253 protein-coding genes, 8 tRNA genes, 3 pseudogenes, 2 riboswitches and 2 other annotated features (2 of these 268 cut by a window edge) are annotated in these 230,686 nt (G+C 44.2%); of the genes and pseudogenes, 238 read left to right on the top strand and 26 right to left on the bottom strand.

Annotated elements, in window-relative coordinates; all coding sequences use genetic code 11:
- From ACZ5Q0_RS05605 to ACZ5Q0_RS05585, 5 genes are all read left to right on the top strand, one after another.
- Nucleotides 1–116: the final stretch of a DUF2232 domain-containing protein gene (locus tag ACZ5Q0_RS05605; RefSeq protein ID WP_447182848.1), read on the top strand. The gene continues 844 nt to the left of window position 1, outside the view; 116 of the gene's 960 nt are visible here — the last part of the coding sequence; its start codon lies off the left edge, out of view; it ends in the stop codon at nt 114–116.
- Nucleotides 117–119: 3 nt separating this feature from the next.
- Complete coding sequence (gene rplI, locus ACZ5Q0_RS05600) at nt 120–566, top strand: 50S ribosomal protein L9 (protein ID WP_447182847.1); 447 nt, start codon at nt 120–122, stop codon at nt 564–566.
- A gap of 18 nt (nt 567–584) precedes the next feature.
- Nucleotides 585–2,507 (top strand): Lon family ATP-dependent protease, encoded by a 1,923-nt coding sequence (gene lonC, locus ACZ5Q0_RS05595; RefSeq protein ID WP_447182846.1) that lies wholly within the window; start codon nt 585–587, stop codon nt 2,505–2,507.
- Nucleotides 2,508–2,803: 296 nt separating this feature from the next.
- Complete coding sequence (locus ACZ5Q0_RS05590; protein ID WP_447182845.1) at nt 2,804–4,084, top strand: adenylosuccinate synthase; 1,281 nt, start codon at nt 2,804–2,806, stop codon at nt 4,082–4,084.
- Between the two features lie 149 nt (nt 4,085–4,233).
- Nucleotides 4,234–4,308: transfer RNA gene (locus ACZ5Q0_RS05585), tRNA-Val, on the top strand.
- A 127-nt stretch (nt 4,309–4,435) separates the two neighbouring features.
- Here ACZ5Q0_RS05585 and ACZ5Q0_RS05580 read toward each other — a convergent pair.
- A complete protein-coding gene (locus ACZ5Q0_RS05580) occupies nt 4,436–5,683 on the bottom strand; it encodes a site-specific integrase (protein WP_447182844.1) in 1,248 nt (415 codons plus the stop codon).
- A 13-nt stretch (nt 5,684–5,696) separates the two neighbouring features.
- On the bottom strand, nt 5,697–6,638 hold the full coding sequence (locus ACZ5Q0_RS05575; RefSeq protein ID WP_447182843.1) for a S24 family peptidase: 942 nt from the start codon (nt 6,636–6,638) through the stop codon (nt 5,697–5,699).
- Nucleotides 6,639–6,828: 190 nt separating this feature from the next.
- Between ACZ5Q0_RS05575 and ACZ5Q0_RS05570 the strand changes: the two genes are divergently transcribed.
- From ACZ5Q0_RS05570 to ACZ5Q0_RS05465, 22 genes and pseudogenes are all read left to right on the top strand, one after another.
- Complete coding sequence (locus ACZ5Q0_RS05570; RefSeq protein WP_447182842.1) at nt 6,829–7,029, top strand: helix-turn-helix domain-containing protein; 201 nt, start codon at nt 6,829–6,831, stop codon at nt 7,027–7,029.
- A gap of 31 nt (nt 7,030–7,060) precedes the next feature.
- Entirely contained in the window at nt 7,061–7,285 is a 225-nt protein-coding gene (locus ACZ5Q0_RS05565; protein ID WP_447182841.1) for a helix-turn-helix domain-containing protein, read from the top strand.
- 7 nt (nt 7,286–7,292) lie between these two features.
- Entirely contained in the window at nt 7,293–7,463 is a 171-nt protein-coding gene (locus ACZ5Q0_RS05560) for a hypothetical protein (RefSeq protein ID WP_447182840.1), read from the top strand.
- A gap of 206 nt (nt 7,464–7,669) precedes the next feature.
- Complete coding sequence (locus ACZ5Q0_RS05555; protein ID WP_447182839.1) at nt 7,670–7,849, top strand: hypothetical protein; 180 nt, start codon at nt 7,670–7,672, stop codon at nt 7,847–7,849.
- Nucleotides 7,836–8,033: a hypothetical protein gene (locus ACZ5Q0_RS05550; protein WP_447182838.1), complete on the top strand. Its 198-nt coding sequence runs from the start codon at nt 7,836–7,838 to the stop codon at nt 8,031–8,033. Before ACZ5Q0_RS05555 ends, ACZ5Q0_RS05550 begins: the two co-directional genes overlap by 14 nt.
- Before the next feature lie 259 nt (nt 8,034–8,292).
- On the top strand, nt 8,293–8,496 hold the full coding sequence (locus tag ACZ5Q0_RS05545; protein ID WP_447182837.1) for a hypothetical protein: 204 nt from the start codon (nt 8,293–8,295) through the stop codon (nt 8,494–8,496).
- Complete coding sequence (locus ACZ5Q0_RS05540) at nt 8,497–8,835, top strand: DUF551 domain-containing protein (protein WP_447182836.1); 339 nt, start codon at nt 8,497–8,499, stop codon at nt 8,833–8,835.
- 2 nt (nt 8,836–8,837) lie between these two features.
- On the top strand, nt 8,838–9,086 hold the full coding sequence (locus tag ACZ5Q0_RS05535) for a hypothetical protein (protein ID WP_447182835.1): 249 nt from the start codon (nt 8,838–8,840) through the stop codon (nt 9,084–9,086).
- Nucleotides 9,076–9,300: a hypothetical protein gene (locus tag ACZ5Q0_RS05530; RefSeq protein ID WP_447182834.1), complete on the top strand. Its 225-nt coding sequence runs from the start codon at nt 9,076–9,078 to the stop codon at nt 9,298–9,300. Before ACZ5Q0_RS05535 ends, ACZ5Q0_RS05530 begins: the two co-directional genes overlap by 11 nt.
- A 128-nt stretch (nt 9,301–9,428) precedes the next feature.
- Nucleotides 9,429–9,701, top strand: a pseudogene (locus ACZ5Q0_RS05525) (3D domain-containing protein); the annotation flags it as partial.
- The gene (locus tag ACZ5Q0_RS05520; RefSeq protein ID WP_447182833.1) at nt 9,702–10,298 is read left to right on the top strand and encodes a hypothetical protein; all 597 of its coding nucleotides are present in this window, start codon (nt 9,702–9,704) and stop codon (nt 10,296–10,298) included.
- 2 nt (nt 10,299–10,300) lie between these two features.
- Nucleotides 10,301–10,687, top strand: a complete 387-nt coding sequence (locus tag ACZ5Q0_RS05515) for a hypothetical protein (protein ID WP_447182832.1) — start codon at nt 10,301–10,303, stop codon at nt 10,685–10,687.
- Nucleotides 10,687–11,859 (top strand): DUF2800 domain-containing protein, encoded by a 1,173-nt coding sequence (locus ACZ5Q0_RS05510; protein WP_447182831.1) that lies wholly within the window; start codon nt 10,687–10,689, stop codon nt 11,857–11,859. Before ACZ5Q0_RS05515 ends, ACZ5Q0_RS05510 begins: the two co-directional genes overlap by 1 nt.
- A gap of 17 nt (nt 11,860–11,876) precedes the next feature.
- Nucleotides 11,877–12,446, top strand: a complete 570-nt coding sequence (locus tag ACZ5Q0_RS05505) for a DUF2815 family protein (protein ID WP_447182830.1) — start codon at nt 11,877–11,879, stop codon at nt 12,444–12,446.
- Between the two features lie 4 nt (nt 12,447–12,450).
- Nucleotides 12,451–14,430, top strand: coding sequence for a DNA polymerase (locus ACZ5Q0_RS05500; protein WP_447182829.1), 1,980 nt, complete (start codon nt 12,451–12,453; stop codon nt 14,428–14,430).
- Nucleotides 14,431–14,437: 7 nt separating this feature from the next.
- The gene (locus ACZ5Q0_RS05495; RefSeq protein WP_464827290.1) at nt 14,438–16,879 is read left to right on the top strand and encodes a virulence-associated E family protein; all 2,442 of its coding nucleotides are present in this window, start codon (nt 14,438–14,440) and stop codon (nt 16,877–16,879) included.
- 260 nt (nt 16,880–17,139) lie between these two features.
- On the top strand, nt 17,140–17,433 hold the full coding sequence (locus ACZ5Q0_RS05490) for a VRR-NUC domain-containing protein (RefSeq protein WP_464827268.1): 294 nt from the start codon (nt 17,140–17,142) through the stop codon (nt 17,431–17,433).
- Nucleotides 17,433–18,824: pseudogene (locus ACZ5Q0_RS05485) on the top strand (SNF2-related protein). Before ACZ5Q0_RS05490 ends, ACZ5Q0_RS05485 begins: the two are co-directional and overlap by 1 nt.
- A complete protein-coding gene (locus ACZ5Q0_RS05480) occupies nt 18,778–18,915 on the top strand; it encodes a winged helix-turn-helix transcriptional regulator (protein ID WP_447182828.1) in 138 nt (45 codons plus the stop codon). Before ACZ5Q0_RS05485 ends, ACZ5Q0_RS05480 begins: the two are co-directional and overlap by 47 nt.
- A pseudogene (locus tag ACZ5Q0_RS05475) lies at nt 18,916–18,990 on the top strand (ASCH domain-containing protein); the annotation flags it as partial.
- Between the two features lie 165 nt (nt 18,991–19,155).
- Nucleotides 19,156–19,485, top strand: a complete 330-nt coding sequence (locus tag ACZ5Q0_RS05470; protein ID WP_464827312.1) for a hypothetical protein — start codon at nt 19,156–19,158, stop codon at nt 19,483–19,485.
- Entirely contained in the window at nt 19,482–19,619 is a 138-nt protein-coding gene (locus ACZ5Q0_RS05465) for a DUF551 domain-containing protein (RefSeq protein WP_447182826.1), read from the top strand. The genes ACZ5Q0_RS05470 and ACZ5Q0_RS05465 overlap by 4 nt, the downstream gene beginning before the upstream one ends.
- Before the next feature lie 369 nt (nt 19,620–19,988).
- Here ACZ5Q0_RS05465 and ACZ5Q0_RS05460 read toward each other — a convergent pair whose 3' ends face one another.
- Both ACZ5Q0_RS05460 and ACZ5Q0_RS05455 read right to left on the bottom strand, forming a co-directional pair.
- A complete protein-coding gene (locus tag ACZ5Q0_RS05460) occupies nt 19,989–20,168 on the bottom strand; it encodes a plasmid mobilization protein (protein WP_447182825.1) in 180 nt (59 codons plus the stop codon).
- 41 nt (nt 20,169–20,209) lie between these two features.
- The gene (locus tag ACZ5Q0_RS05455) at nt 20,210–20,653 is read right to left on the bottom strand and encodes a hypothetical protein (RefSeq protein WP_447182824.1); all 444 of its coding nucleotides are present in this window, start codon (nt 20,651–20,653) and stop codon (nt 20,210–20,212) included.
- A gap of 177 nt (nt 20,654–20,830) precedes the next feature.
- Between ACZ5Q0_RS05455 and ACZ5Q0_RS05450 the strand changes: the two genes are divergently transcribed.
- The 22 genes from ACZ5Q0_RS05450 to ACZ5Q0_RS05345 all read left to right on the top strand — a co-directional run bounded on the left by ACZ5Q0_RS05450 (nt 20,831) and on the right by ACZ5Q0_RS05345 (nt 40,106).
- Entirely contained in the window at nt 20,831–21,247 is a 417-nt protein-coding gene (locus ACZ5Q0_RS05450; RefSeq protein ID WP_447182823.1) for a hypothetical protein, read from the top strand.
- 97 nt (nt 21,248–21,344) lie between these two features.
- A complete protein-coding gene (locus ACZ5Q0_RS05445; RefSeq protein ID WP_447182822.1) occupies nt 21,345–21,719 on the top strand; it encodes a hypothetical protein in 375 nt (124 codons plus the stop codon).
- Nucleotides 21,716–23,401, top strand: coding sequence for a terminase large subunit (locus tag ACZ5Q0_RS05440; protein WP_447182821.1), 1,686 nt, complete (start codon nt 21,716–21,718; stop codon nt 23,399–23,401). Before ACZ5Q0_RS05445 ends, ACZ5Q0_RS05440 begins: the two co-directional genes overlap by 4 nt.
- 5 nt (nt 23,402–23,406) lie before the next feature.
- Nucleotides 23,407–24,591, top strand: coding sequence for a phage portal protein (locus ACZ5Q0_RS05435; RefSeq protein WP_447182820.1), 1,185 nt, complete (start codon nt 23,407–23,409; stop codon nt 24,589–24,591).
- On the top strand, nt 24,588–25,271 hold the full coding sequence (locus ACZ5Q0_RS05430; RefSeq protein ID WP_447182819.1) for a head maturation protease, ClpP-related: 684 nt from the start codon (nt 24,588–24,590) through the stop codon (nt 25,269–25,271). The genes ACZ5Q0_RS05435 and ACZ5Q0_RS05430 overlap by 4 nt, the downstream gene beginning before the upstream one ends.
- Nucleotides 25,268–26,494 carry a phage major capsid protein gene (locus ACZ5Q0_RS05425; RefSeq protein ID WP_447182818.1) on the top strand — a complete coding sequence of 409 codons (1,227 nt, stop codon included), beginning with the start codon at nt 25,268–25,270 and terminating at the stop codon, nt 26,492–26,494. Before ACZ5Q0_RS05430 ends, ACZ5Q0_RS05425 begins: the two co-directional genes overlap by 4 nt.
- A gap of 13 nt (nt 26,495–26,507) precedes the next feature.
- Nucleotides 26,508–27,104 (top strand): hypothetical protein, encoded by a 597-nt coding sequence (locus tag ACZ5Q0_RS05420; protein ID WP_447182817.1) that lies wholly within the window; start codon nt 26,508–26,510, stop codon nt 27,102–27,104.
- Nucleotides 27,105–27,117: 13 nt separating this feature from the next.
- Nucleotides 27,118–27,384 carry a phage head-tail connector protein gene (locus ACZ5Q0_RS05415; protein WP_447182816.1) on the top strand — a complete coding sequence of 89 codons (267 nt, stop codon included), beginning with the start codon at nt 27,118–27,120 and terminating at the stop codon, nt 27,382–27,384.
- On the top strand, nt 27,371–27,679 hold the full coding sequence (locus ACZ5Q0_RS05410) for a phage head closure protein (protein WP_447182815.1): 309 nt from the start codon (nt 27,371–27,373) through the stop codon (nt 27,677–27,679). The genes ACZ5Q0_RS05415 and ACZ5Q0_RS05410 overlap by 14 nt, the downstream gene beginning before the upstream one ends.
- Nucleotides 27,672–28,055, top strand: coding sequence for an HK97 gp10 family phage protein (locus ACZ5Q0_RS05405; RefSeq protein WP_447182814.1), 384 nt, complete (start codon nt 27,672–27,674; stop codon nt 28,053–28,055). The genes ACZ5Q0_RS05410 and ACZ5Q0_RS05405 overlap by 8 nt, the downstream gene beginning before the upstream one ends.
- Nucleotides 28,048–28,353: a hypothetical protein gene (locus ACZ5Q0_RS05400; RefSeq protein ID WP_447182813.1), complete on the top strand. Its 306-nt coding sequence runs from the start codon at nt 28,048–28,050 to the stop codon at nt 28,351–28,353. The genes ACZ5Q0_RS05405 and ACZ5Q0_RS05400 overlap by 8 nt, the downstream gene beginning before the upstream one ends.
- A 15-nt stretch (nt 28,354–28,368) precedes the next feature.
- A complete protein-coding gene (locus tag ACZ5Q0_RS05395) occupies nt 28,369–28,932 on the top strand; it encodes a major tail protein (protein ID WP_447182812.1) in 564 nt (187 codons plus the stop codon).
- 10 nt (nt 28,933–28,942) lie between these two features.
- Complete coding sequence (locus ACZ5Q0_RS05390; RefSeq protein WP_447182811.1) at nt 28,943–29,383, top strand: hypothetical protein; 441 nt, start codon at nt 28,943–28,945, stop codon at nt 29,381–29,383.
- An 11-nt stretch (nt 29,384–29,394) separates the two neighbouring features.
- Nucleotides 29,395–29,574, top strand: coding sequence for a hypothetical protein (locus ACZ5Q0_RS05385; protein WP_447182810.1), 180 nt, complete (start codon nt 29,395–29,397; stop codon nt 29,572–29,574).
- A 299-nt stretch (nt 29,575–29,873) separates the two neighbouring features.
- Entirely contained in the window at nt 29,874–32,297 is a 2,424-nt protein-coding gene (locus tag ACZ5Q0_RS05380) for a phage tail tape measure protein (protein WP_447182809.1), read from the top strand.
- Nucleotides 32,298–32,347: 50 nt separating this feature from the next.
- Entirely contained in the window at nt 32,348–33,028 is a 681-nt protein-coding gene (locus tag ACZ5Q0_RS05375; protein ID WP_464827267.1) for a distal tail protein Dit, read from the top strand.
- Between the two features lie 148 nt (nt 33,029–33,176).
- Nucleotides 33,177–33,503 carry a BppU family phage baseplate upper protein gene (locus ACZ5Q0_RS05370; RefSeq protein ID WP_447182808.1) on the top strand — a complete coding sequence of 109 codons (327 nt, stop codon included), beginning with the start codon at nt 33,177–33,179 and terminating at the stop codon, nt 33,501–33,503.
- An 11-nt stretch (nt 33,504–33,514) separates the two neighbouring features.
- Complete coding sequence (locus ACZ5Q0_RS05365; RefSeq protein ID WP_447182807.1) at nt 33,515–34,156, top strand: hypothetical protein; 642 nt, start codon at nt 33,515–33,517, stop codon at nt 34,154–34,156.
- Nucleotides 34,156–36,099 (top strand): hypothetical protein, encoded by a 1,944-nt coding sequence (locus tag ACZ5Q0_RS05360; protein ID WP_447182806.1) that lies wholly within the window; start codon nt 34,156–34,158, stop codon nt 36,097–36,099. The genes ACZ5Q0_RS05365 and ACZ5Q0_RS05360 overlap by 1 nt, the downstream gene beginning before the upstream one ends.
- A gap of 5 nt (nt 36,100–36,104) precedes the next feature.
- Nucleotides 36,105–36,338, top strand: coding sequence for a hypothetical protein (locus tag ACZ5Q0_RS05355; RefSeq protein WP_447182805.1), 234 nt, complete (start codon nt 36,105–36,107; stop codon nt 36,336–36,338).
- Between the two features lie 42 nt (nt 36,339–36,380).
- Complete coding sequence (locus ACZ5Q0_RS05350) at nt 36,381–39,887, top strand: phage tail spike protein (RefSeq protein ID WP_447182804.1); 3,507 nt, start codon at nt 36,381–36,383, stop codon at nt 39,885–39,887.
- Nucleotides 39,888–40,106, top strand: coding sequence for a hypothetical protein (locus ACZ5Q0_RS05345; protein WP_447182803.1), 219 nt, complete (start codon nt 39,888–39,890; stop codon nt 40,104–40,106).
- Here ACZ5Q0_RS05345 and ACZ5Q0_RS05340 read toward each other — a convergent pair.
- Nucleotides 40,103–41,095, bottom strand: coding sequence for a copper amine oxidase N-terminal domain-containing protein (locus tag ACZ5Q0_RS05340; RefSeq protein ID WP_447182802.1), 993 nt, complete (start codon nt 41,093–41,095; stop codon nt 40,103–40,105). The genes ACZ5Q0_RS05345 and ACZ5Q0_RS05340 overlap by 4 nt on opposite strands.
- A gap of 102 nt (nt 41,096–41,197) precedes the next feature.
- On the opposite strand from ACZ5Q0_RS05340, the gene ACZ5Q0_RS05335 reads away from it, so the two are divergent.
- Both ACZ5Q0_RS05335 and ACZ5Q0_RS05330 read left to right on the top strand, forming a co-directional pair.
- On the top strand, nt 41,198–41,599 hold the full coding sequence (locus ACZ5Q0_RS05335; RefSeq protein ID WP_447182801.1) for a phage holin family protein: 402 nt from the start codon (nt 41,198–41,200) through the stop codon (nt 41,597–41,599).
- The gene (locus ACZ5Q0_RS05330; RefSeq protein ID WP_447182800.1) at nt 41,592–42,164 is read left to right on the top strand and encodes an N-acetylmuramoyl-L-alanine amidase; all 573 of its coding nucleotides are present in this window, start codon (nt 41,592–41,594) and stop codon (nt 42,162–42,164) included. The genes ACZ5Q0_RS05335 and ACZ5Q0_RS05330 overlap by 8 nt, the downstream gene beginning before the upstream one ends.
- Nucleotides 42,165–42,192: 28 nt before the next feature.
- Here the strand turns inward: ACZ5Q0_RS05330 and ACZ5Q0_RS05325 are convergent, their stop codons facing one another.
- Nucleotides 42,193–42,639 (bottom strand): hypothetical protein, encoded by a 447-nt coding sequence (locus ACZ5Q0_RS05325; protein ID WP_464827266.1) that lies wholly within the window; start codon nt 42,637–42,639, stop codon nt 42,193–42,195.
- Between the two features lie 56 nt (nt 42,640–42,695).
- On the opposite strand from ACZ5Q0_RS05325, the gene ACZ5Q0_RS05320 reads away from it, so the two are divergent.
- From ACZ5Q0_RS05320 to ACZ5Q0_RS05265, 12 genes are all read left to right on the top strand, one after another.
- Nucleotides 42,696–42,908, top strand: coding sequence for a helix-turn-helix domain-containing protein (locus tag ACZ5Q0_RS05320; RefSeq protein ID WP_447182798.1), 213 nt, complete (start codon nt 42,696–42,698; stop codon nt 42,906–42,908).
- A 273-nt stretch (nt 42,909–43,181) separates the two neighbouring features.
- Nucleotides 43,182–43,256: transfer RNA gene (locus tag ACZ5Q0_RS05315), tRNA-Gly, on the top strand.
- A gap of 71 nt (nt 43,257–43,327) precedes the next feature.
- The gene (gene scfA, locus ACZ5Q0_RS05310; protein ID WP_446818999.1) at nt 43,328–43,468 is read left to right on the top strand and encodes a six-cysteine ranthipeptide SCIFF; all 141 of its coding nucleotides are present in this window, start codon (nt 43,328–43,330) and stop codon (nt 43,466–43,468) included.
- An 81-nt stretch (nt 43,469–43,549) separates the two neighbouring features.
- Nucleotides 43,550–44,926: a thioether cross-link-forming SCIFF peptide maturase gene (gene scfB, locus ACZ5Q0_RS05305; RefSeq protein ID WP_447182797.1), complete on the top strand. Its 1,377-nt coding sequence runs from the start codon at nt 43,550–43,552 to the stop codon at nt 44,924–44,926.
- A 93-nt stretch (nt 44,927–45,019) separates the two neighbouring features.
- A complete protein-coding gene (locus tag ACZ5Q0_RS05300; RefSeq protein WP_447182796.1) occupies nt 45,020–46,363 on the top strand; it encodes a peptidoglycan DD-metalloendopeptidase family protein in 1,344 nt (447 codons plus the stop codon).
- Between the two features lie 81 nt (nt 46,364–46,444).
- Nucleotides 46,445–47,350, top strand: a complete 906-nt coding sequence (trxB, locus tag ACZ5Q0_RS05295) for a thioredoxin-disulfide reductase (protein WP_446819002.1) — start codon at nt 46,445–46,447, stop codon at nt 47,348–47,350.
- A 71-nt stretch (nt 47,351–47,421) separates the two neighbouring features.
- Nucleotides 47,422–48,261, top strand: coding sequence for a peptidase MA family metallohydrolase (locus ACZ5Q0_RS05290; protein WP_446819003.1), 840 nt, complete (start codon nt 47,422–47,424; stop codon nt 48,259–48,261).
- Between the two features lie 17 nt (nt 48,262–48,278).
- Entirely contained in the window at nt 48,279–49,532 is a 1,254-nt protein-coding gene (gene murA / locus ACZ5Q0_RS05285; protein ID WP_447182795.1) for a UDP-N-acetylglucosamine 1-carboxyvinyltransferase, read from the top strand.
- Nucleotides 49,533–49,778: 246 nt separating this feature from the next.
- The gene (locus ACZ5Q0_RS05280) at nt 49,779–50,849 is read left to right on the top strand and encodes a S1C family serine protease (protein ID WP_446819006.1); all 1,071 of its coding nucleotides are present in this window, start codon (nt 49,779–49,781) and stop codon (nt 50,847–50,849) included.
- 70 nt (nt 50,850–50,919) lie between these two features.
- Nucleotides 50,920–51,402 carry a 23S rRNA (pseudouridine(1915)-N(3))-methyltransferase RlmH gene (locus ACZ5Q0_RS05275; RefSeq protein ID WP_446819008.1) on the top strand — a complete coding sequence of 161 codons (483 nt, stop codon included), beginning with the start codon at nt 50,920–50,922 and terminating at the stop codon, nt 51,400–51,402.
- A 64-nt stretch (nt 51,403–51,466) separates the two neighbouring features.
- The gene (locus ACZ5Q0_RS05270) at nt 51,467–52,030 is read left to right on the top strand and encodes a nitroreductase family protein (protein ID WP_446819010.1); all 564 of its coding nucleotides are present in this window, start codon (nt 51,467–51,469) and stop codon (nt 52,028–52,030) included.
- Nucleotides 52,031–52,395: 365 nt separating this feature from the next.
- Nucleotides 52,396–52,872: a methylated-DNA--[protein]-cysteine S-methyltransferase gene (locus tag ACZ5Q0_RS05265; protein ID WP_446819011.1), complete on the top strand. Its 477-nt coding sequence runs from the start codon at nt 52,396–52,398 to the stop codon at nt 52,870–52,872.
- Between the two features lie 5 nt (nt 52,873–52,877).
- Here the strand turns inward: ACZ5Q0_RS05265 and ACZ5Q0_RS05260 are convergent, their stop codons facing one another.
- A complete protein-coding gene (locus tag ACZ5Q0_RS05260; protein ID WP_446819012.1) occupies nt 52,878–53,726 on the bottom strand; it encodes a YitT family protein in 849 nt (282 codons plus the stop codon).
- A 464-nt stretch (nt 53,727–54,190) separates the two neighbouring features.
- Between ACZ5Q0_RS05260 and ACZ5Q0_RS05255 the strand changes: the two genes are divergently transcribed.
- From ACZ5Q0_RS05255 to ACZ5Q0_RS05230, 6 genes are all read left to right on the top strand, one after another.
- A complete protein-coding gene (locus tag ACZ5Q0_RS05255) occupies nt 54,191–55,954 on the top strand; it encodes a glutamine--tRNA ligase/YqeY domain fusion protein (RefSeq protein ID WP_447182794.1) in 1,764 nt (587 codons plus the stop codon).
- A gap of 223 nt (nt 55,955–56,177) precedes the next feature.
- Nucleotides 56,178–56,420 carry a FeoA family protein gene (locus tag ACZ5Q0_RS05250; RefSeq protein WP_446819015.1) on the top strand — a complete coding sequence of 81 codons (243 nt, stop codon included), beginning with the start codon at nt 56,178–56,180 and terminating at the stop codon, nt 56,418–56,420.
- A gap of 260 nt (nt 56,421–56,680) precedes the next feature.
- The gene (locus tag ACZ5Q0_RS05245; protein WP_446819016.1) at nt 56,681–57,433 is read left to right on the top strand and encodes a FeoB small GTPase domain-containing protein; all 753 of its coding nucleotides are present in this window, start codon (nt 56,681–56,683) and stop codon (nt 57,431–57,433) included.
- Entirely contained in the window at nt 57,433–58,830 is a 1,398-nt protein-coding gene (locus ACZ5Q0_RS05240; protein WP_446819017.1) for a nucleoside recognition domain-containing protein, read from the top strand. Before ACZ5Q0_RS05245 ends, ACZ5Q0_RS05240 begins: the two co-directional genes overlap by 1 nt.
- 215 nt (nt 58,831–59,045) lie before the next feature.
- Nucleotides 59,046–60,260, top strand: coding sequence for a patatin-like phospholipase family protein (locus ACZ5Q0_RS05235; RefSeq protein ID WP_446819018.1), 1,215 nt, complete (start codon nt 59,046–59,048; stop codon nt 60,258–60,260).
- Nucleotides 60,261–60,529: 269 nt separating this feature from the next.
- Nucleotides 60,530–60,730 carry a cold-shock protein gene (locus tag ACZ5Q0_RS05230; RefSeq protein WP_446819019.1) on the top strand — a complete coding sequence of 67 codons (201 nt, stop codon included), beginning with the start codon at nt 60,530–60,532 and terminating at the stop codon, nt 60,728–60,730.
- 164 nt (nt 60,731–60,894) lie between these two features.
- Here the strand turns inward: ACZ5Q0_RS05230 and ACZ5Q0_RS05225 are convergent, their stop codons facing one another.
- The 7 genes from ACZ5Q0_RS05225 to ACZ5Q0_RS05195 all read right to left on the bottom strand — a co-directional run bounded on the left by ACZ5Q0_RS05225 (nt 60,895) and on the right by ACZ5Q0_RS05195 (nt 66,783).
- Entirely contained in the window at nt 60,895–61,725 is an 831-nt protein-coding gene (locus ACZ5Q0_RS05225; protein ID WP_446819020.1) for a YihY/virulence factor BrkB family protein, read from the bottom strand.
- Nucleotides 61,726–61,898: 173 nt separating this feature from the next.
- The gene (locus tag ACZ5Q0_RS05220) at nt 61,899–63,368 is read right to left on the bottom strand and encodes a TRAP transporter permease (protein ID WP_464827289.1); all 1,470 of its coding nucleotides are present in this window, start codon (nt 63,366–63,368) and stop codon (nt 61,899–61,901) included.
- A 145-nt stretch (nt 63,369–63,513) separates the two neighbouring features.
- Nucleotides 63,514–64,380, bottom strand: coding sequence for an IS3 family transposase (locus tag ACZ5Q0_RS05215; RefSeq protein WP_464827279.1), 867 nt, complete (start codon nt 64,378–64,380; stop codon nt 63,514–63,516).
- 53 nt (nt 64,381–64,433) lie between these two features.
- Nucleotides 64,434–64,751, bottom strand: a complete 318-nt coding sequence (locus tag ACZ5Q0_RS05210; protein ID WP_447182485.1) for a transposase — start codon at nt 64,749–64,751, stop codon at nt 64,434–64,436.
- Nucleotides 64,752–64,805: 54 nt separating this feature from the next.
- Nucleotides 64,806–65,276 (bottom strand): hypothetical protein, encoded by a 471-nt coding sequence (locus tag ACZ5Q0_RS05205; RefSeq protein WP_447182793.1) that lies wholly within the window; start codon nt 65,274–65,276, stop codon nt 64,806–64,808.
- Between the two features lie 3 nt (nt 65,277–65,279).
- On the bottom strand, nt 65,280–65,783 hold the full coding sequence (locus tag ACZ5Q0_RS05200) for a DUF1850 domain-containing protein (RefSeq protein ID WP_446819022.1): 504 nt from the start codon (nt 65,781–65,783) through the stop codon (nt 65,280–65,282).
- A 16-nt stretch (nt 65,784–65,799) separates the two neighbouring features.
- Complete coding sequence (locus tag ACZ5Q0_RS05195; RefSeq protein WP_446819023.1) at nt 65,800–66,783, bottom strand: TAXI family TRAP transporter solute-binding subunit; 984 nt, start codon at nt 66,781–66,783, stop codon at nt 65,800–65,802.
- Nucleotides 66,784–67,269: 486 nt separating this feature from the next.
- Here ACZ5Q0_RS05195 and cls point away from each other — a divergent pair, with 486 nt between their 5' ends.
- A complete protein-coding gene (gene cls / locus ACZ5Q0_RS05190; RefSeq protein WP_446819025.1) occupies nt 67,270–68,730 on the top strand; it encodes a cardiolipin synthase in 1,461 nt (486 codons plus the stop codon).
- 468 nt (nt 68,731–69,198) lie between these two features.
- On the top strand, nt 69,199–70,020 hold the full coding sequence (locus tag ACZ5Q0_RS05185) for an MBL fold metallo-hydrolase (RefSeq protein WP_464827265.1): 822 nt from the start codon (nt 69,199–69,201) through the stop codon (nt 70,018–70,020).
- A gap of 105 nt (nt 70,021–70,125) precedes the next feature.
- On the opposite strand, the gene ACZ5Q0_RS05180 is transcribed toward ACZ5Q0_RS05185, so the two are convergent.
- Nucleotides 70,126–71,187, bottom strand: coding sequence for an acyltransferase (locus tag ACZ5Q0_RS05180; protein WP_446819028.1), 1,062 nt, complete (start codon nt 71,185–71,187; stop codon nt 70,126–70,128).
- 239 nt (nt 71,188–71,426) lie between these two features.
- A riboswitch (SAM riboswitch) is annotated at nt 71,427–71,531 on the top strand.
- Between the two features lie 65 nt (nt 71,532–71,596).
- Here ACZ5Q0_RS05180 and ACZ5Q0_RS05175 point away from each other — a divergent pair.
- Entirely contained in the window at nt 71,597–72,883 is a 1,287-nt protein-coding gene (locus ACZ5Q0_RS05175) for an O-acetylhomoserine aminocarboxypropyltransferase/cysteine synthase family protein (RefSeq protein WP_446819029.1), read from the top strand.
- Nucleotides 72,884–72,900: 17 nt separating this feature from the next.
- Nucleotides 72,901–73,812: a homoserine O-acetyltransferase MetA gene (gene metA, locus ACZ5Q0_RS05170; protein ID WP_446819030.1), complete on the top strand. Its 912-nt coding sequence runs from the start codon at nt 72,901–72,903 to the stop codon at nt 73,810–73,812.
- Between the two features lie 63 nt (nt 73,813–73,875).
- Here metA and ACZ5Q0_RS05165 read toward each other — a convergent pair whose 3' ends face one another.
- Complete coding sequence (locus ACZ5Q0_RS05165) at nt 73,876–74,397, bottom strand: peptidylprolyl isomerase (RefSeq protein ID WP_446819031.1); 522 nt, start codon at nt 74,395–74,397, stop codon at nt 73,876–73,878.
- 497 nt (nt 74,398–74,894) lie between these two features.
- Here ACZ5Q0_RS05165 and ACZ5Q0_RS05160 point away from each other — a divergent pair, with 497 nt between their 5' ends.
- A complete protein-coding gene (locus tag ACZ5Q0_RS05160) occupies nt 74,895–75,062 on the top strand; it encodes a hypothetical protein (RefSeq protein WP_464827264.1) in 168 nt (55 codons plus the stop codon).
- Between the two features lie 19 nt (nt 75,063–75,081).
- On the opposite strand, the gene ACZ5Q0_RS05155 is transcribed toward ACZ5Q0_RS05160, so the two are convergent.
- From ACZ5Q0_RS05155 to ACZ5Q0_RS05140, 4 genes are all read right to left on the bottom strand, one after another.
- Nucleotides 75,082–76,425 carry a radical SAM/SPASM domain-containing protein gene (locus tag ACZ5Q0_RS05155; RefSeq protein ID WP_446819032.1) on the bottom strand — a complete coding sequence of 448 codons (1,344 nt, stop codon included), beginning with the start codon at nt 76,423–76,425 and terminating at the stop codon, nt 75,082–75,084.
- A gap of 97 nt (nt 76,426–76,522) precedes the next feature.
- Nucleotides 76,523–76,867 carry an ArsR/SmtB family transcription factor gene (locus ACZ5Q0_RS05150; protein WP_446819033.1) on the bottom strand — a complete coding sequence of 115 codons (345 nt, stop codon included), beginning with the start codon at nt 76,865–76,867 and terminating at the stop codon, nt 76,523–76,525.
- Between the two features lie 138 nt (nt 76,868–77,005).
- Nucleotides 77,006–78,379, bottom strand: a complete 1,374-nt coding sequence (locus tag ACZ5Q0_RS05145; RefSeq protein ID WP_446819034.1) for an aminotransferase class V-fold PLP-dependent enzyme — start codon at nt 78,377–78,379, stop codon at nt 77,006–77,008.
- Nucleotides 78,380–78,565: 186 nt separating this feature from the next.
- Nucleotides 78,566–79,048: a DsrE/DsrF/DrsH-like family protein gene (locus ACZ5Q0_RS05140; RefSeq protein WP_446819035.1), complete on the bottom strand. Its 483-nt coding sequence runs from the start codon at nt 79,046–79,048 to the stop codon at nt 78,566–78,568.
- Nucleotides 79,049–79,309: 261 nt separating this feature from the next.
- On the opposite strand from ACZ5Q0_RS05140, the gene ACZ5Q0_RS05135 reads away from it, so the two are divergent.
- From ACZ5Q0_RS05135 to ACZ5Q0_RS05110, 6 genes are all read left to right on the top strand, one after another.
- Nucleotides 79,310–80,476: an HD-GYP domain-containing protein gene (locus ACZ5Q0_RS05135; protein ID WP_446819036.1), complete on the top strand. Its 1,167-nt coding sequence runs from the start codon at nt 79,310–79,312 to the stop codon at nt 80,474–80,476.
- Nucleotides 80,477–80,717: 241 nt separating this feature from the next.
- Nucleotides 80,718–82,160 carry a hypothetical protein gene (locus ACZ5Q0_RS05130; protein ID WP_446819037.1) on the top strand — a complete coding sequence of 481 codons (1,443 nt, stop codon included), beginning with the start codon at nt 80,718–80,720 and terminating at the stop codon, nt 82,158–82,160.
- Between the two features lie 117 nt (nt 82,161–82,277).
- Complete coding sequence (locus ACZ5Q0_RS05125; protein WP_447182792.1) at nt 82,278–88,514, top strand: IPT/TIG domain-containing protein; 6,237 nt, start codon at nt 82,278–82,280, stop codon at nt 88,512–88,514.
- Nucleotides 88,508–90,196 (top strand): hypothetical protein, encoded by a 1,689-nt coding sequence (locus ACZ5Q0_RS05120; protein ID WP_447182791.1) that lies wholly within the window; start codon nt 88,508–88,510, stop codon nt 90,194–90,196. Before ACZ5Q0_RS05125 ends, ACZ5Q0_RS05120 begins: the two co-directional genes overlap by 7 nt.
- 173 nt (nt 90,197–90,369) lie before the next feature.
- The gene (locus ACZ5Q0_RS05115; protein WP_447182790.1) at nt 90,370–91,878 is read left to right on the top strand and encodes an S-layer homology domain-containing protein; all 1,509 of its coding nucleotides are present in this window, start codon (nt 90,370–90,372) and stop codon (nt 91,876–91,878) included.
- Nucleotides 91,879–91,954: 76 nt separating this feature from the next.
- The gene (locus ACZ5Q0_RS05110; protein ID WP_447182789.1) at nt 91,955–93,409 is read left to right on the top strand and encodes a M1 family metallopeptidase; all 1,455 of its coding nucleotides are present in this window, start codon (nt 91,955–91,957) and stop codon (nt 93,407–93,409) included.
- Nucleotides 93,410–93,431: 22 nt separating this feature from the next.
- Here the strand turns inward: ACZ5Q0_RS05110 and ACZ5Q0_RS05105 are convergent, their stop codons facing one another.
- Entirely contained in the window at nt 93,432–93,779 is a 348-nt protein-coding gene (locus ACZ5Q0_RS05105) for a hypothetical protein (protein ID WP_447182788.1), read from the bottom strand.
- Between the two features lie 108 nt (nt 93,780–93,887).
- Here ACZ5Q0_RS05105 and argS point away from each other — a divergent pair, with 108 nt between their 5' ends.
- The 16 genes from argS (at nt 93,888) to ACZ5Q0_RS05025 (ending at nt 110,128) form a co-directional block, all read left to right on the top strand.
- A complete protein-coding gene (argS, locus tag ACZ5Q0_RS05100) occupies nt 93,888–95,570 on the top strand; it encodes an arginine--tRNA ligase (protein WP_446819043.1) in 1,683 nt (560 codons plus the stop codon).
- Nucleotides 95,571–95,581: 11 nt separating this feature from the next.
- Complete coding sequence (gene rpoE / locus ACZ5Q0_RS05095) at nt 95,582–95,815, top strand: DNA-directed RNA polymerase subunit delta (RefSeq protein WP_446819044.1); 234 nt, start codon at nt 95,582–95,584, stop codon at nt 95,813–95,815.
- Between the two features lie 3 nt (nt 95,816–95,818).
- Nucleotides 95,819–96,457: an MBL fold metallo-hydrolase gene (locus ACZ5Q0_RS05090; RefSeq protein WP_446819045.1), complete on the top strand. Its 639-nt coding sequence runs from the start codon at nt 95,819–95,821 to the stop codon at nt 96,455–96,457.
- A 70-nt stretch (nt 96,458–96,527) separates the two neighbouring features.
- Entirely contained in the window at nt 96,528–98,135 is a 1,608-nt protein-coding gene (locus ACZ5Q0_RS05085; protein WP_446819046.1) for a CTP synthase, read from the top strand.
- Nucleotides 98,136–98,352: 217 nt separating this feature from the next.
- Nucleotides 98,353–99,408 carry a lipid II:glycine glycyltransferase FemX gene (locus ACZ5Q0_RS05080; protein WP_446819047.1) on the top strand — a complete coding sequence of 352 codons (1,056 nt, stop codon included), beginning with the start codon at nt 98,353–98,355 and terminating at the stop codon, nt 99,406–99,408.
- 4 nt (nt 99,409–99,412) lie between these two features.
- The gene (gene alr / locus ACZ5Q0_RS05075; protein ID WP_446819048.1) at nt 99,413–100,615 is read left to right on the top strand and encodes an alanine racemase; all 1,203 of its coding nucleotides are present in this window, start codon (nt 99,413–99,415) and stop codon (nt 100,613–100,615) included.
- A complete protein-coding gene (gene sppA / locus ACZ5Q0_RS05070) occupies nt 100,615–101,514 on the top strand; it encodes a signal peptide peptidase SppA (RefSeq protein ID WP_446819049.1) in 900 nt (299 codons plus the stop codon). Before alr ends, sppA begins: the two co-directional genes overlap by 1 nt.
- Nucleotides 101,515–101,529: 15 nt before the next feature.
- Entirely contained in the window at nt 101,530–102,093 is a 564-nt protein-coding gene (locus ACZ5Q0_RS05065; protein ID WP_446819050.1) for a YIP1 family protein, read from the top strand.
- A 151-nt stretch (nt 102,094–102,244) separates the two neighbouring features.
- Nucleotides 102,245–102,625, top strand: a complete 381-nt coding sequence (locus ACZ5Q0_RS05060; protein WP_446819051.1) for a response regulator — start codon at nt 102,245–102,247, stop codon at nt 102,623–102,625.
- A 16-nt stretch (nt 102,626–102,641) separates the two neighbouring features.
- Nucleotides 102,642–103,496, top strand: a complete 855-nt coding sequence (locus tag ACZ5Q0_RS05055; RefSeq protein ID WP_446819052.1) for a class II fructose-1,6-bisphosphate aldolase — start codon at nt 102,642–102,644, stop codon at nt 103,494–103,496.
- 86 nt (nt 103,497–103,582) lie between these two features.
- Nucleotides 103,583–104,224, top strand: a complete 642-nt coding sequence (fsa, locus tag ACZ5Q0_RS05050; RefSeq protein ID WP_446819053.1) for a fructose-6-phosphate aldolase — start codon at nt 103,583–103,585, stop codon at nt 104,222–104,224.
- Between the two features lie 24 nt (nt 104,225–104,248).
- Nucleotides 104,249–105,235 (top strand): class II fructose-bisphosphatase, encoded by a 987-nt coding sequence (glpX, locus tag ACZ5Q0_RS05045; RefSeq protein ID WP_446819054.1) that lies wholly within the window; start codon nt 104,249–104,251, stop codon nt 105,233–105,235.
- A gap of 282 nt (nt 105,236–105,517) precedes the next feature.
- Nucleotides 105,518–106,792 carry a transcription termination factor Rho gene (rho, locus tag ACZ5Q0_RS05040; RefSeq protein ID WP_447182787.1) on the top strand — a complete coding sequence of 425 codons (1,275 nt, stop codon included), beginning with the start codon at nt 105,518–105,520 and terminating at the stop codon, nt 106,790–106,792.
- Between the two features lie 98 nt (nt 106,793–106,890).
- The gene (locus ACZ5Q0_RS05035) at nt 106,891–107,745 is read left to right on the top strand and encodes a peptidoglycan DD-metalloendopeptidase family protein (protein WP_446819056.1); all 855 of its coding nucleotides are present in this window, start codon (nt 106,891–106,893) and stop codon (nt 107,743–107,745) included.
- Nucleotides 107,746–107,874: 129 nt separating this feature from the next.
- Nucleotides 107,875–109,134, top strand: a complete 1,260-nt coding sequence (locus tag ACZ5Q0_RS05030) for a radical SAM family protein (RefSeq protein WP_447182786.1) — start codon at nt 107,875–107,877, stop codon at nt 109,132–109,134.
- Between the two features lie 16 nt (nt 109,135–109,150).
- Complete coding sequence (locus ACZ5Q0_RS05025) at nt 109,151–110,128, top strand: 3'-5' exoribonuclease YhaM family protein (RefSeq protein WP_447182785.1); 978 nt, start codon at nt 109,151–109,153, stop codon at nt 110,126–110,128.
- Nucleotides 110,129–110,250: 122 nt separating this feature from the next.
- Here ACZ5Q0_RS05025 and ACZ5Q0_RS05020 read toward each other — a convergent pair whose 3' ends face one another.
- On the bottom strand, nt 110,251–110,574 hold the full coding sequence (locus tag ACZ5Q0_RS05020; protein WP_447182784.1) for a YbjQ family protein: 324 nt from the start codon (nt 110,572–110,574) through the stop codon (nt 110,251–110,253).
- Between the two features lie 130 nt (nt 110,575–110,704).
- Here ACZ5Q0_RS05020 and rpmE point away from each other — a divergent pair, with 130 nt between their 5' ends.
- The 37 genes from rpmE (at nt 110,705) to ACZ5Q0_RS04835 (ending at nt 143,113) form a co-directional block, all read left to right on the top strand.
- On the top strand, nt 110,705–110,908 hold the full coding sequence (rpmE, locus tag ACZ5Q0_RS05015) for a 50S ribosomal protein L31 (RefSeq protein ID WP_446819060.1): 204 nt from the start codon (nt 110,705–110,707) through the stop codon (nt 110,906–110,908).
- Nucleotides 110,909–111,120: 212 nt separating this feature from the next.
- Nucleotides 111,121–112,050, top strand: a complete 930-nt coding sequence (locus ACZ5Q0_RS05010) for a DUF1385 domain-containing protein (protein WP_447182783.1) — start codon at nt 111,121–111,123, stop codon at nt 112,048–112,050.
- A gap of 26 nt (nt 112,051–112,076) precedes the next feature.
- Nucleotides 112,077–113,144, top strand: a complete 1,068-nt coding sequence (gene prfA, locus ACZ5Q0_RS05005; RefSeq protein ID WP_446819062.1) for a peptide chain release factor 1 — start codon at nt 112,077–112,079, stop codon at nt 113,142–113,144.
- Nucleotides 113,145–113,993 carry a peptide chain release factor N(5)-glutamine methyltransferase gene (gene prmC, locus ACZ5Q0_RS05000; RefSeq protein ID WP_446819063.1) on the top strand — a complete coding sequence of 283 codons (849 nt, stop codon included), beginning with the start codon at nt 113,145–113,147 and terminating at the stop codon, nt 113,991–113,993.
- A 1-nt stretch (nt 113,994) separates the two neighbouring features.
- Nucleotides 113,995–114,981: an L-threonylcarbamoyladenylate synthase gene (locus ACZ5Q0_RS04995; protein ID WP_447182782.1), complete on the top strand. Its 987-nt coding sequence runs from the start codon at nt 113,995–113,997 to the stop codon at nt 114,979–114,981.
- Between the two features lie 23 nt (nt 114,982–115,004).
- Nucleotides 115,005–115,580 (top strand): manganese efflux pump MntP, encoded by a 576-nt coding sequence (locus ACZ5Q0_RS04990; RefSeq protein ID WP_447182781.1) that lies wholly within the window; start codon nt 115,005–115,007, stop codon nt 115,578–115,580.
- Nucleotides 115,581–115,593: 13 nt separating this feature from the next.
- A complete protein-coding gene (locus tag ACZ5Q0_RS04985; protein WP_446819066.1) occupies nt 115,594–116,061 on the top strand; it encodes a low molecular weight protein arginine phosphatase in 468 nt (155 codons plus the stop codon).
- A gap of 10 nt (nt 116,062–116,071) precedes the next feature.
- Nucleotides 116,072–116,524, top strand: a complete 453-nt coding sequence (rpiB, locus tag ACZ5Q0_RS04980; RefSeq protein ID WP_446819067.1) for a ribose 5-phosphate isomerase B — start codon at nt 116,072–116,074, stop codon at nt 116,522–116,524.
- Between the two features lie 4 nt (nt 116,525–116,528).
- Nucleotides 116,529–117,779 (top strand): serine hydroxymethyltransferase, encoded by a 1,251-nt coding sequence (locus ACZ5Q0_RS04975; protein ID WP_446819068.1) that lies wholly within the window; start codon nt 116,529–116,531, stop codon nt 117,777–117,779.
- Between the two features lie 18 nt (nt 117,780–117,797).
- Entirely contained in the window at nt 117,798–118,256 is a 459-nt protein-coding gene (locus ACZ5Q0_RS04970; RefSeq protein ID WP_446819069.1) for a deoxycytidylate deaminase, read from the top strand.
- A gap of 71 nt (nt 118,257–118,327) precedes the next feature.
- Nucleotides 118,328–118,642 carry a MazG-like family protein gene (locus ACZ5Q0_RS04965; protein WP_446819070.1) on the top strand — a complete coding sequence of 105 codons (315 nt, stop codon included), beginning with the start codon at nt 118,328–118,330 and terminating at the stop codon, nt 118,640–118,642.
- 253 nt (nt 118,643–118,895) lie between these two features.
- A complete protein-coding gene (locus ACZ5Q0_RS04960) occupies nt 118,896–119,150 on the top strand; it encodes an AtpZ/AtpI family protein (protein WP_446819071.1) in 255 nt (84 codons plus the stop codon).
- A gap of 112 nt (nt 119,151–119,262) precedes the next feature.
- Nucleotides 119,263–119,946, top strand: coding sequence for a F0F1 ATP synthase subunit A (gene atpB, locus ACZ5Q0_RS04955; RefSeq protein WP_446819072.1), 684 nt, complete (start codon nt 119,263–119,265; stop codon nt 119,944–119,946).
- Between the two features lie 70 nt (nt 119,947–120,016).
- A complete protein-coding gene (gene atpE / locus ACZ5Q0_RS04950; protein ID WP_446819073.1) occupies nt 120,017–120,235 on the top strand; it encodes an ATP synthase F0 subunit C in 219 nt (72 codons plus the stop codon).
- Nucleotides 120,236–120,455: 220 nt separating this feature from the next.
- Entirely contained in the window at nt 120,456–120,977 is a 522-nt protein-coding gene (atpF, locus tag ACZ5Q0_RS04945) for a F0F1 ATP synthase subunit B (RefSeq protein ID WP_446819074.1), read from the top strand.
- Nucleotides 120,971–121,519 (top strand): F0F1 ATP synthase subunit delta, encoded by a 549-nt coding sequence (locus ACZ5Q0_RS04940; protein WP_446819075.1) that lies wholly within the window; start codon nt 120,971–120,973, stop codon nt 121,517–121,519. Before atpF ends, ACZ5Q0_RS04940 begins: the two co-directional genes overlap by 7 nt.
- A 21-nt stretch (nt 121,520–121,540) precedes the next feature.
- Entirely contained in the window at nt 121,541–123,055 is a 1,515-nt protein-coding gene (gene atpA, locus ACZ5Q0_RS04935) for a F0F1 ATP synthase subunit alpha (RefSeq protein ID WP_446819076.1), read from the top strand.
- A 13-nt stretch (nt 123,056–123,068) separates the two neighbouring features.
- The gene (gene atpG / locus ACZ5Q0_RS04930; RefSeq protein ID WP_446819077.1) at nt 123,069–123,953 is read left to right on the top strand and encodes an ATP synthase F1 subunit gamma; all 885 of its coding nucleotides are present in this window, start codon (nt 123,069–123,071) and stop codon (nt 123,951–123,953) included.
- Nucleotides 123,954–123,956: 3 nt separating this feature from the next.
- Nucleotides 123,957–125,363 (top strand): F0F1 ATP synthase subunit beta, encoded by a 1,407-nt coding sequence (gene atpD / locus ACZ5Q0_RS04925; protein ID WP_446819078.1) that lies wholly within the window; start codon nt 123,957–123,959, stop codon nt 125,361–125,363.
- A gap of 3 nt (nt 125,364–125,366) precedes the next feature.
- Complete coding sequence (locus ACZ5Q0_RS04920) at nt 125,367–125,783, top strand: F0F1 ATP synthase subunit epsilon (RefSeq protein ID WP_446819079.1); 417 nt, start codon at nt 125,367–125,369, stop codon at nt 125,781–125,783.
- 94 nt (nt 125,784–125,877) lie between these two features.
- Nucleotides 125,878–126,072: a hypothetical protein gene (locus ACZ5Q0_RS04915; protein WP_446819080.1), complete on the top strand. Its 195-nt coding sequence runs from the start codon at nt 125,878–125,880 to the stop codon at nt 126,070–126,072.
- Nucleotides 126,073–126,092: 20 nt separating this feature from the next.
- Nucleotides 126,093–126,329 carry a hypothetical protein gene (locus ACZ5Q0_RS04910; protein WP_446819081.1) on the top strand — a complete coding sequence of 79 codons (237 nt, stop codon included), beginning with the start codon at nt 126,093–126,095 and terminating at the stop codon, nt 126,327–126,329.
- Nucleotides 126,330–126,504: 175 nt separating this feature from the next.
- Complete coding sequence (locus tag ACZ5Q0_RS04905) at nt 126,505–127,245, top strand: YwmB family TATA-box binding protein (protein WP_446819082.1); 741 nt, start codon at nt 126,505–126,507, stop codon at nt 127,243–127,245.
- Nucleotides 127,246–127,258: 13 nt separating this feature from the next.
- The gene (murA, locus tag ACZ5Q0_RS04900; RefSeq protein ID WP_446820806.1) at nt 127,259–128,506 is read left to right on the top strand and encodes a UDP-N-acetylglucosamine 1-carboxyvinyltransferase; all 1,248 of its coding nucleotides are present in this window, start codon (nt 127,259–127,261) and stop codon (nt 128,504–128,506) included.
- Between the two features lie 137 nt (nt 128,507–128,643).
- A complete protein-coding gene (gene spoIID, locus ACZ5Q0_RS04895) occupies nt 128,644–129,492 on the top strand; it encodes a stage II sporulation protein D (protein ID WP_464827263.1) in 849 nt (282 codons plus the stop codon).
- A 57-nt stretch (nt 129,493–129,549) separates the two neighbouring features.
- Nucleotides 129,550–129,813 carry a sporulation transcriptional regulator SpoIIID gene (gene spoIIID / locus ACZ5Q0_RS04890; RefSeq protein ID WP_446819084.1) on the top strand — a complete coding sequence of 88 codons (264 nt, stop codon included), beginning with the start codon at nt 129,550–129,552 and terminating at the stop codon, nt 129,811–129,813.
- Nucleotides 129,814–129,891: 78 nt separating this feature from the next.
- On the top strand, nt 129,892–130,920 hold the full coding sequence (gene mreB / locus ACZ5Q0_RS04885) for a rod shape-determining protein (RefSeq protein WP_447182779.1): 1,029 nt from the start codon (nt 129,892–129,894) through the stop codon (nt 130,918–130,920).
- 58 nt (nt 130,921–130,978) lie between these two features.
- Nucleotides 130,979–131,749, top strand: coding sequence for a flagellar hook-basal body protein (locus ACZ5Q0_RS04880; protein WP_447182778.1), 771 nt, complete (start codon nt 130,979–130,981; stop codon nt 131,747–131,749).
- A gap of 179 nt (nt 131,750–131,928) precedes the next feature.
- Nucleotides 131,929–132,681, top strand: coding sequence for a WecB/TagA/CpsF family glycosyltransferase (locus ACZ5Q0_RS04875; RefSeq protein WP_446819087.1), 753 nt, complete (start codon nt 131,929–131,931; stop codon nt 132,679–132,681).
- A 14-nt stretch (nt 132,682–132,695) separates the two neighbouring features.
- A complete protein-coding gene (locus tag ACZ5Q0_RS04870; protein WP_446819088.1) occupies nt 132,696–134,825 on the top strand; it encodes a cell division protein FtsA in 2,130 nt (709 codons plus the stop codon).
- 431 nt (nt 134,826–135,256) lie between these two features.
- Nucleotides 135,257–135,700: a CtsR family transcriptional regulator gene (locus ACZ5Q0_RS04865; RefSeq protein ID WP_446819089.1), complete on the top strand. Its 444-nt coding sequence runs from the start codon at nt 135,257–135,259 to the stop codon at nt 135,698–135,700.
- On the top strand, nt 135,697–136,209 hold the full coding sequence (locus ACZ5Q0_RS04860; RefSeq protein WP_447182777.1) for a UvrB/UvrC motif-containing protein: 513 nt from the start codon (nt 135,697–135,699) through the stop codon (nt 136,207–136,209). Before ACZ5Q0_RS04865 ends, ACZ5Q0_RS04860 begins: the two co-directional genes overlap by 4 nt.
- Before the next feature lie 11 nt (nt 136,210–136,220).
- Nucleotides 136,221–137,276 (top strand): protein arginine kinase, encoded by a 1,056-nt coding sequence (locus ACZ5Q0_RS04855; RefSeq protein WP_447182776.1) that lies wholly within the window; start codon nt 136,221–136,223, stop codon nt 137,274–137,276.
- A 14-nt stretch (nt 137,277–137,290) separates the two neighbouring features.
- Nucleotides 137,291–139,768, top strand: a complete 2,478-nt coding sequence (locus ACZ5Q0_RS04850) for an ATP-dependent Clp protease ATP-binding subunit (protein ID WP_447182775.1) — start codon at nt 137,291–137,293, stop codon at nt 139,766–139,768.
- A 166-nt stretch (nt 139,769–139,934) separates the two neighbouring features.
- Nucleotides 139,935–141,293, top strand: coding sequence for a DNA repair protein RadA (gene radA, locus ACZ5Q0_RS04845; protein WP_446819093.1), 1,359 nt, complete (start codon nt 139,935–139,937; stop codon nt 141,291–141,293).
- Entirely contained in the window at nt 141,293–142,369 is a 1,077-nt protein-coding gene (gene disA / locus ACZ5Q0_RS04840) for a DNA integrity scanning diadenylate cyclase DisA (RefSeq protein ID WP_446820807.1), read from the top strand. Before radA ends, disA begins: the two co-directional genes overlap by 1 nt.
- Before the next feature lie 588 nt (nt 142,370–142,957).
- On the top strand, nt 142,958–143,113 hold the full coding sequence (locus tag ACZ5Q0_RS04835) for a hypothetical protein (RefSeq protein WP_446819094.1): 156 nt from the start codon (nt 142,958–142,960) through the stop codon (nt 143,111–143,113).
- Nucleotides 143,114–143,211: 98 nt separating this feature from the next.
- Here the strand turns inward: ACZ5Q0_RS04835 and ACZ5Q0_RS04830 are convergent, their stop codons facing one another.
- Complete coding sequence (locus ACZ5Q0_RS04830) at nt 143,212–143,610, bottom strand: nucleoside triphosphate pyrophosphohydrolase family protein (protein ID WP_446819095.1); 399 nt, start codon at nt 143,608–143,610, stop codon at nt 143,212–143,214.
- A gap of 185 nt (nt 143,611–143,795) precedes the next feature.
- On the opposite strand from ACZ5Q0_RS04830, the gene ACZ5Q0_RS04825 reads away from it, so the two are divergent.
- The 93 genes from ACZ5Q0_RS04825 (at nt 143,796) to ACZ5Q0_RS04365 (ending at nt 215,789) form a co-directional block, all read left to right on the top strand.
- Nucleotides 143,796–144,914, top strand: a complete 1,119-nt coding sequence (locus ACZ5Q0_RS04825) for a PIN/TRAM domain-containing protein (protein WP_446819096.1) — start codon at nt 143,796–143,798, stop codon at nt 144,912–144,914.
- A complete protein-coding gene (ispD, locus tag ACZ5Q0_RS04820) occupies nt 144,907–145,608 on the top strand; it encodes a 2-C-methyl-D-erythritol 4-phosphate cytidylyltransferase (protein WP_447182774.1) in 702 nt (233 codons plus the stop codon). The genes ACZ5Q0_RS04825 and ispD overlap by 8 nt, the downstream gene beginning before the upstream one ends.
- A gap of 1 nt (nt 145,609) precedes the next feature.
- Complete coding sequence (ispF, locus tag ACZ5Q0_RS04815) at nt 145,610–146,077, top strand: 2-C-methyl-D-erythritol 2,4-cyclodiphosphate synthase (RefSeq protein ID WP_446819098.1); 468 nt, start codon at nt 145,610–145,612, stop codon at nt 146,075–146,077.
- A gap of 56 nt (nt 146,078–146,133) precedes the next feature.
- Nucleotides 146,134–147,582 (top strand): glutamate--tRNA ligase, encoded by a 1,449-nt coding sequence (gene gltX / locus ACZ5Q0_RS04810; RefSeq protein ID WP_446819099.1) that lies wholly within the window; start codon nt 146,134–146,136, stop codon nt 147,580–147,582.
- A gap of 83 nt (nt 147,583–147,665) precedes the next feature.
- Nucleotides 147,666–147,889, top strand: a binding site (T-box leader).
- A 63-nt stretch (nt 147,890–147,952) separates the two neighbouring features.
- Nucleotides 147,953–148,675 carry a serine O-acetyltransferase gene (gene cysE / locus ACZ5Q0_RS04805; protein ID WP_446819100.1) on the top strand — a complete coding sequence of 241 codons (723 nt, stop codon included), beginning with the start codon at nt 147,953–147,955 and terminating at the stop codon, nt 148,673–148,675.
- Entirely contained in the window at nt 148,614–150,206 is a 1,593-nt protein-coding gene (gene cysS, locus ACZ5Q0_RS04800; RefSeq protein WP_446819101.1) for a cysteine--tRNA ligase, read from the top strand. The genes cysE and cysS overlap by 62 nt, the downstream gene beginning before the upstream one ends.
- Complete coding sequence (locus tag ACZ5Q0_RS04795) at nt 150,196–150,588, top strand: Mini-ribonuclease 3 (protein ID WP_446819102.1); 393 nt, start codon at nt 150,196–150,198, stop codon at nt 150,586–150,588. Before cysS ends, ACZ5Q0_RS04795 begins: the two co-directional genes overlap by 11 nt.
- A gap of 109 nt (nt 150,589–150,697) precedes the next feature.
- A complete protein-coding gene (thyX, locus tag ACZ5Q0_RS04790; protein ID WP_446819103.1) occupies nt 150,698–151,384 on the top strand; it encodes an FAD-dependent thymidylate synthase in 687 nt (228 codons plus the stop codon).
- A 145-nt stretch (nt 151,385–151,529) separates the two neighbouring features.
- Nucleotides 151,530–152,264, top strand: coding sequence for a 23S rRNA (guanosine(2251)-2'-O)-methyltransferase RlmB (gene rlmB / locus ACZ5Q0_RS04785; protein WP_446819104.1), 735 nt, complete (start codon nt 151,530–151,532; stop codon nt 152,262–152,264).
- Between the two features lie 34 nt (nt 152,265–152,298).
- Entirely contained in the window at nt 152,299–152,562 is a 264-nt protein-coding gene (locus tag ACZ5Q0_RS04780) for an NYN domain-containing protein (protein ID WP_447182866.1), read from the top strand.
- The gene (locus tag ACZ5Q0_RS04775) at nt 152,547–152,738 is read left to right on the top strand and encodes an NYN domain-containing protein (RefSeq protein WP_447182773.1); all 192 of its coding nucleotides are present in this window, start codon (nt 152,547–152,549) and stop codon (nt 152,736–152,738) included. The genes ACZ5Q0_RS04780 and ACZ5Q0_RS04775 overlap by 16 nt, the downstream gene beginning before the upstream one ends.
- Nucleotides 152,739–152,937: 199 nt before the next feature.
- Complete coding sequence (gene sigH / locus ACZ5Q0_RS04770; RefSeq protein WP_446819105.1) at nt 152,938–153,585, top strand: RNA polymerase sporulation sigma factor SigH; 648 nt, start codon at nt 152,938–152,940, stop codon at nt 153,583–153,585.
- 162 nt (nt 153,586–153,747) lie between these two features.
- Nucleotides 153,748–153,822: transfer RNA gene (locus tag ACZ5Q0_RS04765), tRNA-Thr, on the top strand.
- 11 nt (nt 153,823–153,833) lie between these two features.
- Nucleotides 153,834–153,918: transfer RNA gene (locus tag ACZ5Q0_RS04760), tRNA-Tyr, on the top strand.
- A 6-nt stretch (nt 153,919–153,924) separates the two neighbouring features.
- Nucleotides 153,925–154,000: transfer RNA gene (locus tag ACZ5Q0_RS04755), tRNA-Met, on the top strand.
- An 11-nt stretch (nt 154,001–154,011) separates the two neighbouring features.
- Nucleotides 154,012–154,087: transfer RNA gene (locus ACZ5Q0_RS04750), tRNA-Thr, on the top strand.
- Between the two features lie 3 nt (nt 154,088–154,090).
- Nucleotides 154,091–154,167: transfer RNA gene (locus ACZ5Q0_RS04745), tRNA-Met, on the top strand.
- Nucleotides 154,168–154,295: 128 nt separating this feature from the next.
- A complete protein-coding gene (gene tuf, locus ACZ5Q0_RS04740) occupies nt 154,296–155,501 on the top strand; it encodes an elongation factor Tu (RefSeq protein ID WP_446819106.1) in 1,206 nt (401 codons plus the stop codon).
- Nucleotides 155,502–155,576: 75 nt separating this feature from the next.
- The gene (locus ACZ5Q0_RS04735; RefSeq protein WP_464827262.1) at nt 155,577–155,711 is read left to right on the top strand and encodes a hypothetical protein; all 135 of its coding nucleotides are present in this window, start codon (nt 155,577–155,579) and stop codon (nt 155,709–155,711) included.
- A gap of 67 nt (nt 155,712–155,778) precedes the next feature.
- A complete protein-coding gene (gene rpmG / locus ACZ5Q0_RS04730; RefSeq protein ID WP_446819107.1) occupies nt 155,779–155,928 on the top strand; it encodes a 50S ribosomal protein L33 in 150 nt (49 codons plus the stop codon).
- Between the two features lie 16 nt (nt 155,929–155,944).
- Nucleotides 155,945–156,193: a preprotein translocase subunit SecE gene (secE, locus tag ACZ5Q0_RS04725; protein ID WP_446819108.1), complete on the top strand. Its 249-nt coding sequence runs from the start codon at nt 155,945–155,947 to the stop codon at nt 156,191–156,193.
- Nucleotides 156,193–156,813: a transcription termination/antitermination protein NusG gene (gene nusG, locus ACZ5Q0_RS04720; protein WP_464827261.1), complete on the top strand. Its 621-nt coding sequence runs from the start codon at nt 156,193–156,195 to the stop codon at nt 156,811–156,813. Before secE ends, nusG begins: the two co-directional genes overlap by 1 nt.
- Before the next feature lie 12 nt (nt 156,814–156,825).
- Nucleotides 156,826–157,251, top strand: coding sequence for a 50S ribosomal protein L11 (gene rplK / locus ACZ5Q0_RS04715; RefSeq protein ID WP_446819109.1), 426 nt, complete (start codon nt 156,826–156,828; stop codon nt 157,249–157,251).
- Nucleotides 157,252–157,302: 51 nt separating this feature from the next.
- On the top strand, nt 157,303–158,004 hold the full coding sequence (gene rplA, locus ACZ5Q0_RS04710) for a 50S ribosomal protein L1 (protein WP_446819110.1): 702 nt from the start codon (nt 157,303–157,305) through the stop codon (nt 158,002–158,004).
- A gap of 14 nt (nt 158,005–158,018) precedes the next feature.
- Nucleotides 158,019–158,176 (top strand) — a sequence feature (ribosomal protein L10 leader region).
- 30 nt (nt 158,177–158,206) lie between these two features.
- Complete coding sequence (rplJ, locus tag ACZ5Q0_RS04705) at nt 158,207–158,731, top strand: 50S ribosomal protein L10 (protein ID WP_447182772.1); 525 nt, start codon at nt 158,207–158,209, stop codon at nt 158,729–158,731.
- 40 nt (nt 158,732–158,771) lie between these two features.
- A complete protein-coding gene (gene rplL / locus ACZ5Q0_RS04700) occupies nt 158,772–159,146 on the top strand; it encodes a 50S ribosomal protein L7/L12 (protein ID WP_446819112.1) in 375 nt (124 codons plus the stop codon).
- A gap of 603 nt (nt 159,147–159,749) precedes the next feature.
- Complete coding sequence (locus tag ACZ5Q0_RS04695; protein ID WP_447182771.1) at nt 159,750–160,460, top strand: hypothetical protein; 711 nt, start codon at nt 159,750–159,752, stop codon at nt 160,458–160,460.
- A 178-nt stretch (nt 160,461–160,638) separates the two neighbouring features.
- Nucleotides 160,639–164,016 carry a DNA-directed RNA polymerase subunit beta gene (rpoB, locus tag ACZ5Q0_RS04690; RefSeq protein WP_447182770.1) on the top strand — a complete coding sequence of 1,126 codons (3,378 nt, stop codon included), beginning with the start codon at nt 160,639–160,641 and terminating at the stop codon, nt 164,014–164,016.
- 74 nt (nt 164,017–164,090) lie between these two features.
- Nucleotides 164,091–167,597, top strand: a complete 3,507-nt coding sequence (gene rpoC, locus ACZ5Q0_RS04685; protein WP_447182769.1) for a DNA-directed RNA polymerase subunit beta' — start codon at nt 164,091–164,093, stop codon at nt 167,595–167,597.
- A gap of 110 nt (nt 167,598–167,707) precedes the next feature.
- Nucleotides 167,708–167,956, top strand: a complete 249-nt coding sequence (locus ACZ5Q0_RS04680; RefSeq protein WP_446819116.1) for a ribosomal L7Ae/L30e/S12e/Gadd45 family protein — start codon at nt 167,708–167,710, stop codon at nt 167,954–167,956.
- A gap of 20 nt (nt 167,957–167,976) precedes the next feature.
- On the top strand, nt 167,977–168,354 hold the full coding sequence (gene rpsL / locus ACZ5Q0_RS04675; protein WP_446819117.1) for a 30S ribosomal protein S12: 378 nt from the start codon (nt 167,977–167,979) through the stop codon (nt 168,352–168,354).
- A 14-nt stretch (nt 168,355–168,368) separates the two neighbouring features.
- On the top strand, nt 168,369–168,839 hold the full coding sequence (rpsG, locus tag ACZ5Q0_RS04670; protein WP_446819118.1) for a 30S ribosomal protein S7: 471 nt from the start codon (nt 168,369–168,371) through the stop codon (nt 168,837–168,839).
- Nucleotides 168,840–168,860: 21 nt separating this feature from the next.
- The gene (gene fusA, locus ACZ5Q0_RS04665; protein ID WP_446819119.1) at nt 168,861–170,951 is read left to right on the top strand and encodes an elongation factor G; all 2,091 of its coding nucleotides are present in this window, start codon (nt 168,861–168,863) and stop codon (nt 170,949–170,951) included.
- Between the two features lie 33 nt (nt 170,952–170,984).
- Nucleotides 170,985–172,190: an elongation factor Tu gene (gene tuf, locus ACZ5Q0_RS04660; protein WP_446819120.1), complete on the top strand. Its 1,206-nt coding sequence runs from the start codon at nt 170,985–170,987 to the stop codon at nt 172,188–172,190.
- On the top strand, nt 172,177–172,320 hold the full coding sequence (locus ACZ5Q0_RS04655) for a hypothetical protein (RefSeq protein WP_446819121.1): 144 nt from the start codon (nt 172,177–172,179) through the stop codon (nt 172,318–172,320). The genes tuf (ACZ5Q0_RS04660) and ACZ5Q0_RS04655 overlap by 14 nt, the downstream gene beginning before the upstream one ends.
- Nucleotides 172,317–172,628, top strand: coding sequence for a 30S ribosomal protein S10 (gene rpsJ, locus ACZ5Q0_RS04650; protein ID WP_446819122.1), 312 nt, complete (start codon nt 172,317–172,319; stop codon nt 172,626–172,628). Before ACZ5Q0_RS04655 ends, rpsJ begins: the two co-directional genes overlap by 4 nt.
- A gap of 138 nt (nt 172,629–172,766) precedes the next feature.
- Entirely contained in the window at nt 172,767–173,402 is a 636-nt protein-coding gene (gene rplC / locus ACZ5Q0_RS04645) for a 50S ribosomal protein L3 (protein WP_447182768.1), read from the top strand.
- 24 nt (nt 173,403–173,426) lie between these two features.
- Entirely contained in the window at nt 173,427–174,050 is a 624-nt protein-coding gene (gene rplD, locus ACZ5Q0_RS04640) for a 50S ribosomal protein L4 (protein WP_447182767.1), read from the top strand.
- Nucleotides 174,051–174,338, top strand: coding sequence for a 50S ribosomal protein L23 (gene rplW / locus ACZ5Q0_RS04635; RefSeq protein ID WP_446819125.1), 288 nt, complete (start codon nt 174,051–174,053; stop codon nt 174,336–174,338). It begins immediately after the preceding gene.
- Nucleotides 174,339–174,376: 38 nt separating this feature from the next.
- A complete protein-coding gene (gene rplB / locus ACZ5Q0_RS04630) occupies nt 174,377–175,201 on the top strand; it encodes a 50S ribosomal protein L2 (protein WP_446819126.1) in 825 nt (274 codons plus the stop codon).
- 13 nt (nt 175,202–175,214) lie between these two features.
- Nucleotides 175,215–175,499, top strand: a complete 285-nt coding sequence (gene rpsS / locus ACZ5Q0_RS04625; RefSeq protein WP_447182766.1) for a 30S ribosomal protein S19 — start codon at nt 175,215–175,217, stop codon at nt 175,497–175,499.
- 15 nt (nt 175,500–175,514) lie between these two features.
- On the top strand, nt 175,515–175,856 hold the full coding sequence (rplV, locus tag ACZ5Q0_RS04620; protein WP_446819128.1) for a 50S ribosomal protein L22: 342 nt from the start codon (nt 175,515–175,517) through the stop codon (nt 175,854–175,856).
- Entirely contained in the window at nt 175,856–176,530 is a 675-nt protein-coding gene (gene rpsC / locus ACZ5Q0_RS04615) for a 30S ribosomal protein S3 (protein ID WP_447182765.1), read from the top strand. The genes rplV and rpsC overlap by 1 nt, the downstream gene beginning before the upstream one ends.
- Complete coding sequence (rplP, locus tag ACZ5Q0_RS04610) at nt 176,530–176,964, top strand: 50S ribosomal protein L16 (RefSeq protein ID WP_446819130.1); 435 nt, start codon at nt 176,530–176,532, stop codon at nt 176,962–176,964. The genes rpsC and rplP overlap by 1 nt, the downstream gene beginning before the upstream one ends.
- On the top strand, nt 176,954–177,154 hold the full coding sequence (rpmC, locus tag ACZ5Q0_RS04605) for a 50S ribosomal protein L29 (RefSeq protein WP_446819131.1): 201 nt from the start codon (nt 176,954–176,956) through the stop codon (nt 177,152–177,154). Before rplP ends, rpmC begins: the two co-directional genes overlap by 11 nt.
- Before the next feature lie 74 nt (nt 177,155–177,228).
- Nucleotides 177,229–177,441 (top strand): 30S ribosomal protein S17, encoded by a 213-nt coding sequence (gene rpsQ, locus ACZ5Q0_RS04600; protein WP_464827288.1) that lies wholly within the window; start codon nt 177,229–177,231, stop codon nt 177,439–177,441.
- A 29-nt stretch (nt 177,442–177,470) separates the two neighbouring features.
- A complete protein-coding gene (gene rplN / locus ACZ5Q0_RS04595) occupies nt 177,471–177,839 on the top strand; it encodes a 50S ribosomal protein L14 (protein WP_446819133.1) in 369 nt (122 codons plus the stop codon).
- Between the two features lie 19 nt (nt 177,840–177,858).
- Nucleotides 177,859–178,170: a 50S ribosomal protein L24 gene (gene rplX / locus ACZ5Q0_RS04590; protein ID WP_446819134.1), complete on the top strand. Its 312-nt coding sequence runs from the start codon at nt 177,859–177,861 to the stop codon at nt 178,168–178,170.
- A 30-nt stretch (nt 178,171–178,200) separates the two neighbouring features.
- Nucleotides 178,201–178,737 carry a 50S ribosomal protein L5 gene (rplE, locus tag ACZ5Q0_RS04585; RefSeq protein WP_446819135.1) on the top strand — a complete coding sequence of 179 codons (537 nt, stop codon included), beginning with the start codon at nt 178,201–178,203 and terminating at the stop codon, nt 178,735–178,737.
- A gap of 14 nt (nt 178,738–178,751) precedes the next feature.
- Nucleotides 178,752–178,937 (top strand): type Z 30S ribosomal protein S14, encoded by a 186-nt coding sequence (locus tag ACZ5Q0_RS04580; RefSeq protein ID WP_447182764.1) that lies wholly within the window; start codon nt 178,752–178,754, stop codon nt 178,935–178,937.
- Nucleotides 178,938–178,961: 24 nt separating this feature from the next.
- Nucleotides 178,962–179,360, top strand: a complete 399-nt coding sequence (gene rpsH, locus ACZ5Q0_RS04575) for a 30S ribosomal protein S8 (protein WP_446819137.1) — start codon at nt 178,962–178,964, stop codon at nt 179,358–179,360.
- Nucleotides 179,361–179,380: 20 nt separating this feature from the next.
- Complete coding sequence (gene rplF, locus ACZ5Q0_RS04570; RefSeq protein WP_447182763.1) at nt 179,381–179,920, top strand: 50S ribosomal protein L6; 540 nt, start codon at nt 179,381–179,383, stop codon at nt 179,918–179,920.
- Between the two features lie 20 nt (nt 179,921–179,940).
- Nucleotides 179,941–180,306, top strand: coding sequence for a 50S ribosomal protein L18 (gene rplR / locus ACZ5Q0_RS04565; protein ID WP_447182762.1), 366 nt, complete (start codon nt 179,941–179,943; stop codon nt 180,304–180,306).
- A gap of 29 nt (nt 180,307–180,335) precedes the next feature.
- Entirely contained in the window at nt 180,336–180,839 is a 504-nt protein-coding gene (gene rpsE / locus ACZ5Q0_RS04560) for a 30S ribosomal protein S5 (protein ID WP_447182761.1), read from the top strand.
- Between the two features lie 9 nt (nt 180,840–180,848).
- Nucleotides 180,849–181,037 carry a 50S ribosomal protein L30 gene (gene rpmD, locus ACZ5Q0_RS04555; protein ID WP_447182760.1) on the top strand — a complete coding sequence of 63 codons (189 nt, stop codon included), beginning with the start codon at nt 180,849–180,851 and terminating at the stop codon, nt 181,035–181,037.
- A gap of 19 nt (nt 181,038–181,056) precedes the next feature.
- Nucleotides 181,057–181,497 (top strand): 50S ribosomal protein L15, encoded by a 441-nt coding sequence (gene rplO, locus ACZ5Q0_RS04550; protein ID WP_447182759.1) that lies wholly within the window; start codon nt 181,057–181,059, stop codon nt 181,495–181,497.
- Nucleotides 181,497–182,762 (top strand): preprotein translocase subunit SecY, encoded by a 1,266-nt coding sequence (gene secY, locus ACZ5Q0_RS04545; protein ID WP_447182758.1) that lies wholly within the window; start codon nt 181,497–181,499, stop codon nt 182,760–182,762. The genes rplO and secY overlap by 1 nt, the downstream gene beginning before the upstream one ends.
- A gap of 12 nt (nt 182,763–182,774) precedes the next feature.
- Entirely contained in the window at nt 182,775–183,422 is a 648-nt protein-coding gene (locus ACZ5Q0_RS04540) for an adenylate kinase (protein WP_446819144.1), read from the top strand.
- Nucleotide 183,423: 1 nt separating this feature from the next.
- Nucleotides 183,424–184,188, top strand: coding sequence for a type I methionyl aminopeptidase (map, locus tag ACZ5Q0_RS04535; RefSeq protein WP_446819145.1), 765 nt, complete (start codon nt 183,424–183,426; stop codon nt 184,186–184,188).
- A gap of 5 nt (nt 184,189–184,193) precedes the next feature.
- Nucleotides 184,194–184,481 carry an RNA-binding protein gene (locus ACZ5Q0_RS04530; RefSeq protein ID WP_464827260.1) on the top strand — a complete coding sequence of 96 codons (288 nt, stop codon included), beginning with the start codon at nt 184,194–184,196 and terminating at the stop codon, nt 184,479–184,481.
- Nucleotides 184,482–184,500: 19 nt separating this feature from the next.
- Nucleotides 184,501–184,719, top strand: a complete 219-nt coding sequence (infA, locus tag ACZ5Q0_RS04525; RefSeq protein ID WP_446819147.1) for a translation initiation factor IF-1 — start codon at nt 184,501–184,503, stop codon at nt 184,717–184,719.
- A 34-nt stretch (nt 184,720–184,753) separates the two neighbouring features.
- The gene (gene rpmJ / locus ACZ5Q0_RS04520; RefSeq protein ID WP_011641683.1) at nt 184,754–184,867 is read left to right on the top strand and encodes a 50S ribosomal protein L36; all 114 of its coding nucleotides are present in this window, start codon (nt 184,754–184,756) and stop codon (nt 184,865–184,867) included.
- Nucleotides 184,868–184,883: 16 nt separating this feature from the next.
- Complete coding sequence (gene rpsM / locus ACZ5Q0_RS04515; RefSeq protein ID WP_446819148.1) at nt 184,884–185,252, top strand: 30S ribosomal protein S13; 369 nt, start codon at nt 184,884–184,886, stop codon at nt 185,250–185,252.
- Nucleotides 185,253–185,273: 21 nt separating this feature from the next.
- Nucleotides 185,274–185,666, top strand: coding sequence for a 30S ribosomal protein S11 (rpsK, locus tag ACZ5Q0_RS04510; RefSeq protein WP_446819149.1), 393 nt, complete (start codon nt 185,274–185,276; stop codon nt 185,664–185,666).
- Between the two features lie 16 nt (nt 185,667–185,682).
- The gene (gene rpsD, locus ACZ5Q0_RS04505) at nt 185,683–186,312 is read left to right on the top strand and encodes a 30S ribosomal protein S4 (RefSeq protein WP_446819150.1); all 630 of its coding nucleotides are present in this window, start codon (nt 185,683–185,685) and stop codon (nt 186,310–186,312) included.
- A gap of 33 nt (nt 186,313–186,345) precedes the next feature.
- Nucleotides 186,346–187,296 carry a DNA-directed RNA polymerase subunit alpha gene (locus tag ACZ5Q0_RS04500; protein ID WP_446819151.1) on the top strand — a complete coding sequence of 317 codons (951 nt, stop codon included), beginning with the start codon at nt 186,346–186,348 and terminating at the stop codon, nt 187,294–187,296.
- Between the two features lie 15 nt (nt 187,297–187,311).
- Nucleotides 187,312–187,653, top strand: coding sequence for a 50S ribosomal protein L17 (gene rplQ, locus ACZ5Q0_RS04495; protein ID WP_446819152.1), 342 nt, complete (start codon nt 187,312–187,314; stop codon nt 187,651–187,653).
- Nucleotides 187,654–187,657: 4 nt separating this feature from the next.
- Complete coding sequence (locus tag ACZ5Q0_RS04490) at nt 187,658–188,479, top strand: ATP-binding cassette domain-containing protein (protein ID WP_446819153.1); 822 nt, start codon at nt 187,658–187,660, stop codon at nt 188,477–188,479.
- On the top strand, nt 188,464–189,339 hold the full coding sequence (locus tag ACZ5Q0_RS04485) for an ATP-binding cassette domain-containing protein (RefSeq protein WP_446819154.1): 876 nt from the start codon (nt 188,464–188,466) through the stop codon (nt 189,337–189,339). The genes ACZ5Q0_RS04490 and ACZ5Q0_RS04485 overlap by 16 nt, the downstream gene beginning before the upstream one ends.
- A 1-nt stretch (nt 189,340) precedes the next feature.
- Nucleotides 189,341–190,135, top strand: a complete 795-nt coding sequence (locus ACZ5Q0_RS04480; protein WP_446819155.1) for an energy-coupling factor transporter transmembrane component T family protein — start codon at nt 189,341–189,343, stop codon at nt 190,133–190,135.
- Nucleotides 190,136–190,253: 118 nt separating this feature from the next.
- On the top strand, nt 190,254–191,006 hold the full coding sequence (truA, locus tag ACZ5Q0_RS04475) for a tRNA pseudouridine(38-40) synthase TruA (protein ID WP_446819156.1): 753 nt from the start codon (nt 190,254–190,256) through the stop codon (nt 191,004–191,006).
- Between the two features lie 265 nt (nt 191,007–191,271).
- Nucleotides 191,272–191,694: a 50S ribosomal protein L13 gene (gene rplM / locus ACZ5Q0_RS04470; protein ID WP_464827287.1), complete on the top strand. Its 423-nt coding sequence runs from the start codon at nt 191,272–191,274 to the stop codon at nt 191,692–191,694.
- Nucleotides 191,695–191,705: 11 nt separating this feature from the next.
- On the top strand, nt 191,706–192,098 hold the full coding sequence (rpsI, locus tag ACZ5Q0_RS04465; RefSeq protein WP_446819158.1) for a 30S ribosomal protein S9: 393 nt from the start codon (nt 191,706–191,708) through the stop codon (nt 192,096–192,098).
- Nucleotides 192,099–192,252: 154 nt separating this feature from the next.
- The gene (locus ACZ5Q0_RS04460; protein ID WP_446819159.1) at nt 192,253–192,996 is read left to right on the top strand and encodes an N-acetylmuramoyl-L-alanine amidase; all 744 of its coding nucleotides are present in this window, start codon (nt 192,253–192,255) and stop codon (nt 192,994–192,996) included.
- 44 nt (nt 192,997–193,040) lie between these two features.
- Entirely contained in the window at nt 193,041–194,435 is a 1,395-nt protein-coding gene (gene amrA, locus ACZ5Q0_RS04455; RefSeq protein WP_446819160.1) for an AmmeMemoRadiSam system protein A, read from the top strand.
- Nucleotides 194,436–194,675: 240 nt separating this feature from the next.
- Nucleotides 194,676–195,677 carry an AmmeMemoRadiSam system radical SAM enzyme gene (gene amrS / locus ACZ5Q0_RS04450; RefSeq protein WP_446819161.1) on the top strand — a complete coding sequence of 334 codons (1,002 nt, stop codon included), beginning with the start codon at nt 194,676–194,678 and terminating at the stop codon, nt 195,675–195,677.
- A 224-nt stretch (nt 195,678–195,901) separates the two neighbouring features.
- Nucleotides 195,902–196,684: a short-chain-enoyl-CoA hydratase gene (locus ACZ5Q0_RS04445; protein ID WP_446819162.1), complete on the top strand. Its 783-nt coding sequence runs from the start codon at nt 195,902–195,904 to the stop codon at nt 196,682–196,684.
- 672 nt (nt 196,685–197,356) lie between these two features.
- Nucleotides 197,357–197,665, top strand: coding sequence for an arsenate reductase family protein (locus ACZ5Q0_RS04440; protein WP_464827259.1), 309 nt, complete (start codon nt 197,357–197,359; stop codon nt 197,663–197,665).
- A 5-nt stretch (nt 197,666–197,670) separates the two neighbouring features.
- Nucleotides 197,671–198,330 carry an MBL fold metallo-hydrolase gene (locus tag ACZ5Q0_RS04435; RefSeq protein WP_446819163.1) on the top strand — a complete coding sequence of 220 codons (660 nt, stop codon included), beginning with the start codon at nt 197,671–197,673 and terminating at the stop codon, nt 198,328–198,330.
- 162 nt (nt 198,331–198,492) lie between these two features.
- Nucleotides 198,493–199,530 (top strand): N-acetyl-gamma-glutamyl-phosphate reductase, encoded by a 1,038-nt coding sequence (gene argC, locus ACZ5Q0_RS04430; RefSeq protein ID WP_446819164.1) that lies wholly within the window; start codon nt 198,493–198,495, stop codon nt 199,528–199,530.
- 29 nt (nt 199,531–199,559) lie between these two features.
- Nucleotides 199,560–200,765, top strand: coding sequence for a bifunctional glutamate N-acetyltransferase/amino-acid acetyltransferase ArgJ (gene argJ, locus ACZ5Q0_RS04425; RefSeq protein ID WP_446819165.1), 1,206 nt, complete (start codon nt 199,560–199,562; stop codon nt 200,763–200,765).
- Nucleotides 200,766–200,852: 87 nt separating this feature from the next.
- A complete protein-coding gene (gene argB / locus ACZ5Q0_RS04420; RefSeq protein ID WP_446820810.1) occupies nt 200,853–201,701 on the top strand; it encodes an acetylglutamate kinase in 849 nt (282 codons plus the stop codon).
- 13 nt (nt 201,702–201,714) lie between these two features.
- Nucleotides 201,715–202,905, top strand: a complete 1,191-nt coding sequence (locus ACZ5Q0_RS04415; protein ID WP_446819166.1) for an aspartate aminotransferase family protein — start codon at nt 201,715–201,717, stop codon at nt 202,903–202,905.
- Between the two features lie 24 nt (nt 202,906–202,929).
- Nucleotides 202,930–203,871: an ornithine carbamoyltransferase gene (gene argF, locus ACZ5Q0_RS04410; RefSeq protein ID WP_446819167.1), complete on the top strand. Its 942-nt coding sequence runs from the start codon at nt 202,930–202,932 to the stop codon at nt 203,869–203,871.
- A gap of 204 nt (nt 203,872–204,075) precedes the next feature.
- Nucleotides 204,076–205,281: an argininosuccinate synthase gene (locus tag ACZ5Q0_RS04405; RefSeq protein ID WP_446819168.1), complete on the top strand. Its 1,206-nt coding sequence runs from the start codon at nt 204,076–204,078 to the stop codon at nt 205,279–205,281.
- A gap of 317 nt (nt 205,282–205,598) precedes the next feature.
- Nucleotides 205,599–207,716, top strand: a complete 2,118-nt coding sequence (locus ACZ5Q0_RS04400) for a ribonucleoside triphosphate reductase (RefSeq protein ID WP_446819169.1) — start codon at nt 205,599–205,601, stop codon at nt 207,714–207,716.
- Nucleotides 207,713–208,429 carry an anaerobic ribonucleoside-triphosphate reductase activating protein gene (locus tag ACZ5Q0_RS04395; protein WP_446819170.1) on the top strand — a complete coding sequence of 239 codons (717 nt, stop codon included), beginning with the start codon at nt 207,713–207,715 and terminating at the stop codon, nt 208,427–208,429. Before ACZ5Q0_RS04400 ends, ACZ5Q0_RS04395 begins: the two co-directional genes overlap by 4 nt.
- 595 nt (nt 208,430–209,024) lie before the next feature.
- Complete coding sequence (gene argH / locus ACZ5Q0_RS04390) at nt 209,025–210,419, top strand: argininosuccinate lyase (RefSeq protein WP_446819171.1); 1,395 nt, start codon at nt 209,025–209,027, stop codon at nt 210,417–210,419.
- Nucleotides 210,403–210,696, top strand: coding sequence for a hypothetical protein (locus ACZ5Q0_RS04385; protein WP_446819172.1), 294 nt, complete (start codon nt 210,403–210,405; stop codon nt 210,694–210,696). The genes argH and ACZ5Q0_RS04385 overlap by 17 nt, the downstream gene beginning before the upstream one ends.
- Nucleotides 210,697–210,842: 146 nt before the next feature.
- A complete protein-coding gene (locus ACZ5Q0_RS04380; protein ID WP_446819173.1) occupies nt 210,843–211,013 on the top strand; it encodes a hypothetical protein in 171 nt (56 codons plus the stop codon).
- Between the two features lie 97 nt (nt 211,014–211,110).
- Nucleotides 211,111–211,185, top strand: a tRNA-Thr gene (locus tag ACZ5Q0_RS04375).
- A gap of 327 nt (nt 211,186–211,512) precedes the next feature.
- A complete protein-coding gene (locus ACZ5Q0_RS04370; protein WP_447182757.1) occupies nt 211,513–213,501 on the top strand; it encodes an MrcB family domain-containing protein in 1,989 nt (662 codons plus the stop codon).
- Between the two features lie 5 nt (nt 213,502–213,506).
- Nucleotides 213,507–215,789, top strand: coding sequence for a DUF2357 domain-containing protein (locus ACZ5Q0_RS04365; RefSeq protein ID WP_446819175.1), 2,283 nt, complete (start codon nt 213,507–213,509; stop codon nt 215,787–215,789).
- 325 nt (nt 215,790–216,114) lie between these two features.
- Here ACZ5Q0_RS04365 and ACZ5Q0_RS04360 read toward each other — a convergent pair whose 3' ends face one another.
- From ACZ5Q0_RS04360 to ACZ5Q0_RS04350, 3 genes are all read right to left on the bottom strand, one after another.
- Nucleotides 216,115–216,537 carry a YmaF family protein gene (locus ACZ5Q0_RS04360; protein WP_446819176.1) on the bottom strand — a complete coding sequence of 141 codons (423 nt, stop codon included), beginning with the start codon at nt 216,535–216,537 and terminating at the stop codon, nt 216,115–216,117.
- Nucleotides 216,538–216,843: 306 nt separating this feature from the next.
- Nucleotides 216,844–217,818, bottom strand: coding sequence for an ABC transporter ATP-binding protein (locus ACZ5Q0_RS04355; protein WP_446819177.1), 975 nt, complete (start codon nt 217,816–217,818; stop codon nt 216,844–216,846).
- Nucleotides 217,819–217,829: 11 nt separating this feature from the next.
- Nucleotides 217,830–218,618: an ABC transporter permease gene (locus tag ACZ5Q0_RS04350; RefSeq protein ID WP_446819178.1), complete on the bottom strand. Its 789-nt coding sequence runs from the start codon at nt 218,616–218,618 to the stop codon at nt 217,830–217,832.
- An 835-nt stretch (nt 218,619–219,453) separates the two neighbouring features.
- Nucleotides 219,454–219,588: riboswitch (cyclic di-AMP (ydaO/yuaA leader) on the top strand.
- A gap of 289 nt (nt 219,589–219,877) precedes the next feature.
- Between ACZ5Q0_RS04350 and kamA the strand changes: the two genes are divergently transcribed.
- From kamA to ACZ5Q0_RS04290, 12 genes are all read left to right on the top strand, one after another.
- Nucleotides 219,878–221,062: a lysine 2,3-aminomutase gene (kamA, locus tag ACZ5Q0_RS04345; protein ID WP_464827286.1), complete on the top strand. Its 1,185-nt coding sequence runs from the start codon at nt 219,878–219,880 to the stop codon at nt 221,060–221,062.
- Entirely contained in the window at nt 221,063–221,914 is an 852-nt protein-coding gene (gene ablB, locus ACZ5Q0_RS04340) for a putative beta-lysine N-acetyltransferase (protein WP_446819180.1), read from the top strand. It abuts the gene before it with no gap.
- A 447-nt stretch (nt 221,915–222,361) separates the two neighbouring features.
- Nucleotides 222,362–222,793 carry a GNAT family N-acetyltransferase gene (locus tag ACZ5Q0_RS04335; protein WP_446819181.1) on the top strand — a complete coding sequence of 144 codons (432 nt, stop codon included), beginning with the start codon at nt 222,362–222,364 and terminating at the stop codon, nt 222,791–222,793.
- A gap of 101 nt (nt 222,794–222,894) precedes the next feature.
- On the top strand, nt 222,895–224,208 hold the full coding sequence (locus ACZ5Q0_RS04330; RefSeq protein ID WP_446819182.1) for a cyclic 2,3-diphosphoglycerate synthase: 1,314 nt from the start codon (nt 222,895–222,897) through the stop codon (nt 224,206–224,208).
- A gap of 261 nt (nt 224,209–224,469) precedes the next feature.
- Nucleotides 224,470–224,997 (top strand): YeeE/YedE thiosulfate transporter family protein, encoded by a 528-nt coding sequence (locus tag ACZ5Q0_RS04325; protein WP_446819183.1) that lies wholly within the window; start codon nt 224,470–224,472, stop codon nt 224,995–224,997.
- Nucleotides 224,987–225,517, top strand: a complete 531-nt coding sequence (locus tag ACZ5Q0_RS04320; protein ID WP_446819184.1) for a YeeE/YedE thiosulfate transporter family protein — start codon at nt 224,987–224,989, stop codon at nt 225,515–225,517. Before ACZ5Q0_RS04325 ends, ACZ5Q0_RS04320 begins: the two co-directional genes overlap by 11 nt.
- A 483-nt stretch (nt 225,518–226,000) precedes the next feature.
- On the top strand, nt 226,001–227,179 hold the full coding sequence (locus tag ACZ5Q0_RS04315) for a class I SAM-dependent methyltransferase (RefSeq protein ID WP_446819185.1): 1,179 nt from the start codon (nt 226,001–226,003) through the stop codon (nt 227,177–227,179).
- A gap of 180 nt (nt 227,180–227,359) precedes the next feature.
- The gene (locus tag ACZ5Q0_RS04310; protein ID WP_446819186.1) at nt 227,360–228,043 is read left to right on the top strand and encodes a transposase; all 684 of its coding nucleotides are present in this window, start codon (nt 227,360–227,362) and stop codon (nt 228,041–228,043) included.
- On the top strand, nt 228,040–228,930 hold the full coding sequence (locus tag ACZ5Q0_RS04305) for an IS3 family transposase (RefSeq protein WP_446820730.1): 891 nt from the start codon (nt 228,040–228,042) through the stop codon (nt 228,928–228,930). The genes ACZ5Q0_RS04310 and ACZ5Q0_RS04305 overlap by 4 nt, the downstream gene beginning before the upstream one ends.
- A gap of 276 nt (nt 228,931–229,206) precedes the next feature.
- On the top strand, nt 229,207–229,596 hold the full coding sequence (locus ACZ5Q0_RS04300) for a GntR family transcriptional regulator (RefSeq protein WP_446819187.1): 390 nt from the start codon (nt 229,207–229,209) through the stop codon (nt 229,594–229,596).
- A complete protein-coding gene (locus tag ACZ5Q0_RS04295; protein ID WP_446819188.1) occupies nt 229,589–230,488 on the top strand; it encodes an ABC transporter ATP-binding protein in 900 nt (299 codons plus the stop codon). The genes ACZ5Q0_RS04300 and ACZ5Q0_RS04295 overlap by 8 nt, the downstream gene beginning before the upstream one ends.
- Nucleotides 230,463–230,686 carry the start of a DUF6449 domain-containing protein gene (locus tag ACZ5Q0_RS04290; RefSeq protein WP_446819189.1) on the top strand. 1,816 nt of this gene lie beyond the right edge of the window, so only the first 224 of its 2,040 coding nucleotides appear in the window; it begins with the start codon at nt 230,463–230,465; its stop codon lies beyond the right edge, outside the window. The genes ACZ5Q0_RS04295 and ACZ5Q0_RS04290 overlap by 26 nt, the downstream gene beginning before the upstream one ends.

The raw sequence follows: 230,686 nt of genomic DNA, 5'->3' as shown, positions 1-230,686 counted from the left end.
TGCTTATTATCCTGACCCTGGTGTTTCCTGTATCAGCAATTATCTTTTTTGCGGTCATAGGTATGTTTGACTCTTTGCTCGATTTCAGGAAAAAACGGACACCAAAGGAGGAATAAATAATGAAAGTTATTTTCCTAAAGGATGTAAAAGGTAAAGGAAAACAAGGGGAGATTAAGGAGGTTGCCGATGGTTATGCCAGAAACTATTTGTTACCTAAAGGCCTGGCAGTTGAGGCTACCCAAACTCGTGTAAAGGAGAACCAGGAAAAAAAACGTCGTAAACAAAAACAACAGGAAAAGGAAAAAACCGAAGCTCTGGAACTTAAGAAAAAACTGGAAGGTAAGAGCATAAGAATAAAGGCACGTACAGGCGGAGGAGATAAATTATTTGGTGCGGTAACGGCCAAAGAGATAGCTGATACCATTAATGAGCAATTAGGTATTCAAATTGATAAGAAAAAAGTAGATTTTAAAGATCCTATCAAACATTTAGGACAATACAAAATTAAGCTAAAAATATATCCTGCTATTCAAACTGATATTACGGTAATAGTGGAAGCAGAATAAACTCTAGGAGGATACGGTGTGTTGTATGAGGTGAGGAGAAGGGAAAAAAAAGATGGCAAACAGGAGGATAATTCTCAACTTTATTGGCGAATAGAATCTCTTTATAAGAGTTTGGACAACTTATTCGGAACTCAGGGGCTTATCCTGAGAGCGAGTAAACTAGATGCCCTTGATTTGATGAGCTCATTAAAAATAGAAGATCGCCTGTTGGCCCTGAAGAAAATCTTGTATGAGGATCCAACCATTAGTATGGTTGAGGGTCAGGATATAGCAGAATTTCTGGATACCATGGAAGACAAGATGGCGGAGATTTTTGCCCGCCGGGCAGTGGAAGAAGAACTGCAGCATCGTGTTCAGGAAAAAATGAATGAAAAGTATGATGAGTACCTGCGTGATATTCAAATACAGGTTCTAAAAGAGCAGAATACCAGCTCAGAGAATGCACAAACTCTAAAAAAATATGGGCGTCTGGAGAAAATGGAACAGACTACTCTAAACCGTACTGCACTGGAAGTTTTACGCCCATCTTCACTGGGTGAGATTATAGGCCAGGAAAAAGCTATTAAAGCACTTATCTCTAAGCTTAATACCCCGTATCCACAGCATATTATTCTTTATGGCCCCCCGGGAGTAGGAAAAACTACTTGTGCCCGGCTGGCTCTAGAAATGGTAAAAAAACATAAGGAGAATCTTTTTTCACCCAAGGCTCCCTTTATTGAAGTAGATGGAAGCACGTTAAGATGGGATCCACGGGAATCTACCAACCCGTTATTAGGTTCTGTGCATGACCCTATTTACCAGGGTGCAAAAAAAGAATTAGCAGATGAAGGTATTCCTGAACCAAAGCTGGGGCTGGTATCCGAAGCCCATGGGGGCATTCTTTTTATTGACGAAATAGGAGAGATGGATCCGCTTTTGCAAAATAAGCTTTTAAAAGTGCTGGAAGATAAGCGGGTATTCTATGAATCTTCTTACTATGATCCTCATGATGAGCGTATACCTCGTTATATTAAAAAGATATTCGAGGAAGGTGTTCCGGCTGATTTTGTTCTTATCGGGGCGACTACCAGGGGCCGGGAGGAAATAAGTCCGGCTTTTCGTTCCCGCTGTGCGGAAATATTTTTTGAACCTTTAACCGTACAGCAGATTATCAATATTGTGCAAATGTCAGCCCGGAAACTGGATATAGCCATTGAGCCCGGGGTGGACACCTTGATAGGTAACTATACTACCGACGGGAGGAGTGCCAACAAGCTGTTGGTAGATGCTTATGCACTGGCATTAAACGAATCCCGGGGAAAAGCTATCATTACGGTTACCTGTGACCACGTTTATGAGGCGGTTCATTATGCCCGCATTACCCCTCCTGTGTTTACCCGGGCCTCTGATGATACGGAGGTAGGTAAGATATTTGGTATTGGTGCATATGGCTTTCAAGGGGCTTTAATTGAATTGGAAGCCATTGCTTTTGATGCAGCTAAGCCAGGGGAGGGAAGTATCCGCTTCAATGATACTGCCGGTTCCATGGCTCGTGATTCGGTTTTTAATGCGGCCTCGGTCCTGCGTAAAGAAACTGGGGAAAATATAAAAAATTATGACTTACACATAAATGTGGTTGGGGGAGGACGAGTAGATGGACCTTCAGCAGGAGCGGCTATCTACCTGGCCATATGGAGTGCTATTAAGGGATTTCCTATCCGGCAGGATGTAGCTGTGACTGGAGAATTATCAATCCAGGGCAAGGTAAAACCAGTCGGAGCATTACATGAGAAAATACTGGGGGCCCGGCAGGCTGGAATTCGTAAGATGCTTATTCCGGCTGATAACCAGAAAGATCTTCCCCGGGCAACAGATGACATCGAGATAATTCCTATCCGCTTGATTCATGAAGCATTCCCCCATATAGTAGGTGATGGTAATATAGCCATTAGCCTGCAATAATTCGTGCATGGTGAGATTACTCACAGGAAGCACCTATTTAACCGGGCATATCCACCAGCAGGCGATAATCTCCATAATATTAAACCTAGAGAAATAAGTGGCCAGATCTATTAAGATCTGGCTTTTTAATTGGGCATTTAAGGAAGGAATGATTCATCAGTTGGTAGTAGACACTATATTCAGGTATAAAAAAATAATGAAATAGTGTTCAGAGGGATTGACTTGTTTTGGAACTTCTTGCTAATATTATTTTGCTAAAAATTAATTGTATTTTAAAGAAAACAGGGGGTGGACAGATGGCTGCCGTGGTACTAATAGGCGCTCAATGGGGAGATGAAGGAAAAGGGAAAATAACCGATTTCCTGGCTGAGAAAGCCGATTGTGTGGTTAGGTATCAGGGAGGAAGCAATGCCGGGCATACAGTAGAAGTAAAAAATGAGAAGTTTATGCTTCATTTAATTCCTTCCGGAATTCTTAATCCAGACACCCTTTGTATTATTGGCAATGGTGTAGTTGTGGACATGCAGGAAGTTATTGAAGAGATTAAAGGATTACAAAAACGGGGAATAGATACTGCTAATTTAAGGATTAGCCTGCGTGCCCCGTTGGTTATCCCTTATCACAAAAAAATTGATGCGGTAGAGGATCGCAGCAGCCGGATAGGTACTACTCAAAGAGGAATTGGACCGGCCTATGCTGATAAAATTAACCGCACCGGATTTAGGATCTGCGATTTACTGGCTGACCGGAACTTTTTTAAAGAGCAATTTAAAAGGCAGGTAGAAAATAAAAACTGGATACTGGAAGAATTATACGGGGAAACCGGTTTTAATCCTCAGGAACTGCTGGCACAACTTATGAATCAGGTGGAGGTTTTGCGGCCTTACCTGGCAGATACCTCTTATCTGGTTTATAGGGCTATTCAGGAAGGCCATAAAGTTCTTTTTGAAGGCGCCCAGGGGACTTTATTAGATATCGATCATGGCACTTACCCTTATGTCACCTCTTCTTCTGCTACTGCCGGAGGAGCCTGTACCGGGGTAGGAATTGGCCCGACCAGCATTAACCGGGTGCTGGGGGTGGTTAAAGCTTATACTACCCGGGTGGGGGAAGGGCCTTTCCCTACCGAGCTCCATGACAATGTAGGGATACTTTTACGAGAACGGGGAGCTGAATTCGGAACTACCACCGGTCGTACCAGAAGGTGTGGATGGCTAGATGCCGTTATTTTGCGTTATGCTGCCCGGATTAATGGTTTGACTGATTTAGCCATTACCAAACTGGATGTATTAGATTCCTTGCCAACCGTAAAGATCTGCGTAGCCTATCGTTATAAAGGGACGCTTATTTATGAGTTTCCGGAAAGCGGTAGCATTCTTAAACAGTGTGAGCCGGAATATTTGGAACTAGCAGGTTGGCAGCAGGATCTGAGTAAGATCACAGCTTATGAGAAGTTACCAGCCCAAGCCCGGGCTTATGTTGAAAAAATAGAGGAGTTAACCGGGATAAAACAGGCTTTGATTGCAGTAGGGCCCCAGCGGAAGCAGACTATTATCACTCGAACCGTATTTGATTAAAAGTGAGAAATATTCATAATTACGTTCGGTTTTCCAGGACATGTTTTCCGGGTTTAAAGGCTTTATATGGATAAATTCAATTCTGGTTATCCTAACGGATGATCTTGAATCTGAGTGACAAAGTGGTATAATGTTCAATGTTAGAATAAGGGCGCATAACTCAGCGGGAGAGTGCTACCTTCACACGGTAGAAGTCGCAGGTTCGAAACCTGCTGCGCCCACCATAAGAAGTAAGTAATAGCGAGGCTTTGAAGGCCTCGCTATTTTTATGGGTAAGGGCAAAAAACACGCTTGCCCATAAAATTGCCCACAAAGAGGGCAAAAATAAAAGCTACTAAAGCCTATTTAGGGTCATTCAGAAGCAGTTTTTTCTTTTTTGCGGTAAATGTTCACAGGTTGGCCTAACAGATCAGGAACAATGTTTTCTAAATCGAATATGTTATTAGCTTTGTTTGCTACTTCCCGTAATGCTTCTGCATCCAGATCATCATAATCTAAAGTCATGGTTTTTGTAGAGTGTCCGGCATTATTTGATACAGTTCCTAAATCCACACCGGCCTTTAGTAGTTGTGTAATATTAGTGTGCCGTAACCCGTGAAAAGTAAGGTTTTTAGGAAGATTGTTATCCTCTTTAAACTTCGCAAACCATCCTGTAACACTATTGGGGTGCATCGGTTTGCCATTCCACTGGGTGAACAGAAGATCATTATCGACCACTTCTCCATGCACTTCTATTTTATCCATCCATTTGTCACCGCACTTTTCGCGCTGTTTGTTCCTAGCGGCTATCATCTCTTTAAGTAAGGGAACCAGGGGTGTGGGGAAAGGAATTACTCTTTTACTTGTCTCTGTTTTAGGAGCATTTAAAGATATTCTGCCGCCCGGCATATGCCCGGACGCTTTATCGATTGTTATCGTGCAATTTTCTAGGTCTAGGGTGCTGTCACCAATGCCCAATATTTCCCCTCGCCTCTCTCCGGTTGTAGCACCGAGCAAAGTAATACATTTCCATTTCAAAGATTCTTTTGCTAACGCCCGCAGCATTTCACGAGCCGGGTCTTTGTCGATACTCGCTTTTTTCCTTTTTGGTATTTTGGGAGGCTTAACTTTAGAGCAGGGGTTATCTTCTATCTCTTCTAATTCAACCGCAAAAGTAAACATAGAGGAAAGAATATGAAAATATTTTTGGATTGTGGCGGGGGCTAGCCCTCCTGGTTTACCGTCTTTTCTTATTCCATCCTCTTTTAGGTTATCTAAAAAATCGTAAATATTAACCGGCTTTACCTTATTTATTTTCATATCTCCGAAAACAGGGAGAATGCGATCATTGATATATATCTTATATATCTCCTTAGTTTTTTCGGACAAATCAGAATTATCCCGCAGGAATCGTACTGAAAGCTGCTTGACCGTCATTTTAGTGGGCTTTTTAAACTTGCCTTTATCCATCTCAGCTATGAAAGCAGCTAAGGCTCTTTCGGCCTTAGTATCGTTCGGCGCTTGAATTGTTTTGTAATTTCCTCTATATCGAAGCTCATAGGAGTCTTTGCCGCGCTTGCGATAGGATCCAGCCGCTCGTCTGGGCTTCTGTTCTGTCATATACCATCCCTCCTTACTTCTTTTTTCTTCTTAGCTCTACAACCACACCGAGTATAATTACAGGTAAACTCTCTACTTCCTTGTTAGAAAATCTCTTTTTGCCGTACATTGGGTTAATAGCTTCCAGCTCAATCCCATCCTTAAGCCGGTGTACTCTTTTTAGTGTTGCATCGGTACCGTTAATTATCACCGCACAATCGTCCCCTGAGTCACAAGTTTGTTGTTTACGAATTATTACAGTATCTCCCTCCAGGTATTCCGGATACATGCTATCACCTTTAACTTTAAGACCGAAGTGCTCCCTATCGCCGTTCAGCCAATCCACAGGGATCTCCTCCCAGCCGATAATATCTTCAATTGCTTCTATAGATACTCCCGCAGGAATAGAGCCAAGTACCGGGATAAGGCACTCATTTTGCTTTTTCTTGCCATAATCATTCAAGACTTCTCTAATTACAAAAGAGGCTTCATAAACAGATCCTGACTCTTCTATTTTATTAAAATCTATTAAAGCGCTAGTTTTAGAACCACCATAAACTGGAGGTTCCTGGCGTGCGAGTGCAGCTCGAAGTTTGCTACCCGGCAATTCAAGTACTTTAGCTATTTTAGATATCCAGATATATCCTATTTCATCTTCCTCATCCCAGGGTACAAAAGTATCTAAATTTTGAAGCCAATACGGAGATACGCCTGATTTTTCCCCTAACTCTTCTAGGGTCATTCCGATCTCTTCAAGTCTTTCCTCAATAATACTGCTAGCAGATTCGCCAGTTAGACGATCTACTGATATACCTAATGCATGAGCTATTTTTTCAAGAATTTCCAAATCAGCTTTTCTTTTTCCGTTTTCAAGTTTGCTTATTGTCGATTGCGAAATACCCGTTAACTTACTTAGTTCAGTAGTTGATAACCCCTTTTTTTCGCGGAATTTTCTAACTCTATCCTGTACTTCCATGTTCGTCCCCCCTCCTATGCTATTTCAAAAGAGAATAGCTTTTTCTTAGCTTAATTCCAAAATAGAATATAGTCAAGCTTTTGCGAGGTAATCGAAAAAATGTGCGTATATTTTACAAAACCTATTCCAAAACAGAATAGACATAATACTAGGGCCAGTCTATTATGGAATAACCGAGGAGGTGAGAACGGTGTCAATCGCGCTAGGGAGGAAGATTAAGAGCATTAGGCAGAGTCAAGATATGAGTCAGCAAGAACTAGCTGATCGACTCGAATACCTAAATCAGTCTCAAGTATCAAAGATCGAAAACGGAGATCGAAAAGCTACCGCTCAGGATTTGATCGGGATTGCTAAAGCCTTAGGGGTATCAGTAAATGAACTAATAAATTAATACAATACATACAAAAAGGAGGGGACAAGCTATGCCGCGTCACATGCTAGACGCCCAGGAGGCCGCAGACTATCTAAAAATCTCTTACTGGACCCTGCTTAACCAAGCTAAAAAAGGCCTTATACCCTGTGTCCGTGTGGGCCGTCGGGTACTATTCAGCCAGGAAGGACTGGATGCCTGGATTGCCGACCAAGAGGCTAAGAGCGTTCAGCCGGAGCCAGAACAGCAGTATGGAGTACTCAGAAAGATTAAGTAGAGAGGAGGTGACCAACATCGGCAAAGGCGCAAGAATCCGAAATCAGCGAGAGGAGGGAACCGATCGGCGGAATACCTTGGTTACCAAGGAGACAGGCCCAGCCAGGATGGCTAACCCGGCCAATGCGGGGAAGGCCAGACGATCACAAAAAGAAAAAGCCCGCATTAAAGCGGACTAAGAAATTTTACACCCTCATTATAACATAAGCTGCCCTGACCGCAAGTCCCCCGATATGCGCGGCAGGGCGGCACTCTCCCCTTAATACAGGGGACAAACCATCAAGGCCGCAAGCTCAGAGGCGAGCAATTCCGGGAGCATACCGGAGGAGGGCCAGGTTCAAGTCCGGCAGCGGCCTCCATTTATACCTGAGAGGAGAAATGTAAATTGAAAACGTGGGAAGTCAAATACCGGCTTTGGAAACGTGCCCGTAGATCTGACCGGACAATAAAAGTACAAGCTAAAAACGCAATAGCTGCAGCTGAGATAGTAGCATTGCGAATCTGGAAATGCCCGTTTCACATCGTTTCGATTTTTGAGGAGGTGGCTAGTGATGGGCAGAACTAAGACCCGCCGCTACCGCAACTGGCGGAAACAAATGCGCAAGCGCGGCCAACGACCTCCCCGGAAAAGCTACACCTGGGGCTACATGAGCCCTGGACGATTAGTAGCTTATGCTGACCCGGAGCCGGAACCGCAAAAGAAGAAAACACCGGAAGAAAAATTATCACCGAGCCAAAAAAACTACTAAGTCGATAAGGAGGTAAAGCTGGATGCCCAATGAGATGAAACCTTGCCCATTTTGCGGCAGCGAAGCAGTAGAGATAACAGAGAACAAGGCGCAGGGCTACTTTCGAAGAAATAGCCTATGCGCTGATAGAGAACTCATACTGCGATATTTGCGCTTATGAGGACCGCGGGTTATGCACGTTTGATGCGAGCACAGAAGGGATTAGCTACTATGAGGCCTGCTATAACGCCGCAATCGCGTGGCTACAGGAGGAAGCGAAATGAAAGATTACACGTGCTTGTTCTGCGAGGACATATACACAGACCAAGACTTAGCCAGCCTAAAGGAAATAGGGGAGAAGTATCACCTTGAAGCAGAACTGTTTGTTTGCCCCGATTGCTACGACGATTTAAGGCGGCTCCCGCTAGAGGAGCAACTGAAAGCCCTACTGCTAGGTAGCGAATACGAGTGGGAGGAAGAATAAATGGGAAGATGGATAGAAGTTAAAAAAGAACTGCCCGTAAACGGGCAAGAAGTATTAATCTATTATTTTGATAGGGATTTTGGCATTCATCAAATGTCTATAGTTACTTATTTTAAAAGGGGCGCTGTTATGGATACGGCAATTCCTAATAAATATGATATGCCGGAAAAAAATTTATTAGACGCCTTGTTTAACCCAGAAAATGAAATAAAAGCACCGCAAGACGGATTTTACATCTACGATAGTGCGGGAAGTGAGGAATCCGGATTCAGGAAGCACGCCGATATAATTACACATTGGTTGCCATTACCGGAACCCCCGGAGAAGGCGAGGGGATAGGCGTGAGAATAACTCAACACTACTGGAATCAGCACAAAGTCCGGCCGGCCAGCAAGTCTAACCGGCCCCGGCGCATCGCGCGGGAAGAACCACACATAGGGGGGACCTCTCACACGGCGCGTGAGCGGGAGCAGTTACGCAAGATGGAAAAGACTATGGACGGTATTGGGTGGACAGCCCTTATCTTGGCAGAACTTGTTAGTTTACTAGTTATTTATGTTCAGTGCAGCAGGTATTTCTATGGCTGGTAAGGAGGGGAGAGCCTTGCGTATTAAATGTATTTCCTGCCGATTTGCCAAAGTAGATAAAGCCGCAAGCGAAAAAAATTGGACAGCGTATGAGTGCGGTAATTCTGAAAGCGAATACTATAGAGCTTTATTAAATGTAACACCCAATGGCGACAAGAATACCCGGATATCGTGGTCAGGGTGTGCTTATGGCGAAAGAAAGAACCGCAGCTTATGAGTAGATTAGTACCCTCTATCGCTATAGCCCTGGTACTAATCCTGACCTCCCCGGCCGCAGCAATAGCACCGGTCACATTCCCGGTCAAAGTGCAGGAGTACCAGAAACCAGAGCCAGAGCCAGAGCCAAAGATCGTCACCTTTGAGGCCACAGCCTACACCTGGACAGGCAACCGCACAGCGACAGGCACATGGCCCGAGGAAGGTATAGTGGCGGTTGACCCAGAGGTAATACCTTTAGGTACACAGCTTTATGTGGAGGGTTACGGGCCGGCCATAGCAGCTGATACAGGCAGTGCTATAAAAGGTAATCGGATCGACCTATATATGAGCACAGACGCAGAATGTTGGGAATTCGGAAGACGAGAAGTACGGGTGAGAGAAATTAAGGAGGATAAGTAAATGTTCTTAAACATAAACAGGTTTTCTAAGCTGACAAAAGAAGCCTATAAATTCAGGCTGATGATAGCTGAAATAGAGAATCATACTGTAATATCTTCAAGCACGTGGCTGGTAAGTATTGAGAATGAGTTTGTACCAAACAAAGTTAAAGCCTTAATAATGGAATTAGCAGGCTGTTTGCCTGAGCCTAATAAGGTTTATAAAATCGATAAAAGTCTCGATGCCCCTGAGGATGTTACAAATCAATATTTAATCCCAATGACACGGCTTATTGAAAATGCTGATAAAGCAGATATAAAATTCATACCCACCCCTATTATCAATGATAAATACTCACCTATTCGGTTACTGCAAAATGCAAAGACCGCCCAAATTATGGCTGTACCTGAAGATCATTATCAAATGGTAGATAAAAACTGTATTAATTATGAAATCGAGGGAGAGCCGACGGGACCTTGTTCTACCGCAGATAATAGGGCCCCGTTCTATTGGTATAACAGTATTGGACTTATAATGATCGTCCCCGCGAAATTTGCGGATACAGGTATATCAGAAGCCTTAGCAACCGTCGATTTCAACGAAAAGGAGGACTTATAAATATGGATATCACGATTAAGATAGAAGCCCCGGCACTGGTAGATGCCGTAAACGCGCTGGCTGTAGCACTAGCCGGGAACATAGAACTGTTGTTAGATGGGCCAGGTGCAAGGGCAAGTGTTACCGAAACAGCAAAAAACGTTACTAACAAGGCTGAAACTGTTACCAAAACCGCAAAAAATGTTACTGACGATGCTAAAACCGAAACTAAAACGGCCAAGGCCCCTACCTTTACACTTGGCCAGGTCCGGGCAAAACTCGCTGACCTGGCCAGATCGGGGAAACAAGCTGAGGTAAAAGCTCTGCTGGGTAAGTTTGGGGTTAAGAAGCTAACCGAAGTCCCCGCTGAAAAATACCCAGAACTGATGAAAGAAGCGGAGGCGATATAGTGAGCCACGCTTTACTATCAGCCTCCGGATCCGCACGCTGGATGGCCTGCCCACCCAGTGCAAGGTTGGAGGAACAATTCCCTGAACAAACAAGTGCATATGCAGAAGAAGGTACTTTTACCCACGCCCTGGCTGAGTTAAAGCTCAGCCGGGCTATAGCAAATACTATAAAACCTAGTACCTTCAAAAAACGCCTGGCTGAGATGAAAAAAAACCCATTGTATTCTCCAGCTATGGAGGAATATGTAGATCAATATGTTACCCAGGTGTCGGAAATTTTTATGTCCGCAAAAAAGAAGTGCAAGGATACCCTGGCGCTGTTAGAGCAGCGCTTAGATTTCTCCGAATGGGTACCCGGTGGTTTTGGTACCGGAGACGTTGTAATTATATCTGATGGGGTGCTAGAGGTCATAGATCTTAAATATGGAAAAGGTGTACCGGTATCAGCTGAAGGGAATAGCCAGACCCGGCTTTATGGTTTAGGAGCTATCTCTACCTTCGACATGCTTTATGAATTTGACACGGTTCGCATGACCATTATTCAGCCTAGACTTGACAGCACTTCCACAGAGGAAATGCCCGTCGAAAATCTACTATTATGGGCTGAAAATGAATTAGCACCTAAAGCTCAATTAGCCGATGCCGGAAAAGGTGATTTTGAGGCTGGCAGCCATTGCCGGTTCTGTAGAGCTAGAGCCACCTGCAAAGCAAGAGCTGATTATAATCTGGAGTTGGCCAAATATGACTTTCAGGAGTCTTTATTACTATCTGATGAAGAAATAGCTGAGGTACTAGCCAAAGCTGACCAGCTGAAGGCCTGGGCATCAGATGTTGAAACTTATGCCCTGGAACAGGCCAGGGATCATGGCATTAAGTACCCAGGCTGGAAACTAGTAGAGGGACGTAGTAATAGGAAGTATACGGATGAGAAAGCTGTAGCTGAGACTCTTACTAAAGCCGGTTACCAAAAAGTTAAAATTTATAAACCTCAAGAGTTGCTTGGCATCACAGCTATGGAAAAGGAAATAGGCAAAAAGAAATTCGGAGAACTGTTATCTGACCTGGTTATGAAACCAGCTGGTAAGCCTGTGCTGGTGCCCGAGGCAGATAAACGGCCGGAAATTAATTCCCTGCAGTCAGCAATAGATGATTTCAGCGAAGCCGCTATTTAAGAGAGGAGAATGTATAAATGAGTAAAACCACAACCAACCAGACCACAAAAGTTATCACCGGAAAGGTACGTCTTTCCTACGCCCACCTGTTTAAACCTGTTGCACTTTCAGAAGATCAGGACCCGAAGTATTCAGTTTGCCTACTTATCCCGAAGTCCGATAAAACCACCTTGAAGAAAATAAAGGCTGCAATTGACGCCGCAAAGCAATCTGGGTCCTCACTCTGGGGTGGCAAAGTGCCCAGTAATTTAAAATTACCTCTCAGAGATGGTGACGAAGAGCGTTCAGATCAGCCTGAATATGAAGGGATGTATTTTGTTAATGCCTCTAGTAAAACTGCACCTGGCGTAGTTGATAAAGACGTGCAGCCTATCCTGGACAGTACTGAAGTTTATTCCGGCTGCTGGGCCCGGGCATCTGTAAACTTCTATCCGTTTAACAAAGCCGGCAATAGAGGTATAGCCTGCGGCCTAAATAACATACAAAAAATAGCTGACGGTGATTATCTCGGCGGCCGTAGCCGGGCAGAAGATGATTTTGAGCCTATAGAAGATGATGCTGATGACTTCGATGACTTTTTAGGGTAGGGGTATGACTGCTTTAGGAATAGATATTGAGACATACAGCGATATAGACCTTAAAAAATCAGGCGTATACCGTTATGCCGAATCGGAGAACTTTCGGGTTCTCCTTTTCGGATACGCCTATGACGATGAGCCGGTTAAAGTGATTGACCTGGCCCAGGGGGAAGAAATTCCCCGCATGGTATGGGAAGATCTCTTTGACCCGGCTATTACTAAAACTGCTTTTAACGCTAATTTTGAGCGAGTATGCCTTGCTAAACATTTCGGCCAGGCTATGCCGCCTGAACAGTGGCAGTGCACTATGGTGCATGCTCTTACCTTGGGGCTGCCTATGTCTCTTGCTGATGTAGGCAAGGCCCTAAACTTAACCGTTGATAAACAAAAAATGAGTGAAGGTAAAGCTCTAATACGTTATTTTTGCACACCTCAGAAGCGTAGAAAATCACAGCAAACTACACTTTTCGGGGAAAAACCTGAAAACTACAATCGGAACCTACCTGAACATAACCCTGAAAAGTGGGAAATGTTCAAAACCTACTGCACTCAGGACGTTGAAACAGAGCGCACAATACGACAAACCTTAGAAAAATACCCGATAAGTAAAGCTGAACACCAGCTCTGGTGCCTGGACCAAATAATGAACGATTATGGGGTACTGGTAGATACCCAGATGGTTAAACATGCTATAAAGTGCTCATCTAACCACCAGCGGAAGCTGGAAGAAGAAGCTATCCAGTTAACCGGCTTAGATAATCCAAAAAGCGTATCACAAATTAAGAAGTGGCTTAAGGACGCTGAGGGACTGGAAGTGGAGAGCCTGAATAAAGCTGCCATACCTGGACTGCTTAAAAAGACTGAGAGTAATACTGTTAGGCGGGTGCTGGAGCTGAGACAAGAACTATCTAAAACCAGTATTAAAAAATATGAGGCTATGGAGCGCTCCAAATGTTCAGACAACCGGATCCGGGGACTGTTTCAATTTTACGGTGCAAACCGATCCGGGAGGTGGGCCGGCCGCCTGGTACAGGTGCAGAACCTGCCGCAAAATCACCTGAAGGACCTGGGCCTTGCCCGGCAGCTGCTGAGAAGTGGAGAGTACGAAACCATTGAAATGCTTTTCGGGAACGTGCCGGATACACTCTCTCAACTATTACGGACGGCGCTTATTGCCGGTGAAGGAAACAAATTCGTAGTATCAGACTTCTCAGCGATTGAAGCCCGGATCATAGCCTGGATGGCGGATGAGGAATGGAGAATGGAAGTGTTCCGGACGCACGGCAAGATCTATGAAGCATCAGCCTCCCAGATGTTTAAGGTACCGATTGAGGAAATCACTAAAGGCAGCCCACTCCGGCAAAAGGGGAAAATAGCTGAACTGGCTCTGGGTTATGGCGGCAGTGTTGGGGCACTAACAAATATGGGCGCCCTTAAAATGGGCCTGGAGGAATCTGAGTTAAAACCACTGGTAAATGTGTGGCGCGAAACCAACCAGAAAATTACTCAGCTCTGGTGGGATGTAGAGGAGGCGGCCATGACTGCAATAGTAGAAAAAACCTCAGTGCCGCTGCATCACAGATTAAAGTTTACCTACGAATCCGGAATCTTATTTATCACTCTGCCCTCTGGCCGCAATCTGGCCTATGTGAGGCCACGAATTGAGAATGATGTGCGATTCAATAAACCCACTATTACTTATGAAGGCTACGAACAAGGTAAGTGGACCAGGTTAAAAACATACGGACCTAAACTGGTAGAGAACATTGTCCAGGCTACTGCCCGGGATTGCCTGGCTGAAGCTATGCTGAGGCTGGATGAACAGGGTTTTAGAATAGTGATGCACGTACATGATGAGGTGGTTATAGAAGCTCCAGAGGGTGATGATTGCCTAGAAGAGGTTTGCAGAATTATGGGCCAGCCACTTGATTGGGCCCCAGGACTACCTCTACCAGCTGACGGATATGAGACTTATTACTATATGAAGGATTGATGAGGTGATGGGATTGAAACAAACAGATCCTTTACCTAAAAGTATTAAATATGACGGGCCCATCACGATTGCAACCGGGCGCAGCCGGAAAGAGACCAGCTGGAAGAACCGGGAAATGCTCTGGTCTGAGCTATTGCAAAAGCTCAGCCAGACTACCCGGACCCGGGAAACTTTAGCTGAGTATAAGAAAATGACTAAACCCCAGCAGGACAATATTAAAGATGTTGGTGGGTTTGTGGGTGGGACTTTAAAAAGCGGTCGGCGTAAAGCAGATGCAGTAGTCTGGCGGCAGGTACTTACTCTGGACGCTGACTTCGTACAGGGGGACCTGTGGGCATCTGTAGAACTGTTCTGTGACTTTGGTTGCGCTATTTATAGTACGCACAAGCACAGCCCGGAAAAGCCACGCCTGAGATTAGTAATTCCCCTGGCCAGACCGGTTACACCTGACGAATACCCGGCTATAGGAAGAAGGATAGCAGCTGACCTGGGTATTGATATGTTTGATGATACAACCTATGAGCCGCACCGATTAATGTACTGGGCCAGCACGGCCGCAGATGGTGAATTTATATTCCGATACCAGGATGAGCCCTGGCTGGATCCGGATGAGGTCCTGGCCAGGTACCCGGACTGGAGAGACCCATCATTCTGGCCAGAGTCATCCCGGGTACAGCAAAAAAGGCAAAAACTAGCCGATAAACAAGGGGATCCTCTGGAGAAACCCGGAGTAATTGGAGCTTTTTGCAGAACTTACTCTATAGAGGAAGTTATTGATACTTTCCTCAGTGATGTGTATGAGGAATGCGGGGAAGGTAGATATACTTACATTCCCGGCAGCACTGCCGGCGGCCTGGTGGTGTACGATAACGGGAAATTCGTTTATAGCCACCATGGTACCGACCCGATTGGCGGCCAGCTAGTAAATTCTTTTGATTTACTAAGAATACATAAATTCGGTGAGCTGGATGAGGATGCCGAACCCGGCACCCCTACTGTAAAGCTACCATCTTATCTATCCATGCAGGAGTTCTGCCTAGCAGATGAAGAGGTAAAAGTGACCCTGGGCACTGAAAAGCTAGCAAATGCTCAGGAAGATTTTGAAGTTGTGGAAGATACTGAGGCCTGGTTAAAGCAGCTGGAGTATAGCAAAAAAGGTGAGCTGGTGGCATCCCTAGCTAACCTTGTGCTGATACTACGCAACGACCCGAACTTGCAAGGAATAGCTTATAACGATTTTAAGGGATCCGCTATGCTACTAGAACCCATGCCTTGGCGTAAGCCTGAAGAATGGAGAGGGCCTAACTGGTCAGATGATGATGATGCCAGTTTAAGGGTATACATTGAAAAGGTTTATAATGTCTGGTCCCCGGCTAAGTTGAATGATGCCCTGGCAGCTATAAGCCATGCGCGAACATTTCATCCCGTGAAAGAATATCTGGAGGGATTACCTGAATGGGACGGCATCCCGAGGCTAGAGGAACTGCTTATTGACTGCCTGGGTGCAGAGGATAGCTCTTACACCCGAGCCGTTACTAAAAAGACGTTTACAGCAGCCGTAGCCAGGGTTATGAATCCTGGGTGTAAGTTTGACTGTATGCTAGTACTTGTCGGGCCACAGGGAATAGGTAAAAGCACCCTATTTCAAAAACTAGGCGGTAAATGGTTTACAGACTCGCTATCCATGAATGATATGAAGGATAAGACGGCCGCGGAAAAATTACAGGGCTCATGGATCCTCGAAGTGGGTGAGCTGGCCGGGATTAAAAAGGCTGAAGTAGAGGCTGTTAAATCGTTTCTAAGTAGACAGGTGGATAAATATAGGCCTGCATTCGGCCGCCGAACGGTAGAATACCCACGGCAGTGCATTATCGTAGGCAGCACTAATGCGGATATGGGATTCCTACGAGACAGTACCGGTAACCGGCGTTTTTGGCCCATACAGGTACGTGGGGTGGAACCTAATAGAGCGCCATGGGCGCTGAATGACTACACGGTTGGGCAGGTATGGGCTGAAGCACTGGAGGCGTGGAAAGCTGGAGAGGAATTATTCTTAACCGGAGACGTGGCCAGGGAAGCTTTGGAGCAACAGAAGCTGGCTATGGAAAATGATGAGCGCCTGGGGCTGATAAAGGAATACCTGGACCGGCTGCTGCCTGAGAACTGGGAAGATATGAGCTTGGGCGAACGCCGGCAGTTTATACACGGCACTGAGTTTGGTACTGCCGAAGGAACCGTAGAGCGTGAACGAGTGTGTGTAGCTGAAATCTGGAGTGAATTGTTTTGCAAGGATCTGGCTACGGCCAAACGGTTTGAAATTGATGAGATCCACAGCTTAATGCAACAGATTGGAGGCTGGGGACGGCACCAGGGGAACAAGGATGGCAAGTTAAGATTCCGCCTTTATGGTATGCAAAGAGCCTATATAAAAGTTGATGCCGACAGGTAAAAAAAGTCGGTATCAAAGTTAAAAAATGATGCCGATAGCTTAAACCTACAGCTAAAAAATTGATACCGATGATACCGACTTAAAAACTATCGGCAACAAGCTAAAAACCCCAATACTCTAGGGCTGAAAACTAATGATACCTATGATGCCTATACTTGTAGTCAGTATGTAGTATATAGAAATAATACCCCTGTACGCTATATGCGCGCACACGTAAGGAAAAATCGGCATATCGGTATCAACTAAAACGAGGGACGAATATGCAAGAAAGCAGTTTAGAAAAAAGACTCAGACTCGAAGTGAAAAAACATGGTGGGCGAGCGTTGAAGTTTGTTTCACCAGGTAAGCGTGGAGTGCCAGACCGATTAGTCTTAAAACCGGGAGGACGGGCGATATTTGTAGAGATGAAGGCTCCAGGTAAACCTTTAGAGCCATTGCAGCTAAAACGAGCTAAACAACTTAGAACACTAGGATTTCAAGTTTATAAGATTGATTCCATTGAGGACATAAAGAATTTTATCCAGGAGGAATTCAAACCGGGAGGTGATGCCTAATGAAGTTCAGTCCACACCCTTATCAGGAATACGCAACAAGCAGAATATTGGATCAGGAAGCTGTAGGGTTATTTTTGGATATGGGCTTAGGTTGAGGTAAGACCGTTTCAACACTGACTGCCGTAGACCAGTTGCTGTATAACTACTTTGACGTGCAAAAGGTTTTAGTAATAGCACCCTTGCGAGTAGCACAAAAAACCTGGCCGGATGAGATACGTAAATGGGACCATCTGAAGCATCTAAGAATCAGTAAGGTCCTAGGAACTGAGAAACAACGCCTGGCAGCCCTCCAGGTTAAAGCTGATATTTGGATTATTAATCGCGAAAACGTGGAGTGGTTGGTTGACCTCTATGGAAAGGACTGGCCTTTCGACATGGTGGTCATCGATGAGCTGTCCAGTTTCAAATCAAGCAAAGCAAAACGGTTTAGGGCCTTACGCAAGGTTAGGCCGTTAATAAAGCGGATTGTTGGACTAACCGGAACCCCAGCACCAAACGGATTGATTGACCTCTGGCCACAAGTTTATCTCCTGGACCAGGGTGAGCGCCTGGGTAAAACTGTAACCGGGTACCGGAGCCGGTACTTTGACCCGGGAAAGCGGAACCGGACTGTAATATTTAGCTGGGATCCGAAACCCGGAGCTGAAGAGGCAATATACAGTAAACTATCAGATATTTGTGTAAGTATGTCAGCTGAGGACTGGCTGCAGATGCCGGAGAGGATTGACCGTGAGGTTAAGGTCCAGATCCCGGAGGCAGCCAGGGCAAAATATGATCAGCTGGAGAGGGATTTACTTTTACCTTTTGCCGGTGGCGATATAACCGCAGATACCATGGCGATCCTATCTAATAAACTACTGCAGATGGCCAACGGTGCGGTATACGACGAAAACGGAGCCACTCGGGAAATACATCAGGGTAAAATCGAGGCCCTGGATGATATCCTGGAAGCCGCAAACGGTCAGCCGGTGTTGGTGTTTTACAACTACCAGCATGACCGAGATAGGTTACTGAAGCATATACCAGCAGCCAGGGTGCTGGACACAGAGGATGACATTGAGAAGTGGAATCAGGGTAAGATACCCGTTATGTTGGCACATCCGGCCAGCGCTGGCCACGGCCTAAACCTCCAGGCTGGAGGAAACATCATAGTTTGGTTCGGGCTTACCTGGAGTCTGGAATTATACCAACAAGCCAACGCAAGGCTGTACAGGCAAGGCCAGGATAAAAGCGTGATTATACACCACCTAGTAGCAGAAGAAACGATTGATGGGGATGTAATGGCCGCGCTTGCCGGCAAAGATGTGAGTCAAAAAGCTTTGCTGGAGGCGGTTAAGGCAAGGATTGAAAAGTACCAGGCTGCACTACTTACTCGTAAGCACAGACCTTAATTATCGGGAGATAGGGCAAAGGTTAGGTAGGTCTGGAAGAGCGGTCTCAAGAAGGATAAGGCGGCTTAATGAAAGAGAGCAGGTGGTTTAGATGAAGGCACTTACAGTTTATCAGCCCTGGGCGAGCCTGATTGCCCTGGGTGAGAAGCGCATAGAGACCCGAGGATGGTATACGAAGTACAGGGGGCCACTGGCAATACACGCGGCAGCAACCTGTAAAGCAAAGTATATGGATTTGGCCTGGCAGGAGCCGTTCTATTCGGCGTTGTTACCCTTACACAAACCAAACCCAACAAACCCGACATTAAAAGCCGTAATAAATTACCCATGGATGAGCATTATTGGCATCTGCAACCTGGTTGACTGTGTATCTATCACATCGGAGTTCGTAGCAGGATTGAGCGTTAAAGAGCGAGTGTTTGGTGATTATACTCTTGGCCGCTTTGCCTGGACACTCAAAGACGTATATCCCCTCAAAGAGCCTATTGCGGTCAGAGGCAGGCAGCGGCTATGGAACTGGGATGAAACCGAGCACCAGATATGTATCGACCCTTTTATAGTGGGGGGCACCAGGATCTGGACGCCACGGGGTGTGCGTTCCGGGAAAACAGTAGCAAAACCTGACGAGGATGCGGTGATGGGGCTGGAGGTAAGAGCATGAGCACTGCCACGGTAAAATACGTGCCCACAGAAGGGTTTTACATTTACGATAGCACAAATAAGAAAAATCCTTATCGAAAACACGCTAACATAATAACGCATTGGCAACCATTACCAGAGCCACCGTTTATGTAATTACTGCACAGTTCAAATAAACCACGACATGAGGGGAGGAATGACCTGGTGGCATTTTTCAGCGAGGCGAACCTGGAGCCGGTCGGCGACCGGGATAAAATGCGGCTCTGTCCCCGGTGCGGGCTGAGCCTGGAGTACATAGCCGGGCGGGGGTACTGCTGCCCACGCGGTCATGGGTGCTGGTGGCCGCAACCGGAACGGGAGCCTCCGGAGGGCAAGAAGGCCCGATGCTATCACCAGGGGCCGATCAAACCCGGCAGCCAGAGTAAGGGGCGGACGCGGAAAAAACCTAAGAAGAAGCAGGATTTCTCGTATTTGTATTCAGATTAAAAAAGGATCGGGAGTTGAACTCCCGGCCCTTTTTTTCGTTTAACTCTCTAGTGTCTTCCTTCTAATATATTCCGCAGCACTGATATCCTTTAGCGCTGCTTGGCGTTGTATCTCCTCCCACTCTTCATCAGTCATTTTTATACTGCGTGGCTTGCGCTTTTCCTCCTGAGGGAGGACAGGCCGTCCTGGACCTGTCCTTTCCCTGGATTTTGCTGTCACCTGGTATCAGACTCCTTCCTTGTAAAGGGGCAGAAAACTAATTAATTCCAACCGTCCGGGGCTATAACAATAATCCCATCCACCAACTCGTAAACTGTGCCCGGCGTTGGGGCAAGATTACCGTCATCATCACGATTGATTATTGCATTACATTGGAGACCAATGTCATATCCCCATAAGGCGGGGATGTCTCCGTTATGGTCAAATACTATATCCATTCCTTCGGCCTCAATAACAATGCTTTCCTCTTCTTCGTCTCGTTCAACTTCTACGATTTTCCCGGGCAGAGCGGTTCTGATGTCATCGACGTTGTACTTTTTTCCCACCATAATTTCATCCGGCCAGCCTATTATTCCAATGTTGCCCGGGGCCATCCTGGGCAATCCGTTAATACTGCTCCAGTTAGTCACAATAACTTCATCTCCGTACACTACAACCCCTGATTCTTGGCCGGTTAATTCCATCAATGTCAATTTGTTATCCATTTTACATTCCCCTTCCTTCCCCGCTCCCTAAGAGCTGCCGGGTTTCGTGTGTGTCTTACCTTAATAAAAGTATATACCTTTATATAATTAAGGTCAATACTTTTATTAAAAATAATTTAGATAAATTTCGACAAATATAAATAGACTTGACGTACCCCTTGACAAGGTGTAGTATAAATGCATAGCCGTATGCCTACCAGCATGCGGCTAGTTTTATTTGGATATATATGCCTGGCAGCAACGCCGGGCTATTTTATTGGAGTTGATACTGTGGCTCAGGAATGGGCAAAGGCATTCTATAAGTCTGGAGCTTGGTTAAAGTGCAGAGCCAGTTACATAGCTAAGCGCATAGCTATTGACGGCGGAATGTGTGAGGAGTGCCAGGAGGATGAGTTGGGCTATATCGTGCACCACAAAATATTACTTACCCCAGCGAATATTAACGACCCCGACATAGCACTAAACCATGAGCATCTTAAGTACGTCTGTAAGCGCTGCCATGACTACGAGGAGGCGCACTTTATTAACAAGGATGATTGCAGGTGTAGATTTGACGCAGCAGGGCAGCCGGTGGAGGTAGTCCCCCCCCTATAAATAAGTAGCTGTCAGCCTTACAGGGACCGGGTAGGGGACCTCCGCGTAACACGCAGGTAGCGCGCGTGACCCCCCTACCAGAAAAGAGGTGATATATGTGGCGATTAACGAAGACTTAACAAAAGTTGAACGGATAAAAAAAGAAGAACGGCGACTTAGAAGAATCTACAAAAAAATAGATAAAGATAATAAGGCAATCATTGACGGGCTGATCCAGCGCGCTGCATATATGCGCGTGACTCTTGAAGATTATGAAACAGATCTGGACGAAGGCGGATATACTGAAATGTTTACCCAATCAATCAATACGCCGCCTTATGAAAGAGAGCGACCAGTCGCTAGGCTCTATAACACCATGAATAAAAATTATCAGAGCATTATTAAGCAACTTAGTGACCTAGTGCCAAAGCGGGAAGTCAAACAAAAAGACGATGGCTTTGATGATTTTATAAACGGGCGTGAGGATACATGATAAAGTATCCACTGGCCTATAACCCAATTCTGGAATACTGGGAGCAGATAGAAAGCGGCGAAGAGATAGTCAGCGAGAAGGTTAGAAAGACTTATCAGAAGGTAGTTTATGACCTAACCGACAATAACAGCGAGTATTATTACAGTCCTAAACGCGCAAATCATGTAATAGAGTTTGTTGAGAACTACTGCAAACATTCCAAAGGAAAGATGGGCGGCAAGCCGGTCGTCCTAGAGCTCTGGGAAAAGGCTTTACTAGCAACAGTCTTCGGATTTGTAGATATAACTGGTTGTAGAAAGTACCGAGAAGCGATTCTAATTGTCGGAAAGAAAAACGGAAAATCTCTAATAGCCTCTGCAGTGGGACTTTATTTATTAGTGGGTGATAATGAACCTGGCCCAGAAGTTTATGCAGTAGCCACCAAGAGGGACCAGGCGAAAATTATTTGGAGTGAAGCAAAGCGCATGGTAAAGAAATCACCAGCGCTGCGAAAAAGAATCAAGCCCCTGGTGGCTGAGCTGGTCAGCGACTTCAACGATGGCACATATAAGCCACTGGCCAGTGATAGCGACACCCTGGACGGCCTGAATGTCCACGGTGTGCTGATGGATGAGATACACCAGTGGAGACAAGGCAAAGCACTGTATGATATCATGGCTGACGGTACCACTGCCCGGGAACAGCCCCTGGTGTTTATAACCTCCACAGCTGGTACCATCCGGGAAGATATATATGACCAGAAGTACGAGGAAGCCGAAAGAGTAATCAATGGCTACTTCGACGAGAACGGCTATAAAGACGAGCACTTTATAGCCTTTATTTATGAGCTCGATAATCGTAAAGAGTGGACCAATCCGGCCTGCTGGAAGAAAGCCAACCCTGGATTAGGTACCATTAAGAGTTTGGAACAGCTAACTTCCAAGGTTAAAAAAGCCCAGGCTAATCCAGCTTTGGTTAAGAACCTGGTTTGTAAGGAGTTTAATATCCGGGAGACCAGTTCCGAGGCCTGGCTCACTTTTGAGCAGTTAAACAATACAGCTACATTTGACCTGGCGGAACTGAAACCGCGATACGGTATAGGTGGCGCGGATTTATCAAGCACGACCGACTTGACGGCTGCAGCTGTTATATTCATGGTGCCGGGTGATAATCATATTTACGCCCTGGGCATGTACTGGCTGGCCGAGGAACTAGTAGAACAGCGGGTGCGGGAAGATAAAATTCCTTATGATATCTGGATTGAACAGGGCCTAGTTAGAACCTGTTCAGGTAACAAGGTCCATGCCAAGTATGTTACTGAATGGTTCCTGGAGGTACAAAATGAGCTTGACATATATCTGCCTTGGGTAGGCTATGATAATTGGTCAGCTACTTACTGGGTTGAAGAAATGAGGGGAACCTTTGGAAAAGAATCGATGATACCTGTTATCCAGGGCAAGAAGACCTTATCTAGCCCTATGCAGCAGTTGGGCGTTGACTTGGAAAGCAAACTTGTAAATTACAATAATAACCCAATTACCAAGTGGTGTTTGGCGAATACGTCTATTGAAGAGGACAAAAACGGCAATATACAGCCATGTAAGACCTCGAAAAGAACTAAGCGTATTGATGGTACCGCAGCCTTGTTAAATGCCTATGTGGTGTTACAGGATAGGCTGGACGAATACCAAAGCCTTATTTAAGGGGGGTGAATCCCATAGGATTATTTGACCGATTTAGGAACAAGGAACCCACACAACAGACTAAATTTCAGCTGATCACGGAGCGCGGCAACGGTTTCTATGCTTGGAACGGTAAGATTTATCAATCCGATATAGTCCGGGCCGCCATGCGCCCCAAAGTAAAGGCTATTGGTAAGTTGGTTGCTAAGCATATCCGGCAGACCGTTTTAAAAGACGGTACTCGGAAGCTGGAAGTCAATCCAGACGCATACATTCGGTTCCTATTGGAAGAACCGAATCCGTACATGACTGGGCAGAAGTTGCAGGAGAAATTAGCGTCACAGCTGATCCTTAATAATAATGCTTTTGCTCTTATCATCCGGGACGAATTCGGTTACCCTACAGAACTTTACCCGATCCCGGCGGTTTCAGCTGAGGCAATATATGATAAGCAGTATACGCTTTACTTAAAGTTTATGTTTCAGAATGGCAAAATCTATACCTTTCCGTATACTGACATAATCCACTTGCGGCAGGATTTTAATAATAACGACATTTTTGGAGATCCGATAGCCCCGGCCCTGGCGCCGCTAATGGAGATAGTTACAACGACCGACCAGGGTATAGTTAAGGCCATTAAAAATAGTAGCATAATTCGGTGGCTACTTAAATTTACAGCATCGATGCGGCCGGAGGACTTGAAAAAGCAAGCTGCTGACTTCGCGGCTAGCTTTTTGAGTATTGAAAATAGCGGCACAGGGGTGGCTGCTACAGATGCTAAAGCTGATGCTGAGCAGATTGAACCCAAAGACTATGTGCCTAATGCGGCCCAGATGGACCGTACTACCAGACGGATCTATTCATTGTTTAATACAAACCAGAAAATAGTGCAGTCTGAGTACGATGAGAACGGCTGGAATGCTTATTACGAGGCCGAGATTGAACCGATAGTAGTTGAACTGACCAATGAGTATACCCGGAAAATCTTCACACGGCGGGAAAGAGGTTTTGGAAACCGGATACTATTCGAGGCAGCCAACCTGGCCACTGCCAGTATGCAGACCAAACTGAACCTGGCCCAGATGGTTGATCGTGGAGCTCTGACGCCGAATGAATGGCGCGAAGTATTTAACCTGGTACCGGTTGACGGCGGCGATGAGCTCATCCGGCGGCTTGACACAGCCGTGGTCAAAGGAGGTGGTAAAGGTTGAGAATCGATGTAAAAGGCACGATTGTCAGTAATGACGATAAGTGGATCTACGACTGGCTTGAGTATGATAACACTTCCCCCAACGATGTAATTAACGCTATAGGTCAGGCTAATGGGGGGCCCCTAGATGTGTATATAAACTCCGGAGGGGGAGATATTTTTGCCGGGTCTGAAATATATTACGAATTGAGTGCTTATAAGGGCGAGGTCAACATTCATGTGGTGGGCTTTGCTGCATCAGCGGCCAGTGTGGTTGCTTGTGCTGGTAAGAGCGACATATCACCTACAGCTATGTTTATGGTGCATAACGTATCAGGCGGAGCCCGGGGTGATTACCACGTTATGGATAAAAGCAGCAGCATACTGCAGACAGCCAATAGGTCAATCGCTGCGGCGTACATGGTAAAAACTGGTATGAGTGAGCAGGAAGTCCTGGCCATGATGGATAAGGAGACCTGGCTCACAGCTCAGCAAGCTGTAGATAAGGGATTGATTGACAAGATAGCCGAAAACCAGAATCTAAAACTGGTGGCAGCTTACCAAACGCCCCTGATACCACAGTCAGTGATAGATAAAGTCAGAAACATTGTCAAGAACCCGCTTAAAAATGAGGCGGGTTTTTTAACGCCTGAAAAAGCTCAGGCACAACTAAAACTATTAAAATTAGGAGGTAAATCATGAACAAAGAAAAATATTTAGCGGACCGAAAAGTTCTGATGGATGCTGCCCAGGCCCTGATCGATGAAGGAAAACTAGAAGAGTTTGAAGCCAAAGTCAAAGATGTAGAAGCTCTGGATGCTCAATTCGAGGCTGCTTGCAAGGCCCAGGCAAACTTAAAGGCTCTGAATGACAAAACTACCATAACCCCGCTGGAGAATAAGTCTACTAACATTGAAGGGAAGGTGATCGAGAATATGACCACCGAAGTCGTTACCAAAGACAATTTATATGCAAGTGTAGAGTACCGTACTGCTTTTATGCGCAATGTTTTGGCCGGTGAGCCTATTCCGGCCAACTTGTTAAACACCGACGCTAACACAAAGACCACCGATGTGGGCCACGTGATCCCTGCGCCGGTAATGGAAAAAATCGTCGAAAAAATGGAAACCTCCGGCATGATCCTGCCGCTGGTCACCCGTACCAGCTATAAAGGCGGCCTAGCTATCCCGACTTCCAGTGTAAAACCGACTGCTACTTGGGTGGCAGAGGGTGCTAGCTCCGACAAACAAAAGAAAACAACTGGCTCTGTAACATTTAATTATTACAAGTTACGCTGTGCTGTATCAGTATCCTTAGAAGTTGATACCGTAACCCTGGCAATTTTTGAAACTACACTGATCAACAATGTCGTAGAAGCTATGACTAAAGCACTTGAGCAGGCTATCATCAGCGGTACCGGCGGGAACGCTTATCAGCCCCTGGGCATACTGGCAGAGACCCCGGCAACTGGTCAGAAGATTGAAATTACCAAGGCCAACAAGGTTACTTACGCCGATCTGGTGGCCGCTGAAGCTGCTCTGCCACTGGCCTATGAAAACGGCGCGGTTTGGTTCATGACTAAGTATACCTTCATGAACTGCTTCGTGGGGATGGTTGATGCAGAAGGACAGCCTATTGCCCGCATAACTTACGGTATTGCGGGTAAACCGGAAAGAACTTTGTTAGGCCGGACTGTAATCCTTAATGATTACATGGACAATTACGCCGCAGCGCCAACTGCTGCAACGACCTTCGCGTTCCTGTTCAATCCGAAGGATTATGTTCTCAACACCAACCTACAAATGACTATTAAGAAGTACGAGGACAATGACACTGACGACCAGGTCACTAAAGCTATCATGCTAGTCGATGGCAAAGTGGTAGACAAGAACTCTCTTGTTACCCTGGTTAAGAAAGCTAGCTAGGAGGTATGAATTAATGACATTACCTGCTTACAATCCTGAAATGGGCCAAACTATTGGCCTTGAGCTTGTCGATAGAGGCTTTATCGCTCATCTCGCATGGTCAGCTGCGCAAAACTGTGCGGCATCTACCAATGCGGTAATTAAAGATATTGCGTGCAGTGATGAGGCCACAGCCGTTGAAACTGGTTTTGCTGCACTGCCGTGTGCGCGGAACATATCTGCAACGGTAGCAGCCACAACTACAGCAGAAATACTTGCTGTAAAGGCAAAAGTAACCGGGTTAAATATACGCGGCGAGGAAATCGTTGAGGAATTAGGCGCGTTCACAGCCAGCACACCGGGAACTGTTACCGGCACCAAAGCTTTTGCCAGTATAAGTAAGGTCGAAATCCCCGCTATGGGTGGCGATACCGTAAAGGTCAGCATAGGATACGGCGTAAAGCTGGGCGTACCGTTTAAATTGGCCCATGATACAACTATTAAAGCATACAATAGCGGCGACACTGCTGAATCCGGAGGTACCTGGGCAGTATCCACTACTGCTTATGAGGACAATACCTACCAGGCGTCGGCAACCGCTAAGTCACTAGACCTGTATATCATTGTTTAAGGAGGTGGCGGCGATGTTAGCAGTAGTAAAAGAAAACCTTAGAATCACCACTACCGCACTTGATACCGACTTACAAGACGACATAGACGCCGCTTTAATGGATTTACAAAGGGTTGGGATTGACGTAACGGATCAGTCCCAACCTTTAATTATTAAGGCGGTAAAGCTTTATTGCCGCTGGCAGCAGGACTACATGGGTAAGGGTGAACAGTATTGCAAAGCCTACACTGGCCTGATGCAGGCTCTTTCTTTGGCGGGTGATTATATTGCAGAGTCTTAAAATCAAGTTAATAGCAATCACCATTAAAGAGGACGATATAGGCAACCAGGTCCCGGTAGAAATCGCAACCGAAGTATGGGCTGAGGAAACCGGCGTCCGGCAATCCGAGTTTTACAATGCGGCCGTAACCGGATTAAAGCCTGAAAAGACTTTTATCATTTGGGCGAATGAATATAGTGGTCAGACCAAGATTGAAGCTGACGGGGTTAAATATAAGCTGATACGGGCTTTTAACAACCCAGCAAAAAGCGAAATGATGGAGTTAGTCTGTGAAAGGGTGACAGCCGATGGCTAATATATCAATTGACCAGCTGGCCGCTGAGATAGCAAAAGGCCTAGCCGAATACTCTCAGGACGTAGTTGAAAAGATCGATATCAGTAGTGCGAGAGTCGGCAAGGCTGCGGTTAAGCAGCTTAAAAATACATCGCCTAAGGATGGCGGCGACTATGCGAAGGCGTGGACGATGAAAACCGAGAAGGCCATTGGTCAGCCGGATCGACGCATAATCCACGTCCGGGCTCCGCACTATCGCTTGACCCATCTGCTAGAAAAAGGCCACGCAAAGGTGGGCGGCGGCCGGGTAGAGGGTAAACCACACATTGGACCGGCTGAGGAGCAGGTCATTAAGGATTTTGTATCAGAGGTGGAGGAGGCGATAAGACGTGGATGAGGCAAAACTACTTGCATTACTTAAAACAACCGGGCTACCGGTGGCGTATCATCACTTCACATCGCCGCCCAGCCCGCCGTATATTGTGTATCTGTTCTCATATAATTCTAACTTTGGAGCTGACAATAAGGTTTATGATGCTAAGAAAAACTTTCAGGTGGAGCTTTACACAACCAAAAAGGATCTTGCATCGGAGAAGTTGATTGAGGACACATTTGATGCAAATGATATTTATTATGAAAAAACTGAAACTCATATAGAATCTGAGGGCTTATTTCAGGTTCTATATGAAATCTAAGAGGAGGATTGAGTTATGGGTAATAAAGTAAAATACGGACTTAAAAACGTTCACTATTCTGTTCTTACTGACGCCGATGGGGTCTTGACTTATGCCGCACCTGTGCCGATACCCGGGGCTGTTAATTTAGCATTATCATCAAAGGGAGATAAAGCTGAGTTTTACGCGGACGACACAGCTTATTTTGTATCGAGTGTTAATCAGGGTTACGAAGGATCTTTGGAAGTAGCATTGCTACCAGATGCGTTTAAAAAAGACGTGCTTGGCTATGTTGCAGATGCAAGCGGGGCGCTATTTGAAGATGCTAATGCGATAGTAAAGAACATTGCTCTCTTATTTGAGTTTTCCGGTGATGCTAACGCTACCCGCCATATATTGTACAACGTCGCTGTAGAAAGGCCGAACATAGAAAGCTCTACTAGGACCACAACTAAAGAAATTAAGACAGAAACCATGAACATAACCGCCAGTCCCGCGATTGATACAGGATATGTAAAAGCTAAAGCAGAGGCGGCTGACGCATCATACGAGACCTGGTTTACTACAGTTTATGAATATGTAGCACCAACAGCACCTTAGGAGGTAAACGATGCAAAAAATAATAAATATTGATGGTAAGGACGTCAAGTTTAAGGCTTCGGCGTCCTTTGTTTATCGCTATAAGCAGCAGTTTGGCAAGGATTTACTTACCCTTGTAATACCGCTACTAAAAAGAACTTTGGATACTATAAGTGTTTTTCTTGCACAAAAAAACGATGCAAAAGAAATAGCAGCAGAGAAGCTTATAACTGAGCTTAATATAGGCGGTGCTATTGAGGAATTAGAAATAGTAGATTTGTATAATATCATCTGGGTAATGGCTAAGACAGCTAACAAAGATATTGCGGATCCGGTTGAATGGTATGACGAATTTGATGTATTCCCTGTGTTCGATGTGGCCCGGGAACTGCTGGACATATTCCTTCCTTCCCTTTTTATTACCGAGGAATCAAAAAAAAAGTTACAAGCGATGATAACGAAGAAGAAATAGTAACAACAAACATGGTCATAGCTGCCGCTAAAATTAGAGGTATTAACTTAGACGAACTAGACTACATGACCTGGGGGCAGCTAATTGACTATATTATTGTGTACAATAACTTGCATTATACGGGAGAAGGTAGAAATGAAGAAGAGGAAACTATTCGCCAAGCAAACCAGGCTGACTTTGATAATTTTTAACTTGCTCGATGTGGATATTTCCAGGATTTTTTGCAATCCTGGCATTGGAGCATTTTTTTCATAAAAGGTGAAATAAGCATAAGTAATAGCCCGATAATAATACCTGCTATTCCGATAGGAGGGATAATTAGTAACCATATACTTATTCCCATAAGACAAAAACCTAAAACAAAAAAGAAACAGCCGCCCCGGGATTCGACTTTGTTAGACCCGCATCTGGGACAAGGTTCCCATATTTCTTTCTTTGACATCCTATGACCTCCCTTTTTTATACAGTATATCATAAAGGTGGTGAGACTATGGCAGGTAAAATAAAAGGAATAACAATCGAGATAGGCGGTAATACTCAGCCCCTAAACAAGGCGCTAGAAGAGGTCAATAGGAAAAGCCGTGATATCCAAAAAGAGTTAAAGCAAGTTGATAGGCTTTTAAAATTTAACCCCGGAAACACTGAGCTTTTAGCCCAGAAACAAAAACTCCTTGGCGACCAGGTTAAAGCTACTAAGGAAAAATTAGATACGCTAAGGGCTGCCCAAGCACAAGTTACTGAGCAGTTTAAAAAAGGCGAAATAGGCGAAGAACAGTATCGAGCATTTCAGCGTGAGCTAGTCAAAACAGAAAGCCAGTTAAAACATTTTGAGCAGCAACTAAAAAGTACTGGTATGACTGCTGAGCAGCTAGGGAAAAAATTACAGGGCGCCGGTCAGAAAATGACGGATGCCGGAAAAGACTTATCCATGAAGGTGACCGCTCCCATAGTAGGTCTGGGCGCGGTGATAACAAAAACCGGTATGGATTTTGAAGCAGCAATGTCGGAAGTAGGTGCTATCTCCGGAGCCACCGGTGAAGACCTGCAAGCGCTAGAAGACATCGCAAAGGAAATGGGTAGCACTACTAAATTTAGTGCCAGTGAAGCCGCTGACGGCCTAAAGTTTATGGCAATGGCAGGATGGGACACGCAAAAAATGTTAGATGGTCTGCCTGGTGTGTTGAACCTGGCTGCCGCAGCCGGTGAGGATCTTGGGTTAGTGTCCGATATCGTGACCGATGCCATGACTGCATTTGGCATGGAGGCAGCTAGAGCCGGAGAATTTGCGGACACTATAGCGGCTGCGTCTAGCAGTGCCAACACTAACGTCGCCATGCTGGGTGAGTCGTTTAAATACGTCGCACCGCTAGCTGGTGCCTTGGGGTATGAAGCTAAAGACACAGCCATTGCCCTGGCAGTAATGGCTAACGCTGGTATTAAGGGGAGCCAATCCGGTACTGCTTTACGGGCCATATTCACCAGACTTGCTAAACCTACAAAGGAATCTGGCACAGCCATGGACAAGTTGGGTTTATCGATTACTAACACCGACGGCAGCATGAAAACCCTGGCTGAAATGATGGATGACCTGCGAGAGGCATTTAAAGACTTGAATCCTGAACAGCAGGCGGTTTATGCAGCACAAATTGCTGGGCAGGAAGCAATGTCCGGCTTACTAGCAATCGTAAACACTGGCGATGATGATTTTAACAAACTGTCAGAATCCATTAATAACAGCACTGGTGCCGCTGACCGAATGGCGAAGGAAATGCAAGACAACCTCCTGGGGCGATTGACTGAGCTAAAAAGCGCTATTGAAGGTGTTGCCCTCCAGCTTTATGAGGCTATGCTCCCAGCATTAGAAAAGGTTGTTGCTGCGGTGCAAACATTTGTTGACTGGCTTGCTAAGTTAAGCCCGGGGATGAAAACTACTATAGTGGTTATTGCTGGCTTAGCCGCAGCTATCGGCCCGCTATTGATCGTATTAGGGTTAATGGCACAAGGTATAGGGGCAGTGATAGGAGTTGCGGGTGTTTTGTCGGGAGTTTTTAGTGCTCTGTCAGGAGCGGTACCTGTTCTGGGTGCAGCTCTGGGGGTAATTACGGCACCTGTGGCGCTTGTCATAGCTGCTATAGCTGCACTCGTAATGGCCGGAGTAGCGCTTTATAAAAACTGGGACGATATCGTAGCCTTTAGCGCTAAACTCTGGGAGGCCCTTAAAAAGGGCTGGACTGAAGGCATGGCGTCGATGAAGAAAGCTCTATCAGACTTCGGAAAGCAGATATCTGAAAGCTGGACTAAATTATGGGGCGGGATAAAAGACTTCTTCGACCAGTGGGGTAGAACCATCCTGCTGCTGGCAGTGGGGCCGGCAGGCTGGGCTGTACTACTGGCTCAAAAGCTAGGGGTAAACTGGGAGAGTATTAGGTCTACTACCAGCCGTGTATGGGAAGGAATAAAAAACGCTATAGTAAGCCCGATAGAATCTGCTAAACAAACACTATTTGGCATCATTGATACGATTAAAAACGCTTTCGCCAACATGCGTATCGAGATACCCAGGCCTAAGTTACCACATATAAATGTAGATTGGCGGTCTGTAGGTGTAGGTGATGCTAAAGTGAGGATCCCCAAATTTGCTGTAGACTGGTATGACAAAGGAGGCGTCTTTACTAACCCTGCCATAATCGGGGTTGCGGAGAAAAGGCCCGAATTCGTAGGAGCACTGGACGATCTGAGACAGATTATTAGGGATGAGCTCAGGGGTACCCAATTAGCTGCAGCTGGTGCGGGGAATGGTGGCGGCGTAATAGTCCAGCAGATGATAGTTAGGAATGACCACGATATAGAGCTTATAGCACGTAAGCTGCATGACTTACAACAAGATAAAGCACGGGGGAGGGGATTAAGATAATATATGGATTCAGCTTTAACGGCCGGCATTGCAGTGAGTTTGGCGTTATAATGCGATCAAAAAACCGACAGCTCCTCCCGGAACCGAATGACCGATACGTACAGGTACCCGGTAGACAAGGGAGTATCCTATTCCCCCGGGAACTAGCAGACCGAAAAATAGAAATCGATTGTGCCTTTGTAGAAAAAAGCTTGCCGGATCTGCGGACCCGGGCACGAGAGATAGCCGCTTGGTTACATACTACTGACCGGGCAATACTCAGTTTTGACGATGAGCCGGATAAATATTACAGAGGTAAATTGCTAACTGCAGTTGATTTTGAGCACTTAGCCGCCTTAGGCGAATTTAGCCTTGTATTTACCTGTGAGCCTTTGGCATACGGCGCGGAACAGACTGCTGACTTTATAAACGATGCCGTAACCGCAAACAATCAAAGCACGTTTGAGAGCCAACCGGTTTTTAAGGTTACGTTTACCGGAACGGCTGCTGAGTGGGGGGTGAACGGTCCGGGGGATGCTTATATTCGGGTGGTGCATGACTTTCAAATCGACGATACCCTAGAAGTAAATACTACCACTGGGGCAATATTGATAAACGGTAACCGAGCGATGGATAAATTAGACTGGCAGAATAGCCGGTTTTTTAATTTACGGGTAGGGGAAAATACCCTGACTATAACATCTGCTGGGGTATGTAGTACGCGCGTCTCCTGGGCGCCCAGGTATTTGTAGGGGGTGAAGGGGGTGATGGTTTGAATAGCGTTGAGATAAAACCTGCATCCAATAGCATAGTAGTGAGCCTTTTTGACGTTTATTCCACCACTTACTTTTTGAGCGAGTCGATGCTCTTAGAGGAGCACAAGGAAGCGGGTGATACTACATGAGTTATGACATAACAATTAAGCGCGGGGACACTCGGCACGCGATAAAAGCGGTACTCAAAGATGCAAGTGGGGCGCCGGTAGACCTGACCGGTTGCAGTGTGAATTTCCATATGGCCCCGCTTAACCGGCCAGCCGTAATCAGCAGGGCGGCTCACATACAGGATGCGGTCACCGGTGGGGTCTGGTTTGTATGGGCATCCGGTGAAACAGATACCGCCGGAATATACCGAGCAGAGTTTGAAGTAGTGTACCGGGATGGCCGGCGGGAGACGTTCCCCAACGATGGATATATAAGTATTCAAATACTTGATGATTTAGGATAGGAGGGGGTAAGATGCCTGCAAATACTAAACAGCTAAAATGCGATGTGGATAAAAAACCAAGCCCGCAGTATTTCGACCCCGTGCTGGATGAATACGGGTATTTGTATGGGTCTAACGGTGCAAGTCGGCATATCCTTTATGGTGCTGACGGTAATCCAATTAGTACGACCGGGGATAAGCTGGCCGTTAGAGCGACTGAAATCGAAACTCAGCTAACAACCATCCAGGATTATATCGACGGGATAGAGGCAACCCTGGCGACCCTGGCGACAATAGAAGGTCAAGCCGCCTTAATCGGGCATGTTGACCAACTGGAAGCACAGCTGACTATTATCCAGGGGTACATTGACGGTCTGGAGGGCGCAATCGGGCAAGCAGTAGCAAGCCCGGCGGCTAATAGTTTGCTGGCCAGGGTGAAGAATTTGGAGGACAAACTGGCTGTGATTATAGCTGACGGTCTTAAGCTATCGGGCAGTTATGTTGAGATAGGTGGAGTATCTTTTGCAGTATCTGGCGGCGATACGTTGCGTGGTAAATCTGCTGATAAACCAGATGCGGTTGCCGCACATGCGGTTATACCATACTGCTTTTATTTCTCGATTGATACAGGGGCAATTGAAGTAACAGACGGTACGAATTGGGGGGTGATTTAATGGATGCGGTCAGCTTAAAACTGGCAAGAAATTACACGAATGAAAAATTAAATAGTCTCCCTAGCAATGCACCTACTAAAACGGTTACATTTGACGGTGGGATTTATAGTGTTGGTAATGACGTGGTTAATGGGCAAGTTAGCGACATTGTGGTGAAGGGTTTAACTGCTACTAATATTATTAACAATGGTAACTTTGCAAATGGAACAAGCGGGTGGCTGGGGGTAAATGCAACGATTAGCATGTCTAATAATATAATGCAAGTTGTGCCAGATGGTTCTGCAAATATAGGATGGTTGGCACAAAATACAAGTTATTCCATCTTTCCAAGTAGGAAGTATTTTATAAAAGCAAAATTACGAGTAACAAATAATGATTGTGTTAGAATGCGTGCATTGATCAGAAGCACAGGAGGTTCAGGAGATAGTACCTATACGATAACGGCTCCTGTAGCCAATCAATGGTATTCACTGGCTATTATTTTAGATTCCCAAGCTACTCATGCAGGTAACTTCAGGTTGTTGTTTGCTCACGAATATACCGATGCATCAACAGCCAACGGCAAAGTCATGGAAGTACAAGAAGTATTAGCAATAGACATGACCGCCGCAGGGTTAGACACCCTAACCGCAGACGAAATGAACGCAAAATTTCCCCACTGGTTCGACGGCACTAAATCTACAAACAGCGTAAGAGTTAAGAGTGTTGGGAAGAATTTGTTTTCCCCCGATATGGCACTTAGTTATGATTGGCAAGACGGCAAAAAGATTTGGCAAGTTAAGGCTTCTAGTGATGTTTTGGAGTATAACATTAATAGATATGGTATTTGGGGGCGCGTAGGAAGCACAACAGCAATACCTAAACAAATTGGGACGTTACCAAAGTTTGTTAATGGGAAGACGTATACATTTACTTTTTCTTCATCTGTAGGCAAAAGATTGTATTATACAGACGGTTCATATACAATTTTTTCAGGCAATATTGTCACTAGCGACCCAGCTAAAACTATTCAATACATTGCTTTATGGGAGGGCAGCGATTATAAAATTGACGAAATTCAGATTGAACCCGGTGACACAGCAACCGAATACGAACCCTACAAAGAATCCTCTGCCACTATTAACCTATCGGAACCGCTAAGAAGTCTCCCCAACGGCGTTAAAGATGAAGTTAACGTAACGAGTGGGGTTAAGACGCAGAGGGTTAGTGGTGAATATGTATTACGAGAGGAAGATTTTCAGACGTTCTCATCTCCTGAAGATTGGAACATAGATATTGTTTATTTGAAGGAATTAAACAACCAACTTGTGAGCAGTGGTACAGCAACTAAATTAGGTCAAGTTTTATTTAAAACTAGTATACCCGAAATTGCACTTAGTGAAAGACAGACAGCATATGCACCTTGCTATTACCATAGTGCAACTGGGCTTGTAACTATAGGTGTACCAAAAGGCACTTACACAACGATTACACAAGCACAAGCAGACTTAGCAGGAACAACGTTAACTTATCAATTAGCCACGCCTATCGTGACTAAGTTGCCAGCCCAAGCACCATTGCAAGTATTTGAAAATGGTACAGTGTATGTTGAACCGATGGGTGACCCTGCTGAATCTACAGTGCCAAGCGTAGAAATGACTATCCCAACTGGAAATAGTAATAAGTTTGGTGTAGCAAGTCATGATTATGATGGAGCCGCCGCTGATTGGGCATTGACGAACAACGAAAGTAAGTGTTTTTTACTTGCTGTAAGTAATGCAGGGGGTGCGGCAAATATCATAGCTCCAAATAGGCCGGGAACTATGTATGCGATTAGTAATGCTTCTGGATACGCTATAACAATTAAAAAATCAGGTGGAACTGGCGTTGCGATTGCCACAGGAAAAACAGCGTTAGTGATTCATAGCGGGACTGACTATATCAAAATCACAGGGGAGGTTTAATTATTATGATATCTGAAAAAAAGATTAGCTTTACAGTATTGGAATTGACAGATAAAGGTGAAACAGTACTTATTAAGTTTGCACCTAGCGTTCCGGAAGGCACTACCTGGGATTCCCCAGGCGATCCTTTGTTTGTAACTGTGGCAAAGGATGAAAACTATTTGAGCGTTGGTGATACCTTTGATGGGCCGGTGATTGCGAAGTTTGATGATGGTGTTCCAGAGCCAGTTGAGGGGTAATCCTTACCACGCTATCGGAATGGCGATAAAGGTGGTGATAATTTGCTTTATGTATTTGACCCGAGTGAAAACTTAATAGCTTTACTCAAACCCGAATTCACCCGCTCTAGCGGCCCGGCATCAACAAGCCAGGCCTTTCTATCTGCTGAATACCCTGCTGAGCTTGACAGGGAACCTACCGAGGGTTGCCCGTACTGGGACGCAAGGCACAGGGAGGTGCTGAACGGGGAGAACACGTTTAGCTTTACGGTGCCCGGTGGTCAGGCAGATGCGGCTTATGTGACAGAAGGGAATTTAGTAGCTTTCAAGGACCTGGACAGTTACTGGCAGTTCTTCGAGATAAAGCGGCTGGTGGATCTGCACAGCGACGGCCTGACTAGAACGGCATTCTGCGAGCATATCTTTTATGAGCTTTTGGACGATATCGTTACCGACAAGCGGCCGTCTGCTGATGCGACATCTGCACTGGCTGGCATGCTTGAAAACACTCGCTGGCAGGTGGGTATCGTTGACGACCTGGGCGCATCCTCAACATCTGCTTACTATGAGTCTGCCCTCTCAGCTGTGCAGAAGGTAGCAAACGCCTGGAAGGGCGAACTCAACTGGCGATGCGTAATCTCAGGTGGAACCATTACCCGCTATGTTGACCTAAAGGCAATGCGAGGTACCGACACCGGCAAGCAGTTTGCCTACACAAAAGATATCATCAGTATTGAGCGAGAGGTAGACTCCTCAAATGTAGTAACAGCTCTTTATGGTCGTGGCAAGGGCATAGAGCTTGACTCTGGTAGTTACGGCCGCAGGCTTACATTTGCGGATATTGAAGCGCCAGACAAGCCGGCAGGCCAGGAGTGGCTCGGCGACGCTGACGCGCTTGCCCGGTGGGGTAGACCAGGCGGTCGGCACCGTTTTGGTGTTTTTATCGATGAGGAAGAAACGGATCCGGAAAAACTGCTGGAGAAGACCCGGGCTGAACTGGCTAGACGGAAGGTGCCCCGGGTGACCTACAGACTTGATGTCGTTAGCCTGGAGCAGCTGACCGGGTACGAACACGAACAAGTACGCCTGGGTGACCTGGTACGGGTAATTGACCGGGAGTTTAGGCCCGAGCTAGTGGTATCTGCGCGGGTAATTGAAATCGAAAGAGATTTATTAGCTCCGGAAAATACCAAGGTAGTGCTGGGTAGCTTTGCTCCGACCATCGTGGAAGCTACCATAAATACCGCCCGGCGGGTAGAGGAAATAGCGAATAAGCCTTACAACACGAAATGGCTTGACGGCGTAATAGACGTGTTGCAAAACGCAATCGAAAATAGCCAGGCATACATCTGGGAAACCCCCCAGGGGACGCTGCACATGGATGCCCCTACCTACGAACAGGCCACATCAGCTATGTTGCTTGGTGGTGGTAGATTTGCGATAGCTAACCAGAAAGATGGCAACGGCGGATGGAATTGGAGAACATTTGGAGATGGTTCTGGTTTTACGGCAGATTTATTAAATGCTGGTAAAATAAAATCTAGCTTAATTGAAGTTGGCCCAGAATCAACTTTTGCAGAAGGTTACGACCCATCACAAATACAAGGCGGAGCTGCTATGGGCGTGGATGACCGCTGCACGGCTCTATTCCATTTTGACGGTAGCCTTAATAGCCACAAAGGGTTAACTCCTACATTTACAAGGAATAGTGTAGCTTATACGATAGACGGAAAACAGGTTGCTAGTGGTGTACCGAGGTTTGAGCAAGGTAAATTTGGGCAAGGGGTATTTATCGAGGAAGGGACGACGAATTTAATATCCTCTTCGCAAGGTGGCATTGGTACAGATTTAACTAAGTGGGCACAAAGCTGGGGAGTTACCGCTACTAAAGAGGGAGAATGGTATAGACTTACAAATACTCAAGTTGCTACTGCTTTTATGCGTGGTACTGTAGATTTACCTAAATTAACTAATGGTGCAATCTATACTTGTTCCTTAGAACTTTATAATGATGGGGTTTCTAGCGTTACGGTGTTTTTAGATTGGTGTGATATAGCGGGTGCTAGCTTATCTGTTATGCCCGGAGAAAGAAAAATAATTAAAGTAACTGCCTCAAGAGCAGAATATACTAGTGTTTATCGTTTTATGGATATTAATGTTCAAGGTAGTCGCAATATATTGGCAAGGTTTCCCCAAGTAGAACGAAAAGATTATGTTACTAGTTTTATAGAGGGTATAAGAGTAAATGAGTCTTTAACTATCCCCAAAACGGCCACAGGTTTTGACCCGCAAAAAGGAACTTTTTCTTTTTGGTTTAATCCCTTAGCTAAAACCCCGCAGGCATACCCTAGTCTGTTTAGCATGGGTCATGTATCAGGGGAAGACTTCATAGGAGTGTATTGGGGTTCAGGTTGGGATAACGCCGATAGTATCCTATTTGGATTAAGAAACAAAGGCGTGGGGTGGTTAGATCAAGCAATTCCTTTCAGCGTTGAGCCTTATACTTGGTATTACATAGTATTCCGTTGGGACTTTGTTACAGATAAAAAATGTAAAATGATAGTTTATAAACCTGATGGGGGCAAAATGGAATTAGAACAGCCTTTGGTTTCTTTTTCCGCTCCGTCTTTTTCTAATTTTGATAAATTTCATGTTTTGGAAACATGGAGTAATGGTGCTAGCAAAGCTAATGCTTTAATGGACGAACTCGCCATTTTCAACTATGCCGCCACAGACGAAGAAATAGCTGGATGGTACAAAGCCCAAGCACCATTTTATTCATCGGAGGACATGAAGCAGTGGCCGGGGTATATCCGGGCGGAATCAGACGGCATTAAGGTTTACGGCTCGGAGAACGCCTTGCGGGTCCTGCTCGGCAGTTGGCTTAAAGATGCGGTGCGGAAGTATGGGCTGAAGATAATCGGTGGGGAGATATACTCGTCGTTGATTAGAACGGGATTGGAAGGGGATGCCCAGTATATAGCTTTTGAGCCACCAAATGTTTTAGCAATGTATGCACCTAAAACAATTGGAAGTAATATTCCGGCAAAAGTATTAGAAATGGCCTCCCCGAATTTTGCAGACAGTGCCGGTATAGATTGGTTCGATACCGAGGGGACATGGTATGCCCAAGTCTTAGCACAAACGGCAGATAGAAAATTACATTTATATGGTAAAAATGGCGTAAGTGCTAGAAATGGTTTTAGCGTAACGGGTGGGACAAAAAACTGTATAGAAGATACTATTTATGGGAGTTTAGCCATTTCCGCCCGCGAATCACCGGAAGTACGATACATAGATGAAGGTATGGGGCAACTAACAAACGGCGAATGTCGGGTGTTGGTTGACCCCATTTTTATGGAGTGTATAGAGCCACATACAGAATACAGTAGGTGGTACGTACATCTAACTCCCTATGCAGATGTTGACCTGTACGTATCAGAAATAGGCACAGATTACTTCGTTGTAAAAGAACGAAACAATGGCATAAGTACGGGGGCGGAATTCACCTGGTCGCTATCAGCAACCCGTAAAGACTATGCTCATATTAGATTTATGGAGGTATTATAAATGAACGAAAGAGAACTTTTGTTAAAAGATATTGATGATATTAGCAAGCAAATAGAAGTAGTTACTCGACAAATCGACAATAGCGACTACAACATTACCGGATTAATTGCACACAAAACTAGGCACATGGATAGACGGGATATGTTGGAGACAAGGAAAGCAGAATTAGAAGCAAAATTGGCATTGTTACCAGCAGAAGAACCGGAAGCCGGAGTTTAATCCCCCGGCTCTTTTATTGGCATCTTGATTATTGCTTGTTTGGTGACATCGTCCCAATCGACCTCTGCCCCTAGCGCTTCTGCCACCCAGCGAGCAGGTAGGAAAGTTCGGGCATTGGTAATTTCGGGGGCAACGTCCATTTCGACGGGTTCTTGGCTAACGTACATTACGTGGCTACCGATAAAAAGGGATATATCAACATCGTCTTTAGTAATGCCTACTTTACGGTCTTTGCCGTCCCACGTTACGTTATCTTCTCCGACGCCTAGCGAGTAGGCTAAGTAGCGGACAGGTACGTAAGTGCGGTCGCCTTTGATGTAGGGGGCAACATCCATAGTTTTTGTTCCCGATGTAACGGTTTTTTCTTCGTCCATATCGGTAGTAGCGATTGTGTAGGATTTATTGGCGATAGCAAATGTAGTTACTTGGAATGATGTTATTGGGTCAGTGCCTATGTTTTCAGGTGAATATGGCTCAATCCATGAGTTGTCTGAACTTTTGCTGCTACTTCCCCTGCCGGTTGGACGAGAATAAGGCTCATTGTTTAAACAGTCAGGGATGCCAGATAAAAAGGCGTACATAGCTTGATCTTTGTATTGCCCATAGACATATGTTTGTACTGTTAACCGGTCAGGAGATACGCCTATTGCCAAATCAGTATTTTGGGGACGATAACGATTGGTAAGCTCAAAAACAAAACGAGTTAATTTGTTGGTGCAAGAGGCAGGTGATTGTTTCGATAAGTTAGGGTAGGTATTTATGGTTTGATTCTCATAGACTGATTCGTAGACCGTGGCAGTCACAGAACCGTTACTTTCAATAAAGGATAAATCGACAACGGCTTGAGTTATTGAGTCATTGCTAAGTTTTCCGTTTGCTCTCATTAATTTAACTTCATCTAAAATAGCACTGGGTGTAAACGCCATCACCGGCGCAGTCATCGTCAACAACAGGGCTAGCGTCAACATCAAAGCTATAGGTTTACGCATAATACATACCTCCTTTGACAACATTTTACATTAGGAAGAGGAGGGTGACAAGGCCGCTCAAGTAGGGCGGCTATTTTATATTGGAAAGGAGAGGTAAACCACATGAGTAATATTTTGGTTTGGACTAAATACTCTGTTGCCCTAGTGGGGGGCTTTATAACTGCTCTACTGGGGGGATGGGACTTGGCTCTACAAGTGTTGGTACTTTTCGTTGTACTGGACTACATAACCGGCCTTGTGGCAGCTTATTGTTCACAGAGTCTTAATAGCAAGATAGGTTTTAAGGGTATTGCTAAAAAGATTTTGCTTTTTGTGCCTATCGCGGTTGCGTATTGGCTGGACATGCTGTTAGGACAAGAGATACTGCGTAACCTAGCAATATTTTTCTACATCGCGAATGAAGGATTAAGCCTAATAGAAAATTTAAGCAGGGCTGGGGTACCAGTCCCAGAGCAGATCCAAAAAGCTCTGGAACAACTCAAGGAGGCCAAAACGCATGCCTAAAAATTATATAGTAATCCACCATAGCGCTAGTCCGGACCATGGTACGCTTAAAGATTTTGATAGTATAAAACGTTGGCACGTCGAACACAACGGTTGGCGAAATATCGGGTACCACTGGGTAGTAGAAAAAGTAAACGGTATTTTGACTGCTATTCCCGGCCGTCCTGAGTGGGACACAGGAGCACATTGCCCGGGAAGGAACCAGGACGGCATTGGCATTTGCATAGTGGGAAACTATCAGGAGACGGTACCTGACCCAGAGCTATACAGCTTTGTAGCAAACCTGTGTAAACAAATCATGGCCAGGCATCCGATACAGGAGATAGGCGGGCATAGAGATTATACGGCTACCGCTTGCCCCGGGCAGCACTTTGACGTGAATCGTGTCCGGCAGCTAGTGAAGGGGGGCAGTGCTGTGCAGGATGTAAAGGTGGTTGTAAAGGGTAAAGAGCTGCCGGGAAAGCTCATAGACAATCAAACTTGGGTGCCGGTACGCGAATTAGTAGACGCACTGAACGAAACGGTAACCTGGCAGGAGGAAACTAAGGTGGTCGTGGTGGAATAGGGATAAGTGGTAATAAAAAAGCCGGGGTTTAGTCCCCGGCTTCGTCGTCGTCCTCTTCGCACCAGTCTTCTCCCAAATGCCGATCTAGGGCGCGTCCCCAGATATCGTATATAGTATCAATATCCTCTCGGCAATCTATAACAAATTGTGCTAGGGAATATTTAAACTCAAAGGCTTCCGGCAAATAGGGCCCGAAAAGCATTTTTTCCACTTCTCCTAACCGCTCCTCCAGGTCATCTATCACAATGGACTGCGCCCTTAGCCCCGCCAGCTCCACCATGCATTGGATATTCTCCCTGACCTCCCGCGCCGCCTCCGGGGTGGCCTGGCTGGCCAGCTCCCGGTTGAGGTCGGCCAGGAGATTGATTTGGCTCTGTATTACCTCTGTAGGGCTCATCCTATCCGCTCCTTTCAGTTGATTAATACTTAACATCTTAAGTACATTATATAGCATGTTACGTAGCTTGTCAAGCATTTTGATTTACATACTACGTAATTTAATGTATTATTTAAGCGGAAGGGGTGTAGGTTATGATTAAGTGTAACTTGTCAAAAATGATGGGAATACGTAAAATGAATATCCAGGATGTGCATAAAGAGACAGGACTTAATCGCAATACAATATCTAACTTGTATCACGAGAAAGCCACCAGAATTGATTTTGAAACCATTAACAGGCTGTGTCACTTATTTAGGTGCCAGCCTGGCGATCTGCTGGAGTGGGTTCCGGAGGAAGAGAGCTAGATATGTTTATGGACTTAAAAGTTGCCCACTAATTTGCCCACAAAGGTAACCAAAATCAGGCCAAAAACAAACAACTGCTTGCTAAAGCGGAAAACGGAAAACCCAATACAATGAGCTTTTGCAAACTCAGGTCAACTCAAAACCTATACATTATATAATTCACACGGTAGAAGTCGCAGGTTCGAAACCTGCTGCGCCCACCATAGAAACGCATATAGTTATGGCCAAGGCAGCTTGACTTGGCTATTTTTATGATGTAAAATATCGTTGCATGCGGGAGTAGCTCAGTGGTAGAGCACCGGCTTCCCAAGCCGGGTGTCGCGGGTTCGACCCCCGTTTCCCGCTCCATTTTATTTATGGATATTTAAAGACCCGAAAGGGGTTTATGCATATACAGGGTGAGGAAGGAGAGGTTTAGGGTGAAACATATTATTACCGTAATTAAACCGGGACTGAAGAGAGAGGCAGGTAAAATGAACTGCCGGGAATGTGCTACATCATGTCAGTCTGCTTGTAAAACCTCCTGCACGGTAGGTAACCAAACCTGTCGTAATCAGTAGGTCATTTCGGAATTAGTATATATAAAGGGGCAATAGCCCCTTTTTTTATGGCTACCTTTAAAAAATTAGGAGGGAGCATTTTTGTTAATTACACCTGATTATAATTTCAATGCTAATATACACATATATAATCACCAGGATTTAACCATTGTAGTGGATGTGAACAGCGGTGCCATTCATATTGTTGACCAGGTAGGGGCTGCGCTGATCCAACACATCATTAATAGCGGTGATTTTAAGCAGGCGATTGAGGCTACTGCAAAAAGGTTTCCCCTTAAGATAGTACAGGAAACCGCCCAGGAGATAATACGGGCCTGGGAAGCAGGGGCACTATTTAGCGAAGAAGAGCAAATCCAATTGAATCTTGAGCATATGCCTATCAAGGCCTTATGTTTAAATGTGGCTCATGCTTGTAATATGAGGTGTCGCTATTGCTTTGCCGGGCAGGGGACTTTTGGGCAGGAGAGCGGTCTTATGTCTTTGGAAATTGGGCAAAAGGCGATAGATTTTCTAATTAAGCATAGCCAGGGGGTTAAAAACCTGGAAATCGACTTTTTTGGGGGTGAACCCCTGCTGAATTTTTCTGTAGTTAAGGGGATCGTAGCCTATGCACGCCAGCAAGAACTAATATATGGGAAGAAGTTTCACTTTACATTGACTACCAACAGCCTGTTATTGGATCAAGAAGTTATTAATTATGTTGTAGAACAGGAATTATCAGTGATTTTAAGCCTGGACGGACGCCCGCAGGTTAATGATTATAACCGGCCTTTAGCCAGTGGACAGGGCAGCTATACGACTATACTTCCAAAAATTCGTACTATGGTCGATGCCCATCCGCCCAGCTATTATATCCGGGGAACATTTACACGTGATAATCTTGACTTTGCTAGTGATGTCAAGCATATTGTTGATCAGGGTTTTACCTCTCTATCATTAGAACCGGCTATCGGAGCTGATGATAGTTGGGCTATTCAGGAAGAGGATCTACCTGCCGTTCTGCAGGAATATGATCGGTTAGCAGATCTGCTGCTGGAGTATCACCAGCAGGGAGTAGATATTCATTTTTTCCATTTTGATCTGGATTTACAGCGGGGGCCTTGTCTGGCTAAACGACATTCCGGTTGTGGAGCAGGGGTGGAGTACCTGGTAGTTACTCCTTCAGGTGATATTTATGCTTGTCACCAGTTGGTGGGCATCGATGATTTTCTCATGGGTAATGTAAGCCAGGAAGATGTGGATAGACGGGTTCTTTCGACTTTTGCGGCTAATACCCTAACCAGTAAAGAGGAGTGCCGAAAGTGCTGGGCCAGGTATTATTGTGGGGGCGGATGCCATGCTAATAACTATTTTAATAGCGGAAGTATCGCAGTTCCCAGAACACTTACCTGTACTATGCACCGTAAACGTATTGAAGCGGCAATTTATCTGGATTTGAAAAAACGTATTAGTAATTAGAGAAAAAAATCGAAAAATTAGCAGGAGTTTCAAGGGAACAAATAGAATAGATTTGTGGTCTAAGAAAGTTTATAAACAAATGGAGAGTTAATTATGGGAGAATTTTTACGGCAGAAAAAGTTGTTACCGGTAGCGGGTGCGGTCATTGTTGTTTTGTTGATTTCTCTGGTGTGGACTAATGTCATCAGGACCCCGGCCTATATGGTTTGTGTAGATGGCAAGGAAAAGTTTGCGGTTAAGCATAAGCAGGAAGTAGAAAAAGTTTTGAACCGGCTGAAGCTAGAACAAGAAAAGCAATTTAATCAGCCTCTGGAATTGAATAACACGGTGGAATATAAGCGGGTCTTTGTTGGTCGGGAACAGTTAGTCGTTTCCAGTCGTATGGAGACCGAATTAAAGAAGGCATTGGATTTTAAAACTATGGCAGCGGCTATAGTTGTCAATGATAAAGATATAGCTTATCTGGGCAGCCGTAAGGATGCTCTGGAACTCTTGGAACAGTTAAAAAAGGAGAATTCTCAGTTAGATGAAGGAGAGAAATTAGTATCACTGGGATTTGAGGAAAAGGTGCAGGTTAAAGAACGTAAAGCACCAGCCAGTAAGGTTATATCTACTGACAAAGCTTATAGCCTGATCACGACAGGAACTAATAATCCTGAAACCTATGAGGTTCAGGAGGGAGATTCCCTGTGGATGATTGCCCGGAAAAATGACATGTACGTGGACGAGATTCTTAAGGCTAACCGCCTAAAGTCAGAGGATCTCAAGCCGGGAGAAAAACTGATTCTGGTAAAGAGTAAACCTTATGTCAATGTTATAGCTCGGGTAGAGGGAGAAAAAATAGAAACTATTCCTTTTGAAACTAAAGTTGTGGTTGACCGTAATGCTTATAGTAGTGTAAGAGTTACCCAATCAGGTCAAAACGGAGAAAAAAAGATAGTCTATGAAGCAATTAAACGTAATGGAGTTCTAGATAAAAGAGAGATAAAAGAAGAACAGATTATAAAGGAAGCGGTAAATAAAATTTTAGTAAAGGGAAGCCAGGTTAACATAGCCTCCCGTGGGGGCGGAGCCAGAGTGCTTGACTGGCCTGTTTATGGACCGATTAGCAGTTACTACGGCTCCCGGGGCGGTTCTCATACCGGAATTGACATAGCTGCCCGAAGTGGTACGGCTATTCGTGCTGCTGCCAGTGGTAATGTAACCTATGCCGGGTATCAAGGTGGCTATGGGAAGTTTATTATTGTTAACCATGGTAACGGAATTGTGAGCCGTTATGCCCACTGTTCTAGTATCAATGTTTCGGTTGGACAGAGGGTGGCAGCCGGACAGACCATTGGAACGGTTGGGTCAACAGGCAGAAGCACTGGACCTCACCTGCATTTTGAGGTTTTAGCAGGCGGTTCATTCCGTAATCCTTTAAGTTACCTTCGCTAAGATCTGGACAAGCCCTGACCTCCCGGTCAGGGCTTTTATATTGATCTGGCTTATAAATCAGTACTGAAAGGGGATTGTGCTGTGTATGATGTAATAATCATTGGTGCAGGACCGGCCGGGTTAACTGCAGCTATTTACACCGGAAGAGCCAAACTTAGCACCCTGATACTTGAGTCAAGTATGGTGGGGGGCAATACAGCTCTGACTGACTTAATCGATAATTATCCTGGTTTCCCTTTTGGGATTAATGGTCAGGATTTAATGGAAAACTTTAGCCGTCAAGCACAGCGGTTTGGGGCTGAACTGCGTATGGAGGAAGTTACAGCTATTGAGGATGGGCCGGATGGAAAGAAAGTAAGTACTACCCAGGGAGAGTATATGGCCCGGGCCATAATTATTGCTATGGGGGCCCGGCGGCGGGAATTAGATGTTGAGGGAGAAAACGAGTTTTTAGGTCGGGGGGTATCCTATTGTGCTACCTGTGATGGTGCCTTCTTTCAAGGGGTTCCGGTAGCAGTAGTAGGGGGTGGCGATTCGGCTGTTAAGGAGGCGCTTTATCTGGCCGACATGGCTTCTAAGGTATACCTTATTCATCGTCGTGAAGGATTTCGTGCTAATCAGACAGCAGTGGATAAAATGCTGGAAAATAGCCATATTGAGCTGAAACTGAACAAGGTGGTTCAACGGGTCCAAGGCGATGCCTTAATGAATCGTTTAGTACTTCGGGATGTGCTTACCGGTGAGGAGGAGGTCTTACCGGCGGAGGGGCTTTTTATCAGTATTGGGCTAGTAGCCGCAGCTGATTTTCTGGAAACATTAGTTGACACAGAAGATGGATATATCATAACCGATGAAAATATGCAGACCTCTGTAGCGGGTGTTTTTGCGGCGGGCGATATCCGCTCTAAAAAGGCGCGCCAGGTAGCTACCGCAGTAGGGGATGGAGCTTTAGCAGGAATAGCCGTAACTGAGTATTTAAAGGAATAGACACCATTATTTGCTTTCCCCTGGAGAATAGCAAGCATAGTATAATGTGGGCTAGAGGGGAGAGAATCAGTATGTTGGGGATAAAAACGCCTAATTCGGCAAAAAATATTAGTTTGCTAATAATCGTCGCCTTGATTATAGTAGTAACAGTGTCACGTAACAGTCAGACCCTGGTCAGGGCCGTGGTGGGACAGGAAATTAATCTGAAGACGGCGGGTTTTAGTGAGGCGGAAACGGAGCATTATAAAATACGTTATACTAGTGCTGATCAGGAGTATGTAGACATGATTGGTGTGGTAGCGGAAGATGCTTTTAGTTCTGTATGCCAGGAATTTGAGCGCCAACCAGTTAACAAGACCACTATAGTGGTGTATCCTAATAGTGAGAGTTTAGCCAGAAGTTTTGGCTGGGATAAGGACGAGAAGGCTATGGGGGTTTACTGGGGTGGTTCAATACGTATACTTTCCCCCCGTGCGTGGATTCCGGGAAGTGATTGGGCAGATCAATTTGAAAGTGAAGGTCCCATGGTCCACGAATTTGCCCATTTAATGGTTGACGAGATAACTCGGGGGAATTATAATCGCTGGTGGACCGAAGGAATAGCCCAGTATATAGAGAAAAAGATTACCGGATTTGAATTTGCGGATCCCTTTGCTGAGGGGCAAGAATTAGAATATTACCCCCTGTCGGTTTTGGAAAAAAATTTTGACCAGATAGATCAGCAGATAGCTTATTGGGAATCGCTTAAAGTTGTAGAATATATTGCTCAGCAATATGGAGAAGACAGCTTGTTTTCTATCCTGGAGGAGCTGGGCCGGGGAAAAACTATGTCTCGGGCTCTGACCGGGGCCCTGGGCGTGGATTATAAAACATTTGAGCATGATTTTTACCAGTCGATGGGAAAACAATAGGGCGAGAGGTGTACACATTGAAAGACACGCTCATTATTGAGGGGGGGTATCCCCTTTATGGACAGGTTAGAGTCAGCGGTGCCAAGAACGCTGGTTTAGTATTAATGGTAGCCAGTATAATGGCTGAAGGAGAAACGATTCTCGATAATGTACCCCGCATTCGTGATGTGGAGGTTCTCATAAAGATCTTAGAGGATTTAGGTGTTAGCATACGTTGGAATGAAGATGGGAGTTTATCTCTTTATTCACCATCCGGTGGATTAAGGTCCAAGACTTCCTATGAATTGGCTAAACAATTGCGGGCTTCTAACCTATTTTTAGGGGCACTGTTAGGGCGGCAGAAAGAAGCGGCCGTGTCTTTACCAGGCGGATGTGACATCGGTTCCCGGCCTATGGATTTGCATATTAAGGGGATTCAGGCCCTGGGGGCAGAAGTTAGCCTGGAACATGGATTTATTTATGCCCGGGCTAAATCACCGCGGGGTGGCCGGGTATATCTTGATTTTCCCAGTGTGGGGGCAACGGAAAATATTATGATGATGGCTGCGCTTACACCGGGACAAAGTATTATCGAAAATGTGGCCAAAGAACCAGAGATTGTTGATCTGGCTAACTTTTTAAATTCTATGGGAGCCCGTATTCGCGGTGCAGGAACCGATATAATTAAGGTCGAAGGGGTTGAGAGCCTGCGAGGAGGTCGCTATGCTATTATTCCTGACCGGATTGAGGCGGGAACCTTTATGATTGCAGCGGCCATTACTGGAGGAGAGGTGCTGGTGGAAAATGTAATACCCACTCACCTTCATCCTATCAGCGCAAAATTACAGGAAACTGGAGCCTTGGTAAGGGAGACCGATAAAGGCATACTGGTAAAAGGAATAGAAAATATTGCTCCGGTCGACATAAAAACCCTTCCTTATCCAGGTTTTCCGACTGATATGCAATCCCAGATGGTAGCCCTACTTTGCCTGGCCAGGGGCTCAAGTGTAGTGGTTGAGAATGTTTTCGAGAACCGGTTTCAGGTAGTTGATGAATTAAAAAGAATGGGTGCCCGTATAAAGGTAGAAGGGCATACAGCAGTGATAGAAGGAGTTAATGGCTTACTGGGGGCCCGGGTTAAAGCAACTGATCTTAGGGCCGGGGCAGCTTTAATTTTAGCCGCTTTGGCGGCCCATGGGTCTACTGTAATAGAGGAAGCAGTGCATATATTCCGGGGTTATGAAAACATTGAGGATAAGCTGCGCTCTATAGGCGCTCATGTTTTACGCTAATACCACGTTAGGTTAGCGCAATTAAATAATAGGTGTATAGACAGGGAGGTACAAGCCTCCCTGTTTCGCGTTTATATGACAAAAATTAAAACGCATAAGTAATAACTATTTAGTATAATCCTGGCGGGCAGGTAAACAATATCTTTACTGGTCGATAAGTAATGCTTGGGCTGGGGATAACTAACTAACCTGTAAAACACATATGTTCATTTGCTATACCACTTCCAAAATTTAAGGAGGAATCTTGTGCGTAGAGAAAGCGTAAAGGGAGTCGTATATTTTGTGGTATTTTTTCTCCTTGGCCTGGGAGGTTATACTTTACTTGAAGGGATAATTGCTCCCAGTAAGCCTATGGTTAGCGAAGAAAGTACTAACCGAACCAGGGGGGTTAGTCAGGTAGCTGCCAGCGTAAGTCCTGCCGTAGTAGGAATAACTAGCCTAAAGCGTGATGGCAACGTTTTTGATCAGCGTAGCACTGAAACTACTGGTTCCGGGGTTATCATAGATCAGGCCGGCTATATTGTTACTAATAATCACGTAGTAAGAGATGCCGATCGGCTAACGGTAACACTAGCCGATGGAACTGAAACCGGTGCGAGTATAGTAGGTACCGATGCCCGTACTGACCTGGCCCTAATCCAAGTAAAGGGAAAGCATAACTTAACAATCGCCAGGTTTGGCAACTCAGACAACTTGACAGTGGGAGAACAGGTGATAGCTATTGGTAATCCTCTGGGTTTACGCTTTGCCCGTTCGGTTACGGCTGGAGTAGTAAGTGGTCTTAACCGGATGTTAACTACTGAAGAGGGTTTCGTGTTCCGGCTGGTTCAGACTGATGCTGCTATTAATCCTGGTAATAGTGGGGGGGCCCTAGTCAACCTAAATGGGGAAGTTATCGGGATTAATACTGTAAAAATTGCGGTAGAGGGGTATGAAGGGTTAGGTTTTGCTATACCGTCTAACCAGGTAAAAATGGTAGTGGATGATATTAAACGCTATGGTAAAGTGCGGCGGGCTTTAATGGGGGTTCGAATAATAGGGGAAGTTAGCGCTGATCAGGCTCGGTATTATGACCTGCCCCTAACGCATGGGGTAGTTGTAGAACCTAACTCGGAGGGGCCGGCTAAAAAGGCAGGTATAAAACAATATGACATTATCACCCACGTCAATGGTAAGACCATATCAACTGTACAAGAATTGCAGGAGGCTACACTTAATAAAAAGATTGGACAAACCATTAAAATTAAGCTGCTGCGAATAAATGAAAAGCAAAACCGGATAGAAACTAAAACCTTAAAAATAAAGCTTACAGAATAATAATGGTTTAAAAAAACAAAGGAATAGGTTAGAATAAAAGACAAAAATCAAATAGATGAGGCTCTATAATATGAAATACCGCATCATTTCAGTAGGAAAAATACGGGAACCTTTTTATGTAAATGGTATAAATGAGTATCTTAAGCGATTAGTTGTTTATACGGGAATAGAGCTGGTAGAGGGGTTGGAAGAAAAAGTAGGATCTCGTGCCGGGGAAAAGGAAATTCTCAGGGTGTTGAAAAAAGAGGGGGAACGTATTTTAGCCCTGGGGGGCGGTAGTGACGAAATACTTGTGGTGCTGGACAGCCGGGGTAAGCAGATGACATCGGAAGATTTTGCCTACCAGATGGAGACCTGGCATCAATCCGGTCACTACCGTGTAAATCTAGTCGTGGGAGGACCTCATGGGGTGTCTGATGAAGTAAGGCGGCGAGCCGATTTGATTCTTTCATTTTCCCGCATGACCTTTTTGCACCAGATGGCAGTTCTGATTTTGATTGAACAGCTTTACCGGGGGGTTAAAATAATTAAAGGGGAACCATATCATAAGTAATAAAAATCTTACTCACAGCCAGCCAGATTCCTGTAGGGAGGAAATGAAAAAGGAGGTTGTGTGGATGAATACTATGGAAACTATTCAAACAAGAAGGTCGATCCGTAAGTTTCGTTCCGATCCTATTCCGGAAGATGTGTTGGATAATATTTTTAATGCAGCGGTATGGGCACCATCACATCGCAATTCTCAACCATGGGAATTTGTGATTATTGGTACAGAGACCCGGGCTCGACTCCTGGAACTTTACCAAACGGTTATGGAGCCTGTTCTCTCCAACCCTGATCTACCGGAACCAGCCCGTAAAGGGATTATGAATCTTAAAGAGGATTTTGGCGGGGCTCCTTTCATGACGGCTATAATGAGTCGGCCTCCGCAGGATCATCTGGAAAAGATGGAAAACCTGCCAACGGCGGCAGTGGCAGTTCAAAATATGTGCCTGGCGGCCTGGGAGCAGGGTATAGGTAGTGTATGGCTTTCTATCGGGGGCCATCCTGCTGCAGGTGAGATTTTACAGGTTAAAGAGGGCTATCAGGTTGTGGCTGTACTGGCCATGGGTTATCCTGAAGCAATACCACCTGCTCCGCCTCGTGAATCATATAAAAATAGATTGACCAGGCTTCCTTAAAGGTTTAACTGTATTTGCTTTACACTGTAATGATATTTAACCTATTTAATAAAGACCCGTAGATAATAACCTACGGGTCTTTTTAGTGGTACGCCCGGCATAGGCAGTCTAATGGGTGAAAGTCCCTAGTGCGGATTGATAGTGCCAAGCACATAGCCAAGGGCAAGGGTGTCCACCGTGAGGTGGAATCACCCTACGGGTACAGGCTGAAGGTTTTCACATAGGCTGACGAGGCATGTACGTACGGTTCTATAAGAGGGATAATGCTGCAGCATTACCCTACTCGATTAGTCTATTTTGCTTTTTAGCTGTAGAAAGAAAATTTAATGCCTAGTTTATGAAGAAAAGTAAAGAGGAAGCTTATTATGATGAAGGAAGTATTAATAGCTGATTATAAGTCACCACTAGGTTGGATACGTATTCAGGGTAACCAGGAGGGTATCTGCCGGCTTGATTTTATTGATGACGAAAACGGGTTTATTGACCAGGGTGTTAACCCTCAGCTTAAAGAATGGGTGGCTCAAATTGACCAATATTTTCAGAGAAGGCGTACCAGTTTTGAGCTGCCCCTGGTACCAAACGGTAGTGATTTTGACCAGCAGGTCTGGGCAGCTCTGCAAAAGATTCCCTTTGGACAGGCGGTATCTTATGGTGATATAGCCCGGCAAATCGGTCGACCGACGGCTGCCAGAGCGGTTGGGGGTGCTAATCATCGCAACCCTATCGCTATAGTGATACCTTGCCACCGGGTAATCGGTAGTCAAGGTAAATTAACTGGTTATGGCAGTGGGCTGTGGAGAAAAAAATGGTTATTAGAACATGAAGGTATAAATTTGGTCTAATAATTCTAATGAAAAGTAGAAAAGCCTTCTCCTAGTACTTCATGGGTGTTTTGAACGGTGATAAAGGCCCTGGGATCCAGGTCTTCGATGTAATTACGCAGGCGGATGAATTCACGCCGTTTTACTATGGTTACTACTACTTCCCATTCCTGTTCTGTATAAGCACCCCGGGCAGTGTAAATAGTAGCACCCCGTTCCAGATCATATACAATAAAGCGTTTTACCGCTTCGCTATTAGTAGTAATAATGGTAACTAGTTTACTAACACTAAAACCTTCAATTACGTAGTCTATGGAAAAACCATATAAGATTACTCCCAGCAGGGCATACATTCCTTTTTGGATGCCAAAAGCTGAGGTCGCTAATAACGTGATAAAGAAATCAATTATCAATAAGCCTTTGCCCATCTCCAGGTGGTGATAACGGTGGAGGATACGGGCTAAAATGTCTGTTCCGCCGGAGGAAGAGTTTTGATAGAAAAGGATAGCCAGGCCGGTACTTGAAATGAATACTCCAAAAATGAGCTGGATAAGCGTATCACTAGTAAGGGGAGCTGTAAGTGGATAAATTTTTTCCAGCCCCCAGATCATAAAGGGAATCATTATACTACAATAAACTGTTTTCACCCCGAACACAGGACCTATCATTATAAAACCAATAACTAACAGGATGACACTTAAAATCAGCACCAGTAACCCTAAAGAAAGAGTAGGGAAAAAGGTGTTTAGTACTAAGGATAGGCCGGTTATTCCCCCGGCAGCTATTTGGTTAGGGGCCAGGAAGAAATAAAACCCGGCTGCATCCATAAATGCACCTATATTTAGTAGTAGGAAGTTTTTAAATCTTTGTTGCATTGTTTTCCTTTCCAGACCTTTTATTTATTATATGCTTTTTTTCACCAGGAAAAACAGGGACCAGGTGCTTACCTCTCCTTGTTTCACACCAACCCTTCCCGTTTCCCGGACGGCTTTCAGACGACTATAGCCTATCATGACAGGTTTTTAAACGACAGGTCGGCAGGAAGTATAGAAAAAAGATCTCGTAGACTAAATAAGAAGATCCGGGAAATAATATAACCGTTTTTAAAGGGGCTGCCATCCGCATCAATTACATAATAGCAGGCCTAAGTGATAGATCTAGTAAGGAAAGGTATAATAATAAACAGCAGTCCGGGTAAATTTTTGCTACAGGTGGGTTGGTTTTTTGTTTAAGTGCTTGTTTACCAGACCAGGATTATTTATCATGTTAGACAGGTGTAATGGAATATAATCGGCATATAGAAGCCTGAATAGATAAATTTTTAAGGAGGAAATAGTGTATGACCAGGTCGGAAAAAGAGGAGCTAAACCGCGACCTAACCCAGGGGAACCATGATGGTAAGGGCGGTGAGGAAGGTGTTCTACCGGTTAATTTTATTCAAACTGTAATTACGGAGGATTTGCAAACCGGTAAGAACGGAGGGCGGGTGCATACGCGTTTTCCCCCGGAACCGAATGGCTATTTGCATATAGGACATGCTAAATCAATCTGCCTAAACTTTGGTCTGGCTGAAGCCAACAATGGTATATGCAACCTGCGCTTTGATGATACCAATCCTAGTAAGGAAGAAGTCGAATATGTAGATTCTATTAAGGCAGATGTGCAATGGCTGGGCTTTGACTGGGATGATCGTATGTTTTATGCTTCGGATTATTTCCACCAGTTGTATGAATTTGCTCTCCAGTTAATTAAGGCTGGCAAGGCATATGTATGCGACCTTAGCGCTCAGGAAATTAGGAATTTTCGGGGAACTCTAACCGAGCCCGGGCAGGAGAGCCCTTATCGTAACCGTACTATAGAAGAAAACTTGGATCTTTTTGAGCGTATGAAAAAAGGGGAGTTCCCGGATGGTTCCCGGGTGCTGCGGGCTAAAATAGATATGGCCTCTCCTAATCTAAATATGCGTGATCCGGTGTTATACCGGATCCTGCGGGCGGATCATCATCGAACTGGTAATAAGTGGTGTATATATCCCATGTATGATTTTGCCCATCCCCTTTCTGATGCGCTGGAATCCATTACTCATTCCATATGTACTTTAGAGTTTGCTGATCACCGGCCATTGTATGATTGGTTTTTAGATAATGTTGACTATGGAGCAGATAAATATGGACGACCGCAGCAGATTGAGTTTGCTCGTCTTAATCTAACCTACACCGTAATGAGCAAGCGGAAGCTGCGGGAACTGGTAGAAATGGGCTATGTGAACAATTGGGATGATCCTCGTATGCCAACTATTTCAGGATTAAGGCGGCGGGGATATACGCCTGAGGCGATACGTCTGTTTTGTGAACGTATTGGTGTAGCTAAGCGGAATAGTATGGTTGATATTGCTCTTCTGGAGTATTGTATCCGGGAAGATCTTAACATGCGGGCACAAAGAGTTATGGCGGTACTACGTCCTCTAAAGATCGTTATTGATAATTACCCGATTGGGCAGGTAGAATGGTTAGAAACGGAAAATAACCCGGAAAACCCCGCCATGGGATCCCGTCATATTCCCTTTTCCCGGGAGATTTACATTGAGCAGGACGATTTTATGGAAGATCCGCCTAAGAAGTTTTTCCGCTTACGTCCCGGTGGGGAGGTGCGCCTGAAAAGTGCTTATATAATTAAGTGTGAACAAGTGGTAAAAGATGCTGACGGAAATATTATAGAACTGCACTGCACCTATGATCCTGATTCTAAAAGCGGGGGGCCTACTGCTGGACGTAAAGTAAAGGGGACCTCCCATTGGGTATCGGCTTCTCATGCTATTAATGCAGAAGTTCGGCTGTATGATCATCTCTTTGTGAAAGAAAATCCCGATGATGAAGAGGGTGGCTCAGATTTTAAAGACTTTATAAACCCCAACTCTCTGGAGATATTAACTGGGTGTATGGTGGAACCTGGCCTAAAATTAGCCCAAACGGGTGATCGTTTTCAATTCCTCCGCCAGGGATACTTTTGTCTGGACCCAGATTCAACTAAAGATAAGATGGTATTTAACCGGGTAGTTTCCCTGCGTGATACATGGGCCAAGTTAAAAAAGAAACGAAGTTAGTGATAGAGAGGGGCTGCTTTCACGGAAGCGGTAGAGGGTTTATTTTTAAGGTATAGATAAAATAGGGTAGAATATTATATTTAATCGGATAGCCGACGTTTCTCGTCGGCTTTTAATTTTTCTGTCTACGAAGTATCACACTTTCGAGCTTTTTCCCATAGAATTTTAGAAATCGTATTTAGATACGGCTAAATGTTTAAATATTGTTTAAGGAGGGAGGAGTATGAATGGTACTCTTTCACTAGATCAGTTCAATCCGCCTGATGTAGTTTTAATTACTAATGTCATGGGTTCAGGGATAGTGCGCCGGCGTATGCTGGACCTGGGATTAGTTCCGGGAACCCGTGTAGAAATTATTCGCCGCAGTCCCTTAGGGGATCCCACTGCCTATAAGATCAGGGGGGCCATCATTGCCCTGCGCCGGGAGGAATCCAGCCAGATTTATGCCGCCCCTCTGAAAAACTAGTTGCGTAATACCTGGCTGGGGGTAGAAATAGCTAATTGGCAACAGGGTTAGCAAGGCTAACCGGGAAAATCCCTTTAGAGGTGATTTTAGCAGGCAAGCGGCCAGGGTAGGCAAGGCCAGGAAGGTAAAAGCGTTTTATAAACAGCTCTGTAGAACAGAAATAGTCTATAACCTTTTTATGTTTATCCTGCGGAAGCCTTGTGTAGAGCCATGGGGAATGCTTTTTTAAAATGCCTCTAAGGAGCTAGGAGGAAGATTAAATGCATAATGAGAATGCTGATCTGGATGGGAAAATTCCTTTTATTGGTAAAACCCAGAAAAAAACTATAGTACCGGTAATAGCCTTAGCAGGTAATCCTAATACCGGGAAAACAACTGTTTTTAATGCCCTGACCGGTCTGCGCCAACATACGGGTAACTGGCCGGGAAAAACAGTTTTAAAAGCGGAAGGCAGTTTTATATATAAGGGAACAACTTATCAGGTCATTGACCTGCCGGGAACTTATTCTCTTATGGCTAATTCGGTTGATGAAGAAGTTGCTCGTGATTTCCTGTGTTTTTTCCAACCGGATGCAACCGTAGTAGTTATCGATGCTACCTGCCTGGAAAGAAACTTAAACCTGGCTTTACAGGTTATGGAAATTACTAGTCAGGTGGTAGTATGTCTAAATTTAATGGATGAGGCATACCGCAAGGGAATAAAGGTGAATATTGATAAACTAGAGGAATTGCTGCAGGTACCGGTAGTACCAACAGCAGCTCGTAGTGGAGAGGGCTTAGATAAACTGGTTAAGGTAATCAGTCAGGTAGTATCTGGAGAAAGAAAGATTTCCCCCAGGTTAGTACGCTACAGTCCGCAGGTGGAACAGGCTATTACTGAAATAGAACCTCGAATAAAGAAGTTGACAGGTAATAAGATTAACTCTAGATGGCTTAGTCTAAGAATTTTAGAAGGAAATCAAGAGATACTAAACCGTTTAGTTAATACTGGCCAGGCAAGGGAGGCCATATAATGAGTTTGGTTACACCGAACCATAATATTAGAGGGAAAATTCCACAATCAGCGTTACTTGAAAAGGAAATGGTAGCCGATAGCATTGTAAAAAGTATTTACGAAACAGCCGAAGATATCAGTACCAAGGTGATTAGCTATCCCGGGAAAAGAAAAACAGACTGGGACCAAAAAATAGACGATATTTTAACCTCTCCTTTGTGGGGCTTTCCCATCATGTTGCTTTTGCTGGCGGTGGTATTCTGGATCACTATTTCTGGTGCTAATGTGCCTTCACAGGTACTGGCTACAGGTCTTTTTTGGATTCAGGACCGTTTAACCGACCTATTTATAGCCCTAGACGCTCCAGGATGGTTGCATGGTTTTTTAGTGCTGGGGGTTTACCGTTCTCTAGCCTGGGTTGTTTCAGTAATGTTACCGCCAATGGCTATCTTTTTTCCCCTTTTCACCCTATTAGAAGATGCCGGATATTTACCCCGGGTAGCTTTTAATCTAGATTCTTGCTTTAAAAGAGCGGGAGCTCATGGTAAGCAAGCCCTGACCATGTGTATGGGTTTCGGCTGTAATGCCGCCGGAATTATATCCTGCCGTATCATCGATTCCCCCCGGGAGCGCTTAATTGCTACCTTGACTAATATATTTGTACCCTGTAATGGCCGGTTTCCTACCCTAATTGCCCTGGCGGCTATTTTCATAGCTGGATCAGCGGCTATGTCCATGGCTAGTGTGATTGCTACTCTAACTGTTTCCAGCCTTATCGTGCTGGGAGTTATTATTACTTTAATTGTTTCCTGGCTATTATCCCGTACTTTATTAAAGGGTCAGCCTTCTTCTTTTGCCCTGGAACTGCCCCCTTACCGCAAGCCCAAAGTGGGAGAAGTCATAGTACGTTCCATTTTAGATCGTACCATTTTTGTCCTGGCCCGGGCCGTTATTATTGCGGCCCCTGCCGGGGGGTTGATCTGGATATTGGCCAATACTACCATAGGTGATGGGACTATATTAAATATAATAGCTGGTTGGCTTCATCCCCTGGCCGGTCATATGGGTATGGATGGATATATATTACTGGCGTTTATATTAGGGTTACCAGCCAACGAAATTGTTTTACCTATCTTAATCATGAGTTATGTGGCAGGACCAACCTTAGTTGACCTGAACAGCTTGGCCGCCCTAAGGTATTTATTAGTTGATCAGCATGGCTGGACTTGGCTGACTGCCCTTTGTGTAATGATTTTTTCGTTATGCCACTGGCCCTGCGGAACTACCCTTTTTACCATAAAAAAAGAAATCGGCAGCTGGAAATGGACCTTTATGGCTCTTTTAATTCCTACTGTGGTAGGCATAGTGTTATGTATTACTATTAACTATGTAGTAAGGGGATTGGGACTGGTGTAACAATCCTAATTTGAACTATAGGCAAAACCAAAGGGGCCGGTTAATCCTGCCCGGGTCTTACTCCGGAAACCTATTAAACCAAGAAGAAGCTTCCGGCAATCAGTTTATGAATATATAAAGCAAGTCCAGGAGTGTTATTGTGGGAGCTGAAATTGTAGGTTTTAATGTAAATAGCTACAATTAATAATAGAGTTTAGAATCCGGGAGGATAGCTTGTGAAAGGATTAGTTCTGGAAGGTGGCGGAGCCCGGGGAGCTTATCAGGTGGGGGCCTTAAAGGCCTTAAAGGAAATGGGAATCACAGTCCAGGGAATTGCCGGTACTTCGGTGGGCGCACTGAATGGGGCAATGATAGTTCAGGGTGATATTGACCAGGCTTATGAATTGTGGTCGGAAATTAGCCCTGCCCGGATAATGAATATTGATGAAGGGCGCTGGCAGCGTTTAATTAATCTGGGACTTCAGCCAGGAGATATTGCCCATATTCTTCGTAAGGTCAAGGAATTTATTCATGAAGGTGGAATCGATGTCTCACCCCTGCGGCAATTGCTGGAGGAAAATATCGATGAGGCTGCTATCCGGCGGGCCGGAAAAGATTTTGCTATGGTTACAGTTTCACTTAGTGATCTTAAACCGATGGAGTTTTACCTGGAAGATATTCCCCGGGGAAAGCTGGTGGATTATCTCCTGGCCAGTGCTAGTCTACCCATGTTTAGAATGGACCCGGTGGATGGCCGGCGGTTTCTAGATGGGGGTTTTTATGATAACCTACCTATTGGTCTACTGCTGGCACGTAACTATCAAGTAATCATTGTGATACGGACCTTTGCCCCCGGCCGCCAGCGCCGGATGGTGGCTGATAACGTGGAGTTCGAGTATATAATTCCTTCCAGTGATCTAGGTGGGATACTGGATTTTGACCAGCAAAAGGTTCGTAATAACCTGCAAACAGGCTATTATGATGCCCGTCGCTATTATCAGGGATTACAGGGATTTAATTATTATATATATCCGGATGCTGATGAGGAGTTCTTTTTTCATCAATTGCTTAGGCTAAATGAAAAACAGGTACTGGCCATAGGGGATTTATTCGGATTAAAAGGGATTCCATACCGGCGTATGCTTTTTGAATATATTATTCCCCGTTTGTGTGATTTGCTCAAAGTTGACGGTAATGCTGCCTATCAGGAGTTAGGGATAAAACTATTAGAGGAAGCGGCCGGGTGCTTACAGTTAGAACGGTTCAAGATTTACTATATTGAAGAATTGGCTGAGGAAATAAAATGGCGCTACCGTCCTCAGGCAGAATGGGGCACAAAGGATATACCTATACCGCCGGTACTAAAGCATAGCCGGGTAATGACCATGATGACCCGGGAAGATATTCTCCGGGAAGTTGCTTACTACTTATGGGGAAATCATACCACCTGAACTTAAGGGTTTAGATGTATAAGCCCGTCGAACAGTAATTGCCAGGTAAATAGCTCGGTATAGCTGAAAGGGTTCGTCCTTTGGTATGATTAGGGCTATAGTCGGCCAGGCAGGTTGAATATTGCCATGATGCAGCAGATGCCTTATAGGCTTGAATAGAACATTTACTGCCGCTTTCAGGAAAGGGCCGGGAGAATAGGATGCTAAAATAATGCCATACTAAAGGTATGATATACAGTTAACTTTTCTATGATAATGGGGGTTATAAGATGTCAACCGGAACCGTAAAATGGTTCAGCAATGAAAAAGGTTATGGGTTTATTGAAAAAGATGGCGGTGGCGATATTTTTGTCCATTATTCCTCCATCAGTGGTGATGGTTATCGCACCTTGATGGAAGGACAGCGAGTGGAGTTTGATATTGCCCAGGGTTCAAGGGGGGTTCAAGCAGAAAACGTTAATCTCTTATAACGGTTATTAAATTAGGGGCGGCGGTGCCGCCCTTTTGCGTATATTTTGATTTGGCGAGATTAGCCCACTGATCTTGCCGGTAGGGGGTCTGACTCAGGAAGTTTTTTTATATATTCTTATCCAGGTGTTTTTGTCATGAAAAATAAATTCTAAACTTCAGGCGGCTACTGCTGTTTAATGCGGTAGATACGCAGTACAGCATTTAACTCACCGCCTACCAGTATAATAATGCTGCTCAGATAAAGCCAGAGGAGAAGAATCATTATACCTCCCAGGCTGCCATAGATTCTGGTAAAATTGCTGAATTTATTTATATAAAAGGAAAAGGCCAAGGAACTAAGTATCCATCCGATAGTAGTAAATAAAGCTCCCGGCAGCACCTCTTTTAAACTAAGTTGGCGGTTAGCACTAAATTTATAAAAAAATATAAAAACAATTAACATCACGGCCAGGGGAAAAAGGTAACGTACAATTAGCCAAGCCCGGGTAAAAAGATGAGTAGCACCCAGTGATTTGAACAGGGCGTAAGCCATTATCCGCCCCAGTACCAGCATAACTAATGCAAAGAGTATAACTAGAGCCAGGGCTATAGTAAAAAAAAGTGCTATTCCCCGTACTTTCCAAAAAGGACGGGTTTCTTTTTCGCCGTAGGCTTTGTTGATACCCCGGATAATAGCATTTACTCCATTAGATGCGGCCCACAGTGTAAAAATCATTCCCAAAGATAGGAGGGTCTGGCTGCGAGCGTTAAGGGTCTCCAGAACTATGTTTTCCACCTCGGCATAGGCTTGAGTTGGTAAAAACCGGGCCAAGCTGTTTAATGATAAAGCTAAACTGTCTGGCATAGTTGTATAGCTTAAGAGGGTTATTATAAATACAAGAAAAGGGAAAAAAGCCAGTAACAGATAATAGGTGAGCTGAGCTCCTAAAGCAGTAACTTCGTCATCTTGAAAACGCCGATATAATTCATGGAGGATAATTACCAGGTCAGACATAAGCCGTCCTTTCCGAAATACGGGGTCTTAGTACAAGATTTGCAAATTCCCTATAAAAAACACTGGAAAAATTATCGAATCTAAGATAAAAAAATCAGGAGGATGTTTCATTTTATTAACACCAGCCAACAAAAAGACCCGCCTTAAGGGCGGGTCTCGTATTTGTATAATTATTACATGGCAGCAGATGAAGATTGACGGCTAGGTTTATGGTGGCGATCCCGTAATTTTTGTATAACGAAAGCAATGCTTAAAAGAGCCAGGCCAAGCAGATCCGTGGTAATATTAGGATCGATCATCAGCAAACCACCTACAAAAAACAACAGACGTTCCGGCCAATAAGCTCGGGTTACAAAATAGGCGGATACTGCTGCTGCTATGCCGATCATGCCGATAACCGAAGTGACTATGATCATAAGAACGTCTACCGGAGTAGTATTAATCATCAGCATAGCCGGGGAAAGAACAAATATATAGGGTACCAAAAAGGCAGCTATAGCAATTTTAGAGGCATTAACCCCGGTCATAAGAGGATCGCTACGGGCAATCCCTGATCCGGCAAATGCTGCCAGGGCTACCGGAGGAGTAATATCAGCAATAATACCGAAGTAAAAGACAAACATATGAGCAGCTAGTATGGGAACTCCTAACTGGATAATGGCTGGAGCTGCAATAGTGGAGGTAATAACATAGTTAGCTGTAGTAGGTACCCCCATACCTAAAAGAATTGAGGTAATCATAGTCAGAAACAGGGTAGGTAGTAACTGACCATGGGCCAGTACTATCAAGGCGGAAGCCAGTTTTAAACCTAGTCCGGTTTTAGTTACTACACCAATAATAATTCCAGCGGTAGCACAGGCAACTACAACACCTAACGCTGACCGGGCGCCATCTTCCAAACCTTTAATAATATCCCGTAAAGAAATGCGGGTAGAGGAACGCAACATAGAAGCAAGAATAGCCAGAGCTATACCCCATAAGGCGGCCCGCATGGGGGTCTTACCGGTTACCAGCAGGTAGACGATGGCAATAAGCGGTATAGCCAGGTGACCTCTTTCTAGCAAGAGCTTGCCCAATTTTGGTAGTTGTTTACGAGGAATCCCCTGCAGACCTTCCTTTTTTGCTTCCAGGTGTACACAGATCATAACTCCGGTATAGAAAAGCAGGGCTGGAATTACTGCTGCCTTAACAATATGAATATAAGGTACCCCAACGAAGTCAGCCATTAAAAAAGCAGCTGCACCCATAATAGGAGGCATTAATTGGCCACCGGTAGAGGCGGCTGCCTCAACTGCACCGGCAAATTCCGGACGATAGCCGAGTTTTTTCATCATGGGGATAGTCAGGCTACCGGTACCAGCTACGTTAGCAACTGAACTGCCGGAAACAGTACCCATAAGACCACTGGAAATAACCGCTACTTTAGCCGGACCGCCTCGGGCCCATCCGGCAATAGCATTGGCCAGGTCAATAAAAAACTTCCCCAGGCCAGTTTTCTCCAGGTAGGCGGCAAACAGGATAAATAGAAAGATAAAAGTGGAGGATACACCCAGGGGGATACCAAAAATACCCTCAGTAGTAAAATAAAGATGTTCTATTAATAACTCCAATTGTACTCCGCGATGAGCAAAGGTTCCCGGAATGTAAGGGCCGGCAAAGGCATAGGCAATAAAGCAGCAGGCGACAATGATAACGGACTGACCCCCTAATATTGTACAAAAACTCTTAATGTCTGGCTGATACTTAGAATTTGAAAATTTATATAAACTGGCTTTGCCAGGATCATTATTATACCCTTACAGACTGGATTTTTAAGGATTTCTGCTGTAACAGGTGGTACGCTTCATTTGGAGTATGATATTTCAAACTGGAATGAATCCGCACTGCGTTGTAGTCTTTTATGAATTGGCTTACCGTATCGTAAGCTTCGGCATAACTTTGGAATTCATGCTTGCTCAGACATTCTCCTTCTAGGATGGCATTGAAAGATTCAATGTGAGCATTTTTATTGGGTGTACGACAAGGAATACGCTCATGTTCAACGCCGAATTTAATACAGCTTTCATCAAAATGATGACTGATAAACTGTGGCCCATTGTCACTTCGGATGACTAAATCATCGGTTCCATATACCTGACGTTTAAACATGGCTGCCTGTACAGTACGTGCAGCATCCTGAGCATTACAGTTTAGGCCGATGTGGTAATCCACAATAACCCGATCAAACACGTCTATGATAGGCAGAATATAAAAGAAACGGTTTTCTCCAGTAATATAGCCGTATTTGAGATCGATTTCCCACAGACGATTTGAAGAAGTAATTTCATGGTTCCGTGCCAGTCGTCTGGGATGCTTTGCTTTAAGTTTACGCTGCGGTTTCAATATATCCAGTTCTTTACACAAACGATATACTTTCTTTTTATTGATGATAAGCTGGTATTTCCGTCTGAGCGCCCAGGTTAATTTGTGGTAACCATAGTATTCTCCTTCAGCGAAGATGAGTTCACAAAGCCATTCTTTAACCTGTTCATTGCTTACAAATCTGCCATCGTTAGTGCAGGTACTTGCAGTTGTCGGGTGGCCGCCTCTGTGATTAAGTGCAGAAACTGGATGCTTCAAATGGTAATAGTATGTTGAGCGGCTAAGCCCGACCAATCGCAATACAAGGGTTTTATGATATCCTCTTGATATCCATTTGCTGGATATATCTACTTTATCTTGAATTGTGGGTTCGTTTTTTTTACAAGATCCTTAAGAATGGCTATTTCAAGGTCTTTTTCGCCCAGCAACTTTTTAAGTTTCTCGTTTTCAGATTCCAATGCTTTAGCGCTTTGATTATATGGTCCGATTCTAACAGGGATTGGTCCTATTCCAATACTATTGTGATTCTTATGTTCTCTAACCCAACGACTGACCATGTTGGCAGATAAATCATTCTTCCGGGCCACAATAGCGGCATTGCCAACTTCCAGAGATTCTTTAACAATCTGATCTTTAAATTCTTGTGAGTACCTTTTACGTTGCATATTGCCCCCTCCTGTTTTAAAAGGTACCAGATTAAGATACTTTGTCCAAGTCGGTTAGGGGGCTAAAGAGATAATAGGCCAGCCAACTACCCGACGGGCTGCTTCCAAAACAAGTAAAACCCCCAGACCACCCAAGATCATATCGGGAAGGGTAGCCATTCCTGCCCGTAATACCAGGTCATTATAAAATACCACAATATAAAGAGGGGCTGCGGCGGCGACTATGGCTAGTAGACCATCCAGCCAGTGTAAATTTTCACGGGACCAGGATTTGCGGCTGGGATACAAAAGGAATACTAGTGCCATAGCAAAGCTTAAATGCACGGCCCGCTGGATATGAGCATCTAGTACACCAAACATAGCCGTCCAGATCTGAAACACTGAAAAACTAATGGCTATTAAAGCAACTACCCATTTGCCCCACCCACCAAAGCGGCGGTAGTCTGACTCCCGGTCATATTTGGCCAAAAGTTCATTAATATTAACTTCATCTTGTACTGCATTACAATTGGTTTGGTTGTTCAACGATTAACCTCCTCTTACATGGGAAACCTGCCAGATCGTTATAAAGAGGGGAAAAACTTTTGCCTCGATTTCCAACAGGCTCCCAGGGGCAAAGTAGTATTTAAATTGGTAGTGCTGGCCATGATAAAGTAAACCTTGGTGGGCCAGCGGCATGAATCCAATTCGGATTTTATTAAACTGGCGGTTCAGGCCACTGAGCACAAATGTCCCGTTATCATTAACAAGGTTTCCTTCTTCGGGAAGAAACGGGAGACCCACCCCCAGTGATCGATACGTAGTAGAATTAAGCACCAATTTATTCCCCGGTGCCAGAGAAAAATGCTCCTGCACCGGGGTTTTTTGTACGGAATGGACATATTCCAAAGAAAAGGTCTTTCCGTGGACCAAGGGGATAACCAGGGCTGGAGGGTGATCCGGTTCTGATACTAGCAGAACTGGTACCGGAAACATTACTAGTACCACCATAACCAGTACTACCAGCCCGCGCTTGATCCAAGGTATTTTCAAAAAGACCACCTTCTAATTATTTTTCATTAAAGAATTTTTCTGCTCCTGGATGCATAGGAATAGATACTCCATCACTGGCAGATTCAGTGGTAATATAAGCACCTACGGAATGAGCTGCCTTTAAGCGATCCAGGTTGTTATAAATAGCCTTGGTGATCTGGTAAGCAGTATCTTCGTCCATCTCATCAGTTACTACCAACATAGCCTTAACAGCTATAGAATGAACGTCTTCCTTCTGGTTAGGATAGCTTTCAGCAGGAATGGTTACTTTGGTATAGAACGGATAATCTTTTATAAGTTGTTCAGCAATTTCGTCATCAACAGAAATAAGAACTACATCATGCTGGGCAGCAATATCCTGGATAGCTGCCGTGGGGAATCCAGCTGTAATAAAAGCGGCATCTATATTACCGTCTTTCAGGCTGTTGGCAGCTTCCGCAAAAGACAGGTATTGAGCTTTTATGTCATCATAGGTAATACCATAAGCCTTCATAACCTGGCGTGCATTAGCTTCTACGCCGCTGCCAGCAGCACCAACCGCTATACGTTTACCTTTAAAATCAGCCACGCTGGTTATGCCGGTTCCTTTCAGGGTTACGATCTGAACAGTTTCGGGATAAATGGTAGCTAGAGCTTGTAATCCCTCTACTTTACCGTCTTTAAACATTTCTATGCCATTAGAGGCATAATAGGAGATATCGTTTTGGATGAAAGCCATCTGTACACTGCCACCTTTGAGCAGGTTTACATTGGCAACTGATGCTCCGGTAGATTCAGCAGTAGCATTAACACCTTCGATATTGTTGTTAAGTATTTCTGCTATAGCTCCACCCAATGGGAAATAAGTTCCGGCGGTACCGCCAGTTGCTATGTTAATAAACTGGGTATCGGCCTTTTTATCACTATCATTAGAAGTTGATGAACCACACCCGACTACAAAGGTGGCCAGTAGTGCTATAGCTACCAGCAAAACAATTCCGTGTTTCATAGGTCTTAACATCTGTTTGCCTCCTTAATTTTAGTTTGCTTAATGATGTGGAATTACCCCTTACTATCTCCCCCTTCGTGGGGAAGGAAAGCTTACGAAAGGGGTTAAATCATGCCCATAGAAAAGTATTCCAACCCTCCTTTGATTTTAATAAACGTAATTAGACCTGATCTTATTAAATTTAACAATAATGGTCGATTTCCCTTTTTTTGTGGGAATCAACCCGATAAATCTTATGGTAGGTATAGCCCGACATAATAATATTACATGATTTTAAGATACTGTGGTTGAGTTCTTCGACTTTTTCTAAGTATTTATTCTTACCAAATCTGGATGTTCCCACCGGTAGGAATAGGGGGATGTTTCCGTTGTTCCCTTTTGGCATGTTTTATTTAGCTATTGTGATAAAATTGGGCCAGGGAAAAATTTGCGCTACTATAAACGGTAGTCAAGATGGTGAACCGGTATTAAATCAAACCATATGAACCGGGAGGATATATGCTGGAGAATATTAGTGCGAGAGATATTCTGGATTTAATAATCCTGATAAACATAGTTTTTGTAGCGGTGGTGGTCCTTTTTGAGCGACGCAACCCAACTGCTACTCTGGTCTGGCTATTACTATTGGTTTTTGTGCCTTTACTAGGTTTTATTTTATATCTATTGTTAGGGCAGGATCTACGGAAAAAGAAGCTGTTTTATTTAAAAAAGGAAGAAGAAAAGCATATTGACCATTTAATCAGCCAGCAGGATCGGGAATTACATAGTAACCAACTAGTTTTTAAAGATCCACATATAGGCAGTTACCGGGATATAATCCACCTGCACTTAAAAAGTGATCAAGCTCTGTTTACTCAGGACAATCAGGTGGAGATTTTTACCGAAGGAGAACAGCTTTTCCAAGCGATGCTGGAAAGTATCAGCCAGGCGAGCCATTATATACACATGGAATACTACATCATACGTGATGATTCCCTGGGTCGAGCTATAGTTGATTTATTAAGTCACAAGGCTCGGGAAGGTGTTGAAGTAAAATTGCTTTATGATGGAATGGGGTGTATACGACTACCACAAGGCTTTTTCCGTCTGTTACAGGAGGCGGGTGGTGAAGTAGCCAGTTTTTTCCCTCCCTTTGTTCCTTATATTAATGTTCGTATTGATTATCGTAACCATCGTAAAATTTGCCTGGTTGATGGACAAGAGGGATATGTGGGAGGATTTAATGTTGGGAATGAATATAGAGGTTTATCAAAAAAATTTGGACGGTGGAGGGATACTCACCTGCGTATACGAGGAAGTGCCCTGGATGGTCTACAAAAGCGTTTTTTAATGGACTGGAGGTTTGCTAGTCACCAGAAAGATTTTAAGGTGATGGATAAAAAATACTTCCCCCCGCGACCAGCAATGGGTGAAAGCGGCCTGCAAATTGTATCCAGCGGGCCGGATGCTCCCTGGAGTTCTATACGCAACGGATATCTAAAAATGATCGGGCGGGCCCAAAAAAACATTTATATACAGACCCCCTATTTTGTCCCTGATGAAAGTGTACTGGAAGCACTAAAAGTGGCAGCACTATCTGGAGTAGATGTACGCATTATGATTCCCCGCAAAAAAGATCACCCCTTTGTACACTGGGCGGCCCTGTCGTATATAGGAGAACTTTTAGAAGCTGGGGCACGCTGCTACTACTATGAAGATGGATTTCTGCATAGCAAGGTAGTTACTACGGATGGCTTTTTTAGCAGTGTCGGTACCGCCAATCTAGATGTACGCAGTTTTCGGCTTAATTTTGAAATTAATGCTTTTATATATGATGCCCGGGTTACCCAATACCTGGAAAAGCACTTTAACAGGGATCTAAGTAATTGTACTGAAATTACCATGGAACAGTACTGCCAGCGCCCAACCAGGGTTAAAGCCAAAGAAGCTTTTTCCCGTTTACTTTCACCGCTACTATAAGATTGATTGCCCTAGCCAAAATTGTCAATTAACCGTTTGTAGTTTCCGGTGGAAGTTTATAGATTAGGAAGAGCAATATTTTATAAATAATGTATTATAGCTAATCAAACAGGCTTTCTTATGGCTAGTAATAATGATGTTATGATAATGTTAAGTAGAAGCAGCCCAAAGAGCAACCGGGATAGCATGTCAGCTGAGCAAACTACCAAGTACCAAGCTACCACTCCTCCATAGCTAAGGTCATCCTTTGATAGGGGTGGACTATGTTTCATAAAAGTATTTGGTACTCTTTATAAGTCTTGCCCTTCCCGAGAACTGGCAAGAAAAGTCAACGGGAACATTGGCACAAGTCCAATCACACCGTGTGCAGGACTGAAAGGGAAAGTGTAGTCGTACCCCTGGCTGCCCAAGGATGTTTGCTGGTGCAATTGCCTTCCCCCAATAAGGTCCGCTTATTATGAATGTAATGTGAATAATGAACTTATTAAGATTTATGCAGGGAGTTATGATATGCAGGTACATATTCTGGCCAGTGGTAGTACTGGCAATGCCGTTTACTTTCAATTCGGAAAGGCCCGTATCCTAGTTGATGCCGGCATCAGTGCCCGCCGGATTGAAAAAGGATTAGCGGAAATAGGAGTAAGAGGCAGGGATCTGGATGCCGTCTTGATCACCCACGAACACCAGGATCATATCCAGGGATTAGATGTATTTATACGGCGCTACCAGATTCCCGTTTACGCCCGGGAGCGAACCTGGGCAGGAATAAAGTGTAGTGAAAAATTTCCCCGGAAATGTTGCCAATATATAACGGCTGGTTTCGATCTGGGACCTATAAAGGTAGAGCCTTTTTCCATTTCTCATGATGCTGCTGATCCAGTAGGCTATGCTTTTTACTATGGGCAAAGAAAATGGGTTATGGCTACTGATCTGGGCATGATAACTCCAGGGGTAGAAAAGGCTATGGCCGGTGCTGATCTATTAGTGTTGGAATCTAATCATGATGTAGATATGCTGGTTAAAGGACCCTACCCCCTGTTTTTAAAACAGCGCATCCGCAGTAGCAAAGGGCATCTTTCCAACCTGGATGCAGGCCAGGTTTTAGCTCGATTACCGCGGCAGCGACCCATGCAGGTCTTTTTAGCCCACTTAAGCCAGAAAAACAATAATCCCCGCCTAGCCTACCAGACAGTCAGTGCGGTTTTGCAGCAATCCGGATGCCTGCTAGGAGATGAAATACAATTAAACTATACCCACCCGGATCATACCGCTAGTTACATCGCCCGCTAGATTGATCCATGCAAAATAGGGACAGGGGGACAGGTTTACTGTCCCCCTGTCCCCCCGGGCTTTTCCGGAACATTTAGGTTCGCCTTACCGTATACCCCCATCAGGCTAATTATGCCGCTGCCGAGGTACCCCTCCCAGATAACTTACCAGCGGAGTCAGGCTGACTATCCAGATCAGCAGCCAAGTGATCGCGGCGGTAGCTGCAAACAAAGCCAGCATACCAGGTACTCCCTGCCATATATTAGCCCATCCCGGCACCCAGGTCAGCTCCATCAGCACCGTCAGTACCAAGGGATGCAACAGGAATATAAAAAAAGACTGTTCAGCCAGCCAGGCAATCCAGTACCTGCTCTTCCGTAAAATCGGTTCCAGGTGGATAGCCAGCAGCAACAGAAAAGGGTAACTGCACAAGCTGTAAATAAATACTCCCGGGCGCAGGGAGGAAAAATATGCTTCACCCTGGTATCCTTCTACAAGAAGAATAATAAGGCTAGCTAGGTATATAAAGGTCACTGTTTTACTACGGGAGCTAAGCATTGAATTAAGTTTTTCCCGGTAACCTGCTAACCACATGCCAATGACAAAATAAAAGAGCCATTCCGGAAACAGAGCTGAATAATACCACTGGAGGGAAGGAAGAGTTATCCCCCCAGTGTCATTGGCATAGATTAGAATAATAGCTACACAGCTTACCATAAATGAACAGAGAAGCAGTTTTAACGGGTAGCGCTTTAACCAGTGGCTCAGCAAAGGGTATAATAAATAAAGCTGAAAAACAATGATGAGAAAATACAGGTGAAAAAAAGCAGTCCCATGCAGCAGATGGCTGCCTAGTCCGGATAGCCACAGGAGCAGATTACCCCCTGAATTATGCTGGTACAACTCTATCAGAAGGGCATAAATTACGGTCCATACAATATAGGGAATTAGCACCCTGCCAAAGCGGCGCCGGTAAAAATTCTTAACTGTTAGTGGATGCCTTTGTTCCCCATAAACCAGCAAGAAGCCGGACATAATCACAAAAAGGGGGACCGCATTTCGGGACGCCTGGTTAAGAATAAATGCTACCGGATTTAACAAGGCATAGCCGGCAGTGATATGGATAGCCATTACGGCTAGGGCAGCCAGGGCTCGCAGCATGTCATAGGCAAAAATACGTTTACTCATCACTTAATTTTCCTTTCCGCAAACAGTTTAATTGTAGCATAATAGTAATTACCTATGATTTTTTTGATAGGAAATTCTCGCTGTTATCAGTGACAGGATTAGATTTTTCCGTTATACTTGTCGCTAATGGGAACCACCCAGATGTGGCAATAAATTGAAACCGTCAGGTTAGAATTACGGAGAGATAAAGCAGGTAAGGCGGGTTCGGGTTTTATCCGGAAAAATTAATAATAAAACTGAACTTATCAAGAGAGGTTGAGGGACGGGCCCGATGACACCCGGCAACAGCTGGCTTTAAGCCAGAAATGTGCCAAATCCTGCAGGATAATCCTGAGAGATAAGAAGGGTTGATTTTTAGACCACTTCTTATTCGGAAGTGGTTTTTTAAACCGGGTAAGGAGGTTGAAGTATGAACAAGAAAATGGAATTAGAAACGATGGTCGTTCAGGAAGGATATAAACCAGAACCGGGACAGCCCCGGATACTACCGGTATATCAGAGTACCACTTATTTTTACGATCAAACTGATAAGGTAGCGGGACTGTTTGATCTGACTGAAACCGGTCATATGTATACCCGTATCAGTAATCCTACCCTAGAGCAAGTAGAAGCTAAAATTGCTGCTCTGGAGGGAGGAGTTGGGGCAGTAGCCACTTCTGCCGGGCAGGCAGCCGTTGCTCTGGCACTGCTTAATATTTGTCAGGCCGGGCAGCATATTGTGGCTGCTAGTACCCTTTATGGTGGTACCCATACCTTACTGGATTCTACATTTAGAAAAATGGGAATTGACACTACTTTTGTTAATCCTGACGCTGCAGAGGAGGAAATTGAGGCTGTTTTCCGGCCACAAACCCGGGTCCTCTATGCTGAAACTATTGGTAATCCAGGTATGAATGTTTTGGATTTCGAGAAATTCAGCCGGGTAGCCCGCCGCCAGGGGGTTCCTCTGATTGTAGATAATACTTTCCCTAGCCCCTACCTGTGCCGGCCATTTGAACATGGGGCCAATATTGTGGTTCATTCGGCTACTAAATATTTGGACGGTCATGCCACCAGTTTGGGAGGGTTTATTGTAGATGGAGGAAATTTCCCCTGGGACAACGGTAAATTTCCGGAATTGACCGAACCTGATCCTAGTTACCATGGAATTTGCTATGTAGACACTTTTGGGGGAAAAGCCTATATAACTAAAGCTCGAGTACAATTATTGCGTGATCTGGGGACCTGTATGAGTCCATTTAATGCCTTTTTGATAAACCTGGGTATGGAGACTTTGGCTCTGCGAATGGAACGGCACAGCTATAATGCTTTAAAACTGGCTAGTTACCTAAAAGACCATCCCCAGGTGGCATGGGTGAATTATCCTGGGCTAGAGAATCATCCTGATTACCATTTTAGTTGCCGGTACCTGCCCCGGGGGGCCAGTGGAATTCTTACCTTTGGTTTAAAAGGGGGATTAGAAGCGGGTAAACGCTTTATAGATAGTGTTAAGCTGGCTGCTTTGGTAGTTCATGTAGGGGATATTCGTACCTCGGTTTTACATCCTGCCAGCACTACCCATAGTCAACTTGACCCCCAGGCCCAAGCCGAGTCCGGGGTGACACCAGATATGATACGGGTTTCAATAGGAATAGAAAATATTAATGATATTATTGCTGATTTCGAGCAGGCTATTTTCCAAGCTACATCATACTAAAGAGGTGATATTGGTAAATGCCCATTATAATACCTGAGAACCTTCCTGCAACTGATACTCTTATTAAAGAAAATATTTTTGTTATGAATGAATGCCGGGCAGTACATCAGGATATCCGGCCTCTAAGGATTGGTATTGTTAACTTAATGCCTAATAAAAGTACTACTGAGACCCAGTTACTGCGCCAGCTTTCTAACTTTCCTATTCAGATGGAAATTGAACTCATTACTACGGCCAGTTACACTTCCCGTCATACCCCGGAGGATCACCTGAAGAACTTTTACCGGACCTTTGAGGAGGTGCGTCATACTAGGTTTGACGGTATGATCATTACCGGGGCACCGGTGGAAAAACTCCGCTTCGGTGATGTGGCCTACTGGGATGAATTAGAGGATATTATGAATTACACTGTAGATCATGTAACCTCGACCCTGCATATATGCTGGGCGGCTCAGGCAGCTCTTTATTACCATTATGGGATTCATAATTATTTATTAGATAAAAAACGATTTGGGGTGTATAAGCATCATGTTACTAACCCACGGTGTGAGTTAGTGCGCGGATTTGATGACGAATTCTGGGTACCCCATTCCCGGCATTCGGAAAACCGGCGTGAGGATATTGAGAAAGTTAAGGATTTGCAGATACTGGCTGAGTCAGATGAGGCCGGGGTATATCTGGTAGCTAGTCGTGATGGCCGCCATATATTTGTCAGCGGACATTCCGAATATGAATGTGATACCTTGTGGCAGGAGTATAAACGGGATCTAGAAAAAGGGGAGTCTATTCAGGTTCCCTGCAACTATTTCCCTGAGGATGATCCTGCCCGGCAACCGCTGGTTCGCTGGCGCAGCCATGCCAATTTATTATACTCTAACTGGTTGAATTATTATGTTTACCAGATGACTCCTTATAATCTTAATGATTAAACTAACTGCTAATAAAAGGGAAACCGGGGAACAGTTCTTCTGTTCTCCGGTTTCCCTTTAAGTTTAGACTTTGGCAACGGGGGAGTAGTCTACCCCAAAAGTATCTACGCTTACCTTTTTCATTTTTTGATCTTCCCGGGGCCGATCCCGAAAATCGGTGGGGGTTTTTACTATATCATCTACTATATCCATACCTTCAGTTACCTGGCCAAAAGCAGCGTAGTTGCCGTCCAGATGAGGGGCATAATCCAGCATTATAAAGAACTGGGAGCCGGCTGAATCTGGGTGAGCAGATCGGGCCATAGACAATACGCCGCGGGCATGTTGGAGTGAATTGGGAAATCCGTTACTGGTAAATTCACCTTTAATCTGGTAGCCAGGTCCACCGGTACCTATTCCTTTAGGGCATCCGCCCTGAATCACAAAGCCAGGAATGACCCGGTGAAATATTAAGCCATCGTAGAATCCTTGCCCTGCCAGGGCGATAAAATTGGCTACGGTATTAGGGGCAATATCCGGGTACAATTCTGCTTTGATCACCCCGCCATTTTCCATTTCAATAGTCACCAGGGGATTTTTATTCATACAACCATCCTTTCATCTATTTTATAGAAGCTGCTAACTGGTTATTTATAATCTTAGGGAGGATACTTTTAGCCGACCAGCCGATTAAAATACGGTAATAGATCTGCTCCGTCAGAGGCGAGTCCGAATTAGTACCTACCTTAATAAGGTGTTAATGGCTTTATTATACCAGTTTAGATAGTTTTTTATTTGAATAGGTTCTATTGTATGTGGATTAGGTATCTAAAAAAGCCATCCGTAGTAACTACCTTGCTATGCAGAAATCCATCTTCATAGTAGTAGCAGCGTGTGGGGGATAGGGGTTAATAAAACTGCCCGGGTATTTAGATTAGCTTGGTCTTGCCATAAGTGCTTGCTTATAAAAACCTAAGACTGGAAAGGGCTGGATTAAACTATACTTATAACCGGGTTATGAAACCATTAAGCTTGGCTAATTATATTAGGTGGGTATTCATGACGGAGAAAATAACGATTTGCCTATATGATGCGAAAAGCCCATGGCTACAGTCGGATGGTGCATTATTGAGACTGCAAGGCGGGTAATTCATCATGCAGAAAGTAATAAGATTCACCCTGGTAATAAAAAAGTAAACGGGATACCCCCCGGAAATGTACAGGTTAACTATCCGGATGGATATGTCAATAAAAAAGGAGCAGGAAAGTAATCCTGCTCCCGTTATAAGTTTAGCGGATCTGTTGAGACCAGAGTTGATCGGCGGTTTTGGACCAGTCAGAAGCTACCTCTTCGCATTTGGCGGTGAGGTTATCGACTGATTCCATATCACCTGGTTGCGTAGATCGCGCCCCGGAAATATGTACCATATCCCGTAACTTGTGGGGATTATCTAACAGGGGACAGGGACGCAGGTGGTTTTTGTTGAAGGGCTGGTTTTGGTGGTACTGTAAAAAAAGAGGTGATTGTAGGGCTTCTAAAAGGCTTACATCTTTTATGTTTACGTTGGAATAATGAATAAATGCACACGGTTCCACATCACCATTAGCATTGATATGCAGATATTTTCTACCTCCGGCAATACAACCCTGGGAGAATTCACCGTCATTCCAAAAATCTATAACGAAAATAGGCCTGGTGTTGCGAAGCTTGCGTACCCGCTGGTACATATAGGCTCTTTGCTCAGGTGTGGCAACTAGACTAAGGTCGGCATTTTTCCCTAGTGGCATATACGTAAAGTACCAGCCAAAGAGACAGCCCTTATCGACCATTAGATCGATATAAGCGTCAGATCCTACCACATCAGTATTTTTGCTGTGATAGCAGGTGGAAAAGCCAAAAGGTACCCCATGTTCCTTAAGTATATCCATAGCCTTCATCACCTGCTTAAAGGTGCCATTTCCCCTGCGCATGTCGGTTTCTTCTTCAAATCCTTCTACACTGATAGCCAAGGCAAAGTTAGCAGCTTTAACCATTTGACGGGCTATTTCATGATCTACTAAAGTGGCATTAGTAAAGGCTAAAAACATACAATCATCGTGTTCGGCAGCAAGCCTAAGCAGATCCTGGGCACGAATCAGAGGTTCCCCACCGGAGAATATATACATATAAGTACCTAATGCTTTACCTTCTTCAATAATCCGGTTCATGGTTTGGTAGTCTAATGAAGAGGATTTGGCATATTCTGCTGCCCAGCACCCCAGGCATTTGAGATTACAGGTAGCGGTGGGATCCATCAGGATGGCCCAGGGAATGTTACATGCATACTTTTTGGAGAGCTCTTCGTTGATAGGTACCCCCATAATAGTCGAATTAACCATAAAATTAATGATAAATTTTTTCAATACATTAGTATCATACTGGGAAAAAACCTTCCTAATAAATTGATTCCAGTGGTTATCCGGGTCGCTGAGGATTTTGTGAAAGGCTTGGGCATATTTTTTATGGTCTGCCTTAGTAACTAGCTTTTCTCCCCAGTTTAGCAGCTTGCCCAGATTTTCAATAGGGTCTTTTTCAATATAGCTGATGCCTTCCTTAAGAACAATCGAACTGATAAGCTGTGTGGTCGATTTCATATTATCTCCTCCCCGTAGTATAGCTAGATGACAGGCAATTGCTGTGCTGCTAGGGGAATCAAACCAGAAGGCCGATACTATGGTACCCTCAACTTGATTATGGATCAAAGACTTTTTTTTCAGTTAGACGGTATTTACTTAATCTCTCCAGATCTTTCCTGCACTGTTCCAACTTCCCCACTTCCCACTCTAGAAAGGCAGTCAGAATCGGGTGATTTTCCATCATTTGATGATTTAGCTGGTAGTACACCCATTGGGCTCTTTTTTCATAGGTGATAAGATGGGAATGTTTCAGGCGGCTTAGATGTCTGGAAACATTGGATTGCTTAACCCCGAGAATAGTTTCGATTTCTCCCACGGTCAGCTGTCCATGTTGGAGTAGATTAAATATTCGCAGTCTGGTTTCATCCCCAAGTGCGCGCATTACCTGGATTAATTTCATAGAGCACCTCCCTTTACGGCAATATTCATATATAATCATATACTAAAACTGAACCAAGAAAATGTCAAAAAAATCATAAAAATCTGTGCCGATAAAATAAAAAAGCAGCCTAAGTTGATGCTCGGTATAGGATTTAGATCAGACTACCAGGTTACGCAAAGAGCTGTTGCTGGGAAGCCACTGTGAGGCAGGAGGTAACTCAGCCTTTAATTTACGGTAATATTGCTTATGGGAGGATATTTTTTTAAGGAGGTTTACTAGGTGGTCAATCTCCCGGTGAGTATTATAAGCCGCCAGGCTAATTCTAACCATGCCGGGCAGTTCTTCCAGCCCTTTTTCCAAATAAGAAGCATATGACTGCTGATCTTCATCTAAACCCATAAGTTTGCGTACATAGCCCTGGGCACAAAAGCATCCGGTTCTAACTCCTATGCCTCCTTCCAGGCATAGTAGGTTTCCTAGTTGATTATGGGAGATTTCCTCCAGATTAAAGCTGATGACTCCTACCCGGGGCATGCTGCCATATACAGTTATACCGGGGAGGGAGGATATTTTTTCTAACGCATAACTAGTTAGCTGCTGTTCATAAGCACAAATCTCGGACATACCCACCTTTTGTAAGTATTTAAGGGTTTCTGCTAAAAGAAATGTTCCTACAACATTAGGAGAACCAGCTTCCTCTTTATCTGGCAGGTCAGTCCAGATTACATTATGGTTAGTTACCAGATCTACTGTACCTCCTCCCTGGTATTCCGGTTCTCCCCATGCGAAGGTACGACGAGGTCCGATTAAGACCCCGCTGCCAAAAGGAGAAAATATTTTATGTCCAGAGAAAGCTAGGTAATCAATATGCTGCGGGTGGTGATCTGGTTTCATATCTACTGGATGGTGAGGAACCAGCTGAGCTGCATCTACCAGCAGAGCCGCTCCATATTCATGGGCCATCTCTGCAATAAGGTGAATGTCATTGATATGGCCGGTTACGTTAGATGCCCCACATACGGTAACCAGTTTAACCCGGGGATAGTAGCGGCGTAGGATATTTTTAAGATCTGCCAGGTCTAAAAGGCCTTTCTCATCCACCCGGACGTATTTCACCTTACCTCCCCGGCGCCAGGGAAGATCATTAGAATGATGTTCCATTTCGGTGCTGACTACCAGAGCGCCATTATTTAAAGGTAGGCGATAGGATAGCTTGTTAATGGCTTCGGTAGTGTTTTTTAGCATAATAACGGTATTATGATTCAGGTCAGCGCCTACAAAATCAGCTATTATCTCATGACAGTGATCATAAATCTGTGAGCATATGATCGATTTATGGCCTGTACCCCGGTGAACACCAGAATACCAGATCAGAAATTCCTCCAATTTGGACATAACCGGTTGTAATGCAGGGGTACTGGCCGCATTATCAAAATGTACATAGGGCACACTTTTACCGATTCGGGTAGTTACCCGCTGATCAATTCCGATGACACTTTTGCGGAATTTTTTTACCGAAGGTCTGCGCATAATTTATTACCATCCTGATAGTGCGTTTTATCTATACTATGAACAGGATAAAGTTTTGACACAGCCCCTATAACCAATAGGTTACTTTTATGAAATCGGTGGGGATGACCAAATTTGTGCCTGACTTTAGGATGTAACATAAGCAAAAATGGCAAAAGGGAGTTTACTCCAGGAGTTTATCCTAATCTAAATAAATAATTGCATATCAGCATCCATAGCATCTTTAAGAAATTCTTTTACATCTACTACTTTTACTTCGGGAAGTAATTCCTCTGCTTTAAAACCCATAACCTCCATTGATAATTGGCAGGCATAAAAATTAACATTTTTTTTACGTGCCCCGGCCAAAAAATCGCGCAAACGAGGGGTCTGGTTTTCATCCATCATTTCCTGGAGCATAAACTTACCCAGACCGCTCATATTCATACGTGATAAGGGTAAATCTTCCGCACATTTGGGAGTCATAGTGGAAAACATTTTTTCATAAGCAGTTTTTTCTTCCTGGTTCATTTTATCGGGATCCCGTAGAAGCAGCAGCCCCCAGAAAGCAAAAAACATGGTAACTGATACCTTCATTTCCCGGGCTCCATTAGCCAGGATCAAAGCAGCCAGGGCTTTATCATACTCACCACTAAAAACGAGCAGGTTGATATGTTTTTGATCGTTCATAAGTGAAAACCTCCTTTCCAGATTACTTTTAGCATGGACGATAAAGGGACGGGTTATTAAAAAAATTATTTTAAGGGGTTAAAGATAGGGGCTTGTACATTAGACCGGAAAACATTCAGATAATATGATGATAAAAGGATGAAATCCTACGATTAGTTGCATAGCCGGCAGGGAAAATTGTGGTAAGAGTGGAACCCTAAAACTAAGGAGTGGCTTTGTAATATAGCATTAATGGGGTGGATGTTTATGGGAGGAAAGGATATGCAGCAGCGCATTATTTGGGCGGGGTTGATCGGTACTGCTTTGATCACCGCGATTTTTTTGAGTATAAAGCTACCAGTAATTTTGGCTGCCTTTATTGTAATGGGCCTGGGCTTAGTAGTTACCTATTACCTGGCGATGAGTAATAAGCGCCTGGTTTTAATAGAGGAAATGGAACGATTTGAACAGGGTGTAGTCAGGATGATCCTTCAAAAGGATATCCCTTCTGCTTTACAGCGACTTCAGGCGGTAAGCCGGACTATAGATAAGGAACTGGAAAGCCTGGTCTTTATAATAGATACCCAGGCTAATTTATCTTTACCGATTCCACCAGGTTGGGAGGATATCGCGGCAGCCCTTAAAGAGGGGAAACGGTTTTTTCAGGAGGAAAATGGTACCCGCAGGATAATGGGAAGTTCGGCGACAATAACCTCCTTATTAGCTGTACCGGTAGTAGTCCATGAGCAAGTTTTTGGGGCAGTAGCTGTTTACAGCTATCATAACCGATCCTTTACCGAAAATCACCGTAAGCGCCTTTATGGGTTATCCCTTCAGGCTGCTACCCTAATCGCTAATTTGCAGGAAAGAGAGCAGATTACTGATTATCATCGCCAATTACTAGTATCTTTGGTAGCTGGTATAGAGACCCATGATCCTGCTTTCCGGGGACATTCCCAGCGGGTTAATACTATAGCTGTATGGCTGGGGCGGCAACTGGGATTAGAAGCAGGGGAACTCAATGATTTGGGATATGCGGCCTGGTTGCATGATATTGGTAGAAGTGCTGGCGGAATAGATGAGGAGCATCCCCAGCAGGGAGTGGCTATGCTACCGGCTACCCTGAAATTTACTAGGGTACGGGAGGCGGTTCTTTATCACCATGAACGTTATGATGGTAGTGGCTATCCCAAAGGTTTGAGGCACACTGAAATACCGCTGGCCGCCCGAATTATAGCCGTGGCTGATATTTATGATGCCCTGACCCTGCTGGCCTCTTCCGAGGAAAGGCTAGAGCACCGATTGGCACTTGAGGTTATTAAAAAGGCTACCGGCAGCTTATTTGATCCGCTGGTGGTAGTAGCCTTGGAAGAGATAGAGGATAAACTGCAGGAGCTAACCCGTCAATGGATTGAATCGGAGCATGATGAGAACGGCAGGAAGGACTAGAAATGTTTTAAGGAAAAATATCCGGACACCAGGTAAGGCAATAGGTGACAATGAATTCTTAACCTTACTTCAACACCCCTACTCTTTCTAAAATAATTAGGGGTAATAGCTGACTATTAACCCTTAATTCCCTTCCGGAAAGAAAGTAAGATCAGGTTAATTAAACAGATTCTAAAGGAGATAAGGATTCCTACCGATAAATTATAGAGAATATGTATGTTATAGGTGGGAGAGTAGTTATATGAAATATTACCGCCAATTGATAATAAGTATTTTAGCCTGGGGGCTGGTTTTTCAACTGGGAGTAGTGGCCTGGGTACCAGTGGCCAGTGCTGATCAACTACCGGTGCAGGATTACCCGGAATGTATAGATTACAGCCCCCGAGGAGAAGCCGTAGATGAGAAAAATCTCTTAACAAGGCAAATTGAAGGTGCTACCCATTATTTTATCAGGTTAACCTTTCAGGGGCAGGGGAATTTAAGACTAAGCCAGGATGCGCTCCAGAGGATACGTAGCACCTGTCATTTCTATTCTGAGGGGGGCAGTCAGACCTCGATGATTGATGACGAGCTCCTGGTGAGAATGGAACAGAACCCGGATATACTTAGCTATCTTTTCAAACTGGATAGTTATGCCTATTTGTATATTCCGATTAAGCCTTTAAGGTCTCAGACCAGTTACCAGGTTTATATCGGACCAGGCATCATAGAAGATGAAAATGGCCATGGGAATCAGGCCCAGGTGTGGTCTTTTACTACCCTGGCCAATCCTATAGTCACAGGTCTATCCCCGGCTAGCCTAGGCGAGGACTACGAGTACTGGGAACCAGTACGCATTTATGGTGACTTTTTTGCGGATAGTGTAGAGGCAAGATTTTTTACCGATGGTAAAGACCGGGGTGAAGAGGCATATAAAGTGAAGGTAGCAGATGCAGACGGTAACCCTTTTGAAGATATAGACCAGCGCCGTTATTTGAAGGCATACCTGCCCAGGAAAGAACGGTTGGAACCAGGTTTATATCATGTCGAAGTAGCCAATAGTGATCACCATCGCCAGGTTTTGCACAATGCCTTGAGTATTGTGCAAACTTCTTCACTTCCTGTACCAGGGGATTTAGTAAGAGAACACAGGGCAGACCGCTATGGAGAAGTACAGGAGACCGTATTGTTAAGCCGGGATACCCTGAAGCTAAGTGATATTGGCCGAAATCGGGACTGGTTAAGACTAGATCTGGATAAATTGCTGGGCCGTGACACCTGGGAGAGCCATATCATACTAAAGCAGGATGCTTACCTGGGAGAGCTAGAGATTATTTCTAATTGGGCTGACCTTAATTTCTACGGAGTAAAGGCGTGGGCGGGGACAGGTGACCCGGTTTTAACCATAGGGCATGGTGCTCCTGGTGATATCCCTGCTCTGATCGGCAAGTTAGGGGTATTTAAGACCTGTTCTTCTTTCCTGGAAGTTAAAGGTGAAAATATCAATATAGATCTGGTAAAGGTGCGCCTGCCCTTCCTGGCACCGCCCGGGGCCGACCTACAAGTATTACGGTTTGATGATAAGCGGCGTATCTGGTTTGACCAGGCCTTCAGAATTGACTGGTTAAACAGCCAGGTCGTGTTTGACAGTCGTATCCCGGGGATTTTTATAGTTGTGGAACAGCCTCCCGGATGGGGGAAATAACCAGGTACGAGATACCTGTCATAAAGACCGATAAGATAGTCCGGGTTTTAATTAGATTCAGTTAAACTAGGAAATAGAGGAAAATGATGATCATAGTATTCGGGGGAGTTGATGAAGATGATGAAAAGATTTAGGGGGGCAGTAGTAGCAGTTATAGGCTTAGCTTTTATATTAGTAGCCGTAGCAGGCTTAAAACCGGTTATAGCTGCAGAAGAAGTTCAGATGGAATCGATAACCATCCTGAGAACCTATAATGAAGTTTTGGAAACCGTAGGAGGAGTTATTGAAATAGAGGGAGATTTTCTAAAAGATGCTATGGTACGGGTACAGACGGCCAAGGGATCACAGATACTGGGAGTAGATTTAGGTAAAAGAGTACATAATCTGGATGAGTTTCTAAAGTTTGAACTTAACAGTAATGAAATCGATGCTATTTATTTTAGTGATGGTTTAACGGTGGCCGGCAAAAAAGTTGCAACTGACAATAGCCTTATGCCTACTATCAACAGTGTAGAGCCAAAAGTCATCTATCTTAAAAAGGGTACTTTGCAGATTAATGGCAGTAATCTGCATAATGATGAATTGAGCTTTGGTGGTGGTACTTTCAATGGCACTATTAAACGAACCGAAAACACTATTACAGTGGAAAACCCTACCGGAGATCCCCAAATGCATGATATCGTATTTACCCGCCAATTGGAAGATGTTGCCAATGTAAGTCAAAAGGTAACTATCCGTAAATTGTATCAAAATCAATTCCGGGCTGTTTATCCCCTGGAGGTTAGCGATCTGGAAATGTACCCTAACAAAGGGGTTCCTGGGCGCACTACCGTATATTTTCAGGCTCCGCAACTAGACAAATATTCTGTCTTTTTCCTGCGCAATGTTACTGATCCTTACTATTCAGGGAATATGGGAACTGATCATGAATATATACCCCGGGTAGATGAGCGGGATACTATAAAAGTAAAGGTGCCTAATCTAATTCCCGGGACCTATAAGGTTGTGCTTACTAATTTTGTCAGCGGATCCCAGGCTAATCAGGACCTACGCAATCAGATTACCCGGGAAATGGTCGTGGGGGATTTTGTTATTATTAGTGCTGATAATGCACCGGAGATTGTTAACCTTAAACCGGCGGAAGGACCTAATGATGGTGAGACCCCGGTCACTATTGTGGGTAAGAATATAGAGGAACTATATATTGATAAACTGGAAATTGATGACGAAGTTAAAACCCGGGATCAAAAGTCTATACATGAAGCCGGAACGGTTTTAAAAATAAATTACGGGTCGGGTACTTACCGTCCAGGGGACAAACTTAAATCGGTACTGGTGGAAAAAGACCTTCGGGTTCATATTGGATCACCAGCAATTTTCCAGTCATTAGAGGAGCAGGATTTTATAAAAGGTAACAACCAGTATGACACTGTGAAGGTAGTTACCCAGGGTATATCTAGTCTGGATATGGCCAAAAACCCTAGCCAAGATGTAGTAATTGATATTATAACCACGATAACAGTAACTACAGCGGACGGTACTCCTACCGGTGAAATCTATGAATTTAAAGAACAGGTTAAAAGGGAAAAAGGATTTACTTATATACCCAGCTTTACTGAACCGGTGATAAATAAAGTTGTACCAGATAAAATTCAGGTGGTAGATGATGGGGGCTATCAAACCAGAGTAGATATGGTCTTAGGCATATACGGCCAAAATTTTAAGGTGACCCGTTATCTTGAACCGGCTACTGGGGAAGAAAAGATACTCTATCCCCGGGTAGATCTAGGGGGGGTAGTTTTTCTGGCCCGGGAGGGCAAAGACAAAAATCATGTAGTAGATCGTAATGGCAACCCCATGGCCGGGGCCAGTCTGGAAATCTTGGACGGTACTACTACGGTAGATGGATCTACCGGCTGGGATAGCGGTAACTGTATTTTAATAAGGATACCGGCCGGGCTTAAACTGGATCTGAAAAAAGATGGGCTGAACTTTCCCACTTATATTGAAATCACTAACCCTAAGACTGATTCCGGTGACTATGGTTATCCGTTAAGAAAAAGCGACATTATTCAATTTGTTACGGTAAGTGAGAATAAGACTCCAGTGATTACCGGGGTTACTCCTGAGGTAGTATCTGTAGAGGGAGAAAAGGGTATTCGTATTGAGGGGTACAATTTCCAGCCGGATGTAAAAGTGTTTTTAGGGGGAGCTGAGGTTAGTTTTAAGCGGGATCCTTCCTCACAATTAATTATATTTGATGCCCCTAAAGGACGGGAAGGTACTACCCGTTTAGTGGTAATGAATGGAGAAGGAGGACAGGATAGTACTAATTTTACCTATGTAAAGACTACTACTGATCCACGTATTTTTAAGGTTAGTCCTCCGGAAGGGACTATTAACAGCCTGGTAGTTATAAATGGGGATGTTTTTATGGCTCCCGATCCTACCGCTACCGAAACAGATATGGGAATATATCGTCTGATAGGCAGCCGGGTTTTATTTGACAATCAGGATGTAAACCAATACTATTACCAGCCTGATACTAACCGGATTGGATTACAAGGTTATACCGGCCCTGCTACTGATAAAATCTTACGGGCGGAGGGGGACCAGGTGGTACTGGCCGGATATTACTATAGTGTCCTATTAAAGGACCGGGATAGTAAGCAATTCCTGGTTTTTAAAGAGAACCATCAGGGACAAATTATTATTACTGATGGAGTAGGAGAATACATAGTTTCCGCTGACAGCGGAGTCCTGAAGGCTACTGACCGGACTGGCCAGGGATATAAATTAGCCCTTGCTTCTGGCGAAAAAGCTGATTGTATTACCTTAAAGGGTGCCGCTATTGAGAAAAAGCTGGATCTGGTTACACCATACCAGGTTGATCCTGCCAGCCAAATAATAACCGGCCATCGTGTCCAGGTTATTGATCAGGGTAGGCGTATCCTGGTTATGGTTCCTAATCTGGGGGCCCAAGGGCTGTATGATGTAACGGTGGTAAATCCTGATACTAAAAAGGTTACCCTGCCAGATGCCTTTAAGTTTTATAAGCGTCCTCAGGTTATCCCGGAAATTACCTCCATTGAGCCGGAGCGGGGTTCAACCCAAGGGGGATATTTTATTGAGATAAGAGGTGCTAACTTTGAAGATAATGGTGTAGTTAAGAGCCGGGTTTTTATCAATACTATAGAAGTGGCGGCGGCGGATACCTTTGTGAGAGCGGACGGAAAGAGTATAAGGGTAAAAGTGCCACCCTATCCTGGTGACCTGCGTAAAGAACTGGGAGTAGACCAAAAGAGCGTACCGGTAAATATTTTAAATCCTACTGATGGGGGCAGTACTGGTCTGGAAAAGGGATTTACCTATATAGTGCCTACCAGCCAGCCGGTAATCGATCGGCTTTCCCGGACTGAGGGCCAGGCGGCCGGTGGGGAGTATGTACAGATTATTGGCCGGGATTTTCGCTTTTTTGAACCCTTTGAGGATACGTTAGTGGTGGATTTCAAGTATACCCCCGGGGAACCTTTTACCGACTTAAATGGTGATGGTAGTTATACGGATCTTTCCGGTAGAGGTACTACCCAAGACCTGTCAGAAGATGATAAAAAAATACTACCCCGGGTATATTTTGGCAACCAGACTGCCGAGATGGTTGACTTTGGTAAAAACTTCATTGGGGTATTAACTCCGCTTTCCTCCTCTGGTAAGGTGGAAGTTTATGTCCTTAACAATGACTTTGGTATGTCTAATAGCAAACCGTTTACGTTTAAAGGATCCCAACCAGTGATTAACAGTATTATTCCAGCAGTAGGCAAAAAACAAGGTAATGAACCGGTGGAGATTCATGGACTTGATTTTAAGGCAGGTTCTATAAAACTGCTACAGCCGGGTGGAATCAAAACCAGGGAGCAGGTCATGGTACGCTTTGGGGAAATATCTAATGCCGATGACCCGGAAGCCGGGATAATAGTGGGAGGAGAAGTCCCGCGGCTGGAATTACCCGGTGGACTTACTGTGTCTTATCAAGCTAGTAAGCAAAGTATCAGGCTGGTTCTTACCCCTCATCAGGGTGAAAGTTATGCTATGGATTATTTAGGGTTTGATGGCTCCCCCACCTTTTTTGATCTGAGCAACCTGGTTAATGACCAGAATAAGCCTTACTATGGCTATGAAATGGTACGGGTGCAAGTTGTTCAGGATCCGGCTAACCGGCTGATTGTGGAGCGGGGCTTTGCTCCGGTAGTTGATGTAGTAGATTCCGGGCATTTGATAGTTCGTACTCCTTCTTACTATACGGTAGGCGAAGTGCCGGTTGCAGTTATTAATCCTGATCAGTCCCAGGCGTTTAGCAAGTTTACTTACATGAATCCAGATAGTAGTCCCCGTATTATTAATATAGTGCGAGATGGTCAAAACCCGGAAAAGATGAATATTAATGGCCGGACGATTAAAGTTTTACGTATGAACTACCAGGGTCATAGTGAGGTTAGCGTGTTGGGGGAAGACTTTCGGCAAAATGCAGCAATTCAGATAGGGGATATGAAGATTAATCCCGGGGACATTACCTATACTCTACCTGGTAAGCTTACTTTTACTATGCCAGATGTGAGTGAAAAAAACATAGGGGTATTGCATCGTCTGGTAGTAATCAACCAGGATGGAGGTATAGCTGCCTCTGATGAGCCTTCTTCAGCATTAGAGGAGGATAAAATTTATATCCAGTTTACTCGGGGAGAAAGTGGTCCCAAGGTAACTACTATAACCCCGGACACTGGACCGGTAGCAGGTGGAACTAGAGTGAAAATTGAGGGTGAGGATTTTCGTTCCCGGTTGGAGGGATATGAGAACCAGTCCATGACGGTGTATTTTGGTGGACAAAAGGCTACTGGGGTGGAGAGGGTCGATTACAAAACCATTTATGCTTTTACTCCGGTTAATATGCCCGGACAAGTGGAGGTAAGGGTAGAAAATCCCGATGGAGAAATCTCTTCCCCAGGAGGGATTTATACTTACATAAGTAACCCCCGGGTGACAGCGGTAGTTAGTCCCACCGATCCTACTGAAAATGAATATAAAAAAACTATATCAGTTAAGGGTGGGCAGGAAATCAAAATAAAAGGAACTGGGTTTATGGAAGGAGCCCGGGTAGTATTTGCGCCGGTAACTACCCGGATGGATTCACCCTCCTCCGCAAGTAATATTATTTATCGTATAACCAATAAAAAGGTAGATAATTTCTCCAGCAATGAGTTGGAGTTGTACCGCTTAGATGAGGGTATTGAAGGTAGTGAAGTTAAATTTATAGACACCCAGACTCTGGTAGTTAAAACCCCTGCCGGTAAGATGAATAGTCAGGGATTAATAGTAATCAACCCCGATCAGGGGGCTAGTGATTCTTATGATGATATAAGCTATGACCTTCCAGACTTAGAGGCTCCAGAAGGTAAAGTCTGGGCGGAAATAGTCCATGATCAATACCATAGCACCGACCGGGCTATTAAGGTTACCTGGAATCCGGTAACTGGTGCCACCAGTTACGACATCTATGTTATTGAAGACCAGCAGACGGAATTTGCCGGTTCCAGCAGTACTACTGCTTTTCTATACAAAAACCTGGAACCACGTACTACCTATAAATTCCTGGTTAAGGCAGTTGGAGATTTCGGGTCTTCCTCCCCTTCGGCGGAAAGTAATAAAGTGCGTACCGGTTATAAGGTAGGGGCTCCTGATGGAGATGGTGAGATTGGTGATCGGACCAATATCCAGCGCCGGGGGGATACTGCCTATGTAGTGGTAGGCCGGATTGATCACGGCTCGCAGCCGTTAAATATAGACCTGACCAGAGGGGAATTAGCTGGTGCCCGAGTTGCAGTAATAAGCATACCGGCAGAAATAGTAGTTGATTATCGGGCTGGTGACATACAGGTAACAGGAAAGGATTTTTCCCTCAAATTTAATCCGGGTGCTTTTAAAATTTCCAGGGTAATAGAAAACCGGAACCGTAGTACAGCCGGGGTAAGGTTTACAATAACTCCTTATTCCGGTACTACCAATAACTTTAACAACCTGTCCTCTATCTACCAATTACAAAGCGAGTTTTATCTTGATCAGGATAAGGTCCCTTTACATTACCTGGCCTCAAATATGAGCCTGGTGATGGATTATGATACTACTAAAGCTAGTTGGCGACGGTTAGAAAACCTGGGTTTATACCGCTATGATGAAAACAAACAGACCTGGCAAAGGGTAGGTAATACCCCGGCTCTGGTTAGTGCGGCGGCAGGTTCAATAAATCAAATGGGCCTCTACACCGTGGGAGGACAAAGGCAGGGTGAGAGAACATGGTGAGAAAATTAAAATTAACTGCGTTTATTTTGGCTGCTATTATGGTCTTATGGCTATGGCCGGGTGGAGAAGTAAGGGCGGAGGAAAATCCCTTTACCCAGGGATATATAGAAGGCTATTGGCTAGAAGTTCAATCTTCTCCGGAGGGTACTAATTTCTTGGCTTTAATCGAATCCTACCAGGGTCAGAACTACCTTATCGCCATAAGCCCTACGGTAAACTGTTCTATTGATAGACGGCCAGTTAGCTTAAAAGAAATACGACCTGGTATGGAGATTTATGCCCAGTTGCAAGGCCGGCAGATTAACGCTATCGAGGCATATTCTACCGTTAATATGGGCTATCTTAGCCCGGGGGCCAAGGTGCGTAAAGGGAATATCACCCATATTGATCGCGATCAAATTGAGATTATGCGGGGAGATGGCACCCGGGAGGTTTATTTTACCACTTCCGCCACTATTATTTTGCGCAAAGGGCAAATTGTACCGGCAGACAGCCTGTATAGGGGGGACCGGGTTAAACTGTTTTTTGATGAACTGCATACTAATCTAATCAGCCGGATGGAAATCGAAGGGGATTCAATACTGGTCAAGGGCCTTTACAAGGGAACCTTGGCTTATGCGGATGGAATAGGCAATAAGCTGATCATAGAAAACTTGCAGGTATTTCGCAATGGGTCCTGGCAAAAGGATCGACCTACCTGGCCGGTTCCTCATGATTCTGATATTCTTATGTATATTGGCGGGCAAAAAGTTATGCCCAAAAACCTAAAATATTATCAAGGTCAAACGGTTTTTCTGGTTAGCCGGGAAATCATGGGTCGGGAAAAAGCTGAGCGTATAGTAATAAAAAACCAGTACGAATCCCATTTTTCGGATAAGATTAAGACCCTTAACTGGTATACCGACATGTTTGAATTAGCTGACCACCAGAATATTAGTATTAATGAAGGTAGTATTATTATAAAAAATGGGCGTTTACAGGACCGTTATGCCCTGGATGTCAATGATGATGCTTTCATCTTAGTTGATGGGCGGGGTGATTCCCGCATGGCAGGTATTATCTATGTTTACAATGAAGATGTAAACCATTCTAACAGCGGACAGCACTATCTGTATGCAGGAAAATTAGATGAAGTTTTCCAAGATCAGATACGTATTAAAGATTTCTTCTTACTAAATGGACATGAATGGGATTCCTTTGACAAGGATAAACAATTTTTCTACGATCATGATACCTGTATAGTTGATCTAGAAACCGGCCGCCGGCTGGCTGCAGAAGAATTTTATGTCGGGGATTATGCCGTTGATGAAGATAGTGATCGCAGCCGGGAATATGATCTGAAGAACTGGTATGCTTATATATATTCAGATGGTGACCGTGTGGTGGCTATCGGTGTGGAAAAAGACCAGGATTCCCTGCTCCGTCAAAGGATAACAACGGGTCGGGTAGGGGTAGTTAATGATGACCCCTTGGTAGGCTGGACCATTGTTCTTAATGATGCCGCAGACTGGAGTGCCCGCAAAGATCAATGGATGCCCAGGAGCAGCACTATTAGAATTAATCAAGAACAAGCCCTGCTTATTAAAAACAACCAGATTATCGATTATGGAGAAATAAAACCGGGGGATCGGTTATATATAGTCCGGGATGATTTTAACGCCCGGGTCATAATCGTGAAATAAGCACCGCCTAAAAAGTCTATGTTTATGTCGGGGTAAGTAACCAGGGCCTCATATAAAAACTAACTATGCCTGTTCGGTCAAAAAACTAGACCGGGTTTTTGGGAACCTTAAGGTAGACCTGATTCATTTAGCATGTATAAAACTCTTTGACATAGAATAACGGGGAGGATACTATGAAAAAATTGGGCTTAATTATTCTTATAACAGCTCTCCTGGCATTTCCGAGCTATACTCAGGCATCTCCACCTGATTATACCGGAGGAATACATAATGAATATGAATACCAGGAATTGGTTTTCATTAATGGTACCCCGGTAAAATTCGCTGGCAGTGGCAAAGACTTTAGCATAAAACGCCGTGATAAAGATGATAGTAGTACCATTACTTACCGCATTAAACTAACACCGGTAGATCCAATGATAGATGGTGAATTAGATCGGTCCATAACCTACAAGACTACTTATGCGCTCTTTAGTGATAAAGGCCAGACTACTGCTCAGATGGAAGTAGATAAATATAAAGAGGAAATTGAATTGGAAGGGGACAAATACCGCCTGGAGGATTACCAGTTTTCAAAATCTGATGTTATCGACAATCGTCCTGCTTCAGATTACTACTCAGGCAGCCTCACCGCCCGCAAGGTTTATTCTATTAATAAATCGGAAGGGCAGGTGGTTGTAGAAATAACAGGCGGAACCGTCGGCTATGAGAACTTCTGGGGCAGTACCGAGACCCAGCAACTGGAATATATCATCCAGGTAGATCGACAACTGAAAGGGGAAGAAAAAGAGACTAAACCTGAACCGGTTTCCTGGGAGGGTACTGTAACTGTACAGGTAGCCGATAGTATGAGCAAAAGCCTGCAATATTCCGATAATGAAGCAACTTTATCCAGTTTTGCCGGGGGGCATTTGCGGGTCACCAACCAAGAAATGTACAGCAGTTATAAATATAACCTGCCGGTGGTGGATGAAGGAAAACCGGTGGGCAGTTCCCGTCAAACCGGGCAATTAAAGCTAAATAAGCAGATGGTACCCAGGGTGGAACGGCTTATTGTTCCGAAATTTCGGGATATTGGTGGACATTGGGCCGAAGAGGATATTCAAAAACTTTATTCCCTGGATGTATTCGAAGGAAATGCTCAGTTTTTTGCTCCTGAGGTACCTATGAGTCGAATTGATTTTACCCGGGCCATAGTTAAAGGAGCTAATATGCGTATAGACCAGCCGGATAAAAAAGTGCTGCGTTCCCGGCGCCGAGAGCCGGAAGTATCTCCCTTTATAGATCTACCGGCTACCGATACTAACTATTCCTATGTTAAAGAAGCCGTAAATAAGGGTATTATCAGTGGTATTACTCCGAATAGATTTGGACCGGAACAACCCCTTAACCGGGCACAGGCGATTACCATTATAATTCGCGCCTTAGGTTTCGAGTCCCAGGCGCCTACACCAGGTTATACTACCTCATTTGCAGACGATTATCAGATTCCGGAATGGTCCCGGGATGCCATATATATGGCCCGGGAAATAGGGTTAGTAAGTGGTGATGCATACAATAGAATAAATCCCCAACAAGTACTGACTAGAGCCGAAGCGTCAGCTATGCTGGTGAGCTTTCTAAACTTTTTGGAACGGGATCTGCAAAAGGATTACCGTGAAGATATTATTTTATACCGTTAATTAAACCCCTTTCCCTAAAAAGGGTAGCAGTGTAAAATGTATGAGGGAATTCATTTTTTGAATGGTGTGAAATGATTTGACCAGGCGCAGGCTTTATCTGGTGATAATAATAATAGGCGTCATTTGTGCCGCCTATTTTCTTTATGGACGTTACCAGCCTCATGGGGTTGTTTGTGCTCCGTTGTCCGGCCCCACTGATAAAGGGCTATTTCCTGCGCCGGATAAAACCTTTTATGAAATGACTTTATACCTAGATATTAACAGCAGTACCATTTATGGTGCTACCCGGTTAAATACCGAAAACACTTCGGATCAGGTATTACAAGATTTTTATTTTACTATTTATCCTGATGCTTTTCGAGATGCGGCTCAAACTCCTGCACCCCGGGAGGCTTACTATGCTGGATTTGATCCAGGATGGATTGAATTTGATGAAATTAATCTAAACGGTAAAAAAGTAAACTATTTTCGTGAGGGGGTATCTTTACAATTAAACCCGGAAAGCGATATTCTTCCCGGACAAAATATAGTCGTAGATCTAAAATGGAGGGTGCATATTCCTCGCCTGGCCTACCGCTTTGGCTATAAAAATGGGGTATATATGCTGGGAAATTTTTATCCGATCCTTAATGTAATGGAAAGGGATGGGTGGCATAATTCATATAACTCATTTTTCGGCGACCCATTTTGTTTTCATACGGCTAATTATCGCATCCAGGTAAGTATACCGGAAACTTATACCCTGGTATCAACTGGTACTAATCTGGAAAGAATAGCAGAAGACAACGGGCGGCAAAATTATCTTATAAAGGCAGACCAGGTACGTGATTTTTGTATGGTAATTATGCATGATTATAACGGAATGCAAAAAGATATAAATAATACTACCGTAACTGTGCATGTGCCTTGTGACAAAGCCGATCAAGCCGGTAAAATTCTTAACCAGACCGGGGAGATACTTAATTTTTATTCCTGTACCTGGGGATCTTATCCCTATCCGGAATTTAATGTGGTTTTTGTACCCATGAAAGGTTTTCACGGTATGGAGTATTCGGGTTTAATCTTTCTAAGAGAAGAATTTGCTGATCCTGATTTCCAACCGACCCGAGGTGAGTTTATTCTTGCCCATGAGATAGCTCATCAATGGTGGTATGGTTTAGTTGGCAATGATCAGATAAAGGAACCATGGCTAGATGAAGGTCTGGCCAATTGGAGTGCCTATAAGTATTTAGAGCATTGTCGCGATCAAATCCCCCCCCGCCAGGAAATGCCCCGTAAAGGGAACCTGGCCAGGGAGCTTAGTGATATATATTCTACCCAAGATTATTACCTAACTGCCTATAATGATGGTGAAGCCTTCTGGTTTGGTCTGGAGGAGCAGTTAGGAGAGGAAAAAATAAACCAAGTTCTCCGGCGTTACCTGGCCGAGTATCGTTTTGCTATAGCTTCAAGCCAAGACTTGCTGGCCGTTATAAAAAAAGAAGCTCACCAGGATATGAATGATTATTTTAAACTATGGTTTCCAGATTAGTAGCTTTTTTATGGCCTACTAATTATTTAACAGAACGCATAATACGGGCAGCTTCACCAGCCCGGTGAGTTTTAGTAATTACCGTTACCACAATATTGGCAGCTCCGGTAGGAATCCGTCCCATAGAAAGACCGCTTACGGCATGGTCTGCATTAAGCAGCGGAGCATATTGCCGTTTATCAGGATGAGTATCTAGCACCAGTGAGGATAAACTACTAGCAGTACTGGTGCGCCACCGGGGGAGGCGGCTAATATTATCAATGGTTATATCAATAAAACCATTTTCCACTAACACGGTCACTGCTTTGCTAGCTCCTGTTTCATCATGGAAATAGCCTAGAACAGCATGCTCACCTGGTTCTAACTTCATGATTTTAACCTCCTTAGTAATAGAGGAGCACGGTGGCTCTGTTTTTATATAGTTTTACCGTCGTTTAGCGTAAGTATTTAGGAAAAATTAGACTCAGGAGGTCGGGCGATGAATCCCATTGAAAAAGTACAGCTTTCCCTGCAGGAGATATTAACTGATGCGCTGGAGGAAGCCAGGGAAAAGGGGCATCTGAATTTTGCGTCCATTCCGGACTTTGTAATTGAGGTTCCCCGGGAAAAAGAACATGGGGATTTTGCTTGTAATGTAGCCATGCTTTTGGCCAGGCAAGCACGTATGGCACCACGTAAGATTGCTGAGATTATCGTGGAGCATCTGGAAATAGACAAACTTTCTCTACTGGAAAAAGTAGAAGTAGCTGGTGCCGGATTTATAAATTTATTTTTAAAAAATGATTGGCTTTTTAAAATACCGATACTAGTACACGAAATGGGAGAAAGGTATGGTTACAATGCTCCTCAAGGGAAAAAGGTGCAGGTAGAATTTGTGAGTGCTAATCCTACGGGTAATCTGCATATGGGTAATGCCCGGGGAGGTGCTATCGGTGATACCCTGGCCAATATATTGCAACGGGCTGGTTATGAGGTACAAAGGGAATTTTACATAAATGATGCTGGTAATCAGATAGAAATATTTACCGATTCTTTAGAAGTCAGGTATTTACAACTAACCGGGCATAGTGTGCCTTTCCCCGAGAATGGGTATGCGGGCCAGGATGTTATTGATACCGTCAAAAATATTATGGCCATCTATGGTAATAAACTTAATGATTTGCCAGCTGAAGAACGGCGTAAAATACTAGTAGAATTTGCCCTGAAAGAAAAAGTAGCTTATATAAAAAAGACCCTGATCAATTTTGGTATAGAATATGATGTGTGGTTTAGTGAACAGACCTTGCATGATGCAGGCAAGGTCGACCAGGTAATAGACCGGCTTCAGGAGCAGGGATATATATATGAAAATGAAGGAGCCTTGTGGTTTAAATCTTCCCTTTTTGGAGATGAAAAAGACGAAGTACTTAAACGGGCTAACGGTTTACCGACTTATTTTGCAGCTGATATCGCCTATCACTTAGATAAATTCGAACGCGGGTTTGATTGGGTTATCAATGTATGGGGAGCTGATCATCATGGTCATATAGCTCGCATGAAAGGAGCTATGCAGGCCCTGGGATATAACCCTGACCGTTTGGATATTGTACTTATGCAGCTGGTGCGCCTGTACCGTGGAGGTAATATTGTACGTATGTCTAAACGTACTGGGACAACCGTTTCCCTGGATGAGCTTATTGAAGAAGTAGGTAAGGATGCGGCCCGCTTTTTCTTTGTGATGCGCAGCCCGGATAGTCATCTGGATTTTGATCTGGAATTGGCCAAAAAGAAAAACCAGGATAATCCGGTCTATTATGCTCAATATGCCCATGCCCGCATTTGTAGCATTTTCCGGCAGGCGGCGGCGGCAGGAGTCAGCTTGGGGCCGATTGAGCAGATTAATACCTCCCTGTTAAATGAAGAAGAGGAACTGTTACTTTTACGAAAAATAGCTGATTTTCCCGATGAGATTCGTATTGCTGCCCGAACCCTGGCACCTCACCGTATAGCCAGATATGTACTTGATCTGGCTGGGTTGTTTCATAGTTTTTACAACCACCACCGGGTATTAACTGGTGACCATGCATTGCAGGAGGCACGCTTGCTTCTTATGGATATTACTCGCACCACGGTAAAAAATGCTCTGGGCATTTTAGGTGTAAATGCCCCTGAACAAATGTAGGAGGGATAGTAATGTTACCAAGGAAGAAGAGTGAAGCTGACTGGGCAGTGGAAATTTTGGCTGAGAAGCAGGAGCCGTTGCATTATAAGCCGCTGCTGCAGGAGATAGCTGAACGTATGGGTAGAAAAAAAGATGCTAATACCCTGACTTCCATGTATACTCGCCTTAACCTGGATAACCGCCTGGTGTACCAGGGAGAAGGCTATTGGTTTTACGATAGTAATAGAGTTAAGCCGGAGGGATAAGTTATGAAAATTAGCTGGCTAGGGCGGGCCTCGTTTTTAATAGAGACCGGGTCAACCAGTATTATCAATGATCCTATTGATGAAAGGTCAGGTTTGCCACCTTATCAGGGCAAAGTAGACCTGGCTTTGGTTAGCCATGAGCACTGGGATCATAATGCGGTGGAAGCATTGAAAGGAAATCCTCGTATTATTAGACAACAGGTCGGTTTTTTTGACCTGAGTGAGGTAAAGGTAACCGGGATTTCATCTTTTCATGATAAAGACGGTGGTAAAAAACGAGGTCCTAATGTTATTTACAAAATTGAGGCGGAAGGTATCAGCGTAGTACATTTAGGGGATTTAGGGACCCTGCTGGATGCAGATCAGATTGCTGCTATTGGCCAGGTAGATGTTTTACTTATACCGGTAGGGGGTGTCTATACTATAGATGCCAGGGAAGCGGTACAGGTAGTAAATCAACTAAAGCCTGCCACAGTAATCCCTATGCATTTTAGAATGGATGACATAGCTACCGAATTAAGTCCCGTGGAAGATTTCACCAAGAATTTTGATAAGGTAGTAAAGAAACCATATTTACAGGTAAACCAGGCTGGCAAAAACCAGGAAACTCAAGTCATAGTTCTCGATCTCTACTCCAGTTGACCATAAGCCGCTTAAGGGTTAAAATTGCAAAGGATTTTGTAGCTAAGATAGGGAAAGAGAGGGGCTAGCCTTGACAAAGTATATATTCATCACGGGCGGCGTGGTTTCATCGTTGGGAAAGGGAATAACTGCAGCATCACTGGGGCGTTTGTTAAAAAGCCGGGGATTAAAGGTTTCTTTGCAGAAGTTCGATCCTTATATAAATGTTGATCCTGGAACCATGAGTCCTTACCAGCATGGAGAGGTGTATGTCACTGATGATGGAGCAGAAACTGACCTGGATGTGGGACATTATGAGCGTTTTGTAGATGAAAACCTTACCCGCCTGGCCAATTGTACTACCGGAAGGATATACCAGGCAGTTCTGGATAAAGAAAGACGAGGGGATTACCTGGGGCAGACCGTACAGGTAATTCCCCATATTACTAATGAGATTAAAGACCGGGTTACCTTAATTGAGAAAGAAGCTCAGCCTGATGTAATTATTACCGAAATAGGTGGGACCGTAGGAGATATTGAATCCTTACCATTTCTGGAGGCTATCCGCCAGCTTAAATTTGATCTGGGAAAAGAGCGAGTTTTGTATATTCATGTGACCCTGGTTCCTTATATAAAGGCAGCTGGAGAGCTAAAAACTAAACCTACCCAGCATAGTGTCAAAGAACTCAGGAGTATAGGTATTCAGCCTGATATTTTGGTTTGTCGTACGGAAAAAGATTTGTCGGAAGATTTAAAAGCCAAATTAGCACTCTTCTGTGATGTGGACCGGGAGGCAGTTATCCAACTTAAGGATGCTTCCTCTATTTATGAAGTACCTCTGATGCTAGCCGGGGAAAGGTTGGACAAAGAGGTTATTAAAAGACTAGGTCTTAGGTGCCAGCAGGCAGAACTAGCCGAATGGGAAGAAATAGTTCGTAAGGTGCGCAGCCTGGACAAAAAAGTCACCATTGGTCTGGTAGGTAAATATGTAGAACTACCTGATGCCTACCTTAGCATAGTAGAAGCACTAAATCATGCCGGATTTCAGTTTGGTAGTGAGATAGATATTCGCTGGATATATGCCGAGAAGATAGAAAAAGAGGGGACAGAAGCCCTTTTACAGGATCTTGATGGCATCATTGTCCCAGGTGGGTTTGGAGAAAGAGGCATAGAGGGTAAGATTTCCACGGCTAGTTATGCCCGGGAAAATCGTATTCCCTATCTGGGAATCTGCCTGGGTATGCAGTGTGCAGTAATAGAGTTTGCCCGAAATGTTTGTCATTTTGCAGATGCTAATAGCACTGAATTTAATCCGAATTCATCCCATCAGGTGGTACACCTAATGCCTGATCAGGAACAAATAGAAAATAAAGGGGGGACCATGCGGCTGGGAGTATATCCCTGCCGGCTATTGGATGGAACCCGGTCCCAACAAATTTACGGTACGGATCTGATTCAGGAAAGGCACCGGCATCGTTATGAGATAAATAACGATTACCGGGAAAAATTTGAAGAGATGGGGATGAAAATCAGTGGGATTTCTCCTGATGGAAGATTAGTGGAAATGGTAGAATTGGTAGGTCATCCCTGGTTTGTAGCCTGCCAGTTTCATCCTGAATTAAAATCCCGTCCCAATCGTCCCCACCCATTATTTATGGGTTTAGTAGAAAGTGCCCTGGTATACCGGCAAAGCAAATAATATTGTTTAAAAGAATAATAAACAAAAGAGGCGGACAGGTGATCCGCCTCCCGTTTTATGATTATAATCATGGGGGCAGTTGTGAATATTTCCTATCTGTGTCTTACAAAAGTTTCTATAGCCGGGAGTTAACATAGCCCCGGAAGGTGCTAAAATGGATATCGGAAGGAGATAATTTTTTTAAACATCAGACAGAAAAATTTCTAAGGAGAGATTTATGTTTACCACTAGAATTATCAACCAGGATGAAAAAGACAGGTATAACCAGTTTATTACTAACCATCCTCAAGAGCATTTTCTGCAGCTATGGGAATGGGGACAGGTTAAAAAAGGAACCGGCTGGGAGCCTCTGCCTATGGTATTGGAGGAAGATGGTGCAATAAGAGGAGCCTTATTAATATTAAAAAGGACTTTACCCATTCCAGGTTTTAAAAAATGCATTTTTTATTCACCCCGGGGTCCAGTGGTTGATATAGATAGCCTAGAAGCAAGCCAGGTTCTTTTTCAAGGAGCAGTCCGGGTAGCTAAAGACCATGGGGCTATATTTCTTAAAATTGATCCAGATATAAAAGTGGACAACTATCATTTCCCGGAAATATTAAAAAAGTGCGGGTTTAGGCAAAATAAAACCGGATTAGATTTTGAAGGGGTACAACCTCGTTTTGTCTTCCGTTTAGATATTACCCCTTCTGAGAAAGACCTGTTAGCAGCTATGCATTCCAAATGGCGTTATAACATTCGCCTGGCCAAACGTAAAGGGGTAACAATCCGGCAGGCGGAAGGAAAACAAGACCTGAGGATATTTTACGATATACTGCAAGAAACTGCGGAAAGGGATCAATTTTTGGTCCGCAGTTATGAGTATTTTGAGTGGATATGGGACTACATGGTAAATGGCGGTTATGCCCAGGTATTCCTGGCTGAATATGAGGGACAGGTTATTGCTTCTACCCTGGCCCTTATTCTGAAAGATAAGGCCTGGTATCTCTATGGTGCCTCTAGCAACGAATACCGCAATGTAATGCCCAATTATCTTTTGCAGTGGGAAATGATTTGCTGGGCCCGTAACCATGGTGCTACTATGTATGATTTTCGGGGAGTTTCTGGAGATTTAGATGAAAATAATCCTCTCTATGGGTTATATCGTTTTAAAAAGGGTTTCAATGGGGAATTTACCGAATTTATAGGCGAATGGGATTTAGTTTATTCACCTTTCTTTTACTGGTTATGGAACCGGGTTATTCCATTATATATGAAGATAACAAGGGGATAATGTAATGGTTAATCCTGATGGTCTGTGTGACCGCTGGATAGAAATTGATGTAGATGCGGTGCAAAATAATTTACAGCAGGTTAAGTCTAAATTAGACGAAGAGGTAAGGCTGATAGCAGTACTTAAAGCGGATGCCTATGGGCATGGGGCTATAGAGGTAGCTCGTATCCTCTACCAAAATGGAGTAGATTTTTTCGCCGTCAGTTTTTTAGAAGAAGCTTTGTGCCTTCGCCGGGCTGGAATAAGAGCTAGTATAATGCTTTTTACTACTTTGGCTACTGCGAACCAGATGGAGGAAGCCCTGAAAAATTATCTGACTATAAGTGTTACTTCCCAATGGGATGCTGATCTATTAGAACAAGTAAGCAATAAATTAAATATTACGGCTACTATTCATCTGAAAATTGATACCGGGCTGGGAAGGTTTGGTTTGACCGGTCCTGAGGCCGTAGAAATATGCCGGCAATTTCAGAACAATTCTCGCATATACATTGAAGGAATATATACGCATATGGCTCAGGCAGCTTCTAACTCCCGCTATACTAAGCAACAATTTGATCGATTTATGAAAGTGGTAACTTTTTTAGAGGAGGCCGGGTACCGGATACCGGTTAAACATTGTGCCAATAGTGCAGTATTTTTAAAATACCCGCGGATGCATTTGAATGCAGTCCGGATCGGAACCTTGTTATCCGGACAGCATCCGGTGGGTGATTTTGCTAATCCTCTGCTTCTAAAAGATCCCTACTGTTTTAAGAGCCGGATCATTTCGGTCAGGACGCTCCCGGCGGGAAGTTATCTAGGCTATTACAGTACCTACCGGTTAAAAAAGAAGGCCCAGATCGCAGTTATCCCTGTAGGTTACCAACATGGATTAAATGTAGAGGTTATGAACCGTCCGGCCAGCTTTAAGGACTTTCTTAAGATAGTGGCCAGAACAATTTTAACTTATCTAAATATAAGCAGGTTTCAACCCGGGGTCTATCTACACGGGCATAAGTATCCTATTCGCGGCAAGGTTTTTATGCAACTGGTCTTGGTAGAAATACCATGGGGGGTACCGGTAGAGGTAGGCGAGGTAGTAGAAGTACCAGTCAGGAAAACTTTGGCGGGAGGGGATGTAGTCCGCTTGTATGTCCGGGAAGGCGAAGCCGGGAAGATAAGATCGGAATCTAGTACATCCTATATTATTGAGGAGGACAACTGATGCATAAACGGCTGGTAGTAGCCCTTTTTGTAGTATTCATCCTGATCATGACCGTAGTATCTGTACGAGAGACCATTGGGCCAGGCCCTAAAAATCCAATTGCCAATGGGCCTGGGGTAGGGGTTATTGAGATTAATGGTCCCATTGCTGGCGGTAGTGTAGGGAGTTGGACAGCCGGTTCCTCGGCCAGTGGTATGCAGGTAATGGAAACGATTCGCCAGGCGGGGGAAAGGGAAGATATTAAAGTGGTAGTATTAAGGTTAGATACCCCGGGGGGCACTTCGGTAGCTGCCCAGGAAATTGGTATAGAACTGGATAAATTGCGTAAAAAGGGGAAAAAAGTGGTTACCTCCATGGGTGATGTTTGCGCCTCGGCTGGTTACTGGATTGCTTGCAGTTCTGATTATGTGGTAGCTAATGAGGGGACCCTGACTGGCAGCATTGGGGTAATTATGGAAGTTGCTAATTTAGAGGGACTATATGACAAGTTGGGTATTCGTACTGAAAGGATTAAAAGTGGAGAGCATAAAGATATGGGCTCACCAGCTCGGCCATTGACTGATTCAGAAAGGGGGATTTTACAAAATATTGTAGGAGACTCCTATCAACAATTCCTGGATCAGGTGTTAAAAGGCCGCCAGGGAAAAATAGAGCCTGATGAATTGGTTAAAATCGCCGATGGGCGAGTGATATCGGGGCAACAAGCTCTGGAACTAGGGTTAGTAGATAGTCTGGGTAATTACTATGATGCTATTGACATGGCCCGCCAGCTGGCTAATCTTAATCAAGATGCCCCCGTGAAGGTTTTGAATACGGGCAACTTCTGGAACCGTCTGGTATTAAATATGAAAATTTTTGACTGGTCGGGTTGGAGTTCCAGTACTGAACTGCGCTATTAACTAAGAGGAGGTAGTATGATATCTTTAAGTGATACTGTTTATGGAGTATTGTTTGAACCGACCTCCACCTTTCGTCAGCTAAGTGCTGATCGTCCCTACGGGCAGGCTTTGCTGGTATACTTGCTGGTAATGGCTTTATCTTTATTTATTAATACTGGGATCACCCGGGAGATTTATTATACTGGATCCTGGGAGGCACAGCTGTTCAAACCGGTAGTGGGTACGCTTATAGCTTTAATTTTTTTACTTACGATCAGTGGGATATTATCCTTACTTAGCGAAATCCTGTATAAAAAGGGTAATGCCGGGGGACTAGTGGTATGTCTGGGGTATGCAACATTACCCGGGATTCTAGGTCCATCTGTCCAACTAGGTGCATATATAGCTGGAATTAGCTGGCTGGCAGTGGGAGCACCTATCTTAGCAGGGGGCTGGGTATTAATTTTACAGGTGGTAGCCTTGCGGGAAGCCCTGGATATTAAAAGCAGCCAGGCTATAATTTTATTCTTGCTGCCGGTGGTCTTGTTATTAATTCTAATTGTAAGTGCTTTTATGGGCATTATCTCTATGTTTATGTAAATAAGGCCGACTTTAAAGCGGTACACTTTGATTAGATACATATTATGGAAAAGCCACAGGACTTTATTCTTATTGGCAGGACATTCCATATCTAATGACGAACATAAATCAATAAATCATAAATATGGAAAAAGCTGTATAGGAGGTTCCTATGGCGAGACGGATATTAATCGTCGATGATCAAAAAGGTGTACGCCGTTTATTAGAAGAGTTGTTTAAGAAGGAAGGCTGGGAGGTATTTGTAGCAGCAGATGGCTCAGAGGCTATTCCTATGGTAGATAATATAATGCCGGATATCGTATTAATGGATATGAAAATGCCTAATATGAATGGATTAGAAGCATCGCAGGCTATACTGACCTGCCATCCGGGTACCTCGATTCTAATGATGACGGCTTATGGGGAGATGGATGTAGTTAATAAGGCTTTGGATGCCGGGGTTAAGCGTTGCATAACCAAGCCCTTTGATATAATAACATTGCGAAATATGGTAAATGAAATGATAATGGAAATAGCGTCCTCAAAAAAATAATAGAGGTGATTTATTAATGCCACTAGTATCTGTACATGAACTTTTGGAAAAAGCTAGTGAGGAAAGGTACGCGGTAGGTGCTTTTAACGCCAATAACATGGAAATTGTCCAGGCAATTTTAGAAGCAGCCGAATTGGAAAACTCTCCGGTTATAATGCAGGCTAGTCAGGGGGCTATAAAATATGCTGGCCTGGAATTTATCACCGGTATGGTCAAAATTGCGGCCGAATCCTCTCCGGTGCCAGTAGCCTTACACCTGGATCACGGTACTGACTTTGATCAAGTAGTACGTTGTATCCGCAGTGGTTTTACTGCTGTAATGTATGATGGCTCCAAGCTACCTTTGGAGGAGAATATCGCCTATACTAAAAAGGTTCTGGACATGGCCCGGCCTATAGGTGTATCGGTTGAGGCAGAATTGGGTAAAATAGGAGGAACCGAAGATAATGTCTCGGTTAGTGAACGGGATGCTTTATTTACTGATCCTGAAGAGGCGCGCTATTTTGTGGAACAAACTGGAGTAGACTGTTTAGCTATAGCTATTGGTACAGCCCATGGTCAGTACAAAGGTGAACCTAAACTGGATTTTGAACGATTGGCCCAAATAAAATCTTTGGTTGACATACCTTTGGTCTTACATGGTTCATCAGGAGTTCCGGATGAAGCTGTACAAAAAGCTATCCAAATGGGTATTTGTAAGGTGAATATTGATACGAATATTAGGGAAGCTTTTGTAGGTGAGATGAGAAAAGTTATTGCCAATAACCCTGACGAGATTGATCCCAGGAAGATTTTAGGCCCGGCTCGTAAGGCAGCTGTGGAGATTATCCGTAAAAAAATAAGGGTATTTGGTAGTGCCGGCAAAGCTTAAAAAAAGCTAAAATAAGCAGGTGGTTATCCGGGGTGCAGAGTAACGGAACAACCACCTGTAATTTATTTAGGAAAGGAGGATGAATTTTGCGGATTTTTATCGACTCTGCTAATATAAAAGAAATAAAGGAAATTAATAGTCTGGGAATATTGGCCGGGGTTACAACTAATCCTACGCTGGTAGCCCGGGAACGACGAGACTACCATCAGGTGGTAAGAGAGATTTGTACAACGGTTGATGGTCCCGTTAGTGCTGAGGTTATCGCTCAGGATTCTCCAGGAATGATTCAGGAAGGTAAAGAACTGGCTGGTATCCATCCTAATGTAGTTGTTAAAGTACCGGTGACTGAGGAAGGGCTAAAGGCTATTACTTCCCTAAGGCAACTGGACATTGCCACCAATGCTACCCTGGTATTTTCCGCGACCCAGGCTTTACTGGCTGCGCGAGCCGGGGCTGCTTATGTAAGTCCATTTTTGGGTCGGGTAGATGACTGTGGTAATGATGGGCTGATTTTATTGGATGATATAGTGACCATTTTCGATCAGTACCTGATTGAAACAGAGGTCATTGCTGCCAGTATAAGAAATCCTATGCATGTTGTTGAAGCCGCAAAACTGGGCTCCCATATTGCGACTGTTCCATACAAAATAATTAAACAATTGATTAAGCATCCCCTAACTGATGCAGGTATTGAAAAATTTATGGCTGACTGGAAACAGGCTTTTTAGGGTGAGAATGGGAGGATTTTAAAAATGGAAAGAGAATTAGCACTTGAATTTGCGAGGGTAACAGAAGCGGCTGCCCTCGCATCTGCACGTTGGGTAGGAAAAGGCGATAAAGAAGGAGCCGACGATGCCGCAGTAACTGCGATGCGGGTTATGTTTGATACTGTATCCGTAGATGGCACTGTAGTTATCGGAGAAGGGGAGATGGATGAGGCCCCTATGCTTTATATAGGTGAAAGAGTTGGTATAGGGGTGCCGCCGGAGGTGGATATTGCAGTTGATCCTTTGGAAGGGACTAATCTGGTTGCTAAAGGATTGAATGGAGCGATTGCTGTTCTAGCCGCATCTCCGAGGGGGTCTTTATTACATGCTCCTGATATGTACATGGATAAAATAGCAGTGGGGGCAGAATGTCGGGGTAGAGTACATCTAGAGGCGCCCGTTAAGGAAAATCTGCGACAGGTAGCTAAAGCTCTTGATAAATTAATCAGTGAAGTTACGGTAGTTATATTGGACCGTCCCCGCCACCAGCAGCTCATTGAGGAGGTTCGTCAGGCAGGAGCAAGAATAAAACTCATAACAGATGGTGATGTTTCTCCTGGAGTCGCTGCTGCCTACCAGGATTCTGGAGTGGATATACTTATGGGTATAGGTGGAGCACCGGAAGGTGTTATAACAGCTGCTGCCCTTAAATGCTTGGGGGGAGATTTTCAAGCCCGGTTATGGCCGGAAGATGATACTGAAATTGCCCGGTGTCATGAAATGGGTATCACCAATGTAAATAAGATTTTTACCATGGATGAATTAGCCAAGTCAGATGATGTTATTTTTGTAGCTACTGGAATTACTGATTCTTTCTTATTAAAGGGAGTTCGGTATTTTAAACGGCGTGCGGTTACTCAAACCTTGGTTATGCGTAGTACTTCCGGGACTATTCGCCATATAGAGGCTCATCATGACCTTGATAAAAAGCCTCTTTTTAAAGATCATCGTATTAAATTATTGGGGGAATAAAACAAATAAAGAAACAAAAATTTCTACCAATGGGATTAAGTTGTGCTTTATTCTGGTATAATAGAGTAAGAACCAGACTTGCTTACCCATTAACTACAACGTTCAATCCCTTCTGGGGAGCCTACCACAGGCAGTTTTCCTGCGATTGCAATCCACACTTAATCTTGCATCGAAGGTTTCCGGGAGTGCCAAAACAAAACATAAATATATAAGATAAATATTATTATGGTACCTGGAATCATACTGCATTGCGGATGATTTTGGAAGGAGGAAAAAGTCTATTTGAATATTTCTGAATTAGAGAATAAAACCATGATTGAATTATACCAGATAGCTCGAGATCTTAATCTTACCGGTTATTCTAAACTCCGTAAAAAGGAATTAGTTTTTGAGATAACTAAGGGACTTACCCAGGCTGATGAATTGTTACAAGCCCAGGGGGTTCTGGAAATAATGCCGGATGGTTATGGATTTTTAAGGCCTTTTGCCTACCTGCCCAGTCAGGAGGATATTTATGTATCCCCATCGCAGATACGAAAATTCGAATTGCGTACCGGAGATCGGGTGACCGGGCAGGTTCGTTCTCCTAAGGATAATGAACGCTTTTTTGCTCTGCTTAAGGTGGAAAATGTCAATGGTTTTCCACCGGATGATTCGGTTAAAAGAATCCATTTTGATGCATTAACACCCCTTTATCCTACCGAAAGATTAAATTTAGAGACTGATTCTCAGGAACTTTCCACTCGTATTATTGATCTGGTATCCCCTATTGGTAAAGGACAGCGTGGGCTAATCGTTGCTCCTCCTAAAGCTGGTAAAACTATTTTGCTTCAGAAAATTGCTCAGGGGATTACTGCCAACCATCCAGAAATGGAGGTTATCATTCTGCTGGTGGATGAAAGACCTGAAGAAGTTACTGATATGCAGCGTTCGGCCAAAGCGGAAGTAGTTGCCTCAACTTTTGATGAACCACCGGAAAATCATGTCAAGGTTACTGATATGGTTTTAGAGCGGGCCAAACGGCTGGTAGAACATAAGAAAGATGTCGTAATCCTGATGGATAGTGTTACGCGTCTGGCACGGGCTCATAACCTGGTAGTACCACCGAGTGGCCGTACCCTATCAGGGGGTATCGATCCGGCATCTCTCGACAAACCGAAACGTTTTTTTGGGGCAGCCCGCAACATAGAAGAAGGTGGAAGCCTGACCATCATAGCTACTGCTTTGGTGGAAACCGGATCAAGAGCGGATGAGGTCATCTTTGAGGAATTTAAAGGCCGCGGTAACATGGAACTGGTTCTGGACCGCAAGTTAGCGGAGAGGAGAATTTTCCCGGCTATTGATCTTAAACGTTCCGGGACCCGTAAGGAAGAATTGCTGTTAACCCGGGAAGAGCTGGATCTTAGTTGGAATCTACGTAATACCTTCAGCGATTATGCGCCGGTAGAGACTATGCAGATGATGATCGATACCATGAAAAAGACCAAGTCTAACAAGGATCTGGTTCGAGCGGCACCGCTGGTATACGGCAAATCTAACGGGTTGCGTACAGTTTAACCAACATTATGAATAAACTGAATAAATTATGTGAAAAATAAGGGTCAACAGGCCCTTGTTTTTTTTGGTGCCTGCCATAAAAGTGAGGTGGAATAAGAGTGCGTTATAAATGGATAGGCTCCCTAATGTTGTGCATTTTTTTTCTGGGAGCATCCATCCATCCGGCCCAGGCAGCTTTAAGCAAAGGTAAATTTGTACCCACCTGCCGGGTGCAAAGCATTGTCACCGATAGTAAGATCAAATACTACCAGGTAAGGCAAGGAGATACCCTATGGGATATATCCAGAACTTACAACATTGATATGGAAACAGTTTTAGCTGTAAATGATCTGGGGAAAAATTCAGTTTTAAGTGTTGGGCAAACTTTGAAAATTCCCTATAGTCGTTCGCGCATTCATATTATTCGCGGTGGAGAAACCATGTGGGAGATTGCGAACCGTTATGATGTGAGTGTGGAGCAATTGCAAAGAATGAACCAGGGAAAAAGCCCGCCTAATCTTACAATTGGGGATAAATTAATCATTCCAGATAGCACTTTGGCGATGGCTATTACTACCAGCTCCCGGGGAATATCTTTGGGAGGAGGTATGTTCACTTGGCCGGTGATAGGAGCAATTACCTCCTATTATGGCTGGCGTAAGTCGGGTTTTCATCATGGCTTAGATATAGCCGCTAAACTTGGTGACCCTATTAAGGCCTGTGCATCCGGTAAAGTTATTTTTGCAGGTGACAAACCAGTCTATGGTAAAATGGTAATCATTGAGCATCCGGATGGTAAACAAACTATATATGCCCATGCTCAAAAGATTCTGGTTAACCAGGGACAATCGGTAAAAAGGGGACAAGTTATTGCTACTGTAGGTACTACCGGTAGAACTACCGGACCTCACCTGCACCTGGAAGTTAAAATAGGTGATAAAAATTATAATCCACTCAATTTTTTAAGGAGCTAAGTTTACTCCTTTATCGTAATTCTGGGGTTAGATTTTAGCTGAATTATAAGTCCTCTTTATAAAGAGGACTTTTTTTATTGAGCGACATGAGCTAGTCTAATAAGTAGTAATTAAAAAAAGGATGAAGTTATGTTTCTTACGCTTTATGCTAATGAACAGGATCAGATGTTTGAGCATCCCGGGATATTTATGTTGGGGAGAACGGGCTCTGACTGGGTGGAACCGGAAGATAAGGAAATGGTTCCCCTGCCTAAAGGGGCTTCACTCGTTAAAGTACCTAACCATCTACCGGTAGGTATAGGAAATAATGGTCAGCCAGCCTATTTTAGCGAGGACCCTTTTAACCCGGGACAAAAAGCTTCTGCGGTAGCAGCCTTGTTACCACAAGGTTATACTCGTACGCTTTTGCCGGCCTGTGTTGGTAAGGATGGTAGTGAGCTTCCTTTGCTGGGATATGCTGCTGTAGGACTAAAAGGTGATCAGGTTTATGTTGCGGCCCTGCAAAGTGATGAGCACCGTAAATGGCATCCTGTATATTATAATACTAGTGGGTTGCCCTCCCGAATTACTCGGATGTTAAACAAATATCCGGACAACCGTATTTTACGGCAATTAGCCCAATGTTCATTGAAGTACAGTTGCTTTACGGCCCAGAATATTTTCTACCAGCGCTGGGAGGGAGGGATTCCTACCATGCCTGTTTGTAATGCTGGCTGTATTGGCTGTATTTCAGAAAATCATACCGGGGTAGATTCACCGCAACAGCGTCTCTCTTTTAAACCGGACATAGAGGAGATAGCAGAGTTAGGTCTGGAACACCTGGAGCATGCCCGGGAAGCCATAATCAGCTTTGGACAAGGTTGTGAAGGTGAACCTTCTCTTAATAGTGATAACCTATCCCAGGCGATAAAGATAATCCGCTCTAGGACCTCCCGTGGTACTATAAATATAAATACTAATGCGGGATTTACCCGGGGAATAGTTCAGCTGTGTGACAGTGGATTAGATTCTATGAGAGTTACCGTATTTTCTTTTCAGGAAGAAAACTATCTGAAATATCATCGTCCCCGGGGATATTCCTTTGCCAATGTAGAAGAATCAATTCGGTATGCCAGGGAAAAAGGGGTACAAATAGCCATAAATCTGTTGATCTTCCCGGGTTTTACCGACCGGGAAGATGAGGTGGAAGCCTTATTAAAATTTATAGATAAAAACCCGGTGCATATGATTCAAATGAGAAACCTTAACATTGACCCTGATACTATTAGCAGGATATTTGGTAACCATTCCAAAACCTTAGGTATAGTTGATTTTATCCATGTACTAAAACAAGAAATACCCGGGGTAAAGTTAGGATCATATACTCACCCGATAAGAACTGATGAATAAGGAGTGAGAGAGGAATTTGGAAAGAAAAGGGCCTTTTACAGTTAAAGAGTTAAAATCTCTTTCGCCGGGTACCCAGTTGTGGGGTAAATACCTGGTAGTAGATAAAGTGCAAAGAAAAACTAAAGATGGACGGGAGGTCATTCATCTTAAAGTCGGAGATCAGTCCGGGGATATCGACACTATTGTCTGGGATAATTGTGTTGTTAATGGAGTCATTGAAACAGGATTAGTAATTGGCTTACTAGGAGATATGGGGACTTATAATAACCGTTTGCAAATTACTGCTAAGCGGATAAAAATCCTCCAGGAAGATGTTACCGATTATCTGAAAAAACCTGATATAGGAATTGATAACCTGATAGAGCAGTTTGAAGTAACTCTAGAGGAAATTAAGGATCCTTATATGAAAAAACTACTTAATCGTATTTTTAATCCGGATATGCGGGCCCGGTTTTATAAGGCGACTGCTGCTAAAAAGATTCACCATAATTATGTGGGAGGTTTATTGGAACATACCATGTCCGTGGTGCGTTTATGCCGGCAGGCAGCCCTTAATTATCCTATAGTAAATAAAGATCTTTTACTGACCGGGGCTATTCTGCATGATTTAGGAAAAATAGAAGAATATAGTGTTAAAGTAGTACCGGAATATACGATGACTGGTAAGATGATGGGGCATATAGTCCTGGGAGTAGAGAAAGTAGGGAGCGAGATTAAAATAATCCGCTCTGAGGAAGGATATTTTCCAGAGGAATTGGAGCTAATGATCAAACATATGATTTTAAGCCATCACGGTAGCCTGGAGTTCGGATCTCCGGTAATACCTTTGTTCCCGGAGGCCTTTCTCTTACACATGATGGATAATCTGGACGCCAAAATGTTTATTTTCTGCAACAAAATAGAAGATGATGACAGCGGTGATCCCCTGTTTACTAATTATGATAGCTTCTTTGGCCAGCAGTTTTTTAAATATCGATATCCTGGGCAGGAATAGGATGCGCTCGGGAATGGATGCTGTAAGAATGGGGATTTAAAGCGGATCTGATTTTATTAGGATAAGCGGGCGGGCATAGCTTAATGTTTAAAGAAACCTCATAAGGTATGCCCGCCTAGTTATTAAGTTTCTTTTTCCAATTTGACAGCAGTACCATAGGCCATAAATTCTGATGCCCCAGTCATAATCTGGGAGCTTACGAAACGGGTGGCAACTACAGCATCAGCCTCCATCTTCTCTGCTTGCTCGATCAGGCGGCTTAAAGCATCCTCCCGAGACTCTTCTAAAAGCTGGCTATAACCTTGTAGTTCACCTCCTACTAGTGACTTTAAAGCCGCACCGATGTCTTTGCCCAGGTGTTTGGCCCTAATACAACTTCCCCGGGCCAAACCCAACACTTTAGTAATACGATAGCCGGTAACAGTTTCCGTAGTAACCACGATCATGTGTAGATACCTCCTTACTATTGCTTGTCATTTAAATGAATCCCTGATATAATATTTTTTGCAGTTTGTATAATAAGAAAAGTATATAGCCAGCCAGTACAGGTGTACAATTAAAGAGAGGTGAGATACTGTGAAGGCCAAAATTCATCCTTCCTACCACCGTACCGTAGCCAGATGTGCCTGCGGCAACGAGATTGAGGTAGGTTCAACTAAAGAGAACATAAAGGTGGAACTTTGTTCCAAGTGCCATCCCTTTTATACCGGTAATAAATCGCGGATTGTTGATACTACCGGTAGAGTTGATAGATTTAAGAAGAAGTACGGGTTGGATTAGTTTAGTAATAGCAGGGCATGGTCTCTGCTATTTTTCTTAGTATATAGGAATATGCACTGGGATATTCTTAAACTATAATCAGCAAAGCTATATAGGGAACCATTGAAATGAGTGTTTGTAATTGGGTATAAGCCAGGCAGCCCTACAGGTCCGGTTTGGCCGAAGTTCGCCTGGCTATTTTAATTTTACCCGGGCTAAAAGTAGGTGAAAATATGAGTAACCGACCTCAATATGGAGGAATGGCAGTTATCGAAGGGGTTATGATGCGTGGCCCTAAAGAGACAGCGGTTGCGGTTCGAAAAAGTGATGGGACTATCGCTTTGGAGAAGGAGCCGGTTAGTGATCTGCCCCAGCGTTATAGATTTCTAAAGTGGCCTTTTGCCAGGGGAACTTATATGTTAATAGAATCTCTAGTAGTCGGCATGCGTATGCTTAATAAATCTGCCAATATGTCTATGGACGAAGAAGATGAAGAGCTAAGTACTGGAGAAATAGTGTTTACGGGATTGCTGGCTTTTGCCTTGGCGATGCTTTTGTTTGTCGTTCTTCCTACGGCGGCTGTTCATTATACCCGGCAATGGTGGGGCAACGTATTGATGCAGAATCTGGTAGAGGGTATCTTAAGGATCTCCTTTTTTCTTCTTTATGTTTATGTTATTTCTCGCCTGGATGAAATAGATCGGGTATTTATGTACCATGGAGCCGAGCATAAGGCTATTTTTACCCAGGAAGCCGGGGAAGAACTGACGGTGGAGAATGCCCGTAAATATACTACTCTTCATCCTCGCTGTGGAACAAGTTTTCTTCTTATAGTCATGGTGGTTTCTATCCTGGTTTTTGCTTTATTAGGTGATGGAACTTTATTTTACCGGGTATGGTCCCGTTTAGCAGTATTTCCGGTGGTAGCGGGGCTAGGTTACGAATTTATAAAGTTTTCCGGTAAGTATTATCATAATCGCTGGGCTCGATTAGTTATAGCTCCTGGATTGGGATTGCAAAAACTTACTACCCGGGAACCAGATGATGAGCAGTTAGAGGTAGCCCTGGCAGCCCTCCGGGCAGTGCTGGAAGTGTCTGCCCCGGTTTCCGTTACAGGTGATGAAGAAGAGGATTCCCAGTTGGGATGGGCAGGGGCCCGGTAGGTTAGACTCGAGGAGGAAAAATAGTCGTGCTGGAAAAGCTAGAAAGTCTAGAAGAAAAATATAATGAATTAAATGTGTTATTAAGCCAACCTGAAGTTATAGCAGATCAGAGCAGGTTTCAAAAGTATGCTAAAACCCACGCGGATTTAACTGATGTTGTTACTGGTTATCGGGAGTACAAATCAGTGCTGGAACAGATAAAAGATTCCCAGGAGATGTTGCAAGAAGAAGAGGACACCGAGTTTTTACAGATGCTGGAAGAGGAGCTTGAGCAGTTACAAGGTAAGAAATCTGAACTGGAACAGAATTTGCAAATACTTTTACTGCCTAAAGACCCCAATGATGAAAAAAGCGTTATTATGGAAATACGTGCCGGCACCGGGGGAGATGAGGCCGCCCTGTTTGCAGGCGACTTGTTCCGTATGTATACACGTTATGCTGAGGAACAGGGGTGGAAAATAGATATTATGGATTCTCATTATACCGATATTGGTGGTATAAAGGAGATTATATTTGTGGTAGATGGGCAGGGAGCCTACAGCAAACTTAAATATGAATCAGGTGTTCATCGGGTGCAGCGTGTACCTACTACTGAGTCTGGAGGGAGAATACACACCTCGGCAGCTACGGTGGCAGTTTTGCCAGAGGCGGAAGAGGTAGAAGTAGCAATCGACCCTAATGATTTGCGTATAGATGTTTATTGTTCCAGTGGTCCGGGTGGACAGTCGGTAAATACCACTCAATCAGCGGTACGTGTTACCCATGTTCCTACCGGTTTGGTGGTTACCTGTCAGGATGAAAAGTCGCAGCACAAAAATAAGGCTAAGGCTTTAAGGGTGCTGAGAGCTCGTTTAAAGGAAATTATAGAAGAGGAAAAAAATGCCGAGATGGCTGGTACTCGCAAAAATCAAGTGGGTAGCGGTGACCGTAGCGAAAGAATTCGTACCTATAACTTTCCTCAGGGACGGGTCAGTGACCACCGGATTAATTTAACCCTTCATAAGTTGGATTATATTCTGGAAGGTCAACTGGGTGAACTGATTGATGCATTAATTGCTTACGATCAGGCAGAACGCTTGAAACAGGTGGATTAAGTGCAGGAATGGAGAATTAAAGATATTTTAGGGTGGACTACCCGGTTTTTTGCTGAAAAAGGTATTGATAGTGCTCGCCTGGAGGCCGAGGTATTACTAGCCCGTGTTCTGCATAAGAACCGGGTTTATTTATATGCTAATTATGATGCCCCAGTTAATCGAGATGAGCGTAAAAAATATCGTGAAGCTATAAAAAGAAGGATTAAGGGTGAGCCATTAGCTTATATTGTGGGCTGCCGTGAGTTCATGTCACTCGAGTTTGAAGTTACTCCAGCGGTACTTATTCCCCGGCCGGAAACTGAACTGCTGGTTGAAACAGCCCTGGAAATACTACAGGACCAAGAAAATACAGTAATCGGCGATGTGGGTACTGGTTCAGGAGCTATTGGAGTCAGCGTGGCCTGGTATAAACCGGATGCCAGGGTTTATGCGACTGATATTTCTAATCAGGCTCTGGCAGTAGCGCGGCGTAATGCAGACCGGCATGGAGTGAAGATCGAGTTTGCGGAGGGTTATCTTATGGATCCCTGGCCAAACCATGTAATGGCGGATATGATCATAGCCAACCTTCCCTATATTGGAAGTGATGAGTATAATAATTTAGCTCCAGGAGTCAAAGAATTTGAACCCCGGCAGGCACTTTTAGTACCTGGAGATGGATTAGACTTATATCGGCAGCTTATTCCCCAGGTCCGGCAGATTTTAAAGGGTGGGGGACATCTATTATTTGAGATAGGGTTTAACCAGGGACCTGCGGCAGCCGCTTTAATGGAAGGGTTTGATGAGGTAGAAACAGTAAAGGATCTGGCCGGGCATGACCGGGTAATTAAGGGAAGAAAGGTTGGATAGTTTGCAAACACGTTACTTTAAAGTTGATCCGGATAAGCCGCAGCCCGATATTATCGCCCAAGCTACCGAAATTATTCGGGCAGGGGAATTGGTGGCGTTTCCTACTGAGACAGTTTATGGACTAGGTGCTAACGCCTTTTCTTCCCCAGCAGTAGAAAAGATATACCTGGCTAAAAACCGTCCGCCTATTAACCCGCTTTTAATACATGTCAGCAATCTTAAACAGGTAGAAAGGCTGGTAGAAACTATACCGGATGTTGCCCGGGAACTTATGCAGCGCTTTTGGCCGGGGCCGCTTTCCCTTGTCCTGCCGGCTCTATCCGCAGTACCAGATATTGTTCGGGCCGGCAGCCCGGGAGTAGGGCTAAGGATGCCTTCCCATCCTGTAGCATTGGCTTTGATTGACCAGGCTGGTCCAATAGCTGCCCCTAGTGCTAATCTATCAGGACGGCCTAGCCCGGTAACTGGTGAGCATGTGCGTAATGATCTGGATGGTCGTATTGCTGCTGTACTTGATGCCGGGCCGACTGGCCTGGGAATCGAGTCTACGGTACTGGATTTGACTGGGTTTTCACCGGCAATCATCCGCCGGGGTAGTATTCCATTATCAGATCTGGAGTCAATATTAGGCCAGGAGATAGAGGAGAAATCCTCCTCTGGACAGGAAATTCCCCATTACCAGACTACTACCCAGGTAGTCATGGCCGACAATATGGATCAAATGCAAGCCTATGTTAGTAAGTACCGGGCGCTGGGTAAAAAGATCGGGGTAGTACATAATTCACTATGTCCTCAACATACAATAAACCATACTGATCAGGAATATTATTTAGATTTAGAAACAGGTGGGACTCTATTTTACTCCATCCTTAGGGATGCTGAAAAGCGTGGCATCAGTATATTGATATTTGCTCCTTTATCCTGCCAGGCAGGGGGAATAATAGATACTTTGCTAGACCGAATTAAAAAGGCGGGCCGTTTTAAATAAATAGAGAGGAATATATTGATTAAATGCTTGAACAGTATTTGACAATTGTTCTGGTAGCCATTGTCCTGGGGTTGGATGCATTTTCGTTGTCTATGGGAATGGGCCTTAGAGGGGTTACCAGCAGTTATGGAATAAAGTTTACAGGAATTGTGGGGCTATTGCATGTTCTTATGCCCCTTCTAGGTCTTAAGCTAGGCATGGCGGTAGGGAAAATCCTGGGAGTATGGGCCGGGCGAGTAGGTGCGGTGGTACTGGCTTATATTGCAGTAGATCTTCTGATTAAAGGGTACCGGGAAACAAGAACGACTACTTATCGATTAAGTGAAAAAAAAGCGATTATTTCCGTTCCGGCTGCTGATTGGTGGAGTATATTAGTATTAGCTGTTTCAGTAAGTATAGATGCCTTGACAGTCGGTTTCGGTTTAGGTACCTTAAGAGTGCCCATATTGATTACAGTTATACTTATGGGTACTACTGCTGGTACCATGACATGGTTAGGTTTTCTGGGAGGACGTATTTTTAGCCGCATGATAGGAAGCTATGCTCAGATGGCGGGCGGAATTGTCCTCCTGGCATTGGCAGTAAAACTAGTGGTTTAGGGAGGAATGCCACTTGGTAAAAAGGCTGCTTTTTATCTGTACCGGCAATACTTGCCGAAGTCCGATGGCACAGGCTATACTAGCCAGTATTCTAGGTCATAATAATTCCAATATAATAATCGAATCAGCCGGATTGTTTGCTACCAATGGAATGCCGGCTACGCCGGAAGCAATTGCAGTTATGGGAGACTTTGGAATTGATCTTTCCGGGCACCGATCCCGTCAGGTTACCGGCGAAATGGTCCAGCAAGCTGATCTGGTTTTGACTATGACCGGTACCCAATGTGATTGGCTGGTTGATATGTATCCTCAGGCAGAGGGAAAAACTTTTACCATTAGTGAGTATTTGGGAGAAGAAGGTGATTTAAACGATCCCTTTGGACAAGGGGGACAAGTTTACCGCGAAAGTGCTAATCAAATCAGGAAATTACTTAACCAACTGGCTGTTCTATTGAGGCATCCAGAGGGGAATAAACCATAGAGGTGAAATCATGAAAGTCGTTATTGGTTGTGATCATGCCGGTTTTGAACTAAAAAGAACCATAATAAATAGTTTAGCTGAAGATGGTTATGATGTAATCGATTGTGGGACCTATAGTAGTGATTCAGTTGATTATCCTGATATTGCTGAAAAAGTAGCGGCAGAAGTCCTTACTCATAAGATACCAGGTATTATAATATGTGGTACCGGTATAGGTATTTCTATAGCCGCCAATAAGATGCATGGAATAAGAGCAGCACTATGTGAAAACATATATACGGCCAGATTAGCTCGTGAACATAACGATGCGAATGTAGTAGCTTTAGGAGCCCGGGTAGTTGGCGCAGGGGTAGCAGTTGAAATAGTGAAAACATTTTTGAGCACTGATTTCCAGGCGGGTCGTCATCTCAGACGGGTAGATAAAATAACTAGTTTAGAAAAAAAGTATCTAGGGAGGAATTAAACAGGTGGATTATATTGAACAATATGTTAGGCCTATTGATCCTGAAGTAGCAGATGCCATAACTGCAGAAGAAAAACGCCAAAATGATAAGCTGGAATTGATTGCCTCCGAAAATTTTGTATCCCGGGCGGTTATGGCTGCCCAGGGTGGGGTGATGACTAATAAATATGCAGAAGGGTATCCCAACAAACGTTATTACGGTGGTTGTGAACATGTGGATGTGGTAGAGGAGTTAGCCCGGGAACGGGCCAGGAAAATATTCAAAGCTGAGCATGTAAATGTTCAGCCTCATTCCGGAGCCCAGGCTAATACTGCAGTTTACTTCGCCTCTGTAAATCCTGGAGATACTATTTTGGGGATGAACCTAAATCATGGAGGGCACCTGACTCACGGTAGCCGGGTCAACTTATCAGGAAAATATTTCAACTTTGCCGATTATGGTGTTGATCCTGAAACTGAACGTATTGATTATGATCAGGTAAGGGAAATTGCTCTTAAGGTGCGCCCTAAATTAATTGTGGCCGGGGCCAGTGCTTATCCCCGGGTAATAGACTACCAAAGGTTTAGGGAAATAGCTGATGAAGTAGGGGCCTACCTGTTTGTAGATATGGCTCATGTGGCGGGTCTGGTAGCCGCTGGTTTACATCCTAGCCCGATTCCTTATGCCCATTTTGTAACTACGACTACCCATAAGACATTACGGGGTCCCCGGGGAGGAATGATTCTTTGCAGCCGGGAATGGGCTACTAAGATTGATAAGGCAGTCTTTCCTGGTATTCAGGGTGGACCATTAATGCATGTAATTGCTGCTAAGGCAGTTTGTTTCAAAGAAGCCCTAACCGAAGAATTCGGTCAGTATCAAAAGGCTATAATCAATAATGCGGCTGCTTTGGCTAGTACCTTGGTGGACAATGGTTTACGTCTGGTATCAGGGGGAACGGACAACCATATGATGCTGGTTGATGTGCGTCCCAAGGGTTTAACCGGCCAGCAAGCAGAAGAAATCTTAGAATCGGTAAACATTACAGTAAACAAGAATGCCATTCCTTTTGATCCGGAAAAACCCACCATAACTAGTGGAATCAGATTAGGTACTCCGGCACTTACTACCCGGGGTATGGGAGTCCAGGACATGGTACAGGTTGGACAGGCTATCGCCCTAGCTCTTAGTAACCCTACTGATGAGACCAAACTAAGTCAAGCTCGTGAAATAGTAGCGGGATTATGTGCTAAACATCCGCTTTATGGCATATAGGTAAAAAGAGGAATCAATATGAAAGAGGTAAGACCCGAATGGGATGATTATTTTTTAGAGATAGCAGATCTGGTGGCTACCCGCTCTACCTGCATAAGGAGGCATGTGGGGGCCATTTTAGTGAAAGATCGTAGAATAATCGCCACCGGGTACAATGGTTCTCCCCGGGGGTTAAAACACTGTTATGAAACCGGGTGCCTGCGCGAAGAACAGGCTATTCCCTCGGGGCACCGTTATGAACTATGCCGGGGGGTACATGCGGAACAGAATGCGATTATAAACGCGGCCTATTATGGTGTATCAACGGAAGGAACCGAGATATATTGCACTAACCAGCCCTGCATAATTTGTGCCCGGATGATTATAAATGCGGGTATCATCAGGGTCATTCATCGGGGGAACTTCAGAGATGATATCGCTCTTAAGCTGTTGCAAGAGGCGGGCATCAAGATCGATTTGGTAAAAAAACTTAGCTAGGTATAGGCAGGGAATTCAAATTATCGTGTCGAATGAGAATCTAATATCAGACTAGATATGGAGAGAGTAGCATGCAAGCCAAAACCCTTTCACTGCCCAGGTTAAATCAGCTGAGTCCGACTATGGAATCAACCGCCTTAAAACTAATGGAGGAAGCTGGTGAACTTGCCCAGGCAATAGGAAAATACCGGGGGTTAAGTGGGGAACGTGTAAATATGGATGAAGATACTGTAATCCTGGAAATCGCCCGGGAATTATTAGATGTGGCTCAGACAGCAGTGACCATGATGTTTGTAATGCAAGAACAACATGGTATCAATATTGAAGATATGTTACATGATCATTGGACTAAATTGGAACGGAAAGGTTATATCTCAGCTGAGTAGTGGTTGCTTCGACAAAATTAATTAAAAATTAACAAAAAACTAAAAAGGATTTGTTTTCAAAAACGTCGAAATACATATACTTATATGAAAAAGACAAGTGATTAATTGTTTGATTTGGTTATCCCATTAAAGGGCCAGTGATGTCGATAAAAAAAATTTATACCCCATAGTTTTTTTAAAAGGATTTTGCCTATTTATGACGAATAGAGAATTAGGGGAGGGTAGCAATTAAAAGCTACAAAGGTGTGAGTGGATGGCCCGAAAGAACCAAAATTGGGTAAGAGCCCTTAGCGATGCCATAAATTTAGCCACGACCGTAGCCGCAGCAGTAGCGTTAGGGTATTTTGGAGGTCGGTGGTTGGATGGCAGGTTTGGCACGGAACCATGGCTAACCGTAGTCGGATTTCTGCTGGGTGTAGCTACTGGGATTAAATCAATGTGGGACAAAGCTATAGGACGTTCCAAACCGGTGGGTAAGGAGAGGGACTCTGCCGGAAAGGACCAGTAATCTTTTCGTTACTTAACCAGTTTTTTAAGCTGGTTAAAGGTTTGCACCGACTCTGGGATAGAGTCTTGGGATCGGTACCGACAATCAAATAGGAAGGGGGGGAGAAAGAGTTATGATCTTTGGAATGTGGGATAGTGTCTATTTTCATCTCGGGCCAATTCCCGTTGACCATCTAATCGTCACCGAATGGGTAATTATAGGGTTAATAGGGATCGTAGCATATTTTGCCACCCGGAACATGCAATTAGTTCCGCGGGGGCTTCAGAATGCTTTTGAAGCAATTATATTGTGGACCTACGATTTCTTTACACAGCTAATGGATAAAGAACACGTCGCTAAAAAGTGGGCACCTTTGCTTACTGCTTTCTTTTTATTTATCCTACTTAGCAATTACAGCGGTCTCATCCCCGGGTCTGCTAGAATTGCTGGCTTCCAACCGCCTACCAGTAACTGGAATATCACGATGACTTTAGCATTAATAACATTCTTTTCTGTACATGTTGCCGGCTTATCGGAACATGGTGGTCGTTATTTTAGGCATTTCGTGAGTCCCAGTCCTGCAATGTTACCATTAAATCTGGTCGAAGAGGTAGCCCATCCGTTGTCTCTTACCGTCCGTCTTTTCGGTAACATCTTTGGTGAGGAAATGGTTATTGCCTTCCTGTTGTTTATGGCACCGTTCCTGATTCCTTCAGCAATTATGGGTTTGAGTTTATTGCTGGGAGCGATTCAGGCGATAGTGTTTACTATTTTATCAGCTAGCTACATAGCAGCTGCTACTGGCGAGGGTCATTAAAATTAAAATATATTTTTTGGCTCTAAAAGATTTTTTAACATTCTAGAGCATGAAGAAAGGAGGGAAAAAGATGGGCGTAGCATTAGGTGCTGGTCTAGCTGTATCAATCGCCGGTATTGGCGGTGGTATAGGAATGGGTGTTGCTGGAGGTAAGGCTTTTGAAGCTATTGCCAGACAACCCGAAGTTGGAGGGGATGTTAGAACCCTTCTCTTCATAACTCTGGCTTTTATTGAAACCCTGACGATTTATGGTCTATTGATAGCCTTTATGTTGGTAGGTAAAATCTAATAAACCAGTTATACAGGAAAACAGATTTGTGGGCGGTAGGGCATAGGTCTATTCGGAACAAAGTATATAGCTCATGCCGCCCCCAATACTATCTGCTTGAGAGATTGGAGGTAGCACATCCGTGTTTAAAAGCAAACGGTTTTATTTATCGGTTTCTTTTTTGACCACGATTCTAGTTTTAGGATTTGCAACCTTCTGTATGGCGTCAGGCGGGGGCAATATGCCGATTGATCAACCGGCCGGGGCAACGCCCCGTTTTGGCAACCTGTATGCTATCGGTTGGACGGCGGTTAACTTTTTTGTCCTGCTGGCACTTCTCTACAAATTTGCCTTTAATCCCATAAACGCTATGTTGGAGCAACGTACTACTACTATTGAAAGCTCCTTAAAGCATGCTGAGGAAGTAAAGGTAGAAGTGGAGCAGATGCGGAAGGAAGCGCAGACCAATCTATTAGAATCACGTAAGGAAGCCCAGGAAATTGTTAGTCGCGCTACAAAAGCTGCCGAGGATGCAAAAACTGAAATTGTGGCCAAAGCTCAAGAGGAATCTAAGAACATAAAAGAAAAAGCCAATGCTGAAATAAAGGCGGCTACTGAACAAGCTAAGATGGAACTTAAAGATACTGCTGCTACTCTTGCTATTATGGCGGCTGAAAAGGTTCTGGGCAGAGCGATTAACGAAGATGACCATAAGAAAATGGTGAAAGACTTTGTTAACGAGGCGGGCGATCTATTATGTTAAACACAAGCGTCGCTAGGCGTTATGCGGAAGCATTTTTTAGTATTGCCCAGGAGCAGAAAAAAGTTGATGAGTTTCAGCAGGAGCTGGAGAAGATTGTCCAGATCATCAAGGAAACAGAAAATCTGGAAGCATATTTTGCTCATCTTCTGATTCCACCTAAAGAGAAGAAGGATATTGCCACCAAAATCTTCGCTAAGCACATTTCACAGCTTACTATGAATTTCCTTCTTATGATAATCGATAAGAGACGTGAAACGTATATTTCTATGATTGCTGATGAGTACAAAAACATGGCTGATGAGTCTAGAAACATTGCTAAAGCAGATTTAATATCAGCCCATGACGTACCAGAGGCGGAAGTAAAAGCCCTTGCTGAAAAACTTTCTGCATCTTCGGGCAAGACGGTACATTTAAAGGTTAAGGTAGACCCATCGCTTATTGGCGGGGTGAAGATAAGGTTGGGTGACCAGATCATAGATGGTACCGTTGCTAAAAAGCTGGAAATGCTAAGGGAAAACCTCATGCAAGCAAAGATAAGTTAATCGATAGGGGTGAGCACATAAATGAGTATTAGACCGGAAGAGATTAGCGCAATACTAAAGGAACAGATTGAGCGCTACCAATCCGAGGTCGAGGTCAGCAATGTGGGCTCTGTCATCTACGTTGGCGACGGTATTGCTCGTGTGTATGGATTACAGGGCGCCATGGCAGGCGAATTGCTGGAATTTACTGGAGGAACCTACGGAATGGTTCTCAACCTGGAAGAAGATAACGTAGGTGCGGTTCTGTTAGGTAGCTATGAACACATTAAAGAGGGCGATGTTGTAAAAGCTACCGGAAGAATCATGGAAGTCCCGGTGGGAAAAGCGATGCTGGGGCGGGTTGTTAATGCTCTGGGTCAACCGATCGATGGTAAAGGGCCCATTGCCACTGATAGCTATCGTCCAGTCGAACGTGTTGCACCAGGTGTTGTTACACGTTCTCCAGTTGACACGCCTATGCAGACTGGATTAAAAGCTATTGACTCCATGGTCCCCATAGGACGTGGACAGCGGGAACTGATCATCGGTGACCGTCAGACAGGTAAAACGGCGATCGCCATTGATGCTATCATAAACCAGCGGGAAAAGAAAGACATGATCTGTATTTATGTTGCAGTTGGGCAAAAGCAGTCTTCAATTGCTGCCATCGTGGCCAAACTAGAAGAAATGGGGGCCATGGATTATACCATTATTGTAGCAGCAACTGCTTCCGAACCAGCTCCATTACTTTACCTAGCACCCTATTCTGGTGTTGCTATGGCGGAAGAATTTATGGAAACCGATAAAGAAGATGTGCTGATAATTTATGATGACCTTTCTAAGCATGCGGTAGCTTATCGTGAGATGTCCCTGCTGCTGCGGCGTCCACCCGGACGTGAAGCCTATCCAGGCGATGTTTTCTATTTACATTCCCGTTTGCTGGAAAGAGCATGTAAACTTAGTGATGCCTATGGTGGAGGATCTATAACAGCTCTGCCTATAATTGAGACCCAGGCAGGTGACGTTTCTGCATATATCCCCACCAATGTTATATCGATCACGGATGGACAGATATACCTGGAAACTGACCTATTCTATGCTGGTCAGCGTCCTGCTATTAATGCCGGGCTTTCCGTAAGCCGAGTAGGGGGTGCTGCTCAGACGAAGGCCATGAAATCCGTTGCTGGGCAGTTGAGACTCGACCTGGCCCAGTATCGTGAACTAGCAGCCTTTGCCCAATTCGGATCTGATCTGGATAAGGCTACTCTGGCACGGTTAACTCGCGGTGAACGTGTTACCGAAATCCTAAAGCAGAACCAGTATCAGCCTATGTCTACGGAAGAACAGGTTGTATCCATTTATGCTGGAGTTAACGGCTATCTGGACGATCTACCCAAAGATAAGGTACTTGAATTTGAGATCGATTTCCTAAAGTTTATGCGGAGCAATTATGGGGACGTTTTAAGTGCTATTAAAGGAACTGGAAAAATTGAGGATGCTACCGAGGAAAAACTCCAGAAGGCAATTGCTGAGTTTAAATCCACTTTTTCGGTTTAGGTGGTGATTAAACATGGCAGGAGCAGGTGTAAGAGAATTTAAACGCAGGATACGAAGTGTAGCTAGTACTCAACAGATTACCAAAGCAATGAAGATGGTAGCAGCTGCTAAACTGAGACGTGCTCAGGAGAGTGCTGAAGCTTCACGACCCTATACCCAGACCCTGCAAGATACCTTGGCTCGTTTAGCAGCCGTATCGTTTGATGTAAAACATCCGCTGCTTGAGAAGCGAGAAGAAGTGCGCAAAGTGGGATATATTGTAGTTACCGCTGATCGAGGTCTATGTGGTGCTTTCAATACCAATATCATCCGTGCCACTTCGGAAGCCATTGAAGCAGATGAGCGTAATGTCGATCACGGCATTATAGCTGTAGGACGTAAGGGACGTGACTTCTTCCGCAAACGCGAGAAGATAGATGCGGAATTCATTAACCTGGGTGATAATATTAGTTATGCAGATGCCCGCGAAGTCGGTCAATATATAATGAATGCTTATGAAAACAAGGAAGTAGACGAAGTTTACCTGGTTTACGGGAAGTTTATCAACGTGTTAAGGCAAATTCCGACGATAACAAAGATCCTTCCGTTGGATCCTCCGAAAAAGGAAGAAGCGACCGAAGAACGCAATGTCGACTATATTTACGAACCGAGCGCTGATGATATTCTGTTAACCTTGCTACCTAAATATATTGGTAGCCAGGTATATAATGCTCTGTTAGAGAGTAAGGCCAGTGAGCACGGTGCTCGAATGACCGCCATGGGCAATGCCACTGAGAATGCATCTGAGATTATCAACAGCCTGACCCTGGAAATGAACAAAGTCAGGCAGGCAGCCATCACGGATGAGATTCTGGATATAGTTGGCGGTGCTGAAGCTCTTAATAAAGGAGGAAAGTAGACGATGGCGAATGTGACATATGGAGAGGTAACTCAGGTTATCGGAGCGGTCGTCGACATCCGCTTCAAACCCGGTGAGTTGCCGGATCTAATGAATGCTATTACTATAAAAGCAGAAGAGCAGGACCTTTTTGTTACTCTTGAAGCTATGCAGTTACTGGGAAACGATACGGTTCGTTGTGTTGCCCTGCAGCCTACCGACGGTATCATGAGAGGTATGAAAGCGACCAATACGGGTGATGCTATTAAAGTCCCGGTTGGTGAAGGCTGCCTGGGGCGTATCATCAATGTGTTGGGCCAGCCAGTTGACGAAGCCGGGCCTGTAGAAGCTTCCGATTATTGGCCCATCCACCGCGATCCGCCTGCCCTGGTAGACCAACTGCCGGCTACCCAGCAGTTGGAAACCGGAATAAAGGTTACCGACTTAATTTGCCCTTATGCTAAGGGGGGGAAAATCGGCCTGTTTGGCGGAGCGGGAGTCGGTAAGACAGTTATAATCCAGGAACTTATACGTAATATTGCTTATGAGCATGGTGGCTATTCGGTGTTTACCGGTGTTGGAGAAAGAACTCGTGAAGGTAACGACCTCTGGGGTGAAATGACTGAATCAGGTGTTATTGAAAAGTGTGCACTGATTTTCGGTCAGATGAATGAACCACCTGGAGCCCGGTTGCGGGTTGGTCTTACCGGACTAACCGTGGCTGAGTACTTCCGTGATTTCTCTGGACTAGATGTTCTTATCTTTATTGATAATATCTTTAGATTTGCCCAGGCCGGTAACGAAGTGTCGGCTCTGCTGGGTCGTATGCCTTCTGCGGTTGGTTACCAGCCCACCTTGGCCACTGACATGGGACTCTTGCAGGAGCGGATCACCACTACTAGAAAAGGATCAATTACTTCTGCCCAGGCAGTATATGTCCCGGCTGACGACTTGACTGACCCGGCACCGGCTACTACTTTTGCCCATTTGGATGCTACTACGGTATTAGCCCGTTCTATTGCTGAGCTGGGTATATACCCGGCTGTGGACCCGTTGGATTCTACTTCAAGAATCCTTGATCCACAAATCCTGGGCGATAAGCATTATTATACTGCCCGTGGGGTACAGCAGATTTTACAGAGGTACAAGGAACTGCAGGATATTATTGCTATACTGGGTATGGATGAGCTTTCCGATGAGGATAAGCTAATCGTTGCCCGGGCAAGAAAGATTCAGCGCTTCTTATCTCAGCCGTTCCACGTAGCCGAGCAGTTCACCGGACAGCCCGGAATGTACGTACCGATTGCGGAAACGGTTGACTCCTTTGCTCAAGTTCTGGAAGGTAAGCACGATAATATTACTGAGGCTGCCTTCTTAATGGTAGGTAATATTGATACCGCCATCGCCAAAGCAAAGAGACTGGAGGCGTAGTATATGGCAGAAAACACCTTCATGCTAGAGATAGTAACCCCTGAACAGATTTTATTTAAGAATGAAGTTCAGTTCCTGGTTGCTCCCGCTGTCGAAGGTGAATTGGGTGTTATGAGGAATCACGCACCAATAGTTGCAGCTTTGAAGATCGGAGTTTTGCGCTATAAAGATGCCACAGGCACCCAGCAAAAAATAGCTATAAGTGGCGGTTTTATGGAGGTAGTCGATAACAAAGCACGTGTTTTGGCGGAAACAGCCGAACATGGGCATGAGGTCGATGTCCTTCGGGCCAGAGCAGCTGCGGACCGGGCAAAACAAAGACTAAATATGCGTGATGAGAATATTAACTACGCCCGGGCTCAACTTTCTATGCAACGTGCCATGGCTAGGCTAAAGGCAGCGGAGGCCAAAGTAGACTAGGGATAAGCCGACAAAGCCGGGAGGGAAAACCTTCCGGCTTTGGAATCTTATAAGGGTATATTAGATAAAGCACGCGACTGATGAGGATTTGTAGATGGATAATATGTTAAAAACACTTATTATTATTACCTTGATCTATTATCTAATAAAAGGCCTTATATATCTGATGTTCTGGCAAACTACGGTTAGAATAGAGGAAAAGGCTAAAGAAAAGAAACGTAGGGAAAAAGAAAAAGAAAAGCTAGCTGATGAAATATGGGAAACTGAGCGTGATCGTGAAAAAGATTGAGTCTACTGGGAGGAAGTTAAGTGAAGAGTGCTTTTCTGATTCTAATCGGCGTTGTTTTAGTTATAACTATAGTGTTTGGAATTCTGATTTGGAGACAATCTATTCGTTTTGAAAAGAAGGCGCTAGAATTAAAGAAACGTAAAGAGGAGTATCTATCCAGATTGGAACAACAGGAAATGGCTGTAAATAGTCAAGAAAAAAAGGCCCTACCCATAACTAACTTACCGGATGATAATCAATCATCAACATCACAGTAATGAAAACCTGACAATGGTCGGGTTTTTTCGCTTGTAAGTTTTATATCTTTTATTTATCATTGTAAACTGGTTTTTTAAAATCATCGAGTTTAACTTTTAAATTAATCTTCCCGGCGAATAATTGCTTGCCGGTTGGGCAAGAATTTTGATACGCATACCGGGGAGGTTAATATTCATGAAAAAAGGACTAGTTTATTTATTAATGTTTGCTTTTTTATGCGGGTTATGTACGTACGGCATAGATTATACGGTGGGGAAACAGATTGAAAATCGTTCTCCATATTACCTATCTTTTGCATCTATCGGTGCAATTTCACTCGAATCACGAATGGATAGCTGGGCAAAGCTAAGAACAAGTTCCTCCCGAGAAGAACTGGTAGATTATATGTATAATGTTACTAGAACACTTGGTTTACCTAATGATGCACAAAATTATCAATACCAGACTGGTCCCCAAAGCCTGCAAATACAATATGAAGTAAGGCAAGATTTGTATAATTACTGTATAACTTTAATATCCAATTATGAAGAGAATCAAACCTATTTAGTAGTTGAAGTTATAACTAGCGAACCAAACGTCAATTTAGAAGCAATAGCAGCTAAGCTAGAACAAATTATAGGGTTAAAATGGACCAGTTATTATCTTTATACAGGAACCTTGGAACAGGTGGTTAATGAATCTAACCATTTAGAACTATTAGATGTGCTTATGAAAAACATGGATGCCAGGATGGTGGAAAATTTTCATGATAATAGGTCTAGTAGTGCCACTGGTTACAGTCGCAATCTTAAAGTACCGGCCATAGTAACTGGTACAGGAAAGAAATACAATATACAAGTTGCACTACGTAGTATTCCTGCTGAGAAAAAAACTTATGTTTATATCGGGACCCCCTTAATAATAGGGAATTATTAAAGGAGGTGATGGAATAGATTTGGAAGTAATCGTTGAGGGAAAAAACCGCCTTAAAGGTGAAGTTAAGGTTAGTTCTTCAAAAAATTCTATATTACCAATTCTGGCAGCATCTTTACTGGGGGAAGGGACTAGAGTTATTACGAATATCCCCTTGATAAAAGATGTGGAAGTAATTAGCAGGTTAATTAAGGCCTTGGGAATAAAAGTAACTTACGAGGATAATAGTCTAAAATTTGCAGGAGTAGTAAGTGAACAACACCCTCCCTATGAACTGGTACGACAGATACGGGCCTCATTTTTAGTTATGGGACCATTATTAGCCCGCCAAGGAATGGTCAGGTTAGCATTACCAGGTGGATGTGCGATTGGTACCCGGCCTATTGACCTTCATTTAAAGGGATTTCAGGCTCTAGGAGCCAGCATCAATTTATCCGGCGGTGATGTGATAGCCAGGGCCGACAAACTGACTGGTAACCATGTTTATCTAGATTATCCCAGTGTGGGGGCTACTGAAAATATAATTATGGCAGCAGCCTTGGCTGATGGAACTACTTATATTGAAAACGCTGCTTTAGAACCGGAAATAGTTGATTTGGCCTGCTTTATAAATAGTATGGGGGGTAAAATCAGTGGGGCAGGTAGTAATGTCATTAAGATTGAGGGAGTAAAAGAGCTGGGATCATGTCATTATTCGCCCATTCCTGATCGTATTGAAGCAGGTACCTATATGGTAGCGGCTGCAGCCACCGGGGGTGATGTACTCATAAAGAATGTTATTCCAGAACATCTAAAAGCTATCACTGCAAAATTAACCGAAAGCAATACCCAGGTTCTGGAAGAGGATAATCAAGTACGGGTTTCCAGAAAAGATGAAATACGTCCCGTTTATATAAAAACCTTACCATATCCCGGTTTTCCTACTGATATGCAAGCGCAGTTTATGGCATATTTGAGCCGGGCGGATGGGAGCAGCGTAATTACTGAATCAGTTTTTGAAAATCGATTTATGCATGTAGCTGAGCTTTTACGTATGGGTGCTAAAATAAAAACTGAGGGACGAACAGCAGTTATAAAGGGTAATAATGAATTAACCGGTACAACAGTTAAAGCAACTGATCTTAGAGCTGGAGCGGCCCTTTTAATAGCGGGGCTAACTGCCCGTGGTTCAACCAAAATATTGAATAGTGAGCATATTGATCGAGGCTATGAAAACATTGTTGATAAACTAAAAGGATTAGGAGCTACCATTACCCGCCATTAAAAAACATGGTATTTGACATGAATACCATGTTTTTTTCATATCTATTCATTATGAGATGGATAGGTAATCTTAACAGACCAGATAAAAGAGTTACAATTTTTTTGATAATTATCCTCATAATTCTACTTATTTTGATAATGCGTAACTATAGATCACCAGATAAACTAAATCAGGGACCTTTTATACAACTGTATTTAGGTGAAGAAAAACGAGTACAAAAAATGCCTCTGGAAGAGTATATAACTGGCACAGTAGCAGCAGAAATGCCTGCTTCTTTTGCAACAGAAGCTCTTAAAGCCCAGGCGGTATGTGCACGCTCTTATGCCCTGCGCAAATTATTACAAAAACATGAATACCCTATGAAAGCTGACCTTTCTGATGACATTAATACTTGCCAGGCTTTTATAAGCAAAGAAGAATTTATGCGTCGACATCCACGGGATTCTGAGGTTTATTGGGAAAAAATCGTCCAGGCAGTTCAATCTACCCGAGGGGAAATCATGGTTTATCAGAATGAACCTATTGATGCTCTTTACCATTCTACCTGTGGAGGGCAAACGGAAAGTGCCCTGGAGGTATGGGGTAATGAAGTTCCTTATTTACATTCGGTTAAATGTAATTATTGCCGGGAGTCAAATTATTTTCATAGTGTGCAGGTTTTTAACTGGCAGGAATTGCCGGGAGCTAGGGGAAAAAATCCGGATATAAAAATATTGGAAAAGAGTTCTACCGGGCGAATAAAAAAAATAGCGATTAACGATCAGATCATATCAGGCAGCTCATTACGAGCTCGTTTAGGACTGCCTTCCACCTGGTGGAGATTGAAAATTGGTCAGGGAAAAATTATCATAAATAGCCGCGGTTATGGACATGGAGTAGGCTTGTGTCAATATGGAGCCAATGGGATGGCTCAGAAAGGAGCAGATTATCATGTTATCCTTAACACCTATTACCAGGGTATAAAAACCTATAAATTAAAATACTGAGTTCTTCCTGCGCCTCCAATTGAATATAGTTTATTAGTCATACTAGGGAGGCGGGTTATGCAAAACTATATTCGTAAACGAGCAGTAAAGGTGGCTCAGCATATATTGAGGACTTCTGATACTGTTCGACAGACCGCCGAGGTTTTCGGCATAAGTAAAAGTACCGTACACAAAGATGTTTCTGAGCGCTTACCCCGCATTAATAAAGAAATGGCTGAAGATGTAAAAGCAATATTGGATAAAAATAAAGCGGAGAGACATATTAGGGGAGGAGAAGCAACCCGAAGAAAATATGCTAATCAACAAAAGGTTCAGGCTTAAAAAAAATAGCTAAATTAGCTGATTAACGGTAAAATACTGTTAGAGTATGCAAAATCTGTTGGGAGGGCCTGGGCTAGAATGTTTTTTGAAGATGATATAGGGATTGATTTAGGAACAGCCAGTGTACTGGTTTTTAAAAAAGGTAAGGGAATTGTATTACATGAACCTTCGGTGGTAGCCATAGATCGTAATACTGACCGAATTATTGCCGTGGGGGAAGAGGCTCGTCAGATGCTGGGCAGAACCCCGGGCTATATTACAGCAGTACGACCCTTAAAAGAAGGTGTTATTGCTGATTATGATACTACCGAAAAGATGCTTTCTTACTTTATCCGTAAAGTCATAGGCCGGCGCTTATTTTTTAAGCCCCGGGTTATAGTTTGTATTCCTACTGGTGCCACTGATGTTGAGGAACGAGCTGTTCGACAGGCTACCTTATCATCAGGAGGTAGACAGGCTTTTATTATTGAAGAACCTTTAGCCGCCGCTCTGGGGGCGGGAATTAATATTTCTGAAGCTACCGGTCATATGGTGGTTGATCTGGGAGGGGGAACTTCAGATATTGCTGTTCTGTCTCTGGGGGGTATTGTATGTGATACTTCTTTACGTATTGGTGGGGACAAGTTTGATGAGGCTATTATACGCTATGTAAGACGGGAATATAACCTGATGATTGGAGAAAGAACTGCTGAAGAGCTAAAAATGAATATAGGTACAGTTTGTGTAACTAATGAAAATCGTCATCGGTCCATGGAAGTAAGAGGACGTGATTTAGTCAGTGGACTACCTAAAACGGTTACCATAACTGCAGAAGAAAGTTGGGAAGCCCTACAGGAACCTATTGAAACAGTAATAGACGGAGTAAAAAAAGTACTGGAAATTACACCGCCTGAACTGGCTGCTGATATAGTCAATAATGGTATTGTTATGACCGGAGGTGGTTGCTTGCTGGATGGTCTCGATATACTTCTTTCCAGAGAAACTAACCTGCCGGTACATATTGCTGAAGATGCTGTTTCCTGTGTAGCGCGGGGGACTGGTAAAGCCCTGCATGAAATTTCTACCCTAAGCCGGGCTCATGGAAAAGGACCACGTAGAATAGTCTAAAGTTATTATCTTTTATAATCGATAAATAACATAATGGTCAATAGTAGGAGGTACTCCGGTGATAAAGGGATTATATAATGCGGGTTCTGGAATGATGCTGCAGATGGCCCGTCAGGATGTAGTAGCTAATAATATTGCCAATGTAAATACAGCCGGCTTTAAAAAGGCTACGGCAGTAACCCGGGCTTTTCCCAATATGCTTATTACTCGTATGGGTGAAACCCAGGTGGATAACCAGGGTAAGAATCGCTTCAGCCGTCCTCCGATAATCGGAGGACTGGGAACCGGGGCCTGTTTAGATGGGGTAGCCACAGATTATAGCCTAGGCAATTTAAAAAAAACGGATAATCCATTCGATTTGGCTTTAAGCAGTGACAGTTATTTCGTAATCGAAACCCCTGAGGGAGAGAGGTTTACTCGTAACGGTCAATTTAAGGTAAATGAAGCAGGCTTGCTGACTAATGGAGAGGGCTATCCAGTTCTTAATGACTATGATGATTTTATTTACCTGGAAGGCGAGTTTAGTGTTGACTCATCAGGTTACATAACTATAAATGGTGAAGAGGCTGCCCGTCTTAAAGTAGTAAGATTTCCTGATCAGGAAGTTTTACAGAGAGTGGGAGGTACCCTTTTGACAACTGATCAAGAATACCAATTAGTTGATCAACCCGGGGTTTTGCAGGGGTATACTGAAGAATCCAATGTTAATGCAGTGCAAGAAATGGTTACTCTTATTAGTACTGTCAGAGCTTATGAATCATTACAAAAGGTAATTCAAGCAGAGGATGAGACTATTCGTACTGCTATCGAAGATATAGCTCGAGTGTAATTTTTTGGGGTGGGATGAAAAAACTATTATGTAAGATAAATATTAAATAATTTGCTTTATAATTTTCTGAAAAATCCTGCCTTTAGAAGCGGGATTTTTTTATGGGCCCGTATAGAAAAAGGAAAAACCGGGTATGAAAGCAAATAAGAAACAGATGAGTAATTTTAGGGAGAGACATTATGCCAGCGCATTTAAACCGTGCTAATATTTTAGGTTGTTTTATTGATGTGGTTACTATGGAGGAGGCTCTCTATAAAGTGGAGCAACTCATAAACCGGAAAACCTCATCACAGGTGATTACCCTTAATGCAGAAATAGTATACCAGGCTTACCATAACCCCGACCTTAGACAAATAATAAACCAGGCTGATCTAGTTACACCAGATGGTATAGGTATAGTCTGGGGAGGGCAAAAATTAGGTTATCCGGTAAAAGAAAGGGTTACCGGAGTCGACCTATTAGAAAAAATATGTGCCTACGCAGTGGAACGGGGATGGAAAATATATCTGTTAGGTGCGGCTCCGGGTGTAGCCGAAAAAGCCGGGCAAAATTTGCGGGACAAATATCCGGGTCTTAAAATCTGCGGGGTTAGAAATGGTTATTTTAAGAAAGAAGAGGAACCAGGGCTGATTAATGATATAAAAGCACAGCAACCTGATGTATTATTGGTAGGATTAGGAGCACCCCGGCAGGAATTTTGGATTAATCAGTATAGGGAAAGCATGCAGGTACCAGTAAGTATAGGGGTGGGAGGAAGCTTTGATGTTATTGCCGGCATCAAGAAAAGAGCTCCCTGCTTATTTATAAAACTTAACCTGGAGTGGTTATATCGTCTTATTACAGAACCGAGCAGGTTTAAACGGCAGTTAGCCCTGCCCCGGTTTGCTGGACTTATAATCAGGCAAAGATGGCATAATTTGAGACGGCGTTAATGGGGGGAGTAGGCATGGATAAAAACATTATCTTTGCCCTGGATATCGGTACTCGCAAAATTGCCGGGCTGGTAATGAAAAAGGATGCCGGCGGCTGCCAACTCCTGGATTATGCAATACAGGAGCACCCTACCAGGGCTATGCTGGATGGGCAAATTCATGATGTAGAAGAGGTTGCCAAAACCATTAAATCTATAAAAAAAACCCTGGAGGATAGACTGAAAAAACCATTAAAAAGTGCAGCAGTAGCAGCAGCAGGACGTTCGCTAAAAACGGCCCGGGGGAGTAGCCGTAAACAACGTTTTTCTCATCATGAAATTACCCGGGAAGAAGTTATGGCTCTGGAAGTAGAAGCCATACAAGAGGCTCAATATGTGTTAGCCCGGGAGGAAGCTGCTATTGGTGATAAAAGCAACTACTTTTGTGTAGGATACAGTATAATCGCCTACCAACTAGAAAATCAGAAAATTGGCAACCTAGTAGGGCAGGTTGGAACGGAAATAGAAACAGAGGTTATTGCTACCTTTTTGCCTCGGGTAGTAATCGATAGTCTATTTTCTGTCCTTAAGAGAGCAGGATTAGAAATATATAGCTTAACACTGGAACCAATCGCAGCTCTGTCAGTGACCATTCCCGCCAGTATGAGGCTTTTAAATTTGGCTTTAGTCGATATTGGGGCAGGAACTTCAGATATTGCCCTCGTGAGAAGTGGGACTATTAGTGCTTATGCCATGGTGCCTTGCGGGGGTGACGAAATGACCGAATATCTGGCCTCCCATTATCTACTGGATTTTAATGTAGCCGAACAGTTAAAGCGGGCCCTGTTAGATCAGGAAACCATAATGGTGTGCGATATTTTAGGGAATAATTTAAAATTAATTTCTGCTGAAGTTAAGCAGGTTTTACAACCAGTTACCCAGCAGCTGGCGAGAAGCATTGGGGGAAATATCCTGGAATTAAACGGGGAGGCACCTGATGCAATCTTATGTGTAGGTGGGGGGAGTTTGACCCCGTCTTTAATAACTAATATAGCTGAGGCTATTAATATAGCTCCTAATCGGGTGGGGACTAGAACCCCGCCGGACTTTATCCAAATCCAGATGGGGACAAACTATCCGGAAGGGCCAGAAGGAGTTACCCCTCTGGGTATTGCCTACCATTCGTGCACTATTCCCCCAGTTCCTTTTATTAGGGTGATTGTCAATGGTCGGGAATTAGCTTTGTGGAATATGGGAGAGTTAACCGTAGCTGCAGCATTACTTAGTTCAGGCATTTCCCTGACTAATATTTACGGTAAACCAGGTCTGGGTAAAACAGTCGAAATAAATGGTTATGTTAAGGTTTTCCGGGGTGAAATGGGTACCCCACCAGTAATAAAAGTTAACGAGCAGGATGCTAGTTTAGAAACTGTTATTCATGATGGTGACCAAATTGAATTTCATCCGGGTAGTGATGGTCAGGAAGCCAGGATTTTAGTAAAGGAACTGGTGCCTGGGGCCCAGGGAAAGGTGTGGGTAAATGGCGAATCCTTAGACCTTTACCCGGTGGTTAAGGTAAATGGTGTAATAGCCCGTCCAGACGATGAGGTACCTGATCGGGCGCGGGTTGAATTTAGACGAGCTAATAGCTTGGAAAACATTCTGGCTCTAGCTGGTATACCAGCTAGTATGCTGCAGGCGCGATCATTTAATTATTACTTAAATGGTCAGGGGAATGTTTTACAGTGGTCACCCTTGAAAATCATGGTAAACGGGGAAAATGCGGCTAGCCCAGAGGTGGATTTTGGTGCCCGGGTGGAATACAGTATAGGTTCATTAAGGCCTAGGATTCGTGATGTATTAGCTGACCAGCAAATGGCTAACATTGTGGTAATGGTAAATGGAGAGGAAATTAAACTACCGGGGAGTAGTATAGGCATTATTGTGAATGGACAACCAGCAGGTCTTGACGAAGAATTAATGGAAGGTGCTAAATTAATTATTGATCAAAAATCTAATCAGGCTATACTTAGCGATATATTTAAGGTGGTTGATGTTAAACCAGGATCTACGGGTAAGTTAGTAATGCAGGTGGATGGGAAGGAGGCCGGATTTACTACCCCTATTAACAGCGGAAGTGAAATTACTTTAAAATGGGAGGAGTAACTCTTACCCGGGTGGATATAAAGTTTAGGAAAAAGAGGGGATCCCCTCTTTTTTCTTTCCCGAGAATTATTAATACCGCTTACCGAAATAACCAATAAACACCAACTGATTACGATTTACCCAATAGAAAAAAATATTAACCGGTAACATTAATAACAAGCTATTAAGAAGATGGTTTGAATATTACCGGGTGAAGCCAAGATTAGCGATATTTTTGTAATTTTATAGGTAACCAAAGTCAAATAAAAGAGTTGGATGAATTAAGTTTTATCCGGCAAAATTATGGTTAAACTAAGAATATTGATCTTTGGTTAATTAAAGTCAAAGAAACTTAACTTATTTAATCTCCATGGGGTTTAATAGGATTTTACCTAAAGCGAAATTGCCAGTACAATAAAACAAAGGTCAATAAAAGTCAAAGAGGGAGATCAATGAAAAAAAGTCTGGCAGATAAAATCGAGCAGTATATTAAAGTCCTTATTGAACGAAGCGAGGAGAAACAGATTGAAATTCAAAGGGCCGAGCTGGCGGAAACCTTTAGTTGCGTACCCTCTCAGGTTACCTATGTGTTGAGTACCCGTTTTACCGAAAGTGAAGGTTATTTTACGGAAAGCCGTCGTGGTGGTAAGGGGTTTGTACGCATAACCCGTTTCCATAGTGGTCAGGAAATGTTATTAAGTTTAACTGATTTACTGGCGTTTATTGAGAAACTATTCGCTCGGGACTTTATTAGTGCTGATGAAAAAGAGATGTTAAAACATGTTGCCCAGCATGCTTTTAATGATATGGACATAGAAGAACGTTGTAGAATCTACCAGGCAGTGAAAAATGCACTTAGCGACTATATTAAATTAACCCGAAGGGGGTTGAAATGATGTACTGTGAGGAATGTAAGCAGAAGCCGGCTAATGTACACTTGGCCCAGGTGTTTAATGGCAAAAAAGTGGAAACCCATCTTTGCGAGGAGTGTGCAGCTAAGAAGGGTATATTGATGTTTAATATGGGCAGTAATTTTTCTATCCCCAATCTTTTAGGAAGTTTTCTGGGGCATAATTTCAATTTACAGGGAGTAAAAGCCCCCGCTGAAACTACCCGGTGTCCCCATTGTGGTATGAACTTTATGGACATAACTCAAACTGGTAAGCTTGGTTGTGCTGAATGCTATACTGCGTTCGAACAGGAGTTGGAGCCAACTTTACGCCGGATTCATGGTAATAGTCGGCATGTTGGAAAAATTCCGGCCCGGGGAGGGGAAAAAGTACTGCTTAAAAAGCAGGTAGATAGTTTGAAAATCCAGTTACAACAGGCAGTTGCTTGTGAAGAATATGAAAGGGCTGCTGAAATCCGTGACTCCATTAAAGAACTTGAGAAAGAACTTGATTAGGGGGGGAAGGGATGAAAGGAAACGATCTTTTAAATAATACTTTCGTAAAATGGATGGAATCAGGCCCGGAATCTGATATAGTCGTCAGCAGCCGGGTACGATTAGCCCGTAACCTTAGAGGTGTACCATTCCCTCACCTGTTGAATGATGATAGTGGTCAAAAGTGTCTTGATCAGATTAAAGCGGCCTGGAGTAATAATGAAAATGCTCATCCGAAGGAACTTGAATACATGGCATTTAATCAGATAACTGATCAGGACCGGCAAATTTTAGTGGAAAAGCACCTTATAAGTCCTAATCATGCCAGGTCTGACCGGTTTTATCATGGGTTGTTGGTTAATGCAGAGGGGTCTATGGCTATTATGATTAATGAAGAGGATCATCTGCGTATCCAAGCGATATTACCAGGATTACAGGTGGAAGAATGCTATAAGCGGGCCCACAATATTGATGATGACCTGGAACAGAAACTTAATTTTGCCTTTGACGAGCGCAGGGGCTATCTTACTTCTTGTCCTACTAATGTAGGTACAGGTATGCGGGCTTCGGTCATGCTGCATTTGCCGGCTATGGTTATGACTGGGCAGATCAACCAGATAGTCCATAATATAAGCCAGTTAGGTATGGCTGTGCGTGGTATGTATGGTGAGGGCACTGAAGCCTTAGGAAACTTCTTCCAGATATCCAATCAGATTACTCTTGGTCAAACTGAGGAGGATATTGATAGTAACCTAACTACCATTACTCGTCAAATCCTCGAACAGGAACGTATTCTAAGGAATAACATGCAGAATCAGATAAAAATACAACTGGAAGACCGTATCGGAAGGGCTTATGGCATCCTGACTAATGCCCGGATGATAAATTCTAATGAAGCCCTATCTCATTTATCTGATGTGAGGTTAGGGGTCGAAATGGGAATGATAAAAGACATTAAATCCTTTGCCCTTAACGAATTGGTTGTTGCTATCCGTCCTGCGCACCTGCAAAAAAGAGCTGGGCAGGAAATGGATCCCCTCCACCGTGATAGTAAGAGGGCCGAAGTAATTAGAGAAAAACTGTTATAAGGAGGCGAGCGGATATGTTTCGTAGGTTTACCCAGAGAGCACGTAATGCGGTTATTCATGCCCAGGAGGAGGCCCGTCAATTAAATCACCCGGCTATCGGAACTGAGCATATTTTGCTGGGATTACTTCGTGAAGGTGAAGGGGTAGGGGCCAAAGCCCTTCTAAGTATGGGTATAGATCTGGAAAAGGTTCGTGAGGAAATTGTTAGAGTGATTGGTAGCAGTAGTAATGTTGGTGAACCGGCTGATGGGGATTTACCAGTTACCCCCCGGGCTAAAAAGGTGTTTAACCTGGCTTTTGATGAAGCCCGTCTTCAGGGGGTCAATTATGTAGGTACTGAGCACCTTCTGCTGGCACTGTTAAGAGAGGAAGAGGGCGTCGCTGGTCAGGTTTTGATGTATATGGGAATACGATTGGATGCTGTTCGGGAACAGGTGTTGAATTTACTGGGCGGAGAGATACAACCAGGTCACCATAATATGTTCTACCAGGAACCTTCCAACCAGTTTACTCCTCCTGCCAGTAAAAGAAAGGCAAAAAGCAAAACCCCAACTCTAGATTCGTTTAGTCTTGATTTAACCCAGGAGGCTATGGAAAGCCGTTTAGATCCAGTGATCGGACGTAATAGTGAAATTGAGAGACTAGTTCAGGTCCTTTCCCGTCGAACCAAGAATAATCCTGTACTAATAGGGGATCCGGGAGTTGGCAAGACTGCCATAGTAGAAGGTTTGGCCCAGCGGATTATCGAGAATCAGGTGCCGGAAATACTAAGCAATAAAAGAGTGGTCTCTCTAGACTTATCTTCTATGATTGCCGGTACTAAATATCGGGGTGAATTTGAGGATCGTCTTACTAAAATAGTTAATGAGATTAAAAGTGCTGGAGATGTAATCATTTTTATTGATGAATTACACACTATAGTAGGAGCTGGAGCCGCCGAGGGGGCTATAGATGCAGCTAATATACTAAAACCTTCTCTAGCCCGTGGAGAATTTCAATGTGTAGGGGCTACCACATTGGATGAATACCGGAAGCATATTGAAAAAGATGCCGCTTTAGAGAGACGCTTCCAGCCCATCGTAGTTGACGAACCTTCTTCGGAAGAAAGCATTGAAATTCTTAAAGGTTTACGGGATCGTTATGAGGCTCATCATGCCGTTAAAATAAGCGATGAGGCTATAGAGGCGGCGGTGCGATTATCTTCACGCTATATCAGTGATCGCTATCTGCCTGATAAAGCTATAGATCTTATTGATGAGGCATCTTCCCGGGTCAGATTAGCTAATTATGTCTTGCCTGATGATCTTAAAGAAAAGGAACGTAAACTAGAAGAACTTATTAAAGAAAAAGAAGAGGCCATTAATGCCCAGGAGTATGAAAGTGCTGCTCATTTGCGGGATGAGGAACAAAATCTGAAGGATGAGATCGAGAGCAGGCGTAAAGAATGGATAAATAAGCGCAGCATGGCTATGAGCACGGTAGGGGAAGAAGAGGTTGCTGATATTGTCTCCAGTTGGACTGGTATACCGGTAAATAAGATGGCCGAGGAGGAAACTGAACGCCTGGTACATCTGGAAGAAATCTTGCATGAAAGAGTGGTCGGCCAGGATGAAGCAGTTAAAGCAGTTTCCCGGGCAGTGCGCCGGGCCCGGGCCGGCTTAAAAAACCCCCGCCGTCCCATTGGTTCATTTATTTTTCTGGGGCCTACCGGGGTAGGAAAAACTGAATTAGCCAGAGCTCTGGCCGAGGCTATGTTTGGCAGTGAAGATGCCATAATTCGTCTGGATATGTCTGAATATATGGAAAAGCATGCTGTATCCAGAATGATCGGTTCACCTCCGGGTTATGTCGGTTATGATGAGGGTGGTCAGTTAACGGAAAAGGTACGTCGTAAGCCGTATTCAGTAATATTGCTGGATGAGATCGAAAAAGCTCACCCGGATGTTTTTAACATCTTACTACAGGTTTTAGAAGATGGGCGGTTAACTGATGGACAGGGTAGAACGGTTGATTTCCGTAATACGGTAGTTATCATGACCTCCAACGTGGGAGCTGAATCAATACGTAACGCGAAGAGAGTCGGATTTACTAGTGACCATAGCCAGGAAGCAGATTATAATAAAATGAAAGACCGGATGTTGGAACAGGTGAAGCACACTTTCCGCCCAGAGTTTCTTAACCGTATCGATGAAATCATTGTCTTCCAAAGTTTAAGTGAGGAAGAACTTAAAAACATTGTAGATCTGTTACTGGCTGATCTTAGAAAAAGGGTACAGGAGAATGAGTTTGAGATTAAGGTCACCGATTCAGCGCGTAAACTGATCTTAAAAGAAGGGTACGATCCTGGCTTCGGGGCCCGTCCTTTGAAGCGTGCTATCCAGCGATTAGTCGAAGATAATGTTTCCGAAGAGATTCTTAAAAAGACCATACAGCCGGGAGATACTATACTTGTAGATGCTAATGATAACGGCATCCAGATAAAAAAAGAATAGGTTGTTAGAAGATGGCAGGAAGACGATACAACCTCTTCCTGCCTTATCTTTACATAATGGAATGTCCAAGTTAAACAGCTATTTCCTCTAAAAGCTAGAGGGATATAGCGTTATTTTTTAGCCAAATAATCCTTGGATTGTTTATAATGATGCAAAGGTGGGTTTTATGGCGAAATCTATAAGCAGATTTGTCTGCACGGAATGTGGGTATGAAGCTTCCAAATGGTTGGGGAAATGTCCGGGATGTGCTTCCTGGAATACCCTGGTGGAAGAATCAGTCCCGAAGAAAAAAGCTGGCCAACCAGAAGTGCGAATTCCAGCTGTTCCCCTGGACTCGGTTAGCGGTGATGCTGTCTATCGCTACAGCAGTGGGATAGGAGAGCTGGACCGGGTTTTGGGAGGCGGAATAGTACCGGGATCGTTGGTACTTATCGGCGGTGATCCGGGTATAGGTAAATCTACTTTACTGTTACAGGTAGCTGACCATGTAGCTAACACTGATAAGCGGGTTATATATCTGTCTGGGGAAGAATCTCTTCGTCAGATACGGCTGCGGTCCCTGCGTCTGGGAATAAATAATGCCAACATTTATTTAGTCAGTGAACAAAATATTGAATTATTGGCAGACTATTTGCGTGATATTAACCCTGCTTTGGTAATCATAGATTCGATTCAGACCGTTTATACCTCCGGGGTATCATCTATACCGGGTAGTATAGCCCAGCTTAGGGAATGTACCGCACGTATTACTGATCTAGCTAAAAAAACCGATATCCCTGTTTTTCTGGTGGGTCATGTAACTAAAGAAGGTTCCCTGGCCGGTCCCCGGGTATTAGAACACATGGTAGATGTAGTTATTTATTTTGAAGGAGAAAAAAATTTTACCCTGCGTATGTTGCGAGGGGTAAAAAATCGGTTCGGTTCTACAGATGAAATTGGTCTTATGGAGATGAGCGGACAGGGATTAGTGGAAGTATTAGATCCAGCTTATGTTTTTTTAGGCCATTCATCCAGTGCTAGCAGTGGGGTTGCTATTGCGGCCAGCTATGAGGGGAGCCGGCCGGTGCTGGTGGAGATCCAGTCATTGGTAGTATCCTCCGGGCCAGGCTATGCCCGGCGGATGGCTTCGGGAATAGATCAAAACCGTTTGGCTTTGATCATAGCTGTTTTGGAGAAAAGGAGGGGGTATCCCCTGGCCTCCCATGATGTTTACCTGAAAGTAACTGGAGGTCTCTTTACTAGGGATCCATCAGTAGATTTGGGAATCGCAGCTGCTATAATCTCCAGCTATCGCGAGAAGACACTTCCCCGGGATACTATATTTATAGGTGAATTAAGCTTGTCTGGTCAGGTGCGTTCTGTGCCATTTTTAGAACAACGTCTTAAAGAGGCTGATCGGATGGGATTTAAAAGAGTAGTTCTTCCCCGCAGTGCATCTGCTCGGGAAGGACTTCCTGGTTCTGATTTTGAAATTATAGAAGTGGAAACCATTGATGATTTTGTAGAAACTATTGCGGAGGGATGATGTTGGTGGAAGAAATCTACCAGAGTAGTTTTCGAAAATATTTGCAGATGCTGGCTCCGGGTACGCTTTTTAGAGTAGGTATTGAAAATATTTTGCAAGCGAATACCGGGGGATTGATAGTGGTAGGAGATTCTCCTGAAGTAATGAGAATAGTCAGCGGTGGTTTTAAAATTGACTGTGAATTTACTCCAGCTCGTCTGTATGAACTGGCTAAAATGGACGGCGCTATTATTATGAACAGTGATGTTTCGAGGATAGTGATAGCTAATGCCCAACTGGATCCAGAGTCTAGTATAATCTCTAATGAGACAGGAATTAGGCACCGTACGGCTGAACGTACTGCCCGCCAGACAGGACAGTTGGTGGTAGCTGTATCACAGCGACGCCGGGTGGTAACCTTATATCAGGGAAATATTACCTTCCGCCTGCGCGACTTAGCTTCGATATTAGTTAAGGCTAATCAAGCCCTGCAAACTTTGGAAAAATATAAAAATGTAATGCTAAAAGAACTGCAGCGTCTGGGAGGACTGGAGTTTGAAGATATGGTTACCGTCTCAGAGGTTTGTGAGGTATTGCGCCGTAGTGTAAAAGTGTTAAACATAGCTCAGGAAATTGAAAACTACATAGCCGAGCTGGGCACTGAGGGACGTCTGGTAAAAATGCAGCTGGATGAAATGATTGCCAATGTTGAAGAAGAGGCTCTTTATATTATTCAGGATTATCTTAATACACCGGATAAGAAGCCCCAGGAGGTATTAAATAATATACTGAAGGCTTTTGAAGATGATGTATCAGATTCGGTATTTATTGCGCGCATGTTGTCTTTGGGAACGGCTAGCAGCCACTTGGATCAGCAGGTTTCTCCGCATGGTTATAGAATGCTGCAAAAGCTTCCCCGTATTCCCTTTTTGGTTATTGAAAACCTGGTAGAACGTTTTGGGCTGCTTAGTAATATATTGCAGGCTACTATTGAAGAACTTGATGAGGTGGAAGGTATTGGTGAAGTTAGGGCCCGTTCTATTAAGAATGGATTAAAACGTATGCAGGAGCAATTGCTGCTGGAGTATATGGTTTAATAGGGGGGATTTCTATTGAGGGGGTTGCGGGGTAAGTCTAACCTGAATGTTCCGGAAAAGCCCGGACTCTAGTTTTTGATCGGCAGTTGTTTTCGTTCTCATGGTATTGCCTGAGGTGAAGTGATAGATGGCGGTTCTGGATGCGCCTTTACCTCTTTTCCTGCACATTAAGGTTAGCCTTAGTATAGTTACAGGGTGATGTCGCTGTGCGGGGTTGCGTGGGTAAGTCTAACCTGAATGTTCCGGAAAAGCCCGGACTCCAGTTTTTGGTCGGCAGTTGTTTTTGTTCTCATGGTATTGCCTGAGGTGAAGTGATAGATTGCGGTTCTGGATGCGCCTTTACCTCTTTTTCTGCACATTAAGGTTAGCCTTAGTATAGTTACAGGGTGATGTCGCTGTGCGGGGCTGCGTGGGTAAGTCTAACCTGAATGTTCCGGAAAAGCCCGGACTCCAGTTTTTGATCGGCAGTTGTTTTCGTTCTCATGGTATTGCCTGAGGTGAAGTGATAGATGGCGGTTCTGGATGCGCCTTTACCTCTTTTCCTGCACATTAAGGTTAGCCTTAGTATAGTTACAGGATGATGTCGCTGTGCGGGGCTGCGTGGGTAAGTCTAACCTGAATGTTCCGGAAAAGCCCGGACTCCAGTTTTTGATCGGCAGTTGTTTTCGTTCTCATGGTATTGCCTTAGGTGAAGTGATAGATGGCGGTTCTGGATGCGCCTTTATCTCTTTTCCTGCACATTAAGGTTAGCCTTAGCTAGGTTGCGGGGTAAAGTAGCTGAAGAAAACAAAAACCACGTAGATTAGTAAATACGTGGTTTTTTTATATAGTTCTAGAAAGTATTACGTTAGATTAAATACACCCAGAGTAGAGGATTTTTTGTACTCTTTAATAAAAACATCATAAAGGTTAATATCCAGTGTGTTACAAAGGGCAGCCGTATAAAACAGCAGTTTGCCCATTTCGCCGATGATTACATCCTCACAGTTAGGGCACAGCTTTCCTTTGAGGTGGTTATCAAGATACTTACGTAGTTCCTCAAATGATTCAATGTCGTCGGGAATCTGTATCTTCTCAGCATTTATAGCCAGGCATCCACATTCGGTAACTGCTTTAGTTACCGCCCGGTTTACCCGGCAGGATGACTCGGCCAGCTTTGAGAGGATATCTAATATGCTGCGGTGTCTAATTAAAAGGTCACCGACCACATTTTGAAATTCATCACAAATCAAGTCTTTCATGCGAAGACTTGCCCTCCTTAGATGTGATTTCCCTAATTATAGCCCGGCACGGAAAGGTATGTCAAACCAGGAGAGTCTCCAGGGTCTTTGAGTATTGCCTTATTATGCATGAATTAACGATAAAGTCCTAATATTTGTATAATTTTACACTCCGAATAGAACAATATTAATTGGAGGTGTATATTATGCATAATCGGCTGATTATTTCCAGACCCCTGTTGATCTTTGCACTTATAGCCGGAATCTGGGTTGCTTATGTTTCCCATTTGCTGCTTGATTTAAACCTGGTCGGGATAGGTATACTTTTTGTGGGAACTTTTGTGGGAGTCTATATGGGTTTTGGTTGGGCACTATCCTGGTGGCACAGGGGAGTTAAAGCTTTTAATCAGCATTTGGACAGTACTCCGGTAGAGGTTCTACTGGGAGGGGTGGCTGGATTGGTGGTGGGAATTCTGGTGGGGGTGTTAAGTAGTTTTCCTCTTTCTATGATCAGGGGAGTAGGGGTATATTGCACTATAGGTGTGTTTCTGGTTAGTGGTTATCTGGGCCTGGTCATAGGTACTCGTAAAGCTGGGGAGTTGTTTCGTGTTTTACCATTTACGGCCGGTCAGGATGATGTGGCTATAGTGGATGATAATTCTTACCATGCCAAAGTGCTTGATACTAGTGCGATTATCGATGGACGTATTTATGATGTTTGTTTAAGTAATTTTTTAGAGGGCCCTTTGGTGGTACCCACTTTTGTGATTGAAGAGCTGCAGCATATTGCTGATTCATCTGATAACATAAGGCGTAACAAGGGACGCCGGGGGCTGGAGTTGTTAGCTAAAATGCAGAAGCACTCGGGTATAAAAATTGATATAATGGATGTGACTGATCCCCATGTCCTGGAAGAGCGGGAAGTGGATGCTAAGTTAATACGGCTCTGCAAGCATTTAAATGCCAGCATTATCACTAATGATTATAACCTTAATAAAGTGGCGGAGTTACAAGGTATTAAGGTGTTGAATATTAATGAGCTAACCAATGCGGTGAAGATCATTGTCTACCCAGGGGAAACCATGCATGTTAGTATTATTAAAGAGGGTAAAGAGCCTGGTCAGGGTGTGGGCTACCTGGAAGATGGTACTATGGTGGTGGTGGAGGATGCGCAGTATGAAATTGGTAAAGATCTGGAGGTAATTGTTACTAGCGTGTTTCAGACGGCTGCAGGTAGAATGATTTTTACCCGACGGGGCAAGGAAGAAAGCCAGCATTTAAATGGGAGTTTGCAGGAAGTTCAAGAGGTGAATGTATATGGATGACAACCTTCGGGTTGTTATTGCTGCAGCGGGAGCGGGTAGCAGGATGGGAAGCAAGATTAATAAACAATACCTGCCTTTAGGTTCACGCCCTATTCTGACTTATTCATTGGATGTATTTGAACATTTCGCAGCGGTTGATGAGATTATTATTGTGGCTCGTCCTGATGAGATTGAGTATTGCCGGCAGGAAATCGTAAATAAATTTAATTATGGTAAGGTTTCCCGGATAGTGCCTGGCGGCCGGGAACGTCAGGATTCGGTATGGGCGGGCCTGGAACAATTGGATAAAGATACTGCCTACGTGGCTGTGCATGATGGTGCACGGCCGCTTTTCACGACTGGACTCCTAAAAGAATTGCTCCAGGAGGCTAAGGAGTGGGGAGCCGCTATTCCGGGTATGTATTCCCGGGACACACTTAAAATGGTGGATAGGGACAATTTTGTAGGTAAAACACTAGATCGTTCCAGTATTATTATGGTTCAGACTCCCCAGGTGTTTAGATTTGCGGAATTATACCAGGCCTATGAAGAGGCTAATATCGAGAATTTTCGGGCGACTGATGATGCTAGCCTGTTTGAAAAATACATTGGTCGGGTAAAGGTAGTAGAAGGGGAATACGATAACTTGAAAATTACTACCCCAGAGGATATTGTTGTAGCCCAGAGCCTCTTGGATGGCAGGAGGATGGTTTGATATGCGAATTGGCAGCGGATATGATGTGCATTGTTTTCAGGAAGGCCGGCAATTGGTATTAGGAGGGGTAGCAATTCCCCATTCCTGTGGTCTTTTAGGACATTCAGATGCAGATGTGTTATTACATGCTATATGTGATGCTTTATTAGGTGCAGCTGCTCTGGGAGATATAGGACGTCATTTTCCAGATAGTGACCCTGCTTTTCGTGGTGTCAGTAGTCTGGATTTGTTGCGAAAGGTAGGACATATGATACGGGAGGCTGGTTATGCTATTGTCAATGTTGATAGTACGGTTGTGGCCCAGCGTCCCCGACTGGCACCTTATATTACTACCATGCGTGTTAACATTGCCGATACCCTGGAGATGGATATAGAGAGGGTAAGCGTAAAAGCCACCACCACTGAGGGGTTGGGTTTTACCGGCAGGGAAGAGGGTATCGCTGCTCAGGCGGTAGTTTTAATTGACTAATAAAAAACAATTTGATAATAACCTACATTAGAGGAATTAATCAGGGAGGGAAGCTAATGAGCAAACCCAGAGTAAGATTTGCACCCAGTCCAACCGGGCCATTACATATTGGGGGAGCAAGATCTGCATTATTTAATTATTTAATTGCTGCCCACCAGGGTGGAGAACTGGTCTTACGTATCGAAGATACTGATTTGGACCGTTCCCGGCGAGAATATGAAGATGAAATTATTAAATCCCTCAGGTGGTTAGGATTAACCTGGTCTGAGGGTGTGGATGTTGGTGGAGATAATGGGCCGTATCGCCAGACTGAGCGGTTGTCTATTTACCAGGAATATGTGGAAAAGTTATTGGAATCTGGGCAGGCCTATTATTGCTTCTGTACCGAAGCAGAGTTAGAGGCCCAGAGAAAATCTCTGATGGAACAAGGGGAAACCCCTCGCTATCTGGGTAAGTGTCGCTATCTTAGTGAGGAGGAGAAACAGGAAAAATTGGCCCAGGGTATTAAACCTACTATCCGCTTTAAAGTACCGGAAAACCAGGTTTATGTAGTTCATGACCTGGTAAGGGGTAAGGTGGCTTTCGAGAGTGAGAATATCGGTGATTTCATTATTGTTAAGTCCGATGGTATTCCCACATATAATTTTGCGGTGGTTATTGATGATAGTCTGATGGGTATTACCCATGTCGTAAGGGCGGAGGAACATCTTACTAATACTCCCCGCCAGTTAATGATATACGAAGCCTTAAATTTGAAACGTCCCGAGTTTGCTCATATTTCTCTTATTCTGGGTAATGACCGCCAAAAGATGAGTAAACGACATGGGGCTACTTCGTTAATACAATACCGGGAAATGGGTTATCTGCCGGAAGCATTGTTTAATTTTCTGGCTCTTATGGGGTGGTCTCCAGAAGGAGAAGAGGAAATTCTTTCCCCAGAGGAAATTATTAAGTCTTTTAGCCTGGAAAGGGTAGCTAAAAGTCCAGCTGTTTTTGATCTGGATAAATTAAACTGGATAAATCAGCAGTATATTAAGCGTCTGAATAATGAGGAGTTAAACCTCCGGTTGCAACCGTTTTTTAACCAGTCCGTTTACCGGCAGCAGTTGGAGAGCCTTAGCGGCGGGCAGATGGAGGTACTGTTAGGAGATTTACGGGATCGTTTGGTATGCCTGGGGGAAGTGGACCAGCAGTTACAAGTATTCTTTGGTGATATTGAGTATCAGGAGAAAGCTCTGGAGGTATTACGACAAGAGAATGTTATGCTGGTACTGGATAAGTTTGCCGGGGAATTACCTGACTTTACCAATCCTGCCGAGATTAAACGGTTTATTAAAACCATTGTCAAACAGACCAAACTAAAACCTAAAGATGTCTTTATGCCTTTACGTTGTGCTTTAACCGGGCAGGTACATGGACCTGATCTGCCGGATATTATCACTGTTTGGGGTAAACAAAAAACCTTGAGTAGGATTGAGCATACGGTAGCTATGTTGAAGAATTAACAGCAGGTTGAATTCCAGTTTTAGTCTGCTAGGATATGATTGACATTACCTGAACGTGTGCATATAATGCAACTAAGCTATAAATAAATGCGGAGAACGGGAGAAGTAGGTATCAATCGCCGCCAGAGAGGAAAAGTCACCGGCTGAGAGCTTTTCCAGGTATGAGGATGGTGAAATGCACCCGGGAGCAGATATACTGAATTTAAGTAGGTATATACGGTTTACCGCCGTTAAAGGTATCAAGAGGAGTGCCTGAAGGCCTCTAAAAGAGTGGAACCGCGGAAGAATAAAGCCTTTCGTCTCTTAAGAGACGAAAGGCTTTTATTTTACTGCTGGGAAGAAGCTTTAAAAATTATTGGAGGGGATTTAAATGTTGGCGGCTTTGAAGCGGGAAATCCAGGTAGTTTTCGAACGTGATCCAGCAGCACGTAGTGTGCTGGAGGTCCTTTTTTGTTATCCTGGGTTTCATGCGGTCATACATCACCGGGCAGCCCATTTTTTCTACCGTAAAAGGCTCTTTTTTCTAGCTCGCCTGATTTCTCATATTAGCCGTCATCTTACCGGCATCGAGATCCACCCGGGGGCGCAAATCGGGCAGGGTTTTTTTATTGATCATGGTCATGGGGTAGTTATAGGTGAAACTGCTGAAGTAGGGGATAATGTTACTATATACCAGGGGGTTACCCTGGGGGGTACAGGGAAACAAAAGGGTAAGCGTCATCCTACGGTAGGTAATAATGTGGTTATTAGTGCGGGAGCTAAGGTATTGGGATCATTTACCGTAGGGGATAATGTTAAAATAGGTGCCGGGTCGGTGGTGCTAAAGAGTGTTCCTCCTAATTGTACGGTAGTTGGTGTGCCGGGACGCATAGTGGTACGCGATGGAGCCAGAGTCGCGGACGGCAAGGTCACCGTGGATCTGGAGCACCATATGCTGCCTGACCCGATTGCTGATACACTAACGGCTATGCAGGCTAAGATTGATGAACTGGAAAAATGCCTGCAAAAAATTGAAAGGGAGGCTGTTGCCGATGCGGATATTCAATACATTAAGCGGCAAAAAAGAAAAACTGGAAACGTTGAAACCGCATGAAGTTAAAATGTATGTTTGCGGTCCTACTACCTATAACTATATTCACCTGGGTAATGCCCGGCCGATGGTAGTGTTCGATACGGTGCGCCGCTATATGGAATACCGGGGATACCAGGTTTCTTATGTACAAAACTTTACGGATGTAGACGATAAAATTATAAACCGGGGACGGGAAGAAGGAGAAGATCCGTTGGTCCTGTCACAATGCTATATAGATGAGTATTTTAAGGATGCGGATGCTTTAGGAATTCGCCGGGCCGATATTCATCCCCGGGTTAGTGAACATATGCCTCAGATTATTGAGGCGGTTCAGTCACTAATTGATAAAGGATATGCTTATCAGGTGGACGGGGATGTATTTTACCGAGTAAGGGCGTTTTCTTCTTATGGTAAGTTATCGGGTCGTACCCTGGAAGATATGTTGTCCGGAGCCCGGATCGAAGTTGACCAGCGTAAAGAAGATCCGGTCGACTTTGCTCTCTGGAAAACAGCTAAAGAAGGAGAACCTTCCTGGGATAGCCCCTGGGGAAAAGGTCGTCCCGGATGGCATATAGAATGTTCTGTAATGTCTACCCACTATTTAGGCGATACCATTGATATACACGGTGGGGGAAGTGACCTGATTTTTCCTCACCACGAAAATGAAATTGCTCAGGCAGAGGCTCTTACTGGACAACCTTTTGTCCGCTACTGGATGCATAATGGTTTTATAACGGTTAATAACGAAAAAATGTCCAAATCCTTAGGTAATTTTTTTGTTCTCCGGGATATATTAAATAATTATCCGGCTGATGTGGTACGCTTTTATCTGATTGCTACTCATTATCGTAGTCCGTTAGATTTTGATGATGGTAAACTGGAAGAGGCTCGCCGTGCCCTGGCTCGCTTAAAAAATACTTTAGTTTTACTAAAAGAGTTTGGTATGGATGAGGAAAAAGGTCCTGCATATACTGGAACTGGTGATCAGGTGTTAGAGTCCGTAAAAGAGCTGGAAGCCAAGTTTGTTGAGGCTATGGATGATGACTTTAATACAGCTAAAGCTATTGGCCATCTTTTCGAAATGGCTCACCAGATTAACAGTTTCCTGGCTAGTGCAGATAGGTCTAATCCTGATGATCAGTTAACTGCCGGGCAGTCCGGGGAAGTGTTTTACAAGTTAGGTGATCTGCTGGGAATATTTTTTATGGCTGATCAGGACGAGGAAGCCGCTTTAGAAAAAGTATTAGGCATTTTTGCCCGGATGCGCCAGGAAGCTCGCCGGGAGAAAGATTTTGTTCTGGCGGATATGCTGCGCGATTATCTTCGTACCCAGGGAGTTAGTGTGGAAGACATGGATACTGGTAGCCGGTTCCGTTATGATGCACCACCGGCGGTAGGTGATTTGATAGAAAAACTCATCGAATTACGGGCTACCTATAAATCCCGCCGGGAGTACAACCGGGCTGATGGAATACGTGACTATCTGCAGGAAGCCGGGATTGTAATTGAGGATACCCGGGAAGGAGTACGCTGGAAATTTGTTGAGGCATGAAATAATTGATGAAAATTCTTTAAAAGAATACTCAGCTGTGGTGCTAGCCTATATTGGCGATGCAGTTTTTGAGCTTATGGCCAGAACGCATATAGTGGTAGCCGGCAACAGAAAAGTTCGGGATATCCATCTAGATACAGTGGCATTAGTAAAGGCAGAAAGCCAGGCTCGGGTTCTCCGGCAGATATATGATGATCTTAGCCGGGAAGAGCAAGAGATAGTAAGAAGGGGCAGGAATGCTAAGAGCACTCCTCCCCGAAATGCTGATCGGGGAGATTATATGATGAGTACCGGGTTCGAAGCTTTGCTGGGCTATCTTTATCTAAAAGGGGAAGATGAACGGCTGATGTATCTCATTAACCTGGCCTTGGAGGTTTTATAAAAGTAAGGAAAAGCGTAATGCAACTGCCATCTGGTTAATAAAGCCAAAGTATTATAGTAGCTACATCAGGATCTCCTTTAACTATAATTGGGCGGAAGGGAGAAATAGGATGATTATCCGTAAACCACAGGTTTTGGTCTCGGAAAGTGACCTGGACTTGCGTATTATCAAACGCCTGGAGAGATATGCTAGGATATGTTATAAATCAGAACAGCGTATGGGGGAAGATTACAATCCCCGCTTTTTAAGGTCTATACTGGAACGAGGGCATGAATCAGTTATTGAGCATGAAAAAATAACTGCTTTATTTGTCGTAGATCGGGGTATATCCCATGAAATTGTACGACACCGGATTGCTTCCTATAGTCAGGAATCAACCCGTTACTGCAATTATGCCCAGGACAAATTCGGCAACGAAATTACGGTTATCGAGCCCTTCTTTTTGGAAAGGGAGGCTTATCGTCTCTGGGAGGAAGCCTGCTTAACCGCAGAAAAAAACTATATGCAGATGCTTAGTATGGGCTGTACACCCCAGGAGGCTCGCTCTATATTGCCAACCTGTCTAAAAACAGAATTAGCTGTAACTTATAATATTCGGGAATGGCGTCATTTTATGGCTTTGCGCTGTACACCGGCAGCTCATCCGCAAATGCGCCAGGTGGCCATCCCCTTATTGTTATTGTTCAAAAAGAAATTACCTATTCTTTTTGAAGATATAGAATTTGATCCAGATTTTGACCAACAACATTATGCCGAAGTTCTGGTTACAGATGACCTGTTTGTTCCTCTAGTTTAATATTGACAAAGGTATCCAGATATTGATTAATGGTACGGATTAGTATAGCCTTGGCCTTTTACCGGTAAAAGGATAAAACTACCCCCCAATAGCCAAGCTGCCAATAATATGAGGAAATAAATCTGACCGGTTATGGAGGAAATAAATGAAAGAAAGCATTACCGGAGTAAACAGCATCATTGAAGCTCTGACAGGTGAGAGACAGATTAATAAAATCATAGTTCAAAAGGGGCGCAGGAACGGGAGAATAGAGGCTATGCTGAATTTGGCTCGTGCCAAGAGGGTTCAGGTTCAGTTCGTTGAACGTAGTCGTATGGATCAGATGTTTAAGGGGGAACATCATCAGGGAGTAGCGGCTATGGTAGGGGAATATGAGTATGTATCCCTGGAGGATATTTTGGAACGAGCTGCCCGGCGGGGAGAGCCTCCTTTCGTAGTCATTCTGGATGGAATCGAAGATCCGCAAAATCTGGGTTCCATTATCCGTACAGCGGAATGTGCAGGTGCCCATGGGGTAATTATTCCCCGCCATCATGCTGCTGAGGTGACCTCTGTCGTAGTCAGAGCATCAGCCGGGGCAGTAGAACATATGGCAATTGCCCGGGAGACGAATCTAGTAAACACCATTAAGTTTCTGCAGGAAAAGGGTATGTGGATAATAGGGGCAGATATGCAAGGGGAAAATGAGTTTTACGCTACCGAGTTGCCTTTACCTGCTGCGGTGGTCATAGGTGGTGAGGGCAGGGGAATGCGCCGTCTGGTTCGGGAAAACTGCGATGTGCTAGTGAGGATACCTATGCGGGGAAAAATTAGTTCTTTAAATGCGTCGGTGGCGGCTGCTTTGCTAATTTATGAGGTAGTTCGCCGCCGGGAGGGTTAGTGGCGCAAGAGGTATTACTAGTTGAGGCTACAATATTATTTTCGTCTGGCCGGAATTAAACGAAATAGCTCGTGAACCACCGGAGGAGGCTTGCAACAGCTTACTGGATAGGTTGGTTAATTATGCAATCCTATCCGGTCAACAGGTGGTGGTTTTTGGCGGGCAGTTAGGTAAAAACAGTTATGAAGGCAAGGATTATTTCGGATTGAGCCTGGTATTTACTGGGGAGAAGCAAACTGCTGACGATTTTATCGTGACGGTATTCATCTCCCTGGGGTATAGATGCCCGGGTGGGTAGTCCCCGGAGATGCGGCCGAACAAAGCATAGGATTTTCCGGAGGAGCCTACTGGGTGACGGTTAGAGAATTGATGGAGGAGATAAGCCGGAGGCAAACTGTTATAAAGCAATTTGCCTGCCTGCCCAAGGGTGTATCCCGGGTTCACTCCCGTCTGGATAGCCAGGTGCGTGATTAATTTGAAAATATGCGTAGATAAACATAAATATACTATGCAGAGAGAGGCGTTTTTTGGAATAAAAACCATACCAATCTATGCCAGCAGGCAGTTGGCTTGACGACTGGTGGGCCAGTGGCTATAATTAATTATACGCCTACCTAGGGGGGTTCATATTATCTGAGCACGGGTAAATATTTATGCTATTGGAGGCGATTGAATGCCTAATTCTATCGCTGCACAAAGTTATATTACGTACACCGAGATGGCCGATGAAGAAATTGTAGAACTCGCCCAGCAGGGGGATCAATTTGCGGTAGAGTTTTTGGTTGATAAATATAAAAATTTTGTGCGCGCCAAAGCTAGATCGTATTTTTTGATCGGAGCTGACAAAGAAGATATCATCCAGGAAGGTATGATTGGTCTTTTTAAAGCCATTCGTGATTATAGGGTGGACAAGTTAACCTCTTTTCGTGCCTTCGCAGAGCTATGTATTACCAGGCAGATTATAACTGCCATTAAAACGGCTACCCGGCAAAAGCATATACCTCTTAATTCCTATGTTTCACTTAACAAACCTATTTATGATGAGGAATCCGACCGGACTTTGATGGACATTTTATCAACTAATAAGATATCTAATCCGGAAGAGATTATTATAAGCCGGGAAGAGTTTGTTTTTATTGAAAGGAAAATGGGGGAGATACTAAGCTCATTAGAGTGGAAGGTACTCATGGCCTATCTGGAAGGGAAATCTTACCAGGAGATTGCTGTCGAACTAAAGCGTCATGTTAAGTCTATTGATAATGCCTTACAAAGGGTTAAACGTAAGCTGGAAAAGTACCTGGAAGATAGAAATGAATTCTAAATAATAAAAAAGAAGAAAAGGCTTTATCTTTTATTCACCATATAGTAATATATTTCTTGGCGCCAATTAGGCGCCAAAAAGTTTTGCCAGGATTTACTCTGACAACCAAAAAAAAGCTCTATTGACTTTGCCCAGTTCAGAGGTTAAAATATTATTTGCTGAGCCGAGCTAGCTCAATGGCAGAGCAGCTGATTTGTAATCAGCAGGTTGCGGGTTCAAGTCCTGTGCTCGGCTCCAAAAGTTAATATGGAGGGATACCCAAGCGGCCAAAGGGGGCAGACTGTAAATCTGTTGGCGACGCCTTCGAAGGTTCGAATCCTTCTCCCTCCACCATAATATCGCGGGATGGAGCAGTTGGTAGCTCGTCGGGCTCATAACCCGAAGGTTGCCGGTTCAAGTCCGGCTCCCGCAACCAAATAAAAATTAGCCCATATAGCTCAGTTGGCAGAGCGCATCCTTGGTAAGGATGAGGTCACCGGTTCAAGTCCGGTTATGGGCTCCATATGGCGGCGTAGCTCAGTTGGCTAGAGCATACGGTTCATACCCGTAGTGTCAGGGGTTCAAATCCCTTCGCCGCTACCATTTGAAAATGAAGAAGTGGGATATTTTCCTACTTCTTTTATTTTACTTTTTTATTGGTTAAAATATAGGTTGATGGTCAAGAATCAAACTAAAACCCAAATTCAGAAAGGGGAAAGGTGAGAGGCAAAATGGCAAAGGCAAAATATGAGAGGACCAAACCTCATCTAAACATCGGGACGATCGGGCACGTGGACCATGGTAAGACAACCCTGACGGCAGCCATCACCCAGGTGTTGTCGAAAGCAGGCGGAGCGGTGGCCACATCCTATGATTCTATAGATAAGGCACCGGAAGAGAGAGAAAGAGGAATAACCATCAACACGTCTCACGTAGAATACGAAACTGAGACCAGACACTATGCCCACGTAGACTGCCCGGGTCATGCTGACTACATAAAGAACATGATCACTGGAGCAGCCCAGATGGATGGATCAATTCTGGTAGTGTCGGCAGCGGATGGTCCAATGCCTCAGACCAGAGAGCATATATTATTATCCCGTCAGGTAGGAGTACCGTATATTGTAGTATTTATGAACAAAGTAGACATGGTAGACGATGACGAGCTGTTAGAACTGGTAGAAATGGAGATCCGGGAACTGTTAAGCGAATATGAATTTCCTGGAGATGACATTCCGATAATTCAGGGATCAGCCTTAAAGGCCCTGGAATGTGGGTGTGGAAGTAATGAATGTCAGTGGTGTGGAAAAATCCAGGAGCTGATGGCAGCAGTAGATAGTTATGTACCACTACCGGAAAGAGCCACCGACAAGCCATTTTTAATGCCGGTTGAAGACGTATTCACCATAACCGGAAGAGGCACGGTAACTACGGGAAGAGTGGAAAGAGGAACCGTAAAAGTCGGTGATGAAGTAGAAATCATTGGACTGCGGGACGAGACCAGAAAGACAGTGTGCACCGGTGTAGAAATGTTCAGAAAGCTTTTAGACTATGCTGAAGCCGGTGACAACATTGGAACCCTGCTGCGTGGAGTAGACCGGAAAGAAGTAGAAAGAGGAATGGTTCTGGCCAAACCCGGCAGCATTAAACCGCATACTAATTTCTCGGCAGAAGTATATGTACTGACTAAGGAAGAAGGAGGCAGACATACCCCGTTCTTCCCAGGGTATCGTCCCCAGTTCTACTTCCGCACAACTGATGTTACTGGAGTTATCACCCTTCCTGAAGGAGTAGAAATGGTGATGCCCGGTGATAACATTCAGATGAAAATTGAACTGATTACCCCCATCGCAATCGAAGAAGGACTTCGATTTGCTATCCGTGAAGGAGGAAGAACTGTAGGAGCTGGTGTAGTTACTGCAATTGTTAATGGGTAATATATATTAACCTTTACTACCAAAAAGAGATACGCAGGGGATGGCATATTCCCTGCTATCAGTTTAAAACCTCTCATGCAGCATCATAAAAGCCTAAATCAAGGGTTTAACCTAAAAAGTTTGGCAGCCAGGTTAATTAAAACCTGCTCAGGTCAGGTAACAAAGGGTAACTTAGCCCGCCAGGAAGAAATATTAGTCAGTGTTCAGTGATTGACAGCAGGGATGCCCTTGTGATAGAGTATTGTAGGATTTTTGCGCATGGGATGGAGGTGTTATCATGAGAGTAGGTATCACCCTGGCATGTACAGAGTGTAAACAGCGCAACTATACAACGACCAAAGACAAAAAGAAACATACCGATAAGTTTGAGGTTAAAAAGTATTGCAAGTTTTGTAATACACACACTGTTCACCGAGAGATCAAGTAAGCAGGGAAGTGAATTTATGTCCAAAAACAGTGTTCCTGCCAAGAAAGATGACGGCATAACTTTAAAAGATCGTTGGGAAAACACTAAGGAATATTTCCGTGGTGTCTACAGTGAATTAAAGAAAGTTCACTGGCCGGATCGCAGACAATTAATTGGTTATACCGGCGTAGTGCTTTTTTCTGTTGCCCTGATGGCCCTTATTATTTGGCTTTTTGACTCTGGGCTTTCGTTCTTGCTTAACCAAATATTTAAAGCCTTTGCTTAATGGAGGAGGTGGTTCCCATTAGCACAGAACAGCAGTGGGACCAGAACATAAAAGAGGAAACTGACCAGGAATTAAAAACAGAAAATAACCATCGTGGCGAATGGTATGTAGTTCATACCTATTCTGGCTATGAGAATAAAATCAAGGTTGACCTGTCTAAGCGCGTAGAGTCCATGGGCATGCAGGATAAGATATTTGATGTTATTATTCCTGAAGAGCAAGAAGTGGAATACAAAGGCGGTAAGCGCAAGGTCACTACTAAAAGGGTTTTCCCGGGTTATGTTATTGTTAATATGATAATGGATGAAGATTCCTGGTATGTTGTTCGTCATACTCCTGGAGTTACTGGCTTTGTAGGTAGCGGAACCAAGCCGATTCCATTAATGCAGGAGGAAATAGACAAAATCCTCAGGCAGATGGGTCTTATTGAGAGCAATAAGCCCAAAATTATTGACATCGAAATAGGTGAAAGCATCCGGGTTAAGACTGGCCCCTTTGCCAACTTTGAAGGCGTGGTTAAGGAATTACTTCCCGACCGGGGTAAAGTAAGAGTGCATATTTCTATGTTCGGCAGGGAAACCCCTGTGGAACTTGATTATGAACAAATTGAAAAGATTTAGGGAGGTGAAATAATGGCCAAGAAAGTGATCGGCAAGGTATCATTGCAAATTCCTGCTGGAAAAGCTACTCCTGCACCACCAGTAGGACCGGCCCTGGGTCAATACGGGGTTAATATAATGGGCTTTTGCAAGGATTATAATGCCAAAACTGCCAATCAGGCTGGATTTATTGTACCGGTGGAGATTACTGTATTTGAGGATCGCTCATTTACCTTTACTCTCAAATCACCACCAGCATCTGACCTCTTAAAAAAAGCAGCCAGCATAACCAAAGGTTCCGGAGAACCTAACAAAAATAAAATCGGTAAGGTCAACCGGGCTAAACTGGTGGAAATTGCTGAAATGAAAAAAGCTGACCTTAATGCGACCGACTTAGATGCAGCCATTCGCATGATCGAAGGCACAGCCCGTAGTATGGGCCTGGAAGTAGTCGATTAGTATTATGTGGGAGGATTATTAAATCCGTAAGCACCACAAGGAGGATGTAAAATGAAAAAGGGAAAAGCCTATAAGGAAAGCCTGGCGAAGGTGGACCGTACTAAACTATATGAACCCCGCGAAGCTGTTGAACTGGTTAAACAAGTAGCTACCGCTAAATTTGATGAGACTATTGAAGTTCATATTAAATTAGGTGTAGATCCCCGCCATGCTGACCAGCAGGTTAGAGGAACTGTAAGCCTACCCCATGGAACCGGTAAAACCCGCCGGGTACTGGTATTTGCTAAAGGCGAGAAAGCTAAAGAAGCGGAAACAGCTGGTGCTGATTATGTAGGGGCAGAAGACCTGGCTGAAAAGATACAGGGTGGATGGTTTGACTTTGATGTAGCCGTAGCTACTCCTGATATGATGGGTGTAGTCGGAAGATTAGGTAAGATACTGGGTCCTCGTGGATTAATGCCAAACCCGAAGGCTGGAACAGTAACCTTTGAAGTTGAAAAAACTATTAAAGAGTTAAAAGCCGGACGTATTGAATATCGTATTGATAAAAGTGCCATTATACATGTCCCGATTGGGCGGGCTTCCTTTGAAGTGGACCAGCTTATGGACAACTTAAATGTCTTTGCTGAAACGCTGATTAAGGCTAAACCTGCTGCTGCTAAGGGTCAATATATGCGCTCGGTAACCTTATGTTCTACCATGAGCCCGGGAATAAAAATTAACCCGGTTGTATTGATGGCCGCAAATAAGTAAACTAGTTTTAGTTGATAAAATTGAAAATGTGACTGTAGACAGCCGGTGGCCATAAGGCCTTAATGAACACTGATTCGCCTGCCGAGGTTTTAACGGAATAGATGCTGCTGTATTAACAGGAGTAGTGTTCGTTACCTCTGCCATTGTCTGCAGGGGTTTTTCATTTTATAGTGCAGGATAGATCAGAAGGGGGTGACAATGGATGCCCAAAATGGAAGAAAAACAAAGGATTGTAGCTGAACTAGAGAACAAAATAAATGAAGCTTCCCTGGTTATATTTACTGATTATCGTGGTCTTAACGTTAAGGAAATGACTGAGTTAAGAAACCGGTTGCGTGCTCCGGGTGTTGAATACCAGGTAGTAAAAAACACCTTGACTGAGTTTGCCTTAAAGAATACAGGATATGAGGCGATGGCAGATCAAATAGCCGGACCTAATGCGGTTATTTTCAGTAAAGATGACCCGGTTGGACCAGCTAAAGAAGTTTTTAATTTCATTAAGGAATTCAAAAAATTGGATGTCAAGATCGGCATTTTGGAGGGACAGACAGTTACTCCGGATAAACTTAAAGCCCTGGCCGATCTGCCACCTAGAGAGGTGCTTATTGGGCAGGTGCTGGGGACTATGCAGGCCCCGATTACCAGTCTGGTTTATGTGCTTAATGCCAACATCACTGGTTTGGTAAGAACACTGGATCAGATACGGGAACAAAAACAAGCTGGTTAAATTGTTTAAATTAGACTAACATAACGGGAGGAATTCACCGATGAGTAAAGTACAGGAAGTTATTGATATTGTAAAAGAAATGACCGTTCTGGAACTGTCCGAACTGGTTAAAGCTATGGAAGAAGAATTTGGCGTAAGTGCTGCTGCCCCCATGGCAGTTGCTGCTCCGGCCGCTGCTGCTCCGGCAGAAGCTGCTGAGGAAAAGACTGAATTTGATGTTATCCTGACCTCTTGCGGCGAAAAGAAAATCAATGTCATTAAAGTGGTCCGCGAGATTACTGGTCTGGGACTTAAGGAAGCCAAAGCTCTAGTTGACGAAGCTCCCAACCCCATTAAAGAAAAAATCTCCAAGGATGAAGCTAATGAGATCAAAGCTAAGATCGAAGAAGTTGGCGGTTCAGTAGAAGTAAAATAATTAATTGAGAAAACTGATAAATAGGAAAGGCGCCCGTCGGGCGCCTTTAATTTTTCGGAACTACCACTGCCAGCAGCATAACCATCATATTGTATGGTGTTAGTTTGCATACATAAATATTCCAGCTCCCCACTGGATCTGGGAAAAACCAACTGCTTGTCTTGCGGCTCCAGGGGCTACCGGGCCAATTCATATCCATGTTCAAGACCTTATTAGTGAGGGATAGTGAACATTGGTAGTACCCTGTGGGTACGGCCTGCTTACCACGTCCGTGCCACTGGCTCCCTTCCCCCCTCTGCCTTCCCATGTTGTTTTAACCGGGTTGCCTCTTAACATGGCGCTCCATATTTAGGTATTCAAACTAGCTGGTTTATTTTTATAGGCAGCAGCATCAGAACAAAACCCCTGGCCACTACCAGTTGGAGTTCCGGTTTTTTTCGGAATATTCAGGCAGTCTTACCCGCGTGACGACAATGAACAACATAAATAGACTTACTTCATAATAAAATCCCGGAATTATATATTTTCTTTTATTGATGAAGCGCCATTTATATTATAATCTAATGTTAGGTTTAATTTACTGATAGAAGGGAAATGATGTTAATGCATAAGTATCTGAACTTGACTATTGCGTTAATCATTTTCGTTATCGTCATATCCGTACCCAGATCGGCTATGGGTGCGGAGGCTGAGTGGAAAATCCAATGGGGGGACAACCAGCAACTGTTAGAAACCGTTACTATTAGCGGTACAGATATCCAGGTGGATGACCATACCTGGAAAACTACTCAAACTAATGGACGCCTTATTTTTTCCCGGGAGGTGCCGGGGTGGGATAGCTATACTAAACTTAACGACCGTCTTCCTCTGCAGGTTAATAGCCGTAATTTTCTAATATTAAAGATGTTTGACCTGAAAATTGTACCTTATGAGTCTAATCCAAAGAACTTGTATGCGAACCTATCAGGTCTTGATAATGTTAATATAATTATGGAAGTGTCGGGGATAATTCGTGAAAGCTCTGCCGATGAAGTAATTGATTCAAAAGCTACATGGAAATTCCGGCTTAGTGATGATCTATTGCCGGAAGGCCCCTTGTTAAAAACAATCACCTTTAATGGTTTTTTGATAGCTGTACTTCTGGTGCTGATAGCTTTAATGGTAATAGGTATGGTATATGTGCGCGGGGTTCGTAGGGTAAACGCCTTACTCGAAGAGGAATACTCGATAGAGAACTTAGCCCCCCTTAAAGGGAGAGAAAACCATGAGGATTCCGAACCAATAGGGGAGGAGACCCCCAAAAAAATAACTTAATCTAATCCTTGACGACCTATCGCACTTGTGCTAACATTAATAATTGCCATTCGTGTTGAATGGCGGATAATTTTTTTGGAATACGTGTAGTGCAAAAAGCTTTGGTTAAAAAGCGAGGTTAGTCATAAACCTTGCTTTTCACTCTTTTGGGAATAAATAAAAGGGGTGAACGTTTTTAATGGCTCACATCGAACAATATGGTCGAGTCAAAAGACTTAGTTATTCCAGGATTGAAGAACCTATCGACTTGCCCAATCTTATTCAAGTGCAGTTGAGTTCGTATCAATGGTTTTTAGAAGAAGGGCTCCGCGACGCGCTCCATGAAGTTTTCCCCATTAATGATTTTACCGGAAATTTGGAACTTGATTTTCTTAGCTACAGCCTGGGGGATCCTAAATACTCAGTATATGAATGTAAAGAACGGGATGTGAGTTACCAGGCTCCGCTTAAGCTGAAGGTTCGTCTAACCGACAAGGAGAGCGGTGAAATTAAGGAATCGGAAGTTTATATGGGGGATCTGCCCTTGATGACGGACAAGGGAACCTTCATTATAAACGGGGCTGAGCGTGTAGTAGTTAGCCAGTTGGTCAAATCTCCCGGCGTATATTTTAGCGAGCGGTTTGATGCTGCTGGTAAGACGCTCTATGGTGCTACTTTAATCCCCAATCGGGGTGCCTGGTTTGAACTGGAGATGGACAGTGCGGGGATTATCTACACCCGTATCGACAAAACCAGAAAGATACCCGTTACCGTATTACTGCGAGCAATTGGTTATGAGACGAATGATGATGTACTAGAATTGTATGGTAATGATGAAACTATAATAAAAACGCTGGAAAAAGATCCAACCACCAACAAAAAAGAAGCCCTAATTGAATTTTATCGTCGCTTACGGCCGGGTGAAATGGCGACTGAAGATGCGGCAGAACAGTTATTAAATAATCTGTTCTTTGATCCCCGGCGTTATGACATGGCTACTGTCGGGCGTTATAAGGTAAACAAAAAGCTGGGCCTAGACATACCGGTGGAGGTACGTCACTTAACCGTAGAAGATATAGTTCGTACAATTGGTTACATGCTTAAACTGATTAATGGCGAGGGTAGAACAGATGTAATCGACCACCTGGGGAACCGCCGGCTGCGTTCTATTGGTGAACTCCTACAAAATCAGTTCAGAACTGGCCTGGTGCGTATGGAAAGGGTAGTACGGGAACGTATGAGTATTCATGATGTCGAAACCCTGACCCCGCAGGTATTAATAAATATCCGGCCCATTACGGCAGCAGTTAAGGAGTTTTTCGGCAGTTCACAACTATCTCAGTTTATGGACCAGACTAATCCCCTGGCTGAGTTGACCCACAAACGGCGTCTATCAGCTCTTGGTCCCGGCGGATTGACCAGGGAAAGGGCTGGTTTCCAGGTGCGAGATGTGCACCATTCCCATTATGGCCGTATCTGCCCTATAGAGACACCGGAAGGTCCGAACATAGGTCTGATCGGATCCCTGGCTACTTTTGCCCGGGTCAACGATTTCGGTTTTATCGAGACCCCTTACAGGAAGGTTGACAAAGAAAAGGGTCGTGTTTTAGACGAGATCAATTATCTTTCAGCTGATGAAGAAGAAACCTTCACGGTAGCCCAGGCTAATGCTCCCCTGGACGAAAAAGGATATTTTGTAGGGGATCGAGTGGAGGCCCGCTATGCTGACGAGATTCTAGAAGTACCAGTAAGCCGAGCCGATTATATGGACGTATCTCCTAAGCAGGTATTTAGTGTGGCTACGTCATTAATCCCATTTTTGGAAAACGATGATGCTAACCGTGCTCTGATGGGAGCCAACATGCAGCGTCAGGCAGTCCCGCTTATTAAAACCGAGGCTCCAGTGGTAGGCACCGGACTAGAATATAAAGCTGCCAAGGATTCAGGTTCCACAGTAGTATGCAAAAAATCTGGAGTAGTAAAAAAGGTTAGTGCCGATCGTATTGTTATTGATAATGACGATGGGACAACTGAAACTTATATTCTGATGAAGTTTATGCGTTCTAACCAGGGTACTTGCTATAACCAGAGACCTATTGTCAAGGTCGGTGAACGGGTGGAAGCAGATACCATTATCGCTGATGGACCTAGTACTGACCAGGGTGAGTTGGCTTTAGGGCGTAATGTACTCGTAGCCTTTATGCCCTGGGAAGGTTACAACTATGAAGATGCCATACTAATATCAGAAAAACTAGTAAAAGAGGATGTTTTTACATCCATTCATATAGAAGAATATGAGTGTGAGGCTCGCGATACCAAACTAGGCCCGGAAGAGATTACCCGTGATATTCCTAATGTTTCTGAAGATATGCTTAAAAATCTGGATGAACAAGGGGTTATTCGGGTAGGGGCGGAGGTTCGACCGGATGACATCCTGGTAGGAAAAGTAACTCCTAAGGGCGAAACAGAACTTACTCCAGAAGAGCGCTTGTTGCGGGCAATTTTTGGTGAAAAGGCCCGGGAAGTGCGAGATTCTTCTCTACGAGTTCCTCATGGTGAGGCTGGCAAGGTAGTGGCTGTAAAACGTTTTTCACGGGAAAAGGGTGATGAATTACCTCCAGGGGTTAATCAGTTGGTTCGCGTATATATCGCCCAAAAGCGGAAAATATCCGAGGGGGATAAAATGGCGGGCCGACATGGTAATAAGGGAGTTATATCCCGTATCCTTCCCGAAGAGGATATGCCATTTCTAGAGGACGGTACACCTGTACAAATAGTGCTTAATCCGTTAGGGGTACCATCCCGTATGAACATCGGGCAGATTCTGGAATGCCACATGGGATGGGCTGCTAAAATTTTAGGTTACAACATTGCCACCCCGGTATTTGATGGCGCTAATGAGATGGATATATTCGAGAAACTGGAAGAAGCCGGATTACCTTCTAGTGGAAAAACCGTACTGTATGATGGTCGAACCGGCGAACCTTTTGATCATGAAGTTACCGTAGGTTATGTTTATATGCTTAAATTGGCGCACCTGGTTGATGATAAAATTCATGCCCGATCTATTGGACCTTATTCATTGGTTACCCAGCAACCGCTGGGAGGCAAGGCCCAATTTGGCGGGCAGCGTTTCGGGGAAATGGAGGTATGGGCACTGGAGGCTTACGGTGCTTCCTATACCTTACAGGAGATCCTCACTGTTAAATCTGATGATGTGGTGGGGCGCCTAAAAACATATGAAGCGATTGTTAAAGGAGATAATATACCTGAGCCCGGAGTTCCTGAGGGATTTAAGGTGCTAATTAAAGAACTACAGAGCCTGGCTCTGGATGTACGTATTCTTTCAGGAGATGATAAGGAAATTCAGATCAAGGATGCCGATTACGAAGTTAATGAAAAGGAAAAAGCCCGGGAACTAGGGTTAGAATTACCAGAAGCTGCAGTTAATCAAAACAACAAAGCCCAGGCTAAGAAGAATAAAGATAATGACGATGATGATGAAGACGAAAAAGGACCTGATGATCTGGAGATTATTAATGAATTGGGCGAGGAAGGCAATGATGATGAAGACTAGGATCTGGATTAAGGATCTGGATAGCCTTTTTAACAAATCGCAGGAAAGCAATCTTCTGGAAGGGAGAGAATGAGTTGCTGGATGTGAACAATTTTGAACGGATTAAAATATCCCTGGCTTCCCCCGAACAGATTCGCTCCTGGAGCAGCGGAGAAGTTAAGAAACCAGAAACTATTAATTACCGAACCTTACGACCTGAAAAAGAAGGATTATTCTGTGAAAAAATATTCGGACCAGTAAAAGACTGGGAGTGTCATTGTGGTAAATATAAACGAGTACGCCATCGGGGTATAGTCTGTGATCGCTGTGGTGTAGAAGTAACTACTTCAAAAGTGCGGCGTGAACGCATGGGACATATTGAACTGGCTGCACCGGTATGCCATATTTGGTACCTGAAGGGTATCCCTAGCCGAATGGGTTTGCTTCTTGATATGTCTCCTAAGGTATTGGAAAAGGTAATTTATTTTGTTAACTATATAGTCATTAATCCCGGAGATACGCCATTATTGAAAAAACAGCTCTTAAATGAGCGTGAATACAGGGAAAACCGGGAACGCTATGGTGACGACTTTAAGGCAGGTATTGGGGCAGAAGCTATTAAAGTTCTGCTGGAAGAGATCGAATTGGAAAAGATGTCCGAAGAACTTAAAGAGGAAATAGCCCATACTTCCGGACAGAGGAAAAGTCGGGCTATTAAACGCTTAGAGGTTACCGAGGCTTTTCGCTTATCTAAAAATAAACCGGAATGGATGATTCTTGAGGCTCTGCCGGTAATTCCACCAGAATTACGGCCTATGGTACAACTAGACGGGGGGCGTTTTGCTACCTCTGATCTAAATGATTTGTATCGCCGGGTGATCAACCGGAATAACCGTTTAAAGCGACTTTTGGACCTGGGGGCACCCGATATTATTGTGCGTAATGAAAAGCGTATGTTACAAGAAGCAGTGGATGCACTGGTTGATAACGGACGTCGTGGACGCCCCGTTACTGGTCCCGGCAATCGTCCCCTAAAATCATTGAGTGATATGCTCAAGGGTAAACAAGGACGTTTCCGCCAGAATCTACTAGGGAAAAGGGTTGACTACTCCGGCCGTTCGGTTATCGTGGTGGGGCCCAAATTAATGATGCACCAGTGTGGATTGCCTAAAGAAATGGCCCTGGAACTTTTTAAACCCTTTGTCATGAAGAAACTGGTAGATCGCCAGATTGCCTCTAATATTAAAAGTGCTAAAAAGATGGTGGAACGAGGCCGGGAAGAGGTATGGGATATTCTGGAGGACGTTATTAAAGAACATCCGGTTCTCTTAAACCGTGCTCCAACCTTACATCGTTTAGGGATTCAGGCTTTTGAACCGGTTCTGGTTGAAGGCCGAGCTCTACAGTTACATCCTCTGGTATGTACCGCCTACAATGCTGACTTTGATGGAGACCAGATGGCTGTGCACGTACCGCTATCCGCTGAGGCGCAAACGGAAGCACGGCTTTTAATGTTAGCCAGTAACAACATATTAAATCCTAAGGACGGGAAACCGGTGGTTACCCCCACTCAGGATATGGTTATCGGCATTTACTACCTTACTTTTATGGGTGAGGATGACTGGAATAAGGAAAATCCCCACTCTTATACTAGTCCTGAAGAGGCTCAGATGGCCTATGAATTAGGGGTTATCACCCTGCATGAGAAAATAAGGGTGCTCATGAAAATACCAGTAAACATAGATGTTGAAATACAAACCGAAGAAAAGATAGTAGAAACTTCGGTGGGAAGAATTATCTTCAATGAAGTTATTCCAGACAGTTTGGGTTTTTACAATGAAGTTATTGATAAAAAGAAAATGGGTAATATTGTTTATGAGTGCTACCGCAATGAGGGTAATGCCGTTACTGCTAAAATGTTAGACGGGATCAAAAGACTGGGATATAAATTTAGTACTAAAGCAGGGATTACGGTAGGGGTAACTGATTTTGAGACTCCGGCCGCTAAACAGGTTATTCTTTCAGATGCGGATAAGTCGGTAGATGAAATAGAAGAAGATTTCCTGATGGGGCTTATCACCGAGGAAGAACGTCATGCCCAGGTAGTGGAAATCTGGAATCAGGCTACCGATGATGTGACCGATGCCCTAAGGGAAAGCCTGGATGAAGAAAACCCGGTATATATGATGGCTACTTCCGGGGCTCGTGGTAATTTCCAACAGATTCGCCAGTTAGCCGGGATGCGCGGCCTGATGGCTGACCCATCTGGTAAGATTATCGACTTACCTATTAAAGCTAACTTCCGTGAGGGTTTAACGGTTTTGGAGTATTTTATATCTACTCATGGAGCTCGTAAGGGATTAGCTGATACTGCCTTGAGGACAGCTGATTCCGGGTATCTGACCCGGCGTCTGGTAGATGTTTCCCAAGATGTTATCGTACGGGAAGATGACTGTGAATCGGCAGAGGGCATCTGGGTGGAAAAGATTACCGAAGGGTCCCAGCTTATTGAACCCTTAAACCAAAGAATCATTGGGCGGGTTTCCCTGGATACCATTACTCATCCTGAGACTGGCGAGGTATTGGTTAAAGAAAATCAGATGATTAATGATAAAACCGGTTTAGCAATTGAAAGAGCTGGGATCGAGCGGGTCAAGATTCGTAGTGTTCTCACTTGCAAAACCAAACATGGGGTATGCCGGCAATGCTATGGGCGTAACCTAGCCACTGGATATGATGTAGAAATAGGGGAAGCAGTCGGTACCCTGGCGGCACAGTCCATAGGCGAACCTGGTACCCAGTTAACCATGCGTACGTTCCACACCGGTGGAGTAGCTGGTGATGATATAACCCGTGGTCTCCCCAGGGTGGAAGAGCTGTTTGAAGTTAGGAAGCCCAAAGGCCAGGCCGTAGTTTCCGAAGCCAATGGGAAGGTCAGATTCGGGGAAAACAAGGGTCGGCGGGAGATTGAAGTTCTAGGTGATGATAATGAGGTATTAGGTGCCTATCCGGTTCATTATGGATCACGGCTGAAGGTACAGGAAGGTGATTATGTAGAAATCGGTGATGCCCTTACCGAAGGACCGCTTAATCCTCATGATATATTAAAAACGAAAGGATTACGGGATGTACAGCGCTACCTGCTGCAAGAGGTACAAAAAGTTTACCGGTCACAGGGTGTTGACATTAGTGACAAGCATATTGAGATTATGATTCGACAGATGCTTAAGAAAGTTAAGATAGAAGACTCGGGTGATACCTCCATGTTGCCGGGATCATTTGTAGATGTATCCGGCTTTGAGGAGGAGAACGAGGAATTCATCAGGCGGGGCAAGTTACCAGCAGTATGCTCGCCTATGTTACTGGGGATTACCAAGGCATCCCTTAATACCGAGTCATTCCTGTCAGCGGCCTCTTTCCAGGAGACTACCAAAGTGTTAACTGAGGCAGCTATAAAAGGAAAGGTCGATAATCTGATCGGTTTGAAGGAGAATGTAATTATCGGTAAACTGATTCCCGCCGGTACCGGATATGGAACTTACCGTGACATAACTTATACACCGGTAGAAGATGGGCAAACGGAGGCTGAGGCAGTCGAATAATAAAACATTTGACTGCCTTGTTCCCAGGTGCTAAAATGTTTAAGTGCGTGGCAAATAAGCTCGAAGTATGCTCTTTGGGCCGATTATTTGCCAGGAGGAGGGTATCACGCTTGCCGCTTAGTGAGTTAAAGGACCGTCCCAAAGTTATTGGGACCAAGCAGGTCAGAAAGGTACTTGCTAGAGGCCAGGCCAAAAAAGTTTATATTGCCAGAGATGCTGAACCACATATTGTGAGCCCCATCAGGGAACTATGCCACCAGCATAACATAGAAGTGGAGAATGTTGACAGCATGGAGAGCCTGGGGGAAGCTTGCGGTATTGATGTGGGCTCGGCTACTGTGGCTTTACTAAATGATTAAGCGGGGAAGGAGGTGCATGTATGCCGACAATCAATCAACTAATTAGAAAAGGACGCGAGAAGGAAGAGAGAAAATCCACCGCACCAGCTTTAAAGAACTGTCCTCAAAAGCGAGGGGTATGTACCCGCGTTTACACCACAACCCCGAAAAAACCAAACTCTGCCTTGCGTAAAATTGCCAGGGTGAGGTTAACTAATGGTATTGAGGTGACTGCTTATATTCCAGGTATAGGCCATAACCTGCAGGAACACTCTGTAGTTCTGATCAGAGGGGGCAGGGTTAAGGACTTACCAGGGGTAAGATATCATATTGTCCGGGGAACTCTGGATGCGGCAGGTGTACAAAACCGGCAGCAGAGTAGATCCAAATACGGTACTAAGAAAGCCAAGAAGAAGTAGGAGGGAGGCGCGATATGCCTAGAAAAGGGCCGGTTCCCAAACGCGATGTTCTGCCGGACCCCATCTACAACAGTAAGGTTTTTACCAAGCTGGTAAACCAGGTTATGTGGGATGGCAAAAAGAGCCTGGCAGAACAGATCTGCTATGGGGCATTTGAGATAGTTGAAAAGAAAATGGGCAAAGATGCCATGGAAGTTTTTGAACAGGCCATGAAAAATATCACCCCGATTGTTGAAGTCAAAGCCCGGCGCGTTGGGGGAGCTAATTATCAGGTTCCGGTTGAAGTGCGCGCGGACAGAAGGCAGACATTGGTGGTTCGTTGGCTGGCAGGATACGCCAGAAAACGTGGGGAAAAAACTATGGCTGAACGCCTGGCGGGTGAGATTATGGATGCCTACAACAGTTCTGGCGGAGCCGTTAAGAAAAAAGAGGATACTCATAAGATGGCAGAAGCCAACAAAGCATTCGCTCACTATCGCTGGTAAACAACTCGAGGAGTGCTTATATTGAGTGAGATAACCGATTTATCCAGGATCAGGAATATCGGTATAATGGCTCATATCGATGCCGGGAAGACAACAACTACCGAGAGGATTCTCTACTATACCGGCAGGGTACATCGCATCGGTGAGGTGGATAAAGGCACCGCCACCATGGATTGGATGAGCCAGGAACAGGAGCGGGGGATAACCATCACCTCAGCAGCTACTACCTGCCGGTGGAAGGATATTGTTATAAACATTATCGACACACCCGGCCATGTGGACTTTACGGTTGAGGTAGAACGGTCCTTGCGTATACTGGATGGAGCGATCGGTATCTTTTGTGGGGTGGCCGGGGTACAACCCCAGTCAGAAACCGTTTGGAGACAGGCTGATCGTTATAATATTCCTCGTATCGCCTACATTAATAAAATGGATAGGGTGGGAGCTGATTTTTTCCGGGCGGTTAAAATGATCAATGATAATTTGGGCAGCCAGGTAGTTGTTGTCCAGTTGCCCATCGGCGCAGAGGAATTCTTTAAAGGCGTCATCGATGTTATTGATCTTAAGGCCTATGTATATGATGATGAACTGGGTGAGACATATACCATCAGAGAGCTTGATCCGGAAGAGAGTGTTGAGACACTTAAATACCGGGAGATTTTGTTGGAGAAATTGGCCGAACAGGATGACTGTATTCTGGAAAAATACTTGGAAGGTCATACAATAACCTCTCAGGAGATTAAAGACTCTCTTCGGAGGTTAACCTTACAAAATCGTGTAGTTCCGGTCTTGTGTGGTTCTTCTTTTAAAAACAAGGGCGTGCAAATGCTGCTAGAGGCTGTGGCTGATTATCTCCCGTCGCCGCTGGATGTTCCAGCAATTAAAGGTATTGACCCGGTGACAAACCAGGAAGTACAGTGTAGGGCGGATAAGCAGGAACGGTTCTGCGCATTAGCTTTTAAGGTAGCAGTTGATCCATATGTGGGGAAGCTTACCTATTTTCGGATTTATTCCGGGACTTTAAAAGCAGGCTCGCAGGTATATAATAGCTGCAAAGCACGTAAAGAACGTATAACCAAGATCTTGAAAATGCATGCTAATCACAGGGAAGAGGTTGAGGAAGCTTTTGCCGGGGATATAGTGGCCGGAGTGGGACTAAAAGAAACTGTAACTGGTAATACCTTATGCAATGAAAATGCTCCAGTTATACTAGGGGATATCAAGTTCCCGGATCCGGTGGTTGATATAGCTATTGAACCAAAGACTAAGGCGGATCAGGATAAAATCGGCGAAAGTTTACGTCGCCTGGCAGAAGAGGATCCTACCTTTAAAATGCGGACCGATGAAGAGACTGGTCAGACCATTGTGTCAGGCATGGGTGAACTGCACTTGGAAATTATTATTGACCGGCTAATGAAAGAATTTAAGGTCAATGCTAACATTGGTAAGCCTCAGGTGGCTTATAAAGAGACGATAAAGAAACAGGTCCGGGCCGAGACTCGATTTGATAAACAAGCGGCTGGCCGAGGACAATATGCACATGTTATTTTAGAAGCAACCCCCCTGCCGGAGGGGAGCGGAAAGCGGTTTCAGAACAAGACCAGTGCAGAAACTATTCCCCGTGAATTTGTCCCGGCGGTAGAAGTGGGGGTCAAAGAGGCCCTACAGGCGGGGATTCTGGCCGGGTATCCCGTCGATGACGTGGAGGTTGCCCTGGTGGGCGGTTCGTTTCATGAAGTGGATTCTACTGAACTGGCTTTCAAGGTTGCAGCCAGTATGGGGGTTAAGGAACTGCTTAACAAAGCGGAAGCAGTGTTGTTGGAACCCATTATGGATATTGAAATCGTCACCCCGGAGGAATACCTTGGTGATGTGATATCCGACCTGAATTCCCGCCGGGGAAGAGTGATCGGGTTGGAAGAGAACCGGGATAGTAAAATTATCAAGGGCACCGTACCCCTGGCAGAAACCTTTGGTTATGCAACTAGCCTGAGGTCAGCCAGTCAGGGAAGAGCAAGTTTCTCCATGCATATTTGCAATTATGCGGAGGTTCCGGAATCCAGGAGTAAGGACATCATTGCCAGACGATATGGGTTGCCGGTGTCCAATTAAAACCAATTATCGAAAGGAAAGGTGAGAGGCAAAATGGCAAAGGCGAAATATGAGAGGACCAAACCTCATCTAAACATCGGGACGATCGGGCACGTGGACCATGGTAAGACAACCCTGACGGCAGCGATCACCCAGGTGTTGTCGAAAGCAGGCGGAGCGGTGGCCACATCCTATGATTCTATAGATAAGGCACCGGAAGAGAGAGAAAGAGGAATAACCATCAACACGTCTCACGTGGAATACGAAACTGAGACCAGACACTATGCCCACGTAGACTGCCCGGGTCATGCTGACTACATAAAGAACATGATCACTGGAGCAGCGCAGATGGATGGATCAATTCTGGTAGTGTCGGCAGCGGATGGTCCAATGCCCCAGACCAGAGAGCATATACTATTATCCCGTCAGGTAGGAGTACCGTATATTGTAGTATTTATGAACAAAGTAGACATGGTAGACGATGACGAGCTGTTAGAACTGGTAGAAATGGAGATCCGGGAACTGTTAAGCGAATATGAATTTCCTGGAGATGACATTCCGATAATTCAGGGATCAGCCTTAAAAGCCCTGGAATGTGGCTGTGGAAGTAATGAATGTCAGTGGTGTGGGAAAATCCAGGAGCTGATGGCAGCAGTAGATAGCTATGTACCACTACCGGAAAGAGCCACGGACAAGCCATTTTTAATGCCGGTTGAAGACGTATTCACCATAACCGGAAGAGGTACGGTAACGACGGGAAGAGTGGAAAGAGGAACCGTAAAAGTCGGAGATGAAGTAGAAATTATTGGACTGCGGGACGAGACCAGAAAGACAGTGTGCACCGGTGTAGAAATGTTCAGAAAGCTTTTAGACTATGCTGAAGCTGGTGACAACATTGGAACCCTGCTGCGTGGAGTAGACCGAAAAGAAGTAGAAAGAGGAATGGTTCTGGCCAAACCCGGCAGCATTAAACCGCATACTAATTTCTCAGCAGAAGTATATGTACTGACTAAGGAAGAAGGAGGCAGACATACCCCGTTCTTCCCAGGGTATCGTCCCCAGTTCTACTTCCGCACAACTGATGTTACTGGAGTTATCACCCTTCCTGAAGGAGTAGAAATGGTGATGCCCGGGGATAACATTCAGATGAAAATTGAGCTGATTACCCCCATCGCAATCGAAGAAGGACTTCGGTTTGCTATCCGTGAAGGAGGAAGAACTGTAGGAGCTGGTGTAGTTACTGCAGTTGTTAACAGTTAATAAACCGTTAAATTTAGCGGAAATGCCGGCAGGCAGCGAAGAATTAACCAGGTTAGTAAGTTCTTCGCTGCAAAACGCCCGGCAGCGTGTACGTAAAAAAGCCAGTCTTAAGGAGGTTAAACGCCAGTGAAAGGCCAGCAAAAGGTAAGGATAAGGCTAAAGGCATTTGATCACAAATTGCTTGATCAGTCTTCGCAAAAAATTGTGGATACAGTTAAGAAGAACGGAGCCAGCGTTTCCGGCCCCATTCCTCTACCTACGGAAAAAAATATTTATACAATTTTGCGCTCTCCACATGTTAATAAAGATTCCCGGGAGCAGTTCGAGATGAGGACCCATAAACGCCTTATCGACATACTGGACCCGAATCCTAAGACCATCGATGCTTTAATGCACCTGGATCTACCTTCAGGAGTAGACATCGAGATCAAACTGTAGTTGAGGGCCCGGTGCTGCAAGACCAGTGGGTTGCAAGAGGTCTAGAAGGCGGCGAAAAATCCGGATGATTAAGAAGTGATGTTGGATAACCCACTTCCAACCAATCGCAAAGAAATTCTCAACTAGGAGGTAATTTTGGTGACCAATCTTACTAAGGCAATTTTGGGAATAAAAGTTGGCATGACCCAAATTTATAACGAAAATGGAGTTGCTATTCCAGTTACTGTTGTGGAAGCAGGTCCATGTACTGTGTTACAAAAGAAAAAATCAGATAACGATGGGTATGATGCCATTCAGGTAGGCTTTTACAACCTGAAAGAAAAACATGCTAATAAACCTAAAAAAGGGCATTTTAAAAAAGCAAATATAAGGCCACTCCGTTATTTACGCGAGTTTAGAGTGGGAAATGTTGATGATTACGAAGTCGGGCAGGAGATTAATGTTGATATTTTCCAACCCGGAGATGTCATAGATGTAGTAGGGACTTCCAAAGGAAAGGGATATGCCGGATCTGTAAAAAGACACAACTTTGCCCGCGGATCTATGGGTCACGGTTCTAAGTACCATCGCGGTCCCGGAGCCCTGGCGGCCAAAGGACCGGCCCGGGTTTTTAAAGGAAGAAAACTGCCTGGCAGACTGGGAGGAGAAAGGGTCACTATTCAGGGCTTGCAGGTAGTAAAAGTCTATCCGGAAAAGAATTTAATTCTTATTAAAGGTTCAATTCCAGGGCCCAAAAAAGGTCTTGTTACCATAAAAAATTCAGTAAAAGCGTAACCAGGAGCAAAGGAGGTTAGGAAGATGCCTAAAGTTCCACTGTACAACATGGGTGGGGCCCAAATCGGTGAAATCGAACTGAAAGACACAGTGTTTGGAATAGAGCCCAATGAAGCAGTTCTTCATGAATTCATAAAGATGCAGCTGGCCAATAAGCGGGTGGGCACCGCTTCAACCAAGACTCGCGCCGAAGTTCGAGGCGGAGGCAGGAAACCTTGGAGACAAAAAGGTACCGGCCGGGCCAGGGTTGGTAGTTCGCGTAATCCGGTTTGGACCGGTGGCGGTGTAGCCTTTGGCCCCAGAACTAGAGACTATTCTTATCGGCTGCCCCGTAAGGTTAGAAGGCTAGCCATGAGATCGGCATTATCCAGGAAGGTCCTGGACCAGAATATTATTGTAGTTGATCAATTAGATTTCGAAGTACCAAAAACTAAAACAATGGTGCAAACTTTGGAATCGTTGAATACCAATAAGAAAACTCTGGTGGTCACTGCTGAAGCAGATGTAAACTTGGTAAAGTCAGCCCGCAATATTCCTGGCGTAAAAGCACTAAGGGCCGATTTCATTAATGTGTATGACCTTTTAAACTACGACACCCTGCTGATTACCCAGGATGCCGTAGCCAGGGTAGAGGAGGTATTCGCCTAAATGAAAGATTATAGAGACATTATCATTAAGCCGGTTATCACCGAAAAATCTATGAATTTGTTGGCGGATAATAAATACACTTTTATTGTTGATAAACGGGCTAATAAAACCGAAGTTAAGAAAGCTATCGAGGATATTTTCGATGTAAAGGTGGAAAAAGTCCACACTATGGTTGTTAAAGGTAAACCAAAGCGGATGGGGCGTTTCGAAGGTAAAACCCCTAATAGAAAGAAGGCAATCGTCACCCTTAAACCCGGCCAGAAGATCCGTATATTTGAAGGCATGTAATCGGGTGCTTTGCCAGGTGTTTTAAGGAGGGAAATTAAATGGCTATAAAAAAATACAGGCCTACCACACCCAGCAGACGGCATATGACGGTCATGAACTTTAACGAAATTACCAAGACCGAACCGGAAAAAAGCCTGACTGCGCCGCTTAAGAAAACTGGGGGCAGAAATGCCAAGGGACGCCTTACTGTAAGACACCGCGGCGGTGGGCATAAAAGACTCTACCGTCTGGTGGACTTTAAACGGGTTAAAGACAATGTTCCGGCTAAAGTGGTGGCTATTGAGTATGATCCGAATCGTTCGGCGAATATCGCCTTATTACATTATGTAGATGGGCACAAAGCTTACATTATTGCCCCGGCCAACCTAAAAGTAGGTGACATCATTGAATCGGGTCCGGAGGCAGATATTAAAACGGGTAATACTCTAGTTTTAAGAGATATACCAGTAGGTTCTTTGATTCATAATATTGAACTCAGACCTGGCAAGGGTGGGCAGTTGGTTCGCTCGGCCGGTGCAGTAGCCCAGCTAATGGCTAAAGAGGGTAATTATGCTCATGTAAGACTTCCTTCTGGAGAGGTTCGCCTGATTCACCTGACTTGTCGTGCTACGATAGGCCAGGTAGGCAATCTGGATCATGAAAACACGACCCTCGGTAAGGCTGGTCGTTCTCGCTGGTTAGGTATCAGACCAACCGTCAGAGGATCAGTCATGAACCCGTCTGACCATCCGCACGGTGGTGGTGAAGGTCGTGCTCCTATTGGGCGAAAATATCCTGTTTCTCCATGGGGCAAGATCGCTATAGGAGGCAAAACCCGGAAAAGAAAGCCGTCCGATAACATGATCGTTAGGAAACGGAAATAAAGGAGGTCTTTAAATGGCTCGCTCTCTTAAAAAAGGACCTTATTGCGAAGAGAAGCTGTTAAAAAGAGTTGAAGATATGAATGAATCCGGCCAAAAGAGGGTCGTCAAGACCTGGTCCCGCCGTTCAACCGTTATGCCGCAAATGGTGGGGCACACCATTGCAGTCCACGATGGACGCCGTCATGTACCGGTTTATATCACTGAAGATATGGTGGGAATGAAATTAGGTGAATTTGCACCTACCAGAACTTATCGGGGTCATGGCGGCAAATCTGAAAAAACCAGCCGGTTGAAGTAGAAAGGAGGATGGGACATGGAAGCTAGAGCAGTTGGCCGATACTTGAGAGTATCCCCGTTAAAAGCTCGCCAGGTAGCTGATCTGGTGCGGGGAAAGAACGTGGATGAAGCCATAGGAATCTTGCGCTATACCAACAAGAAATCCGCTCCCATCATCAGCAAGATTTTACAATCTGCTATTGCCAATGCCGAGCACAATTATGACATGGATGCCGATGAATTATATATTTCCGAATTATATGTGGATGAAGGGCCCAGTTTAAAAAGAATGCGGCCCCGAGCCTATGGAAGAGCGGATATCAGAAAGCACAGGACCAGCCATATAACGTTAGTGCTCAGGGAAAGGGAGGTTAAATAGTGGGTCAGAAGGTTCATCCAAAAGGATTTCGTATTGGAGTAATTAAGAGCTGGGATTCGAACTGGTTCGCTGATCGGGACTATACGAATCTGCTGCATGAAGATTATAAGGTGCGCCAGCATATAAAGAACCGTTTTTATATAGCCGGGATTTCCCGGGTGGAGTTACAGCGTACCGGTAACCGAATTAGAGTCACTATTCATACCGCTAAGCCCGGCATAGTTATTGGACGTGGTGGTAGTGAGGTGGAAAGCCTTAAAGCGGATTTAATTAAAATGACCGGTAAAAATGTGAGTGTAAACATCCAGGAGGTCAAAAAGCCGGAATTGGATGCCCAGATTGTAGCGGAAAACATTGCTCAGCAACTAGAGAGACGTGTTTCTTTCCGCCGGGCTATGAAACAAGGTGTAGGCCGCACCATGCGTGCAGGCGCCTTAGGGATCAAGGTGTCTATTTCCGGTCGACTGGGTGGAGCAGAAATAGCTCGTAATGAGTGGTATGCAGAGGGTAAGGTACCACTTCATACCCTGAGGGCAGACATCGACTACGGTTTTGCTGAAGCTAATACCACCTATGGAAAGATCGGTGTCAAGGTATGGATTAACCGGGGAGAAGTTATGCCGGAAGCCAAGAAAAGACCGAAACAGAAAGTAGTGGAGGAGGCTAATGAATAATGCTCACCCCGAAAAGAGTTAAATATAGAAAGCAACACCGCCCTAGTTTAGCGGGTAAAGCCAACAAGGGTAATACAATTACCTACGGCGATTACGGTTTGCAGGCTCTGGAACCAGCTTGGATAACTAACCGGCAGATTGAAGCGGCCCGTATCGCCATCAACCGTTATGTCAAAAGGGGTGGTAAACTGTGGATTAAGATTTTTCCTGATCGCCCATTGACAGTTAAGCCGGCTGAAACCCGTATGGGAAAAGGTAAAGGATCACCGGAACATTGGGTAGCGGTAGTTAAACCCGGCCGCGTCATGTTTGAGCTGGCCGGAGTTGATGAGGAAACAGCCCGCGAAGCAATGCGGTTAGCTGCGCACAAACTGCCAATCAAGTGCAAGTTTGTAAAAAGAGAAGAGATGGGTGGTGAGGTTAGTGAAAGCTAACAAGCTGAGAGAACTAACCGATGAGGAAATAATGCAGAAAGTTTCCGATTACAAAGAGGAGTTATTTAATTTAAGATTTCAACTGGCTACCGGACAACTCGACAACCCAATGAGAATCCGCGACGTCCGTAAGAATATCGCCCGTTGTAAGACTGTTCTTCGGCAGCGGGAACTCGCCCAGAGTAGGTAGGTAAAGGAGGTTTAAGGGTGGCTGAAAATCGCGGAAATAGAAAAGTAAGGATTGGTACAGTTACCAGCGACAAAATGGAAAAAACTATTACTGTTAGTGTGGAAACTGTAAAACAACATCCTCTTTATAAAAAGACTATTCGGACCAGCAAAAAGTATAAAGTCCATGATGAGAACAATGAAGCGAAGATCGGCGATGTCGTAAGAATTATGGAAACCCGTCCCCTTAGTAAGGATAAAAACTGGAGACTGGTAGAGATCATACGCAAAGCCAAGACATTGCAGTAAAACTGCAATCGGGAAAGGAGGTTACCACGGTGATCCAGCAGGAAACGTATCTTCAGGTCGGCGATAATACTGGCGCCAAAAAACTTCTCTGCATCAAAGTTTTAGGGGGATCACGCCGTAAATACGCCACGGTTGGCGACATTATCACTGCCTCCGTAAAAGAAGCCCAGCCCGGTGGAGTAGTGAAAAAAGGCGATGTGGTTAAAGCGGTAGTGGTGCGGACTAAAAAGGAAATCCGCCGTCCTGATGGTTCATATATTTCATTTTCAGAGAATGCTGCCGTTATTATAGATGACAACAAGAATCCGAAAGGAACCCGTATTTTTGGGCCGGTTGCCCGGGAATTAAGGGAAAAGAATTTCATGAAAATTATATCCCTAGCTCCAGAAGTCCTTTAGTCGATGGAGGTGTAAGTTGATGCATATCAAAAAAGGCGACATTGTCCTGGTAACAACAGGCAAGGACGCCGGTAAGAAAGGTAAAGTTCTGCGGGTAGTTCCCAAGGATAAACGGGTAGTAGTAGAAGGTGTTAATCGGGTTAAAAGACATCAGAAACCCAGCCGTGCTATTCCCCAAGGTGGAATACTTAAGATGGAAGCACCCTTAAATGCTTCCAACGTAATGGTAGTATGTGGGAAATGCAATAAACCTACCCGAGTGGGACATAAATTACTCAACAATGATGAAAAAGTGAGAATATGTAAGAACTGCGGAGAGGTTCTTGACTAAACTCCAAGAAGGGAGGCAAGCTGGCATAAGATGGCAACATTACAAGAACACTATAAGAGTGAGATAGTGCCCAAATTAATGGACAAGTATAAATATAAAAATGTCATGGAAGTGCCCAAAGTTGAACGGGTCGTGCTTAACATCGGCGTCGGAGAGGCCGTTCAAAACCCCAAGGCGTTAGATGGTGCAGTTAATGATTTAACTATTATCTCTGGACAAAAGCCGGTTATAAATCGCGCTAAGAAATCCATAGCCGGATTTAAGCTCCGGGAAGGTATGGCTATCGGCTGCAAGGTTACCCTGCGTGGCCAGCGGATGTATGATTTTTTAGAACGTTTGATTAATCTGGCTCTTCCCCGTGTACGTGACTTCCGGGGTGTATCGCCGGATGCTTTTGACGGACGTGGTAATTACTCGCTGGGCATAAAGGAACAAACCATTTTCCCTGAAATTGAGTACGATAAAATTGATAAGATTCGGGGAATGGAAGTGGTTATAGTAACCACGGCTAAGACTGACGAGGAAGCTAGAGATCTATTGAAGAACATGGGTATGCCATTTAGATAAGGAGGTTGAATTTCGTGGCCAAAAAAGCGATGATCGCCAGGCAGCAGGGCACAGCTAAATATAAAGTACGTGAGTATAATCGTTGTAAAATATGTGGAAGACCCCGTGCATACATGCGTAAATTTGGTATGTGCCGTATCTGCTTCAGAGAATTGGCCCACAAGGGTGAGCTTCCGGGCGTCACAAAATCAAGCTGGTAGTTGTCAGGCAAAGGAGGTATAACTATGGTCATGACTGATCCCGTAGCCGATTTTTTGACCCGGATCAGAAACGGCAATATGGTCATGCACGAAACCGTTGAGGTACCCAGCTCCAAACTAAAAATGGGGATTGCGGAGATTATGAAAGAGGAAGGGTACATCAAGGATTATGAATATATAGAAGATGGTAAACAGGGGATTATTAGAATTTACCTTAAGTATGGCCCTAATAAAGAAAAGGTCATTACCGGTATTAAAAGGATCAGCAAACCAGGTTTAAGGGTATACGTTAAAAAGGACGAAGTCCCCAGAGTCCTTGGCGGCCTGGGAACTGCAGTTATCTCTACATCCAGGGGCTTGATGACTGATAAGGCAGCCAGAAAGAACGGCCTGGGTGGAGAAGTAGTTTGTTATATCTGGTAGCTGAAGGAGAGGTGTAGACAGTGTCTAGAATCGGGAAAAAACCCATCACGCTACCCAAAGGCGTTGAAGTTTCCATAGATGGCAATCTGGTAACTGTTAAAGGCCCTAAAGGGGTTTTAAGCCAGGAAATTCCTGCTTCCATCAGTATTGCTCAGGAGGGGGATAGCCTGAATTTGCAGAGGGCCTCGGATAGTAAACAGGACCGGTCTTACCACGGCTTATCTCGTGCCTTGGTGGCCAATATGGTACAAGGTGTAAGCCAGGGCTTTGAGCGGAAATTAGAATTGGTGGGTGTCGGATATCGTGCTCAGATGCAGGGCAAAAAGCTGGTAATCAGCATTGGGTTCTCTCATCCGGTCGAATTGGATCCACCGGAAGGCATTGAATTTGAGGTACCTGCGGCCACCAAAATTACCATCAAAGGTATTGATAAACAATTGGTCGGTAACACTGCCGCCCATATTCGTGCCATCCGCAAACCTGAACCTTATAAGGGTAAAGGTATTAAGTATGAGAACGAAGTTGTACGTCGCAAGGCTGGTAAAGCCGGCGCTAAATAATTAGGAAGGGAGTGACTGCGTTGATCAAGAAAAAGAGCAAGAAAGAACTGAGACAGGTAAAGCACAGAAGGGTGCGGCGCAAGATCTCGGGAACAGCTGAAAAACCCCGTTTATGCGTATATAAGAGCCTGAATCATATATATGTTCAGATAATTGATGATGAACAGGGCCAGACGCTGGTAGCGGCTTCAACCCTGGACAAGGATTTAAAAGAACTCCCTTCCAGGACAAATATCAATGCAGCCAGAGAGGTTGGAACCCTGGTGGCTGAAAAGGCCAAAGCTAAAGGTATCACATCAGTGGTTTTTGATCGTAATGGCTACAAATACCATGGTTGTGTAGCAGCACTGGCTGATGCTGTACGAGAGCAAGGGCTTGAATTCTAAGGGATATTCTGTAAGCTAGGAGGGAAACGATGTTTGAGAAGGAACAGGCCGGCCCGGAATTAATTGAAAAAGTTGTTAATATCCGCAGGGTTGCCAAAGTTGTTAAGGGTGGCCGTAGATTTAGCTTCAGCGCTCTGGTAGTGGTCGGAGACGGCCAGGGTAGAGTAGGCACCGGCAAGGGAAAAGCGGCTGAAGTTCCGGAAGCCATTCGTAAAGCTATAGAAAACGCTAAAAAGAACATGTTGCAGATTCCATTGATTGAGGAAAGGACTATACCCCATCCGATCATTGGACGGTTCGGAGCTGGTGAGGTGCTTTTAAAACCTGCTTCAGCTGGTACCGGGGTTATAGCAGGCGGTCCGGTGCGTGCAGTACTGGAAGCAGCAGGCATTAAAGATATTCTGACTAAATCACTGGGTTCTGCCAATTCTAACAATATGGTACATGCCACAATGGAAGGACTACGGAACCTTAAAAGGGCTGAAGATGTAGCCCGGCAACGCGGTAAAACCATTGATGAAATCATGGGCTAGGGAGGGATCATGGTGGCCAAACAGTTAAAGATAACCTGGAGTAAGAGTTTTATTGGCTGTCCCGAAACCCAGCGTAAGACTATACGCAGTCTGGGATTCCGGAAGATGCAACAAACATTACTCAAGGAAGATACTCCCCAGCTCCGGGGACAGCTTAATAAAGTTAGTCATCTAGTTACAGTGGAAGAAATAGACTGATCATTAGGGAGGTTATGCTGTGAAACTAGGAGAGTTAAAAGCTCCTGCCGGCGCCAATAAGCGTGCCAAGCGAGTCGGCCGGGGACCGGGTTCCGGACATGGAAAGACATCTACCCGGGGGCATAAGGGTCAGAAGGCTCGTTCAGGTGGCGGCGTTAGACCCGGATTTGAAGGCGGACAGATGCCGTTACAGCGCCGGCTTCCCAAACGGGGCTTTACGAACATATTCAAAAAGGAATATGCCATTGTAAATATCAAGGATTTAAACGGGTTCGATGATGGCAGTGAGGTTACCATCGAGATGCTCCAGAATGCCGGATTAGTAGACAAAGTCAAGGATGGAGTAAAGATTTTGGGCACTGGAGAATTGGAAAAACAGCTCACGGTTAAAGCCCACAAATTTAGTAAGCAGGCAGAAGAAAAGATTGCTGCCAGAGGTGGCAAAGCTGAGGTGATCTAATGCTCAACTCATTTCAACAGGCTCTTAAGGTGGGTGATCTAAGAACTAAGCTACTATTTACATTAGGTATGTTGCTGGTTTTTAGAGTGGGGGCGCATATTCCTGTGCCCGGGATTAATCCTGAGGCTATTCAGCAGATGCTGACTGGTCAATTGTTCGGTTTTTTTGATATCATATCCGGTGGTGCTTTTAAGCGCTTTAGTATATTCGCAATGAGCATAACACCGTATATCAATGCATCGATCATTATGCAGTTGCTTAAAGTAATAATTCCCCGACTAGATGAGTTATCCAAGGAAGGGGAAGAAGGCCGGAAAGTTTTGGCTCAGTATGTCCGGTATGGAACGGTATTTTTAGCTTTTATTCAGGCCATAGGCATGTCAGTAGCTCTAGGACGGAATGGCGCAGTGTCCAGTCCTGGATGGGGCACTTACCTGATTATTGCTATATCACTTACTGCTGGCACTGCTTTCTTGATGTGGATCGGGGAAGTTATTACCGAAAAAGGTATAGGCAATGGAATTTCGCTGATTATCTTTGGTGGTATCGTATCCCGGCTCCCCAGTCAGATTCATGGTGTTTCTCAGGAACTGGCCGGAGGAATTATTGGCTATTTCAATATATTCCTGTTTATTGTCCTGGCATTAGCTATTATTGCAGCTATTGTAGCCGTAAATGAAGGACAAAGGCGCTTACCGGTTCAATATGCCAAGCGAGTTGTAGGTCGTCGGCTTTATGGTGGTCAGAGTACTTTCTTACCCCTTAAAGTTAATGCTGCCGGAGTTATTCCTATCATTTTTGCCATGTCATTGATGATGTTTCCGGCTACCATTGGTTCTTGGATGAACCCGGCCTCGAAGTTTAATCAGTTTCTTAACACCTACTTTCACTTTGGAAGTATTGCCTATAACTTGATCTACGCTGTTTTAATTGTATTCTTTACCTATTTCTATGTGGCGATTATTTTTAATCCCATGGATGTAGCCGAGAATATAAAAAAATACGGTGGATTTGTACCGGGTATAAGACCGGGTAGACCTACCGCCGAGTACATTGACCGGGTGCTATCCAGGTTGACCCTGGCAGGAGGATTTTTTCTGGCTATGATTGCTATCCTGCCTAATATAATTATTGGGTTAACTGGTATCACTAGTTTATGGTTCGGAGGTACCGCTCTCCTGATCGTGGTCGGCGTAGCTCTGGATACGATGAAGCAGATTGAATCTCACTTGTTATTACGCAGTTACGAAGGTTTTGTAAAATAGGAGATGGTACTGGTGAATATTATTATCATGGGCCCTCCCGGGGCTGGTAAAGGTACGCAGGCTGATTTTATAAAAGCTGCTTTTCCTATCCCCCATATCTCTACTGGAGATATGTTTCGCGAGGCAGTGGCCAATGGTACTGAACTTGGAAAAGAAGCCAAGAAATATATGGATGGGGGACAACTGGTTCCCGATGAAGTTACTATTGGTATAGTCAAAGAGAGATTAGCCCAGCCAGACTGTAAGGAAGGCTTTTTACTAGATGGTTTTCCAAGAACTACAGTCCAGGCAGAAGCCCTCGCCCAGGTATTGGCGGATATGGGCCGTAAGGTAGAGGCTGCTATTAATGTGGCGGTACCTGATGAGGTCTTGATCGAACGTATTACCGGTCGGGTCAGTTGTTCCAATTGCAAGACCGTCTACCACACCAAGTTTAAGCCTCCTGCCCAGGCGGGGAAATGCGATAAATGCGGGGGAGAACTGGTGCAGCGTAGCGATGACACCGGTGAGACCGTTCGTAAAAGATTAGTAGTATATGCTGCTCAAACTAAACCGTTGCTGGAGTATTACGAGAAACAGGGTGTACTTCACGACATTAATGGCAACCGGGATACCAGGGAGGTATTTGCGGATATCAAGAGGTTACTGGAGAATCTATAAGATGATTATTATAAAAACCCCAGAAGAGATTGCCAAGATGAGGGTTTCCGGGCAGACAGTAGCCCAGGTCCTGACCATACTGGAAAATAACATTCGACCGGGAATTACTACTAGAGAGCTGAATGCCATTGCTGAAGAAGAATGCCGTAAGCGAAATGCGATACCGGTTTTTAAAAACTATCCTAATTCCTTTGGCGGCCGGCCTTTCCCTGGTGCTATTTGTGCATCGGTGAATGATGAAGTAGTTCATGGTATCCCTGGTAACCGGGTGTTAAAAGAAGGAGATATTATCAGCATCGATTTCGGGGTACTATTAGATGGATTTGCCGGGGATTCAGCCATTACCGTGCCGGTAGGAGAGGTTTCCCCACAGGTTGCTAATCTAATTAAAGTGACTGAAGAATCATTGATGAGGGGTATTGAACAAGCCAGACCTGGTAACCGTCTGGGAAAAGTATCTCATGCAGTACAGGTTTATGCGGAAAAGCATGGGCTGTCTGTAGTAAGAGAGTTTGTGGGGCATGGGATTGGTCGCAATATGCACGAGGATCCACCGGTGCCAAATTATGGCCGGGCTGATCGGGGGCCGGTGCTTAAACCAGGTATGGTATTAGCGATAGAACCGATGCTCAATATGGGTACACCTAAGGTCCTTACTAAAATGGACGATTGGACGGTAGTTACTCAGGATGGCCTTTATTCGGCGCATTTTGAACATACCGTGGCAATAACCGACAGGGGACCTGAGATCCTTACCTTGAGGTAGTGGGGGTGACCGGCAGATTGGACACATTATTAGGCAAAGTGGTCATCTCAAAATCCGGTCGTGATCGAGGCAGAATGTTTGTAGTGGTTAAGGTAGTAAATGATCGTTTTGTCATGATTGCCGACGGTGACCTGAGGAAGATCGAGAATCCCAAGTTAAAAAATATCAGGCACCTAGTGGTGACGCGAACAATGGCGGAAGATGTTTTCACATACCTGGCCAAAGGGGAAATACCTGGTGATCACGTTATTAAAAAGAGCCTAAAGAAAATTCGAGAGGCCAGAGAAATTTGATGGGAAGGGGGTCTGGTAAATGGCTAAGGATGATGTAATCGAGGTGGAAGGAACCGTTTTGGAACCACTACCGAATGCCATGTTCAATGTGGAGTTGGCGAATGGCCATAAGGTTCTCGCCCATATTTCTGGCAAAATGCGTATGAATTTTATCAGGATATTACCCGGCGACCGGGTTATGGTGGAATTATCACCCTACGATTTGAATCGTGGCAGGATCATATACCGTTTCAAATAGAGCACCCTCATGCAATCTTAAGGAGGTATATATTTTGAAGGTCAAACCATCAGTCAAACCGATTTGTGAAAAATGTAAGATTATTAAACGCAAAGGAAAAGTTATGGTTATTTGCGAGAATCCTAAGCATAAACAGGTACAGGGTTAACGGGAGGTGAGCAGATTTGGCGAGAATAGCTGGTGTTGATTTACCGCGGGAAAAGCGGGTAGAAATATCTTTAACCTATATATACGGTATCGGCCGACGTGCTGCCCAGAAAATATTGGCTGAAGCAGGTATAAATCCGGATACCAGGGTGAAAGATTTAACCGAAGAAGAAGTTGCCAAATTAAGGGATATTATTGAAAAGACATATACCGTAGAGGGCGATTTGCGCCGCCAGGTAAGTATGGACATCAAGAGATTGATGGATGTCGGATGTTACCGCGGACTTCGCCATCGCCGTGGTCTGCCGGTGCGTGGGCAAAAAACTAAGACTAATGCGCGTACCCGTAAAGGACCAAAGCGGACGGCTGGCGGGAAGAAAAAATAGCGGTAAAGGGGGTTTAACCAGGTGGCAAGAAGAACAACGACAAGGGTAAAAAAACGGGAAAGAAAAAATATTGATCAGGGAATTGCCCATATAAAATCAACCTTTAACAATACCATCATTGCCATTACCGATAGACATGGTAATGCCATTTCCTGGTCCAGTGCTGGTTCGATAGGATTTAAGGGATCCAGAAAAAGCACACCATTTGCAGCCCAGCAGGCAGCCGAAGCAGCTGCACGTGCTGCTATGGAACACGGACTAAAAGAAGTTGAATGTTATGTAAAAGGACCGGGTGCTGGTCGAGAAGCAGCAATTCGTTCACTACAGGCGGCGGGACTGGAAGTTAGTGTAATTAAAGACGTAACTCCGATACCGCATAATGGTTGCAGACCGCCGAAAAGAAGAAGGGTTTAAGGAGGTAGTGGTATAAGTGGGAAGATATACTGAATCGGTTTGCCGTCAGTGCCGCCGTGAAGGAGAAAAGCTTTTCCTAAAAGGGGACCGCTGTTATTCTGAGAAATGTGCAGTGGAAAAAAGACCGTATCCTCCAGGTGCTCATGGCCAGGGACGCCGGCAGAAACCCACCGAATACGGTATCCAATTAAGGGAGAAACAAAAGACTAAAAGAATATATGGATTAATGGAGAAACAGTTCCATAATTACTTTAAAAAAGCCGATCGTCAGCAAGGTATTACCGGTGAAAACCTGCTTATCCTTCTGGAAAGAAGGCTGGACAATGTGGTTTATCGGCTGGGCTTTGCTGCATCTCGCAAGGAAGCCCGTCAACTAGTAACCCACGGGCATTTTAGAGTCAATGGGAATAAAGCGACCATCCCTTCAATGTTGGTTAAAGTCGGGGATGAGATTGCAGTAGTTGAAAATAGTAGGGATTCGGTTAAGTTTCAGGAAATTAAGGATCAGGCCGCCTATAAGACTCCTCCAGAGTGGCTAAGTGTTGATGTAGAAAATTTAACCGGTTCTGTATTGGCCTATCCTACTAGAGAACAGATCGACACTGCTGTAAGTGAACAATTGATAGTCGAGCTGTACTCGAGATAAACGCACCTCTATAAAAAAGGAGGGGATAAGTGAATGCTTGAGATGGAAAAGCCGCGTATCGAATGTGTAGAAAAAGATGCCAGCGCAAACTACGGAAAATTTGTCATCGAGCCACTTGAAAGAGGTTATGGGACAACGCTAGGCAATTCCTTGCGCCGGGTCTTACTTTCTTCCTTGCCAGGTGCAGCGGTGACCTCCATAAAAATTGATGGAGTACTTCATGAGTTTTCTACCATTCCTAATGTGGTGGAAGATACCACGGAGATTATACTGAATATTAAACGCATGGTATTGCGTTACGACTCAAACGAGCGCAAAATCATTCGGCTGGAGCAGACTGGACCTAAGGAAGTTAAAGCGAGTGACATCGAGCCGGATGCAGAGGTAGAGATTCTTAACCCCGATCTGCATATTGCTAATTTAGATACAGATGGGAAATTGGTAATGGAACTAACAGTAGAGCGGGGCCGGGGTTATGTTAGTGCTGATCAGCAGCCCAGCAAGAGTGAGGAGATTGTCGGACTGATTCCTATAGACTCAATTTATACACCGGTTACTAGAGTTAACTATACGGTGGATAATGCCAGGGTTGGAAAAAGGACTGACTATGACAGCCTCACATTAGAAGTTTGGACTAACGGGAGTATCAGCCCTGAGGAAGCCATTAGCCTGTCGGCGCAAATCCTTATCGAATACCTCAAGCTATTCACCGAGATAGATGATACTTATGCTGAAGTAGAAATATTAGTGGAAAAGGAAGAGGAAAAGAAAGATAAGGTTCTGGAGATGTCCATTGAAGAACTGGAACTTTCAGTTCGAGCTTCCAACGGGTTAAAAAGAGCTAACATCAATACGGTTGGCGATCTAATTGAAAAAACCCGTGAGGAAATGAGTAAAATCAGGAATCTCGGACAAAAATCACTGGAAGAGATCGAACGCAAGCTGGGCGAATTGAGCCTGGGGTTCAAAAAACCAGAGGATTAGAAAGGAGGACTGGCATTGAGTTACCGCAGATTTGGGCTGAGAAGCGATCATCGAAGAGCCTTGCTCAGAAACTCAGTTACCTCTTTGCTGGATAGTGAAAAAATCACCACTACGGAAACACGGGCTAAAGATATAAAAAGACTGGCTGATAAAATGATCACCCTGGGCAAGCGGGGGGACCTGCATGCTCGCCGCCAGGCTCATGCCTACCTCATGAATGACGATGTAGTGCATAAACTGTTTACCGCCCTGGCGGGTCGTTATAATGAGCGCCAGGGAGGCTATACACGGGTCATTAAGGCCGGTTATCGTAAAGGTGACGGCGCTCCCATGGTAATTATAGAACTGGTTGATTAGTACCATGATCCAACTGGAAAATGTCAGCTATACCTATAATGGGAGTTCACAGCCGGTGATACCCGGACTAAATCTGGCTATCGGCAGGGGACAAATCACCGCTATAGCAGGTAGAAACGGTTCCGGTAAATCAACACTGGCCAGGCTCTTTAACTCCTTGCTTATTCCGACTTCAGGAGTAATTCGCATAGACGGAATGGATACCCGGGATGCTAAACATCAAAGGGAGATCCGGCAGCGAGTGGGCCTGGTGATGGCGGCCCCTGACAACCAGTTGGTTGCAAATATAACTGAAGATGAGGTGGCTTTCGGGCCGGAAAATCTGGGATTATCCCGGGATGAAATTCGGCAAAGGGTGGATGCCTCTTTATACATGGTGTCAATGGAGGATTATGCAAAAAATCCTCCTTATCTTTTATCAGGCGGACAAAAACAGCGGGTATGTATTGCGGCAATCCTGGCTATGCATCCCCGCTATCTGGTGCTGGATGAGCCTACCTCTATGTTAGATACCCAGGGCCGCCAGGAAGTCCTTAAGGTGCTGCTCAAAGTCAGGCAGCAGGGTACTGGTATCATACTGATCACCCAGCACATGGAGGAAACTCTGGTAGCAGACCGTATAATAGTTCTTAATAATGGCAGGATAGAACAGGATGCCCCCCCTGAAAAGGTCCTGACCCAGGTAGATAAACTGGAAGGGGCAGGGCTTGAACCGTTGGAGATTAGTAAAATTATTTTAACCATAAATCAATTATGTGGGGCAGACTTACCTAAAGATATTTTAAGGTTAGAGCAACTGGTGAAAAGGTTATGTCACTTAATGTAGAAAATATCACTCATATTTACCAGCCGGGTAGTTATTTTTCCCGCACGGCTATTAAAGATTTATCATTTTCCCTCCCACCTGGGGAGATAATCGGTATGATGGGTCGTGAAGGCTCCGGTAAATCAACTCTGCTTAAAATATTATCTGGTTTCCTAAAACCTACCCGGGGAAAAGTAACCCTGGATGGGCAGGATCTCCATAGGCTTAATAAAAAAGGCCTGCTAGCTGGTCAGGTAGGATTAGTTATGCAATTTCCCGAACAGCAGATTTTTGCCGGCCGGGTTTTTGATGAAATAGCCTTTGGACCCCGTAATGTATCTATTAGCAGTAAAGATATCGAGGGACAGGTAAGACAGTCTATGCAGGCTTTGGATATGGATTATGAGGCTTACGCGGATCGTAAACCTGAAACTTTAAGCAGCGGAGAAAAGCGCCGGGTGGCCGTGGCTTCCATTATGGCTATGGCCCCCCGTTATTTGCTTTTAGATGAACCACTGGCTGGTCTGGATCATCCCGGACGTCAGCACCTTCTTCATGCATTGCAACAAATAAACATTCGGCGGGGGACGGGTATACTCATAGTCAGCCACCAATTACGTTATTTGTTGCCCCTTTGTAACCGATTGATATTTCTAGATCAAGGTCAGATAGTACAAGAGTTAACCTGTGGTAAAGAATCTACAATAGATTTGGTTAGCGAGCAGTTTAATATAGAGCTACCTTTACATCTGCAGTTGGTCCAGGAATTAAAAGAGCAGGGGTGGGAACTTTCAAGTCATTTTACCAGCCTGGAAGCCACCTGTCAGGAGATAGCCATGCATATTAAAAGAGACGATGGTCAGCTGGTGGGGGAGAATTAATATGTTTGATCAGCTACTTTTAGGTCAGTATATTCCCATAGATTCATTCCTACATCGGCTGGATGCACGGGCTAAGGTTGTGGTTACCCTGTTACTAGGAATAGTTATATTTAAGGTTAAACAACCTGGATTTTTGCTGATTACTATTCTATTATTAACGGTTTTACTTATAAGCAGCCGGGTTGGAGTAAGGTATTACTGGCAGGGTATTAGGCCCTTTCGTTTTTTGATTATAATCACTTTAAGTTTACTGGCACTTCTAACCCCAGGTACAGTATGGTGGAGTTTTAAGCTTATCAACATTACATACCAGGGTTTACAGGCAGCTGCACTGCTGGGAGTGAAAATAATTCTTATCTTACTGCTTATGAACCTGTTGACTGCTACTACATCTCCGGTAGCACTAATGGATGGGCTAGAGAGAATAGGAAAACCACTGCTCAAGTTGGGTTTTCCCCTCCATGAACTTATTATGATTATGACCATTAGCCTGCGGTTTCTACCCTTACTTATGGGTGAAGCGGTACGCATATATCAGGCCCAACATGCCCGGGGAGCCAGCCTAAAAAGGGGAGGCTTCCAGGCCAGGCTCACAGCGCTAATGGCCATACTAATTCCACTTATCAGGCATTCCCTGCACCGGGCCGATTTATTAGTGGAGGCTATGGAAAGCCGTGGATACCAGGGGGGAAACAAGCGCACCTCCCTTCATGACAGTCCCCTGGTCGGGGCTGATTATTTTTATATGGCTGGAATCGGCAGTATTAGCTTGGTACTTCTATTTTGGGGAAAGTAGCATTCGAGCTACCTTTGAATAACAGGGGGGCCGACTGATAAGTACTAATCGGGGTTAGCCCGAGAGTTTAAACCGGGCAGTGTCATCATAATTATCGTATTTGGTAGGGTGATTGTTAATGGGTAAGATTGCAATGGTAATTGAATATGATGGTAGTCAATACCATGGGATACAGGTGCAAAATAATGCCCATACGGTGCAGGCAGAAGTGGAGCATTGTATTTATGGCTTAACTGGTGAAAAGGTGTCGATCCTATTTGCGGGTCGTACCGATGCCGGTGTTCATGCTTTGGGGCAGGTAATAGCCTTTAATACTAATGCAACTATTCCGGCGCCGCGCTGGAAACCGGCTTTAAATAGTTTTTTGCCTGCCGATATAAAGGTAGTCAAAAGTGCTAAATGTTTAGATGATTTTCATCCTCAATACATGGCGGTTGAAAAAGAGTACATTTATCGTATTTACCGCCGCACCGAAGGAAGTGTATTTTACCGGAATTATGCTTTATGCAATACGGAGCCATTAGATATAGAAGCAATGCAAAAAGCCTGTTTATTTATAGAAGGATGTCATAATTTCAAAGCCTTTTGCGCTAGCGGATCGACTGTAAAAAATCATGAGCGTATGGTCTACCGATGTCAAATAGTTGATAAAGAACCGTTTTTGAATCTTAAGATTGAGGCCAATGGATTTCTTTATAATATGGTGCGAATTATAATGGGTACAATATTGGCGGTAGGGCGGGGAAAATACCCACCCGAAAAAATTGTCTCCATTATTAAAAGCCAGGATAGAAGCCAGGCCGGGGCTACAGCTCCCCCCCAGGGACTCTACCTGAGCAAGGTTATATATCCTGAAAAATACGCTTTTTAAACATTGTATAATGGGAAATAGCTATGTATGCAAACTAACGAGCCTACACCTTTTGACGATAGAATTAGAAGTAAAATTAACTTTAAACCATAAAAACTAGAAAAAGTAAGGGAATATATTTGACAAGCCGCCTTAATTTTAGCTAATATAATAAGGTAATCTCAAGAGGTATGTCTGCCTCCCGCCCCGTTGGCAGGTTTACTTTTACGGATAATATACTGAGCTAGAGCATGGTTCTACAGGAGGGAAAAACGTGAAAACCTACATGGCAAAGCCGGCGGAAGTTGACCGCCAATGGTATGTTATAGATGCAAGCGGACAAACTCTGGGTCGACTCGCTTCTGAAGTTGCTGCCATTCTCAGAGGAAAACATAAACCCACCTTTACACCGCACGTCGATACCGGCGATTTCGTTATCGTGATTAATGCGGAACAGATTCGCCTGACCGGAAATAAGCTTTTACAAAAAAAATATCGCTACCATACCGGATATCCGGGTGGATTAAAAGAGATAGACTACAAAAGCTTACTGCAAAAGAAACCGGAAAAAGCTATCGAAATTGCAGTAAAAGGTATGTTGCCGCACAACCGTCTGGGTGACAAGATGTTCAAGAAGCTTAAGGTTTACCGGGGAAGTGAGCATCCCCATCAAGCCCAGAAACCGGAAGTTCGCGAGCTTAGAGGGTAAGGAGGATCGAAATGGCGAAGGTACAGTACTGGGGAACTGGAAGAAGAAAGGAAGCTATAGCCAGGGTCAGACTAGAACCTGGTGATGGCAAAATTATTATAAACGATCGCGCATTTGAAGATTATTTTCCCAATAAAACCAGCCGGCTGATTGTTCAGCAGCCCCTGGAGCTGACCGAAATGTCTGGACGCTTTGACGTTTTTTGCCGTATAAATGGCGGTGGGATCAGTGGACAGGCAGGCGCAGTTCGGTTAGGAATTGCCCGGGCATTAGTCAAGGCTAACCCTGATTTAAGGTCTACTCTAAGAAGAGCTGGATATCTTACCCGCGATCCGCGTATGAAGGAAAGAAAGAAATACGGATTACACAAGGCCAGAAAGGCTCCACAATATTCAAAACGCTAGAAACACAAAAAACCTCCCTTTCATTTTGGGGAGGTTTTTTTATACCGCAAAATCATTCGGTCCAGGTCAAGTTCATAAATCCTCCTTCCTCGAATTATAATTGTTACTTGGGCAGCATATATAATAAGTAGCAATTCGACAACGGGGGTAAAAAATGAAATTTGCCAAGGTTTTTTATATACCCAGGCGAGCAGGAGCGATTAGTATAGCCCTGGTACTACTAATCGGCTTATGCCTGGTGGCGGTATGGAGTAATGGATCCTACGAGATGGTAATGTCATATGGGGTAGCTAATAAAGTCATTACTATAGACCCAGGACATGGGGGATTTGATCCAGGGGCCCAGCGAGGGGATATTTGCGAAAAAGATATTACCCTGGCCATCAGCAAAGAACTAACTAAACAACTAAGCCAGGCGGGATCAGCTGTTATCCTATTACGTAATAGTGATCAGGATCTGGCTGATAAAAATTTCACTGGAGCATTACGCGACCGCAAGCGACAGGATTTAAGCCGGCGGGTAGATAAGGCTAACCAGTCTAAAGCTGATCTGTATGTGAGCATACACACTAATGCTGATCCCAGCCCGCGCTGGCGGGGCGCTCAGTGTTTTTATTGTGCCAGTAGTGAGGAAAGTCGCCGGGTAGCCGAATGTATTCAGGAGGAATTAACCCGTATTTTGGGGAATACTAAACGTAAGGCTTTATCAGGGAACTTTTTTATAACTGAAAGAACGCAAATGCCGGCCGTGATCGTGGAGGTGGGATTTATCTCCAACCCGGAAGAGGGCCGGCTACTAATGGATCCTGAATACCAGAAAAAGGTTGCTCAGGCGATTTTTTCGGGGATTGTTAAATCCCAATCCCGGGCCATTGACAATAGTAAAAGAAATCCCTAAAGTAAAGAACTTTAGGCGAGGTTTAATAAAAGGAGGTTGACATTATGTTAACCTATGCAGCTATTTCTCCTCATCCCCCCCTTATTATACCTGACATCGGTGAGGAACAACTGCAGGGAGTACAGGCCACTGTAGAAGGATTAAAAAAAGTGGCTAGGCAGTTAGTGGAAAGCTGTCCCGATACAGTAGTTTTTTTAACTCCCCATGGTAATGTATTTGCTGATGTCCTATCGAGTTTAAGTGCGCCCTATCTGGCCGGGGATTTGGCCAGCTTTGGCAGCCAACAACGCTGGACAGGCTTACCAAATGATGTGGAGTTCCTGCGGGAAGTATCACTGCAAGCCGTGGATCAGGGAATTAATTTTGTAGCTATAGATGAGGATACAGCCCTTAATCATCGCCTTAATCCTCATCTGGATCATGGAATCCTGGTTCCTTTGTATTATCTGAGGGAAGCCGGTTTACAAAATGTACGAGTGGTGCCCATTAGTATTGGCTTTATATCTCTCTTGGAATTGTATCGATTTGGATTAATCCTGCAGCAGACAGCCTCACAGTTAAAGCGTCGCCTGGCTGTGGTAGCTTCCGGGGATCTTTCTCATCGTCTGAAAAGTGAAGGACCTTATAACTATCATCCTGATGGTCCGGTTTTTGATCAAACTATTTACAATTTATTAAAAACCGGTGATTTTGAGGGGATTATGAAAATTCCTACCCCCCTAAGGGAAAATGCTGGGGAATGTGGGTACCGTTCTATTGTTATTATGCTAGGTGCTTTGGATGGCTTTAAGGTAGATAGCCAGGTATTCAGTTATGAAGGACCCTTTGGGGTGGGATATCTGACGGCTGGTTTTATTCCCCACCAGACTGCTCCTTCTTTATTGGATAAGCTTAGCCAGGAGAAAGCGCAGGAAATTAACTCCTGTAGGGAGCGAGAAAGCATACCTGTAAAATGGGCCCGCCTAACCCTGGAAAACTATATTAGTAAAGGGAAACCGGCGGATTTACCTCCGGTCATGCAGAAATTATTAGAGCAACGGGCGGGAGCCTTTGTATCTTTAAAAAGGGATGGGCAGTTACGAGGATGTATTGGGACTATCGAACCGGTTCACCAGAACCTGGCCGGAGAAATTCAGGCTAATGCTATAAGTGCTGGTACTGCAGACCCGCGCTTTATGCCGGTGGAGGAACATGAGCTGGATGAACTAGTTTATTCGGTGGATATTCTGAGCCGGCCGCAATCATGTACCCGGGAAGATCTTGACCCTAAGCGTTACGGGGTAATTGTCAGCGCTGGTGGGAGAAGAGGCTTATTATTGCCTGATCTGGAAGGGGTAGATACGGTAGATAAACAGCTGCAAATAGCTCTGCAAAAGGCAGGTATTAAACCGAATGAAGCCTATAAAATAGAGCGTTTTCAGGTGAGCAGGTATTATTAGCTTTCTAGTGATGCATATATACGATGTGATGGAAAGTTCCGTAGTATAATTGCCGCCGGCTTGGGGCCATAGGATTTTTAAACCGGGTCTGGTAGCTGAAAAGTTGCTATCCTGGTGGATAAATTGGCACCAGTGTGAGGCTATTTATCTTCAGTAAGCCCGGTCTTATTAACGATAGGTCCCGTATGTTTTAACTTTTGTCTTTTCTTAATTTTTTTAATTTAAAAATGGAGTTTTTTTATGCGACTGAGGAAAGCCAGGTACTATACGAAAAAAGATAATGACATGGTACATTGCCAGCTATGTCCACACCATTGTCATATTAAAGAAGGTGCTCATGGTATTTGCCGGGTACGGATTAATCGTGATGGAGAGCTTTACACCATAAATTATGGTGAGCTTACTTCTCTGGCCCTGGACCCGATTGAAAAAAAGCCGCTTTATCATTTCTATCCTGGGGCTTTAATTTTATCAGCAGGTACTATGGGGTGTAATTTATCCTGCTCTTTTTGCCAGAACCATACTATTGCCCATGGGATACCGGATACCCACAGGCTTGAACCGGAGAATATGGTGGAACTAGCCCGAAAATGTAAACCCGAAGGAGCCCTAGGAGTGGCATTTACCTATAATGAACCTTCGATCTGGTATGAATATGTGCGGGACACAGCGGAGCTGCTGGTGGGGGAAGGTATGCAGGTGGTATTGGTTACCAACGGATATATAGAAGAGTCACCTTTAGATGAACTGCTTCCCTGGATTGGGGCCATGAATATTGATGTTAAATCATTTAGTTCAGATTTTTACCGGCGCCATTGTAAAGCCCGTCTAGATGAGGTCAGAAAACGAGTTGAGCAATGTGTCGGCAAAACACATCTGGAGATTACTACCCTAATAATCCCGGGGGAAAATGATGCTGTAGAAGAGATAGAAAAACTGGCTAAATGGCTGGCTTCTTTAGATAGGAGCATACCACTACATTTATCCCGCTATTATCCTGCTTATCATTTTGAAAAGCCACCTACACCGTTAGATACCCTCAGCCTGGCCCATGATACGGCCCGGCAGTTTTTGGATTTTGTCTATGTAGGAAATATTCTTGGTGAGGTAAATAACACTTATTGCCGAAATTGTGGTGAGCTTTTAATATCTCGCCATGACTATAACAGTAAAATTGTCCATTTACAGGGAAATAGATGTAGCAATTGTGGCAGTAAAGCCGAATATGTAGTAGGATTATAGTAAGGCCGAGTAAAAAATTGTATATAAAAATGGGAAGAGCAGCGCTCTCCCCACCTTTTATATGAAAGCCAATCGGGAAATCCCAATTAGCTGTTCAATCATTAGCATACCCAGTAATTAGAATATGAATACCTGTAAGATTGTGTTACAGGTATAGAAAATTTCTAAGAGTTCAAATATAATGAAAATAGAGTAAATATAGCCTGGAGGGAGGAAATAACTTAATGTCGTACCAATTTCTAATTTTAGAGAAAGAGGAAGGTCTGGGCATACTGTATATTAATCGCCCGGAAGCACTGAACGCACTTAATGGGGACGTGTTGAAGGAACTGGGTCAAGCTGTGCAGGAGATTGCTACTGATGATGAAATCCAGGTACTGATTATTACCGGTGCAGGAAACAAATCATTTGTAGCCGGTGCTGACATCAAGGCCATGCAGCCGTTAAACGGTGTAGAGGGTCGTGAGTTTGGCATTTTAGGAAATGCGGTATTCCGCAGTCTCGAGGATCTTGAAAAACCGGTTATTGCTGCTGTAAACGGATTTGCCCTGGGTGGAGGCTGTGAACTGGCTATGGCAGCTGACATCCGCCTGGCTTCGGATAAGGCTAAATTTGGCCAGCCTGAGGTAGGCCTGGGAATCACGCCTGGTTTTGGAGGAACCCAAAGACTGGCTCGTCTGGTAGGAGAGGGAAGAGCTAAAGAACTGATCTTTACAGCTGATGTAATCGGGGCTGATGAGGCTTACCGCATCGGTTTAGTTAATCACGTCTATGTGGCTGATACCCTGTTGGACGAAGCTAAAAAACTGGGCCGCAAGATAGCTTCCAAGGCTCCGCTAGCTGTTAAATTTGCCAAGGCAGCCATTAATGATGGCCTGCAGACTGATATTGATACTGCTATATCAATTGAGGCTGATCTGTTTGGATTATGCTTCTCTACCGCTGACCAGAAGGCGGGCATGACTGCTTTCTTAAATAAAGAGAAAGCCAAATTCGAAGGTAAATAATTAAAGAAGATAAACATAGCTAAAAAGGAAGGGTATAATACCCTTCCTTTTTTTGTGGGTGCGCCCGGCATAGGCGCTGCAGGGTGAAAGTTTCGAACGGTAGAGGTAGCAATAATTGCTTAAGACCAGGGGGTCTTAAGCTAATACAGAATCTGCAGGAAGTAGGCGGCAGATCCCAATTTGGCGGGTACCGACAGGGCCCAGGCAGGAATTGTGTTAGGTCAGAGCGTTACTTAATTTTAATTCCTGTAAACCGCAGCATACATACGGTATGGGGATTATCTTTCTGGTTGATTTAGGGTTGCGCTGTGGCAGAACAATTATATGCACCTAATCGATAATGTAGTGTTCATTAGCGAAAGGCAGAATGAAACAAATAAATTACGGACAGGTTTCTAAAGAGGAAAAGATAAAGTTGGTAGCGAATTCTTAAAATGTAAAATGAGGAAAAAAGTTTAGCTTATCCAGCTAAACCAAAATAAAATAAGCAATTAGATTACAATAAGTCGTTGGGTGCAGGTTACCAAGGGTTAATAAGGGGATTTTCTTCAGAATGTTGGGCAGGGTTGTCATTTATATGTATTAAAACCAATGAGAGATGAGGTGTTCCAATTGGCGCAACCGGATATCATTTTTTACTGTGTGAGTTCATGAAAAACCTGCCAGAAAGCCTTGGCGTGGCTGAGGGACCAACAGATTGATTTTACCTATCGGGATCTATTAAAAAATCCTTTACAACCGCAAGAAATAAAGCACCTGGCTAGTTTATTGGAACGTGAAGTAAGGGGGTTAGTAAATCCCAAAAGCCAGGTATTTAAGAAGATGGGAGTTAATCTGGAAACCATGGGTGAAAAAGAAATTATTCAGTTAATAAATAGTAATCCTCGTATATTAACTCGCCCGGTATTGGAGGTTGGCTCCCGGGGTATAAGCGGTTTTAAAGCTGGGGAGTACGAGCAATTATTTAGCAAAAAGGGGTGATGGGCATGGGGGTAACCACCATCACTTTAGGAATGACTAATTCCTATCTGATTAAAGGGGAAAATGGATACTTACTAGTTGATGCGGGAGAACCTTGTAAATTTAAGCATTTTAAGAAGCATCTTGACCATCTGGGAATTGATCCTCATGAGATCGAACTAATAATTATAACCCATGCCCACTACGACCACGTAGGCTGCCTGGCTCAAATAAAGGCCATGTGTGATAGCCTGGTAATTATTCATCCTCATGAAGCCAGGTTTATTGAGAAAGGGCGGGTGATTATTCCACCGGGGACTAACTGGTTAGGTAAATTATTTAGTGTTGTGGGAAGATGGAGCAAATATTTGTTCAGTTTTGAGCCCGTGGAGGCTGAATTACTGGTAGACTATGAATTCGATCTTACCCCTTATGGAGTTTCCGGGAAGATTATACCTACTCCGGGACATACCCCCGGTTCAATATCGGTTATACTGGATGATGGACAAGGGATAGTGGGGGACCTGGCTATGAATTTCCGGGGACAGAATTATCCTATTTTTGCCGAGCATCCGGAGCAGATTTATTCCAGTTGGAAACTGATAATAGAAAAAGGAGCTAAGACCATTTACCCAGCCCATGGCCGTAGCTTTAAGGCCAGTAAATTGCTGGAGAAAATAAAATAGTCCGATTTTAAACTGCTGATTGCTATTCACCGGAACAGGACCGGTGTTTTTTTTTGCACTTAGGGGTTGGAGTATTGCAAAATTATTCACACGGCTGTATAATTATGAGAGTTATTTTGATGGATCTAAATACCATTACTCGACTACGGGAGGATTAAAACAATGTTTAAGATTGGTATTATCGGAGACGGATATACAGCAGCTGATTTGTTAAGGCTACTAGCCGGTCATGATCAGGTACAGGTGAACGCCATTTTTTCTACAGAAAATATTGGCAGGCGTATTGACCATGTCTATCCACACTTAGGTGGATTTACGGATCTGGTCTGCCGGGAAACCGATGTCGAGTGGATTAAAAATAATTGCGAAGCGGTTTTTCTGGCTTTGCCGCATGGGTTGTCAGTCCCTATGGTCATGGAATTAAAAAGTGCCGGCGTAAAAAGTGTTGATTTAGGGGCTGATTTTAGGCTCAAGGATGCCTGTATATATGAAAGATATTATGAAACTGTGCATCAGGCACCAGATCTTCTAAAGGAAGCTGTCTATGGACTGCCGGAGCTTTACCGCCAGGATATTCGCCAGGCAGATATCATAGCTAACCCGGGTTGTTTTCCGACCAGTGCTATTTTACCTCTGGCACCATTACTAGCTACCGGGGTAGTAAGCGGACAGGGGATTGTTATTGATTCAAAATCCGGGGTCTCTGGAGCGGGGAAAGGATTAAGAGCCAGCAGCATGTTCTGCGAAGTTAATGAAGGGGTAAAAGCTTATGGGGTAGGAACCCATCGCCATAGCCCGGAGATTGCCCAGGAACTGAGCCGGGCTGCCCAAAGTCCTGTGGATATCATGTTTACACCCCATCTCATTCCTATGAATCGGGGTATACTAACTACTACGTATACGCACTTAAGACCAGGGATGAAAGCCCTTGAGGTAAGAGAGGTGTTAGAGGATAAATATGCCCGGGAAACTTTTGTAAGGGTACTGCCCGAAGGGGTTATGCCCCATACTAAATGGGTTTATGGAAGTAATTCCCTGGATATAGGGATCTTTGCTGATGATGATAGTGGTCATGTAATCATTGTTTCAGCTTTGGATAACCTGACCAAGGGAGCTTCTGGACAGGCGATTCAAAACCTTAATTTATTACTGGGGATTGAAGAGACTAAAAGCCTGTATTTCCCCGGAGTACACCCATAACCGGCCAAAAATGAGCAGGAGGAAAAGAAATGAAGATCATACCAGGGTCAGTTACTGCTCCCCAGGGATTTTTAGCCCAGGGAGTTTATGCCGATATAAAAAAGAAAGATAAAAAAGATGTAGCCCTTATTTATTCTCCAGAAGAATGTACCGCGGCTGGTCTGTTCACTACGAACCAGGTGAGGGCTGCCTGTGTGGACTTTGACCGGACCCAGTTAGTTAATGGATCCGCCCGGGCTATTGTCGCCAATAGCGGTAATGCTAATGCCTGTACGGGAGAACGGGGCTTTAGTGACACAATACGTATGGCCGAATTAACCGCCCGTCACCTGGGGATTAGTTCTCAAGAGGTTCTAGTCGCGTCAACTGGGGTTATTGGCGTACCGTTATGTATGGAGAAAATCGAAAAGGGGATAGCTGAGGCGGCTACCAGTCTTAGCCGGGATGGTGATCACCATGCCGCTTTGGCTATTATGACAACTGATCTGATCAGTAAGGAACTAGCAGTTGAGGTGGAAATTGGGGGCAAGGTGGTCCGTATCGGGGCTATAGCTAAGGGTTCTGGGATGATTCATCCCAATATGGCTACCATGCTGGCCTTTATTACTACTGATGCAGCCATTACTAGTTCCTGTTTACACAGTCTGCTTAAATCCTCGGTAGATCGCTCTTTTAATATGATCAGTGTGGACCGGGATACCTCTACCAACGATATGGCTCTCATTCTGGCTAATGGTTTGGCGGGGAATAGTCTGATTGACCGGCTGGAATCTCCTGGATATAAGATCCTGCAGGAAGCCCTTGATTATATATGCTTATCCCTGGCAAAACTGATTGCCCGGGATGGAGAAGGGGCAACCCGCCTTATTGAAGTACAGGTGCTTAATGGGGCGGATTTAGCCACTGCTCGTACCATAGCCCGCTCAATAGTAGGTTCTAACCTGGTTAAGACCGCGGTATTTGGTCAGGATGCCAACTGGGGCAGAATACTGGCAGCGGCAGGTTATTCCGGGGCCCATTTTGATGCTAACCGGGTGGATATCTATCTGGGGGAGGAAAAGATGGCGGCAAATGGGATGGGGCTAGCTTTTGATGAGGATAAGGCATTAAAAGAGCTGGGCAAAGACACGGTAATTATTAAGGTGGATCTGAAAGCAGGTAGCAGTGATGCCACTGCTTGGGGATGTGACCTGTCCTATGATTATGTAAAGATTAATGCTGCTTACCGGACCTGATGAAACCGGTATGTTTGGGGATCTAAATTAATCAGGCGATGAGCCTTAAATTTGTAATTGGGGGAAGGTAAAGTGGTAACCTCAGCGATGGAGAAAGCAGAAATACTGGTGGAAGCTCTGCCTTACATAAAAGATTTCTATGGGAAAAAAGTCGTTATAAAATATGGTGGGGCGGCTATGATAGACTGCGAATTAAAACAAAAAGTGATGCAGGACATTGTATTAATGCGCTATGTGGGTATGAAGCCTATTGTAGTACATGGCGGGGGTCCAGCAATTAATGACATGCTTAAGCGTTTAGATATAAAAAGTAATTTTATAAATGGATTACGGGTAACTGATCGCAATATCATGGAAGTAGTGGAAATGGTACTAGGCGGCAAAGTGAATAAGGAGATCGTCGCCGGATTAAATGCCAGCGGGGGTAAAGCGGTGGGGATTTGCGGCAAAGATGGTAATTTGATTAATGCCCGACCGGTTGATCCTTCAGGAAAAATGGGCTTTGTAGGAGAAGTAGAGCAGATTGATCCGCAGATTATTGATACCGTAATCGATCATGGGTATATACCGGTTATTGCTCCCATTGGGATTGATGAAAAGGGGCAAACTTATAATATTAATGCTGATCTGGTGGCGGCCGCTATCGCGGTAGCCATCAAGGCGGATAAATTAGTATTGTTAACTGATGTACCAGGTCTGCTTAGAGATGCCCAGGACCCGGATAGTCTAATATCGGTTCTTCAGGTAAGCCAGGTGGCAGAACTCAAAAACCAGGGCATTATCGCCGGGGGGATGTTTCCTAAAATACAGTGCTGTGTGGAATCAGTCACGGGTGGGGTGGGGCGAACCCACATTATCGACGGACGGGTTCCTCATTCCATTCTATTAGAGGTATTTACCCGGGAAGGTATTGGGACGATGGTGGTAGATGGTTAACGGAGGGATTAATATGACTAATAATGAGCTTATAAATAAAGGGCAGCAGTATGTAATGAATACTTATAGCCGTTTTCCCATCGTTCTGGTAAAAGGCCAGGGGTCCTATGTATGGGATGCTAACGGCAAGCAGTATTTGGATTTTGTAGGTGGGATTGCGGTTTGTGCCCTGGGCCACTGTCCGGATGAGTTAAATAAAGTTCTACAGGATCAAGCGAATTCTCTATGGCATGTTTCTAACCTGTACTGGAATAAGCCCCAGGTGGAACTGGCTCAAAAATTAGTGGAGCTTTCTGGATTAGATAAGGTTTTTTTCTGCAATAGTGGGGCGGAGGCTAATGAGGCTGCCATAAAGCTGGCCCGCAAGTATTTCTTCCGCAAAAATCAAGCTAATAAAAATGAAATCATTGTCTTTCGTAACTCTTTTCATGGCCGGACCATGGGGGCCCTTACTGCTACGGCTCAGCCCAAATATCACCAGGGCTTTACTCCTTTGGTACCTGGTTTTAGATGGGCGGATTATAATAACTTATCCTCGGTAGAACAGGCCATTACGGAAAATACCTGTGCTATTATGGTGGAGCCTATTCAGGGGGAAGGAGGCATCAAGCCGGCTGATCCTACTTTTCTAAGAAGTTTAAAGCGTATTTGTGAGCAAAAGGATTTATTATTATTATTTGATGAAGTTCAGTGTGGTATGGGGAGGACCGGTAAAGCTTTTGCTTATCAGCACTATGGAGTGACTCCCCATATTTTAACCATGGCTAAAGCTCTAGGAGGAGGATTCCCCCTGGGAGCCATGCTGGCTAATGAGGAGGTATCTGGTGGCTTTGCCCCGGGCGACCATGCTTCTACCTTTGGAGGTAACCCATTGGCAACTGCAGTGGCCGGCCGGGTGGTTGACATTATTGGCCGGGAAAAATTTTTACAGGGTGTACAGGAAAAAGGCCAAATGCTAAAAGAAGCCCTGACCAGGCTTTCTGATCCCCGCATAGTGGCAGTAAGGGGCAAAGGTTTAATGCTGGGGATAGAATTTAATCAGGAGGTCAAGGAATTAGTAGGCTTGTGTCTTAAACAAGGGCTGCTGCTGGTAGGAGCCGGACCTAATGTAATTCGATTTGTTCCCCCGTTAACTATTAATGATATTGAAATTAATCAGGCCGTTAAAATATTCCAGGAAGCCCTCCAGGAGTGGGATAGCTAAGGAAAACATGAAGGAGTGGACAACATGCAGGAATTAAATAATACCCTGCGGGGAAGAGACTTTATCAGCATACATGATTTTACCATTGAGGAAATCGATTATATGCTGGAAACAGGGGCTATACTGAAAAAAGAATTGAAAAGTGGTATTCCCCATCCTCACCTGGCGGGGAAGACTTTAGGTATGATATTTCAAAAGTCTTCTACCCGTACCCGGGTAGCTTTTGAAGTGGGAATGTATCAACTGGGCGGACATGCACTTTTTTTAAGTCCCCGGGATATTCAAATCGGGCGGGGTGAAACTATAAAAGATACGGCCCAGGTACTATCCAGGATGGTCAATGGTATTATGATCCGTACTTTTGCCCATGAGGAAGTATTGGAATTGGCTCGCTGGTCAGATGTACCGGTGATTAATGGACTTACTGATTTGCTGCATCCTACCCAGGTAATTGGGGACATGATAACTATACGGGAACACCAGGGGGGGCTTAAAGGCATTAAGTTAGCCTTTGTTGGGGATGGAAATAATGTAGCTCATTCCCTGCTCTTTGGTGGTGCTAAAGTGGGCATGGATGTAGTAATCGCCTCACCTAAAGGTTTTGAACCAGACCCGGTTATCCTGGAAAAAGCCCGGCAGGATGCTAAACAGACCGGAGCTAAATTGTGGGTAGTAGAAGATCCAGCTGAAGCAATCGCAGGAGCGGACGTAGTATATACTGATGTATGGGCCAGTATGGGGGAAGAAGCCCAGGCAGATACTAAGGAAAAACAGTTTCTCAAGTACCAGGTCAATAGTAAGCTAATGTCCCTGGCCCACCGGAACGCCATCGTTCTGCACTGCCTGCCGGCTAAGCGGGGTAAAGAGATTACTGATGAGGTAATGGACGGTCCCCAGTCGGTAGTCTTTGATGAGGCAGAAAATCGTCTGCATGCCCATAAAGCCATTATGGCTCTGGTGATGTAGATTAGGAAATACAGATTAGGTCTACACTATAGGCTGCTGTGGTAAAAAGGCGTTTAAAACAAGTAATATGAAGTCGGGGAAAGAGGTGAAGAGGTTAAAAAGCGAGGCGAGGCACGTAATAAAATAGGGGTATTTTCGCAAATAGGATTAATATTAATAGCTGGTAATATAGTGCAATAAATGCACATTTCGGGAGGAATAATCATGGAAAAAGTCGTACTAGCATATTCAGGGGGGCTGGACACCTCCATTATAATCCCCTGGTTAAAAGAAAACTATGGTTATGATGTAATCGCCTACTGCGCTGATTTAGGACAGGGAGAAGAACTGGACCCCGTCCGGGAGAAAGCTATGAAATCCGGGGCCTCCAAGATTTATATAGATGATCTTAAGTATGAATTTGTTACGGATTATATTTTCCCGGTTTTAAAAGCGGGAGCCGTTTATGAAAAAAAATACCTGCTGGGAACCTCTTTTGCCCGGCCGTTAATCGCTAAAAAAATGGTGGAGGTAGCTGAAAAAGAAGGAGCCGTCGCCATTTGTCATGGTGCTACCGGTAAAGGTAATGATCAGGTAAGGTTTGAGCTAGGCATCAAAGCCTTAAATCCTGATCTGAAAATAATTGCGCCCTGGCGGCAATGGGATATTCGCTCCCGGGAAGATGCCATTGACTATGCTAATAGCCATGGTATAGAAGTACCAGTGAGCAAGGAGAAAATCTACAGCCGGGACCGCAACCTATGGCATATCTCCCATGAGGGTGGAGATCTGGAGGACCCGGCCAATGAACCGAAAAATGACCTGTACGTATTAACAGTTCCACCTGAAGAGGCTCCTAATACACCCACCTATGTAGAAATAAGCTTTAAAGCAGGAGTGCCGGTAGCTATTAATGGAGAGGAAATGAGGCCAGTCGAGCTTCTTACCGAACTAAACCGCCTGGGCGGGGCTAATGGGGTAGGTATTGTGAGTATGGTAGAAAATCGTCTGGTAGGTATGAAGTCCCGAGGTGTTTATGAAACTCCCGGGGGTACGATTCTTTATGCGGCTCATGAGGAGCTGGAACGCCTAACTCTGGATCGGCGTACCTTGCAGTTTAAAGAACAAATGGCTACTAAATATGCGGAGCTCATTTATGACGGCAACTGGTTTACTAAGCTAAAAAAGGCTATGGATGCCTTTGTTGATGAGACCCAGAAGACGGTGACCGGGAATGTAAAAGTAAAACTATATAAGGGTAGTTGTGTAGCAGTAGCCTCTACGTCACCCTATTCTTTATACATGGAAGACCTAGCTACCTTTAGTGCTGATCAGGTCTATAGTCATAAAGACGCGGAGGGTTTTATTAACCTGTTCGGACTACCTTTGCAGGTACAGGCTCGGTTGGAAAACAGGATAAAAGCCGAGTAAGGAACGGCCTAGGCAGTTATCTTACGAAATTTTAAGTTATTAAAACAACATAGGACTTTAATCGGAGCAGAATGGGAGTAGAGCCCCATTTTGCTCTTTTTTGTGATGATATTCTCTGTGTAAAATCTAGAATGGGCTCAAAAAAGCTCGTAATATGCCGGAATAAATTTCAAAAAACCATAATAAACTGATTAGTTGCATAATTATCAGTTTGCTGCCTATCTAATAATCTAATATAATTAGTATACTTAATATAGTAGTGGGCAACCTGTTCGACTACTATATATTGTGGTTTATACATATAAGGGGGATGCAATATGGATATAAATAATATCAAAAAAAGGGATGGCAGAATCGTACCCTTTGAAAAAGAGAAAATTACCAAGGCGATCTGGAAGGCAGCCCAGGCAGTAGGTGGTAAGGATTATGAAACCGCAGTTAACCTGACTGAAAAAGTAGTTGAGATTGCTCAATATGTGGGTGATGATGAAATTGCTACTGTGGAAGGTATACAGGATCTGGTAGAGCGGGTACTGGTTAAAAACGGCCATTATAAAACTGCTAAGGCTTACATTCTGTACCGTAAGCAGCATGATGACCTGCGGGAAACTAGTCAACTGTTATTTAACAATAAAATAATTGCTGATTACCTGGATAAGAACGATTGGCGGATTAAAGAAAACTCTAATATGACTTATTCCCTGCAGGGGATGAATTTCCACATATCTTCTTTAATAGTATCCCAATACTGGCTCAACCAGATCTATCCTCCAGAAATAAAAGAAGCTCATACCCAGGGGGATTTCCATATTCATGATCTGGGTATCCTGGGTGTTTATTGCGTGGGTTGGGACATCCGTGATTTACTCTTGGAAGGTTTCAAGGGAGTGCGGGGTAAGGTGGCCAGTGGACCGGCCAAGCATTTCCGCTCTATTCTGGGGCAGATTGTTAATTTTTTCTTTACATTGCAGGGAGAAGCCGCCGGAGCTCAGGCCTTTTCTAATTTTGATACCCTGCTGGCTCCTTTTATTCGCTATGATAACCTGGATTACCGTCAGGTAAAACAGTGTTTACAGGAATTTGTATTTAATATGAATGTACCTACTCGGGTAGGCTTTCAAACCCCCTTTACTAATGTTACTATGGATCTTAAAGTTCCGGGCTTCATGAAAAACGAGCCCGTCATTATCGGTGGTAAATATATGGACACCACTTATGGTGAATTCCAGAAGGAAATGGACATCTTTAACCAGGCTTTTGCCGAGGTAATGATGGAAGGGGACATCGAAGAGCGGGTATTTACTTTCCCCATTCCCACCTATAATATTACTGAAGATTTTGAATGGAATAATCCTAATTACGATAAGATATGGGAAATGACAGCCAAATATGGTATACCCTATTTCTCCAACTTTATCGGTTCGGATATGAATCCGGAAGATGCTCGTAGTATGTGCTGCCGCCTGCGGCTGGATAACCGTGAACTGCGTAAACGCGGGGGTGGGTTATTTGGAGCTAATCCCCTGACTGGATCAATTGGAGTAGTAACTATCAATATGAGCCGTCTAGGCTACCTATCCAAGACCAAAGAAGAATTTTATGAGCGGCTAGAGCGGATGATGGAAATGGCTAAAAACAGCCTGGAAATTAAACGCAAGATATTAGAAAATCTGACTGAATCAGGCTTGTATCCTTATTCACAGTTTTACCTACGCAGCATTAAAGAAGGATTTGGACAGTACTGGAAAAACCACTTTTCTACTATTGGCCTGATCGGCATGAATGAAGCCTGCTTAAACTTCATAGGCCGGGATATTGGCAGTGAAGAGGGGACGGCCTTTACCAAAGAGGTTATGGATTTTATGCGCGCTAAACTGGTGGAATTCCAGGAGCAAACCGGCAATATTTACAACCTGGAAGCTACTCCGGCCGAAGGAGTAAGCTATAGTATTGCGCGTAAGGATAAGGAACATTATCCGCATATTACGGTAGCTAATGAAGCTGAGTACCGCCGGGGAGCAGAGCCTTATTATACTAACTCTACGCAGCTACCTGTAAACTATACTGATGACCTGTTTAATGCTCTTAACCTGCAGGATGGATTACAGACCAGGTATACGGGTGGTACCGTATTCCATGTATTCCTGGGGGAATCGGTAAACTCCATTGAATCAGCTAAAAAATTGGTCAGCAAGGTCTGTGAACAGTTCCGACTACCTTATTTTACCCTGACACCGACCTTTAGTATTTGCTCCAGCCATGGCTACTTGAGCGGCAAGCACAACTATTGCCCCATCTGTGAAGCAGAGGGACGTACTACTGCTTGTGAGATTTACTCACGGGTGGTCGGTTATCTCCGTCCAGTCGATCAATGGAATGCCGGTAAACAGGCGGAGTTTGACAGCCGGAAAGTGTACGACAGGGCCTTACAGTGATAAAATTTGCGGGTCTGATAAAACAAAGTCTGGTAGACTATCCCGGGGAAATAGCGGCGGTGCTATTTACCCGGGGGTGCAATATACGCTGTCCCTTCTGCCATAATAGCCATCTGGTTATTCGTTCGGTCCGAATGCCAGGGGAAGAAATAGAACTGCCTGATGTAGTGGAATTTCTGGCAGAACGGCTGGGTTTTCTGGATGCGGTAGTTATCACCGGAGGAGAACCAACCCTTCATCCGGAGCTTCCGGAAGCCTTGCGCCGGTTTAAAGACCTGGGCTACCTGGTAAAACTGGACACTAATGGGACGAATTCAGTTATGCTGGATAAATTACTCCAATCAGGCCGATTAGATTATGTAGCCATGGACATAAAGGCTCCTTTTAATCAACAAAAATACCAGCAGGCCTGTGGTAAGCTAACTACCGAGGAGTTTTGCAGCATCCGCAATTCGGCACAACTGCTCATGGCAGCAGATGTGCAGGTAGAATTTCGTACCACGGTAGTCCCGGTTTTACACAGTGCCGAAGATATAGAGAATATAGCTCGTTCTATTCAAGGTGCTTCATTATATACTCTGCAGCAGTTTAACCCTACTGCGACTCTGGATACCGGCTACATGAATGTAGTTCCTTATAGCCGGGAAGAAATGCAGCATATGGCCGAGCTCTGTTCACCATATGTACAGGAAGTCCGGGTAGTAAATATATGAGTGAAGCCAAAAAAGTTTATGGGGACTATATAAGTTAGAATTTATAAGCCAGGTGTATCTGCTACAGGAGCACCTGGCTTTTGTATAGAGTAAATTTGGATGGTTGTACCAGGGAGAGCTGTTAGCCGGGCTGGGCAAAATTGCGCTTTATTACCGGGAGACAGAGAGAAAAGTAAGATAATTATTGTCTAAACATATGCTTATAAAAATAAACAAATGTTTAGAGCGGTGGTAAAAGCAGGTTAAGGACCAGGTAAGCGAACTGGCAGCCGGAATTTAAGCAAAAAGAATTACCGGTATTGTATAAGTTAGGATTGCTGGCCAGTGGTTACCCGTTACAGAAGTACCTGTTTTTATATAGAGAAAAACCGATAGTTGTACCGGAAAGATTTTTTAGCCAGTCTGGGCAAAATTGCGTTTTCTTAATGGGAGACGGAGAGGAAAGTAGATAATTATTGTTCTAAACATATGCTTACAGAAATAAACAAATGTTTAGATTATTCTACCGGTGGAGCCACTCCGGTCTCTTTTCTGTACAAGCAAGGGACTAAAAGGATATAATAAGGAATGAAATTCTGGAACTTGAGGTGTAATCATGAAACTGTGGAGTGGCCGGTTTACCAAAGCCAGTGACAAATTAACGGAAGACTTTAATGCCTCTATTGCGGTTGATCAGCGTATGTACCGGCAGGACATCGCTGGAAGCATTGCCCATGCCACCATGCTGGCTCGGCAAGGCATCCTGACTCCCGAAGAAGGGGATCTGATTGTAACCGGATTAAAAGAAATCCAGCAGGAACTCGAAGAAGGTAAGCTGGAATTTACCGTAGAAGCAGAAGATGTACACATGAACATAGAAACATTTCTGATCAGGAAAATCGGAGAGGTAGGTAAAAAACTACATACGGCTCGCAGCCGCAATGACCAGGTAGCCCTGGATGTACGTCTTTACCTGCGTGATGAGATCCAGGCGGTTCGGAATTTAATTATAGATCTGCAACAAGTTATATTAGACCTGGCCTCTAAGCACCGGCAAAGTATCATGCCAGGTTATACACACCTGCAAAAAGCCCAGCCGGTTACCCTGGCGCATCATCTCATGGCTTACTTTGAAATGCTGCGGCGAGACTTAGGTAGGTTGGACGACTGTTTTAAACGAACTAATTCTATGCCGCTAGGCTCAGGAGCCCTGGCTGGAACCGGATTTCCACTAGATCGGGAACTAGTTAAAGAAAAGTTAGGTTTTGAGGAAATTACCCGCAATAGCCTAGATGCAGTTAGCGACCGGGATTTTGCCGTTGAATTTGCCGGCCTGGCCAGTATTCTTATGATGCATCTATCTCGTTTTGCGGAAGAGATAATCCTCTGGTCCACCGAAGAATTTGGCTTTGTGGAACTAGATGATGCTTTTTCCACAGGTTCCAGCATCATGCCCCAGAAAAAGAATCCCGATCTGGCTGAATTGGTACGGGGGAAGACCGGGCGGGTATACGGGGATTTAATCACCCTGTTAACCCTCATGAAATCCTTACCCTTAGCTTATAACAAAGATATGCAAGAGGATAAGGAAGCCCTATTTGATGCCGTTGATACTGTTAAAAAATCCCTGATGGTATTGGCACCCATGTTGAGTAGTGCTAAATTCAGAACTGATCGCATGGCATCAGCAGCCCGAGGTGGGTTTACTAATGCCACTGACCTGGCAGACTATCTGGTAAACAAAGGACTGCCTTTTCGGGATGCCCATGCCGTAGTAGGCCGGGCAGTTTTGTACTGCATTCAGAAAGGTATCAGTTTGGAGGAAGTAGATCTGGCTACCTACCGTGATTTTACACCATTGATTGAAAAGGATGTGTACCCATATATTGATGTCCTGCAATGTGTAATCCGGCGTCAGCTCCCCGGAGGCCCGGCGCCAGATACGGTTGAACAGGCCATAAAAGAAGCCGGGGAATGGTTGAGGAGGGTGAAGAATGTATCAGCCGAGTAAATTCGAGTGGAAAGATGGTAAACCTGACCAGGAACAGGTGGAAGAATGGGCCGAGACTTTCTTTTATAGTATGATGAATTTACTTAATGCTTTTTTCTGTCATGTGGATATAAAAGAGGCCGCTGATCGTCTAGGAAGTATACCATTCGATGAATTAACGGTTCAGCAATTAGAGGGGGAAAAGCAGGTAGTTATTGACATGGCCGTGGCCCGGGTCCAAGAGCTAGCCGAAGCGGAGCTTTTGTATATGCAGGCCTACGGCGAACAAAATAGCTAACCATTATACCTGATTTATCGTGAGACCTACAGCCGGTATTAATCCCGGCTATTTTCATAGAAAGAATATGGGACTATTCCCGGTGCATATAGGGTGCTACAATTACTGTTAGTTTTTAGATATAGTAATTGGAGGAGAAATAGATCATGGAGAAATGTAGTATTTGTTCCAGACAGTACCCTGAATCTACTTTGAAAAAGATGATTCAGATAATAGATCGAAAAGCCTATATCAACCTAATCTGTCCGGCGTGCCAGGCGGTAGTTTCTAATAACCCTAATTATTACTATCTGGTAGACGATAAAAAGGCCAAATAGACATTTATCATGCTTTCTGGTTACCCAGCCCCAGAATCTTGACTGGGGTAAAATATCCTGCTATTATCAATATGTTCATATATAGTAATTATAATAGGCCGATGTGGCTCAGTGGCAGAGCAGCTGATTCGTAATCAGCAGGTCCGCGGTTCGAATCCGCGCATCGGCTCCAAATGGAAGTAAGAACCCGCAAGTGATTGCGGGTTTTTTGGTTTAGCGGGGACAAGGGGACAGGTTTGCTGTCCCACACCTTAAAAACCGTGGTCTTATTAAACTGTCGTATCGTGCACTCTTAGGTTCCTTGGTAACTATTGATCCCGGGCATTTTCTTAAGTTAAGGTCAATAATTAGGAACAAGTGATGTGGGCAAGTGAAGTGGGACAGTAACCCTGTGATATACTCCCCTCTTAGTAGAGGTCAAAATTTTTTGTTATTCTAACTGTCTATTTTGAGGGGAGCATATCCCCTTGTCCCTTTATCCTCTTTAGGGTAGATCGGTATGAAAATGACCTTTTTTGAAGTACAATTCACATATAAGGGGAATTATGGTTGCAAATATCTAGCTGGGGAGATGGTTATGGTGAAACAGGTGCGCAGCTGGTCAAAACCAGACGGTATTCCCGGGTTGATTGGGCGCAAGATTCCTCCTTTCATTGATGGCTTTGGAAGTTATCTACAGGAGATCATGGATAGCTATGTTAATGTACGTACTAATCAAAGTTTTGGCCGGGATACTACTGTATGGACACTGTTTTCTAACGTTGAAGATAAGATTAAGCAAAATGATTGGTTACCACCGATAGTTAATCTGCGCTGGAGTGTTGGACAGGGAAACTGGGCACGGATACCCTGGATTGCATTTCTTGATTCCCGCATAACAAATACTGCCCAGAAGGGGATATATGTTGTTTACCTTTTTCGGGAGGATATGGAAGGGCTATACCTTACTCTTAATCAAGGGGTTACCGATGTTTTAGCCCAATCTGGAGTAACCCAAAGCGAAGGTAGGAGGTTACTTCGCCAACGTGCGGAGTTATTGAGGAATGATTTTGGGGAACTAATAAAATATGGGTTTAATCTGGATAATGACATTAATCTGCATACCGATTCTTCATTAGGGATCAACTACGAATATGGGACCATCGCCTATCGTTATTATTCTAGTGCGGAGCTTCCGGATGATGGGATACTCTCAACGGAACTTTATCATCTCATAGAGGTCTACCAAGCCTACGTGCTGAAATTGGAGGACGACATGCTGCAACCTACCAATATAGACGGAAGTTTCTCCCCAGCTGTAGGGGAAAATCATCATTCCCCCATTTCCCCATTCATTAACATGAATAAAAAAGTAGAAGCGCTCATCCGATGGATAGGGTCTCAGGGCTATGTCTACGAACCCTGGCAGATTGCAGCCTATATCGCAGCATTGAAAACTAAGCCTTTTGTCATTTTAGGCGGGGTATCGGGCACAGGAAAATCAAAGCTACCAGATCTAGTCAATAAAGCCACGGGAGGGGTTACTCACTTGTTGCCTGTACGGCCGGATTGGACCGATAGTTCCGATGTGTTAGGTTATTGTGATATTCAGGGGCAGTTTCGACCGGCTCCTGTTCTGAACTGGGCCAGGGAGGCGGAAGCACAGCCGACCCAGCATCACGTTTGCATTATGGATGAAATGAACCTGGCCCGAGTAGAACATTATTTTGCAGAAATTCTAAGTCAGATTGAGAACCGGCACAAGGGGGATAATGGCGGCTATATTAGCGGCAATTTATTAAGTCAAACGCTTTTACCAAAGGATGAAACCTGGAGTAAGCAGGTGCTGCCAGCCAACATGGCCATTGTGGGCACGGTTAATATGGATGAAAGTACTTATGGATTCAGTCGCAAGGTCCTTGATCGAGCCTTTACAATAGAATTGTCCGAAATTAATTTAGGAAGATGGGAACGTGAAATTTCAGATATCGTTAATATGGATACCTGGCCAGTAGAACTTTGGTACCCACGAGCAGTTAGGCTAAGTGAATTGGAATCACCAACGGACCAGGAGCGAAAAACCATTGAACAGGTTATTAAAGTATTAATAGAGATAAACAGCATCTTACAACAATCCCAGATGCAATTGGGATATCGTAGTAGAGATGAGATTGCCTTGTTTGTTTTACATGCACAAGAAATAGAAGCCTCTTTTACTACTCATAGTGGAGAGTTTGTAGATCCTTTGGATTTAGCTATGTTAATGAAAGTGCTGCCCCGGATTATAGGTGGGAGTTCAACCATTAGACAGGTTATTATGGAGTTATTGGCATGGGCCAATCAAGGTGAGTTACCGTCGGAGTCTAATGCAGATGAATGTGTAAGTCAATGGACTCGTAATAAAAGGCCTTCTTTTTTGGTTGATGCTAAATTTCCGCGTACCGTAGCTCGGCTATGTCTGATGTGGGAGAGGTTAACGAACGAGGGCTTCACTTCGTTTTGGATGTAATTATTATGAAACGATTATTTGAATTGGAAACTGATAGAGTCCTATTGATTTTTAGCCAGGGATCTAGTCAGCCTCCCCAGATATTAAGAAATGAACAAGATATTCAAGGAAGTTTAATCATTTGCAAAAGGCGGTCCGACTTAGAGTTGGTAAACGTATGGAGAAATGTGCCCGGGGTTCCTGACGATGATACGATTTCTATAGGACCTCGCCTTTTTGAGGAAACTGCTTACAAACTTTATGCAAAGGCTAAACAGGGTTCCAAGATAAGTATTTTTCATCGTGATCCACTAATAATATCTGACTTGGAAACCGTCGATAATGGGAAGAGTGTTTATGGTTCAATTAACTTTAAATCACAGGTGGGGCGAAGTAATTTTACGGTTATACTGGATGGAACACCGGAATTTGATTTTGAGGTAGAAGTGTTCCCTTCCAAACTTAGTTATCGTTCTGATTATGAACAAATGCTGGCAGATGTTCAAGATATAATGACGGCTTTGGCAATGGACTATCTTAAAGCGACTTATCAAATGGGAACATCATTAAGTAATCAACCCTCAGGGGATTTGGAGTGGATTACTCTTCTAGAAAATGTCTTGAGTGATTTGGAACAGGCATTGTTATATGTTGCCCGCCAGCCAATTCGTGGCTTACGTCGGGAAACTGTTTATCGTCGTACGGAGCAAGTCAAGAAGGTTGATGCGCAGGTACGAGCTGCTTTCCGATACGGAGCTGGAAAAGGGGATATTCTTGAACTTACCGGTGGCATCAGGGTTCGGCAGGTGATTCGGGGAACCCATGCCTGTCAAACCCTGGATACTTTAGAACACAGGTGGTTTGCGCGACAGCTTAAACAGATTCATCGACGTCTCCACAATATATATCGTAAAGAGCTGGCTATTTGGTATTCAGATCCTAAAAAGCAAAGCAAGCGACATAATCACATCCTGACACAAGTCAAAGCATTTCAGCAACGCATTTCTGTTTTGAGTAAGCTAGACCCATTTGCTAATGCTAAGGGAAATGTTCCTAGCGGATATGGATCTATGCAGCTTTTAGGTGCTCCTGGATATAAAGAGGCCTATAAGGCCTGTTTAGTTCTAAGCTTAGGTTTACGAATTGAGGGGGGACCATTTAAGCTATCTATTAAAGATTTAAATGTTTTGTATGAATACTGGTGTTACCTGGCTCTTTTACAGATAATGGCGGAAGAAACGGGAAAACCTATTCCGGTAGAAAAGCTAGTTAAGGTCAAAAATAACGGTTTGCAGATACTTTTAGAACATGGTAGAACAACTAGTGTTCCTTTTGAAGGGGAAGGAGATCGAAAGATAACGGTTAGCTATAATCCCCGGTTCTCAGGATCAGATATGTTGGTTCCGCAGAAACCAGATCTGCTGATTTCCCTCGAAGAAGATGGCTGGCCTAAAGTTCATCTGGTCTTGGACGCTAAATATCGCTTAGATGCATCCGACAAATATCGTAACCATTATGGTTCAGTAGGGCCACCGGAAGATGCTATTAATATAATGCACCGTTATCGGGATGCTATCCTGGAACGCCCCAACAAACACTCAGAGTTACCCCAACGTACGGTAATTCAAGCAGCGGCATTATTCCCTTGCCCATTTGAAGAAAGCCGGTTTTTTGCACAGAGCAAATTGTGGCAGGCATTACAATCCATCGGGGTAGGGGCGTTACCCTTTTTGCCTGATAATACTATTAAGGTACGAGAATGGCTACATAGCCGTCTGGAGCAGGGAGGCTTTACGACTGCACGACAGACAATTGCATATAATATCCATGAGCAAGCTCATGAATGGAGAGTAGCCGCCAGTGAAATGGTTCTCATAGCAGTTTTGCGGGGTGAAGATCCAGGCTTGCATCTTGAATGGGTGAAAAAACAACGCTTATACTATATGCCGGTACTGAAAACCCAAGAGCGGCAGATGAATATACACTGGATTGTGTTTTATTCTCCGCGAGTGTTGAGAATTCCGGGAGCGATTACGCATGTTGCATTAGTTGAAGGGATAGAAATTACCAAACGAAATAATATACAGACACCCTGGGGTACTGGAAGAAGGGCGGATGAACTCCAAGTTCTATATAGATTAGGGGAAGTGAAAGAATTAAGCCGCCCTATTGAAAATATGGATGAAAATGATAAAGGGCAAAGTTTTCGCAGTCATCGGTGGACAAGCCGCCTAGGATTAGAGAGGGCCCACCATATTAAGGAATTACTCTGGAAACTGAACCGGAATGGCGTCTATTCGAGGATTTAAAAGCTGCGGGTATAAGTTTTTTCATCGAGCCTGGTCCTGTTAAAATAATTGATCTGGAAAATCCACAGGGGCGAGCAAAGTTTGTGCTGGCTAATGGTAATAAGGTGCGTTATGCAGGTTATTCAGGGTATTATTATCAGGAACAAGGTGAACCTGGCAGGTATTTTCTAAAGTACCGGGATTTATTTACGTTAATTTTAAATTCGGGTTGTTAAGATATTCCGGGATCACGGATGTAATGTATAGCATTACTTGCCACCTGAATAATACAACTGCCCATTCCTAATTACCGAGAATGGGCAGTTAAGGTAGAGGCGGTTAGGGGTTAATCCTGAAGGGGATTTTCAATGAAGGTAGTAAAGGCAAAATCGTGATCATGGCCGAAGTTGGTAGTTGTCTCTCCTTCTACATAATGTATATGTTTTTCCCCTTCGATAAAGACAGGCAGACCTGTTCTAATACCAACTTCGTGATAATGGTTAAAGAAGAAATCAGTGTTAACAAGAATAGCATGTACATGACTATCCCCCATTGGGATCTCTTCGCTGGTCACACCGGCAAAACGGTGAGTGTGGGGTATAGTTCCAGCTACCATAACACTTCCGGCAAACTCATGTACATGAGTCTGAATTCCAGGTTTATGATGCCTGGATGGACCATCATCGTGATGATGGTGAGGGTCCTTTTTAGGCTGATGAGGTTTACGCTTAGGATAGCAAACTCTGCAATTGGGATTACCACATGCCATACCATAATACTCCTTTCTTTCTAGTTAGTACATGATATGGGATACCCTTCCGGAAGGTTACTATCGGTTAGTTCTTTTAATTTACCTAATCAAACGGCATAAAAGAGGACAAAGGGACAGGTTTGCTGTCCCATGTCCCAACCTTAAAAACCGTGGTCTTACTAAACTGTCGTATCGCGCACTCTTAGGTTTCCTGGTAACTATTGATCCCGGGCATTTTCTTAAGTTAAGGTCAATGATTAGGAACAAGTGATGTGGGCAAGTGGAGTGGGACAGCAAACCTGTCCCCTTGTCCCCCTTGTCCCGCTAGGAAGTGTGGGTAGAACCATTATTGCTTCCATCAGCAGATCCGGTTTCTACCAGACGCAACAAAATATCCTCCAGGCTGTTTTCCTTAAGGCCAAAGGAGAGTATTTTCCCGTTGTGGGCGACTACTTCAGATATAATTAGGGGGCGCAGGTCGCTATCTTTGGTTGCATTAATATCTAGTTTTGAACCGTTTGCTTTTACTTGATTAATTCCAGGAATGTTTCGCAATGCCTGCACCACCTGCGTATTAGGCCGAGTCATAACTAATTCAATATTCATGCTGTTACTGGAGGTACTGCGAAGGTGTTCAATAGAGTCTAAGGCTACCAGGCGACCGTGGTCAAATATACCAACCACATCACAGATGCTTTCCACTTCGGGCAGTATGTGAGAGGACATTAATACGGTAACTTCCCTTTCCTGCCGCAGGCGAAGGATTAAGTCCCGCATATTTTTGGCCCCCAATGGATCTAACCCCAGGGTAGGTTCGTCCAGAAAAAGGATTTGGGGTTCCGATAATAAAGCTTGGGCCAAGCCTAAACGGTGGCGCATGCCGCGGGAATACCCCCCGATATGGGCATGTTTTTTGTCCATCAGTCCTACCAGTTCTAGAACAGAATCAATACGCCGCTGTTGTTCGCTCATAGAAATATCCAACAGACGGCATAAGTAGCGCAGGGTTTCCAAAGTAGTCATACGGGGATAAAAGGCGGGATTTTCAGGCACATAGCCAATATAGGCCCGCACCTGCATCGGTTCTCTTATCACGTCATAACCTGCTACTAGTGCGGTTCCACTGTCTGGACGAATTAAACTTACCAACATTTTAAAGGTGGTGGTCTTACCGGCTCCGTTTAGTCCTAATAATCCGAAAGAGGTCCCCGGTTTTACCTGAAAACTTATATTATCTACTGCCTTTAAGGGGCCGTACCATTTGCTTAAACCTTGAACATCAACCGCAAAGTCTTTCAAATTACTCCCCCCTATTTCCTAAAGGTAACATTTTGCCGCTCAAAGATCCAACTACTCAGGAGCAGTACGACAACGGTCATGATTAAAAGTGATAGACAACATATTAGTGCATCACTAGGACGAGTTAGAGCAAATTTTTGAAACTTAGCAAAAACGCTTAAAAAGAATTTTACTATTAAGGGTAATCCTTGGAAGCTATCAATATGCAGCAATTGGCCGACTTGCCTTAGAAATTCCCCGCCCAGTGGGTGGGCAGGTGCCATAAAGACTAGAGCACATAAACCGCTAGTGGCTGTGGTGGGGGCAAATATTGAAATCAAAGTAGTCAGGGCTACAAAAAACAAAGACACACAAGTTACGATAGCCACCAGGGTCAGCCATTGGCTAAATGGGGGCATGGGAAGCTGCCATCGATATTGCGATATTCCGGAAATCTGGGCCCAGAAATAGGCGGCAATTAATTCTACTACCAGCAGGGGGACAATCATCAGTACATAAGCCCAAAATTTGCCCAGAAGCAAGGAGCGTCGGGGCAAAGGCTTAGAAAGAATTAGCTCCAGAGTACCCTTCTCCTTTTCCCCCACTACCGCATCCATGGCAGCAAAGATACCGATCATAGGGCAGAGTACGGCAAACAGTTCAAAAAAAGGATCCAGAACATTAGTAGAATTAGCCGTAGGACCGACTTCTGTATAGAGAGCCATCAGGATGCCGCCAAAAATAAACATCAATAAAAATAACGCTTTATAGTTACGTAGATTCTCCCGCAGTTCCCACTGCATTACCGCCAATATTTTCATTAGCAACCCCCCGTTTCCTGTATTGTGATAACATTTTTGGTTTATTGTTTAAATGATTTTGCAATAAATTAAACCCTGCCGAACATAGACTTCGGTAAACATTTAAGTTAAACCTTCTATTTTCGCTATAATCTAGGGGACAAGGGGACAAGTTTGCTGTCCCATCCCTAAAAAACCGAAACTGTGGTCTTACGAAATTCATCCTTTCATAATCTGCCCCGCAATTATTGCCGACTGTTTATGCTAATTCTGGGTATTTTCTTTAGTACCGCGTTCTGGTGTTGTTAACACTTTAATAGTCAATAATTGGGGACAAGTATATGGGACAGCAAACCTGTCCCCCTGTCCCCCCCTGTCCCCTTGTCCCCCTAACTTGACTTAAATTAACGTTTAGGTGATAATATTACAAGAACATTCCATTTTATGTAAAACCCTGCTGATACTGAACTTATCACTTTAAAATGTGATGTGATTACTACGTTATGGAAAGCTAAAAAGGAGCTCAATGTAAAGGACGATTAGATACTTTTCAGACAACCATTTACACCGAAAATCCGGTTAATTAACTTTATAAAACTGCCAGTGGCGGTATTATTTACTTTTCCGTAGTTTCCGGCATGTGGCTGAGCTTCTGAAGATGCTTGCAGTGGTATATTCAAGGTTATAAGACAGGTTAAAATGGATTTTGCCTATTTTGCCTTATAATAGGGAAGTATGTTCAGGTTTTTATACGACCAACTCAATAGAATATCTTTATTTGCAAAAGGAATAAGGCTTTTTATTGAGTTATACGTGGGACGACTTTGTTTAGGAATATTCCCGGTAAGTTAAAACAATTATATAAACGCTGAATCGCAAAAGCGAGCGGGAGAACCAACCTTTGGGGTGAATCCTGTTTAACACAGGTAGGGTTTAGTCTTTTTCGACCCGAATCCGTCAGCTAATTCCGTAAGCGTTGAGAAGAAAGAGCAGTTAATGCCACAGCTGTTGCTCTGTGGCATTTATTTATTCAGAATTCTTTTAACCATTTATATTTAGCAACTATCTTCCATATCTAATCAATGGTAGTCATTAAGATTTATGAATTCTTACCCAACTGCAATTTCGCCAACTTTTCCCCTCTGTATTGTGTTTTCATATGCATTATTAGGTTTTCTTCTTGCCGGGGACAGAAAGGAGACAAGATGAACACATCCTGTAGAGTGCCAAACTATTGTGCTGATATCAACCTGGCTGACTGGAATGACTGGAAGTGGCAAATGGCTAATCGTATTTCTACGGTAGCGGAACTTGAGCAAGTGATAAATCTAAGCCGGGAGGAAAAAGAAAATCTCCGTAAGGGCCTGAAAACCTTAAGAATGGCTATAACACCTTATTATGCCAATCTCATGGCTAAAAATGATCCAAAATGTCCGATACGCAAGCAGGCAGTGCCTAGCAGCAAGGAAACAAACATAAATCCAAACGAGACTAGGGATCCCCTGCATGAAGAAATTGACTCACCGGTAAAAGGACTTACTCATAGGTATCTAGATCGGGTATTGCTTTTGGTCACGGACCAATGCTCTATGTATTGTCGTCATTGCACCAGAAGACGATTTGCTGGCCAAACTGATCGGGCTTTACCAATAGAAGACATTAATAATGCCATTAACTACATCAAAGAACATCCAGAAATCAGAGATGTACTAATCTCTGGAGGTGATCCTTTCTGTTTGCCAGACAAAAGGATTGAATATATACTTAGAAATTTGAGAGCCGTAAAACATATTGAGATTATACGTATTGGTACTCGCACGCCGGTAGTTATGCCCCAGAGGATAACAGATGAACTATGCGCTATGCTTAAAAAGTATCAACCTCTGTGGATTAACACTCATTTTAATCACCCTAAAGAAATTACTCTCGAGTCTGAACGGGCCTGCAGTAAACTGGTAGATGCCGGAATTCCCCTAGGCAATCAAGCAGTTCTTTTAAAAAATGTGAATGATTGTCCATATGTTATAAAAAAACTAGTGCAAAGTTTGGTACGGATTAGGGTTAGACCTTACTATCTATACCAATGCGATCTTTCCGAAGGTATTGAACATTTTAGAACTTCTATAGCAAAAGGAATAGAGATTATCGAAATGCTGCGGGGTCATACTTCAGGACTGGCAGTTCCCACCTTTGTAGTTGATGCACCTGGTGGGGGCGGTAAAATACCGGTTGGTCCCCAGTATTTAATATCGAGATCACCGAGGAAAACCATTTTACGTAATTATGAGGGAATTATTTGCACCTACAGTGAACCAGAGGATCAAAGCCATGAATGTACACAATGCGGTATATGTGCTGAATACAAAAAATTTGAATGTCAGGGCCTGGAAAAGCTTTACCTGGATGAAAAAACCCGGCTGATACCTCAAGGCAATATTCGCATTGGCAGGAGGGCAAGTTATTAAATGAGAACAGTTATTTACAAAGATAAAGATTTTTATAAGGATATTGACGGGACATTGCTATTCTTAGATGTAATAAACAGTAGGGTTAAAATATTAAACCACCAATATCTTAAAAGCAGTCATTTAATATATGCCAAACAGCTGGCCATTGCCAATAATATGGGAAAAATAATCTCATTTGCTCCTCAGGAATGTTATGATCTGTTTCAGGAGGCGGGGTTTAAAGTAGAGGGAAGAATCGAAGGATTTTTTAAAGGAACCTTGGCATTGTGCTATTCTTACTTTATTGATAGTCATCGAATGTTTTCCTCCAACGGTGATGACGAAAAAAGCTTTATTCAGTGCAGTCAGGACCATTTTCCCGGTCAGGATCTACTAGCTAAGTTTCCTTATCTGCTAAGGGATGCAAGTTATAAAGATATTCCTCAGATGATCAAGCTATTTAAATCAGTTTTTGCCACCTATCCTTCCCCGGTGTTTAATGGGAATTATATTTTCGATAATATACAGAAAAATAAAGTTCGTTATAAAGTAGCTCTTCATGATGGCAAGGTCATAGGTATTGCTTCAGCGGAAATGGACCATGACAATTTAAATGCCGAAATAACAGATTGTGTAACCTTACCTTTGTATAGGGGTCAGGGTATATTAACGGCTATAATTCAAGAACTGGAAGAGTATCTGCAAGACCACGGGTTCATATGTTTGTACAGTCTGGCCCGTACTAAACATCCCGCAGTGAACAAAGCTTTTTATCGGCAGGGATATACTTTTTCCGGCCGAATGGTAAACAACTGTGATATTTGCGGTTCCCTGGAAGATATGAATATCTGGGTAAAACTGATAGTGTAGGTGTTTAATTAGTTCTGTTAGGAGGCCCAATTAACTGGAAATGATTTTTCCCCGCCAGCCAGGTGTAGATAAGAACACTTCGGCTGGTGGGTTTTTTTTAGTCTGTCGCCGGTTTGGCCCGGCTGCCTTCTTATAGTTCTTGGTTGCCGTATTTTGGTTTATTAGTGAAATGGTTTTACAAGATCATTCCTAATCAATCAAATATGGAACAAAACGAAGTGTATTCTTTGAACTAAAGAGTGGACCAAAATATTTACATTATTTCGGGGGATTAAAAATTCCGGAATCTAAAGCAAAAAGAGTATAATATAGAAAAAGTGTTTAAGGAGACCACCCGATATTAAAAATGTATAATTTAGGGTAAAAAGGGTAAGCGGGCCCTTTTCCTGTTATTTACAGAGGTAATGGTGAAAAAACGGGTTGGGAATTCCCGGTGGAGGGGGAGAAATGGAAGCAGCGGGATATAGGATAGAAAAAGCCCAGGCAATGGATAGGGGGGCGATGTTGGATCTGTGGAGATCCATCCCTGGCCTGGGGGTAGGGCCAGGTGATGAGGATGAGTCGCTCAGGATCTTTATGGAGAAAAACCCTTCCACTTGCCTGGTATTAAGAGATCAGGCTGGTTTGATTGGCACAGTGCTAGGCGGTTTTGACGGGCGCCGGGGTTATATATACCATTTGGCAGTACACCCGGACCATCAGGGTCGAGGGTATGGCAAGGCACTGATTAACCAGGTCACCTGTGAATTAAAGGCTTTAGGGGCCAAAAAAATGCACCTCTTTGTTTATGGTGACAATCATACTGCTATAGCATTTTATCAGAGTCGGGGGTGGGATCTGCGTCAGGATATTCAGGTGTTTTCCTGGAATGCCGGCTAGATGGATTGATAAGTAAACAGGCTGGTCCTGGCCAAAGTTTCCATCTATATGGGGTTTTGGTCAGAACCGGACTGTTAAAGTAATAGAGAGGAGAAATTTTGATGAAAGTAGATCGTGTAATTATCATGGGTGCAGCAGGGAGAGATTTTCATAACTTTAACACCTATTTTAGGGATAATCCAGCCTACCAGGTGGTAGCCTTTACAGCGGCTCAGATTCCGGATATAGAAGGAAGGCTATATCCTGCTGCATTGGCAGGATCAGGATATCCGGAGGGTATTCCTATATATGCAGAAGAGGAACTGCCCGAGTTAATTAAAAAATATAAGGTGGACCAGGTGGTCTTTGCTTATAGTGATGTATCTCATGAGTATGTAATGCATAAAGCCTCTTTGGTTAATGCTTGTGGAGCAGATTTTAGGTTAATGGGTCCGGAAACTACCATGATTAAGTCTAAACGCAAAGTAGTAGCAGTAACATCGGTAAGAACAGGTGCCGGGAAAAGCCAGACCACCAGGTATGTTGCCAAACTGCTTATCGAAGCCGGCAAAAAGGTAGCAGTTATACGGCATCCTATGCCCTACGGCAACCTGGAAGAACAGATTGCGATGAGATTTGCCAGTTATGAAGATCTGGACAAATTCAAATGCACTATAGAAGAAAGAGAAGAATTCGAGCCCCATATTGATAATGGAATGGTAGTCTATGCGGGGGTAGATTATGAGGTTATCCTGCGCCAGGCGGAGGAAGAAGCTGATGTAATCCTCTGGGATGGTGGCAACAATGATACTCCCTTCTATTATTCTGATGTACATATAGTGGTAGTTGATCCGCACCGGGCCGGGCATGAAACCAGTTACTATCCGGGTGAAACTAACCTTCGTATGGCTGATATTGCCATTGTTAACAAGATTGACTCTGCAGATCCTGCCAGTGTCGAGGCGGTCAAAGATGCTATAGTTGCTAATAACCCGGAAGCAACTATAATCATGGCAAATTCACCGATCAGTGTGGATGAGCCTGAATCAGTAAAAGGTAAAAAAGTTTTAGTAGTAGAAGATGGCCCCACCCTTACCCATGGGGGTATGGCTTATGGTGCCGGGGTAATTGCTGCTGAAAAATTGGATGCCGGTGAATTACTTGACCCCCGCCCCTATGCAGTCGGCAGTATAAAGACAACCTTCGCCAAGTATAACCATCTTTCTCGGCTACTACCGGCTATGGGCTATGGTAAGACCCAAATGGGGGAATTAGAACAGACCATTAATAACTCGCCGGCTGAAATGGTAGTCATTGGGACCCCTATAGACCTGCGCCGGGTAATGTCTCTGAAGAAGCCGGCCGTAAGGGTTGGGTATGAACTGGAGGAAGTAGGTACTCCCCAATTAGCGGAATTGCTGGCAAAAAGGCTTTAAAAACCAAAGTGGCTGTGCCACAATAAAAAATTTAATGTTTTAATAAAATTATTAAGCTCCCTCTGGAGATTTACCTCCCGGAGGGAGCTTCCTATTTTTAGGGTTTTAGCATGGGGGGACAAGTGGGACAAGGGGACAGCAGACCTGTCCCCTTGTCCCACTTGTCCCAAAATCTTATTGACAATATGACTTTAAAAGGATATTATTATCATAATAAATTACCCACTACGGGTATGGGGTATAAGTAAAGGAGTGGGAATAATGCAAGATCATCAAAGCAAATCCTTAAATCCTTATGTAGCCGGTTCCTTAACCGGACTATTGATTGTTTTGTCGGCAGCTATAACGGGAAATTATTTTGGCTCATCTACCTCTTTTATCCAGTTTGCCGGAATGATTGAAAAACTTTTCGATCCGGTAAAAGTATCTCAAATGAAGTATTTTTCTATGATAAAACCGGTTCTGAGCTGGCAGACCATGTTTGTTACCGGTATATTGTTAGGCAGTTTTATAGCGGCTACAATTTTTGGGGATTTCAAATGGCGGTTTATACCTGATTTATGGCAGAAAACCCTGGGTACATCCCGGTTTAAAAGAGGGGTGGTTGCCTTTTTAGGTGGAATTATTGCTATGTTCGGAGCTCGTTTAGCCGGGGGGTGTCCGGCAGGTCAGATGAGCTCATCGATTTTGTTATCTGTCAGTGGTTGGGCTTCGATGATAGTGTTTTTTGCAGTGGGTATAATGGTAGCTCGGATTATTCATCGTGGAGGTGGAGCTAATGACCGCTAATTTAGTTTATGGAGCTGTTACTGGTATTTTATTTGGATTTTTACTGCAAAGGGCACGGGTCTTAAGATATGATAAACAGGTAGGTGCTATGTTACTTAAGGATTTAACTATAGTTAAGTTTATGTTCAGTGCTATTCTGGTAGGGATGGTGGGAATATACCTGCTAGGTGATTTAGGCACCTTAAAAGTAGTAGGCAGACCATTAGTTATGGGTGGATTAGTTATCGGGGGGAGCCTTTTTGGCATCGGTTGGGCTATGTTAGGTTACTGCCCGGGAACATCCTGGGGGGCACTAGGCGAGGGACGTATTGATGCTTTGGTGGGAATTCTGGGGATGCTTACCGGGGCAGCCTTATTTGCCGAAGTTTATCCCTTCTTCGCCAAAACGGTCCTGGCCTGGGGCAATTATGGTAACATTACCATCCCTAATGTATTAGGAATAAATCATTGGTTTGTAATTATTATTACTATAGTATTAGCAGTGGTGCTATTCCGCTGGTTAGAAAAAAACAATCTATAAGATCGCACGGAGGATCGAAAAAACACTATACCGTATCAGGAAAGGCATAAGGTCCTATTCCAAAATTAGCATCTTAGTTATGCTTCGGTTGAAGAACTCCATATCAGCGAAGCAAAAAGAGTATAATAATTGGACAACAAAACGTGAAAACCGCGTCTTTCTAAGTTTTTTTATACAAACTTCCTTACCCCCTCTTTATGAGGGGGTTTTGCAACTTTATGGTCTTTTGTTTTTAGTGCAATAGTCAGGGCTGGCAAAAAAGATATTACCTGGTTTTAACTAGATTGGGTAAAGAACCAGGTTAGTCTATAAGACTAATCATTATAAAACCTTTGATTATCAAAAAGATAAAAGCTATTTGCTGATGGAAGGGCTGCAATGCCCCCTGTTTCCTTAAATCATATATGGTGGAATATAACATATGGGGGTATTATAGATATAGAAACATAGATAAAATGCAAGGATCAGGGAAAGGAGCAGATTATGCAAAAGTTTTTTCTCAACAAACTATTTCAACATTTGAAGGGCGGGTCTTTTGATGTAAAATACTGGGACGGCAGTGTTGAGCATTATGGGGAAGGCCAGGCTGAATTTATCCTTATTCTTAATAAGCCCCTTTCAGAAAAGGAGATTATTAAGGACGTTTCCCTGTTTTTTGGGGAGGCGCACATGAGCGGGGATATTGATTACGAAGGGGATATCCGTGCTATTTTAGATTTGGCTTTTAAGAATAAGGATATGTTCTTAGCCGGGGATAATAATATATTAGGGGGAATTGCTAAACTAATACCCAAGTCGGCGGACCGTAACAAAGATGATATTAAATATCACTACGATATAGGTAATGATTTTTACAGCCTGTGGTTGGATGATAGTATGACTTATTCCTGTGCCTATTTTGAAAAACCAGAGGATTCATTATATCAGGCACAGATGAACAAAGTCGATTATATATTGAAAAAACTAAACTTAAAAAAAGGACAGACTTTACTGGATGTTGGTAGCGGTTGGGGAGAGCTTATTATCCGGGCTGCCCAGCAGTACGGGGTGAAAAGCCTGGGAATAACCCTCAGTGAAGAACAGTTTGCTAAAACTAAGGAAAGAATTAAAAATGAGAAATTAGAAGATTTAGTAGATGTTAAAATTCAGGATTATCGTGAACTGGCCTCTTCAGGCGCACAATTTGACCGGCTAGTTAGTGTAGGAATGATGGAACATGTAGGCCGGGCCAATATACCTGATTTTATAGCTACGGCTGATTCTTTACTTAAATACGGGGGAGTATTTTTGCTCCATACGATTACCAAACAGGTAGAAACCGAAACTAATGCCTGGATAGAGAACTACATTTTCCCGGGGGGTTATATACCAACCATAAGAGAGTTAGTTTCATTACTGCCGGAACATGATTTTTATATTAAGGATGTGGAAAGTTTACGCTTACATTATGCCCATACCCTGGAAATATGGGCTGATAATTTCGAAAAGAACCTGGATACTATACGGAAGAAGTTTGATGAACCCTTTATTCGCATGTGGCGGGTTTATCTAAATTCATGTATATATGGCTTTCGCTATCGGGTGGTAGATGTGCATCAATTTTTACTGGAGAAGGGAATTAATAATGAAATGCCTATGACCAGACACTACCTGTATAAATAGAACTAAGGGTGCAGGCTTTTAATATTTATTGTTAGACCGAGATTAGAAAGTTTAAAAAGGAAGTTCACCAGATTTCTTCCGTAGAAAAAATCCCGTTTGATGCTGTAATTTGATATGCTCCCCTTTGAGTAGACACCTGAAAAAACAAAAATTCAGGACTACACAAAGGGGAGTTTTTTTATGGGTAGAAGTAGGATCGATTGGGGCAAGAAAGTTGAAGCCGTCGAGAAGTACAAGCAAGGAGAAGGAAGTCAGGATAGTATAGCGCGCAAATATGGGATAGATCCATCCACTTTGCGTCAATGGATAGTCAATTATGAGGCCATGGGCCCGTCTGGGTTAGCAGCCCAGCAGACAAACACCAGATACAGCGTGGAACTGAAAACCGCAGCGGTAGAGGCGTACCTACGGGGTGAAGCAAGCTTATTGGAAATATGTAAGAGGTATAGCATTCGTAGCAAAAGGCAACTCCAGGATTGGATAACGGATTATAATGGTCATAAAGATATTCGGGCCACCGGGGGCCGAGGGAGAGGTATTTATATGACCAAAGGACGATTAACCACGTTGGAGGAGCGGATAGAAATTGTCGGCTACTGTATAGCCAATGGTAAGGACTATGGTGCAGCAATCGAGAAGTATAGGGTATCCTACCAGCAAATATATAGCTGGGTATGCAAATATGAGAAAAAGGGCGTAGACGGCCTAATCGACAAGCGCGGGAAGCGCAAACCGTTGGATGAAATGACCGAAGTTGAGCGTCTTCGGGCAGAGAACAGGATGCTTAAAGCCGAGAACGAGCATAAAGAAATGGAGATTGCCGTGTTAAAAAAACTCCAGGAGATCGAGAGGAGGCGGGGCTGAGCGGGGTCCGGCAGGAAAAGCTTTACCTGACCGTAAAGGAACTGCACGAAAATAAAGCATACCCAGTAAAGGACATTTGCAGGATATTAGACCTGAACAGGTCATCCTATTACAAATGGCTCCACCGCAGCAAGAGTGCCCGCGAGTATGAGAACGAAGATCTTCTTCACAAGCTTGGTTATCTCTACGCTGAATTCAACGGAATATATGGATATCGGCGACTGACAGATGAACTGAACGCCAGATACGAAACCAGTTACAATTACAAGCGTATATATCGTCTTACCCGACTGGTTAACTTGAACGCCGTCATCCGCAGAAAGCGTCCGCAATACCAGCGGTCTACTCCTGAAGTTACAGCGGAGAATATTTTGAACCGTGATTTCACAGCAGAAAAGCTTAACGAGAAATGGCTGACCGACGTCACAGAATTCAAGTACGGAAATAATGAAAAATTGTATTTGAGCGCAATCCTTGACCTCAAAGACAGAAGCATTATCTCTTTCGCCATGGGACGAAGCAACAATAACCAGCTCGTGTTTGAAACCTTTGATTTGGCCGTTTCTAAATACCCCGATGCTCACCCGCTGTTTCATAGTGACCGAGGTTTTCAATATACAAGCAAGCATTTCAAGATCAGATTGAATAATGCCGGAATGAAACAAAGCATGTCGCGTGTCGGCCGCTGCATTGACAACGGCCCAATGGAAGGTTTCTGGGGTACTCTTAAGTGCGAGATGTACTACCTTGGTAAGTTCCCGGATTACGATAGCTTGGTAGCGGCTATTGAAAGCTACATATATTTCTACAACTACGAACGCCGGCAAAGGAGACTGAACAAACTGCCTCCGATGACCTACCGTCAGTTGCTTGAAAATGCAGCCTAAAAACTGAGCCCCGTCATTGACGGAGCCCGGTAAAAGGTTTTCTTTTTTTCGTCTGTCTACTTGACAGGGAGCAGTTCAATTTGCAATTGGCAGCACAAACGGGATTTTCTCTTTTTTTGACTAGGTTCTTAAAACCAGGGTGGGCTTGCTCCTTGGAAAGGGGGAAAAAGGACCATCCCTTGGCTTCCTTTACAAAGGAGGAGGGGGGAGGTATAATATGGGTGTATTATGTGTATTATGCACAATAGTACAGACGATATTGAAAGGAGGGGCTTTATGTTTGAATTAGACCTACGCAGTCGCACACCTATTTATGAACAATTAGTAGAGAAGTTTATCGAGCTGATTATAAATAATGTTTTACAGGCTGATGAGCAATTACCGACTGTACGAGAGTTAGCTGGTGAATTAACGGTTAATCCGAATACCATTCAGAAGGCGTACCGGGAGCTTGAATACCGCGGCTTTATTTATTCGGTGCCTGGTAAAGGTAATTTTGTAAAACCGGCTGCTTCGGGTGATAATACAGCGCGCCTGCAAATCCTGGCTAAAGAGCTCGAGCGAGTTGTAGCTGAAATGCTTTATCTAGGTACGTCCCCCCAGGAAATTACTACCCAGGTTAAGGGCCTGATTTCTAAAGATAAGGGAGGTAAGGAGAATGATTGAAGTAGATAGGGTCAGTAAGCAATTCCAGGGACTGGAAGCGCTTAAGGAGGTAAGTCTGTCAGTTAATAAAGGTTCCATCTATGGTCTGGTAGGATCGAATGGAGCCGGAAAAACTACGCTTTTAAAGCTGTTGGCCGGTGTTTATAGGCAGGATGGAGGCCAGGTGAAGATAGATTCGCAAACAGTTTTTGAAAATGAGGAGATAAAGGCACAGACCGTTTTTATTCCAGATATTCTTTATTACTTTCCTAATTACACTATTCAAGATATGGCTGATTTCTATGCCCGTATTTATCCGGGTTGGAACCAGGAGCGCTATAACAAACTGGGGAGTGTTTTTAATATTGAGGTAAAACGGCGTATTAAAACTTTATCTAAAGGCATGCAGCGCCAGGTAGCCTTTTGGTTGGGATTAACCCTGATGCCTGATGTTATGATTTTAGATGAGCCCCTGGATGGATTAGATCCGGTGATGCGGCAAAAAGTAAAAAATTTAATCATTCAAGATGTAGCCCAAAGGGCAATGACTGTCATCATATCGTCTCATAACCTGCGTGATCTGGAAGATATCTGTGATTATATCGGTATTTTGCATCAGGGGAAAATGCTTATCCAGAAGGATTTAGATGATTTAAAGGCAGATGTACATAAGATTCAAGTAGCTTTTACAGGAGAAATACCACCCGCCTTATTAGAGGAAATGCAGGCTCTTTATTCCGAAAAGCGGGGTAGTGTGCTGATTCTTATTGTGCGTGGTCCCTATGATCAAATCATTGACAGCATGCAAGCCTATCACCCGGCTATTCTGGATATTCTACCCCTCACCCTGGAGGAAATATTCATATATGAAATGGGGGATAACGGTTATGAGATCAAAAACATCCTTTATTAATAAAGGCATACTGCATAACGATTTCAAGCGATTTACCTGGATAGGGATCGCATATCTGCTGGGCTTGTTTTTAAGTATTCCATTACAGATACTGATGCTTTACAGTCGGGGCAAGGAGTTGGGAATTTCCTATGATCTCCTTACTTATTTGCGGGTATTTCATTTTGATTCCTCACCATTCCAATTCATGTTATTAAT

This window comes from Syntrophomonas erecta subsp. sporosyntropha (genome assembly GCF_055395365.1).
This window is presented reverse-complemented; position numbering and strand designations above follow the sequence as displayed.

Bases quoted from the DNA above. Each gene is read 5' to 3' on its own strand.
- atpB (WP_446819072.1), top strand. From the start codon at position 119,263: ATGATCTTTGGAATGTGGGATAGTGTCTATTTTCATCTCGGGCCAATT.
- ACZ5Q0_RS04875 (WP_446819087.1), top strand. From the start codon at position 131,929: ATGCCAGCGCATTTAAACCGTGCTAATATTTTAGGTTGTTTTATTGAT.
- nusG (WP_464827261.1), top strand. From the start codon at position 156,193: ATGGAGGAGGTGGTTCCCATTAGCACAGAACAGCAGTGGGACCAGAAC.
- ACZ5Q0_RS04335 (WP_446819181.1), top strand. From the start codon at position 222,362: ATGGAAGCAGCGGGATATAGGATAGAAAAAGCCCAGGCAATGGATAGG.
- ACZ5Q0_RS04405 (WP_446819168.1), top strand. From the start codon at position 204,076: ATGGAAAAAGTCGTACTAGCATATTCAGGGGGGCTGGACACCTCCATT.
- ACZ5Q0_RS04330 (WP_446819182.1), top strand. From the start codon at position 222,895: ATGAAAGTAGATCGTGTAATTATCATGGGTGCAGCAGGGAGAGATTTT.
- rplW (WP_446819125.1), top strand. From the start codon at position 174,051: ATGAAAGATTATAGAGACATTATCATTAAGCCGGTTATCACCGAAAAA.
- ACZ5Q0_RS05055 (WP_446819052.1), top strand. From the start codon at position 102,642: ATGCCACTAGTATCTGTACATGAACTTTTGGAAAAAGCTAGTGAGGAA.
- ACZ5Q0_RS04940 (WP_446819075.1), top strand. From the start codon at position 120,971: ATGTTAAACACAAGCGTCGCTAGGCGTTATGCGGAAGCATTTTTTAGT.
- ACZ5Q0_RS05155 (WP_446819032.1), bottom strand. From the start codon at position 76,425: ATGAAATCGACCACACAGCTTATCAGTTCGATTGTTCTTAAGGAAGGC.
- ACZ5Q0_RS05210 (WP_447182485.1), bottom strand. From the start codon at position 64,751: ATGCAACGTAAAAGGTACTCACAAGAATTTAAAGATCAGATTGTTAAA.
- ACZ5Q0_RS04480 (WP_446819155.1), top strand. From the start codon at position 189,341: ATGTTTGATCAGCTACTTTTAGGTCAGTATATTCCCATAGATTCATTC.
- ACZ5Q0_RS05180 (WP_446819028.1), bottom strand. From the start codon at position 71,187: ATGAGTAAACGTATTTTTGCCTATGACATGCTGCGAGCCCTGGCTGCC.
- ACZ5Q0_RS05340 (WP_447182802.1), bottom strand. From the start codon at position 41,095: ATGCGTAAACCTATAGCTTTGATGTTGACGCTAGCCCTGTTGTTGACG.
- ACZ5Q0_RS05360 (WP_447182806.1), top strand. From the start codon at position 34,156: ATGGATGCGGTCAGCTTAAAACTGGCAAGAAATTACACGAATGAAAAA.
- ACZ5Q0_RS05470 (WP_464827312.1), top strand. From the start codon at position 19,156: ATGAGCATTATTGGCATCTGCAACCTGGTTGACTGTGTATCTATCACA.
- cysE (WP_446819100.1), top strand. From the start codon at position 147,953: ATGTTGGCGGCTTTGAAGCGGGAAATCCAGGTAGTTTTCGAACGTGAT.
- sigH (WP_446819105.1), top strand. From the start codon at position 152,938: ATGCCTAATTCTATCGCTGCACAAAGTTATATTACGTACACCGAGATG.
- ACZ5Q0_RS05390 (WP_447182811.1), top strand. From the start codon at position 28,943: ATGCAAAAAATAATAAATATTGATGGTAAGGACGTCAAGTTTAAGGCT.
- ACZ5Q0_RS05375 (WP_464827267.1), top strand. From the start codon at position 32,348: ATGCGATCAAAAAACCGACAGCTCCTCCCGGAACCGAATGACCGATAC.
- ACZ5Q0_RS04825 (WP_446819096.1), top strand. From the start codon at position 143,796: ATGCATAATCGGCTGATTATTTCCAGACCCCTGTTGATCTTTGCACTT.
- rplB (WP_446819126.1), top strand. From the start codon at position 174,377: ATGGCTATAAAAAAATACAGGCCTACCACACCCAGCAGACGGCATATG.
- ACZ5Q0_RS04435 (WP_446819163.1), top strand. From the start codon at position 197,671: ATGGGGGTAACCACCATCACTTTAGGAATGACTAATTCCTATCTGATT.
- ablB (WP_446819180.1), top strand. From the start codon at position 221,063: ATGAGAACAGTTATTTACAAAGATAAAGATTTTTATAAGGATATTGAC.
- secE (WP_446819108.1), top strand. From the start codon at position 155,945: ATGTCCAAAAACAGTGTTCCTGCCAAGAAAGATGACGGCATAACTTTA.
- tuf (WP_446819106.1), top strand. From the start codon at position 154,296: ATGGCAAAGGCAAAATATGAGAGGACCAAACCTCATCTAAACATCGGG.
- ACZ5Q0_RS05300 (WP_447182796.1), top strand. From the start codon at position 45,020: ATGGGAGAATTTTTACGGCAGAAAAAGTTGTTACCGGTAGCGGGTGCG.
- argC (WP_446819164.1), top strand. From the start codon at position 198,493: ATGTTTAAGATTGGTATTATCGGAGACGGATATACAGCAGCTGATTTG.
- thyX (WP_446819103.1), top strand. From the start codon at position 150,698: ATGATTATCCGTAAACCACAGGTTTTGGTCTCGGAAAGTGACCTGGAC.
- ispF (WP_446819098.1), top strand. From the start codon at position 145,610: ATGCGAATTGGCAGCGGATATGATGTGCATTGTTTTCAGGAAGGCCGG.
- mreB (WP_447182779.1), top strand. From the start codon at position 129,892: ATGTTTTTTGAAGATGATATAGGGATTGATTTAGGAACAGCCAGTGTA.
- ACZ5Q0_RS04830 (WP_446819095.1), bottom strand. From the start codon at position 143,610: ATGAAAGACTTGATTTGTGATGAATTTCAAAATGTGGTCGGTGACCTT.
- rplK (WP_446819109.1), top strand. From the start codon at position 156,826: ATGGCCAAGAAAGTGATCGGCAAGGTATCATTGCAAATTCCTGCTGGA.
- amrA (WP_446819160.1), top strand. From the start codon at position 193,041: ATGTTAACCTATGCAGCTATTTCTCCTCATCCCCCCCTTATTATACCT.
- ACZ5Q0_RS04325 (WP_446819183.1), top strand. From the start codon at position 224,470: ATGCAAGATCATCAAAGCAAATCCTTAAATCCTTATGTAGCCGGTTCC.
- ACZ5Q0_RS05175 (WP_446819029.1), top strand. From the start codon at position 71,597: ATGAACAAGAAAATGGAATTAGAAACGATGGTCGTTCAGGAAGGATAT.
- ACZ5Q0_RS05450 (WP_447182823.1), top strand. From the start codon at position 20,831: ATGCATAGCCGTATGCCTACCAGCATGCGGCTAGTTTTATTTGGATAT.
- ACZ5Q0_RS05150 (WP_446819033.1), bottom strand. From the start codon at position 76,867: ATGAAATTAATCCAGGTAATGCGCGCACTTGGGGATGAAACCAGACTG.
- ACZ5Q0_RS04920 (WP_446819079.1), top strand. From the start codon at position 125,367: ATGGCAGAAAACACCTTCATGCTAGAGATAGTAACCCCTGAACAGATT.
- ACZ5Q0_RS05065 (WP_446819050.1), top strand. From the start codon at position 101,530: ATGATATCTTTAAGTGATACTGTTTATGGAGTATTGTTTGAACCGACC.
- rpiB (WP_446819067.1), top strand. From the start codon at position 116,072: ATGAAAGTCGTTATTGGTTGTGATCATGCCGGTTTTGAACTAAAAAGA.
- gltX (WP_446819099.1), top strand. From the start codon at position 146,134: ATGAGCAAACCCAGAGTAAGATTTGCACCCAGTCCAACCGGGCCATTA.
- ACZ5Q0_RS04850 (WP_447182775.1), top strand. From the start codon at position 137,291: ATGTTTCGTAGGTTTACCCAGAGAGCACGTAATGCGGTTATTCATGCC.
- ACZ5Q0_RS05385 (WP_447182810.1), top strand. From the start codon at position 29,395: ATGGTCATAGCTGCCGCTAAAATTAGAGGTATTAACTTAGACGAACTA.
- ACZ5Q0_RS04775 (WP_447182773.1), top strand. From the start codon at position 152,547: ATGCCCGGGTGGGTAGTCCCCGGAGATGCGGCCGAACAAAGCATAGGA.
- ACZ5Q0_RS05365 (WP_447182807.1), top strand. From the start codon at position 33,515: ATGCCTGCAAATACTAAACAGCTAAAATGCGATGTGGATAAAAAACCA.
- rplE (WP_446819135.1), top strand. From the start codon at position 178,201: ATGGCAACATTACAAGAACACTATAAGAGTGAGATAGTGCCCAAATTA.
- ACZ5Q0_RS05135 (WP_446819036.1), top strand. From the start codon at position 79,310: ATGCAGCAGCGCATTATTTGGGCGGGGTTGATCGGTACTGCTTTGATC.
- ACZ5Q0_RS04485 (WP_446819154.1), top strand. From the start codon at position 188,464: ATGTCACTTAATGTAGAAAATATCACTCATATTTACCAGCCGGGTAGT.
- ACZ5Q0_RS05370 (WP_447182808.1), top strand. From the start codon at position 33,177: ATGAGTTATGACATAACAATTAAGCGCGGGGACACTCGGCACGCGATA.
- ACZ5Q0_RS05265 (WP_446819011.1), top strand. From the start codon at position 52,396: ATGATGAAGGAAGTATTAATAGCTGATTATAAGTCACCACTAGGTTGG.
- ACZ5Q0_RS05515 (WP_447182832.1), top strand. From the start codon at position 10,301: ATGGATATCACGATTAAGATAGAAGCCCCGGCACTGGTAGATGCCGTA.
- ACZ5Q0_RS05415 (WP_447182816.1), top strand. From the start codon at position 27,118: ATGTTAGCAGTAGTAAAAGAAAACCTTAGAATCACCACTACCGCACTT.
- spoIID (WP_464827263.1), top strand. From the start codon at position 128,644: ATGCGTAACTATAGATCACCAGATAAACTAAATCAGGGACCTTTTATA.
- kamA (WP_464827286.1), top strand. From the start codon at position 219,878: ATGGCTAATCGTATTTCTACGGTAGCGGAACTTGAGCAAGTGATAAAT.
- rplM (WP_464827287.1), top strand. From the start codon at position 191,272: ATGGCAAAGCCGGCGGAAGTTGACCGCCAATGGTATGTTATAGATGCA.
- ACZ5Q0_RS05425 (WP_447182818.1), top strand. From the start codon at position 25,268: ATGAACAAAGAAAAATATTTAGCGGACCGAAAAGTTCTGATGGATGCT.
- rpoB (WP_447182770.1), top strand. From the start codon at position 160,639: ATGGCTCACATCGAACAATATGGTCGAGTCAAAAGACTTAGTTATTCC.
- ACZ5Q0_RS05010 (WP_447182783.1), top strand. From the start codon at position 111,121: ATGAGTAACCGACCTCAATATGGAGGAATGGCAGTTATCGAAGGGGTT.
- rpsS (WP_447182766.1), top strand. From the start codon at position 175,215: ATGGCTCGCTCTCTTAAAAAAGGACCTTATTGCGAAGAGAAGCTGTTA.
- ACZ5Q0_RS05260 (WP_446819012.1), bottom strand. From the start codon at position 53,726: ATGCAACAAAGATTTAAAAACTTCCTACTACTAAATATAGGTGCATTT.
- spoIIID (WP_446819084.1), top strand. From the start codon at position 129,550: ATGCAAAACTATATTCGTAAACGAGCAGTAAAGGTGGCTCAGCATATA.
- ACZ5Q0_RS04365 (WP_446819175.1), top strand. From the start codon at position 213,507: ATGAAACGATTATTTGAATTGGAAACTGATAGAGTCCTATTGATTTTT.
- ACZ5Q0_RS05330 (WP_447182800.1), top strand. From the start codon at position 41,592: ATGCCTAAAAATTATATAGTAATCCACCATAGCGCTAGTCCGGACCAT.
- rplV (WP_446819128.1), top strand. From the start codon at position 175,515: ATGGAAGCTAGAGCAGTTGGCCGATACTTGAGAGTATCCCCGTTAAAA.
- ACZ5Q0_RS04960 (WP_446819071.1), top strand. From the start codon at position 118,896: ATGGCCCGAAAGAACCAAAATTGGGTAAGAGCCCTTAGCGATGCCATA.
- rplA (WP_446819110.1), top strand. From the start codon at position 157,303: ATGAAAAAGGGAAAAGCCTATAAGGAAAGCCTGGCGAAGGTGGACCGT.
- sppA (WP_446819049.1), top strand. From the start codon at position 100,615: ATGCATAAACGGCTGGTAGTAGCCCTTTTTGTAGTATTCATCCTGATC.
- ACZ5Q0_RS05115 (WP_447182790.1), top strand. From the start codon at position 90,370: ATGAAAAAATTGGGCTTAATTATTCTTATAACAGCTCTCCTGGCATTT.
- ACZ5Q0_RS05225 (WP_446819020.1), bottom strand. From the start codon at position 61,725: ATGTCTGACCTGGTAATTATCCTCCATGAATTATATCGGCGTTTTCAA.
- ACZ5Q0_RS04400 (WP_446819169.1), top strand. From the start codon at position 205,599: ATGGATATAAATAATATCAAAAAAAGGGATGGCAGAATCGTACCCTTT.
- ACZ5Q0_RS04965 (WP_446819070.1), top strand. From the start codon at position 118,328: ATGCAAGCCAAAACCCTTTCACTGCCCAGGTTAAATCAGCTGAGTCCG.
- argJ (WP_446819165.1), top strand. From the start codon at position 199,560: ATGAAGATCATACCAGGGTCAGTTACTGCTCCCCAGGGATTTTTAGCC.
- ACZ5Q0_RS05230 (WP_446819019.1), top strand. From the start codon at position 60,530: ATGTCAACCGGAACCGTAAAATGGTTCAGCAATGAAAAAGGTTATGGG.
- ACZ5Q0_RS04315 (WP_446819185.1), top strand. From the start codon at position 226,001: ATGCAAAAGTTTTTTCTCAACAAACTATTTCAACATTTGAAGGGCGGG.
- ACZ5Q0_RS05255 (WP_447182794.1), top strand. From the start codon at position 54,191: ATGACCAGGTCGGAAAAAGAGGAGCTAAACCGCGACCTAACCCAGGGG.
- ACZ5Q0_RS05455 (WP_447182824.1), bottom strand. From the start codon at position 20,653: ATGGATAACAAATTGACATTGATGGAATTAACCGGCCAAGAATCAGGG.
- ACZ5Q0_RS04970 (WP_446819069.1), top strand. From the start codon at position 117,798: ATGAAAGAGGTAAGACCCGAATGGGATGATTATTTTTTAGAGATAGCA.
- ACZ5Q0_RS04370 (WP_447182757.1), top strand. From the start codon at position 211,513: ATGAAAATGACCTTTTTTGAAGTACAATTCACATATAAGGGGAATTAT.
- atpD (WP_446819078.1), top strand. From the start codon at position 123,957: ATGGCGAATGTGACATATGGAGAGGTAACTCAGGTTATCGGAGCGGTC.
- rpsI (WP_446819158.1), top strand. From the start codon at position 191,706: ATGGCGAAGGTACAGTACTGGGGAACTGGAAGAAGAAAGGAAGCTATA.
- truA (WP_446819156.1), top strand. From the start codon at position 190,254: ATGGGTAAGATTGCAATGGTAATTGAATATGATGGTAGTCAATACCAT.
- ACZ5Q0_RS05505 (WP_447182830.1), top strand. From the start codon at position 11,877: ATGAGTAAAACCACAACCAACCAGACCACAAAAGTTATCACCGGAAAG.
- argH (WP_446819171.1), top strand. From the start codon at position 209,025: ATGAAACTGTGGAGTGGCCGGTTTACCAAAGCCAGTGACAAATTAACG.
- ACZ5Q0_RS05105 (WP_447182788.1), bottom strand. From the start codon at position 93,779: ATGAAGTTAGAACCAGGTGAGCATGCTGTTCTAGGCTATTTCCATGAT.
- ACZ5Q0_RS05195 (WP_446819023.1), bottom strand. From the start codon at position 66,783: ATGTTAAGACCTATGAAACACGGAATTGTTTTGCTGGTAGCTATAGCA.
- ACZ5Q0_RS04415 (WP_446819166.1), top strand. From the start codon at position 201,715: ATGACTAATAATGAGCTTATAAATAAAGGGCAGCAGTATGTAATGAAT.
- ACZ5Q0_RS04310 (WP_446819186.1), top strand. From the start codon at position 227,360: ATGGGTAGAAGTAGGATCGATTGGGGCAAGAAAGTTGAAGCCGTCGAG.
- ACZ5Q0_RS05580 (WP_447182844.1), bottom strand. From the start codon at position 5,683: ATGACAGAACAGAAGCCCAGACGAGCGGCTGGATCCTATCGCAAGCGC.
- ACZ5Q0_RS05345 (WP_447182803.1), top strand. From the start codon at position 39,888: ATGAACGAAAGAGAACTTTTGTTAAAAGATATTGATGATATTAGCAAG.
- ACZ5Q0_RS05275 (WP_446819008.1), top strand. From the start codon at position 50,920: ATGAAATACCGCATCATTTCAGTAGGAAAAATACGGGAACCTTTTTAT.
- ACZ5Q0_RS05240 (WP_446819017.1), top strand. From the start codon at position 57,433: ATGAGTTTGGTTACACCGAACCATAATATTAGAGGGAAAATTCCACAA.
- rpmG (WP_446819107.1), top strand. From the start codon at position 155,779: ATGAGAGTAGGTATCACCCTGGCATGTACAGAGTGTAAACAGCGCAAC.
- ACZ5Q0_RS05490 (WP_464827268.1), top strand. From the start codon at position 17,140: ATGCAAGAAAGCAGTTTAGAAAAAAGACTCAGACTCGAAGTGAAAAAA.
- ACZ5Q0_RS05495 (WP_464827290.1), top strand. From the start codon at position 14,438: ATGGGATTGAAACAAACAGATCCTTTACCTAAAAGTATTAAATATGAC.
- ACZ5Q0_RS05160 (WP_464827264.1), top strand. From the start codon at position 74,895: ATGGCTACAGTCGGATGGTGCATTATTGAGACTGCAAGGCGGGTAATT.
- ACZ5Q0_RS05545 (WP_447182837.1), top strand. From the start codon at position 8,293: ATGAAAGATTACACGTGCTTGTTCTGCGAGGACATATACACAGACCAA.
- ACZ5Q0_RS05540 (WP_447182836.1), top strand. From the start codon at position 8,497: ATGGGAAGATGGATAGAAGTTAAAAAAGAACTGCCCGTAAACGGGCAA.
- rplI (WP_447182847.1), top strand. From the start codon at position 120: ATGAAAGTTATTTTCCTAAAGGATGTAAAAGGTAAAGGAAAACAAGGG.
- ACZ5Q0_RS04385 (WP_446819172.1), top strand. From the start codon at position 210,403: ATGTATCAGCCGAGTAAATTCGAGTGGAAAGATGGTAAACCTGACCAG.
- cls (WP_446819025.1), top strand. From the start codon at position 67,270: ATGCTGGAGAATATTAGTGCGAGAGATATTCTGGATTTAATAATCCTG.
- disA (WP_446820807.1), top strand. From the start codon at position 141,293: ATGTTGGTGGAAGAAATCTACCAGAGTAGTTTTCGAAAATATTTGCAG.
- infA (WP_446819147.1), top strand. From the start codon at position 184,501: ATGGCTAAGGATGATGTAATCGAGGTGGAAGGAACCGTTTTGGAACCA.
- ACZ5Q0_RS05320 (WP_447182798.1), top strand. From the start codon at position 42,696: ATGATTAAGTGTAACTTGTCAAAAATGATGGGAATACGTAAAATGAAT.
- map (WP_446819145.1), top strand. From the start codon at position 183,424: ATGATTATTATAAAAACCCCAGAAGAGATTGCCAAGATGAGGGTTTCC.
- atpG (WP_446819077.1), top strand. From the start codon at position 123,069: ATGGCAGGAGCAGGTGTAAGAGAATTTAAACGCAGGATACGAAGTGTA.
- ACZ5Q0_RS05130 (WP_446819037.1), top strand. From the start codon at position 80,718: ATGAAATATTACCGCCAATTGATAATAAGTATTTTAGCCTGGGGGCTG.
- atpE (WP_446819073.1), top strand. From the start codon at position 120,017: ATGGGCGTAGCATTAGGTGCTGGTCTAGCTGTATCAATCGCCGGTATT.
- atpF (WP_446819074.1), top strand. From the start codon at position 120,456: ATGCCGATTGATCAACCGGCCGGGGCAACGCCCCGTTTTGGCAACCTG.
- rplJ (WP_447182772.1), top strand. From the start codon at position 158,207: ATGCCCAAAATGGAAGAAAAACAAAGGATTGTAGCTGAACTAGAGAAC.
- ACZ5Q0_RS05590 (WP_447182845.1), top strand. From the start codon at position 2,804: ATGGCTGCCGTGGTACTAATAGGCGCTCAATGGGGAGATGAAGGAAAA.
- ACZ5Q0_RS05140 (WP_446819035.1), bottom strand. From the start codon at position 79,048: ATGAACGATCAAAAACATATCAACCTGCTCGTTTTTAGTGGTGAGTAT.
- rpmD (WP_447182760.1), top strand. From the start codon at position 180,849: ATGGTGGCCAAACAGTTAAAGATAACCTGGAGTAAGAGTTTTATTGGC.
- ACZ5Q0_RS05125 (WP_447182792.1), top strand. From the start codon at position 82,278: ATGATGAAAAGATTTAGGGGGGCAGTAGTAGCAGTTATAGGCTTAGCT.
- ACZ5Q0_RS05250 (WP_446819015.1), top strand. From the start codon at position 56,178: ATGAATGGTACTCTTTCACTAGATCAGTTCAATCCGCCTGATGTAGTT.
- ACZ5Q0_RS04735 (WP_464827262.1), top strand. From the start codon at position 155,577: ATGCAGCATCATAAAAGCCTAAATCAAGGGTTTAACCTAAAAAGTTTG.
- ACZ5Q0_RS05405 (WP_447182814.1), top strand. From the start codon at position 27,672: ATGGCTAATATATCAATTGACCAGCTGGCCGCTGAGATAGCAAAAGGC.
- ACZ5Q0_RS05120 (WP_447182791.1), top strand. From the start codon at position 88,508: ATGGTGAGAAAATTAAAATTAACTGCGTTTATTTTGGCTGCTATTATG.
- argB (WP_446820810.1), top strand. From the start codon at position 200,853: ATGGAGAAAGCAGAAATACTGGTGGAAGCTCTGCCTTACATAAAAGAT.
- ACZ5Q0_RS04905 (WP_446819082.1), top strand. From the start codon at position 126,505: ATGAAAAAAGGACTAGTTTATTTATTAATGTTTGCTTTTTTATGCGGG.
- ACZ5Q0_RS05465 (WP_447182826.1), top strand. From the start codon at position 19,482: ATGAGCACTGCCACGGTAAAATACGTGCCCACAGAAGGGTTTTACATT.
- radA (WP_446819093.1), top strand. From the start codon at position 139,935: ATGGCGAAATCTATAAGCAGATTTGTCTGCACGGAATGTGGGTATGAA.
- atpA (WP_446819076.1), top strand. From the start codon at position 121,541: ATGAGTATTAGACCGGAAGAGATTAGCGCAATACTAAAGGAACAGATT.
- ACZ5Q0_RS04300 (WP_446819187.1), top strand. From the start codon at position 229,207: ATGTTTGAATTAGACCTACGCAGTCGCACACCTATTTATGAACAATTA.
- rplP (WP_446819130.1), top strand. From the start codon at position 176,530: ATGCTCACCCCGAAAAGAGTTAAATATAGAAAGCAACACCGCCCTAGT.
- ACZ5Q0_RS05030 (WP_447182786.1), top strand. From the start codon at position 107,875: ATGTTTCTTACGCTTTATGCTAATGAACAGGATCAGATGTTTGAGCAT.
- rpsQ (WP_464827288.1), top strand. From the start codon at position 177,229: ATGGAAAAAACTATTACTGTTAGTGTGGAAACTGTAAAACAACATCCT.
- ACZ5Q0_RS05270 (WP_446819010.1), top strand. From the start codon at position 51,467: ATGAATACTATGGAAACTATTCAAACAAGAAGGTCGATCCGTAAGTTT.
- ACZ5Q0_RS05380 (WP_447182809.1), top strand. From the start codon at position 29,874: ATGGCAGGTAAAATAAAAGGAATAACAATCGAGATAGGCGGTAATACT.
- ACZ5Q0_RS05500 (WP_447182829.1), top strand. From the start codon at position 12,451: ATGACTGCTTTAGGAATAGATATTGAGACATACAGCGATATAGACCTT.
- ACZ5Q0_RS04695 (WP_447182771.1), top strand. From the start codon at position 159,750: ATGCATAAGTATCTGAACTTGACTATTGCGTTAATCATTTTCGTTATC.
- rlmB (WP_446819104.1), top strand. From the start codon at position 151,530: ATGAAAGAAAGCATTACCGGAGTAAACAGCATCATTGAAGCTCTGACA.
- ispD (WP_447182774.1), top strand. From the start codon at position 144,907: ATGGATGACAACCTTCGGGTTGTTATTGCTGCAGCGGGAGCGGGTAGC.
- ACZ5Q0_RS04360 (WP_446819176.1), bottom strand. From the start codon at position 216,537: ATGGCATGTGGTAATCCCAATTGCAGAGTTTGCTATCCTAAGCGTAAA.
- ACZ5Q0_RS05335 (WP_447182801.1), top strand. From the start codon at position 41,198: ATGAGTAATATTTTGGTTTGGACTAAATACTCTGTTGCCCTAGTGGGG.
- ACZ5Q0_RS04500 (WP_446819151.1), top strand. From the start codon at position 186,346: ATGCTTGAGATGGAAAAGCCGCGTATCGAATGTGTAGAAAAAGATGCC.
- ACZ5Q0_RS04380 (WP_446819173.1), top strand. From the start codon at position 210,843: ATGGAGAAATGTAGTATTTGTTCCAGACAGTACCCTGAATCTACTTTG.
- ACZ5Q0_RS05530 (WP_447182834.1), top strand. From the start codon at position 9,076: ATGGCTGGTAAGGAGGGGAGAGCCTTGCGTATTAAATGTATTTCCTGC.
- metA (WP_446819030.1), top strand. From the start codon at position 72,901: ATGCCCATTATAATACCTGAGAACCTTCCTGCAACTGATACTCTTATT.
- ACZ5Q0_RS04860 (WP_447182777.1), top strand. From the start codon at position 135,697: ATGATGTACTGTGAGGAATGTAAGCAGAAGCCGGCTAATGTACACTTG.
- ACZ5Q0_RS05395 (WP_447182812.1), top strand. From the start codon at position 28,369: ATGGGTAATAAAGTAAAATACGGACTTAAAAACGTTCACTATTCTGTT.
- glpX (WP_446819054.1), top strand. From the start codon at position 104,249: ATGGAAAGAGAATTAGCACTTGAATTTGCGAGGGTAACAGAAGCGGCT.
- rpsE (WP_447182761.1), top strand. From the start codon at position 180,336: ATGTTTGAGAAGGAACAGGCCGGCCCGGAATTAATTGAAAAAGTTGTT.
- ACZ5Q0_RS05575 (WP_447182843.1), bottom strand. From the start codon at position 6,638: ATGGAAGTACAGGATAGAGTTAGAAAATTCCGCGAAAAAAAGGGGTTA.
- ACZ5Q0_RS05565 (WP_447182841.1), top strand. From the start codon at position 7,061: ATGCCGCGTCACATGCTAGACGCCCAGGAGGCCGCAGACTATCTAAAA.
- ACZ5Q0_RS04865 (WP_446819089.1), top strand. From the start codon at position 135,257: ATGAAAAAAAGTCTGGCAGATAAAATCGAGCAGTATATTAAAGTCCTT.
- ACZ5Q0_RS04490 (WP_446819153.1), top strand. From the start codon at position 187,658: ATGATCCAACTGGAAAATGTCAGCTATACCTATAATGGGAGTTCACAG.
- ACZ5Q0_RS05245 (WP_446819016.1), top strand. From the start codon at position 56,681: ATGCATAATGAGAATGCTGATCTGGATGGGAAAATTCCTTTTATTGGT.
- secY (WP_447182758.1), top strand. From the start codon at position 181,497: ATGCTCAACTCATTTCAACAGGCTCTTAAGGTGGGTGATCTAAGAACT.
- ACZ5Q0_RS04445 (WP_446819162.1), top strand. From the start codon at position 195,902: ATGTCGTACCAATTTCTAATTTTAGAGAAAGAGGAAGGTCTGGGCATA.
- ACZ5Q0_RS05420 (WP_447182817.1), top strand. From the start codon at position 26,508: ATGACATTACCTGCTTACAATCCTGAAATGGGCCAAACTATTGGCCTT.
- ACZ5Q0_RS05020 (WP_447182784.1), bottom strand. From the start codon at position 110,574: ATGATCGTGGTTACTACGGAAACTGTTACCGGCTATCGTATTACTAAA.
- tuf (WP_446819120.1), top strand. From the start codon at position 170,985: ATGGCAAAGGCGAAATATGAGAGGACCAAACCTCATCTAAACATCGGG.
- rpsL (WP_446819117.1), top strand. From the start codon at position 167,977: ATGCCGACAATCAATCAACTAATTAGAAAAGGACGCGAGAAGGAAGAG.
- rplD (WP_447182767.1), top strand. From the start codon at position 173,427: ATGCCTAAAGTTCCACTGTACAACATGGGTGGGGCCCAAATCGGTGAA.
- ACZ5Q0_RS04915 (WP_446819080.1), top strand. From the start codon at position 125,878: ATGGATAATATGTTAAAAACACTTATTATTATTACCTTGATCTATTAT.
- rplX (WP_446819134.1), top strand. From the start codon at position 177,859: ATGCATATCAAAAAAGGCGACATTGTCCTGGTAACAACAGGCAAGGAC.
- amrS (WP_446819161.1), top strand. From the start codon at position 194,676: ATGCGACTGAGGAAAGCCAGGTACTATACGAAAAAAGATAATGACATG.
- ACZ5Q0_RS05165 (WP_446819031.1), bottom strand. From the start codon at position 74,397: ATGAATAAAAATCCCCTGGTGACTATTGAAATGGAAAATGGCGGGGTG.
- rplL (WP_446819112.1), top strand. From the start codon at position 158,772: ATGAGTAAAGTACAGGAAGTTATTGATATTGTAAAAGAAATGACCGTT.
- rpoE (WP_446819044.1), top strand. From the start codon at position 95,582: ATGTTACCAAGGAAGAAGAGTGAAGCTGACTGGGCAGTGGAAATTTTG.
- ACZ5Q0_RS05520 (WP_447182833.1), top strand. From the start codon at position 9,702: ATGTTCTTAAACATAAACAGGTTTTCTAAGCTGACAAAAGAAGCCTAT.
- rpsG (WP_446819118.1), top strand. From the start codon at position 168,369: ATGCCTAGAAAAGGGCCGGTTCCCAAACGCGATGTTCTGCCGGACCCC.
- ACZ5Q0_RS05290 (WP_446819003.1), top strand. From the start codon at position 47,422: ATGTTGGGGATAAAAACGCCTAATTCGGCAAAAAATATTAGTTTGCTA.
- ACZ5Q0_RS04295 (WP_446819188.1), top strand. From the start codon at position 229,589: ATGATTGAAGTAGATAGGGTCAGTAAGCAATTCCAGGGACTGGAAGCG.
- ACZ5Q0_RS05060 (WP_446819051.1), top strand. From the start codon at position 102,245: ATGGCGAGACGGATATTAATCGTCGATGATCAAAAAGGTGTACGCCGT.
- argS (WP_446819043.1), top strand. From the start codon at position 93,888: ATGAATCCCATTGAAAAAGTACAGCTTTCCCTGCAGGAGATATTAACT.
- ACZ5Q0_RS04870 (WP_446819088.1), top strand. From the start codon at position 132,696: ATGGATAAAAACATTATCTTTGCCCTGGATATCGGTACTCGCAAAATT.
- rpsH (WP_446819137.1), top strand. From the start codon at position 178,962: ATGGTCATGACTGATCCCGTAGCCGATTTTTTGACCCGGATCAGAAAC.
- ACZ5Q0_RS05145 (WP_446819034.1), bottom strand. From the start codon at position 78,379: ATGCGCAGACCTTCGGTAAAAAAATTCCGCAAAAGTGTCATCGGAATT.
- ACZ5Q0_RS04460 (WP_446819159.1), top strand. From the start codon at position 192,253: ATGAAATTTGCCAAGGTTTTTTATATACCCAGGCGAGCAGGAGCGATT.
- ACZ5Q0_RS04990 (WP_447182781.1), top strand. From the start codon at position 115,005: ATGCTTGAACAGTATTTGACAATTGTTCTGGTAGCCATTGTCCTGGGG.
- ACZ5Q0_RS05080 (WP_446819047.1), top strand. From the start codon at position 98,353: ATGTTTACCACTAGAATTATCAACCAGGATGAAAAAGACAGGTATAAC.
- ACZ5Q0_RS04855 (WP_447182776.1), top strand. From the start codon at position 136,221: ATGAAAGGAAACGATCTTTTAAATAATACTTTCGTAAAATGGATGGAA.
- ACZ5Q0_RS05550 (WP_447182838.1), top strand. From the start codon at position 7,836: ATGGGCAGAACTAAGACCCGCCGCTACCGCAACTGGCGGAAACAAATG.
- ACZ5Q0_RS05440 (WP_447182821.1), top strand. From the start codon at position 21,716: ATGATAAAGTATCCACTGGCCTATAACCCAATTCTGGAATACTGGGAG.
- argF (WP_446819167.1), top strand. From the start codon at position 202,930: ATGCAGGAATTAAATAATACCCTGCGGGGAAGAGACTTTATCAGCATA.
- ACZ5Q0_RS04350 (WP_446819178.1), bottom strand. From the start codon at position 218,618: ATGAAAATATTGGCGGTAATGCAGTGGGAACTGCGGGAGAATCTACGT.
- alr (WP_446819048.1), top strand. From the start codon at position 99,413: ATGGTTAATCCTGATGGTCTGTGTGACCGCTGGATAGAAATTGATGTA.
- cysS (WP_446819101.1), top strand. From the start codon at position 148,614: ATGCGGATATTCAATACATTAAGCGGCAAAAAAGAAAAACTGGAAACG.
- ACZ5Q0_RS05090 (WP_446819045.1), top strand. From the start codon at position 95,819: ATGAAAATTAGCTGGCTAGGGCGGGCCTCGTTTTTAATAGAGACCGGG.
- ACZ5Q0_RS05355 (WP_447182805.1), top strand. From the start codon at position 36,105: ATGATATCTGAAAAAAAGATTAGCTTTACAGTATTGGAATTGACAGAT.
- ACZ5Q0_RS04320 (WP_446819184.1), top strand. From the start codon at position 224,987: ATGACCGCTAATTTAGTTTATGGAGCTGTTACTGGTATTTTATTTGGA.
- ACZ5Q0_RS05325 (WP_464827266.1), bottom strand. From the start codon at position 42,639: ATGCTTGACAAGCTACGTAACATGCTATATAATGTACTTAAGATGTTA.